Annotated in this window: 155 protein-coding genes, 7 tRNA genes and 1 other RNA gene; 74 read left to right on the plus strand and 89 right to left on the minus strand. The window is 61.4% G+C overall.

From position 1 onward, the window contains the following. Position 1: 1 nt before the first annotated feature. The 18 genes from AC1Q9F_RS22095 to leuC all read right to left on the minus strand — a co-directional run bounded on the left by AC1Q9F_RS22095 (position 2) and on the right by leuC (position 18,668). Positions 2–75 (minus strand) — tRNA-Asp (locus AC1Q9F_RS22095). Positions 76–130: 55 nt separating this feature from the next. Then, a tRNA-Val gene (locus AC1Q9F_RS22100) sits at positions 131–206 on the minus strand. Between the two features lie 90 nt (positions 207–296). Beyond that, the gene (locus AC1Q9F_RS22105) at positions 297–1,073 is read right to left on the minus strand and encodes an SDR family oxidoreductase (RefSeq protein ID WP_492620812.1); all 777 of its coding nucleotides are present in this window, start codon (positions 1,071–1,073) and stop codon (positions 297–299) included. Beyond that, positions 1,070–2,281, minus strand: coding sequence for an O-succinylhomoserine sulfhydrylase (locus AC1Q9F_RS22110; protein ID WP_492620813.1), 1,212 nt, complete (start codon positions 2,279–2,281; stop codon positions 1,070–1,072). Before AC1Q9F_RS22110 ends, AC1Q9F_RS22105 begins: the two co-directional genes overlap by 4 nt. Positions 2,282–2,361: 80 nt before the next feature. Continuing rightward, positions 2,362–3,867, minus strand: coding sequence for an amidophosphoribosyltransferase (gene purF, locus AC1Q9F_RS22115; RefSeq protein WP_007956466.1), 1,506 nt, complete (start codon positions 3,865–3,867; stop codon positions 2,362–2,364). Positions 3,868–3,908: 41 nt separating this feature from the next. Continuing rightward, positions 3,909–4,469: a CvpA family protein gene (locus AC1Q9F_RS22120; RefSeq protein ID WP_007956464.1), complete on the minus strand. Its 561-nt coding sequence runs from the start codon at positions 4,467–4,469 to the stop codon at positions 3,909–3,911. Between the two features lie 98 nt (positions 4,470–4,567). Further along, positions 4,568–5,236: an SPOR domain-containing protein gene (locus tag AC1Q9F_RS22125; protein ID WP_459796958.1), complete on the minus strand. Its 669-nt coding sequence runs from the start codon at positions 5,234–5,236 to the stop codon at positions 4,568–4,570. Continuing rightward, on the minus strand, positions 5,220–6,527 hold the full coding sequence (folC, locus tag AC1Q9F_RS22130) for a bifunctional tetrahydrofolate synthase/dihydrofolate synthase (protein WP_207985590.1): 1,308 nt from the start codon (positions 6,525–6,527) through the stop codon (positions 5,220–5,222). Before folC ends, AC1Q9F_RS22125 begins: the two co-directional genes overlap by 17 nt. Beyond that, complete coding sequence (gene accD / locus AC1Q9F_RS22135) at positions 6,524–7,444, minus strand: acetyl-CoA carboxylase, carboxyltransferase subunit beta (protein ID WP_179692064.1); 921 nt, start codon at positions 7,442–7,444, stop codon at positions 6,524–6,526. Before accD ends, folC begins: the two co-directional genes overlap by 4 nt. A gap of 192 nt (positions 7,445–7,636) precedes the next feature. Then, positions 7,637–8,251, minus strand: coding sequence for a phosphoribosylanthranilate isomerase (locus AC1Q9F_RS22140; RefSeq protein WP_179692065.1), 615 nt, complete (start codon positions 8,249–8,251; stop codon positions 7,637–7,639). 64 nt (positions 8,252–8,315) lie between these two features. Beyond that, positions 8,316–9,140 (minus strand): tRNA pseudouridine(38-40) synthase TruA, encoded by an 825-nt coding sequence (gene truA / locus AC1Q9F_RS22145; RefSeq protein ID WP_085607862.1) that lies wholly within the window; start codon positions 9,138–9,140, stop codon positions 8,316–8,318. A gap of 150 nt (positions 9,141–9,290) precedes the next feature. Then, positions 9,291–11,942, minus strand: a complete 2,652-nt coding sequence (locus tag AC1Q9F_RS22150; protein ID WP_492620814.1) for a motility hub landmark protein FimV — start codon at positions 11,940–11,942, stop codon at positions 9,291–9,293. A gap of 209 nt (positions 11,943–12,151) precedes the next feature. Then, positions 12,152–13,162: an aspartate-semialdehyde dehydrogenase gene (locus tag AC1Q9F_RS22155; RefSeq protein WP_492620815.1), complete on the minus strand. Its 1,011-nt coding sequence runs from the start codon at positions 13,160–13,162 to the stop codon at positions 12,152–12,154. Between the two features lie 193 nt (positions 13,163–13,355). Beyond that, a complete protein-coding gene (gene asd, locus AC1Q9F_RS22160) occupies positions 13,356–14,468 on the minus strand; it encodes an aspartate-semialdehyde dehydrogenase (RefSeq protein WP_003226428.1) in 1,113 nt (370 codons plus the stop codon). Between the two features lie 66 nt (positions 14,469–14,534). Continuing rightward, positions 14,535–15,617, minus strand: a complete 1,083-nt coding sequence (gene leuB, locus AC1Q9F_RS22165; protein WP_007956449.1) for a 3-isopropylmalate dehydrogenase — start codon at positions 15,615–15,617, stop codon at positions 14,535–14,537. A 69-nt stretch (positions 15,618–15,686) separates the two neighbouring features. Beyond that, a complete protein-coding gene (locus AC1Q9F_RS22170; RefSeq protein ID WP_492620816.1) occupies positions 15,687–16,451 on the minus strand; it encodes a class I SAM-dependent methyltransferase in 765 nt (254 codons plus the stop codon). Between the two features lie 142 nt (positions 16,452–16,593). After that, on the minus strand, positions 16,594–17,238 hold the full coding sequence (leuD, locus tag AC1Q9F_RS22175; RefSeq protein WP_007956446.1) for a 3-isopropylmalate dehydratase small subunit: 645 nt from the start codon (positions 17,236–17,238) through the stop codon (positions 16,594–16,596). An 11-nt stretch (positions 17,239–17,249) separates the two neighbouring features. Continuing rightward, positions 17,250–18,668, minus strand: coding sequence for a 3-isopropylmalate dehydratase large subunit (gene leuC, locus AC1Q9F_RS22180; RefSeq protein WP_007956445.1), 1,419 nt, complete (start codon positions 18,666–18,668; stop codon positions 17,250–17,252). 140 nt (positions 18,669–18,808) lie between these two features. Between leuC and AC1Q9F_RS22185 the strand changes: the two genes are divergently transcribed. From AC1Q9F_RS22185 to AC1Q9F_RS22195, 3 genes are all read left to right on the plus strand, one after another. Further along, on the plus strand, positions 18,809–19,699 hold the full coding sequence (locus tag AC1Q9F_RS22185; RefSeq protein WP_007956444.1) for a LysR family transcriptional regulator: 891 nt from the start codon (positions 18,809–18,811) through the stop codon (positions 19,697–19,699). A gap of 68 nt (positions 19,700–19,767) precedes the next feature. Next, positions 19,768–23,046 (plus strand): bifunctional diguanylate cyclase/phosphodiesterase, encoded by a 3,279-nt coding sequence (locus AC1Q9F_RS22190; protein ID WP_207985584.1) that lies wholly within the window; start codon positions 19,768–19,770, stop codon positions 23,044–23,046. A gap of 108 nt (positions 23,047–23,154) precedes the next feature. After that, positions 23,155–24,846, plus strand: coding sequence for an Hsp70 family protein (locus AC1Q9F_RS22195; RefSeq protein ID WP_492620817.1), 1,692 nt, complete (start codon positions 23,155–23,157; stop codon positions 24,844–24,846). On the opposite strand, the gene AC1Q9F_RS22200 is transcribed toward AC1Q9F_RS22195, so the two are convergent. The 12 genes from AC1Q9F_RS22200 to gltX form a co-directional block, all read right to left on the minus strand. After that, positions 24,843–27,521 (minus strand): DUF805 domain-containing protein, encoded by a 2,679-nt coding sequence (locus AC1Q9F_RS22200; protein WP_492620818.1) that lies wholly within the window; start codon positions 27,519–27,521, stop codon positions 24,843–24,845. The genes AC1Q9F_RS22195 and AC1Q9F_RS22200 overlap by 4 nt on opposite strands. After that, the gene (locus AC1Q9F_RS22205) at positions 27,518–28,213 is read right to left on the minus strand and encodes a DUF1266 domain-containing protein (protein WP_207985581.1); all 696 of its coding nucleotides are present in this window, start codon (positions 28,211–28,213) and stop codon (positions 27,518–27,520) included. The genes AC1Q9F_RS22200 and AC1Q9F_RS22205 overlap by 4 nt, the downstream gene beginning before the upstream one ends. 188 nt (positions 28,214–28,401) lie before the next feature. Next, complete coding sequence (locus tag AC1Q9F_RS22210; protein ID WP_207985580.1) at positions 28,402–28,848, minus strand: Hsp20 family protein; 447 nt, start codon at positions 28,846–28,848, stop codon at positions 28,402–28,404. Between the two features lie 119 nt (positions 28,849–28,967). Then, entirely contained in the window at positions 28,968–29,927 is a 960-nt protein-coding gene (locus AC1Q9F_RS22215) for a tRNA dihydrouridine synthase (protein ID WP_492620819.1), read from the minus strand. 35 nt (positions 29,928–29,962) lie between these two features. Next, entirely contained in the window at positions 29,963–30,424 is a 462-nt protein-coding gene (locus AC1Q9F_RS22220) for an acyl-CoA thioesterase (RefSeq protein WP_011333342.1), read from the minus strand. A gap of 47 nt (positions 30,425–30,471) precedes the next feature. Further along, complete coding sequence (locus AC1Q9F_RS22225) at positions 30,472–31,305, minus strand: alpha/beta fold hydrolase (protein ID WP_007956433.1); 834 nt, start codon at positions 31,303–31,305, stop codon at positions 30,472–30,474. A 30-nt stretch (positions 31,306–31,335) separates the two neighbouring features. Next, the gene (locus tag AC1Q9F_RS22230) at positions 31,336–31,875 is read right to left on the minus strand and encodes a TetR/AcrR family transcriptional regulator (RefSeq protein ID WP_007956432.1); all 540 of its coding nucleotides are present in this window, start codon (positions 31,873–31,875) and stop codon (positions 31,336–31,338) included. Positions 31,876–32,058: 183 nt separating this feature from the next. After that, positions 32,059–32,134 (minus strand) — tRNA-Glu (locus AC1Q9F_RS22235). A 78-nt stretch (positions 32,135–32,212) separates the two neighbouring features. Beyond that, a tRNA-Ala gene (locus AC1Q9F_RS22240) sits at positions 32,213–32,288 on the minus strand. Between the two features lie 53 nt (positions 32,289–32,341). Then, positions 32,342–32,417, minus strand: a tRNA-Glu gene (locus AC1Q9F_RS22245). A gap of 79 nt (positions 32,418–32,496) precedes the next feature. Further along, positions 32,497–32,572, minus strand: a tRNA-Ala gene (locus AC1Q9F_RS22250). 202 nt (positions 32,573–32,774) lie between these two features. Continuing rightward, positions 32,775–34,256, minus strand: coding sequence for a glutamate--tRNA ligase (gltX, locus tag AC1Q9F_RS22255; protein ID WP_492620820.1), 1,482 nt, complete (start codon positions 34,254–34,256; stop codon positions 32,775–32,777). A 230-nt stretch (positions 34,257–34,486) separates the two neighbouring features. Between gltX and AC1Q9F_RS22260 the strand changes: the two genes are divergently transcribed. Further along, positions 34,487–35,536: an HlyD family secretion protein gene (locus AC1Q9F_RS22260; RefSeq protein WP_085607876.1), complete on the plus strand. Its 1,050-nt coding sequence runs from the start codon at positions 34,487–34,489 to the stop codon at positions 35,534–35,536. Next, positions 35,526–37,076 carry an MDR family MFS transporter gene (locus AC1Q9F_RS22265; protein WP_007956426.1) on the plus strand — a complete coding sequence of 517 codons (1,551 nt, stop codon included), beginning with the start codon at positions 35,526–35,528 and terminating at the stop codon, positions 37,074–37,076. The genes AC1Q9F_RS22260 and AC1Q9F_RS22265 overlap by 11 nt, the downstream gene beginning before the upstream one ends. A 60-nt stretch (positions 37,077–37,136) precedes the next feature. Here AC1Q9F_RS22265 and uvrB read toward each other — a convergent pair whose 3' ends face one another. Beyond that, complete coding sequence (gene uvrB / locus AC1Q9F_RS22270; RefSeq protein WP_007956424.1) at positions 37,137–39,152, minus strand: excinuclease ABC subunit UvrB; 2,016 nt, start codon at positions 39,150–39,152, stop codon at positions 37,137–37,139. A gap of 336 nt (positions 39,153–39,488) precedes the next feature. Between uvrB and AC1Q9F_RS22275 the strand changes: the two genes are divergently transcribed. Together AC1Q9F_RS22275 and AC1Q9F_RS22280 are read left to right on the plus strand one after the other, a co-directional pair. Further along, positions 39,489–40,685 carry an amino acid aminotransferase gene (locus AC1Q9F_RS22275; RefSeq protein ID WP_492620821.1) on the plus strand — a complete coding sequence of 399 codons (1,197 nt, stop codon included), beginning with the start codon at positions 39,489–39,491 and terminating at the stop codon, positions 40,683–40,685. 111 nt (positions 40,686–40,796) lie between these two features. Further along, the gene (locus tag AC1Q9F_RS22280) at positions 40,797–40,997 is read left to right on the plus strand and encodes a hypothetical protein (protein ID WP_007956421.1); all 201 of its coding nucleotides are present in this window, start codon (positions 40,797–40,799) and stop codon (positions 40,995–40,997) included. Here the strand turns inward: AC1Q9F_RS22280 and AC1Q9F_RS22285 are convergent. After that, the gene (locus AC1Q9F_RS22285) at positions 40,994–41,224 is read right to left on the minus strand and encodes a hypothetical protein (RefSeq protein WP_207985576.1); all 231 of its coding nucleotides are present in this window, start codon (positions 41,222–41,224) and stop codon (positions 40,994–40,996) included. The genes AC1Q9F_RS22280 and AC1Q9F_RS22285 overlap by 4 nt on opposite strands. Positions 41,225–41,452: 228 nt before the next feature. On the opposite strand from AC1Q9F_RS22285, the gene AC1Q9F_RS22290 reads away from it, so the two are divergent. Continuing rightward, positions 41,453–41,528 (plus strand) — tRNA-Asn (locus tag AC1Q9F_RS22290). Positions 41,529–41,652: 124 nt separating this feature from the next. Here the strand turns inward: AC1Q9F_RS22290 and AC1Q9F_RS22295 are convergent. Further along, entirely contained in the window at positions 41,653–43,173 is a 1,521-nt protein-coding gene (locus AC1Q9F_RS22295; protein WP_007956419.1) for a nucleobase:cation symporter-2 family protein, read from the minus strand. A 349-nt stretch (positions 43,174–43,522) separates the two neighbouring features. Between AC1Q9F_RS22295 and AC1Q9F_RS22300 the strand changes: the two genes are divergently transcribed. Beyond that, the gene (locus tag AC1Q9F_RS22300) at positions 43,523–43,852 is read left to right on the plus strand and encodes a BrnA antitoxin family protein (protein WP_207985575.1); all 330 of its coding nucleotides are present in this window, start codon (positions 43,523–43,525) and stop codon (positions 43,850–43,852) included. A gap of 3 nt (positions 43,853–43,855) precedes the next feature. Here AC1Q9F_RS22300 and AC1Q9F_RS22305 read toward each other — a convergent pair whose 3' ends face one another. Continuing rightward, positions 43,856–44,683, minus strand: a complete 828-nt coding sequence (locus AC1Q9F_RS22305; RefSeq protein WP_492620822.1) for an arylamine N-acetyltransferase family protein — start codon at positions 44,681–44,683, stop codon at positions 43,856–43,858. A gap of 101 nt (positions 44,684–44,784) precedes the next feature. Continuing rightward, positions 44,785–45,579: an exodeoxyribonuclease III gene (locus tag AC1Q9F_RS22310; RefSeq protein ID WP_492620823.1), complete on the minus strand. Its 795-nt coding sequence runs from the start codon at positions 45,577–45,579 to the stop codon at positions 44,785–44,787. A 117-nt stretch (positions 45,580–45,696) separates the two neighbouring features. Here AC1Q9F_RS22310 and AC1Q9F_RS22315 point away from each other — a divergent pair, with 117 nt between their 5' ends. Next, a complete protein-coding gene (locus AC1Q9F_RS22315) occupies positions 45,697–46,284 on the plus strand; it encodes a GNAT family N-acetyltransferase (protein WP_492620824.1) in 588 nt (195 codons plus the stop codon). Between the two features lie 4 nt (positions 46,285–46,288). Here the strand turns inward: AC1Q9F_RS22315 and AC1Q9F_RS22320 are convergent, their stop codons facing one another. Further along, entirely contained in the window at positions 46,289–47,731 is a 1,443-nt protein-coding gene (locus AC1Q9F_RS22320; RefSeq protein ID WP_492620825.1) for a mechanosensitive ion channel domain-containing protein, read from the minus strand. 139 nt (positions 47,732–47,870) lie between these two features. Further along, positions 47,871–48,737, minus strand: a complete 867-nt coding sequence (locus AC1Q9F_RS22325; RefSeq protein ID WP_492620826.1) for a pirin family protein — start codon at positions 48,735–48,737, stop codon at positions 47,871–47,873. 222 nt (positions 48,738–48,959) lie between these two features. Between AC1Q9F_RS22325 and dkgB the strand changes: the two genes are divergently transcribed. After that, positions 48,960–49,763, plus strand: a complete 804-nt coding sequence (gene dkgB / locus AC1Q9F_RS22330; RefSeq protein WP_273901946.1) for a 2,5-didehydrogluconate reductase DkgB — start codon at positions 48,960–48,962, stop codon at positions 49,761–49,763. Positions 49,764–49,767: 4 nt separating this feature from the next. Here the strand turns inward: dkgB and AC1Q9F_RS22335 are convergent, their stop codons facing one another. From AC1Q9F_RS22335 to AC1Q9F_RS22365, 7 genes are all read right to left on the minus strand, one after another. Beyond that, a complete protein-coding gene (locus tag AC1Q9F_RS22335) occupies positions 49,768–52,980 on the minus strand; it encodes a transporter substrate-binding domain-containing protein (RefSeq protein ID WP_492620827.1) in 3,213 nt (1,070 codons plus the stop codon). A gap of 11 nt (positions 52,981–52,991) precedes the next feature. After that, the gene (locus AC1Q9F_RS22340; RefSeq protein ID WP_492620828.1) at positions 52,992–53,618 is read right to left on the minus strand and encodes a response regulator; all 627 of its coding nucleotides are present in this window, start codon (positions 53,616–53,618) and stop codon (positions 52,992–52,994) included. A 107-nt stretch (positions 53,619–53,725) separates the two neighbouring features. After that, entirely contained in the window at positions 53,726–54,160 is a 435-nt protein-coding gene (locus AC1Q9F_RS22345) for a chemotaxis protein CheY (RefSeq protein ID WP_207985567.1), read from the minus strand. Between the two features lie 108 nt (positions 54,161–54,268). Next, positions 54,269–54,985, minus strand: coding sequence for an MgtC/SapB family protein (locus AC1Q9F_RS22350; RefSeq protein ID WP_085607898.1), 717 nt, complete (start codon positions 54,983–54,985; stop codon positions 54,269–54,271). 54 nt (positions 54,986–55,039) lie between these two features. Next, positions 55,040–57,739, minus strand: a complete 2,700-nt coding sequence (gene mgtA, locus AC1Q9F_RS22355; protein ID WP_433899356.1) for a magnesium-translocating P-type ATPase — start codon at positions 57,737–57,739, stop codon at positions 55,040–55,042. A gap of 509 nt (positions 57,740–58,248) precedes the next feature. Next, the gene (locus tag AC1Q9F_RS22360) at positions 58,249–59,586 is read right to left on the minus strand and encodes a lysine N(6)-hydroxylase/L-ornithine N(5)-oxygenase family protein (RefSeq protein ID WP_207985565.1); all 1,338 of its coding nucleotides are present in this window, start codon (positions 59,584–59,586) and stop codon (positions 58,249–58,251) included. Positions 59,587–59,719: 133 nt separating this feature from the next. Next, positions 59,720–60,202, minus strand: coding sequence for a sigma-70 family RNA polymerase sigma factor (locus tag AC1Q9F_RS22365; RefSeq protein ID WP_179692090.1), 483 nt, complete (start codon positions 60,200–60,202; stop codon positions 59,720–59,722). A gap of 333 nt (positions 60,203–60,535) precedes the next feature. Here AC1Q9F_RS22365 and AC1Q9F_RS22370 point away from each other — a divergent pair, with 333 nt between their 5' ends. From AC1Q9F_RS22370 to AC1Q9F_RS22380, 3 genes are read left to right on the plus strand one after another with little or no spacing between them, the layout of a single operon-like run. Next, positions 60,536–61,708: an efflux RND transporter periplasmic adaptor subunit gene (locus AC1Q9F_RS22370; RefSeq protein WP_492620829.1), complete on the plus strand. Its 1,173-nt coding sequence runs from the start codon at positions 60,536–60,538 to the stop codon at positions 61,706–61,708. Continuing rightward, positions 61,709–63,682 carry a MacB family efflux pump subunit gene (locus AC1Q9F_RS22375; protein WP_179692092.1) on the plus strand — a complete coding sequence of 658 codons (1,974 nt, stop codon included), beginning with the start codon at positions 61,709–61,711 and terminating at the stop codon, positions 63,680–63,682. Positions 63,683–63,689: 7 nt separating this feature from the next. Continuing rightward, positions 63,690–65,093 carry an efflux transporter outer membrane subunit gene (locus AC1Q9F_RS22380; RefSeq protein ID WP_492620830.1) on the plus strand — a complete coding sequence of 468 codons (1,404 nt, stop codon included), beginning with the start codon at positions 63,690–63,692 and terminating at the stop codon, positions 65,091–65,093. A 99-nt stretch (positions 65,094–65,192) separates the two neighbouring features. Here AC1Q9F_RS22380 and pvdP read toward each other — a convergent pair whose 3' ends face one another. Next, complete coding sequence (gene pvdP / locus AC1Q9F_RS22385) at positions 65,193–66,821, minus strand: pyoverdine maturation tyrosinase PvdP (RefSeq protein ID WP_492620831.1); 1,629 nt, start codon at positions 66,819–66,821, stop codon at positions 65,193–65,195. 222 nt (positions 66,822–67,043) lie between these two features. Between pvdP and pvdM the strand changes: the two genes are divergently transcribed. The 7 genes from pvdM to AC1Q9F_RS22420 all read left to right on the plus strand — a co-directional run bounded on the left by pvdM (position 67,044) and on the right by AC1Q9F_RS22420 (position 77,521). Next, on the plus strand, positions 67,044–68,393 hold the full coding sequence (gene pvdM, locus AC1Q9F_RS22390; protein ID WP_492620832.1) for a pyoverdine-tailoring dipeptidase-like protein PvdM: 1,350 nt from the start codon (positions 67,044–67,046) through the stop codon (positions 68,391–68,393). Positions 68,394–68,421: 28 nt separating this feature from the next. Beyond that, on the plus strand, positions 68,422–69,702 hold the full coding sequence (gene pvdN / locus AC1Q9F_RS22395) for a pyoverdine-tailoring periplasmic protein PvdN (RefSeq protein ID WP_179692096.1): 1,281 nt from the start codon (positions 68,422–68,424) through the stop codon (positions 69,700–69,702). A gap of 30 nt (positions 69,703–69,732) precedes the next feature. Continuing rightward, positions 69,733–70,626: a dihydropyoverdine dehydrogenase gene (pvdO, locus tag AC1Q9F_RS22400; protein WP_492620833.1), complete on the plus strand. Its 894-nt coding sequence runs from the start codon at positions 69,733–69,735 to the stop codon at positions 70,624–70,626. A 119-nt stretch (positions 70,627–70,745) separates the two neighbouring features. Next, positions 70,746–72,395 carry a cyclic peptide export ABC transporter gene (locus AC1Q9F_RS22405; protein ID WP_207985556.1) on the plus strand — a complete coding sequence of 550 codons (1,650 nt, stop codon included), beginning with the start codon at positions 70,746–70,748 and terminating at the stop codon, positions 72,393–72,395. A gap of 154 nt (positions 72,396–72,549) precedes the next feature. After that, entirely contained in the window at positions 72,550–74,976 is a 2,427-nt protein-coding gene (locus AC1Q9F_RS22410) for a TonB-dependent siderophore receptor (protein ID WP_207985555.1), read from the plus strand. A 137-nt stretch (positions 74,977–75,113) separates the two neighbouring features. Continuing rightward, positions 75,114–77,264: a pyocin-S2/colicin E7-DNase domain-containing protein gene (locus AC1Q9F_RS22415; protein ID WP_492620834.1), complete on the plus strand. Its 2,151-nt coding sequence runs from the start codon at positions 75,114–75,116 to the stop codon at positions 77,262–77,264. Beyond that, positions 77,261–77,521, plus strand: a complete 261-nt coding sequence (locus AC1Q9F_RS22420) for a bacteriocin immunity protein (protein ID WP_492620835.1) — start codon at positions 77,261–77,263, stop codon at positions 77,519–77,521. Before AC1Q9F_RS22415 ends, AC1Q9F_RS22420 begins: the two co-directional genes overlap by 4 nt. 110 nt (positions 77,522–77,631) lie before the next feature. Here AC1Q9F_RS22420 and AC1Q9F_RS22425 read toward each other — a convergent pair whose 3' ends face one another. The 5 genes from AC1Q9F_RS22425 to AC1Q9F_RS22445 form a co-directional block, all read right to left on the minus strand. Further along, positions 77,632–78,579, minus strand: a complete 948-nt coding sequence (locus AC1Q9F_RS22425) for an alpha/beta hydrolase (protein WP_492620836.1) — start codon at positions 78,577–78,579, stop codon at positions 77,632–77,634. Between the two features lie 63 nt (positions 78,580–78,642). Then, positions 78,643–92,256, minus strand: a complete 13,614-nt coding sequence (locus tag AC1Q9F_RS22430) for a non-ribosomal peptide synthase/polyketide synthase (protein WP_492634786.1) — start codon at positions 92,254–92,256, stop codon at positions 78,643–78,645. A 21-nt stretch (positions 92,257–92,277) separates the two neighbouring features. Continuing rightward, entirely contained in the window at positions 92,278–107,838 is a 15,561-nt protein-coding gene (locus tag AC1Q9F_RS22435; protein WP_492620838.1) for a non-ribosomal peptide synthetase, read from the minus strand. Between the two features lie 181 nt (positions 107,839–108,019). Continuing rightward, the gene (locus AC1Q9F_RS22440) at positions 108,020–108,754 is read right to left on the minus strand and encodes a thioesterase II family protein (protein ID WP_179692104.1); all 735 of its coding nucleotides are present in this window, start codon (positions 108,752–108,754) and stop codon (positions 108,020–108,022) included. 78 nt (positions 108,755–108,832) lie between these two features. After that, positions 108,833–110,005 carry an MFS transporter gene (locus AC1Q9F_RS22445; protein ID WP_102717694.1) on the minus strand — a complete coding sequence of 391 codons (1,173 nt, stop codon included), beginning with the start codon at positions 110,003–110,005 and terminating at the stop codon, positions 108,833–108,835. A 208-nt stretch (positions 110,006–110,213) separates the two neighbouring features. Between AC1Q9F_RS22445 and AC1Q9F_RS22450 the strand changes: the two genes are divergently transcribed. From AC1Q9F_RS22450 to AC1Q9F_RS22470, 5 genes are all read left to right on the plus strand, one after another. Further along, on the plus strand, positions 110,214–111,014 hold the full coding sequence (locus AC1Q9F_RS22450) for a glucose 1-dehydrogenase (RefSeq protein ID WP_492620839.1): 801 nt from the start codon (positions 110,214–110,216) through the stop codon (positions 111,012–111,014). After that, positions 111,007–112,833 carry a glycoside hydrolase family 15 protein gene (locus AC1Q9F_RS22455; protein ID WP_492620840.1) on the plus strand — a complete coding sequence of 609 codons (1,827 nt, stop codon included), beginning with the start codon at positions 111,007–111,009 and terminating at the stop codon, positions 112,831–112,833. Before AC1Q9F_RS22450 ends, AC1Q9F_RS22455 begins: the two co-directional genes overlap by 8 nt. Before the next feature lie 308 nt (positions 112,834–113,141). Next, a complete protein-coding gene (locus AC1Q9F_RS22460) occupies positions 113,142–113,531 on the plus strand; it encodes a hypothetical protein (protein ID WP_492620841.1) in 390 nt (129 codons plus the stop codon). A gap of 11 nt (positions 113,532–113,542) precedes the next feature. Next, positions 113,543–114,175 (plus strand): BRCT domain-containing protein, encoded by a 633-nt coding sequence (locus AC1Q9F_RS22465; protein ID WP_492620842.1) that lies wholly within the window; start codon positions 113,543–113,545, stop codon positions 114,173–114,175. A gap of 12 nt (positions 114,176–114,187) precedes the next feature. Continuing rightward, the gene (locus AC1Q9F_RS22470) at positions 114,188–115,087 is read left to right on the plus strand and encodes an alpha/beta fold hydrolase (RefSeq protein WP_492620843.1); all 900 of its coding nucleotides are present in this window, start codon (positions 114,188–114,190) and stop codon (positions 115,085–115,087) included. On the opposite strand, the gene AC1Q9F_RS22475 is transcribed toward AC1Q9F_RS22470, so the two are convergent. After that, positions 115,056–116,039: a GlxA family transcriptional regulator gene (locus AC1Q9F_RS22475; protein ID WP_492620844.1), complete on the minus strand. Its 984-nt coding sequence runs from the start codon at positions 116,037–116,039 to the stop codon at positions 115,056–115,058. The two genes, AC1Q9F_RS22470 and AC1Q9F_RS22475, sit on opposite strands and share 32 nt — an antisense overlap. Positions 116,040–116,127: 88 nt before the next feature. On the opposite strand from AC1Q9F_RS22475, the gene inhA reads away from it, so the two are divergent. The 3 genes from inhA (at position 116,128) to AC1Q9F_RS22490 (ending at position 119,517) form a co-directional block, all read left to right on the plus strand. Then, the gene (gene inhA, locus AC1Q9F_RS22480) at positions 116,128–116,814 is read left to right on the plus strand and encodes an isonitrile hydratase (RefSeq protein ID WP_492620845.1); all 687 of its coding nucleotides are present in this window, start codon (positions 116,128–116,130) and stop codon (positions 116,812–116,814) included. A 243-nt stretch (positions 116,815–117,057) separates the two neighbouring features. Beyond that, the gene (locus AC1Q9F_RS22485; RefSeq protein WP_492620846.1) at positions 117,058–117,849 is read left to right on the plus strand and encodes a CPBP family intramembrane glutamic endopeptidase; all 792 of its coding nucleotides are present in this window, start codon (positions 117,058–117,060) and stop codon (positions 117,847–117,849) included. Between the two features lie 102 nt (positions 117,850–117,951). After that, positions 117,952–119,517, plus strand: a complete 1,566-nt coding sequence (locus AC1Q9F_RS22490; RefSeq protein WP_273900049.1) for a methyl-accepting chemotaxis protein — start codon at positions 117,952–117,954, stop codon at positions 119,515–119,517. A gap of 525 nt (positions 119,518–120,042) precedes the next feature. Here the strand turns inward: AC1Q9F_RS22490 and AC1Q9F_RS22495 are convergent. From AC1Q9F_RS22495 to AC1Q9F_RS22505, 3 genes are all read right to left on the minus strand, one after another. After that, positions 120,043–120,402, minus strand: a complete 360-nt coding sequence (locus AC1Q9F_RS22495; RefSeq protein ID WP_011333296.1) for a DUF6124 family protein — start codon at positions 120,400–120,402, stop codon at positions 120,043–120,045. Positions 120,403–120,489: 87 nt separating this feature from the next. Then, positions 120,490–120,855 carry a DUF6124 family protein gene (locus AC1Q9F_RS22500; RefSeq protein WP_492620847.1) on the minus strand — a complete coding sequence of 122 codons (366 nt, stop codon included), beginning with the start codon at positions 120,853–120,855 and terminating at the stop codon, positions 120,490–120,492. 757 nt (positions 120,856–121,612) lie between these two features. Further along, complete coding sequence (locus AC1Q9F_RS22505; protein ID WP_492620848.1) at positions 121,613–122,290, minus strand: alpha/beta family hydrolase; 678 nt, start codon at positions 122,288–122,290, stop codon at positions 121,613–121,615. A gap of 95 nt (positions 122,291–122,385) precedes the next feature. Here AC1Q9F_RS22505 and ccoN (AC1Q9F_RS22510) point away from each other — a divergent pair, with 95 nt between their 5' ends. The 17 genes from ccoN (AC1Q9F_RS22510) (at position 122,386) to hemN (ending at position 137,740) form a co-directional block, all read left to right on the plus strand. Further along, complete coding sequence (gene ccoN, locus AC1Q9F_RS22510) at positions 122,386–123,810, plus strand: cytochrome-c oxidase, cbb3-type subunit I (protein WP_007960356.1); 1,425 nt, start codon at positions 122,386–122,388, stop codon at positions 123,808–123,810. Positions 123,811–123,820: 10 nt separating this feature from the next. Further along, a complete protein-coding gene (gene ccoO / locus AC1Q9F_RS22515; protein ID WP_007960355.1) occupies positions 123,821–124,429 on the plus strand; it encodes a cytochrome-c oxidase, cbb3-type subunit II in 609 nt (202 codons plus the stop codon). 5 nt (positions 124,430–124,434) lie between these two features. Next, positions 124,435–124,632 (plus strand): cbb3-type cytochrome oxidase subunit 3, encoded by a 198-nt coding sequence (locus AC1Q9F_RS22520; RefSeq protein WP_492620849.1) that lies wholly within the window; start codon positions 124,435–124,437, stop codon positions 124,630–124,632. Then, a complete protein-coding gene (gene ccoP / locus AC1Q9F_RS22525) occupies positions 124,629–125,582 on the plus strand; it encodes a cytochrome-c oxidase, cbb3-type subunit III (RefSeq protein ID WP_007960353.1) in 954 nt (317 codons plus the stop codon). Before AC1Q9F_RS22520 ends, ccoP (AC1Q9F_RS22525) begins: the two co-directional genes overlap by 4 nt. A gap of 481 nt (positions 125,583–126,063) precedes the next feature. Next, the gene (gene ccoN / locus AC1Q9F_RS22530) at positions 126,064–127,506 is read left to right on the plus strand and encodes a cytochrome-c oxidase, cbb3-type subunit I (protein ID WP_007960352.1); all 1,443 of its coding nucleotides are present in this window, start codon (positions 126,064–126,066) and stop codon (positions 127,504–127,506) included. Beyond that, positions 127,506–128,114 carry a cytochrome-c oxidase, cbb3-type subunit II gene (ccoO, locus tag AC1Q9F_RS22535; protein ID WP_007905434.1) on the plus strand — a complete coding sequence of 203 codons (609 nt, stop codon included), beginning with the start codon at positions 127,506–127,508 and terminating at the stop codon, positions 128,112–128,114. The genes ccoN (AC1Q9F_RS22530) and ccoO (AC1Q9F_RS22535) overlap by 1 nt, the downstream gene beginning before the upstream one ends. 6 nt (positions 128,115–128,120) lie before the next feature. Beyond that, positions 128,121–128,306, plus strand: coding sequence for a CcoQ/FixQ family Cbb3-type cytochrome c oxidase assembly chaperone (locus AC1Q9F_RS22540; protein WP_003175465.1), 186 nt, complete (start codon positions 128,121–128,123; stop codon positions 128,304–128,306). Next, positions 128,303–129,286, plus strand: a complete 984-nt coding sequence (ccoP, locus tag AC1Q9F_RS22545; protein WP_492620850.1) for a cytochrome-c oxidase, cbb3-type subunit III — start codon at positions 128,303–128,305, stop codon at positions 129,284–129,286. Before AC1Q9F_RS22540 ends, ccoP (AC1Q9F_RS22545) begins: the two co-directional genes overlap by 4 nt. A gap of 171 nt (positions 129,287–129,457) precedes the next feature. After that, entirely contained in the window at positions 129,458–129,712 is a 255-nt protein-coding gene (locus tag AC1Q9F_RS22550; RefSeq protein WP_039770179.1) for a type II toxin-antitoxin system Phd/YefM family antitoxin, read from the plus strand. Then, entirely contained in the window at positions 129,713–130,120 is a 408-nt protein-coding gene (locus tag AC1Q9F_RS22555) for a type II toxin-antitoxin system VapC family toxin (protein WP_492620851.1), read from the plus strand. 128 nt (positions 130,121–130,248) lie between these two features. Beyond that, positions 130,249–130,437, plus strand: a complete 189-nt coding sequence (locus AC1Q9F_RS22560; RefSeq protein ID WP_492620852.1) for a hypothetical protein — start codon at positions 130,249–130,251, stop codon at positions 130,435–130,437. A 263-nt stretch (positions 130,438–130,700) separates the two neighbouring features. Beyond that, entirely contained in the window at positions 130,701–132,116 is a 1,416-nt protein-coding gene (ccoG, locus tag AC1Q9F_RS22565) for a cytochrome c oxidase accessory protein CcoG (RefSeq protein WP_007951662.1), read from the plus strand. A gap of 11 nt (positions 132,117–132,127) precedes the next feature. Continuing rightward, the gene (locus tag AC1Q9F_RS22570) at positions 132,128–132,667 is read left to right on the plus strand and encodes a FixH family protein (RefSeq protein ID WP_007951661.1); all 540 of its coding nucleotides are present in this window, start codon (positions 132,128–132,130) and stop codon (positions 132,665–132,667) included. A gap of 133 nt (positions 132,668–132,800) precedes the next feature. Beyond that, entirely contained in the window at positions 132,801–135,251 is a 2,451-nt protein-coding gene (locus tag AC1Q9F_RS22575; protein ID WP_492620853.1) for a heavy metal translocating P-type ATPase, read from the plus strand. Positions 135,252–135,273: 22 nt separating this feature from the next. Further along, positions 135,274–135,486, plus strand: a complete 213-nt coding sequence (ccoS, locus tag AC1Q9F_RS22580) for a cbb3-type cytochrome oxidase assembly protein CcoS (protein WP_016984738.1) — start codon at positions 135,274–135,276, stop codon at positions 135,484–135,486. Continuing rightward, on the plus strand, positions 135,479–136,162 hold the full coding sequence (locus AC1Q9F_RS22585) for a sulfite exporter TauE/SafE family protein (protein WP_039770036.1): 684 nt from the start codon (positions 135,479–135,481) through the stop codon (positions 136,160–136,162). Before ccoS ends, AC1Q9F_RS22585 begins: the two co-directional genes overlap by 8 nt. A gap of 195 nt (positions 136,163–136,357) precedes the next feature. Next, positions 136,358–137,740 carry an oxygen-independent coproporphyrinogen III oxidase gene (gene hemN, locus AC1Q9F_RS22590; protein WP_492620854.1) on the plus strand — a complete coding sequence of 461 codons (1,383 nt, stop codon included), beginning with the start codon at positions 136,358–136,360 and terminating at the stop codon, positions 137,738–137,740. On the opposite strand, the gene AC1Q9F_RS22595 is transcribed toward hemN, so the two are convergent. After that, positions 137,737–138,219, minus strand: a complete 483-nt coding sequence (locus tag AC1Q9F_RS22595) for a hypothetical protein (RefSeq protein ID WP_492620855.1) — start codon at positions 138,217–138,219, stop codon at positions 137,737–137,739. The two genes, hemN and AC1Q9F_RS22595, sit on opposite strands and share 4 nt — an antisense overlap. A 155-nt stretch (positions 138,220–138,374) precedes the next feature. Here AC1Q9F_RS22595 and fnr point away from each other — a divergent pair, with 155 nt between their 5' ends. Beyond that, a complete protein-coding gene (fnr, locus tag AC1Q9F_RS22600) occupies positions 138,375–139,109 on the plus strand; it encodes a fumarate/nitrate reduction transcriptional regulator Fnr (RefSeq protein ID WP_007951654.1) in 735 nt (244 codons plus the stop codon). A 78-nt stretch (positions 139,110–139,187) separates the two neighbouring features. Beyond that, the gene (locus AC1Q9F_RS22605; protein ID WP_003223345.1) at positions 139,188–139,736 is read left to right on the plus strand and encodes an adenine phosphoribosyltransferase; all 549 of its coding nucleotides are present in this window, start codon (positions 139,188–139,190) and stop codon (positions 139,734–139,736) included. A 110-nt stretch (positions 139,737–139,846) separates the two neighbouring features. Here AC1Q9F_RS22605 and AC1Q9F_RS22610 read toward each other — a convergent pair whose 3' ends face one another. The 5 genes from AC1Q9F_RS22610 to dnaX all read right to left on the minus strand — a co-directional run bounded on the left by AC1Q9F_RS22610 (position 139,847) and on the right by dnaX (position 145,409). After that, a complete protein-coding gene (locus AC1Q9F_RS22610; RefSeq protein ID WP_492620856.1) occupies positions 139,847–140,995 on the minus strand; it encodes an acyl-CoA dehydrogenase family protein in 1,149 nt (382 codons plus the stop codon). A gap of 71 nt (positions 140,996–141,066) precedes the next feature. Further along, a complete protein-coding gene (gene recR, locus AC1Q9F_RS22615) occupies positions 141,067–141,669 on the minus strand; it encodes a recombination mediator RecR (RefSeq protein ID WP_007951652.1) in 603 nt (200 codons plus the stop codon). Positions 141,670–141,735: 66 nt separating this feature from the next. After that, positions 141,736–142,770, minus strand: coding sequence for an NADPH-dependent curcumin/dihydrocurcumin reductase (curA, locus tag AC1Q9F_RS22620; protein ID WP_492620857.1), 1,035 nt, complete (start codon positions 142,768–142,770; stop codon positions 141,736–141,738). A gap of 148 nt (positions 142,771–142,918) precedes the next feature. Then, on the minus strand, positions 142,919–143,257 hold the full coding sequence (locus tag AC1Q9F_RS22625) for a YbaB/EbfC family nucleoid-associated protein (protein ID WP_007951650.1): 339 nt from the start codon (positions 143,255–143,257) through the stop codon (positions 142,919–142,921). A gap of 67 nt (positions 143,258–143,324) precedes the next feature. Then, positions 143,325–145,409 carry a DNA polymerase III subunit gamma/tau gene (gene dnaX / locus AC1Q9F_RS22630; RefSeq protein ID WP_492620858.1) on the minus strand — a complete coding sequence of 695 codons (2,085 nt, stop codon included), beginning with the start codon at positions 145,407–145,409 and terminating at the stop codon, positions 143,325–143,327. Between the two features lie 145 nt (positions 145,410–145,554). Here dnaX and AC1Q9F_RS22635 point away from each other — a divergent pair, with 145 nt between their 5' ends. Further along, positions 145,555–146,304 carry a substrate-binding periplasmic protein gene (locus tag AC1Q9F_RS22635; RefSeq protein ID WP_492620859.1) on the plus strand — a complete coding sequence of 250 codons (750 nt, stop codon included), beginning with the start codon at positions 145,555–145,557 and terminating at the stop codon, positions 146,302–146,304. Between the two features lie 9 nt (positions 146,305–146,313). Here AC1Q9F_RS22635 and AC1Q9F_RS22640 read toward each other — a convergent pair whose 3' ends face one another. From AC1Q9F_RS22640 to AC1Q9F_RS22670, 7 genes are all read right to left on the minus strand, one after another. Further along, the gene (locus AC1Q9F_RS22640) at positions 146,314–148,269 is read right to left on the minus strand and encodes a hypothetical protein (RefSeq protein WP_492620860.1); all 1,956 of its coding nucleotides are present in this window, start codon (positions 148,267–148,269) and stop codon (positions 146,314–146,316) included. 231 nt (positions 148,270–148,500) lie between these two features. Beyond that, positions 148,501–148,597, minus strand: an RNA gene (gene ffs, locus AC1Q9F_RS22645) — signal recognition particle sRNA small type. A 111-nt stretch (positions 148,598–148,708) separates the two neighbouring features. Then, positions 148,709–149,875 carry a zinc-binding metallopeptidase family protein gene (locus tag AC1Q9F_RS22650; RefSeq protein WP_492620861.1) on the minus strand — a complete coding sequence of 389 codons (1,167 nt, stop codon included), beginning with the start codon at positions 149,873–149,875 and terminating at the stop codon, positions 148,709–148,711. Between the two features lie 153 nt (positions 149,876–150,028). Next, positions 150,029–152,386, minus strand: a complete 2,358-nt coding sequence (gene ligA, locus AC1Q9F_RS22655; protein WP_492620862.1) for an NAD-dependent DNA ligase LigA — start codon at positions 152,384–152,386, stop codon at positions 150,029–150,031. Between the two features lie 89 nt (positions 152,387–152,475). Further along, complete coding sequence (zipA, locus tag AC1Q9F_RS22660; protein ID WP_102686952.1) at positions 152,476–153,342, minus strand: cell division protein ZipA; 867 nt, start codon at positions 153,340–153,342, stop codon at positions 152,476–152,478. Between the two features lie 259 nt (positions 153,343–153,601). Next, on the minus strand, positions 153,602–157,090 hold the full coding sequence (gene smc, locus AC1Q9F_RS22665; RefSeq protein WP_492620863.1) for a chromosome segregation protein SMC: 3,489 nt from the start codon (positions 157,088–157,090) through the stop codon (positions 153,602–153,604). Between the two features lie 2 nt (positions 157,091–157,092). Further along, on the minus strand, positions 157,093–157,752 hold the full coding sequence (locus AC1Q9F_RS22670; RefSeq protein ID WP_007952019.1) for a GntR family transcriptional regulator: 660 nt from the start codon (positions 157,750–157,752) through the stop codon (positions 157,093–157,095). 266 nt (positions 157,753–158,018) lie between these two features. On the opposite strand from AC1Q9F_RS22670, the gene xdhA reads away from it, so the two are divergent. The 4 genes from xdhA (at position 158,019) to guaD (ending at position 164,178) form a co-directional block, all read left to right on the plus strand. Further along, a complete protein-coding gene (gene xdhA, locus AC1Q9F_RS22675; RefSeq protein ID WP_492620864.1) occupies positions 158,019–159,473 on the plus strand; it encodes a xanthine dehydrogenase small subunit in 1,455 nt (484 codons plus the stop codon). Then, entirely contained in the window at positions 159,466–161,865 is a 2,400-nt protein-coding gene (gene xdhB, locus AC1Q9F_RS22680; RefSeq protein ID WP_492620865.1) for a xanthine dehydrogenase molybdopterin binding subunit, read from the plus strand. Before xdhA ends, xdhB begins: the two co-directional genes overlap by 8 nt. Before the next feature lie 137 nt (positions 161,866–162,002). After that, positions 162,003–162,860, plus strand: coding sequence for a xanthine dehydrogenase accessory protein XdhC (xdhC, locus tag AC1Q9F_RS22685; RefSeq protein ID WP_492620866.1), 858 nt, complete (start codon positions 162,003–162,005; stop codon positions 162,858–162,860). Positions 162,861–162,873: 13 nt separating this feature from the next. Next, positions 162,874–164,178: a guanine deaminase gene (guaD, locus tag AC1Q9F_RS22690; protein WP_492620867.1), complete on the plus strand. Its 1,305-nt coding sequence runs from the start codon at positions 162,874–162,876 to the stop codon at positions 164,176–164,178. Between the two features lie 197 nt (positions 164,179–164,375). On the opposite strand, the gene AC1Q9F_RS22695 is transcribed toward guaD, so the two are convergent. Further along, complete coding sequence (locus tag AC1Q9F_RS22695; RefSeq protein ID WP_007952027.1) at positions 164,376–165,140, minus strand: GntR family transcriptional regulator; 765 nt, start codon at positions 165,138–165,140, stop codon at positions 164,376–164,378. 347 nt (positions 165,141–165,487) lie between these two features. On the opposite strand from AC1Q9F_RS22695, the gene AC1Q9F_RS22700 reads away from it, so the two are divergent. Further along, positions 165,488–166,678 (plus strand): benzoate/H(+) symporter BenE family transporter, encoded by a 1,191-nt coding sequence (locus AC1Q9F_RS22700; protein ID WP_007952028.1) that lies wholly within the window; start codon positions 165,488–165,490, stop codon positions 166,676–166,678. Positions 166,679–166,753: 75 nt separating this feature from the next. Here the strand turns inward: AC1Q9F_RS22700 and AC1Q9F_RS22705 are convergent, their stop codons facing one another. Further along, positions 166,754–167,098, minus strand: a complete 345-nt coding sequence (locus AC1Q9F_RS22705; protein WP_492620868.1) for a YggL family protein — start codon at positions 167,096–167,098, stop codon at positions 166,754–166,756. Between the two features lie 234 nt (positions 167,099–167,332). On the opposite strand from AC1Q9F_RS22705, the gene dacB reads away from it, so the two are divergent. Then, on the plus strand, positions 167,333–168,793 hold the full coding sequence (dacB, locus tag AC1Q9F_RS22710) for a D-alanyl-D-alanine carboxypeptidase/D-alanyl-D-alanine endopeptidase (RefSeq protein WP_007952030.1): 1,461 nt from the start codon (positions 167,333–167,335) through the stop codon (positions 168,791–168,793). 142 nt (positions 168,794–168,935) lie between these two features. On the opposite strand, the gene AC1Q9F_RS22715 is transcribed toward dacB, so the two are convergent. Beyond that, on the minus strand, positions 168,936–171,320 hold the full coding sequence (locus tag AC1Q9F_RS22715; protein ID WP_179692139.1) for a sensor domain-containing diguanylate cyclase: 2,385 nt from the start codon (positions 171,318–171,320) through the stop codon (positions 168,936–168,938). 146 nt (positions 171,321–171,466) lie between these two features. Next, positions 171,467–173,737: a bifunctional 23S rRNA (guanine(2069)-N(7))-methyltransferase RlmK/23S rRNA (guanine(2445)-N(2))-methyltransferase RlmL gene (gene rlmKL / locus AC1Q9F_RS22720; RefSeq protein ID WP_492620869.1), complete on the minus strand. Its 2,271-nt coding sequence runs from the start codon at positions 173,735–173,737 to the stop codon at positions 171,467–171,469. Between the two features lie 530 nt (positions 173,738–174,267). Between rlmKL and rmf the strand changes: the two genes are divergently transcribed. Further along, complete coding sequence (gene rmf / locus AC1Q9F_RS22725; RefSeq protein ID WP_003223300.1) at positions 174,268–174,483, plus strand: ribosome modulation factor; 216 nt, start codon at positions 174,268–174,270, stop codon at positions 174,481–174,483. Positions 174,484–174,621: 138 nt separating this feature from the next. On the opposite strand, the gene AC1Q9F_RS22730 is transcribed toward rmf, so the two are convergent. Then, on the minus strand, positions 174,622–175,641 hold the full coding sequence (locus tag AC1Q9F_RS22730) for a quinone-dependent dihydroorotate dehydrogenase (protein ID WP_085609036.1): 1,020 nt from the start codon (positions 175,639–175,641) through the stop codon (positions 174,622–174,624). A 222-nt stretch (positions 175,642–175,863) separates the two neighbouring features. Here AC1Q9F_RS22730 and AC1Q9F_RS22735 point away from each other — a divergent pair, with 222 nt between their 5' ends. From AC1Q9F_RS22735 to cobA, 8 genes are all read left to right on the plus strand, one after another. Next, a complete protein-coding gene (locus AC1Q9F_RS22735; protein WP_492620870.1) occupies positions 175,864–177,075 on the plus strand; it encodes a CmpA/NrtA family ABC transporter substrate-binding protein in 1,212 nt (403 codons plus the stop codon). A 15-nt stretch (positions 177,076–177,090) separates the two neighbouring features. Further along, positions 177,091–177,666, plus strand: a complete 576-nt coding sequence (locus tag AC1Q9F_RS22740) for an ANTAR domain-containing response regulator (RefSeq protein ID WP_007916390.1) — start codon at positions 177,091–177,093, stop codon at positions 177,664–177,666. A gap of 221 nt (positions 177,667–177,887) precedes the next feature. Next, positions 177,888–179,099: a nitrate/nitrite transporter gene (locus AC1Q9F_RS22745; RefSeq protein ID WP_102686943.1), complete on the plus strand. Its 1,212-nt coding sequence runs from the start codon at positions 177,888–177,890 to the stop codon at positions 179,097–179,099. Between the two features lie 7 nt (positions 179,100–179,106). Continuing rightward, a complete protein-coding gene (locus AC1Q9F_RS22750) occupies positions 179,107–180,777 on the plus strand; it encodes a bifunctional protein-serine/threonine kinase/phosphatase (protein ID WP_492620871.1) in 1,671 nt (556 codons plus the stop codon). 309 nt (positions 180,778–181,086) lie between these two features. Beyond that, positions 181,087–183,540 carry a nitrite reductase large subunit NirB gene (nirB, locus tag AC1Q9F_RS22755; protein ID WP_492620872.1) on the plus strand — a complete coding sequence of 818 codons (2,454 nt, stop codon included), beginning with the start codon at positions 181,087–181,089 and terminating at the stop codon, positions 183,538–183,540. Continuing rightward, the gene (gene nirD / locus AC1Q9F_RS22760; RefSeq protein ID WP_007951992.1) at positions 183,537–183,854 is read left to right on the plus strand and encodes a nitrite reductase small subunit NirD; all 318 of its coding nucleotides are present in this window, start codon (positions 183,537–183,539) and stop codon (positions 183,852–183,854) included. Before nirB ends, nirD begins: the two co-directional genes overlap by 4 nt. Then, positions 183,854–186,568: a nitrate reductase gene (locus tag AC1Q9F_RS22765; protein ID WP_492620873.1), complete on the plus strand. Its 2,715-nt coding sequence runs from the start codon at positions 183,854–183,856 to the stop codon at positions 186,566–186,568. Before nirD ends, AC1Q9F_RS22765 begins: the two co-directional genes overlap by 1 nt. A gap of 13 nt (positions 186,569–186,581) precedes the next feature. Beyond that, positions 186,582–187,334, plus strand: coding sequence for a uroporphyrinogen-III C-methyltransferase (cobA, locus tag AC1Q9F_RS22770; protein ID WP_207985519.1), 753 nt, complete (start codon positions 186,582–186,584; stop codon positions 187,332–187,334). Between the two features lie 74 nt (positions 187,335–187,408). Here cobA and AC1Q9F_RS22775 read toward each other — a convergent pair whose 3' ends face one another. The 8 genes from AC1Q9F_RS22775 to ppsA form a co-directional block, all read right to left on the minus strand. Next, positions 187,409–188,443 (minus strand): OmpA family protein, encoded by a 1,035-nt coding sequence (locus tag AC1Q9F_RS22775; protein WP_207985518.1) that lies wholly within the window; start codon positions 188,441–188,443, stop codon positions 187,409–187,411. Positions 188,444–188,550: 107 nt separating this feature from the next. Continuing rightward, a complete protein-coding gene (sigX, locus tag AC1Q9F_RS22780) occupies positions 188,551–189,141 on the minus strand; it encodes an RNA polymerase sigma factor SigX (protein WP_011333251.1) in 591 nt (196 codons plus the stop codon). A gap of 90 nt (positions 189,142–189,231) precedes the next feature. Beyond that, positions 189,232–190,056 (minus strand): mechanosensitive ion channel family protein, encoded by an 825-nt coding sequence (locus AC1Q9F_RS22785; protein WP_007951987.1) that lies wholly within the window; start codon positions 190,054–190,056, stop codon positions 189,232–189,234. A gap of 2 nt (positions 190,057–190,058) precedes the next feature. After that, positions 190,059–190,307, minus strand: a complete 249-nt coding sequence (locus tag AC1Q9F_RS22790) for a hypothetical protein (RefSeq protein ID WP_007951986.1) — start codon at positions 190,305–190,307, stop codon at positions 190,059–190,061. A gap of 63 nt (positions 190,308–190,370) precedes the next feature. Further along, positions 190,371–191,366 carry a zinc transporter ZntB gene (locus AC1Q9F_RS22795; RefSeq protein ID WP_492620874.1) on the minus strand — a complete coding sequence of 332 codons (996 nt, stop codon included), beginning with the start codon at positions 191,364–191,366 and terminating at the stop codon, positions 190,371–190,373. 24 nt (positions 191,367–191,390) lie between these two features. Then, positions 191,391–191,882, minus strand: a complete 492-nt coding sequence (gene rraA / locus AC1Q9F_RS22800) for a ribonuclease E activity regulator RraA (RefSeq protein WP_007951984.1) — start codon at positions 191,880–191,882, stop codon at positions 191,391–191,393. A gap of 226 nt (positions 191,883–192,108) precedes the next feature. Further along, complete coding sequence (locus tag AC1Q9F_RS22805) at positions 192,109–193,098, minus strand: alpha/beta fold hydrolase (RefSeq protein WP_007951983.1); 990 nt, start codon at positions 193,096–193,098, stop codon at positions 192,109–192,111. 98 nt (positions 193,099–193,196) lie between these two features. Further along, entirely contained in the window at positions 193,197–195,572 is a 2,376-nt protein-coding gene (gene ppsA / locus AC1Q9F_RS22810; protein WP_085609043.1) for a phosphoenolpyruvate synthase, read from the minus strand. 174 nt (positions 195,573–195,746) lie between these two features. Here ppsA and ppsR point away from each other — a divergent pair, with 174 nt between their 5' ends. Further along, positions 195,747–196,565, plus strand: coding sequence for a posphoenolpyruvate synthetase regulatory kinase/phosphorylase PpsR (ppsR, locus tag AC1Q9F_RS22815; RefSeq protein ID WP_007951980.1), 819 nt, complete (start codon positions 195,747–195,749; stop codon positions 196,563–196,565). Here ppsR and prpD read toward each other — a convergent pair. The 6 genes from prpD to AC1Q9F_RS22845 all read right to left on the minus strand — a co-directional run bounded on the left by prpD (position 196,558) and on the right by AC1Q9F_RS22845 (position 204,982). Next, positions 196,558–198,042: a 2-methylcitrate dehydratase gene (gene prpD / locus AC1Q9F_RS22820; protein WP_492620875.1), complete on the minus strand. Its 1,485-nt coding sequence runs from the start codon at positions 198,040–198,042 to the stop codon at positions 196,558–196,560. The two genes, ppsR and prpD, sit on opposite strands and share 8 nt — an antisense overlap. Positions 198,043–198,159: 117 nt before the next feature. Further along, the gene (gene prpF / locus AC1Q9F_RS22825; RefSeq protein ID WP_207985516.1) at positions 198,160–199,350 is read right to left on the minus strand and encodes a 2-methylaconitate cis-trans isomerase PrpF; all 1,191 of its coding nucleotides are present in this window, start codon (positions 199,348–199,350) and stop codon (positions 198,160–198,162) included. A 54-nt stretch (positions 199,351–199,404) separates the two neighbouring features. Beyond that, on the minus strand, positions 199,405–201,999 hold the full coding sequence (gene acnD / locus AC1Q9F_RS22830; RefSeq protein ID WP_207985515.1) for a Fe/S-dependent 2-methylisocitrate dehydratase AcnD: 2,595 nt from the start codon (positions 201,997–201,999) through the stop codon (positions 199,405–199,407). Between the two features lie 202 nt (positions 202,000–202,201). Continuing rightward, the gene (prpC, locus tag AC1Q9F_RS22835) at positions 202,202–203,329 is read right to left on the minus strand and encodes a bifunctional 2-methylcitrate synthase/citrate synthase (RefSeq protein ID WP_492620876.1); all 1,128 of its coding nucleotides are present in this window, start codon (positions 203,327–203,329) and stop codon (positions 202,202–202,204) included. Positions 203,330–203,372: 43 nt separating this feature from the next. Further along, the gene (gene prpB, locus AC1Q9F_RS22840; protein ID WP_007951973.1) at positions 203,373–204,263 is read right to left on the minus strand and encodes a methylisocitrate lyase; all 891 of its coding nucleotides are present in this window, start codon (positions 204,261–204,263) and stop codon (positions 203,373–203,375) included. Then, positions 204,260–204,982, minus strand: a complete 723-nt coding sequence (locus AC1Q9F_RS22845; protein ID WP_492620881.1) for a GntR family transcriptional regulator — start codon at positions 204,980–204,982, stop codon at positions 204,260–204,262. The genes prpB and AC1Q9F_RS22845 overlap by 4 nt, the downstream gene beginning before the upstream one ends. Before the next feature lie 300 nt (positions 204,983–205,282). On the opposite strand from AC1Q9F_RS22845, the gene rloA reads away from it, so the two are divergent. From rloA to pabB, 4 genes are all read left to right on the plus strand, one after another. Further along, positions 205,283–205,819, plus strand: a complete 537-nt coding sequence (rloA, locus tag AC1Q9F_RS22850) for a retropepsin-like aspartic peptidase RloA (RefSeq protein WP_011333239.1) — start codon at positions 205,283–205,285, stop codon at positions 205,817–205,819. A gap of 5 nt (positions 205,820–205,824) precedes the next feature. After that, complete coding sequence (gene rloB / locus AC1Q9F_RS22855) at positions 205,825–207,360, plus strand: osmotic stress tolerance membrane protein RloB (RefSeq protein ID WP_007951967.1); 1,536 nt, start codon at positions 205,825–205,827, stop codon at positions 207,358–207,360. Next, positions 207,360–208,346, plus strand: coding sequence for an alpha-L-glutamate ligase-like protein (locus tag AC1Q9F_RS22860; RefSeq protein ID WP_007951965.1), 987 nt, complete (start codon positions 207,360–207,362; stop codon positions 208,344–208,346). Before rloB ends, AC1Q9F_RS22860 begins: the two co-directional genes overlap by 1 nt. Before the next feature lie 108 nt (positions 208,347–208,454). Next, complete coding sequence (gene pabB / locus AC1Q9F_RS22865) at positions 208,455–209,798, plus strand: aminodeoxychorismate synthase component I (protein ID WP_492620877.1); 1,344 nt, start codon at positions 208,455–208,457, stop codon at positions 209,796–209,798. A gap of 154 nt (positions 209,799–209,952) precedes the next feature. Here pabB and thrH read toward each other — a convergent pair whose 3' ends face one another. Next, positions 209,953–210,570 (minus strand): bifunctional phosphoserine phosphatase/homoserine phosphotransferase ThrH, encoded by a 618-nt coding sequence (gene thrH, locus AC1Q9F_RS22870; RefSeq protein ID WP_011333236.1) that lies wholly within the window; start codon positions 210,568–210,570, stop codon positions 209,953–209,955. Between the two features lie 163 nt (positions 210,571–210,733). Between thrH and AC1Q9F_RS22875 the strand changes: the two genes are divergently transcribed. From AC1Q9F_RS22875 to AC1Q9F_RS22885, 3 genes are all read left to right on the plus strand, one after another. After that, positions 210,734–211,468, plus strand: coding sequence for a phosphoadenylyl-sulfate reductase (locus tag AC1Q9F_RS22875; protein WP_492620878.1), 735 nt, complete (start codon positions 210,734–210,736; stop codon positions 211,466–211,468). A gap of 501 nt (positions 211,469–211,969) precedes the next feature. Beyond that, positions 211,970–213,514, plus strand: a complete 1,545-nt coding sequence (locus AC1Q9F_RS22880) for an NCS1 family nucleobase:cation symporter-1 (RefSeq protein WP_207985513.1) — start codon at positions 211,970–211,972, stop codon at positions 213,512–213,514. Between the two features lie 54 nt (positions 213,515–213,568). Continuing rightward, entirely contained in the window at positions 213,569–214,297 is a 729-nt protein-coding gene (locus AC1Q9F_RS22885) for an aspartate/glutamate racemase family protein (protein ID WP_085711883.1), read from the plus strand. Here AC1Q9F_RS22885 and AC1Q9F_RS22890 read toward each other — a convergent pair. Next, complete coding sequence (locus tag AC1Q9F_RS22890) at positions 214,266–215,207, minus strand: LysR family transcriptional regulator (RefSeq protein ID WP_207985511.1); 942 nt, start codon at positions 215,205–215,207, stop codon at positions 214,266–214,268. The two genes, AC1Q9F_RS22885 and AC1Q9F_RS22890, sit on opposite strands and share 32 nt — an antisense overlap. 125 nt (positions 215,208–215,332) lie before the next feature. On the opposite strand from AC1Q9F_RS22890, the gene AC1Q9F_RS22895 reads away from it, so the two are divergent. Beyond that, positions 215,333–216,079 (plus strand): 3-oxoacyl-ACP reductase family protein, encoded by a 747-nt coding sequence (locus AC1Q9F_RS22895; protein ID WP_492620879.1) that lies wholly within the window; start codon positions 215,333–215,335, stop codon positions 216,077–216,079. 76 nt (positions 216,080–216,155) lie between these two features. Here the strand turns inward: AC1Q9F_RS22895 and AC1Q9F_RS22900 are convergent, their stop codons facing one another. After that, a complete protein-coding gene (locus tag AC1Q9F_RS22900; protein WP_007960113.1) occupies positions 216,156–216,851 on the minus strand; it encodes an HAD-IA family hydrolase in 696 nt (231 codons plus the stop codon). A 249-nt stretch (positions 216,852–217,100) separates the two neighbouring features. Between AC1Q9F_RS22900 and AC1Q9F_RS22905 the strand changes: the two genes are divergently transcribed. Next, positions 217,101–218,632 (plus strand): DUF6531 domain-containing protein (locus tag AC1Q9F_RS22905; protein ID WP_492620880.1); only part of this gene is annotated, 1,532 nt, incomplete at its 3' end.

Consider the following 218,632-nt stretch of genomic DNA (forward strand, 5'->3'; position numbering starts at 1 on the left):
GCGCAGCGGACGGGACTCGAACCCGCGACCCCCGGCGTGACAGGCCGGTATTCTAACCGACTGAACTACCGCTGCGCGTCGGTGCAGGCACTTTCAGCCTACGCTCTTGCTTACGCAAGTATCTCGGGAGTGGTGGGTGATGACGGGATCGAACCGCCGACATTCTGCTTGTAAGGCAGACGCTCTCCCAGCTGAGCTAATCACCCGTTTGCATCTCCGAGGCCGCGAAATTTACGCAGGTAGCGAACCTAAGTCAATAGCAGGATTGAAGTTTTTCTAAAAAAGACGAAATTGCTTCATTCCGTATAAATCATCTTCTTGGTCATGCCGCCATCGACCACGAATTCCTGCCCCGTCACAAACCCCGCATTCTTCGACAGCAACCACGCCACCATTGCCGCCACATCCTCGACCGTCCCCACCCTGCCCGCCGGATGCTGGGCATGATCGGTATCGGTCAGCGGCTCTGCACGCCGAGCGGATGGATCCCGCGCATCGATCCAGCCCGGACTGACCGCATTGACGCGAATCTCCGGCCCGAGGCTGATCGCCAGTGCGTGAGTCAACGCCAGCAAACCGCCCTTGCTCGCCGCATAGGCTTCCGTATCAGGTTCCGACTGTGCCGCACGGGTCGAGGCCAGATTGACGATCGCCCCGTTGTGCGCACGCAGATACGGCGCACAGTGTTTGGCCAGCAACATCGGCCCACCGAGGTTCACCGCCAGCACCCGATTCCAGTAAGCCAGATCGAGGCTTTCCAGAGTGATGTTGTGCGGATCCGCCACGGCAGCGTTGCATACCAGCGCATCCAGGCGACCAAACTGCCCCAGCACCTCAGCGATACCCAACGCCACCTGGCTTTCGTCTGCGACGTCCATGGCGATGAACCAGGCGTTCTCGCCCAGCACCTTCGCCACTTTCGAACCACGGATACGGTCCAGATCCGTCAACACCACCTGCCAGCCTTCGCTGATCAGCCACGCTGCGATGCCCAGACCGATCCCGCGCGCGGCACCCGTGACCAATGCAACGCGGCCATGGGTGCCGATCTTTGGCGTAGACAACTCGATCACAACGCCGCCAGACCGCGCGACAGGTCGGCTTGCAGGTCAGCGACGTCTTCCAGGCCGACCGCGATGCGGATCAGGCTGTCACGAATGCCGGCTGCCTCACGCTCCTGCGGCGCCAGACGGCCGTGGGACGTGGTGCTCGGGTGAGTGATGGTGGTTTTGCTGTCGCCCAGGTTGGCCGTGATCGAGATCAAACGGGTCGCATCGATAAAGCGCCAGGCGCCCTCTTTGCCGCCCTTGACCTCAAAGCTCACAACCGCGCCGAAGCCCTTCTGCTGACGCTGAGCCAGTTCGTGCTGCGGATGGCTCTTGAGACCGGCGTAATGCACCTTCTCGATACCGTCCTGCTGCTCCAGCCATTCGGCCAGTTGCTGAGCGTTGGCGCAGTGCGCCTTCATCCGCAGGTTCAGGGTTTCCAGACCCTTGAGGAAGATCCAGGCGTTGAACGGGCTGAGGGTCGGCCCGGCGGTACGCAGGAAACCGACGATTTCTTTCATCTGCCCGCTGCGACCGGCAACCACACCGCCCATGCAACGGCCCTGGCCATCGATGAACTTGGTGGCCGAATGCACAACGATGTCTGCGCCCAACTTCAGCGGCTGCTGCAACGCTGGCGTGCAGAAGCAGTTGTCGACCACCAGCATCGCGCCCTTGGCGTGAGCGATTTCCGACAGCGCGGCGATATCCACCAGCTCAGCCAACGGATTGGACGGTGATTCGACGAACAGCAATTTGGTGTTGGACTTGATCGCTGCGTCCCAGGCCGACAGATCGGCCAGCGGCACGTAATCGACTTCCACGCCAAAACGCTTGAAGTACTTCTCGAACAGGCTGATGGTCGAACCGAACACGCTGCGCGACACCAGCACGTGATCGCCGGCGCTGCACAGACTCATCACTACCGCCATGATCGCGGCCATGCCGGTGGCCGTAGCCACCGCCTGCTCGGCGCTTTCCAGTGCAGCAATGCGCTCTTCGAAGGCGCGAACGGTCGGGTTGGTGTAACGCGAGTAAACGTTGCCCGGCACTTCGCCGGCAAACCGCGCAGCCGCGTCAGCGGCGGTACGGAACACGTAGCTGGAAGTGAAGAACATCGGATCACCGTGCTCGCCTTCCGGCGTACGGTGCTGACCGGCACGTACGGCCAGGGTATCGAACGCTACGCCTTCGAGGTCGCTGTCCAGCCGACCGGCATCCCATTCCTGACTCATGCTGTCACTCCTTGCCCTGTTCTCGATAAATAAAAGTCTTTTGCCAGATACAAAACCGGCCCCTAAGGGCCGGTTGAAACTCAGTTGTTGTACAGATCGATGATCGCACTGACCGCCTGGGTCTTGACCTTCGAGGCATCGTTGCGTGCCTGTTCGATCTTGTTCAGGTAAGCCTCGTCGACGTCGCCGGTGACGTACTTGCCGTCAAACACTGCGCAATCGAAGTTTTCGATCTTGATCTTGCCGCCACCGACCGCTTCGATCAAGTCAGGCAGGTCCTGATAGATCAGCCAGTCAGCGCCGATCAGGTCAGCAACATCCTGGGTCGAACGATTGTGCGCGATCAGCTCGTGAGCGCTCGGCATGTCGATGCCGTACACGTTCGGGAAGCGAACAGCCGGAGCCGCCGAGCAGAAGTAGACGTTTTTCGCACCAGCTTCGCGGGCCATCTGGATGATCTGCTTGCAGGTGGTGCCGCGAACGATCGAGTCATCCACCAGCATCACGTTCTTGCCGCGGAATTCCAGCTCGATGGCATTGAGCTTCTGGCGTACCGATTTCTTGCGCGCGGCCTGGCCGGGCATGATGAAGGTACGGCCGATGTAGCGGTTCTTGACAAAGCCTTCGCGGAATTTCACGCCCAGATGGTTGGCCAGTTCCAGCGCTGCGGTGCGGCTGGTGTCCGGAATCGGGATGACCACGTCGATGTCGTGCTCAGGACGCTCGCGCAGGATCTTCTCGGCCAGCTTCTCACCCATACGCAAACGGGCCTTGTAGACCGACACGCCGTCGATGATCGAATCCGGACGCGCCAGGTAGACGTGTTCGAAGATGCACGGGGTCAGGGACGGATTGGTCGCGCACTGACGGGTGTGCAGCTTGCCGTCTTCAGTGATGTAGACCGCTTCGCCCGGCGCCAGGTCGCGAATCAGGGTAAAGCCGAGCACGTCCAGAGAAACGCTTTCGGAGGCGATCATGTACTCGACGCCTTCGTCGGTGTGACGCTGGCCGAACACGATCGGACGGATGCCGTGCGGGTCGCGGAAACCGACGATGCCGTAACCGGTCACCATCGCCACGACGGCGTAACCACCGACGCAACGGTTGTGCACGTCGGTCACGGCGGCAAACACGTCTTCTTCGGTCGGTTGCAGTTTGCCGCGCTGGGCCAGCTCGTGGGCGAAAACGTTCAGCAGCACTTCCGAGTCGGAGCTGGTGTTGACGTGACGCAGATCGGATTCGTAGATCTCTTTGGCCAACTGTTCAACGTTGGTCAGGTTACCGTTGTGCGCCAGGGTGATGCCGTACGGCGAGTTGACGTAGAACGGTTGAGCCTCGGCCGAGGTCGAGCTGCCGGCAGTCGGGTAACGGACGTGGCCGATCCCCATATGGCCGACCAGGCGCTGCATGTGACGCTGTTGAAACACGTCACGCACCAGGCCATTGTCCTTGCGCAAGAACAACCGGCCATCATGGCTGGTCACGATACCGGCAGCGTCCTGGCCGCGGTGCTGGAGCACGGTTAGCGCGTCATACAGCGCCTGATTGACGTTCGACTTACCGACGATACCGACGATGCCACACATGCGACGCAACCCCTACTTAATGGATCTGAACTGAACAACACTCACTGAGGCGTTTTGGCCGACGGCAAGAGTTGCTCCTTGAACGGAATATCAGCGGGTACGCTGATTCCGCTGGCAAGCCACTGACTGCTCCACCCGAGAATCAGGTTCTTGGACCAGTCTGCGACCAATAGAAACTTTGGCACGAGCTGTGACTCTTTCCACCACCCGTCCTGCTGTACCGGCCCCAGGCTCAACAGCCCGACCGCCACGACCACCAGCAACACGCCACGCGCAGCGCCGAAGGCCATGCCGAGGAATCGATCGGTCCCGGACAACCCGGTGACGCGAACCAACTCGCCGATAAGATAATTGATCATTGCGCCCACGATCAGTGTGGCGACAAACATGATGGCACAGCCCGTGATCACACGAGCCGACGGTGTTTGAATGTATCCGGCGAGGTACTCGGACAGTGAGCCACCGAACATCCAGGCAACGGCTCCTGCGATGATCCAGGTCACCAGCGACAATGCTTCTTTGACGAAGCCGCGGCTCAAACTGATCAAAGCGGAGATGGCGATGATTGCAACGATCGCCCAGTCAACCCAGGTAAATGGCACAGTGCAGCCTACAGACGGATAAGGCGGCGCATTTTAGCAGAGCGCAGGGCTGTCGGTAAGCTGCGAATGTCAGTGCATTTCAATCGGGGCGATAGATTTCAGCCACGCTCGGGCTGGAAGCGCACCACAAACCCCTTGAGGTTCTGCTGGCGGCTCAACAGATCGCGCAGACGATCGGCTTCGGCACGCTCGATCAGCGGACCGACGAACACCCGATTCTTGCCATCGGCAGAACGGATGTAAGCGTTGTAGCCCTGGCTTCGCAGGGTTTTCTGCAGGCTTTCGGCGCTGGCGCGGCTCGACAGACTGGCCAGCTGCACCGACCAGCTCACCGACAGGCCATTGGCATCCACGCGGCTTTGAGTGGTATCCGGCTTGGCGGACAGCGCAGCGATCGGCTGGGCCGGGGCCGTGGTTGGCTTGACCACGGGAGCTGGAGCAGGCGCCGGTGCAACCGGTTTGGCTACCGGCGCCGGAGCCGGGGCTGGCGCGGCGGAAGCAATCGGTGCCGTTGGCGCCACTTGCTCGGCGACCTCGTCATCGCTCGGCACTGGCTCTTGCGGCAGAACCTGCGGCTCGGGCACGGCCACGGTTTCCATCTGGATCTGCGCCACAGCAGGCGCCTGCGGTGCGGCCGGCGCATCGACGGTCACCTGACGCTGCTCATCCTGACGGGAAAACAGCATCGGCAGGAAAATCACCGCCAGCGCCACCAGCACCAGGGCACCGACCATGCGCTGTTTGTACGCTTTATCCAGCAAAGCCATTTGCCGCTTCCTCCGTGGAGCGCCGAGACAGCCATTCGAGGGCCTCGGCGACACAATAAAATGATCCGAACAGCAAGATCTCGTCGTCGCTGGTGGCCACTGCACACTGCCCTTCCAGCGCAGCCGCCACACTGTCATAAGACGTGACCGACGCGCCAAGGTTCTGCAATGCAACATTCAATTCAGTCACCGGACGCGCGCGCGGCGAATCCAGCGGCGCCACCGCCCAATGCTGGACGCTGGCATTCAATTCACCGATGACACCGTCCAGATCCTTGTCCGCCAACAGGCCGAACACCGCCAGACGCTTGCCGACCGGCGGACGTGCAGCCAGACGCCGCGCCAGATATTCCGCCGCGTGCGGGTTATGACCGACATCCAGCAGCAGGTTGATACGCTTGCCGTTCCATTCGAACGAACGACGATCCAGGCGACCGACCACGCGAGTCGCCTGCAACGCCGCAACAATCTGTTTGGCATCCCATGGCAAACCGAGCAGCAGATAAGCCTGCAACGCCAGCGCGGCGTTTTCCATCGGCAGATCAAGCAGCGGCAAATCACGCAGCTCGACGACCTGACCGTCAGCATTAGTGCCGCGCCACTGCCAGAATTGATCAGTGATGCCGAGATCGAAATCGCGCCCGCGCAGGAAGAACGGGCAAGCGAGCTTGTGCGCTTTGTCCAGCAGGGGTTGTGGAGGATTCAGATCGCCGCACAGCGCGGGTTTGCCCTTACGGAAAATCCCGGCCTTCTCGAAGGCCACGGATTCGCGGGTATTGCCCAGGTAGTCGGCATGGTCGACACCGATACTAGTGACCAGCGCGATATCGGCATCCACCACGTTGACCGTGTCCAGACGCCCGCCCAGCCCGACTTCCAGTACCACCGCATCAAGCCCGGCCTGTTGAAACAGCCAGAACGCCGCCAGGGTGCCCATTTCGAAGTAAGTCAGGGAAGTCTCGCCGCGCCCCGCTTCGACCGCCGCAAAGGCTTCACACAGCTGCGCGTCAGTGGCTTCGACGCCATTGAGCTGCACCCGCTCGTTGTAACGCAGCAGGTGCGGAGAATTGTAGACACCGACGTTCAGGCCCTGCGCGCGCAGCAATGAAGCCACGAAAGCGCAGGTCGAACCTTTGCCGTTGGTGCCGGTGACCGTAATCACCCGAGGCGCCGGCTGGCCCAGTCCCATGCGGGACGCTACCTGTTGCGAACGCTCCAGCCCCATGTCGATGGCCGATGGATGCAACTGTTCAAGGTAGGCGAGCCACTCGCCAAGGGTGCGCTCGGTCATACGTTGGCAGGCACCGGCGGAACGACGATCGGCTCGATCGGCGCGGCAACGAAGGTCGGGGTCGGCTTGCCGGTCAGTTGCGCCAGCAGGTTGCCCAGACGCGGACGCAGCTCGCGACGATCGATGATCAGGTCGATTGCACCGTGCTCCAGCAGGAACTCGCTGCGCTGGAAGCCTTCCGGCAGTTTTTCGCGCACGGTCTGCTCGATCACGCGCGGACCGGCGAAGCCGATCAGGGCTTTAGGCTCGCCGACGATCACGTCGCCCAGCATTGCCAGACTGGCGGAAACGCCGCCGTAGACCGGGTCGGTCAGCACGGAGATGAACGGGATGCCTTCTTCACGCAGACGCGCCAGTACGGCCGAAGTCTTGGCCATCTGCATCAGCGAGATCAGGGCTTCCTGCATGCGCGCGCCACCGGAGGCGGAGAAGCAGATCATCGGGCAACGGTTTTCCAGCGCGTAGTTGGCGGCGCGCACGAAGCGCTCACCGACGATGGCGCCCATGGAACCGCCCATGAAGCTGAATTCGAACGCCGAAACCACGACCGGCATGCCCAGCAGGGTGCCGCTCATGGAGACCAGTGCGTCTTTCTCGCCGGTCTGCTTCTGGGCAGCGACCAGACGATCCTTGTATTTCTTGCCGTCGCGGAATTTCAGACGGTCAACCGGCTCCAGGTCGGCGCCCAGTTCGGCACGGCCTTCGGCGTCCAGGAAGATGTCGATGCGCGCACGCGCGCCGATGCGCATGTGGTGGTTGCATTTAGGGCAAACGTCCAGGGTCTTTTCCAGCTCCGGACGATACAGCACAGCCTCGCAGGACGGGCATTTGTGCCACAGACCTTCAGGGACCGAGCTCTTCTTGACCTCGGAACGCATGATCGAAGGGATCAGCTTGTCTACCAACCAGTTGCTCATGCTTTCTTTCTCCAGTACCGGCGGCCCGAACGCTCTGGTTCGCGGCCCCGCGTATGCCCTTCAGCTAAATTCATGTGTGGCGATGATCGTCCGGACTGCCGGGTCAGCGGAACTGACCTGCGTACACCCCGAAAAAACCCTCAGCCTCTTTTCTACAGAGCTGTGGACGGCGGCAGTCTGCCAGCCGTCACATCAACGTACGGCGTTGATGAACGCCCGAATCTTTGCGTGATCCTTGATGCCCTTGCTCGCCTCTACCCCGCCGCTGACATCCACGGCATACGGCCGCACCCGGGCGATCGCATCGGCGACGTTCTCCGGCGTCAGGCCGCCGGCCAGAATCAACGGTTTGCTCAAGCCTTGCGGAATCAATGACCAGTCGAACGCCTCGCCGGTTCCGCCGGGCACGCCTTCGACATAAGTGTCGAGCAGCACACCGCTGGCGCTTGGGTAGGCATCGCAGGCAGCGGCAATGTCATCGCCCGCCTTGACCCGCAAGGCCTTGATATACGGCCGGTGCCAGCCTTCACACTCGGCGGCGGTTTCGTCGCCGTGGAACTGCAACAGATCCAGCGGCACGGCATCGAGGATTTCCCCGAGCTCACAGCGACTGGCATTGACGAACAACCCGACCGTGGTCACGAACGGCGGCAAGGCGGCGATGATCGCCCGCGCCTGCTGCACGGTCACGGCCCGGGGACTTTTAGCGTAGAACACAAAACCGATGGCATCGGCCCCGGCCTCGACGGCTGCCAACGCATCTTCTATGCGGGTAATCCCGCAAATCTTGCTGCGAACGGCTGACATGTCGATAAAAACCCCAAGGCAAATCCGAGAAAGTCCCGGATGGTAACAAATGCGTTCGAGGGCGTCAGCCGTCAAGTTCCGAGAAACCCGTAAGGAAATGTGGCCCGATGAAACGCTCGGGCAACGGGAACTCGTCGTGGTACTCGACCTGCACCAGATACAGGCCGAACGGATGCGCCGTGACCCCGCCGGAACGCCGCTCGCGGCTCTCCAGCACTTCTTTCATCCACTCCACGGGCCGCTCGCCGGCGCCAATAGTCATCAGCACCCCGGCAATGTTGCGCACCATGTGGTGCAGGAACGCATTGGCGCGGATGTCCAGAACGATCATTTTGCCGTGACGGGTCACGCGCAGATGATGCATCTTCTTGATCGGCGACTTGGCCTGGCACTGGCCGGCACGGAACGCACTGAAATCATGGGTACCGATCAGGTACTGCGCGGCCTCGGCCATGCGCTCGACGTCCAGCGGACGGTGATTCCAGGTGATTTCTTCGTTGAGATGCGCCGGGCGGATCTGATCGTTGTAGATCACGTAGCGATAGCGCCGGGCAATCGCCTTGAATCGCGCATGGAAATGCGCCGGCATGACCTTCGCCCAACTGACGCTGATGTCGTGGGGCAGATTGATGTTGGCGCCCATGACCCAGGCTTTCAGCGAACGGTCGACCTGGGTATCGAAATGCACCACTTGCCCGCAGGCATGCACACCGGCATCGGTGCGCCCGGCACATTGCAGCGAGATCGGCGAGTCGGCGACCTTCGACAGGGCTTTTTCCAGGGTTTCCTGCACGGTGAGCACACCGGTGGACTGGCGCTGCCAGCCGCTGTAGCGCGAGCCCTTGTATTCAACGCCCAGCGCGACGCGGAAAAAGCCTTCGGGTGCCATTTCGGCGGCCGGGTTATCTATGTTTGCCAAGTCGGTACAGCCTGCTGATCTACAAAGGCGGGCATTATAAGGCGGCGGGACGGGGAAACCAGACCCAAACAAAAACGGCAACCTCATGGGCTGCCGTTTTGTTTACCGCTGAATGCCGACTCAGACCAGATGCGAAAGCATTTCGCTCGCTTCGCTCTTCTGCTTGTCGTTGCCCTCGCTGATGACTTCATTGAGGATGTCGCGGGCGCCGTCGTTGTCGCCCATGTCGATGTAGGCCTGAGCCAGATCGAGCTTGGTCGCGGCTTCATCGGTGCCGGACAGGAAGTCGAAGTCATCCTCACCCAGATCATCACCCAGCGCGGCATCGGCCTCGGTGAAGCTTGGCTCGTTGATGCTGCTCGACAGACGATCCAGCTCGGCGTTGACGTCGTCCAGTTCGGCGGCGAACGCATCCGGCTCGGCAGGCGCCGCGTCCATTTCGTCAGCCAGGGACAGGTCGAAATCGGCTGGCAGCTCCAGATCATCTTGCGGCACGTCGGCCACGGTTGGAGTTTCGACCAGCGGCAGATCCTTCACGCCTTCGTCCAGATCCAGCAGGAAATCATCGTCTGCCAACTCGACCGGCGCAGGCGCTGGATCGGCACCGAGATCCAGATCCAGGTCGAAGTCCGACAGGTCGTCGAGGTTTTCCTTGATGTCGGTCTGCTGTTGCAGCACGGACTCGAAGCTCAGGTCGTCATCAGTCGGGAACGCGTCCAGCTCGACCGGCGCTTCCGGCTCGACAGCCACCACAGGCTCAACCGGCGTGATGTTGTCGAGATCGTCGAGGCTCAGGTCGAAAGCGCTGTCCAGTTCGTCGTCCGCCGCAGCCGGCGCTTCAGGGGTTTCAGGCTCGTCGAGCAGCAGCTCCTTGACGTAATCCTCGTCCAGCTCGGCGGCAAGGGCCGCTGCCGCCAAGCCGCCGGCAGCGACGACCGCCATGGCCGGGAAGCGGCTTTTCAGCTCTTCGACTTTGGCGAAGTTGTCGCCATTAGCAACCAGTTGGCGCTCCTGACCGACGAACGCATCGCGATCACCCTGACGACCGTAAACTTCCATCAGTTTCAGACGCAGATCGCTGCGCTGCGGCTCCAGGCTCACGCCCTCTTCCAGCAACGCGGCGGCTTGATTCAGGCGACCGCCGTCGATGTGCGACTGCGCCTTGTCCAGCACATCGTCGGAACGCTCGGCGGCAGGCGCCACCAACGGCGCGGCGATCGGCTCGGCCATCACCACTGGCGCAACTACAGCAGCGGCGGCAGGCGCTGGAGCTGGAGCTGGAGCCGGGGTCAGCTTGACGCTGGCGGCTGGCACTTCCAGACCTTCGAAGCTGCTTTCCGGCAGATCGAGGTCTTGGGAGAAGGATTGCTCCTCCAGGGCACGGGCCATGCGCAGGTGCTTTTCGGCTTCCTGTTGCGCTTTACGGCGACGAGCCAGCAGCAACAGCAGGAGCAGCAGAACCACTGCACCGCCACCGACCAGACCCAGCAGAATCGGATTGGTCAGCAGTTCGTTGAAGGTTTTCTCGTCATCGGCAGGCGGCTTGGTTTCAACAACAGGCTCGACAACCGGCTCGACCGGTGCCGGAGCAGCAGCCTCAGGCACAGGTGCGGCTGGGGCCGCTTCTGCCGGAGTAGCCGGCGGCGTGGCCGCCAGTTCCGCGGTGATCGCCGGCACCACTGGCGCAGTGGCGGCGGTCGCGGGAGCAGCGCCCGAACCTTCGGCCTGCATTTTCGCCAGTTGATTGTTCTTCAGCTCGATCAGGCGTTGCAGCTTGTCCAGCTGGCTTTGCAGATCGGACATGCGGCTTTTCAGTTCTTCGTTGTCACGACGGGTGGTGTCGAGACTTTCCTGAGTCACCGCCAGTTTGTTGCTCAAGGCCTTGGCGTCGCCAGCCGGGCCCTTGCCGCGCGCCTTGGCGCTTTCGGCGGACACCAGGCTCAGGTTGTCTTTGGCGTTTTGCGCAGCACCGGTATTGGCGCGGCCACGATTGGTCGCATCGAGCTGCTGCTGACCGGTGCCCGGCTTGGCCACATAACGACGACCCTGACGCCAGGCCTCGTTCTGCGCAGCCACTTCGGCAATCGCTTTGGACTGCGGCAGCGCGGTGCTTTGCACCTGATCCGGAAGACGCAGCACCTGACCGGTTTTCAGGCGGTTGATGTTGCCGCCGATGAACGCGTCCGGGTTCAGGGCCTGGATCGCCAGCATGGTCTGCTGCACCGAACCGCCGGTGCGCGCCTTGGCTGCGATTTCCCACAGGGTGTCGCGCGGCGTGGTGGTGTGGGTCGAATGCGTGGCGCCGGTGGTCGGTGCGGTGATGGTTTGCGCTGGCGCTGGTTGAGCGGCGGCATCAGCGGTCTGCGGCGAGAACTTCGACGGATCCAGCAGCACACTGTAATCGCGCAGCAGACGGCCGTTCGGCCACATCACCTGCACGAGGAATTTCACCATCGGTTCCGACAGCGGCTTGCTCGACGTTACGCGCAGCACGCTTTTGCCGCTGGCGTTGAGCACCGGGGTGAAGGTCAGATCATTGAGGAAGGCCTGGCGATCGACGCCGGCCTTGGCGAAATCTTCCGGCGAGGCCAGGCTCGGCACCACTTCGGCAGCGGTCAGATCCTTGACATCGAGCAGCTCGATTTCCGCCACCAGCGGCTGGTTCAGGGTCGACTTCAGGGTCAGCTCCCCGAGCCCGAGGGCATGCGCCATACCGGAGGACAGCGCCGAGGCGGCCGCTATTGCTAACACCAGTTTGCGAACTTGAACCATAGCCTCTTCCTTTGTTTGAACGTTCCTCGGCCAGCGAGAAGATGTTGATTGTCGCTGCCGTAAGGCATTGCGCGCGACGACGACAGCATGCCGCGCGCGATCATTTCTTTGATGCCCCGGAAAGTCCCGGAGGGTGACACGTCATCGAGTGCTCCGGCCAAGCATAGCGCTCGCCTAGAATCAGTCGACAAATTGTTGCCAAGTATCTTTTACAGCAGGTCTTTTATCAACAACTCGGCGACCTGCACGGCGTTGAGGGCCGCACCTTTGCGTACGTTATCTGACGTCAGCCACAGATTAAGTTCCGACGGTTCGTCGACACCGGCGCGTACCCGCCCGACGTAGACCACGTCCTGCCCGACCGCGTCACCGACGGCAGTCGGATAATCGCCCGCCTCGACCAACTCGATGCCCTCGGCCTCTTCAAGCGCGGCGTTGACCTTTTCCAGGTCGACCGCGCTCGCTGACTGCAAGGTCACGCTAAAGCTATCGCCAAAAAACACCGGGGCTTGAACGCAAGTTGCGGAAATCTTTAATAAAGGCTTGGCCAGCACCTGACGCAGCTCGCGCACCAGACGTTTTTCCAGCAGCGTATGGCCTTGCGCGTCGGGCGTACCGACCTGAGCCAGCAGGTTGAAAGCCATCTGCCGGTCGAAGAATGTCGGCTCCAGCGGACGCATGTTCAGCAGCTCGGCGGTCTGGCGCGCCAGCTCAGTCACGGCTTCGCGGCCCTGGGCGGAAACCGCCAGATTGGCGGTGACATGCACATATTGCAGCTCGATCAGATCGCGCAGCGGCGCCAGCACCACGGCCAATGTGGTGGCCGACGGGCTCGGGCTGCTGACCTGAAACGGTACTTTCAAACCGGCCAGCACATCGGCATTGGCTTCCGGCACCACTTGTGGCGCCTGATCCGCCGGCAAGGCGCCGGACAAGTCGACCAGCGAGCAACCTGCCGCATGCGCGCGGGCGGCGTAGCTCAGCGTGATGGCCGGGCCAGCGGCGAAAAATACCAACTTGACCTTGCTGAAATCGAACTCGTCGACTTCACGCACGCGCACGTTCTTGTTGCGAAACAGCACCGAGCTGCCGGCGGATTCGCTGCTTGCCAACAAATGCAACGTGCCGACCGGGAAGTCGCGCTCTTCGAGAATCTGCACGAGGGTTTCGCCGACAGTACCGGTGGCGCCGATCACGGCAATATCAAGGGTCTGGGTCATGGTGCTGCCTCTGGCGAAACGGGGGGAGCGGCACTTTACCGGGTGAGTCGCACACAGGCAATTCGCGCCCGCCACGAAGAGCGGACGCGGAGCTTCAATGGCTGCATTCCCACGCAGAGCGTGGGAACGATCAACAGGTACAAAAAAACCCGCGCCTCTTGCAAGGCGCGGGTTCTTTCATTGCATCAAGCGATCAACGCTCAAGCAGGATCCGCAGCATGCGACGCAGCGGTTCGGCCGCGCCCCACAGCAGTTGGTCGCCGACGGTGAAAGCACCGACGAACTGCGAACCCATGTTCAGCTTGCGCAGACGACCGACCGGTACGTTCAGGGTGCCGGTGACTTTCGTCGGGCTCAGCTCCTGCATGCTGATATCGCGGTTGTTCGGCACCAGTTTGACCCAAGGGTTGTGCTGGCTGATCAGCCCTTCGATATCGGCGATCGGCACATCTTTGTTCAGCTTGATGGTCAGCGCCTGGCTGTGGCAACGCATGGCGCCGATGCGCACGCAGATGCCGTCCACCGGGATCGGGCTCTTGAAGCGACCGAGGATCTTGTTGGTCTCGGCCTGGGCCTTCCACTCTTCGCGGCTCTGGCCGTTCGGCAGTTCCTTGTCGATCCACGGGATCAGGCTGCCGGCCAGCGGCACACCGAAGTTTTCGGTCGGGTACGCGTCGCTGCGCATGGCTTCGGCCACACGACGGTCGATGTCGAGGATCGCGCTGGCTGGATCGGCCAGTTGATCGGCGACAGCGGCGTGGGTCGCGCCCATCTGTTTGATCAGTTCACGCATGTTCTGCGCGCCGGCACCGGAAGCCGCCTGATAGGTCATGGCGCTCATCCACTCAACCAGACCAGCCTCGAACAGACCGCCCAGGCCCATCAGCATCAGGCTGACGGTGCAGTTGCCGCCGATGTAGTTCTTGGTGCCCGCGTCGAGCTGCTGGTCGATGACCTTGCGGTTGACCGGGTCGAGGATGATGACGGCGTCGTCGTTCATCCGCAGGCTCGAGGCCGCGTCGATCCAGTAACCCTGCCAGCCGGCTTCGCGCAGTTTCGGGAATACTTCGCTGGTGTAGTCGCCGCCCTGGCAGGTCAGGATCACGTCGAGGGTCTTCAGCTCTTCAATGCTGTAAGCGTCCTTGAGCGGAGCAATGTCCTTGCCCACGGACGGGCCTTGGCCACCGACATTGGAAGTGGTGAAAAACACCGGCTCGATAAGATCGAAATCCTGCTCTTCCAGCATCCGCTGCATGAGCACGGAACCGACCATGCCGCGCCAACCGATCAGACCTACACGTTTCATCGCAACTACACCTTCTTGAAAAGTGGGCCGCTGCTTTGTATTGAATTTCGCAGCGGGCCCGAGAGATTACAGATTCCGCAGCGCGGCGACTACTGCGTCACCCATTTCCTGCGTACCGACTTTAGTGCAACCGGTCGAAAAGATGTCGCCGGTGCGCAGACCTTGATCCAGCACCACGCTGACCGCTTTCTCGATGGCATCCGCCGCTTCGTGCAGATTGAAGCTGTAACGCAGCATCATCGATACCGACAGAATGGTCGCCAGCGGGTTGGCGATGCCTTTGCCGGCGATGTCCGGCGCCGAACCGTGGCAAGGCTCGTACATGCCCTTGTTGTTGGCGTCCAGCGAGGCCGACGGCAGCATGCCGATGGAACCGGTGAGCATCGACGCCTCGTCGGACAGGATGTCGCCGAACATGTTGTCGGTGACGATCACGTCGAACTGCTTCGGCGCACGCACCAGTTGCATGGCGGCGTTGTCAACGTACATGTGGCTCAGTTCGACGTCCGGGTAATCCTTGGCGACCTGCTCGACCACTTCACGCCACAGTTGGCTGGACGCCAGCACGTTGGCCTTGTCCACCGAGCACAGCTTCTTGCCACGCACGCGGGCCATGTCGAAACCGACACGGGCGATGCGGCGGATTTCGCTTTCGCTGTACGGCAGCGTGTCGTAGGACTGACGCTCGCCGTTTTCCAGAGTACGGGTGCCGCGCGGCGCGCCGAAGTAGATGCCGCCGGTCAGCTCACGGACGATCAGGATGTCCAGGCCGGCAACGATTTCCGGCTTCAAGCTCGAAGCATCGGCCAGTTGCGGGTACAGGATCGCCGGACGCAGGTTGCCGAACAGGCCCAGTTGCGCACGGATTTTCAGCAGGCCGCGCTCAGGGCGGATGTCACGCTCGATGGTGTCCCATTTCGGGCCGCCCACGGCGCCCAGCAGCACAGCGTCAGCTGCGCGGGCACGCTCGAGGGTTTCATCGGCCAGCGGCACGCCGTGCTTGTCGATGGCGGCGCCACCGATCACGTCATGGCTCAGCTCGAAGCCCAGGCTGTACTTGTCGTTGGCCAGTTCCAGCACCTTGACCGCTTCGGCCATGATTTCCGGACCAATACCGTCGCCTGGGAGAATCAGAATCTGCTTGCTCATGCTTTCCTCGTGTCTTCAGTCGGTGCGCCATCGACTGGCGCGCCCGGAAAAATACTTATCGTTCCAAAATTACTTTTCAGCCCAGAGCACCAGTACATCTGTACTGAACGAACCATCGGCCTCAATCTCAAAATATTCGCGCACTTCGTTGCCCATCGATTGCTGCAACTGGCGGATCGCGGCGCGCATCACTTCGGGTGTGCGCATGCGCTCGACCCAGCTGTTGTACTCCAGACGCAGGCGCTGACGCGTGGTGCTGCGGGTGTGCAGACCGGCTTCGCTGACCTGGCGCAACCACTCACCGGCCGAATAATCGCGCACATGACTGGTGTCGCGCAGCACTTCGACGCTCTGCAAATAGGTGTCGAACAGCGGACTGCCCGGCGACAGCACATCGATGAACGCCGCCACGCCGCCCGGTTTCAGCACCCGGCGCACTTCGCGCAAGGCCACGCCGAGATCGCTCCAATGGTGCGCCGAATAACGGCTGAACACGAAGTCGAACTCACCATCGGCGAACGGCAGACGCTCGGCGGCACCGTTGACCGTGGACACATTGTTCAACCCGCGATCAACGGCTGCGGCGGCGACCACGTCGAGCATCTGCTGCGACAGGTCGTACGCCACCACTTCTTTCACCAACGGAGCGACGTGAAAACTCACGTGCCCGGCGCCGCAACCCAGGTCCAGCACCCGAGCCTCGCCCTGCCCTGCCAGTTCAGCCTGCAGCAGCGCAAATTCAGTGCCTTGAGCGTGAACGGCGCTGCTCAGGTAGGCGGCGGCCTGTTCACCGAATTGCTTTTGTACAACCTGACTGTGGGTGGTGCTGGTCATGGTCACATCCTGATAGCTGTGTTGTTGAACTGCCCCTTTCGCGAGCAAGTCGAATCGTCGCACCGTCGCTCCCACAGGGGAATGCATTTCAAATGTGGGAGCGAGCTTGCTCGCGAAGGGGCCAGCCCTGACTACATCAATCTCACGCGTCGCGGAACAACCATGGCTGGCTCGCGCGATGCTTGGCTTCGAACGCGGCAATCGCATCGCCGTCCTGCAGGGTCAGGCCAATATCGTCCAGGCCGTTGAGCAGGCAGTGTTTGCGGAAAGCGTCGATCTCGAAGCGATAGACCTTGCCGTTCGGGCTGGTGACGGTCTGTTCGTGCAGATCGATCTGCAACTGATAGCCCGGCGCGGCCTCGACCTGCTTGAACAGCTCGTCGACTTCGGCATCGCTCAAGATGATCGGCAGCAAGCCGTTCTTGAAGCTGTTGTTGAAGAAGATGTCGGCATAGCTCGGCGCGATGATGCTGCGGAAACCGTATTCTTCCAGCGCCCATGGCGCGTGTTCACGGCTGGAACCGCAACCGAAGTTCTCGCGGGCCAGCAACACGCTGGCGCCCTGATAACGCTCGGCGTTGAGCACGAACTCCTTGTTCAGCGGACGCTTGGAGTTGTCCTGATACGGCTGACCCACATCGAGGTAACGCCACTCGTCGAACAGGTTCGGGCCGAAACCGGTGCGCTTGATCGACTTCAGAAACTGCTTCGGAATGATCTGGTCGGTGTCGACGTTGGCACGATCCAGAGGCGCGACGAGACCAGTGTGCTGGGTAAAAGCTTTCATGCTGCGCTCCTTTAGATCAATTCACGAACGTCGATGAAACGACCGTTCACCGCCGCCGCAGCGGCCATGGCCGGGCTGACGAGGTGGGTACGGCCACCGGCGCCCTGACGGCCTTCGAAGTTACGGTTGGAGGTCGATGCGCAATGCTCGCCGGACTCCAAACGGTCCGGGTTCATCGCCAGACACATCGAGCAACCCGGCTCGCGCCACTCGAAACCGGCTTCGAGGAAGATTTTGTCCAGACCTTCGGCTTCAGCCTGCGCCTTCACCAGACCCGAGCCCGGCACGACGATGGCCTGCTTGATGGTCGACGCAACCTTGCGGCCCTTGGCGATCACCGCGGCAGCGCGCAAGTCTTCGATCCGCGAGTTGGTGCAGGAACCGATGAACACGCGGTCGAGCTGAATGTCGGTGATCGCCTGATTGGCGGTCAAACCCATGTATTTCAAGGCACGGACGATCGAGTCGCGTTTGACCAGATCCATCTCTTTAGCCGGGTCCGGCACGTTCTGATCAACGGCCAAGACCATTTCCGGCGAAGTGCCCCAGCTGACTTGCGGCTTGATTTGCGCAGCGTCGAGCTCGACCACGGTGTCGAAATGCGCGTCGGCGTCGGACACCAGGTCTTTCCAGGACTCGACCGCCAAGTCCCACTCGGCGCCTTTCGGTGCGAACGGACGACCGTTGACGTAATCCACAGTCTTCTGGTCCGCCGCCACCAGGCCCACGCGGGCGCCGGCTTCGATGGACATGTTGCAGATGGTCATGCGGCCTTCGATGGACAGGTCGCGGATCGCGCTGCCGGCGAACTCGATGGCATGGCCGTTACCGCCGGCGGTGCCGATCTTGCCGATCACCGCGAGGACAATGTCCTTGGCGGTCACGCCGAACGGCAACTGGCCTTCGACGCGCACCAGCATGTTCTTCATTTTCTTGGCGACCAGGCATTGGGTGGCGAGCACGTGCTCGACCTCGGAAGTGCCGATACCGTGAGCCAAGGCGCCGAACGCGCCGTGGGTCGAGGTGTGCGAGTCGCCGCAAACCACGGTCATGCCCGGCAAGGTCGCGCCCTGCTCCGGGCTGATCACGTGAACGATGCCCTGGCGCACGTCGTTCATCTTGAATTCGACGATGCCGTATTCATCGCAGTTGTCGTCGAGGGTCTGAACCTGCAAACGCGAGACCTGGTCGGCAATGGCTTCGATGCCGCCCTTGCGCTCCGGGGTGGTCGGTACGTTGTGGTCCGGGGTGGCGATGTTGGCATCGATGCGCCACGGCTTGCGCCCGGCCAGACGCAGGCCTTCGAAGGCTTGCGGCGAGGTCACTTCGTGGATGATGTGACGATCGATATAGATCAGCGCCGAGCCATCGTCGCGCTGCTTGACCAAATGCGAATCCCAGAGCTTGTCGTAGAGCGTTTTGCCGGCCATCAGACGGTTCCTCATCAGCTTGTTTCTATGCCCTGGGCTTATCAATAACCCTTTGGCTTGTGAGGCCGATCCTATGGGGTTAGATTAAATAACTCAAATTCATATTTTTTATGCTTTGGATAACCAACTGGAATACGAACATGGACCTGGCCAACCTCAATGCTTTTATCGCGATTGCCGAGACGGGAAGCTTCTCCGGCGCCGGTGAACGGCTGCACCTGACGCAACCGGCGATCAGCAAACGTATTGCCGGGCTGGAACAGCAATTGAATGTGCGGCTGTTCGACCGGCTCGGTCGTGAAGTGGGCCTGACCGAGGCCGGCCGGGCCCTGCTGCCACGGGCTTATCAGATTCTCAACGTGCTGGACGACACGCGCCGCGCCCTGACCAACCTGACCGGCGAAGTCACCGGCCGTCTGACCCTGGCCACCAGTCACCACATCGGCCTGCACCGTTTGCCGCCCTTATTAAGGGAATACACCCGCCGCTACCCACAGGTAGCGCTGGATATTCAGTTCCTCGATTCGGAAGTGGCCTACGAAGAAATTCTCCATGGCCGCGCAGAGCTGGCGGTCATCACCCTGGCGCCGGAGCCGCATACGCTGGTCAAGGCCACGCCGGTCTGGGACGACCCGCTGGATTTCGTGGTCGCCCCGGAACATTCATTGATCAGCAACGGCGCCGTCACATTGGCGGACATTGCCGGCCATCCGGCGGTTTTCCCCGGCGGCAACACCTTTACCCACCATATTGTCCAACGGCTGTTCGAGGCTCAGGGCCTGACGCCGAACATCGCCATGAGCACCAACTACCTGGAAACCATCAAGATGATGGTGTCGATCGGCCTGGCCTGGAGCGTTTTGCCGCGCACGATGCTCGATGAACAGGTGGCGCGCATACCTTTACCGGGCATACAGCTCAGTCGCCAGCTAGGCTATATCCTGCACACTGAAAGGACGCTGTCGAATGCTGCACGGGCGTTTATGGCCCTGCTGGACGCTCAAATCGATCTGCCAGGGACTCTCGGCTGACTTGTGCTACTCCTATAGAGCTGCCGTCCCTGTGCCTAACGCCCAAATCAGCTCAAGGCCCCTTAACAATGCCGAAATCTGTTGACCGTATTCCGCCAATGCCGCGTATTCAGGCCATTGATCCACGGCGTTCCGAGCAGAGCTGGGAGAGCGCGCCGCAACTGCTCGCGGCGCTTAACGGCGCCCGCCTCGGGGCCTGGTATTGGGACATCGAGCGCGGGCAGATCAGTTGGTCGCGCGGCACTCAGGCCTTGTTCGGATTCGATCCGCGGCAACCGCTGCCCGAAGACCTGGAATACCTCGACCTGCTGCCACCTGAAGACCGGGCGAAAACCATCCGCGCCTTCCACGCGGTAATCGCCGGCGCGCCGCTGGAACAGGCAATGCACCACCGCATCCGCTGGCCCGACGGCAGCCTGCATTGGCTGGAGATCAACGGCAGCCTGCTGCCGGACAAACACGGCCGCCCCCGAATGATCGGGGTGATCCGCGAAATCACCCACCAGCGGCAACGGGAACAGGCCCTCAGCAGCTCGGAGAAACGTTTCGCCACGCTTTTCCATCTGTGCCCGAACATGGTGCTGCTGACTCGTCAGGAAGACGGTCTGATCAGCGAGGCCAACCAGTATTTCGAAAGCCTGTTCGGCTGGCCGGTGCAGAGCGCCATCGGCCGCACCACCCTGGAACTGGGCCTGTGGGTGCATCCCGAGCAACGGGCGGAGCTGGTCAAGAAAACCAAGGCCAAGGGCGAACTGATCAGCATGGAGGTGCAGTTCCGCGCCAGCAACGGCCAGATCCACGACGGCATCCTCAGCGCGCAAAAGGTCGAACTCGAAGGCCAGCCGTACCTGCTCAGCACCTTTCTCGACACCACCGAACGCAAAGCTGCCGAACATGCCCTGAAAGACAGCCAGGAACGCCTCGACCTGGCGTTGGATTCGGCGCAGCTCGGCACCTGGGACTGGCACATTCCCAGCGGCATGCTCTACGGCTCGGCCCGCGCTGCGCAATTGCACGGTCTGGAGCCGAAACCGTTCCATGAGTCGTTCGAAGAGTTCTTCGAGGGCGTCCCCGGCGAAGAACGCGACAGCATGCGCGACGCCTATCGCAGCCTGCGCGAAGGCCCGGCGGGCAATTATCAGCTGACTTACCGCGTGCAACTGCCGGACGGCAGCTCGCGTTATCTGGAAAGCCGCGCCCGCCTCTATCGCGACGACAACGGCGTGCCGCTGCGGATGGCCGGCACCCTGCTGGACATCACCGATCAGGTTGAACGCGAGCAACGGCTGGTGGCTTCGGAAGAGAAATTCGCCACCCTGTTCCAGGTCAGCCCCGACCCGATCTGCGTGACCCGCCAGGAAACCGGGGAATTCATCGAGATCAATTCGAGTTTTTCCCAGACCTTCGGCTGGAGCGCCAGCGATGTGATCGGCCACACCGCCGAAGAAATCGGCCTGTGGGACGCCTCGGCGAAAAGCCTGCAACGCATCGAAAGGGTGATCCGCGAACAGGGCCTGAGCAATGTCGCGATCATCGTCCAGCACAAGGACGGCCAGTCGCTGACCTGCGTGATTTCCAGCCGTCAGATCAGCGTCGGCAACCAGCCGTGCATCGTCACCACGTTGCGCGACATCACCCAGCAACAGCGCTCGGAAGCGGCGCTCAAGGCCAGCGAAGAGAAGTTCGCCAAGGCATTTCATTCCAGCCCCGACGCGATCACCATCACCGAGCGCGACACCGGGCGTTATCTGGAGGTCAACGACGGCTTCTGCCGCCTGACCGGCTACCGCGCCGACGAAGTGGTGGGCAAAACCGTGTATCAGGTCGGCATCTGGGCCGAGGAAAAACAGCGCTCGGCGCTGCTTGCAGAACTTCAGATCAAGGGCCGCGTGCACCATCAGGAAATGCTCGGGCGCAACAAGCGCGGCGAGATCCTGACGGTGGAAGTCTCGGTCGAACCGATCACCCTCAATGAAACCGCCTGCCTGCTTCTCACCGCCCGGGACGTCAGCCTGCTGAAGAACGCCGAAGCGCAGATCCGCCACCTGGCCTATCACGACCCGCTGACCAACCTGCCCAACCGCGCGCTGTTGATGGATCGCCTGAGCCAGCAGATAGCCCTACTCAAGCGCCACAACCTGCGCGGTGCGCTGCTGTTTCTCGATCTGGATCACTTCAAACACATCAATGACTCGCTGGGTCACCCGGTTGGCGACACGGTGCTGAAAATCATCACCGCGCGGCTTGAAGCCAGCGTGCGTATGGAAGACACCGTGGCGCGGCTCGGTGGCGATGAATTCGTGGTGTTGCTCAGCGGGCTGGAAGGCACGCGCAATGAAGTCAGCGCCCAGGTACGCGAGCTGGCCGACACCATTCGCGAGTTGCTGTCGGAGCCGATGTTCCTCGATGGCCAGCGCCTGCAAGTGACCCCTAGCATCGGGGTGGCGCTGATTCCCGATCACGGCTCGACCCCGACCGACCTGCTCAAACGCGCCGACATCGCGCTTTACCGCGCCAAGGATTCCGGACGCAACACCACGCAGATGTATCACAACACCATGCAGAAAGCGGCCAGCGAACGGCTGCGCATGGAGACCGACCTGCGTCTGGCGCTGTCCCGGGGCGAATTCGACGTGCACTACCAACCGCAGATCGACGCCCAGGACAACCGCATCATCGGCGCCGAAGCCCTGGTGCGCTGGAATCACCCGGAACTCGGCGCGCAATCGCCCACCGAATTCATCAAGGTGCTGGAGGACAGCGGGCTGATACTGGAGGTCGGCACCTGGATCCTCGATGAGGCGTGCGAAGCCTTCAAGCAATTGATCGCCGAAAAGCTGATCGATCCACTGGCCTTCAGCCTGTGTGTGAACATCAGCCCCCGGCAGTTCCGCCAGAACGACTTCGTCGAGCGCATCGAACACAGCATGAGCAGCCACGGTCTGCCCTGTTCCTTGCTGAAACTGGAAATCACCGAAGGCATCGTCATCCAGAACCTGGAAGACACCATCAGCAAAATGCGTCGTCTGAAAAAACTCGGCGTGAGTTTCGCCATGGACGATTTCGGCACCGGCTATTCATCGCTGACCTACCTGAAACGATTGCCGGTGGACACGCTGAAGATCGATCAGTCGTTCATCCGCGACGCCACCACCGACCCCAACGACGCAGAAATCATCCGCGCCATCGTCGCCATGGCCCGCAGCCTGGAACTGGAAGTGATCGCCGAAGGTGTGGAAACCCCGGAACAGCTAGCCTTCCTGCAAGGGCTGGGGTGCCATTTGTATCAAGGATATTTGCACAGTCGGCCGTTGCCGCTGGAGGGGCTGAAGAGATTGCTGGAATGACCAGACGCCTGCGGTCGTTTACCGCAGGCATCGTCGCCAGGCCGGTAATTGCCAGGGTTGGCGGCAACCTGTAGGGTCGCGTTTTTTCGCGCTGTTTCGAGATCGATCATGCAGGATGCAACCCTCCCCCGCCCGGCCCTGCTGGGCATTGACCTTGGCACCACCAACAGTTTGATCGCCGTCTGGCAGGACGGTCAGGCCCGATTGATCCCCAACGCCCTCGGCGAGGTACTGACCCCGTCGGTGGTCAGCCTGGATGAAGACGAGACCATTCTGGTCGGCAAAGCCGCACGCGCACGCCTGACGACTCACCCGGAACGCACCACCGCCGCGTTCAAGCGATTCATGGGCAGCGACCGGCAGATCGAACTCGGCACCAAAACCTTCAGCCCGGAAGAATTATCGGCACTGGTGCTGGGCTCACTCAAGCAGGACGCCGAAGCCTTTCTCGGCCATCCGGTTTCTGAAGCGGTGATTTCCGTGCCGGCGTATTTCAGTGACGAGCAACGCAAACGCACACTGTTCGCCGCCGAACTGGCGGGCCTGAAAGTTTCCCGACTGATCAACGAGCCGACCGCCGCCGCGATGGCGTATGGGCTGCACGAGCAGAAATTCGAACGCACGCTGATCTTCGATCTGGGCGGCGGGACGTTCGATGTCACGGTGCTGGAATATGCGTTGCCACTGATTGAAGTGCATGCGTCCACCGGGGACAACTTTTTGGGTGGTGAAGACTTTACCGAGGCCTTGCTGCAAGCATGCCTCAAGGCGTGGCAGCTCACCCCGGCGCACATTGAAGCCCAGAACCTCGCCAGCCTTTGCGACAACCTTGAACAGCTCAAGTGCAAGCTCTCCGAAGGCACTCAAAGCCTGAACTGGCGCAATGGGGACAGTTCGTATGAATGGTCGCTGGACGAAACCGGCGCCGTAAAGATCTGGGAACCACTTCTGGCCCGTTTGCGCGCACCGATCGAGCAAGCCCTGCGTGATGCCCGCCTCAAACCCCGAGATCTCGACAGCCTGGTGTTGGTGGGCGGTGCCACACGGATGCCGGCAGTGCAGCAAATGGTGGCCACGCTGTTCGGACGCCTGCCTTATCGACACCTCGATCCGGACACGATTGTCGCACTGGGTGCGGCGACGCAAGCGGCGTGCAAGGCGCGGGACGGTGCGGTTGAAGAACTGATCCTGACCGATGTCTGCCCTTACACACTGGGAATTTCGACCAACCGTGGTGAAGGTATCAGCGGCGCTTTTTCACCGATCATCGAGCGTAATACCATTATTCCAACATCCAGGGTGCAACGCTTTTACACCACGCATCCACAGCAGGAGACCATTCGCATCGCGGTCTACCAGGGCGAACGCCCTTGGGTGCGCGATAACATTTTCATTGATGCTTTCGACGTACCGGTAACGGCGAGCGAACAGATCCAGGCTCTGGACGTGCGTTTCAGCTACGACATCAACGGATTGCTCGAGGTTGACGTCAACTTGCTGGACAGCGGTGAACGTCACAGCCACAGCATTGATCGAAGCCCGACCGGGCTCGACGAACAATCGCGACAAAACAGTCACGAGCGACTCGCCACCCTGAAAATCCACCCCCGAGACGCCCTTCCAAACCGGACGCTACTGGCCCGGCTGGAGCGTGCGTGGACGCAAAGCCTGGGGGACGAACGCGAACGCATTGCCGACTGGCTGGACACGTTCACCACCGTGCTCGGCAGCCAGCAATCGGAAGAGATTGCCAGCCACCGGTCACAACTCAACAAGGCTCTGGATCAACTTCGCCTCTAACCGATCAGCCGTCGCAACGTGGCCTGCAAACCGCCGGGCAGTGTGTCTTCACTAACACTGTCCGGTGGCACACCATACCGATTGGGCAACTTATCACCGGGAAATCCGAACAGTATCAGCGGCAAGAAAGGGAGTACCGGCGACAACACTGCGATGATCAGCAAGGTGGGAATCCCTCGCCCCATATCATGCAGGCGACGCAAAATCGCGCCAAGCAGGAACGCTGCGCCCAACAACATCACGATGATTCCGGCCAGCGGCGTACCGCTGAGCAACGCCGCCAAAGGCGTGATCAACACAGCGCCAATGACCTGCCAGATGAATGCGCCTCGGCCCAACCGCGAGCCCAAACGCCAGAAAGCTGAAGCCGGCGTCGGGCGGGTGTCGCTTTTGGCCTGCAACAAACGCTCACTCCACGACAACAGCGCGCTGAAGGCAAAACGAAGACCGAGGCCATTCTCGGGATTGTCCTTGGCTCGTTGCATGCGCAGCAGCATTTTCTGCCGCGGCACACCGGCACTGCCGTAACGCACCAATCCCTTGAGCACATCCACAGCCAGACCGAAAGCATCACTGCTGATCCCTTCTTCCTCCAGAAGCGCTGAAGGTGGATGCGGCGGCTCACCCTTGATCAAACCGTGGCGGAAACCATCGAACCAGTCCTGTGGATTGACGACCTCGGTAATCCTGTCGAGCAGGTATTTTCGCTGCTGGGCATCCAGCAGAGGATCGTGATACAGCACGCCCCCCAGCAACATGCGCCCGAGCAAATCGTCATCGAACGCCTTGATATCGCTGCGCATGCACTCGAACAAGCGGTCGTTGCTCAGCAACCGCGCACTGTCGAGCGCCTCCTGAGCGCTCAACAGCTGACGGGCAAGCATGGCATGCACCGGATCTGCCGCTTGCAACCACCCGAGCAGACCGCTGGCACTGCCCTGTTCGCGATTCAACCGGCAGAGCAACGGTTGCAAACGCGCCAGAGGATGCTCCCGCTCTACATTCATCGAGTCGACGCAATGCGCCGACTGCGCGCCCAGCCAGCGCACCGGCTGGTCGAGCGTCGCCAGCAGATACAGGGCCTGACGATGCCATTCCCACACATCGCAACGACCATCGATAGCGGGAAGCACCATGCCCTGCCCGGCGAGTTGTGCCAGCAACTTCAGTCCGTCGAGCAGCGCACCTTGCTTACCGAGGCCGAATGCCTCATCCAGTCGGGCCAACGAACGAGCGTCGTAGGCCCGCAGGCGACGCATCCACAGCAGACAAAGCGCCAGCGGTTCGCCCTTCTGCAACACCGGCTCAAGTACCGGTTGCGCTGAATTGCTCGCCAGAAATGCTTTCAGTGCCAGCGGAATCGGTGCCTGGGTCAACCAGCAGATTTGCTGGTCGGCCTGATACTTGAAGCCTTCCAACACCAGCTGTTCAAGAATGTCCGAAGCCTGCGGCGCCTCCATGATTCGTTGCAGTAATGGAACGTCACCCCGGTGCAGCGCCCAGGCGTACTGGTACAGCGTCTGCAGTCGCGGGTCATCGCTGGCGACGATCAGAGATGCCAGTAACGGTAATTCATCACCACTGATGCGCCATTCGACGAAGGCATCGGCAATGTCATGCAGCTCAAGCTGTCGGGCGCGAAACCAGCGACCCAGTGTTTCCGGACGCTGCGAAGGGCTGCCGTATTCCTGGGTGACATCACCCAGGTCATCGGACCAGTCGCGGAAATTCTCGAGGCGATCAAATGCCTGAATCAACAACGGCAAACGCTGGGGTTGATGACGCGCGCACAGGGCCAGGAGCCAGTCTGCGGCTTTCGGGTGCTGATGCTCTCGCCAGAGACGCACCCAAGCCTGCAGCGCCAATTCTTCCATGCCCAAGGCGCTGCGCTGGCACGCCAGCAGATAGAGCCAGTCAACATCCATCGGCGCAAGCCGATGCTGCTCATTGATGATTTCGAGAAAGCCTTTGCTGGCGATGCCGGCCTGACTGAACTGGATGGCCAGACGCTGCAGCAAACCGTCGTCCGGCGGTAGCGGTACGCAGGTGTGAAGGTTGGCGAAATAACGGTAATCATCCAGTGACGCATTACGGTGCAGATGATTCAGCGTACGCAAAAACCATAGCGTTTCCAGCTGCGCGACGACTGGCCATTCGCTCATCAACGATGTATCGAAAGGATCCGCCGCCTCGATACGCTGCAAAAATTCGTCGACATGCCGGGCATTTTCGAAATCCAGATCGAGCATCCGACTCGCCCAGCCCATGCGTTGGGCGAGCAAGCGTGCGCAGACGTGGGAAATAGGCCCTGCATCGAGCAACTCGCGCAGCAAAGGCCAGCAAACCTCATCCAAAACCTCAAGCGGCACTTGATCCAGCTCAAAAATGAAGACCTGCCACGCCGCAGGAGCGAATCGGCGCGCAGAATCATTGAGCAACGCATCAAAGCCGCTCAACAGCTGATCGCTGGCACTCAGCTCGGTGTCAGCCGGTGCATCTGCCTCGGGCTCTTCCTCTCGGGCAAAGCGCAAGGCGATTTCATAGGCTTCGCGCAATGCCTGGAAACCTTCAGGATCCGTTTCCGGATGGTGCTGTGGCAAACGCGCGCGATAGGCGCCACGAATGGCTTCATTGTCTTTGGTGGGTTCGATACCCAAGCGAATCCAGCAGCTCATGACCAGTCGAACTCCCCTAGAGACTCAGGGCGTTCCGGCAGATGCAGGGGCATGTCCCAAGGCAATTGTGCAAAAAGGTCGCGAGCGTCGCGATCCAGCTTCCTGAGCACCACCGTCGTGCCGATGTAATCACCTTGCCTGTCGTATTCGTGAGCCAGTTCCTCATCCTTGTTGCCGAGGCAATGCCAAAAGGCCTTGCCGATGACAAAACCGTTCAGATAACTGGTCCAACTGTCGTAGTAATACCGCGCACGCGCCGCCATGCGACCGTGCAACCAGAGGCTTTCGGTCAGGTCGATCCAGCCGTGCAGCACTGCGGAGCGCAGCAGAAACCCCATACGCCCGATATCCCAGGCGCGAATGCCGCCGGAGCCGCACTCTCCGAACGTACGGCTGGCCAATTCGTAAAAAGTCCGTTGCCGGCTGTCGAGTGTTTCGATCAGCGCTTGCCACTCGGAAGGCAGGCAGCGTTCCCATTGACGATAGGCTTCGTTCAACTGTGTGGCGTGCCCGTTGTCGGCCGTGCGCAACATGTCTAATAGTTGCGGGCGCGTGGTAATGCCCCACCCTCCTTCGACATCGACGTGCTTGAGGTCGAAGCAATAAGTGGGTGCCGTGTAGTCGGCATCGGGATTTAGGGCAACCAAAGGTGCAGAAAGCGCATACAGCCAGCGCTGCTCCATCTCGTCCATGAAAAAGGCTCCGGGGCCGGTGAAAAATTAGGAGTGCCGGCCTTGTCGGCGCGGATTGTAAAGAGCCAGGAAACCAGCGGCAAACCCCGCGACGACTTTCCTGCGCCCACAAAAAAAGGCCCCGACGTATCGGGGCCTTCATTCAGCGGCCTATCGCCCGTTCAGACGATTGTGTTTCTGCAAGTGAATCAGTGTTGCAGAGCCGGCTTCTGCACCCCGTTAATCGGGATGCGCTTGGCTTTCGCCTCTTCCGGAATCACGCGCAACAGGTCGATGCTCAACAGACCGTTGCTCAGGCCGGCGGCCTTGATCTCGATGTGATCGGCCAGGCGGAAAGACAACTTGAATGCACGCTGGGCAATGCCCTGATGCAGGAAAGTGACGCCTTCGTTGGCATCACGCTTGCCGCCACTGATGGTCAGCACGCCTTTCTCGACTTGCAGGTCCAGGTCTTCTTCCTGGAAACCGGCTGCCGCCACGACGATGCGGTATTGATCGTCACCGTGTTTTTCGACGTTGTAAGGCGGATAGGTGCTGCCTGGCTCGTTGCGCAGGGCAGTCTCGAACAGGTCGTTGAAACGGTCGAAACCTACCGAGGAACGGAACAGTGGAGCGAGGGAAAATGCGGTACTCATGGTTCAAATCTCCTGAAAACAATCAGCAAGTTTTTTGTCTCCGCGACCCGAATTCGGCATCGCGTAACCCTTAGATAGGGACCTGCGTTTTGTTTTCAAGAGATCGTTTGAAGATTTTTTCAGGCGGCTTCGGCGACCGGCAAACCCAGCAAGCGCGAGACCTGATCCGGCTCGGTCTCCCGGCGCAGCACGGTAAACAGCTCGACAGCTTCGGGATAATTGCGGGTCAGCATGGCCAGCCATTGCTTCAAACGACCCGGCGATTGGCGCGCGGTCATTTGAGCTTTGGCTTGCAGCCAGAAGTCCTGGATCAGTGGCATCAGCTCGGCCCAGCTCATCTCGACTACTTCCTCACCGGCACGTGCGGCGGCGATCTGCTTGGCCAGATCCGGACGCGATACCAGACCACGACCGAGCATGATGTCTTCGACGCCACTGATTTCCCGGCAGCGGCGCCAGTCCTCGACGCTCCAGATGTCGCCGTTGGCGAATACCGGCACCTTGACCACGTCCTGCACACGCGGAATCCACTCCCAGTGGGCAGGCGGCTTGTAGCCGTCCATCTTGGTCCGGGCGTGAACCACGATGTGCTCGGCGCCACCCTCGGCCAGCGCGGTGGCGCACACCAGCGAGCCGTCGGGGCTGTCGAAACCGAGGCGCATCTTGGCGGTGACCGGAATGTGCGCGGGCACAGCGCGACGGACATGCTCGACGATCTGGTTGAGCAGCTCCGGTTCCTTGAGCAGTACCGCACCACCACGGGATTTGTTGACGGTCTTGGCCGGGCAGCCGAAGTTCAGATCGATCACTTCAGAGCCTAGTTCGCAGGCCAGTGCCGCGTTTTCCGCCAGGCACACCGGATCGGAACCCAGCAATTGCACGCGCAGTGGCACGCCGGAAGCGGTGCGCGCACCGTTGAGCAGTTCAGGGCCGAACTTGTGGAAATAGGCCGGGGTCAGCAACTGATCGTTGACACGGATGAACTCGGTCACGCACCAGTCAATACCGCCGACACGGGTCAGGACATCGCGCAGGATGTCGTCGACCAACCCTTCCATCGGCGCCAGAGCAATTTGCATGGGAAACACACACTCAAGGAAAAACGTGCGGCAGTTTACTGGGTTTCGCGGGTTAAACCCATGTCCGCCGTCTGTATGGCCGGGCCGTAACCTTCGATGAACTCGGCGGGCATGCGCTTGGGCCTGCCGGTGGATAGCTCGATACAGACGAAGGTGGTCTGGGCGCGCAGCAGCGTGGCGTTGTCGCTGGGGCGAATCAACTGGAAGTGACGGGTCATTTTCAGGCGCTGATCCCAATCGACGATCCAGGTCGCCAGTTGCAGCTCGTCGCCTTCGTAAGCGGCGGCCAGGTAATCGATTTCGTGGCGCACAACGGCCATCGCCCGATCCAGACGCCGATATTCGACCAGATCCAGACCCAGGCGTTGCGAGTGACGCCAGGCGCAGCGCTCGAGCCAGGTCACGTAGACCGCGTTGTTGGCGTGGCCCAGCCCGTCGATGTCCTCGGCGCCCACTTGCAGATCAATGGTAAACGGCGTTGCCCGATCCCAGCCCATGCCCTACTCCCGGTCAAATGATTCAACCGGGGCAGTGTAACGGATGACTACGCCGATTGCCGCGCCTGAAGGCTGCGCCCGGCCAGCAGTGATAACACGCCATCAATCACCCGAGGGTCGGCCAGCACGCGCTGATGACCGCCGGCTTCCAGACGCAACAAGCGGCTGTCGAACCAGGATTCGTGGATAAGCTGGGATTCCTTGACCGAGACGAAGGTGTCGTCTTCGGCATGCACGATCAGGCCCGGCATATCCAGTTGATAGTGGGCGACATCGAGAGTGGCGGCGCGCATGCCGACGTCCTGTTCAACCTCGCGAATGAACGCGGAACGAGCTCTGGGTGGCATGCCGACGTAACGGGCAAAACCGCGCAACACACCAAGAATTCGCGCCGGAGCAGCAATGCTCACCAGAGTTTCAGTGCGCAAGCCCAATTGCACGGCGAGCATGGCACTGGCACCGCCCATGGAGTGGCCGATGACGGCTTGCAACGGCGGCAATTCGGCAGCGGCCTCAAGCATCGCACGAGCGAACAACACCACGTTGGCTTCGCGCCCCGGCGAGCGACCGTGGGCCGGGCCATCCAGCGCGACAACGGTGTAGCCCGCTTCGACCAGCGCCGTGATCAACGCAGCAAACTGGGTGGGCCGCCCTTCCCAGCCGTGCATCAGCAAGACAGTCGGGCCTTGCCCCCAGCGCAGGGCCGAAAGACCGAACCGCAAGGTGATGCGCTCGGATTTCGCCAGCAGCGGCAACTCCCAGTCCCGCGGTGTATTCGCGCGCGGCGTCATGAATGCCAGCCGCATTTTGCTCGCTACCAGTTTCGGTGCGAACCAGCCCAAGGTGCCATTAACGCCGCGAACCCACTTCAACGTGCTCATCGCTCTCTCCTCGGGCTTGTAGCCTTCAGGTCAACGCACCGCCGACTTGGCAGCGCGCAGCAATCGATCGGATAAATCACCAGGTCCCAACGCCCTTGAGAGCGCCAGACCACCTACCATCAGGGCCACGTCGGCCAACGCTTTATCGATGTCTTCAGGGCTTGAAGCCAACTGCGCAATCATCAATTCCAGGTGTTCGTTCAAGGCGATCCGGAACTCCTCTGGCAAACGGCCCAGCTCGCCGATGGAGGCTGGAATCGGGCAGGCCGAATCACTGGAATCGCGATGCTTGCGCGACAGGTAGAACGCGGCCACCAGGGCGCGGCGCTCTTCACCGGTCAGCTCGCTGTCCATGTCGGCAATCAGGTCGCGACGGCGACCGAGCAATTGCTTGAACGCCTCAAGCATCATTGCGTCCTTGCTTTCGAAGTGTGCGTAGAAGCCACCGACGGTCAGGCCGGCCGCCCCCATCACTTCGCCCACGCTCGGTTCAGCCGGGCCGCGCTGAATCAGTGCAGCACTGGCGGCCTTGAGAATGCGTTCGCGGGTTTGAGCTTTCTTGTCGTTCATCGTCGCCTCCGAATATTACGATAGCAATATTATTCTCATAATAATATTCCGCAAGTCACAAGCGTGACCGCTGGTCTGAAGCACAGTGTTAAGGAAAAAGAGGATTTGGCCAAACGCCAGACAAACAAAAGGGCCATTCAATAATTGAATGACCCTTATAAAATCCCGCAGAGCGGGTAATCGTGGCGTCCCCTAGGGGACTCGAACCCCTGTTACCGCCGTGAAAGGGCGGTGTCCTAGGCCACTAGACGAAGGGGACACAAACCTTCTATACAACTGATCAGCGCTGAGTACTGATCGATTCAAAGCCGGTGTGGCCAGACCTTGAACTGTAAATTGGTGGAGCTAAGCGGGATCGAACCGCTGACCTCCTGCATGCCATGCAGGCGCTCTCCCAGCTGAGCTATAGCCCCGGATTTTTCGCCTCTCGGCGGAGCGACATCTTGCAACATCGCTTCTGTAAAACTGGCGTCCCCTAGGGGACTCGAACCCCTGTTACCGCCGTGAAAGGGCGGTGTCCTAGGCCACTAGACGAAGGGGACGCAAACCCTTCTATACAACTGATCAACGCTGAGTGTTGATCGCTTCGAAGCCGGTGTGGCCAGGCTTCGAAGTGTAAATTGGTGGAGCTAGACGGGATCGAACCGTCGACCTCTTGCATGCCATGCAAGCGCTCTCCCAGCTGAGCTATAGCCCCTCATCGTTGATGTCATCGCTGAGGACGGGGCGAATCTTAAGGGCGTATCGAAAGGCTGTCAAACTTATTTTTGAAAAAAATCAAAATTTTTTGTCGGCATTACAATCACTTACCGCCCTCCCCCCGTAAATTCGGGGGAAAACACCGAAGGACAGGATCAAAAGATCCTGACCTCCGGCGCGTCCTGCAGAGTCAAACGCAATCAGGCGATGGCGCCCAACAGCTTTTCCCACTCTTTGTTTTCTTTCTTCGACACACCGCCCAGCAGGTCAATCGCCTGGCGCAGACGGAAACGGGTCAGGTCCGGCCCGAGGATTTCCATCGCATCGAGCACCGACACCGAACTCGCCTGCCCGGTGATCGCAGCAAACATTAGCGGCATCGCATCACGCAGCTTCAGCTCGAGGGATTCGACCACCGCCTGAATCGTCGCGGTGATGCTGTCCTTCTCCCACTGACGCAGGCTTTCCAGCTTCCACAGGATCAGTTGCATCAGTTGACGAACCTGATCGCCCGAGAGCTTTTTCGATTCGAACAGCTTGGCATCCGGGCTCACGCCACCGGCGAAGAAGAACCCGGCCAGCGGTGCAACCTGGCTGAAGGTTTCGACACGGCCCTGAACGTGCGGCGCGATCTTCATCATGTATTCGGAATTGAACGCCCACTTCTGTACGCGAGCGGCGAACTCTTCCACCGGCAGATCACGCAGCCACTGGCCGTTGAGCCAAGACAGTTTCTCGATATCGAAAATCGGCCCGCCCAGCGACACACGCTTGAGGTCGAAGTTGTCGACCATTTCCTGCAGCGAGAACTTCTCGCGCTCGTCCGGCATCGACCAACCCATGCGGCCCAGGTAGTTGAGCATCGCCTCAGGCATGAACCCCATGCGCTCGTAGAACGTCACCGAAGTCGGGTTCTTGCGCTTGGACAGCTTGCTCTTGTCCGGGTTACGCAGCAGCGGCATGTAGCACAGCTCCGGTTGTTCCCAGCCGAAGTACTCATAAAGCAGGATCAGTTTCGGCGCCGACGGCAGCCATTCTTCACCGCGCAGCACGTGGGTGATGCCCATCAGGTGATCGTCGACCACGTTGGCCAGGAAGTACGTCGGCAGGCCGTCGGTCTTCATCAGCACTTGCATGTCCATGCGATCCCACGGGATCTCGACGTCGCCACGCAGCATGTCCGGCACCACGCAGACGCCTTCGCTCGGCACCTTCATGCGGATCACGTGCGGCTCGCCGGCAGCCAGGCGACGGGCGACTTCTTCCTTGGACAGCAACAGCGCACGGCCGTCGTAGCGCGGGGTTTCACCGCGAGCCATTTGCTCGGCGCGCATCTGATCCAGCTCTTCGGCGGTGCAGAAGCACGGGAAGGCGTGGCCCATGTCGACCAGTTGCTGGCAGTACTTCTGGTAGATGTCGCCGCGCTCGCTCTGACGGTAAGGACCGTGCGGGCCGCCGACGTCCGGGCCTTCGCTCCAGTCGATACCCAGCCAGCGCAGGGCGTCGAAGATCTGCTGTTCGGACTCGCGGGTCGAACGCAACTGATCGGTGTCTTCGATCCGCAGGATGAACTCACCGCCGTGCTGCTTGGCAAAGCAGTAGTTGAACAGTGCGATGTAAGCGGTACCTACGTGGGGATCCCCGGTAGGCGATGGCGCGATGCGAGTGCGGACGGTGGTCATGGCATGTCTCGAAAAGAATGAAAAGCAAAGAACGATCAAGCGGCGAATGGTAACAGGCGACACCCGCCCCGCTCCAGCGGGCAGGGCATTTAAGCCAAGGTTGCGTCTGGAACGCCCGTTGGCCGTGGTGAATGGCCGAATATCAACAGACGGCATTTACCGTTCATCGGCTGTATGCCAGATTCGCCTGCTGATAACTTTCCTTACAATTCCTCGACTACAGTTTGCCCATGCCTGCCCAACTCAAGCGTCGCCTGTTCATTTTCCTGTTGCTGGTCCTGTTGATTGCCGGGGGCTTTTTCGCCCATTGGTTTTTCAAGGGACGCTTTTATGAAAGCACCGACAACGCCTATGTCCAGGGTGAAATCACCCGCGTGTCGAGCCAGTTGAGCGCACGCATTGACGAAGTCCTGGTGCAGGACAACCAGCACGTGGAAAAAGGCCAGCTGCTGATCCGTCTCGAAGGCGATGACTTCCGCCTCGCCGTCGATCGCGCCAACGCCGCCCTCGCCACCCGTGAGGCCGAGCGTCTGCAAGCCCAAAGCAAACTGACCCAGCAAGCCAGCCTGATCGCCGCCAGCGACGCGCAAGTCGCCACCACCCAGGCCACGCTCGGCCGCTCGCAGGTGGATTTGTCGCGGGCAGAAACCCTGCGCAAACCCGGCTACGTTTCCGAGGAACGGGTCACCACCCTCTCCGCCGATGCCCACATCGCTCGCTCGCAAGTGGCCAAGGCCCAGGCCGATGCCCAGAGCCAGCGCCAGCAGGTCAACGCGCTGACCGCCGAGATCAAACGCCTCGACGCGCAGATCGCCAACGCCCGCGCCGACCTCGCCCAGGCCGAACTGAACCTGACCCGCAGCGAAATCCACGCGCCGATCAGCGGTCTGATCGGCCAGCGTGCCGCCCGCAATGGTCAAGTGGTACAGGCCGGCGCCTATCTTTTGTCTATCGTTCCGGACGAAGACATCTGGGTACAGGCCAACTTCAAGGAAACCCAGATCGGCCACATGCAGCCGGGTCAGAAGGCCGAGCTGCTCTTCGATGCCTATGGCGACACACCGATCGAAGCGCGGGTCGACAGCCTGTTCGCCGCCTCCGGCGCGCAGTTCAGCCTGTTGCCGCCGGACAACGCCACCGGCAACTTCACCAAGGTCGTGCAGCGGATTCCGGTCAAGCTGACGTTCAAGGCCGATAACCCGCTGCACGGCAAGATCCGTCCGGGCATGTCCGTCACCGCCACCGTGAACATCAAAGACGCCCCTGACAATGGCCGGTGATTCACTGATCCGTCCGGTCGGCGAACCGACCCGGCGGGACTGGATCGCGGTGATGAGCGTAATGCTCGGCGCCTTCATGGCGGTGCTCGACATCCAGATCACCAACTCCTCGCTCAAAGACATTCAGGGCGCGCTGTCGGCGACCCTGGAAGAAGGCTCGTGGATTTCGACGTCTTATCTGGTGGCGGAAATCATCATGATTCCGCTGACCGCCTGGCTGGTGCAGCTGCTGTCGGCCCGTCGGCTGGCGGTGTGGGTGTCGCTGGGGTTTCTGATTTCGTCGCTGTTGTGCTCGATGGCCTGGAGCCTGGAGAGCATGATCGTGTTTCGCGCCATGCAGGGCTTCACTGGCGGTGCGCTGATCCCGCTGGCGTTCACCCTGACCCTGATCAAACTCCCCGAACATCACCGCGCCAAAGGCATGGCGATGTTTGCCATGACCGCCACCTTCGCCCCGTCCATCGGCCCGACCCTCGGCGGCTGGCTCACGGAAAACTGGGGCTGGGAGTACATCTTCTATATCAACATCCCGCCGGGGCTGATCATGATCGCCGGGCTGATGTACGGTCTGGAGAAGAAAGAAGCGCATTGGGAGTTGCTGAAAAGTACTGACTACACCGGCATTCTCACACTGGGCATTGGCCTCGGTTGCCTGCAGGTGTTCCTTGAAGAAGGTCATCGCAAGGACTGGCTGGAATCGAGTCTGATCGTGACGCTGGGCAGCATCGCCCTGCTGAGCCTGATCACCTTCGTGATCGTGCAGATTTCCAAGCCCAATCCGCTGATCAACCTCGGCATCCTGCGCAATCGCAATTTTGGCTTGTCGAGTATTTCCAGCCTCGGCATGGGCGTTGGGCTGTACGGTTCGATTTATCTGCTGCCGCTGTACCTGGCGCAGATCCAGAACTACAACGCCCTGCAGATCGGAGAAGTGATCATGTGGATGGGCGTGCCGCAGCTGTTCCTGATTCCGCTGGTGCCAAAGCTGATGAAATTTGTCTCGCCGAAATGGCTGTGCACGATCGGTTTTGGCCTGTTCGGGCTGGCGAGCTTTTCATCCGGGGTGCTCAACCCGGATTTCGCCGGGCCGCAGTTCAATCAGATCCAGATTATTCGTGCGCTGGGTCAGCCGCTGATCATGGTGACCATTTCGCTGATCGCCACCGCGTACATCCTGCCGCAGGACGCGGGCTCGGCGTCGAGTCTGTTCAACATTTTGCGCAACCTCGGCGGCGCCATCGGCATCGCCCTGCTCGCGACGCTGCTGGACGCGCGCACCAAGACCTACTTCGATTATTTACGTGAAGCGGTGGTGCCGACCAATCCACAGGTGGCCGAACGTTTGGCGTCGATGACCGATCGATTCGGCAGTGACACGGCGGCGTTGGGCAAGTTGAGCGAGATCGTGCATCAGCAGGCGCTGATCATGGCCTACAACGATGCGTTTCATTTTGTCGGGATTGCGCTGGGGATCAGCATGTTGGCGATTTTGCTGACCAAGAAATTGCCCGCCGGACTGAAGGCCGGCGAGGCACATTAACCTTGAGCGGACGTAGAGCGTCCAGGGCTGCATTCCCACGCAGAGCGTGGGAACGATCAGTCAGACGGCCAACAGCCGCTCACGCAGCTTGGCGATTTCGTCGCGCATCTGCGCCGCCGCTTCGAATTCCAGGTCGCGGGCCAGCTGGTACATCTTCTCTTCCAGTTGGCGGATGCGCTTGGTGATCTCGCTCGGCGAGCGCAATTCGGCTTCGTACTTGGCGTTCTCTTCGGCGGCCTTGGCCATGCCCTTGCGCTTCTTGCTGCGCGAACCGGGCACGGTGGCGCCTTCCATGATGTCGGCGACGTCCTTGAACACGCCCTTCGGCGTGATGCCGTTGGCCAGGTTAAAGGCGATCTGCTTGTCGCGACGGCGCTCGGTTTCGCCAATCGCCCGCTCCATCGACCCGGTGATGCGGTCTGCGTAGAGAATCGCCCGACCATTGAGGTTACGCGCCGCGCGGCCGATGGTCTGGATCAGCGAGCGCTCGGAACGCAGGAAACCTTCCTTGTCCGCATCGAGAATCGCCACCAGCGACACTTCCGGCATGTCCAGACCTTCACGCAGCAGGTTGATCCCCACCAGCACATCGAACGTGCCCAAACGCAGGTCGCGGATGATTTCGACCCGTTCGACGGTGTCGATGTCCGAGTGCAGATAACGCACGCGCACGCCGTGATCGGCCAGGTAATCGGTCAAGTCTTCGGCCATGCGCTTGGTCAGCGTGGTGACCAGCACCCGCTCCTCCACCGCCACACGCTTGGTGATTTCCGAGAGCAGATCGTCAACCTGGGTCAGGGCCGGGCGCACTTCAACCTGCGGGTCGACAAGACCGGTAGGGCGCACCACTTGCTCGATCACCCGGCCGGCATGTTCGGCTTCGTAGTTGCCGGGCGTGGCCGAGACGAAAATCGTCTGCGGGCTCACCCCTTCCCACTCGTCAAAGCGCATCGGCCGGTTGTCCAGCGCCGATGGCAAGCGGAAACCGTATTCCACCAGGGTTTCCTTGCGCGAACGGTCGCCCTTATACATCGCGCCGACTTGCGGCACGCTGACGTGAGACTCGTCGATCACTAGCAAGGCGTCGGCCGGCAGGTAATCGTAGAGCGTTGGTGGCGCCGCACCGGCCGGACGACCCGACAGGTAGCGCGAGTAGTTTTCGATGCCGTTGCAGTAGCCGAGTTCGAGGATCATCTCCAGGTCGAACCGGGTGCGCTGCTCCAGACGCTGGGCTTCCACCAGTTTATTGTTGTTGCGCAGGTATTCGAGGCGCTCCTGCAACTCGACCTTGATTCCCTCGATGGCGTCGAGCAGGGTTTCCCGGGGCGTCACGTAGTGGCTTTTCGGATAGAAGGTGAAGCGCGGCAGCTTGCGGATGACCTCACCGGTGAGCGGGTCGAACGCGGAGATGCTCTCCACTTCGTCATCGAACAACTCGATGCGGATCGCTTCGAGGTCGGATTCCGCCGGGTAAATGTCGATCACATCGCCGCGCACCCGGAAGGTCGCACGGGCGAAATCCATGTCGTTGCGGGTGTATTGAAGGTCGGCCAGACGCCGCACCAGTGCACGCTGATCGAGCTTGTCGCCGCGATCGACGTGCAAGACCATTTTCAAATAGGTTTCCGGGCTGCCCAGACCGTAAATGCACGACACCGTGGTGACGATGATCGCGTCCTTGCGTTCGAGCAATGCCTTGGTCGCTGACAGACGCATCTGTTCGATGTGGTCGTTGATCGACGCATCCTTCTCGATAAAGGTGTCAGACGACGGCACGTAGGCTTCGGGCTGGTAGTAGTCGTAGTAGGAAACGAAGTACTCGACAGCGTTGTTCGGGAAGAACGACTTGAACTCGCCGTACAACTGCGCGGCCAGGGTCTTGTTCGGTGCCAGCACCAGGGTCGGACGCTGCACTTGGGCGATCACGTTGGCGATGCTGAAGGTCTTGCCCGACCCGGTCACCCCGAGCAGCGTCTGGTGCGCCAGCCCGGCTTCAATGCCTTCGACCATCTGGCGAATGGCTTCGGGTTGATCGCCGGCGGGGTCGAAACGGGTGACGAGCTGGAATTCAGACATAAACACCTCTGGAATCGCGCCGCTGCAGGCAAACCGCAGCACCACGAGAAAGACCGCAAACGACCGATGTCGCGCAAGGAAAAACGAAGATTGTGCTGAATGTGGAGCCGATTGCCTCGCCTTTCAAGGCAAACGTCCTACATCCGGTAAAGTCTCCGACAAGTCCATTCGACTAACGGTCGAGAAATAATCGGAAAAACTTACCTTAAAAGCCGATTCGCCTGTCGCCATTGATCGATGATGGCCTCTATACTAGCTCCCCGTTTGTGCACCGCTCTAGTGCATTCGGCTGGAGCGCCACACGTCCCTCCACTCTCCAATAGAGCTGCCGTAAAAATGAGCCTGTTCTCCGCTGTCGAAATGGCACCCCGCGATCCAATCCTGGGCCTCAACGAAGCATTCAACGCCGATACCCGGACCAATAAGGTCAACCTCGGGGTAGGTGTGTACTGCAACGAAGAGGGGCGAATTCCACTCCTGCGCGCCGTCATCGAAGCCGAAACCATTCGCGCCGCTCAGCACGCCTCGCGCGGCTACCTGCCAATCGACGGCATCGCGGCCTACGACCAGGCCGTGCAAAAACTGCTGTTCGGCAACGATTCGCCACTGCTGGCCGCTGGCCGCGTTGTCACCACTCAGGCCGTCGGCGGGACCGGCGCGCTGAAAATCGGTGCCGACTTCCTCAAGCAACTGCTGCCCAATGCCGTTGTGGCGATCAGCGACCCGAGCTGGGAAAACCACCGCGCGCTGTTCGAAACCGCCGGTTTCCCGGTGCAGAACTACCGTTACTACGACGCCGCCACCCACGACGTGAACCGCGCCGGCCTGCTGGAAGACCTGAACGCCCTGCCGAATGGCTCGATCGTCGTGCTGCACGCCTGCTGCCACAACCCGACCGGCGTCGACCTGAGCCCGGCGGACTGGAACAACGTGCTGGAAGCGGTCAAGGCCAAAGGTCACGTGCCTTTCCTCGACATGGCTTACCAGGGTTTCGGTGACGGCATCGCCGAAGATGCCGCTGCCGTGCGTCTGTTCGCCGAATCCGGTCTGACTTTCTTCGTGTCGAGCTCGTTCTCCAAGTCGTTCTCGCTGTACGGCGAGCGTGTCGGCGCCCTGTCGATCGTCAGCGAATCGAAAGAAGAAAGCGCCCGCGTCCTGTCGCAAGTCAAACGCGTGATCCGCACCAACTACTCCAACCCGCCGACCCACGGTGCAAGCATCGTCGCCGCTGTGCTGAACAGCCCGGAACTGCGCGCCCAGTGGGAAGCCGAACTGGCTGAAATGCGCCTGCGCATTCGCGGCATGCGCGAGCAGATGGTTGCTCTGCTGGCCAAGAAAGCCCCGCAGCGCGACTTCAGCTTCGTCGGTCGTCAGCGCGGCATGTTCTCCTACTCCGGCCTGACCACCGAACAGGTTCACCGCCTGCGCAACGAATTCGGCATCTACGCCCTGGACACCGGCCGCATCTGCGTCGCCGCGCTGAACCAGAGCAACATCGAAGCCGTGACGGACGCCATCGTCCAGGTCATCTGATCCGGCGCTGACTGAAAACGGGAAGCCTTCGGGCTTCCCGTTTTTTATTTGTCTGAAGAAAAGCCGCCATACCCTCTAGACTGCACAAAGACGATATTTCAGAGAGACAACATGAAAAACGATGACCTGCGCGCCGACCGCGACGATCTGGATGACTTCATCCCCCGCGCCCCGGCCAAACGCGGCAACAACCTGGTGCTGCAAGTCGCGGCCGGGGTGTTTCTCGGCGGGCTGGCGCTGTGGCTGGTGCAACTGGGCGCAACGATGCTGTACGCCAAACTGATGCTCGGCACCTTCACGTTCGGCGGTTAAGCCAGTTCCGCTGCACGCTGAGTCGCCGCATCGTCATAAACGACGTAGAGCGATTCGGCGATCTGGCTCTTGATGGCCTTGGTGCTTTCCAGACCAAGGACAAAACCTTCGGCCTTGCCGCCTGCGCGGTTCAGTTCTTCAGCCGTACCGGCCTGAGTGATCGAGTCGAAAAGCTTTTCGGCGTGTGGGCCGACGCCTTTGGGCAGGCTGATTTGTGCGGTGCTCATGCGAACACCTCGGCAGAACAATGGGTGAGGATGGGGCTATTCATGGCGCGTACCTTTTCGGCGAATGGCCGGCAGCGCGTGTGACCACTTCCGGGCGGCCATGGTAGACCTCTGCTACGGTTCTGGTAACCGCCAATCGCCGATAGATCGCCGTCCGTCCTGATAATTCCAGAAAATTTACAACTGGCGCTTGACTAGTCTTTTTAAATCAGTAACATACGCACCAATTCCGCAATAGCTCAGTTGGTAGAGCAAGTGACTGTTAATCACTGGGTCCCTGGTTCGAGTCCAGGTTGTGGAGCCAAATACAGAGCCCCTGAATCGAAAGATTCAGGGGCTTTTTTGTGGGCGCTGAAAAAAACGGCACCATAGAAAAAGGGCCGATCAGTTTCGCAACTGATCGGCCCTTTTTCATTCAACTACAGCGGTCAGACGTGCTCGCTGCTCTTGGCATGCGCCTTCGGTGCGCCATGACCGTGATCCGCATCCGGATCGATCACCGGCACTTCATTGCCGTCGCAGTCATGCAGTTTGCCGTCGCTGAAGTAGTCGCCTTCACGCAGCGCTGCCAGATCGCGATAACGCAGGGTCCGCTCTTCTGCCGCCGCGAACACCGACTGCTGATCCGAGTTACCCGCCGTGAAGTGGTTGAACGCCAGGTTCAGCAGGATCGCCATGATCGCCGACGAACTGATGCCCGAGTGGAAAATGGTCGCAAACCAGCTCGGGAAGTGATCGTAGAAGTTCGGCGCGGCAATCGGGATCATGCCGAAACCGATCGAGGTCGCGACGATGATCAGGTTGACGTTGTTGCGGTAATCAACCTTGGACAAGGTGCGGATACCGCTCGCCGCCACGGTGCCGAACAGCACGATACCGGCGCCGCCAAGTACCGAGGTCGGCACGGCTGCGATGACCCGACCCATGAATGGCAGCAAGCCGAGGATCACCAGGAAGATACCGCCGGTCGCCACCACATAGCGGCTCTTGATCCCGGTCACCGCCACCAGCCCGACGTTCTGGGCGAATGCGCTTTGGGTGAACGAGCCGAAGATCGGCGCAAACATGCTCGACAGCATGTCCGCCCGCAGGCCGTTGCCCAGACGCTTGGAGTCGACCTTGGTGCCGATGATTTCACCGACCGCCAGGATGTCCGCCGAAGTTTCCACCAAGGTCACCATGACCACGATGCACATCGACAGGATCGCAGCGAAGTGGAAGGTCGGCATGCCGAAATGGAACGGCGTCGGGAAGCCGAACATCGGGCCCTGGGTGACGTTGGAGAAATCCGCCATGCCGAGGAACACCGCCAACACCGTGCCGATCACCATGGCCAACAGGATCGACAGACGCGAGATGGTGGAACTGCCGACCTTGCTCAGCAGCAACACCAGCACCAGCGTGACCGCCGCCAGACCGATGTTCTGCATGCTGCCGAAGTCAGGCGCGTGACTGTTGCCGCCCATGGCCCAGCGTGCGGCCACCGGCATCAGCGTCAGGCCGATGGTGGTGATCACGATGCCCGTGACCAGCGGCGGGAAGAACTTGGTGATTCGCGAGAACACCGGCGTGATCAGCAAGCCGATCAGCGACGCCGCAATCACCGCGCCAAGCACCGACTGGAAGCCGCCCTCCCCGCCACTGCTGACAATCGCCACCATCGTGGCAACGCCGGAGAACGACACGCCCTGCACCAGCGGCAACTGACAGCCGAAAAACGGTAAACCCAGGGTTTGCAGCAACGTGGCCAGCCCCCCCGCAAACAATGAAGCAGCAATCAACAGACCGATGTCCGCCGGCGAAAGCCCGGCGGCCTGACCGATGATCAGTGGCACCGCGACGATACCGCCATACATGGTCAGAACGTGTTGCAGGCCGTAAGCCATATTCGCGCCGACCCCGAGATTCTCGTCCTCGGGCCGTTGGTGTGAAACATGGGGCGTTTTCATGGTGGGGGAGTTCCCTGGTTTTTGTTATGCGCACACTGTATGCAAGAGTCAGGACAAATGTCCATAGACTTGTATACAACTTATCAGTCACATAATGGTTAGCTAGCCACCCAACCTTCTATCCCGCTGCTTTCATCCCCCACAAATCCGGCAACACATCCCCAATCGAGTCCACGTTTTATCCGCCTGGGCTGAAGTGTTCACGGCGACCGACGGCGCGGCCGCACTCTTTTTTATACATATAAAGTATGCATAATGAAGTCATTCAAGATTCAGTTCGACAAAAGCAAGAATGCTGCCAACGCATTCGAGCCCAGCGAGCAATGGCAACTTTGCGCAGAGGTGATCAATGAAGGATGAATACGATTTCAGCCAGGGTAAACGCGGCGCCATCGCGCCCACCAAGGGCAAGACCCGCATCACCATCATGCTCGATGATGCGGTGATCGAAGCCGCGCGCGAGGTCGCTAAACGCGAGGGGTTTGGCTATCAGACGGTAATCAACAACACCCTGCGCCACGCATTGCTTAACAGCCGCGGCGCAACCGAGGAACTCGAGCATTTCAGCGGGCAATTCAAGCAAGGCATCACCGCCACTGACCTCAAGAGCCTTGAGAAAAAACTGTCGGCGGCCGTGAACGAAATCCGGCGGGTGCTGGAGCCGGAGGCAAAACCTTAGGCTTCAGACCGGCTGAATCAAGCGCGCCAGCGCCAGACGTGCACCGGACTGGTGCGGCAAGCGCAGGCCGAATTCCCGTTCCAGCAATTCGATCAGTTCATCGACATCCGTCACTTCACGCCGCTCGCTCTCGGCGCCGATGCGGTGGATCGCGAAACTGCCGTTGTTCAACGTGCGCCGCCAGCCGTCGCCGGTCCGCGCGACCATCAGGCGCTGAGCAAATGGCGAGTCCGGGTGAGTCGAGACGTACCAGTTGCCGAGGGTGTAATCGATGTCTTCCTGGCGCTGCAGGTCGAACAGGTACATCGGCCGCCATTCGCCGGCGACGTTGGCCCGCAGCATGTAGCCATCGGCCTGCACTTCGATGCGATACGGCTCGTGCGGCGTGGTTTGCTCGGCGTCGGTATCGAGCACCAGCGGCGCGGTCGGCACCATGCCGCCGAAGCCGACGTCGGTGATGTAGCGCACGTCGTCAATGGTTACCAGGCTCAAGCGGTGGGTGCGCGCCGTCCAGCTGCCCTCGGGCTGATTCATGACCACTCGCCCGCTGATCCCCCGGGCATCGAACCCCAGCTCCAGCAGCAAAGCCAGAAACAGATTGTTCAGCTCGTAGCAATATCCGCCACGGGCGTCATTCAAAACTTTGCGTTCGATGGAGAGCAGATCGATCAGGACGGGCTCGCCACTGAGCGTCGACAGGTTTTCGAATGGAAAGGCGCCGGTATGGCGCAGTTGCAACAGACGCAGGGTTTCAAGGGTCGGTGCCGGGGGCGCATCGAATCCCAGGCGTTGCAGGTACTGTTTCAGATTCGTCAGGCGTGGCTCGCTCATTGCTGGGTCCTTTTGCATGGGGGCGCGGATCGTTCCGCCGATGGTCGCCATGTATACGGGATCCGGGCATCGAATCGACAATTGAATTAACCAATCACCTGCTAGCGTCTTTTACGCGAATCGATGCGAATCCACGTCGGCGCGTGGTCACTGGCATGCGGTTCGTTGCGCACCCAGGCATCCACACCGGCCTCATGCAAATACGGCGTCAGCTTTGGATTGAGCAGCAGATGGTCGATCCGCAGCCCGGAGTTCTTCTGCCAGTGCTGGCGGAAGTAATCCCAGAACGTATAGAGCCGATCTTCGGGATACAGATGCCGCAACGAATCGGTCCAGCCCTGATCCAGCAGACGCTGATAGCACTCGCGGCTTTGCGGTTGCAACAACGCATCCTTGAGCCACGAACGGGTGTTGTAGATATCCAGATCGGTGGGCACCACGTTGTAATCGCCGGCCAGCACCACCGGGTGATCGCTGCCTTGCAGATCCCGGGCGTATTTGATCAGGCGTTCGAACCAGGCCAGTTTGTAGTCGAACTTCGGCCCCGGTTGCGGGTTGCCATTGGGCAGGTACAGACACCCCACCAGCACTCCATGCACCGCCGCTTCGAGGTAGCGGCTGTGTTTATCGTCGGGATCGCCGGGCAGGCCGCGCCGGCTCTCCAGCGGTTGCGCATCGCGGGCAAGAATCGCCACGCCGTTCCATGACGCCTGACCGTGCCAGATGGCGCCGTAACCAGCGGCCTCCAGCTCGGCGGCAGGAAACGCGCTGTCCACCAGTTTCAGCTCCTGCAAACAGACGATGTCCGGCTGCTCGCGCCTGAGCCACTCCAGCAGGTTCGGCAGTCGGGCCCGCAGGCCGTTGACGTTGAACGTGGCAATGCGCATTTTTTTCATCGTCCGGATTCCCGCCATTGACCGATAAAAACTGTGACATCCACCCACCGCGACGGTTGCGTCGGATCGTTCCCGTACGGCGTAATAGGCCCTCGCCTGATCGCCGAGAATCCCCACATGCAAACCACGCTGCAAGGCCAGGGAATCACCCTGCGCCCGCTTCAATACACCGACGCCGATGCCCTGCTCCACGCTGCCGCCGACGGTGAACTGTGGAATCTCACGGTCACCGTGGTGCCGTCGACTACCACCGTCGACGCTTACCTGAAAAAGGCCCTCGACGGCCGTGAGGCGGGCACGGTCATGCCGTTTGTCATCGTGCTGAAGGAAACCGGCGAAGTGGTCGGCTCGACCCGGTTCTGGAAGATCGACCCGCTCAATCGCAAGCTGGAGATCGGCAGCAGCTGGATTTCGGCACGCTTTCAGAAAACCTTCGTCAACACCGAGGCCAAGTACCTTATGCTGCGCCACGCCTTCGAGGTGCTCGATTGTGTGCGGGTGCAGTTCACCACCGACGAAAACAACCAGAAATCGCGCAACGCGATCCTGCGCCTCGGCGCGCAGCAGGAAGGCATCGTCCGCCACGAACGCATCATGCCGGACGGCCGCAAGCGCAATTCGGTGCGCTTCAGCATCATCGATGACGAATGGCCGCAGGTGCGCCTGAACCTGGAGCGCAAACTGGCGGACTACGGACTGCGCTGAACGGTCAGACGCGATTGCGCAGCCATTGCAGGAAGCCTTTCTTCGGCGCCGCCACCGGTGTTTCTTCCGTCAGGGATTGCGCCTTGTGTAGGCGGAAATCGAGCAGCGCCTGCATCGCGTCGTTGATGTCATGACGGGCATCCAGGCACGGCTTGAGATAAGACTTCTCGATGCGGTACAGCGCGCAGAAGGTTTTTGCCGAGAAGTCGGCCGGCAACGACGTATCGGACAGAATCCCCGCCTCGCCAATCACTTCGCCCGGCCCCATCCGCCCGGATTCGAATGGCGTGCCGTGGCGCTTGAGCGTCACCGAGACCACGCCGGATTCGATGATGAACAGGTGATCGCTGACCTCGCCGCCCGCGAGAATCATCTCGCCGGCCCGGAAGGTTTGCAGGGTCATGTTCTGGCTGAAGGTTTCCTTCTCTTCCTGACGCAGCGTGGAGAAAATCGGCGAGCTGTCGAGCAACGCCCGTGGACGCGAAAGATTGCTCAGCATGCCCGGCTCATCGCTCGACAGCAGATTGACCCCGGACGCTTGCAGGTGCCGGTAGGCCAGGTCGAACAGCTGATTACGCACCAGGCGCTTTTCGCTCATCGAAGCGACGAACCCGCTGATTTCATATTCGGCACCAGCGCTGCTGGAGCTCTTCAGCGCGACACTCGGCGCGGGGCTCTCCAGCAATTGCCGAGAGCCCTGCATCGCCCGCTCCAGGGCATCGATCACCGAGCTGGGCCGCGCATGGGGGCTGACCTGCACACTGACAGCAACCCCGAACATATTGCTCGGCCGACTGAAGTTGATGATCTTGGCCTTGGCCGCCAGCGAGTTGGGAATCACCGCCATGCTGCCCTGACTGGTTTGCAGGCGCGTGGCGCGCCAGTCGATGTCGGTGACCCGGCCTTCGGTGCCGTCGATGGAGATCCAGTCATCCAGCTGATAAGGCTTGGTGGTGTTGAGCACGATCCCGGAAAACACGTCGCTCAAGGTGCTCTGCAACGCCAGACCGACGATGATCGCCAACGCTCCGGACGTTGCCAGCACGCCTTTGACCGGCAGATCCAGCACGTAGGCCAGCGCCGCGATAATGGCGATCAGGAAAATCACCGCGCCCAGCAGATCCTGCAACAACCGACCGGTGTGCCCGACCCGCTGCATCATCACCGCGCCGATCAACACCGTCAGAGTCCGCGCGCCGAACAGCCACCAGCCGATCTGCAACCCGGTCGCCGCCAGGTGCAACGGCACGTTGTCGGCCCACGGCGCAGGCTCCATCGGGTTGAGCCCTTCGTTGAACAGCAGGATGCTGAACAGGGCAAAAATCAGCACCCGCACCAACAGTTTCCACGCGCTGCCGTGGGAGCTGATCAAACGCCACAGACCGAGATCGATGAGGATCAGGATCAAGGCACAAAACAACGGATGATCGGTGAGCAGAGACAGCATCAAACAACTCCGACAGGGGCCAGTCGCGAGAAGATCGCACAGATTGGGCTCAGTGTAGGAGGAATTGATTTGGCGGGATGAGCGCCACTGCGCGCGCTCAAAAAAAACCGGCAGGCGCGCGTGGCGCCTGCCGGTTTTTTCAGCCGTGCATCTGGCCGAAACGGCCGGACTGGAAGTCGGCGAAAGCCTGATGGATTTCCTGCTCGGTGTTCATCACGAACGGGCCGTGGCCGACGATCGGCTCGTCGATCGGCTCGCCGCTGAGCAGCAGCACCACCGCGTCCGCGCTGGCTTCAAGGGTGATGCGATTGCTATCGCGCTCGAACAGCGCTAACTGCCCTTCGCGCATCGACTCCACACCGTTGATCTGTACCGAACCCTTCAACACCACCAGCGCGGTGTTGCGGCCTTCGTGCAAGTCCAGCGAGAGCAGCTTGCCGGTGTTCAGCCGCAAGTCCCACACATCGATAGGCGTGAACGTGCGGGAAGGACCTTTGTGGCCGTCGAACTCACCGGCGATCAGACGCAGACTGCCGGCACCGTCCTTGAGCGCGATATTCGGGATATCACTGTCCAGAATGGTCTGGTAACCCGGCGCGGCCATTTTGTCCTTGGCCGGCAGATTGACCCACAGTTGCACCATTTCCAGGTTGCCGCCGGTTCGGGCGAAGTTTTCCGAGTGGAATTCCTCATGCAGGATTCCGGAAGCTGCCGTCATCCATTGCACATCGCCCGGGCCGATGGTGCCGCCGCTGCCGGTGGAATCGCGGTGCTGCACTTCGCCTTCGTAAACGATGGTCACGGTCTCGAAGCCACGGTGCGGATGCTGACCCACGCCACGGCGTTCGGTGGTCGGGGTGAATTGCGCGGGCCCGGCGTGATCCAGCAGGAGGAACGGGCTGATGTGCTTGCCCAGATTGTCGTAGGAAAACAGGGTACGCACCGGAAACCCATCGCCGACCCAGTGGCCGCGAGGGCTGGTGTAGATACCGATAAGGTTTTTCATGGTGGACTCCGTCATCAGGTTGATCATGGAGCGATCATAAATTCGCCACGTATTTAGTACTAGTCAGCCAAAACCGTCCTCATCGTTCTACTGGTGGAACGATACCGAACGCAGTGATTCGTGACTTCCAGTCAACAGTACTTTGCCCCGACAGCGGTTTTTCCCAAGGAACCAGACGCGGATACTCCTGCCCCATTCCCACTGCAACCCTGGAGTTCCTGCATGTCTGTTCCCGCTTTCGGTCTTGGTACGTTTCGCCTGCAAGGTCAGGTGGTCATCGATTCGGTGAGCACTGCCCTTGAGCTCGGTTACCGGGTCATCGACACCGCACAGATCTATGAAAACGAAGCTGACGTTGGCGAGGCCATCGCTGCCAGCGGCATCGCCCGCGAAGAACTGTTCATCACCAGCAAGATCTGGATCGCCAACTTCGCCAAAGACCGGCTGATTGAAAGCCTCAAAGAGAGCCTGCAAAAGCTGCAGACCGACTACCTGGACCTGACGCTGATCCACTGGCCGTCGCCGGAAGATCAGGTGCCGGTCGAAGAATTCATGGGCGCGCTGCTGGAAGCCAAACGCCTGGGCCTGACCCGGCAGATCGGCGTGTCCAATTTCACCATCGACCTGATGAAACAGGCGATCGCGGCGGTCGGCGCGGAAAATATCGCCACCAACCAGATAGAGCTGCACCCGTACCTGCAAAACCGCAAGGTCGTCGAGTTCGCGCAAAGTCAGGGCATTCAGATCACGTCGTACATGACCCTGGCCTATGGTGAAGTACTGAAGGATCCGCTGATCGTGCAGATCGCCGAGCGTCTGCAAGCCACCCCGGCGCAGGTCACTCTGGCGTGGGCGATGCAATCGGGTTACGCGGTAATTCCGTCGTCGACCAAACGCGCCAACCTGCAAGGCAACCTCGGCGCCACGGCGCTGACCCTGAGCGACGCCGACATGGCGCTGATTGCCACACTGGAGCGCGGCCATCGCCTGACCAGCCCCAAAGGCATTGCGCCGCAGTGGGACTGACCGATCAGGCCTGAAGCTGCTGCGCGAGGTCGTGCATGGCCACGCGCAGCAACTCGATGGCGGCCGTCAATGCCGCTTCGGGCTCATCGTCCCGGCAGGCCTGCTCGAGTACCCGACACGCCGAGACCACGCGCTCGGCACCGATCATGTGCGCCCCGCCCGTGATGTGATGCCCCAGATCACGCAAGACTTTGCGATCCCGCCCTGATGCGTCCAGGCGTTTCAGGTCGATGCGCAGACTGCTCAGCACTTCTTCGCGCAACTGCCCGATCAGCGGGTTGTCCGCGCCTGCCAGTTCGAACAGCGCGCTCAGGTCGAATTCGGCCACTGCCGGATCGTCCATGCTTTCGACCTGCGCTCCTCCGTATGTTGCTGACATCAGCGCCTGGCTCAATTCGCGCAACAGCACCGGCTTGAACAGGCAATCGTCCATCCCGGCCGCCCGGCATCGCTGTTTTTCTTCCATCTGCGCATTGGCGGTAAATCCGAGGATCAGACAGGGCGCCCTGCCCATCGCGGCCTCTTCCTGACGAATCGCTCGCGTCAACTCGTAACCGTTGAGCCCCGGCATGTTGATATCGGTGATCAGCGCATCGAAGGATTGACCGCGCCACCGCGCCAGTCCCTCCTCACCCCCGCCAGTGTCAACGGCGCGATGCCCAAGCTCACTCAACTGCCGACACAACAGCAGGCGATTCACCGGATGGTCATCCACCACCAGCACGTGCAGCGACTTCACCGTCGCCGCCGCTGACAGCGGTTCAGCCTCCTGCACAAGCGGCGCCAGCAACGGCAGTTCCAGTCGCAGCATGACCTGCGTGCCGCGGTTCAGTTCGCTGTTCATCCACAAATCACCGCCCATCATCCGGCACAGATTGCGGCTGATCACCAGCCCCAGGCCAGAACCGCTGTGCGCCACAGATTGATGATCACCGACCTGCACAAACGGGCTGAACAACCGTTGCTGATCCTCGGCGCTGATCCCTCGGCCACTGTCTTCAATGGCCACGCCCACTTCAATCTGCCCATCCTGTTCTCCAAACACCCGCAAGCGCAGGCTCACCTCGCCGTCATCGGTGAACTTGATTGCATTGCTCAGCAGGTTCGACAGCACTTGTTTGAAACGCAGGGGATCGAGCATCACCTCAACGTTGCTGCGCTCGTCCATTTCCACCTGCCACAACAGTTGCTTCTGTCGGGCCAGGCCTTCGAAAATCCGGCACACCGACGCCACCACCTCGCGCAGATTGGCGCGCTCAGGAGCCAGCGACAAGTGCCCGGACTCGATACGGGCGATGTCGAGAATATCGCCGATCAATGCCAGAAGTTGCTGCCCGGCGCTGGATGCCACCTCGATCGCCTCCCGATCGGTCACGCCTTCATCGGCACGCTTGAGGGCCAGTTCGAGCATGCCGATCAGGGCGTTCATCGGTGTGCGGATTTCATGGCTCATGGTCGCCAGAAACGTGCTTTTGGCACGGTTGGCTTCATCGGCTGCGTCCTTGGCCTCCTGCAACTGACTCAACCATTGCTGACGGTGGCGGATCTGCCGACGCTGAAAACCGATCCAGCCCAATGCCAACAGCAACAACCCTGCCGCCACTGCAAACCCGCGCAGTATTTGCTCTCGATGACGGTGCCAATAGCTGTCTTGCAGGATCACGTTACGACTCCAGCGCGCGACCAGAGCGTCAATTTCCTGCGGTGCGATGCTAAGCAGTGCCTTGTTCAGAATCGATTGCAACTGCGGGTCATCGAGCGCCGTCGCCATCGCAACCCGGGCCGGCAAATCGCCCAGCGTGGAGACAATCCGCAAGCGATCGCGGTACTGGTGATCGATCTGGTAGCGCGCTACCAGCAGCGAACTCAATGTCGCCTCAGCCCGACCTTCGAGCAGCGCCCGCGTACCGTCCGCCGGGCTTGGCAACTCGATCAGGCGGATCTGCGGCACATGCTCCAGCAGATAATCGCGCAACGGATTGCCGCGATAGAGCGCCAGACGTTTACCTGCCATTTCTTCAAGGCTGCGCGGCGCCTGAGCCCTGGAGTCGCTGATCAAGACGAAGGGACTGTTGGCGTACGAGCGGGTGAACAGCATTTGCGTTTCGCGCTCGCGGCTCGGTGTCATCACCGGCAACAGGTCCAGTGCACCGCTTTTGAGTTGCTCGACCTGACGATCCAGAGATTGACCGCGCACCACCTCGAACGTCAGGCCGCTGCGCTGACTGATCAGGTTGAGCAGTTGCGCAACCAGACCACTGAACCGACCATCGGCGTCAAAGAATGTCAGCGGTGCAAAATCATCGATAGCGCCGACCCGCACCACCGGATGCTGATCCAGCCATTGTTGTTCGCTGTCGCTCAGGCTCACCCGTGACTGCGCTGCCATATCGGCGCGACCGGCGCTCCAGCGCAGCTCGATGGCCAGGCGCTGCTCCATGGGAATTGCCAGCAGGGCCTTGTCGACCAGACGTTTCAAGCGCGTGTTGCTGCGGGCCAGGGCAAAGCCGAACGGATTGGCGTCGAGGCCCGAAGGGCCGGCCAGTTGCAGGTCATTCTGAAAATGGGTGTTGATCAGATAGCTGGCGCTGATGAAGTCGCCCAGGTACAGATCATCCCGGCCGAACGCCACGGCGCCGAGGGCATCGAGAATCGATCGATAACGTTGCAGGGAGGCTTGCGGGTACGCTTCTTCGATGGTCGAGGCTGGCAGGTAGTCGTCCACCATGGCGATGCGCTTACCAGCCAGATCGCCGGGCAACGGTTCTTCGATCCGGGTTACCCACATCGGCTGATCTTCGGCGTAGGCACGGGACAGCATCAGGCGAGAATTGGCTTTTTCGAACTCGTTCGACGTGCCCAGCAGGTCCACCTCACCGGCCTCGAGCGCAGCCATGGCGCTTGCGCGGTCGGGATAACACCAGACTTCAACGCCGATGTTCAAAATCTGTGCAATCGCATCCGCGTAATCGGCCGTAAGACCTTCCAGTTCATGGCGCTTGCGGGTCAACTCAAAGGGCGGGTAATCCGGCCAGGAGGCACCGATGCGCAATATCGGATGCGCACGGAGCCACTGCCGATCCTGCTCATCCAGTTGAATCTGCACACCCTCAAGGCGGGTGCGGGAGACGATTTCCAGCCGTTGTGCCTCGGTCGCGTGTACTGCACTTGCAAGCATCAGTATCGACAGAAGAACGAACCGAAGAAGCGAAATCATGGCGCGGCCGATCAAAACAGGCCGTTGCGTTTGACAAACTCTCGCAACACCACCAGCGAACTTAGCCCTAATTTCAGCATCAAGCGGGTCTTGTAGGTACTGATGGTTTTATGACTGAGGTTCATCGCCAGAGCAATGTGCTTGTTGGACTCGCCTCTGGCCAGCTGCAGCATGATCTCCATTTCGCGGGTCGACAGAAGCGCGATCAACTCTCGCTCATCGCGGTGAGATTCGGATTGCCCGGCATTGACCGCAGGCATTTCGGGGAAGTAGGTATAACCCGAACGGACGGCCTTGATTGCATTTTGCAAATGCTGCATCGAGGCGGATTTGGCGACAAAAGCCATCGCCCCTGCCCGTCGACAGCGCATCAGATAGTGTTCAGGGTCGGCCGAGGTGAAAATCACCACATTGCAGACCAGCCCGATGGCTCTGATGCGGGCTAATACCTCCAGGCCTCCGAAGCCATCGAGTTTCAGGTCGAGCACTACCAGTTTCGGCGCGTGCTCACGCAGCATCGGCACCACATCGACACCTCTGCCAGTCACATGGATCGGTTTGTAACCCGCAGACTCCAGAACCAGGCGAAGGGCTCTGACCACAATCGGATGATCATCGACGATCAATGCTGAACCCATGACCACTCCCGGGGCGAATACATGACATGACGCCACCGATCTTGCATGAACGGGACTATTGGTAGCTGCGCTACAACTGTTGCACGGTGTGCACGTTTTTTCACCTGTCAGATCTGACAGTTGTGCGTCAGGCCGATCTGTGATCGAACACGCGAAGAGCGCTCCAGCGAAGACTCGACCCAGGTCATCAACTGTTCGATGGCGCGGATGGAAGGCACTGCTTCAGGGCTGCTGATGATCTTTACCCCAAATCGCCTGGAAACACCTGAAGAATCCGCCGGCTCACCATAGACCAGCGCCCTTCGGACTTGTGGGTGATCAAACAGAAAACCGCGCAGATCCTCGATCCCGATCGCCAGTTCTGCGTTGACCACCAAAACATCGAACGGCTCACAGCCGTAATCGACCAGCGTCAGCAGTTCGGCAAGGTTTTGCACCGGCGCAATGCGGTAGTAATCGAGGCCATTGAACATCCGCTCAATCTTCATCCGGTGGAAGTGCTGCAAGTCGGCGATCAGGATGCGCAGGGTTTTGTCGGTCAACGTGGAAGTCCGGGTAGTCGCTTCAAGTGGCGGCAAGACTACCCAAGCGCCGAGGTGCACTCTGTAGGACTTTTCCGAAAATTCCTTCACTCGTCTGAATTGAGCGCCTTACTCCGTGGTACTCGGACTCCAGAACGCCTGCACCACCAGGCTTGAAGTGGAAATCCGCTTCACCAGTGCATCCAGCTCATCGCCGTCCACCGAAGTGGTCGCCAGCGTCGCTTCGATCTCGATTTCATCGGCCCCGAAGGCGTGCACATCAACGTCACTGGCCGGGTAGTTGCTGCGTTCGAGCTCGGCTTCAAGCAAGGCGAACACGGCGGTCTGCTGCGAACGCCGGGCAATGACGTAGACGATGTTGGTGACTTCCGCCGAGACCACATCGAGCGGCTGACGGTTGATGTTGTTGACGATCGGCCGCAGCAAGGTATTGGCGGCGAGCACGAACAAGGTGCCCAGCACCGCTTCGGCCAGCAGGTCGGCACCGGCGCAGGCGCCGACGGCCGCCGAGGTCCAGAGCGTGGCGGCGGTGTTGAGCCCGCGCACGTTGCCTTCTTCGCGCATGATCACGCCGGCGCCGAGAAAACCGATGCCTGAGACCACGTAGGCAACCACCCGCACCGCGCCTTCGGCACCGGCGAGACGGTTGGCCATGTCGACGAAAATCGCCGCACCGACCGCCACCAGCACGTTGGTGCGCAAACCCGCCGTGCGTTGCCGGTACTGGCGTTCGAAGCCGATCAGGCCACCGAGGATGAACGCCGCGCTGAGGCTGACCAACGTGTCGAGCAATGAGGTGAGGTTGAGATTGTTGATCGCTTGCATGTGAAACTCCTTGAAACCGCCCCCCTTGCTCCCACAAGGGGGGAATCTTGCCTGTTACTGCCAGCCGAACCGGCGGATGTAGAAGCCTTTGACGGCCTGAGTCAGCGCCATGTACGCCAGCAGGATCACCGGCAGGAACACGAAGTACATCGACGGCAGCGCCTGCAATTTGAAGTAGTGCGCCAGCGGCCCCATCGGCAGGAAGATGCCCACGGCCATGATGATTCCGGTCATCACCAGCAACGGCATGGCCGCGCGGCTTTGCAGGAACGGAATCTTCGGCGTGCGGATCATGTGCACGATCAGCGTCTGGGTCAGCAGCCCCACCACGAACCAGCCGGACTGGAACAGGGTCTGGTGATCCGGGGTGTTGGCATCGAACACGTACCACATCAAGGCGAACGTTGTGATGTCGAAGATCGAACTGATCGGGCCGAAGAACAACATGAAGCGCCCGACGTCGCCTGGCTGCCAGCGTTGCGGCTGTTTCAGCATCTCGTCGTCGACGTTGTCGAACGGGATCGCGATCTGCGAAATGTCATAGAGCAGGTTCTGCACCAGCAGGTGCATCGGCAGCATCGGCAGGAACGGAATGAACGCACTGGCCACCAGCACCGAGAACACGTTGCCGAAGTTCGAGCTAGCGGTCATCTTGATGTACTTGAGCATGTTGGCGAAGGTCCGGCGCCCTTCCAGCACGCCCTCCTCCAGCACCATCAGGCTCTTCTCCAGCAGGATGATGTCGGCCGCTTCCTTGGCGATGTCCACCGCGCTGTCCACGGAAATTCCGATGTCGGCGGTGCGCAGCGCCGGGGCGTCGTTGATGCCGTCGCCCATGAACCCGACCACGTGGCCGTTGCCCTTGAGGATGCGCACGATGCGCTCCTTGTGCGACGGCGTCAGCTTGGCGAACACGTTGGTGGTTTCCACCGCCACGGCCAGTTCGGCGTCGCTCATGCGTTCGATGTCGTTGCCCATCAACAGGCCTTGTTGGGCCAGGCCTACTTCGCGGCAGATCTTGGCGGTCACCAGCTCGTTGTCGCCGGTCAGCACTTTCACCGCCACGCCGTGCTCGGCCAGGGCCTTGAGTGCCGGGGCGGTGCTTTCCTTCGGCGGATCGAGGAATGCCACATAACCAATCAGCGTCAGTTCCTGCTCGTCGCTCAGGCTGTAAGTGTCGCGCCCTTCAGGCATCGAGCGTGCCGCCACCGCGACCACGCGCAAGCCTTCAGCGTTGAATGCTGCTGTGACCTGACGAATTTTCGCCAGCAATTCATCGCTCAAGGCTTCGTCGACTTCACCGTGACGAACCCGGCTGCACACCGCCAGCACTTCTTCAACCGCGCCCTTGCAGATCAGTTGATGCGGCTGGCCGCGTCCCTCGACGACCACCGACATGCGCCGACGATTGAAGTCGAACGGGATCTCGTCGACCTTGCGAAACGCCGTGCCGACCTTCAGCTCACGGTGGATTTCCACGTGTTCCAGCACCGCCACATCGAGCAGGTTTTTCAGGCCGGTCTGGTAGTAGCTGTTGAGGTACGCCATTTCCAGCACGTCGTCGGAGTCCTCGCCCCAGACGTCGACGTTGCGTGCCAGGAAGATCTTGTCCTGGGTCAGGGTGCCGGTCTTGTCGGTGCACAGCACGTCCATGGCGCCGAAGTTCTGGATCGCATCCAGACGTTTGACGATGACTTTCTTGCGCGACAGGAACACCGCCCCCTTGGCCAGCGTCGAGGTGACAATCATCGGCAGCATTTCCGGAGTCAGGCCCACGGCGATCGACAGCGCGAACAGCAGCGCTTCGGTCCAGTCGCCCTTGGTGAAACCGTTGATGAACAACACCAGCGGCGCCATGACGAACATGAAGCGAATCAGCAGCCAGCTGACTTTGTTCACCCCTTGCTGGAACGAAGTCACCGCGCGATCGGTCGCCCCGACCCGCTGCGCCAACGCACCGAAATAGGTGCTGTTGCCGGTGGTGAGAATCACCGCCACCGCTGTGCCGGATACCACGTTGGTGCCCATGAACAGGATGTTGTCGAGTTCCAGCGGATTGCGCGTGTCGCGATCGGCCTGACGCGGGAATTTCTCCACCGGCATCGATTCACCGGTCATCGCCGCCTGGCTGACGAACAGGTCCTTGGCGCTGAGCACCCGGCAATCGGCAGGAATCATGTCGCCGGCCGAAAGCACGATCAGATCGCCGGGCACCAGTTGCTTGATCGGCAGTTCAGCGCGCGGCGCATCCCGGCGCAGCACGGTGGCAGTGTTGCTGACCATCGCCTTGAGCGCATCGGCGGCCTGGTTGGATTTGCTTTCCTGCCAGAAGCGCAGCAGCGTCGACAGCACCACCATCGAGAAAATCACGATGGCGGCCTTGAGGTCTTCGGTCAGCCACGAGATCACCGCCAACAGGGTCAGCAGCAGGTTGAACGGGTTCTTGTAGCAGTGCCACAGGTGGGTCCACCACGGCAGCGGTTGCTCGTGTTCGACTTCGTTGAGGCCATGCTGCGCGCGCAGCACATCGACTTCGAAATCGGTGAGGCCGTCAGTGTGGGTGCCGAGGTTCGACAGCAGCACGCCGCTGTCGCAATGGGCGGCATCCACGAGTGTATTGGCCAGGGTGGGCGGCACTTCACGGCTGACCGTGGTGTCGCTGAGGGTTTCCAGCAAGGCCAGGCGACGGAAGTGCCGGGCGATGTGGCGGGTCCGCAGGAAGCCTGCGAAAAATTCCTTGAGCGTAAGTTTCATGGCTGTTGCCCCTATGGTCAGCCGGGAAACCGTCGAGCAGGTACGTCCTCGTCCCGGGCACCGGGAAACCGGCACGGCAAGGCGTGGCGCGCCGGTCAGAAAAGACAGGCGTGTCGATAGGGCTGCAATGACGACGATAAAGTCGACTTCACAGGCTTTTCAGTGTCGATGAGAAGGACGTCGGGACATGACCAAGACCGGTCATGATCGGGATGCCGCTGCTCGCTGTTCGGCGAGACAACGGCACAAAGGAATGCGCGTTATCTTGCCGAGAATCTGCCGGTTACAAGGACCGGCCGACAACTGTCACTCGAACAAGTACCCACTGTGGGTCTCCGCTATTGATGAAAACGCGCGAAGCTTACGCCCCGATGTCTGGAGAGTAAACCCGCAAAAGGAAGTGTGTCGGGGAATGTGGCGGGTGTTCAGGAAGGGTTCAGGATTGCCCCCCGAGATCGCCGAGATCGTTCCCACGCTCTGCGTGGGAACGATCAGGCTAAAAAGGATACTTAGCTGGCAGTGGCCAGCAACAGATCCATCACCGAACGGCTGTGCCCACGGTTCTTGCCATGCTCATACAGCGAGCCGGCAATCTCGTCCGCGCGAATCGGCAGGATCGACAGCAGCGTATCGCTCAGACCGTGGCTGGCCTGGCAGAAGCCCTGCATGTACAGACCGGCCTTGCAGCGCTCGTCGGTGATCAGTTTGTAGTTGCGATCGACTTCGAAATCGCCCAGGTACTCCTCCAGCGGCGCCAGCAATTTGCGGTGCATCTGACGCTCGTAACCGGTGGCCAGCACAACCGCGTCGTAGGCACGCACGGTGACTTCGCCGGTGGCGTTGTTGCGCACGGTCAGTTCGATACCGCGTTCGGTGGCGGTGGCTTTCTCGACAGTGGTCAGGGTGCGGAACGCATGGCGGGCAACACCGGAAACTTTCTGGCGATAGAAGATGCCGTAGATGCGCTCGATCAGGTCGATGTCGACCACCGAGTAGTTGGTGTTGTGGTACTCGTTGACCAGACGCTCGCGCTCACTGCTCTTCTGCTGGAAGATCAGGTCGGTGAATTCCGGCGAGAACACTTCGTTGACGAACGGGCTGTCGTCCGCCGGCTTCAGGGCCGAGCCGCGCAGGATCATGTCGACCTGCACCGACGGGAACGAATCGTTGAGGTCGATGAAGGCTTCCGCCGCGCTCTGCCCGCCACCGATGATCGCGATGCTCATCGGCTGGTTGTTGTTGCACGGCTGCTTGGCCATTTCCGCCAGGTACTGCGAGTGATGGAACACCCGGCCATCACCCTTCAGCGCCTTGAAAGCCTCGGGAATACGTGGTGTACCACCGGCGCTGACCACCACCGAACGTGCGGTGCGCACGAACTGCTGGCCGTCCGTACCACGGGAAATCACCCGCAGGGCTTCGACCTGATGGTTGTGCAGCACCGGCTCGATGGTCAGCACTTCTTCGCCATAGCGGCTCTGTTCGGTGAACTGCGCAGCCACCCAGCGCAGGTAGTCGTTGTACTCCATGCGGCACGGATAGAAGGTGCCGAGGTTGATGAAGTCCACCAGACGACCGTGATGCTTGAGGTAGTTGACGAACGAGTAAGGGCTGGTCGGATTGCGCAGGGTCACCAGATCTTTGAGGAAGGAAATCTGCAGCTCGCTCTGGGTCGACAGGGTATTGCCGTGCCAGCTGTAGTTGGGTTGCTTGTCGAGAAACAGCACATCCAGCTCGCCCTGAGTCGGGCCGCGCTCTTGCAGAGCGATGGCCAGCGCCAGGTTCGAAGGGCCGAAACCGACGCCGATCAGGTCGTGAACGATGGGCGATGCAATTGCCTGTGTCATTTCCAGTGTCCTCTGGATGAACCCCCGAACAGCGCGGAGGAAGAGCTTGGGTGACCGGCCGGCCCGGAGCAGGACAGCAGATCGTCTGTTGAGTAGGAACGAGGACAGTGAAATAAAATTTAACGACGACGGCTCAATGGGCATCCCATTGTTTGATTCGAAGGCGGCAATGTTTCATGGCGTTGACGATGTGCTTTTCCACCAGAGCCTTGGAAATGCCAAGGTGCTCCGCAATCTCGGGGTGCGACAGGCCTTCGATCTTGCGCAACAGAAAACTCTCGCGGCACAGCGGCGAAAGCTCGGCCAGCGCGCGCTGCAGCATGTCCAGACGCTGGCCATGATCGAAGGTGCTGTGGGGGGACGGGGTGAAATAGCGCTCTTCGCTGTCGAGCACTTCCAGCGATTCGACCTGACGCAGGGCATTGCGCCGATGGTCGTCGATCACCAGGTTCAGCGCGGTGCGATAAAGGAAGGCTCGGGGCTGTTCGATCGGCGTATCGCTGGAACGCTCCAGAACCCGCACATAGGCGTCATGCACCACATCTTCGGCGACCTGACGGTTGCCGAGCTTGGCGTTCAGGAAACACACCAGCTCACGATAGTAGTTTTCCAACATGACTCCCGGCCGCTTGAGTGCGGGTTCTGTCCTTTAGCACACCGTTCTGCTGAGCCGCACGAGGCAGTAGCAAGATAGTGGCAACTTGAGGTGCGTAATTTATAGTAATTCTCATATAGATTTAAAGTAGTGTTTGTCGTTGCCCGATAAATTGTGGCCGGCTATACCTTCAGATTGCTGTAACAACCTGTTTCGCCGCTTAAATTACGTTCCGCATTCATCGTTTAAAGGACAGCTCCCCGTGTCTGTCGCGCCCTGCGGCAGCGTTCAACGGTGCCTGATCCTGTGCACTCCTCTGAACGACGGGCCGATTTCCACTGGCCGGAACCCTGCATGAAACGTCCCCGCCCCGCCCGACGCGCCCTGCTCGTAGTCCTTTGTCTGATCCCTGTTGTCGCCTACGCCGCCTGGCAGATCCTGCCCCCCGGACGGGACAAGTTCGCCACCGTACAGGTGACCCGCGGCGATATCGAAAGCAGCGTCACCGCACTGGGCACCCTGCAACCACGGCGTTATGTGGACGTCGGCGCCCAGGCGTCGGGGCAGATCCGCAAGATCCACGTAGAGGTCGGCGACGTGGTCAAGGAAGGTGAGCTGCTGGTGGAGATCGATCCGTCGACCCAGAAAGCCAAACTCGACGCCGGACGTTTTTCCATCGAAAACCTCAAGGCCCAGTTGCAGGAACAGAAAGCCCAGCACGAACTCGCGCAACAGAAATACCAGCGCCAACAGAACCTGGCCGCGGGCGGCGCCACCCGCGAAGAAGACGTGCAGACCGCCCGCGCCGAACTGAAAGCCACCCAGGCGCGCATCGACATGTTCCAGGCGCAGATCCGCCAGGCCGAAGCCAGCCTGCGCAGCGATCAGGCCGAACTCGGCTACACCCGCATTTATGCACCGATGGCCGGCACCGTGGTTGCCCTCGATGCCCGCGAAGGCCAGACCCTCAACGCACAACAACAGACACCGCTGATACTGCGCATCGCCAAACTGTCGCCGATGACCGTATGGGCCGAAGTTTCCGAAGCCGACATTGGCCACGTCAAACCGGGCATGACCGCCTACTTCACCACCCTCAGCGGCGGCCATCGACGCTGGAGCAGCACCGTGCGGCAAATCCTGCCGGTGCCGCCCAAGCCGCTGGACCAGACCAGCCAGGGCGGCGGCAGTCCTGCCAGTTCCAGCAAAAGCGGCAGCGCTCGCGTGGTGCTCTACACCGTGCTGCTGGATGTCGACAACGCCGACAATGCACTGATGGCGGAAATGACCACCCAGGTATTCTTCGTCGCCAGCCAGGCAAAGGATGTTCTCACCGCACCGGTTGCCGCCCTGCAAGGCACTGCCACTGCAAACCGGCAGACCGCGCAGGTGATCGCCGCCAATGGCGACATCCAGTCCCGCGAAGTGCACACCGGAATCAGCGATCGCTTGAAAGTCCAGGTACTGGAAGGCTTGAACGAAGGCGACCACCTGTTGATCGGCCCGGCCGACGGCAGCGGAGGCTGAATGCAGACGCCCCTGATCGACCTGCAGGACATCCGTAAATCCTACGGCGGTGGCGACGCGCCTGAAGTGCATGTGCTGCGCGGGATCGACCTGTCGATCCACGCCGGGGAATTCGTGGCGATTGTCGGCGCTTCCGGCTCCGGCAAATCGACGCTGATGAACATTCTCGGCTGCCTCGACCGGCCCACCTCCGGCGAATACCGTTTCGCCGGGGAAAACGTCGCCGGCCTCGACACTGATGAACTGGCCTGGCTACGCCGCGAAGCCTTCGGATTCGTGTTTCAGGGCTATCACCTGATTCCGTCCGGCTCGGCCCAGGAAAACGTCGAGATGCCGGCGATCTATGCCGGCACCCCCGCCGCCGAACGTCACGCCCGCGCTGCCGCCCTGCTCGATCGCCTCGGTCTGGCCTCGCGCACCGGCAACCGTCCGCACCAGTTGTCCGGTGGTCAGCAGCAGCGGGTGTCGATCGCCCGGGCGCTGATGAACGGCGGCCACATCATCCTCGCCGACGAGCCCACCGGCGCCCTCGACAGCCACAGCGGCAAAGAAGTCATGGCGCTGCTCGACGAGCTGGCGAGCCAGGGCCACGTGGTCATCCTGATCACCCACGACCGCGAAGTCGCGGCGCGGGCCAAGCGCATCATCGAGATCCGCGACGGCCTGATCATCAGCGACAGCGCCCGGGACAATCCCGAAGCCCAGACCACGGCCAACCCCGGCGCCTTGCAAGCCGTCGACCTGCGCAAGCGCCTGAGCGAAGGCGCGCAAGCCTCCGGCGCCTGGAAAGGCGAACTGGTAGACGCCCTGCACGCCGCCTGGCGGGTGATGTGGATCAATCGTTTCCGCACCGCACTGACCCTGCTCGGGATCATCATCGGCGTAGCCTCGGTGGTGGTCATGCTCGCCGTGGGCGAAGGCAGCAAGCGTCAGGTCATGGCGCAGATGGGCGCGTTCGGTTCGAACATCATTTACCTGGGTGGCGTCCCTCCGCACCCGCGCGCACCGCAGGGCATCATCACCCTCGACGACCTCGCCGTGCTCGCCACCCTGCCGCTGATCAAGCAGATCATGCCCGTCAACGGCGCCGAAGCCGTGGTGCGTTTCGGCAATCTCGATCACAACAGTTACGTGGGCGGCAATGACACCAACTTCCCGAAGATTTTCAATTGGCCGGTGGTTGAAGGGACTTACTTCACCGCAGCCGACGAAGCCAGTGGCGCTGCGGTTGCTGTCATCGGCCACAAAGTCAGAAGCAAGTTGCTCAAGGACGTCGCCAACCCCATCGGGCAGTACATCCTGATTGAAAACGTGCCCTTTCAAGTGGTCGGGGTTCTCGCGGAAAAAGGCTCCAGCTCCGGCGATTCCGACAGTGACGACCGCATCGCCATTCCCTACTCCGCCGCCAGCACGCGCCTGTTTGGCACGTATAACCCGGAGTACGTCGCCATCGCCGCCGCCGATGCGCGCAAGGTCAAGGAAACCGAACAGGAAATCGAGCGCATGATGCTGCGCCTGCATAACGGCAAAAAGGATTTCGAACTGACCAACAACGCCGCCATGATCCAGGCCGAAGCGCGTACGCAAAACACCCTGTCGCTGATGCTCGGCTCGATTGCCGCGATTTCGCTGCTGGTCGGCGGGATCGGCGTGATGAACATCATGCTCATGACCGTGCGCGAACGCACCCGCGAGATCGGTATTCGCATGGCCACCGGCGCCCGCCAGCGCGACATTCTGCGTCAGTTCCTCACCGAAGCGGTGATGCTCTCGGTGGTCGGCGGGATCGCCGGGATTGCCTTGGCGCTGATCGTCGGTGGTGTGCTGATCCTCAGCGACGTCGCCGTCGCCTTTTCGCTGCTGGCGGTGCTCGGCGCTTTTGGCTGCGCCCTTGTCACCGGTGTTGTCTTCGGCTTCATGCCGGCCCGCAAAGCTGCCCGGCTCGACCCGGTCACGGCCCTTACCAGTGAATGATCGATCTATGAAACCGCGTCTCAGTCTGTTGACCGTGTGCCTGATTCTCAGCGCCTGCGCCAATCCCCTCCAGCGTCCGGACAGCGGCTTGCAACCGCCCGCCGCGTGGCAGTCAGCGCAGACTGCCAGCAGTGCCCGCAACAACCCGCAATGGTGGACGCAGTTTGGCAGCCAGGAGCTTGATCGCCTGATCGAACAGGCTCGCACCGGCAGCTTCGATCTCGCCGCCGCCATGGCCCGGGTACGCCAGGCCCAGGCCGGCACTGTGATCGCCGGCGGCTCACAATTGCCAGAAGTGCAGGCCACGCTCAATGCCAATCGGCAGAAACTGTTACGCGGCAATGGCTACAGCCAGCTGGATGCCGACAGTAGCAACAAGGCCGTGGATTACTTCGACGCCAATCTGAATGCGAGTTATGAAATCGACTTTTGGGGAGGCAAGCAGGCGTCGCGCGACAGTGCGCAATTCGCCTTGCAGGCCAGCGAATTCGACCGCGCCACGGTGGAGCTGACTTTGTTCGGGAGTGTTGCCGACACCTATGCGCAAACCTTGTCGCTGCGCGAGCAGAGCCGCATTGCCGAACTCAATCTGGCCAACGCGCAAAGCGTTTTGAAACTGGTGCAAACACGTTTTGATTCAGGCTCGGCCACCGCCCTGGAACTGGCTCAACAGAAAAGCCTGGTAGCGGCCCAGCAACGGCAATTGCCGCTGGTGCAGCAACAAGCCCGGGACGCTTCGATCAGCCTCGCTGCCCTGCTGGGTCGACCCGTTCAGGAACTTGCGCTGAACCGGGAATCGTTTGATCAACTGCATTGGCCGGAAATCGCCGCTGGCGTACCAAGCGATCTGCTCAATCGCCGCCCGGACATCGCCCGTACCGAAGCGCAACTGGCCGCCGCCGAGGCCGACGTCAAAGTTGCGCGCGCCGCCATGCTGCCCAAGGTCACTCTGAGTGCCGATATCGGCTCGGGGGCCGACCAGTTACGCGACGTTCTGCGCAGCCCGTTCTACAACCTGACTGCCGGACTGATCGGGCCGATCTTCAATAACGGTCGTCTTGGCGCAGAGCGCGACAAGGCCACTGCACGTCAGGAAGAACTGCTGCAGAACTATCGCGGCGCGATCATCAACGGCTTCGCCGATGTCGAAAAAGCCTTGAACAGCATTCGCGGCCTCGACGAACAACGGCAATGGCAAAGCGAGGAACTGCGGCAAGCGCAATCGGCGTTCGACATCGCCCAGAGTCGCTACCAGGCCGGCGCAGAGGATTTGCTGACGGTACTGGAAACCCAACGCACGCTGTATGCCGCGCAGGACCTGAATGTGCAGTTGAGATTGTCACGCATGCAGGCAAGCATTGCGTTGTACAAGGCGTTGGGCGGCGGCTGGCAGGCACTGGCATCGCGCTGACCTGCAAACGCAATCGCCAGCAGGCCGGCCCCCACAACATTCATCGGTGCAATTGAATGTGTGGGCGTCGGCCTGCTGGCGATTGCAGTGAAGACCGTCTCAGACCGTCGTCTGTTTGGGCTTCAGATGACGCGCATACCATGGACGCTGCGGTACCTTGCGGAACAACGACGACAACACCTTCTCGTCATCGCTGAAGGTGATGCGCAGGGCCAGCTTCATGGTTTCCGGATCCATCTCCACTGACTTGCCTGGTTGCAGGCCCGGCACCGTGCTGCAGCCGTGGGTGCTCGGCCCGAGCCACGGGTCGGCGACTTCCACCCAGCGTCCCGGTGCAAACCACGGCACACCATTGACCTGCAGGCGACTGACTTCACCCGGATGAAAGCGTTCGTGCGCGCGGAACCAGTCTTCCAGACGATCATCGATCCAGCCATGGAACGCCCAGAACACCGGGCTCACATGAGAGGAGAACGGATCGCCCAGGAAATCGTTTTCAGCGGCGTACCAACGCGCGGAAAAATCGGCCGGATCACGCGCAAATGGCACCGGGTGCCCGTTGGACGGATCGCGTGGCACGGACGCCCACCGCATGTGCAGCCAATCGTGCAGCCCCAGTTCAACCTCCGAACCGAACTGCCCCAAGGTCAGTTTGGCCAGGTAGCGCGGGTCACGGTAGCGCGATTCCCATACCAGGAAATTGCTGTGATACGTCTCGGCCGTCTTGATGTCGCTGACCCATTGCGAGTATTCGTCATCATCTTCGGCCAGCCAGGTCGGCGGCAGCGAAGTGCCGTCGTGATTGTCGAAATAATCGGCAAAGCCCTGGCGATCGCGGATCAACTCCGGCTGCGGTAGCGGAAAATGCTGCCACGACGGCAGATCCTGCATTGAACGCGCCGTACCCAGCATGTGCCGGTGCATGAAGAAGAAATCGATCCCCGAACCATTGCGATCCTTGCGCGGGCCACGGGCGTCGCGCTCCTTGTCACGCGGGCCGGGCTGCCAGCCGATACCGCGCAGGGCGCCGCGCTTTTCCTCGCTCAAGGTATGCCACTTGTCGCGGCTGGCATGCCAGAGCTGGTGGAACAAACGGTGCTCGGGGGAGATCAGCCAGGCCAGCAACGTCGGGTTCAACCCTGTGCGTTCGCGGGCCTCGGGGAACACACGTTTGACGGCAATGAAACGATTGTCCTGCGCCGTCAGCATCAACGGCCGATCAAGGTTGAGGACGCGCCCGCTGAGGCTGCCGCTGCCGGCGTTGCCGAAACCGCCCCAGACTTCATCCAGCGCCATGTTGAATTCGTAGCCCGGTGCACCGTCCACCGCTGATGTGCTGACCAGTCGCCAACTCAACTGCGAGGCTTTGACATCGGCGAGGTCCGCGAGAATTCGATAGCGCGGTGCCTGAGACGAGCGCAAACGCTCGGCCGTGTCGAGAAAACCGATAACACCGCGCCCTTTGTGGGCAACATCGAGAAACACTTCCAGGCCGTCTCTGGGCAAACCCGCGATACCGGCGTCATGACCCTCGAAACGGATCTTCCAGACACCGCGCAGCGCATCAGCCAGGCGCTGCCCGGCAACATCCGCGATGTCGAACGACGCCTCACCCGGGGTGATCGTCGGATCCGGCTTCGTCCATTCACGATGCCCAAAATACGCTGCAGGCACAGCGGCGCCGGTCAGTGCCAGGCCCGCCATGAACCATCGTCGAGAAATCTTCATTGCCCTACCTGTGTCAGCCATGAAGCAGGCTTTATCCAAGCTAGAACGTTTGTTGCAGAGGTAAATTTATGGCGTCCCGAAAAGATCGCAGCCTTGGGCAGTGCCTGCATCGGGCTGCGTTCTTTTCGCCCAGACCTAAATTACCCGGCCGCTCAGTCGTTCCACCCAGATAGCGAAGGCCCTTGCGCCTGCACCTCGACGGCGAACCTGACTGAGATGGCAATGACAAAACCACGTTCGAAAAAGGCTCTTTACATCGGCCTGCCGCTGGCCCTGGCGATCAGTGCTGCCGCAGGCTTTGCGGTCTGGGAGCACTGGTTCAAGGACAATCCCGGTTACCCGGTCAAAGTCATGCAGCAAGCCGATGAGTTGCAGGATCGCATCCTCTCTTTCGACAGCCACATCACCGTGCCGCTGGATTTCGGCACCGCCGGCAATGAAGCCGACAAGGATGGCAGCGGCCAGTTCGATCTGGTGAAAACCGCCCGCGGGCGCCTGTCCGGTGCCGCCCTGACGATCTTCGGCTGGCCGGAAATCTGGAACGGTGCCAACGCTCCACACCGTCCGACTGCCGGGTTTGTCGAAGAAGCACGCTTCGAACAGGAAACCCGCTACAAGATCATCAGCACCCTGGTGCGCGATTTCCCCAATCAGGTCGCCATCGCCTACACCCCGGACGATTTCCGCCGCCTGCATGGCGAAGGCAAGTTTGCGATTTTCATGAGCATGCTCAACGCCTATCCACTGGGCAACGATCTCAACGCCCTGGACAAGTGGGCCGCACGTGGCATGCGCATGTTCGGTTTCAGTTACGTGGGCAACAACGACTGGGCCGACTCTTCGCGACCATTGCCGTTTTTCAATGACACCCGCGATGCGCTTGGCGGTCTGTCGGACATTGGCAAGCAGGCCGTGCACCGCCTCAACGATCTGGGCGTAATCATCGATGTCTCGCAGATGTCGACCAAGGCACTGGAACAGGTCGCACAACTGAGTCGCGCACCGATCGTGGCCTCCCATTCGGCACCGCGGGCGCTGGTGGATATCCCGCGCAATATCAGCGACCAGGAAATGCAACTGATCAAGAACAGCGGCGGCGTCGTGCAGATCGTCGGCTTCCCGACTTACTTGCGCCCGTTGAGCCAGACAACCCAAGACAAGCTCAACGCGTTGCGTGCGAAGTTTGATCTGCAGCCGCTGCAGGGCCTGGAGATGGCGCTGATGCCGGGCGACCCGATCATCACTGTGTGGCCGGAACAACGCTTTGGCGAGTACGCCGGCCAGCTCTACGCAATCGTCGACGAAGAACCCAAAGCCAACCTCAAGGACTTCGGCGACGCCATCGATTACGCGGTGAAGAAAATCGGCATCGACCATGTCGGCATCAGCTCCGACTTCAACGATGGCGGCGGCCTGGACGGCTGGAAGGACGTCAGCGAAGCGCGCAACGTAACCGCCGAGTTGATCTCGCGCGGCTACAGCGAGGCCGACATTGCCAAATTGTGGGGCGGCAACTTCCTGCGGGTCTGGGAACAGGTACAAAAATCCTCCAAACCGGTCGTCAACCGCTGACACCTCTTCGAACAAGCGATCTGATCTCATGACCAACCGTCGTTCTTTCCTCAAACAGGCTGGCATCCTTGCCGCCAGCCTGCCCCTGGGCGCTGCCGTCAACCTGCCGGCCCGTGCCGCCGATCCACAACCGCTCGCCGGGAACAAATGGGCCCGATTGCGCCAGCTGTTCGATCAGGACCCGGATTACCTGCATTTCGCCAACTTCCTCGTGACCTCCCATCCGCGCCCGGTGCGCGAAGCCATCGAACGCTATCGAGTGACCCTCGACCGCAATCCCGGGCGTGCGATGGATTGGGATCTGGGTGAAACCGAAAAACGCGAGCAAGCCGTGCGCGAATGGGCCGGTCGCTACCTCAAGGCCAAGCCCGAGCAGATTGCCCTCACCGGCAGCACCACCGAAGGTCTGGCGCTGATCTATGGCGGCATTCATGTGCGTGCCGATCAGGAAATTCTCACCACCGAACACGAGCATTACTCGACTAACTACACGCTGGGTTATCGCCAACAGAAAGATGGCGTAAAGGTGCGCAAACTGAAGTTGTTCGACAGCAGCGCAAAGGCGTCCGTCGACGAAATACTGACCCGGATCGACCAAGGTATTCGTCCCGAAACCCGCGTACTGGGCATGACCTGGGTGCAATCGGGCAGCGGCGTGAAACTGCCGATCGGGGAGATCGGCAAACTGGTGGACCGGCACAATCGCCAGCGCGAGGAAAAGGATCGCATTCTGTACGTCGTCGACGGCGTGCATGGTTTTGGTGTCGATGACCTCGACTTCCCCGACATGCATTGCGACTTCTTTATCGCCGGCACCCACAAGTGGATGTTCGGCCCACGTGGCACCGGAATCATTTGCGCACGGTCCAGCGAACTCAAGGACGTCACCCCGACCATCCCGACCTTCTCCGAAGCCACCACGTTCTCGACCATCATGACCCCCGGCGGGTATCACAGTTTCGAACACCGCTGGGCGCTGGACGAAGCGTTCAAGCTGCATTTGTCGCTGGGCAAGCGCGAGGTGCAAACGCGCATTCACGAACTCAACACCTACGCCAAGAACCGCTTGCTGGAACACCGCTCGATTGAACTGGTGACACCCCGCAGCGCCGATCTGTCCGCCGGTTTTACTTTCTTCCGGATCAAGGATCGCGACTGCGATCAGGTCGCCGCCCGGCTCATGCAAAACCGCGTGGTGTGTGACGCGGTGGAGCGCGACGCCGGCCCGGTGATCCGCATCGCACCCGGCCTGCTGAACAGCGAGAACGACATCGAGCGTTTCATGGCCGTACTCGACAAACAGTTGTGACACCCCGCTTTCCTTTAAACGAGATGACTCATGAAACGTGATCTGTTGACCCCTGCCCACGGCGCCAGCGCGCTCAAGGCACTGGCCCTCGCCGCCCTCATGACCGGTCTGCTGCCGATTGCCGCCCAGGCCGCGACACCGCCCGCCGCAGGTAAAGTATTCAAGGACTGCAAAGACTGCCCGGAAATGGTCGTGCTACCGGCCGGCACCTTCACCATGGGCACGCCGGAGGATGAAGTGGGCCGCGAACCTGACGAAGGCCCGATGCATGAAGTGACCTTCGCCAAACCCTTCGCCATGAGCCGCTTCCAGATCACCGCAGGTGAATGGGACAGCTACATTCGCGAGAGCGGTGCGGTGATCGCCAACGGCGACACGCGCCCCGGTCGCGAGTGCATCGCAAGCAAACCGCGCTACCCGCAAACCCCGCGTCAGCCAGCCGTGTGCATGGACTTCCAGGACATCAAGAACTACGTCGCCTGGCTGTCGAAAAAAACCGGACAGAAGTACAGCATGCTCAGCGAAGCCCAGCGCGAATACGGAGCCCGGGCAGGATCCAAAGGCCCTTTCCCCTTCCCGTTCGACGAGGGCAAGGGCTATAGCATCGCCAAACACGCCAACACCTACGGCCCGGCGGACGGTTACAGCTTCAGCTCGCCGGTGGGCAGCTACCCGGCCAACGCCTTTGGCCTGTACGACATGCACGGCAATGTCTATGAGTGGGTCGAAGACTGCTACCACCCGGACTACAACGGCGCGCCAACCGATGGCAGTGCGTGGCTTGAACCCAACTGCGACACCCTGCGCATTCGTGGCAATGACTGGGGTGAAGCGCCAGTGTTCTCTCGTTCGGGCAACCGCAACGACATCGATCCGAAGACCCGTGGCGACTGGATCGGTTTCCGTGTCGTGCGTGAGTTGTAATCGGCAGTAACGCTTCTCCCCCTCCCCCGGTCGCCGCCAGTCGGCGACCGTCTAAATTAAGCACCGGATCAGACGTTCTACAGGGTATCTGCCTTTACGACCCAAGGAACTGTCCTGTCATGACCCAGCCTACGCGCGGTGCAATTCATGAATTGTTCACCCTACTCAAACCTTTTCGGCTCGTCGTTGCACTGTCGGTCATTCTGGGTATGGTCGGTGGCCTGAGTGTCACGGTCCTGCTGGCCACCATCAATAACGCGCTGCACTCCGAATCCGGTCTGACCCAAGGCGTGGTCGCGCTGTTCGGCGGCCTGTGCGTGCTGGCGCTGCTCAGCTCGATCTGCTCGGACATCGGCACCAACTATGTCGGCCAGCACATCATCGCCACCCTGCGCAAACAACTGGGCGAGAAAGTGCTGTCGGCACCGATCGAACAGATTGAGCGCTACCGCAGCCATCGCCTGATTCCGGTGCTGACCCACGACGTCGACACCATCAGCGACTTCGCCTTCGCCTTCGCGCCCCTGGCCATTTCGCTGACCGTCACCCTCGGCTGCATGGGATATCTGGCGATGCTGTCGTGGCCAATGTTCCTGATCATGGTCGTGGCGATCCTGATCGGTACTGGCATCCAGTACTTCGCCCAGGGTCGCGGGATCAAGGGTTTCTTCGCCGCCCGTGACGCCGAAGACGAACTGCAAAAGCACTACAACGCGATTGCCGAAGGCGCCAAGGAACTGCGCATTCACCGCCCGCGCCGCCAGCGCATGTTCAACAGCGGCATCAAGGGCACAGCCGATTTCATCTGCAAGACCCAGATCAAATCGATCAACACGTTCGTGATTGCCAAGAGTTTCGGCTCGATGCTGTTCTTTGTGGTCATCGGTCTGGCGCTGGCCCTGCAATCGTTCTGGCCCAGCGCCGACAAAACCGTGATGAGCGGTTTCGTTCTGGTGCTGTTGTACATGAAAGGTCCGCTGGAACACCTGGTCGGCACCTTGCCGGTGGTCAGCCGCGCGCAGATCGCCTTCCGCCGCATCGCTGAACTGTCGGCGCAATTCTCCTCGCCCGAGCCGCATCTGCTGCTCAGCGATCAGGGCAAGAAAGCCGAGCCGGTGCAGAGCCTGGAACTCAAGGACGTGCGCTACGCCTTCCCGGCCGTAGGCGAGGCCAACCCGTTCACGCTGGGGCCGGTGAACCTGAAGATCGAACAAGGCGACATCGTGTTCATCGTCGGCGAAAACGGCTGTGGCAAGACCACCCTGATCAAACTGCTGCTGGGCCTGTATCCGCCACAGCAAGGAGAAATCCGCCTCAACGGCGAATGCGTGACCGCCCTCACCCGCGACGATTACCGCCAGTTGTTCACCACGGTCTTTGCCGACTACTACCTGTTCGATGACGTGGTGCAAGGCGATACGCACATTCCCGACGACGCCAACAAATACCTGCAACGCCTGGAAATCGCCCACAAGGTCAGCGTGCAGGATGGCAGCTTCACCACCACCGACCTGTCTACCGGCCAGCGCAAGCGTCTGGCGCTGGTCAATGCCTGGCTGGAGGAGCGCCCGGTGCTGGTGTTCGACGAATGGGCCGCGGATCAGGACCCGACCTTCCGCCGGATCTTCTACACCGAGCTGCTGCCCGACCTCAAACGCTTGGGCAAGACCATCATCGTGATCTCCCACGATGACCGTTATTTCGATGTCGCCGACCAGTTGGTGCGCATGGATGCGGGCAAAGTCAAAACCGCGCTCAACCCGGCCTGATACGCCAACCGCTCAGGGATGAGTTGATCCCGCTTTCGCGCGATAGCAGAGTTTTTCGCGGTTCGCGGGATTTTTTCCGGTTTTTACGCAGTGTTGCGTCTAATTATCATTAACTAATAAAACTGCACTCGCACTTCAGGAGCATCCCGAGCAAATGCAAGCCTTAAAGTTGTCCCGCACCCCTCTGGCCGAGGCCATCTCCCGCCGCAATCCGCGTGGCGCAATACTGTCAGGTGCTCTGCTGACGCTGATGCTGTTGGGCAGCACGCAGGTTCAAGCGACGCCGGTCGACGTCAACATCCCTGCGCAACCGCTGTCCCGGGCACTGCAACAGCTGGGGCAACAAGCCAATCTGCAGATTCTCTATAGCCCGGAATCCCTGGCTGGCCTGAACTCGAACGCGGTCTCCGGTCACCTGGAGCCGAAACAGGCGCTGGACAACTTGCTGCTGGGGAGCGGCATGACCTATCAACTGACCGGCAACTCGGTTTCGCTGGTACCGGCCACCGGTGCCGGTGCGGGAAACGCACTGGAGCTTGGCGCGGTATCGATTTCCGGCAAGGCGCCGGGCTCGACCACTGAAGGCTCCGGGCTGTACACCACGTACTCGTCCAGCAGCTCGACGCGCCTGAACCTGACACCCAAGGAAACCCCGCAGTCGCTGACCGTCATGACCCGTCAGCGCCTCGACGACCAGCGCCTGACCAACCTCAGCGACACCCTCGACGCCACACCGGGCATCATCGTGCTGCGTGACGGCCAGGGCGCAGAGTCCGACGGTTACTTCTCCCGTGGTTTCGAGATCCAGAACTTCGAAATCGACGGCGTGCCGACCGTCAAGCGTATGGACAACTACACCCAGAGCATGGCGATGTACGACCGTGTGGAAGTGGTGCGTGGCGCCACTGGTTTGATCAGCGGCCTGGGCAGCCCTTCGGCCACCATCAACCTGATCCGCAAGCGTCCGACCGCCGAAGCTCAGGCCAGCGTCACCGCTGAAGCCGGCAACTGGGATCGCTACGGCACCGGTTTCGATGTCTCCGGGCCGTTGACCGAAACCGGCAACATCCGTGGCCGTCTGGTCGGCGACTTCAAGACCGAACAGTCCTGGATTGACCGCTACAAGCAGGATTCGCAGCTGATGTATGGCATCACCGAATTCGACCTGAGCGAAGACACCCTGCTGACCATGGGTTTCAGCTACCAGCGCACCGACGTCGATTCGCCAATGCGTTCGGGCCTGCCGACCCGCTTCACCGACGGCTCGCGCACCAACCTCAAGCGTTCCCTGAACTCGGCGCAAACCTGGTCTTATAACGACCACGAACAAACCAGCTTCTTCACCTCGATCGAACAACAGTTCGCCAATGGCTGGAGCGGCAAGGTTGAACTGACTCACTCCGAGAACAAATTCGACGAGGTCTTCAACTACGTCAACGGCGGCCTGAACCCCGACGGCAGCGGCACGACCCAACTGCCGGTGCGCTTCTCCGGCACCCCGCGCCAGAACAACATCGACGCCTACCTGACCGGTCCATTCGGCCTGCTGGGTCGCGAGCATGAGCTGATCGCCGGTGTGACCCTGTCCAACTACTACGAAAACGTGCCGAGCTACGGTGGCTGGAAATACGACTACTCCGGCTCCCCTGCCGGTGCCATCGACAACCTGCTGAACTGGAACGGCGACTCGGTCAAACCCGAATTCAACGTCACCGGCAAATCCACCGTCGATGAAACTCAATACGCCGCTTACCTGGCCACCCGCCTGCGCGCTACCGATGACCTGAGCATCCTGCTCGGCAGCCGCGTGGTCGACTGGCATCGCGACATCGAAGACAAGCCGTACGGCGCAGCAGAAACCAAGACCAAAGAATCGGAAACCGGTGTCTACATTCCATACGCGGGTGTGGTCTACGACGTCAACGACACCTGGTCGCTGTATGCCAGCTACACCAAGATCTTCAACCCGCAATCGTCCTGGGTACGCGACATCAACAACAAGCCTCTGGACCCGATGGAAGGCACCGGCTACGAAGTCGGCGTCAAGGGCAGCCACTTCGATGGCAAGCTGAACTCCAGCTTCGCGCTGTTCAAGATCGAGCAGGACAACCTGGCGATCTGGATCGACACCCCGGGCGGCAACACCTACAAATCCGAACAAGGCACCACCACCAAAGGTGCTGAATTCACCCTCGATGGCGAACTGGCCGAAGGCTGGCAAGCGTCTGCCGGTTACGCCTATGCCGTCAGCACCGATGCCGATGACCAGCGCATCGTCACCACCCTGCCCCGTCACAGCCTCAAGACCTTCACCAGCTATCGCCTGCCGGGCATTCTGGACAAAGTCACTGTGGGCGGCGGTGTGAACTGGCAGAGCAAGACCGGTGCCGACCTGCATACCTTCCAGCAAGGCAGCTACGCCGTCACCAACCTGCTGGCACGCTACGACATCAGCAAAAACCTCAGCGCCTCGGTCAACCTGAACAACGTATTCGACCGCGAATACCTCAGCTACGCCGGCGACCACGGCATGTACGGCGCACCGCGCAACATCATGACCGGCTTCAAGTACACGTTCTGATTTAACCGCTGCAATAAAAAAGCGCCCCGGTAAGACCGGGGCGCTTTTTTTATGGGCGCTGAATTCTCCGACCTGGCTGTATGTAACATCCTACAAGACTCCCGGAAACCTCCAGTCAGCTTCTGCTGTAACTTGAAATGGCAGGAAGCGATAAACATTTCAAACGCAAGTCAATCAAACAACCGCACATTCAAAAGGATATGAATATGCCGCAAAACCCTCCACCGTGGGTGTGGGACGTCGCTGTCGAAATCAACGACAAAGCACCGCGCCACGTACCGCCTAATCCCGCTACTGGCACCAAGATGCCCAACAGCGGAATGTTCGGCCCGCCACGAAACTCTACGCGCTACCAACAAGTACTGGATCATTTCACGACACCTCTGGCGGCGGAGTACCAGAACAAAACCGCACAGATTCCACACATGATCGAAGCGGATCTATCTGCCGCACGGCAAGAAGTTTCTACTCAGCCGCTACCACCGGCGGCATCGCTGATCCGTGAACTGGGTGTACGCAACAACGTCATCCAGCGAAAAACTGCAGAAATGCACCGGCAAACCCAGCTGTCCCACGGCTTTTATGGCAGCGACCCCACCGACAAAACTGTTTATCAATTCCTCTCCCGCGCCCAGATCGTGGACAAGATCCTGAGTCCCAACGGTCCGGGGATGAATTTATGGAAGCAATCCTATCGAGCAGCGCTCGAAGCCAGATTGCTGGCTCAGACCCTCACCGTTCTGCATCAACAACAAGCCAATGTGCACAACTGGCTGACCACCGTGCAGGCCAACGAACAGGCACAAGCCGCTGCCGCCGAAGCGGCGCGTCAGGCTGCCGAGCGCGCCAGAATCGCCGCTGAACAGCAGCGTCAGCAGGCGCAGGCAGATGCAGCACGTCGCCAACGTGAACAGGCAGAGGCGCAGCGCGCGGCTGCTGAACGTGCCCGTATCGCCGCCGAGCAGCAACGTCAACATGCATTGGCCGAAGAAGCTCGTCACCAACGTGAACTCGCAGAGGCTGAACAGGCGCGGGTTCAAAGAGAACAGGAAGCACAGCGCTTGAAGGAGCAGCATCAGGCGCAGAGGAAGGCCAAACGGAAAAAGCAGCAGCAGGCGCGCCGGGCCAGGGCCAGATTGGCTGCGCAACACAAACGCGTGCATGAACAATGGCAAGCCGAGAGCGACGCCCGCTGGCAAAACCCGACGTTCGCCAACGTTGGCTCAATGGCTGCATTTGATTCAACGTTCAGCGGCACACTCGGCCACATCGCCACCAGCCAGGCCACCTCACTGGCGCTCAGAACCGCTTTGCGCACAGCCGTTTCGGTCGTGAGCGCCGCGGCTGCGCCCGTTCTGGTCGGTTTCGCAGCACTGCTGATGCCATCCAGGCTGGGCAATGGTGATCTTTATTCGGCCAGCGTTCCGCTCTCGGAACTCGCTCCCGATCTGAACGCTGTAGACCTGTACGAACGGGCGACCAGCGGCAAAGACGCTGACCTGCCGGTAAGGCTCGGTTCCAGGACGATCGGCAACCGCGCGGAGATTGTTGTCGTCGGTACGGACGGCGTCACAGTACCTGCCAGCGTGCCGGTAAGACTGGCCCGTTTTGATGCTGGCAAAAATTCGTACGTCTCCGGCGACGCCGAGGCCAAGGGTCCCACCCTGACCTGGACACCTTTGGTACAACCGCTGAATCCTTCGACGGATTTGCCGTTCGCCGACACCGACCTGCCGATCTACGAAGGTGCAACGGTCACCCCGCAAGGCGGGCGAATCGACCCCTTTCCCGAACTGGACCAGTACGACTTCGGTGGCTTCATCACCGTATTCCCGATCGAGTCCGGCATCCCGCCGACCTTCACGATGTTCAGGGATCGTCGTCAGGATCCGGGAGTCGCTTCGGGGAATGGGCAAGTGATATCGGGGAATTGGCTGGGGGCCGCGTCAACCCCGGACGGTGCGCCGATACCCGCGCAGATTGCGGATACGCTGAGGGGACAGGAATTTTCCAGTTTTAAAGCGTTTAGGCGGGCATTTTGGAAGGCAGTGGAAAGTAATGAGCAATTAATGCATGAGTTTCCATACTTTAATCAACTCGATATCAAAAAGGGGCTTTCACCACGTGCCCCCCAAGCAGAACATGTAGGGAGAAGGGTAAAAATAGAGATACATCATGTTGTGCCTATCGGTGAAGGTGGCATGGTTTACGATGCAGACAATCTCCGACTGTTGACACCGCGCCAACACATAAAAATCCACGCCAAGCAGAGGAGGACCAAACAATGAAATTTAAATCCAGGTTTGAAGAATATACAGAGTCAGAGTTTATCGCCCTCATAAACCGCTTGGTTGAAGGAGACTACTCATCCGAGAGAGAGCACGACGCAATAGTGGACAACATAGTGAAAATTTCGGAACACCCGAGCGGCTCGGATATTTTGTACTACCCGGCCGAGGGGGTCGAAGACAGCCCCGCTGGTGTATTAAAAGCCATCAAGGAATGGCGGGCCACCAACGGAAAACCAGGTTTCAAACCGGAATAGTCAGTTCCTGAAACGCGCTGTCAGAGGCGCTCTCTTCGCGAGCAAGCCCGCTCCCACGGAGACGGGTGTGATGGCCTGATGTGTGGACGCGCACATCAGGCCAGGTCGGATCAGACCGTTTCCGGATACATCACGGTGCGCAGCACGCTCACCAGTTCCTGATAGATCGCCTCCACCTCTTCGGTGACCATGCGCATGCGCAGGAAGTCATGCACGTGGCCGCTGAATTCGCGGCATTCGAGTAATCCTCCGGCGCTGGCCAACCGTTCGGCGTAGGCGCGGCCTTCATCGACCAGCGGATCGAAACCGGCCAGCGCCACGTAGGCCGGGGCTGCGCCGTTGAGGTCGGGGCTCAGCAGTGGCGAGAAGCGCCAGTCGCTGCGATCCTCGATGCTGCGGGCGTAGTGCTGGTAGAACCATTCCAGCGTTTCGCTTTCCAGCAGGTAGCCTTCGCCAAGCAAGTCCATCGACTCACGGCGCTGCGAGGCGTCGGTCACCGGGTAGCAGAGCAATTGCAGGCACGGTTTCAGCGCGCCGGGTGCGCGCGCCTCAAGCGCCAGCACGGTCGCCAGCGTGGCACCGACGCTGTCGCCGCCAAACACCAGGCGCGACAGATCAAGATCGAATTCGCCGGCCTGTTCGCGCAGCCAATCCAGGGCATCGGCACAATCGTGCAACGCCACCGGGAATTTATGTTCCGGCGCGCGGCGGTAGCCGACCGACAGCACTGCACACGGCGTGCGTGCGCAGAATTCACGGCAAATACCGTCGTGGGAATCGAGGCTGCCGACGACAAAACCACCGCCGTGCAAAAACAGCAGCACCGGCAAAACACCGCCCCTGTGCAACGGACGGTACAGCCGCAAGGTCAGCTCGGCGCCGTCGCGGGCAAGATGCCGCACCTCACTCACCTCGACATCCGGCACCGCCCAACGCATCTGTTGCGAGGACTGCTCGAACGCCTCACGGGCCTGCTCGGGTGTCCCTTGGTGAAACGCGTCGTTCTGACTGTCTTCGACCAGATCAAGAAACGCCGCTACTTCCGAATTCAATGACATGCATCACATCCCGGGCCGATGCGCACAATGCACACCGGCCCTCTCAATAAGTTAAAGACCGGCTCAACGCGCCGACTGTTGCAGGCAATGCTCGACCAACGCTTCCAGCTCGGCCTGATACTGCTGCATCAAGGTCTCGATGGTGCTTGGGCGGAAGCGACGGGTGCTGTACATGCAACGCATCGACAGCTTGCCGTCGAACACCTGACCGACGATTTCCAGCCAGTTGCCGAGGTTGGCATCGAGGCTGTAGACATCGCCGATATGCTCGTCCGCCGGCATCAACATTGCCTGCTCGTCAAAGGTCTGATCAAACTGCCCCAGGTAGTTGAAGGTCAGCCGCGCCTGCGGCAACGCCGCCAGACGCTGTTGCACCGACGCATCGGCCATGTAGCGCAGCGCGCCGTAGCCGACGCCTTTCTGCGGCACAGCGGCCAACTGCTCGCGTACCGCCAGGATCGAGGCGCCGAAATCCTGCTCCGCCAACGGCGCCAGCCGTACCGGGAACATGGTGGTGAACCAGCCCAGCGTGCGGCTCAGGTCCAGTCCTTCGACCAGGTCTTCACGACCGTGCCCTTCCAGTTGCACCAGCACCGACTCGGCCTCGCTCCAGCGGCACAACACACGACCGAGAGCGGTCAGCAGCAGATCGTTGATCTGCGTGCCGTACACCGCTGGCGCCTGTTTGAGCAATTGCCCGGTGCGGGTGGCGTCGAGGCCCATGAACGTTTCTTCGCGAAAACGCACCAGGTTCTTGCCGCGCGGGTTGTCACACGGCAGATCCTTGCCCGGCTGATCCAGCTGTCCAAGCCAGTAGTCCAGCTCTTGCCCGACCAGTGCCGGCACCTGCGCCGCCAGGCCATCGGCCCAGGCGCGATAGCTGCTGGTGCGCTGCGCCAGTTGCGGCTCGCGGCCCTGACTGAACGCCTCGTAAGCGAGTTGCAGGTCTTGCAGGAACACCCGCCACGACACCGCGTCGATCACCAGGTGATGCACCACCAACAGCAGGCGCACCTCGCCGTCCGGCAGATTTACCAGCAGACCGCGCATCAGTGGCCCGTCGAGCAGGTTGAGGCTGCGCTGGGCTTCGTTGACCAGTGCGTCTAGTTGCTCGATGTCGCTGATCTCACGCTGCCACAGCAACGGGTTGTGCTCGGCGATGCGCAAGCTGTCCTGCAACGTTTGATAGTGCTGCAACCAGCGGCCCTGATCCTGATAGAAGCGCAGCCGCAACGAGTCGTGCTGCGCCAGCATCAACCGGAGCGTCTGTTCCAGCGCCGGGGCATCCAGCGCCTGGCGCGAACGCAGCATCATCGCCTGGTTGAAATGATGCGGTTCACTCATGCTCTCGGCGAAGAACCACTCCTGGATCGGCAACAGACCGAACGCACCCGCCTGCGCTACGTGGCTGCTGTCGGCAGTCTGGCTTGAGCGGGCGACCGCTTGCTGGTCGAACAGGTTGCCAATGGTCTGGAAGCGCATCAGGTCGCGCAGCTTGATGTCCAGTTTCAGTCGCGGATGGTTCCGCGCCCGGGAAATCACCTGCAGGCTGAGAATCGAATCACCACCCAACTCGAAGAAGTTGTCGCTGATGCCGACCTGCTCCACTTGCAGCACGTCGGCCCAGATATCGGCCAGCCAGGTTTCCTGCTCGTTGCGCGGCGCCTGATATTGATCGGCGCAAAACTCGGGCTCCGGCAGCGCCTTGCGATCCAGTTTGCCGTTCGGCGAGATCGGCAGGCGCGCCAGACCGATGATCTGCAGCGGCACCATGTATTCGGGCAACTGTGCGCGCAACAAAGTCTTCAGACGGTCACCGACGTTGTCGTCAGTACTGACCACGTAGCCGATCAACTGTTTGCCGGAGACGCCGTCACGGGCGATGACCACGGCATCGGTGACACCGTCCTGAGCGCGCAGACAGGCTTCGATTTCACCCAGCTCGATGCGGAAACCGCGAATCTTCACTTGATGGTCAGCGCGGCCGACGTAATCGAGGATGCCGTCATGGCGCAGGCGCACCAGGTCACCGCTTCGGTACAGGCGACTGCCCGGTGCCCCGAACGGATCCGGCACGAAGCGCTCGGCGGTGATGGCCGCACGGCCATGGTAACCACGGGCAACCCCGTAGCCTCCGATGTACAACTGACCGGACAAATCCTGTGGCAGCGGATTGAGATCGTCGTCCAGTACCCACAGCGAACGTTGACCGACCACTCGCCCGATCGGCGCATAGGCGGCAGCGCAGGCTTCATCGTTCGGCGCTTTCCAGAGCATCGGCGTGACCACGGTTTCGGTCGGGCCGTAACCGTTGGTGATGAACTGCGGCTGCAACACGCGGCGCACTTGCGCCAGGGTCTGCTCCGGTACAGCGTCCCCCCCCAGGCAGTAAATGCGCACCTTCGGCACGGCTATGCCGCTGGCCTCGACGTACTCGGCCACCTGTTTGAGGTAGGCCGGCGGGAAGCAGGCGATATCGATGCGGCGGTTGAGCAAGGCGTGGCTGGTCTGCTCCGGCGTCCACAATTCGTGATCACGCAGCACCAGGGTGCCGCCAAAGGCCAGGGTGGTCAGCCAGCGTTCATGGGCGCCGTCGAAAGCGAACGACATGAAGTGCAATTCGCGCGTGCCGGCGTCCATCTCGTACAACTCGCGGATTGCCTGGCAATGCATGCTCAGCGGTCCGTGGGTCACCGCCACACCTTTGGGCAAACCGGTGGAGCCCGAGGTGTAGATCAGGTAGGCGAGGCTGTCATCACAGGTCGGCACGCGCGGCGCCGTGTCCGGGTACTGAGTGCCGTCGAAAAGATCGAGATCAAGCAATGGCAGGTTCGCCGGCAATGGCAAACGCTGGCTGGCGGCGCCACGGCTGATCATCTGACGCATGCCGGAGTCTTCAATCATGAAGGCCAGGCGATCGACCGGATAGTCGATGTCCAGCGGCACGTAGGCAGCGCCGCTTTTGAACACGGCGAGCAAGGCCACCAGCATGTCGAGCGAACGTTCCAGTGCGACACCGATCAGCACTTCCGGACCGGCACCCGCCGCGATCAAGTGATGCGCCAGCTGGTTGGCCCGGCGCTCGAGTTGCGCGTAGCTCAACTGCTCGTCACCACATTCGGCGGCAATGGCCTCGGGGCGTTGCGCGGCAATCATCGCCGGCAACAGCTCGCGACGATGCACCGCCGCCGGTTCTGCGCCCCACTGCTGCAAGGCCTGCCATTGTGGCGCGGCCAGACGCTGCAGGTTGCCCAGACGCTCCGTCGGCTGCTGCATCATGCTGTGCAGCAACACTTCCATGGTCTGACGGATCCGCTCGACCGCTTCGACACTGAAACGATCACGCAGGAACAGGTACTCGATGGAGAACTCTTCACCCAGATGCACGGCCAGGTCCATCGGGAAGTTGGTCACGTCATGGCTGGCCGAGGTGCCGAAGCGCAGGCCGCCCGGTGCCTGCTCCAGACGCTGGTCGATCGGGTAGTTCTCGAACACGATGATGCTGTCGAACAAGGCTTGCCCGCCCTGCCCTGACCAGCGCTGAATGTCCGCCAGCGGTGCGTGAGCATGTTCACGCAGATCGAGGTTATAGGCCTGCAGACTGCTCAGCCAGGCATTCAGCGGCTGCGCCGGATCGAGGGTCTGAATCACCGGCAAGGTGTTGATGAACAGCCCCAGCATGCTGCCGGCATTCGGCAACCCTTCCGGGCGCCCGGCCACGGTGGCACCAAACGCCACGCTGTGCTGACCGGTGTAGCGCTGCAACAGCAGCAACCATGCACCTTGAATCAACGTGTTGGCGGTAATGCCCTGAGCCCGGCAATGCTGTTGCAACAAGGCGGTCTGCTGCGCATCCCAACGGGTGTACAACGCCTGGTGGCCGTGCTCGTCAGATTCGTGACGCGGGTGCATCGCCTGGCTCAGCGCGGTCGGTTCGACCAGTGTCTGCAAGTGGCCGCGCCAGAACTGCTCGAGTTGCGCCGAATCCTGCTGCTGCAGCCACGCGATGAAGTCGCGATAACGACCGCTCTCGCCTTCGACCTGGCCGGTGGCGTAGTGCTGCAGTACCTCGCCGAACAACTGCGAACTGCTCCAGCCGTCCATCAGGATGTGATGGCTGGTCCAGATCAGCTGGTACTTGTCGGCATCCAGACGAATCAGGCGCGTGCGTTGCAACGGCATGCGGTCCAGCTCAAAGCCCTGAACCCGCTGCTGACGGGCGAACTCGGCGAGTTGCGCCTCATCCATCGGCGTGTCCAGCGCCTGCAGGTCAACAATGCCCTGACGGTGGACGACCTGCACCGGTGACGCCTGGCTGTCTTGCCAATGGAACGACGTGCGCAGGATTTCGTGACGCTGTACCACGCATTCCCACGCGGCACGGAAGCGCTCGATATCGAGTCCCTCGACCGACAAATTGAGCTGGTTGACGTAAAGATCATCGCCATCATCGGACAAGGTATGGAACAGCATGCCCTGTTGCATCGGCGACAACGGATAGATGTCTTCGATGTCCGCGACCGGCACCGGCAAACCGTCCAGACGCGCCTGGCCCAGCGCTGCCAGCGGGAAGTCCGACGGCGTCAGGCCGTGGTTGCCCGGGGTCACGCAGTGTTCGATCAGCGCGGTCAGTTCACGCCCGTATTCATCGGCCATGGCCTGCACGGTCTCGGTGTCGAACATCTGCTCGCTGAAGCTCCACGACAGACTCAGCTCACCGCCATACACCTGACCGTTGACCGACAGCCAGTTGCCCAGCGGGGCGCGATCGCTGAGGTCACTGCCGGCACTTTCGCCGGCCGGCAGGAACAGTGCGGCTTCGTCGAACTCGCTATCGAACTGGCCGAGGTAGTTGAAGGTGATTTTTGGCGTGGGCAGTGCTGCCAGCGCCTCACGCGCCGAGGCATCGCCCAGATAACGCAAGGCACCAAAACCGATACCCTTGTCGGGAATCGCACGCAGCTGCTCCTTGATCTGCTTGATCGAATCAGCGAAACCGCCGGCCGGCGTCAGGTGCACCGGGAACACGCTGGTGAACCAGCCGAGGGTGCGGCTCAGATCGATATCGTCGAACAGGTCTTCACGACCATGACCTTCCAGCTGAATCAGTGCCGAGGCATGCCCGCTCCAGCGACTGATGACCCGCGCCAGTGCGGTCAGCAGCAAGTCGTTGACCTGCGTGCGATAAGCCGCCGGGGCCTGTTGCAACAGTTGTCTGGTCAGCTCCGGCGCAAGGCGCGTCTGCACACTTTGCGCGTAGCGGTTTTCCTGGCTGCCATCCGGACGTTCGCACGGCAAAGTGGCGGTCGCCCCGTGCAAGTGCTCACGCCAGAACGCCAGTTCGTCATCGAGGCTGGCGGTGTGCGCCTGCAAGCGTTCGGCCCAGGCTTTGAAGGCGCTGGTCTTGGCCGGCAACGCGACCTCGCGCCCGGCCTGGATCTGGCTGAACGCGGTTTGCAGGTCTTCCAGCAGGATCCGCCACGAGACACCGTCGACCACCAGGTGATGCACCACCAGCATCAGGCGCTGAGTGTGATCCGGCAGATCGAACAGCACACCGCGCAACAGCGGACCGTCGTGCAGATCGAGACTGCCCTGGGCCTGCTGACAGATCCCTTCGATTTCAGCCGGATCCGTCAGCGTGCGCTGCCAGAGCAGTTCGTGCACAGGCTCGAGCGGGCGGTGAGTGGCGGTCCAGCCTTCAGTCGTTTCAATGAACGACAGGCGCAAGGCATCGTGATGCGCAACCAGAGCCTGAAGCACCTGCGCAACGGTCCCGGCGTGCAGAGTCATCGCGGGTTTGAGCAGCAACGACTGGTTCCAGTGATGCCGCTCGGGGATCTCGCTGGCGAAAAACCATTGCTGGAACGGCAACAACGGCGTCGTACCGCTGACCGGCCCCTGATCGATGCTCAGCACCGTGCCGCCCGATTGGGCGACCGCCGCCAGTGCCTGCACGGTCTGGTGCTGGAACAGATCCTTGGGCGTGAACTGGATGCCGGCCTGCCGCGCACGGCCGACCACTTGAATCGAGATGATCGAATCACCGCCCAGCTCAAAGAAGTTGTCCGTGGCGCTGACCCGCTCGAGGCGCAGCACATCGGCCCAGATCGTGGCGATACGCTGCTCCATTTCATTGCGCGGCGCCACGTAGCTGTTCTGCATCAGACTGGCGTCCGGTGCCGGCAGCGCCTTGCGGTCCAGTTTGCCGTTCGGGGTCACCGGCAGGTTCGCCAGCACCATCAAGTGCGCCGGCACCATGTGCGTTGGCAGGCTCTCTTTGAGAGCGTTGCGCACGCTGTCGCGCCATTCCCCCAGATGTGCTTCTGCCACCGGCTGTGTCGGCACCAGATAAGCCACCAATTGCTTGCCGCTCGGCCCGGCATGCGCCAGCACCACGGCTTCGCGCACGCTGCTCAGTTCCAGCAGACGCGCTTCGATTTCGCCCAGCTCGATGCGGAAACCACGGATTTTCACCTGGTTGTCGACACGGCCCTGATAGTCGAACACGCCATCGACGCGCTCACGCACCAGGTCACCGCTGCGGTACAGACGACTGCCCGGCGCTCCGAACGGATCGGGTACGAAGCGTTCAGCGGTCATCGCCGGACGATCCAGGTAACCCCGGGCCAGCCCGGTGCCGCCCAGATACAACTCGCCCATCACGCCTTGTGGCAAAGCGTTGAGGTCAGCGCTGAGCACACAAGTGCTGCGGTCGCCGATCCGCGTGCCGATCGGCGCATAGGCCGCGCCGCACGCGTCATTGCGCCCGGCCTTCCAGATCAACGGGGTGACCACGGTTTCGGTCGGCCCGTAACCGTTGATGATGTACTGCGGCGCCAGCGCCGCACGCGCCCGCTCGAAACTGTCGTTGGGCACGGCATCGCCGCCGAAGCAGTAGATGCGCACCGCGGGCGGCTGGCCGACCTGTTCGGCGTGCTCGGCCAATTGCTGCAAGTACACCGGCGGGAACGCCGCCACCGTCACGCCGTGCTGTTGCATGGCGGTATAGGTCTGCTCCGGGCTCCACAGACCGTCATCGCGCAGCAATAGCCTCGAGCCATGGGTCAGCGGGGTCAACCAGCGCTCATGAGCGCCGTCGAACGCGAACGACATGAAGTGCAGCTCGCAATCGTCCGGGGTCATTTCATAGCGCTGACCGATCGCCTGGCAATGCATCGCCAGCGGTCCGTGCTCCACGCACACACCCTTGGGCTGGCCGGTTGAGCCCGAGGTGTAAATCACGTAAGCAAGGTTTTGCGCGTGTACCGCGACCTGCGGCGCAACGTCTGGCCATTCGGCGGTCGGCAACGTGTCCAGATCCAGTGCGCGCAAACCGGTGCTCAGCGGCAACCGCGGGCGCAGTTGCGAATCGCTGAGCAACAGCGCGATGCCCGAATCTTCGATCAGATAGGCCAGACGCTCGCGCGGATAACTGGCATCCAGCGGCACATAAGCGCCGCCGGCCTTGAGCACCGCGAGCAAGGCCACCAGCATCGACGGGCTGCGCGGCAGCGCTACGCCGACACGCACTTCCGGCCCGACGCCTTCATTGATCAGCACATGCGCGAGGCGGTTGGACTGGCTTTCAAGCTCGGCGAAGGTCAACGCCTGATCGCCACAACGCACGGCTTCCTGTTGCGCCTGCTGCGCCGCGATCACCGCGATGCGCTGATGCACCAGCAACGGATCCGTGCACGGTTGCGCACGATTGTTTTCCTGCAAACGGCGCTGTTCTTCGCCACTGAGCAGGGTCAACGCGCCGAGACGTGCATTCGCCGACTGCACGAACTGCTCCAGCAGCGAGGCCAGTTGCGCGTGCAGACGCACAATCGCCTGCGCGCTGAAACTGGCGGCGGCAAAGCTGTAATGCACCGACAGGGTTTCGCCGAGGTTGACCCCGACCGTCAGCGGGAAGTTGGTTTGTTCACGGGTGTCGACCGCGCCAAACTTCAGGCCCAGCGACGAGCCCTGCTCCAGCGCTTCGGAGATCGGGTAGTTCTCGAACACCAGCAGGTTGTCGAACAGGCCATCGCTGCCCTGCCCCGACCAGCGCTGGATATCGGCCAGTGGCGTGTGTTCGAAATCACGCAGGCCGATGTTGAGTTCCTGCACGGTTTGCAGCCACTGGCTGACCGTCAGTTGCGGCTCCGGACGGGCAATCACCGGCAAGGTGTTGATGAACAGGCCGACCTGCTGCTCGACCCCCGGCAGATTGGCCGGACGCCCCGACACGGTGGCGCCGAAGGCCACGGTCGGTTGCCCGGTGTAACGTTGCAACAGCAACAGCCACGCCGCTTGCACCAGGGTGTTGAGGGTGACTTTTTGCTGACGGGCAAACTCGCTCAAGCGCAACGTGCCAGTGGCGTCGATCCACTGCTGATAGTGTCCGGTACCGCCCTCGGCGCTGGCCGAACGATCCGCCAGCCCCTGGGCCAGGCGGGTTGGCTCATCGAATTGAGCCAGACGCTCAAGCCAGAATTGCTCGCTGAGCTGACTGTCCTGGCGCTGCAGCCAGGCGATGTAATCGCTGTAGCGACCGATGGGCGCTGCAGGCACTTGCCCGGCATAGCGCTGCAGCACTTCACCGAGCAACTGCGAGTTGCTCCAGCCGTCGAGCAAAATGTGGTGGCTGGTGTAGAGCAGTTCGTGACGGTCTTGCCCGGTGCGCACCACCACCAGGCGCAACAGCGGCACCTCGTTCAGATCGAACGGACGGTTGCGTTCGGCCTCAGCCAGCGCATCCAGCGCTTCACCCGACTGGCCGCGCCAGTCGTGAACGGTGAACGGCAGCGTGGCCGAGCGTTCGACGATTTGCAGCGGCTGAGCCTGCTCCCCTCCCCAGACAAACCGCGTGCGCAGAATGTCATGGGCTTCCAGCGCCGCTTGCCAGGCCTGACGGAAACGCTCGACATCAAGCCCTTCCACCGACACCCGCATCTGGTTGATGTAATCGCCCGAACCTTGTTCGTACAGGGTGTGGAAGAGCATGCCCTGCTGCATCGGCGACAGCGGATAGACGTTATCCACCGATTGCGGATCAGTAATCAGCGAATCGAGCTGCGCCTGAGTCAGGTCAGCCAGAGGGAAGTCCGACGGCGTCACACCGCGGTTGTGCGCCTCACAGCAATGGGCGATCAGCGCATTGAGTTCTTGCGCATAGTCGTCAGCCAGACGCTGGATCGTCGCCTGGTTGAACATTTCGTGGCTGAACGACCAACTGAGGTTGAGCTCACCGCCATAGACCTTGCCGTTGATGTCCAGCCAGTTCGCCAGCGGTGCCAGCGAACTCTGCTCGCGGCCGGTGCTTTCACTGGCGGGCACGAACAGCGCGGCCTCGTCGAACTGGCTGTCGAACTGCCCCAGGTAGTTGAAGGTAATGCGCGGTACCGGCTGCGCAGCGAGTGTCTGCCGCGCGCGCTCATCGCCCAGATAACGCAGGGCACCGAAACCCAGGCCTTTGTTCGGCACGTCACGCAGTTGTTCCTTGACTGCCTTGAGCGAGTCGGCCAGGCCCATGGCCGGGGTCAGGCGCACCGGGAACAGACTGGTGAACCAGCCAACGGTGCGGCTCAGGTCGATGTCGTCGAACAGCTCTTCACGGCCATGACCTTCGAGCTGGATCAGGGTCGAGGCCTGACCGGTCCAGCGGCAGATCACCCGCGCCAGCGCCGTCAGCAACACATCGTTGATCTGCGTGCGATAGGCGACGGGTGCCTGCTGCAACAGTTGGCGGGTCTGATCCGCATTCAGGCGGGTTTCCACGATCACCGCGTGACGGTTCTGCAAGGTTGCCGCAGGGTTGTCGCAAGGCAGATCGGCGGGCGCTTCGCCCAACTGTCCGGCCCACCATGTCAGTTCGTTTTGCAGCTCACCGGCGGCGAACGTTTGCAGGCGTTGCGCCCAGTCCTTGAACGGGCTGGTCTTGGCCGCGAGTTTGATCGCCTGGCCGCTTTGCAACTGCTCGCAAGCGTTCTGCAAATCTTCCAGCAACACGCGCCAGGACACACCGTCGACCACCAGGTGGTGGATCGCCAGCAACAAGCGCTGACTGCCGTCGGCCACATTCAGCAGCACGGCACGCAACAGCGGGCCGTCTTGCAGATCGAGGCTGCCTTGCGCGGCGTCGCACAGCGCTTCGATTTCGTCGGTGTGCTGCACGTTCGCCTGTTGCAGCAACGGCCGTTTATCCGGCGCGCGGTGCGTGGCCGTCCAGCCTTCAGCGCCTTCAATGAAGCTCAGGCGCAACGCATCGTGATGCGCAACCAGCGCCTGCAAGGCCTGTTCGAGGACACTGGCGTCAATGGCCTGTGAAGGTTTCAGCAGCAACGACTGGTTCCAGCGCTGACGCTCAGGAATCGCCAGTTCGAAGAATCGTTGCTGGAACGGCAGCAACGGCGTGCTGCCGGTGACGGCGCCCTGCTCGATGCTGAACGCCGCTTCACCCCGCTGGGCGACCCGGGCCAGACCTTGCACAGTCTGGTACTGGAACAAGTCCTTGGGGGTGATGCGCAGGCCGGCCTGACGTGCACGGCTGACCACCTGGATGGAGATGATCGAGTCGCCGCCAAGGGCAAAGAAGTTATCCGTGACGCCCACCTGCTCCAGCCCGAGCACGGCCTGCCAGATCTCGCACAATTGCCGTTCATTGTCGTTGCCCGGGGCCAGATAGGTGTGCTGCTCCAGCGCTGCGTCAGGTTTGGGCAGCGCCTTGCGATCGAGCTTGCCGTTGGGGGTCAGCGGCAGTTGTTCGAGGAACAGCAAATGCGCCGGCACCATGTATTCCGGCAGGTGCTCGCGCAGGCCGGCCTTGAGCACTTCACGCAGCCGCGCTTGTTCTTCGGCGTTACCCAGGGCAGCGCTCGGCACGATGTAGGCGACCAGTTGCTGGCCGCTCGCGCCGTCCTGCGCCAGTACCGCCAGTTCGCGCACTGAGTCTTGTTGCAGCAGACGTGCTTCGATCTCGCCCAGCTCGATGCGGAAACCGCGCACCTTGACCTGATGGTCGATACGCCCGACGTATTGCAGGTTGCCGTCAGCCTGATAACGCGTCAGGTCACCGGTGCGGTAGAAACGCTCGCCCGGAGCGCCGAACGGGTTCGGCAAATACTTTTCTGCGGTCAACGCCGGCCGGGCCAGATAACCGCGGGTGATGCCGGCACCGGCCAGATACAGTTCGGCGGCGACGCCTTGCGGCACCGGTTGCAGCTCACCATCAAGGACATAGCTGGCGGTGTGCTTCAGCGGTCGGCCAATGCTTGGCTGGCCACCCGCCGTGCGCCGCGTCCAGGTCGAATAGGTGGTGTCTTCCGACGGGCCGTACAGGTCGAAAACATGTTCGACCGTCGGTTGCGCATACAAGGTGTCGACCAGCGATTGCTTGAGCGGCTCGCCTGCCAGATTGATGATGCGAACGCTCGGCGGAATCTCGCCGCTGCGTTGCAGGGCGGCAATCGCCGACGGCACGGTGTTGATCAGGCGCACCTGATCGCGGGCCGGCAACTGCGGCAATTCCAGCGCATTACGGGCGATGATCAGCGAACCACCGTTGGCCAGGGTGACAAACAGCTCCCACACCGACAGGTCGAAACACACCGACGTCGAGGCCAGCACGCCTTGAATATCGTCGCGGCTGTACACCGATTGCGACCAGTCGATCAGCGCCAGCACGTTGCGATGGGCAATCGCCACGCCTTTCGGTTTGCCGGTCGAACCGGAGGTGTAAATCACATACGCCAGGTTGTCGGCCGACACGCGCGTTTGCGGCGCATGCGCCGGATACGCGGCGAAATCATCGGCGGCGTTGTCCATCAGCAGTACGTCGGTGTCCGCCGCAATCGCCAGACTGGCGGCGACGTCCCGTTCGGTCAGCAGGCACAGCGCACGGCTGTCTTCGAGCATGTAGGCGACGCGGTCGGCCGGGTAATCCGGGTCGAGCGGCACGTACACGCCCCCGGCCTTGAGCACGGCCAGCAGCGCGACCAGCAGATTCTCCGAACGCTGCATCGCCACACCGACGCGCACCTCAGGGCCGACACCTCGTTCGATCAAGGCATGCGCCAACGGGTTGGCCCGTGCTTCAAGCTCGGCATACGTCAGATGCCGCTCGGCGAAGGTCACCGCGCGCGCATCCGGGGTCTGCGCCGCCTGACGAGCGATCAATTGATGGATGCACAAATCGCTGGCAAACGGTGCGTCCACAGGGTTCCAGTCGTGCAGCAATACCTGCCGCTCACTGGCATCGAGCAGCGGCAATTCGCCGACGCGCTGTTGCGCATCGCTGACGATGCCCTTGAGCAACGCCTGCAAATGCCTGCCCATGCGCTCGATGGACGCGGCTTCAAACAGGTCCGTGGCGTAGATCAACGAGGCCCACACGCCTTCCGGCGACTCGTGGGTTTCCAGGGTCAGGTCGAACTGCGCCGTGAGGCTGTCCCAGTTCACGCTTTCAACCGCAAGCCCCGGCAATTGCATGGCCTGTCTGGCCTGCCGCGCACCACTCTGATGGTTGAACATCACCTGGAACAACGGGCTGCGGCTCAGGCTGCGTTCCGGCGCCAGGGCTTCGACCAATTGCTCGAACGGCAGATCCTGATGCGCCTGCGCGCCCAGCGCCGATTGTCTGGCCTGGGCCAGCAAGGCGCTGAACGTCATGCTGCTGTCGAGGGTGGCGCGCAAGACCTGGGTGTTGACGAAGAAGCCGATCAGCCCTTCGGTTTCCGCACGGTTGCGGTTGGCAATCGGTACGCCGATGCGAATGTCGTCCTGACCGCTGTAGCGATGCAGCAAGGTCTGGAACGCTGCCAGCAACAGCATGAACATCGTCACGCCTTCACGACGCGCAAGCTCCTGCAGGCCTTTGCTCAACGCCGCGTCCAGCTGCATGTCCAGACGTGCACCGCGATAGCTTTGCACCAGCGGGCGCGGGTGATCGGCCGGCAGTTCCAGCACGCCCGGATCCGAGCCCAGATGTTCGACCCAATAGCTCAATTGCCGCTCGCGCTCACCGGCGTCCATCCAGCTGCGTTGCCACTGGGCGAAATCGGCGTACTGGATCGGCAACGGTGCCAGCGTGGCCGGTGCGCCCTGAATGAACCCGGCATAGAGTTCGATCAGTTCGCCGACCATCACTTGCATCGACCAGCCATCGGAAATGATGTGATGTTGCACCATCACCAGAACGTGATCGTCCGGTGCCAGACGCAGCAGGCAGACCCGCAGCAAGGCGTCCTGTTCGAGATCGAACGGGCGGGCAATCTCGGCTTCGATGGCCGCGCGCAAACGCGGCTCATCGACTTCGCCCTCCAGCTCGCGAACCTCGATCTGCAAGGCAAACGGCGCCTTGATCAGCTGAATGGCCTTGTCCTGATCACCTCGGGCAAACCCGGTGCGCAGACTTTCGTGACGCTCGATCAGCGTATCGAAACTGCGCTGCAGGACCGCCATGTCCAGGGCGCCGCGCAAGCGCAACGCCGTGGGAATGTGGTACGCCGCGCTGTCCGGCTCCATCTGCCAGAGAAACCACTGCCGCTCCTGGGCATAAGACAAAAGCAGCGGTTCACCTTCGGTGCGCCGGAAAATCGGCGCGATGCCATAAAGGTTAATGCCCTGTTTGCCCAGTAGAATCGCCAGCGCCTTGCGTTTCTCGGGAGAAAGCGCGCCTACCGATTCAATCAACTGCTGCATGCCGTGGTCCTCTCAGGAAATCAGTTTTTCAAGTTCATCTGCTGATAAACGATTGAGAGCCTCCAAGGATTTAGCCAAAACATCATGAACGGGCTGCAAATCGGGTTGCAGGGCTTGTACGGCTTCGCTGAAAGCCGCCAGATCGGCACTGGCGAACAGGCTGGCCAACGGCACTTCGAAGCCCAGCAACTCACGCAGACGCAGGGCCACCTGAGTGGCCAGCAGCGAATGACCGCCGAGTTCGAAGAAGTTGTCTGTCAGGCCGACCCGCTCCAGTTTCAGGACGTCGGCCCAGACCCCGGCGATCTGCTGTTGCAGTTCACTTTCAGGCGCCACATAGCTGTTTTGCAGCAGGCTGGCGTCCGGTTGTGGCAGGGCCTTGCGGTCAAGCTTGCCGTTGGCGGTCAGCGGCAGGCTGTCGAGCAGCAACAGGTGCGCCGGCACCATGTAATCCGGCAAGTTCTGCTTGAGCGCCTGGCGCAGTAGCTCGCGCCACTGGCCCTGCTGGTCGAGTTCGACCGACTGGTCGGCCACCAGATACGCGACCAGCTGCACGCCGCCGGCGCCTGGCTGATCCAGTACCACGGCCTGACGGATTTGCGGCAGCGCCAACAGTTGCGCCTCGATTTCACCCAGCTCGATCCGGAAACCACGGATCTTCACCTGATGGTCGATGCGCCCGGCGTACTCGATCCGGCCATCGGCGCGATAGCGTGCCAGGTCACCGGTGCGATACAGCCGCGCACCATCGTCACCGAACGGGTTCGGCACGAAACGCAAGGCGCTGAGGTCGGCACGCTTGAGATAACCGCGTGCCAGCCCGGCGCCACTGACGTGCAACTCGCCGATGCAGCCCTTGGCCACCGGTTGCAGGTCGGTGTCGAGCACGTACCAGCCCAGGTCCGGGATCGGCTCGCCCAGCGGGCTGCCGGCATCCTGTTCGAGATCGGCCAGGGTCAAAGGACGGTAAGTCACATGAACCGTGGTTTCGGTGATGCCGTACATGTTGATCAGCTGTGGCGCGGCATCGCCGAAGCGTTCGAACCATGGACGCAGGCTGCGTACTTCCAGCGCTTCACCGCCAAACACGACGTAACGCAACGACAGTTGCGGATCCTGTGGGGCGTCGCAAGCTACTTGCATCAGTTGCTTGAATGCCGACGGCGTCTGGTTGAGCACGGTGATGCGCTCACGGCACAGCAGCGCATGGAACTCCTGCGGCGAGCGGCTGACGCTGTGCGGCACGATCACCAGACGCCCGCCATGCAGCAGTGCGCCGAAGATTTCCCAGACCGAAAAGTCAAACGCGTACGAGTGGAACAGCGTCCAGCGATCCTCGGCACCGAAGCTGAACCAGGGCTGTGTTGCCTCGAACAGACGCAGTACGTTGTCGTGAGCCAGCAGCGTACCTTTCGGTTTGCCGGTGGAGCCCGAGGTGTAGATCACGTAAGCGAGGCTGGCGCTGTCGGCCCAGACCTGCGGGTCGGTTGCCAATTGATCCTGCCAGCGGCTGTCATCACCCAGCAGCAGGGTTTCGACGCTCTCGGCAACTTCCAGGTGATCGAGCACACCCGGCTGCATCAGCAGCAGGGCAATGCCGCTGTCTTCGATCATGTATTGCAGGCGCTCGGCCGGGTACTGCGGATCCAGCGGCAGGTAAGCCCCGCCAGCTTTGAGGATGGCAACCAGGCCGACGATCATTTCGATCGAACGCTCGGCAGCCAGACCCACCAGCACATCGGCACCTACGCCCCGTGCGATCAGGGCATGGGCCAGGCGGTTGGCGCGGGCGTTGAGTTCGCCGTAGCTCAATTGCTCCTCGCCCAGACTCACGGCAATCGCCTGCGGAGCCCGACGCACCTGTGCTTCGATCAGCTGTGGCAGGGTGCGGGTTTGCGCGAAGGTGGCCGGCGCACGGTTCCAGTCCTGCAACACCGCCTGGTGCTGTGCGGCATCGAACAGGCTCAGATCGGCCAGCAGACGTTGCGCGGGCGAGTCGGCCATTTGCTGCAACAGGTGCTGCAAGTGGCCGGCGATCTGCTCGATCTGCGCAGCGCTGAAATGCTGACGGGCATAGGCAAATTGCAACGACAGGCTGTCGCTCAGGTCCACCAGCACCGTCAACGGCAGGTTGGTCTGTTCCTGGCTGCGCGCCTGGTCGAAACGCAAACCTTGCGGCGCACCGTTGTTCAGTGCCTCCGACACCGGGTAGTTCTCGAACACCAGCAGGCTGTCGAACAAGCCTTCGCCGCGTTGCCCGGACCAGCGCTGAATGTCCGCCAGTGGCGTGTATTCGAATTCGCGCATGGCCAGGTTCAGCGCCTGCACCGTTTGCAGCCACTCGCCGAGGGGTTGCTCGACACGCGGGGTGGCGATCACCGGCAGCGTGTTGATGAACAAACCGATCTGTTGCTCGACACCTGGCACCTCGGCCGGACGCCCGGCGACCGTAGCGCCGAATGCCACGGTCGGTTGTCCGGTGTAACGCTGCAACAGCAACAGCCAGGCAGCCTGCACCACGGTGTTGAGGGTGACCTTGTGCTGACGGGCGAACGCACCCAGACGTTGAGTCTGCTCACGGTCCAGCCAACGGGTCTGCTGGTCGTAACCGCTCTGGCCGGCAGTCGCCAGCGTATCGAGGCAGCTACGGGCCAGGTGGGTCGGCTCGTCCAGGTCGGCCAGCCGCTCAGTCCAGAAGCGTTCGCTGGCCTGACCGTCCTGACGCTGCAGCCAGCCGATGTAATCGCCATAACGGCCCACCGGCGCGGCCGGGGTTTCACCGGCGTAGCGCTGCATCACTTCGCCGAGCAACTGCGAGTTGCTCCAGCCGTCCATGAGAATGTGATGGCTGGTGTAGATCATCTCGAAGCGATCATCGCCGGTGCGGACCAGCACCAGGCGCAGCAGGGGTGCCTGCAACAGGTCGAAGCCTTGTTGCAGTTGCTCCTGCGCCAGCCCGTCGAGTGCCCCCGCCAGGTCAGCGCGACCTCGCCAGTCATGCAGACTGAACGGCAACTCGGCCTGACGCTGGACGATTTGCAACGGCTGCTCCTGCTCGGAGATCCACACGAAACGCGTGCGCAGAATCGCGTGGCGATCGACGGCGCCCTGCCAGGCCTGACGCAAACGCTCGGGATCAAGGCCTTCGACGCTGACGCGCATCTGGTTGATGTAATCCCCCGAACCTTGTTCGTACAGGCTGTGGAACAACATGCCCTGTTGCATCGGCGACAGCGGGTAGATGTCTTCGACGTCGGCACCGGCGTCCGGCAACGCATCGAGCTGCTGCTGGTCGAGCGGCGCCAACGGGAAGTCCGACGGTGTGACGCCGGAATTCTGTGCAGCGCAGCAATGTTCGATCAGCGCTGCCAGTTCGATCGCGTACTCATCGGCCAGACGTTGAATGGTCGCTTCATCGAACATCTCCCGGCTGAACGTCCAGCCCAGACTCAGCTCGCCACCGTAAACCTGACCATTGAGTTCCAGCCAGTTGCCCAGCGGCGCCAACGGGCTCTGTTCGTCCCCGGCCTTTTCGCTGGCCGGGGCGAACAGAGCGCCGTCATCGAACTGGCTGTCGAATTGCCCGAGGTAGTTGAACGTGATGCGCGGTGTCGGCAGCACTGCCAGCTCACGGCGGGTCGCTTCATCGCCGAAGTAACGCAGTACGCCAAAGCCCAGGCCCTTGCCGGGAATCGCCCGCAACTGTTCCTTGATCTGCTTGATCGAACCGTCGAGCGACGCGTTCGGGGTCAGGCGCACCGGGAACAGACTGGTGAACCAGCCGACGCTGCGACTCAGGTCAAGGTCGTCAAACAGGTCTTCACGACCGTGCCCTTCCAGCTGAATCAGGGTCGAGGCCTGCCCCGTCCAGCGGCAGATGACTCGAGCCAGCGCGGTCATCAGCAAGTCATTGACCTGAGTGCGATACGCCGCCGGCGCCTGTTGCAGCAGTTGTCGGGTCAGCGCTTGATCGAGGCGCGTCTGTACGGTGTGCGCATCGCGGTTTTGCAGACGGGCCTGCGGATTGATGCACGGCAGGTCGACAGGCGCATCGGCCAGTTGTGCGCGCCACAGATCCAGTTCACCCGCCAGTCGCGGCGCGTGCTGTTGCAAGCGTTCGGCCCAGTGCTTGAAGGCGCTGGTCTTGGCCGGCAGCAGCAGGGGCTTGCCGTCGATGCGCTGCTGATAAGCGCTTTGCAAATCTTCCAGCAGAATCCGCCAGGACACACCGTCCACCACCAGGTGGTGCACCGCCAGCAACAAGCGTTGAGAACCGTCGGCCAGGCTCACCAGCAAGCCACGCAACAGCGGGCCTTGAGCCAGGTCGAAGCTGCGCTGCGCCGCAAGGCAGGCGTCCTGCAATTGTTGCTCATCGCTGACCGAAGCCTGCATCAACAGGTCGTGTCTGACGGTTGTTGCGTGGTGATTCGCGGTCCAGCCGTCGGTGGTTTCAGTGAACGACAGGCGCAAGGCATCGTGATGCGCAACCAACGCTTGCAAGGCTTGCTCAAGCGCATCGGCCTCAATGCTGATGGCCGGCTTGAGCATCACCGACTGGTTCCAGTGGTGACGCTCGGCAATGTCCGTCGCGAAGAACCACTGCTGGAACGGCAGCAACGGCGTGGCACCGCCGACCGGGCCCTGGTCGATCTGCCCCGCGCCAACGCCCAGCGTCGCGACGCCCGCCAGCGCCTGGACGGTCTGGTACTGGAACAAGTCTTTGGGGGTAAAGCGGATGCCGGCCTGACGGGCACGGGCCACCACCTGAATCGAAATAATCGAATCGCCACCCAGTTCAAAGAAGTTATCGCCCAGCCCGACTCGCGGCAGCTTCAGCACGTCAGCCCACACCGCAGCGATGCGTTGCTCCAGCTCATTGCGCGGCGCGATGTATTCGGCCTTGCCGGCGCCCAATTCGGGTTTCGGCAGCGCCTTGCGATCCAGTTTGCCATTGGGACTCAACGGCATCTGCGCAAGGTTCAGCCACTGATTGGGCACCATGTACTCCGGCAGTCCGGCGTGCAGATGACGCATCAGGGTGTCGCGCCAGTCTGCGCTTTCTTCGTTCAACACCACGTAAGCGGTCAGCAGCTTGCCGTCGATCACCAGCACCGCCGCTTCACGAACGTTGCCATGCTCCAGCAGACGCGCTTCGATTTCACCGAGCTCGATACGCAAGCCGCGCAGCTTGACCTGATGGTCGATCCGGCCGGCGTATTCGATCACGCCGTCGACGCGGTAGCGCGCCAGGTCACCGGTGCGGTAGATCCGCTCGCCATCGCCATACGGGCTGACGGCAAAACGTTCCGCGGTCAGCGCCGGACGCTGGTGGTAACCCCGCGCCAGACCGACGCCCGCCAGGTACAACTCACCGAGCACACCGGTCGGCACCGGCTCAAGGTTGTCGTCAAGGATGTAGCAGCCGAGGTTGGCAATCGGTTGTCCGATCGGCACGCTGTCGCGGCCCTCCTCCACACACGTCCAGTGCGTGACGTCGATGGCGGCTTCCGTCGGGCCGTAAAGGTTGTAAAGCCCGGCCGCTGGCAGTCTGGCGAAGACTTGCTGTTGCGCGTCCGCCGGCAGCGCTTCGCCGCTGCACACGATGCGTTGCAGGCTGGTGCACGTGGCGACGTCGGTGTCCTGCAGGAAGGCTTGCAACATCGACGGCACAAAGTGCAGCGTGGTGATGTGTTCGCGGTTGATCAACGCCACCAGTTTTGCCGGATCGCGGTGATCGCCCGGGGCGGCGACGACCAGCCGTGCGCCGGTCATCAGGGGCCAGAAGAACTCCCACACCGAAACGTCAAAGCTGAATGGCGTCTTCTGCAGCACGCTGTCGCCGGCGCCGATCTCATAGGCCTGTTGCATCCAGCACAGACGGTTGGTCAGGGCGACATGACGGTTGCCGGCACCTTTCGGTTTGCCGGTGGAACCGGAGGTGTAGATCACGTAGGCGAGGTTTTCACCGCTGACCGCCACGTCCGGATTGTGGCTGGCGAAGCCCTCCAGCGATTCCTCAAGCAACAGGGTTTGCACCTGCCCGCTCAATGGCAAGGCATCGAGCAGATGTGCCTGGGTCAGCAACAGCTGCACGCCGCTGTCTTCGATCATGTACGCCAGGCGATCCTGCGGGTACTCCGGGTCGAGCGGCACGTAGGCGCCCCCGGCCTTGAGCACGGCCAACAGACCGACGACCATTTCCATCGAACGTTCGGCAGCGATGCCGACCAGGCTTTCAGGTCCGACACCCTGCGCCATCAGCTTGTGCGCCAACCGGTTGGCACGGACATTGAGCTGCGCGTAGCTCAGGCATTCGTCGGCGAATTTCAGCGCCGGGGCGTCCGGGGTGCGCAGCACTTGCGCTTCGATCAACTGCTGCACGCTGAGGTGTAGCGGGTACTCGGTAGCGGTTGCGTTCCATTCTTCGAGGATCTGCTGGCGCTCTTGCGCGGCGAGCATCGGCAACGAGGCAATGGACTGTTGCGGCTCAGCGACAATCGCCTGCAGCAATGCCTGCCAGTGTTCGAACAGGCGCGCAATGGTTGCCGCTTCGAACAAGTCGCTGGCGTAGGTCAGGCTGACCATCAGCCCGGCGGCGGTTTCCGTGGTGTCCAGGGTCAGGTCGAATTGTGCGGTGGCGCTGTTCCACGGCAGGCCTTCGATGCGCAGATCCGCCACATCGGTGACCGGCGCTGCATCGCGCTGGTGGTTGAACAGCACCTGGAACAACGGGCTGTGGCTGAGGCTGCGCTCTGGCGCCAGCGCTTCCACCAATTGCTCGAACGGCAGATCCTGATGCGCCTGGGCGCCCATTGCAGCCTGCCGGGTCTGCGCCAGCAGATCACGGAAACTCAGGTCGCCGGCAAACTGTGCACGCATCACCTGGGTGTTGACGAAGAAGCCGATCAGGCCCTCGGCTTCGGCGCGGTTGCGGTTGGCAATCGGCACGCCGACGCGGATATCGTCCTGACCGCTGTAGCGGTGCAACAGGGTCTGGAACGAGGCCAGCAGGAGCATGAACATCGTCACCCCCTCACGCCGGGCAACCTCCTGCAATTGCGCGCTCAACGCGGGTTCCAATGGCGCATCCAGTCGCGCCCCCCGGTAGCTCTGCACCGCCGGACGCGAATGGTCGAGCGGCAACTCCAGCACCGGCTGTTCGCCGCCGAGCTGGCCCACCCAATAATCGAGCTGACGCTGACGCTCGCCCGCTTCCATCCACTGCCGTTGCCACTGCGCAAAATCAGCGTATTGCAGCGTCAGCGCGGCCAGCTCCAGCGGTTGTCCGGCGCGTTCTGCGGCATACATCGCCATCAGTTCGCGCACCATCACTTGCATCGACCAGCCGTCAGACACGATGTGGTGCTGAGTGATCACCAGCACGTGATCATCTGCCGCCAACCGCAGCAGGCTGACGCGCAGCAGCGGCCCGTTCAACAGATCGAACGGCTGGCGAATCTGCGCCTGTACCCAGTTCGAAAGATTGTCCTCGACGTCGAGGCTGTGCTGTTCAATCGTCAATTGGCCCTGCGCATGAACCACCTGCACAGTGCGCTCGTCGTCCTGACGGAACGTGGTGCGCAACGGTTCGTGACGCGCCACCAGTTGATTGAAGCTTTTCTGCAACGCGGAGATGTCCAGAGCACCGCGCAAGCGCAGCGCACTTGGCACGTGGTAAGCGGCACTGTCCGGCTCCAGCTGCCAGAGGAACCACTGCCGTTCCTGGGCGTAAGACAACGCCAGTGCATCACCGCGCTGCAACGCCATCATCGGCACGCTTTCGCTGTGTTGCAGGGTGGCGCAGGCGGCGGCAAAGGCTTGCAGCGTCGGCTGCTCGAACAGGGTGCGCATCGGCACATCGAGTTTGAGCGTCTGGCGGACCCGGGAAATCACTTGAGTGGCCAGCAGCGAGTGGCCGCCACGTTCGAAGAAGTGATCGTTGAGCCCCACCGCGCCGGACTCCAGCACGGCTTCCCAAATCTGCGCCAGTTGCAGTTGCAGCAAGGTTTGCGGCGCTGCATAAACGCTCAGGTCCTGGCTCAGTTCGACTTTCGGCAGCGCGGTGCGATCAAGCTTGCCGTTGTTGTTCAAGGGCAACGCGTCCAGCGACAGCAGGTGCGTCGGCACCATGTAATCAGGCAGCACTTGTTGCAGCGAAGCTTTGAGCGAGTCCAGCCACTGCGCCTGCGCGGTCGCAGCTTCGGTTCCTGTCTCGGGCACCACGTAAGCCACCAGTTGCGCGCCACCCGGGAAATCCTGAGCGATCACCGCGGCGGCGCGCACGCCCTCCTGCGCTTGCAGGCAGGCTTCGATTTCACCCATCTCAATGCGCAAGCCACGAATCTTCACCTGGTGGTCGATACGCCCGGCGTACTCCAGATCACCCTTTTCGTTGTAACGCGCCAGGTCGCCACTGCGATACAGACGCGCCCCCGCCTCGGTGGCAAACGGGTCTGGCAGGAAGCGTTCGGCGGTGAGCGCCGGACGATCGAAATACTGCTGCGCCAGACAGGCGCTCGCACCAATGCACAACTCGCCGACGCCACCGGCCGGCAACAACTGCCCGGCGCTGTCGAGCACGTACAACGCGCGGCCGGGAATGGCCCGGCCAATCGGAATGCCGAAGGTGTCGCTGGCATCACTCAAACGGCAATCGTGAACGCTCGACACCACCGTCGCCTCGGTCGGCCCGTAGGTGTTGAGCAAACGCACGTGGCTCAGCCCTGCTTCGTGCCACAGGCGCAGGCCTTTGACCGACATGGCTTCGCCACCGACATGCACCTGGCGCAACGCGCCCAGACTGGCGACGTTGCCGCCAGCACATTCACGCGCCAGCAAGAACCAGTAAGCCGCCGGCAAGTCCGCCAGGGTTACGCCGTGGCCGACGATCTCGTCGGCCAACCGGATGACATCCCAGAGTTCGTCGCCGCGCATGATCAGCGCCGCGCCGACACACAGCGGCGGGTAACACTGCTCGACAAAACCGTCGAAGCTGAAGGTCGCAAACTGCAGCACGCGATCATCGGCAGTCAGCGCCGAATACTCGGCACCGGTCTGGCAGAACTCGCGCAGCGCCGCGTGTGCAATTGCCACGCCCTTTGGCTGACCGGTGGAGCCCGAGGTGTAGATCACGTAGGCCAGGTCGTCGACCGTGGCGTGATTCAGCGGGTCGCTGTCCGGATAAGCCCCCAGCGTCTCGATGATGTCGCCCAGTTGCAGATACTCCAGGCCGGCCGCAAGCGGCACGTCTTGCAGGAGAGCGGACTCATCGAGCAGCAGATCGACACGGCTGTCTTCGATCATGTAGGCCAGACGCTGGGCCGGGTAGTTGGCATCAAGCGGGACGTAAGCGGCGCCCGTCTTCAGCACGGCCAGCAGGCTGACGATCATTTGCGGGCCGCGACGCAGCGCCAGGCCGATACGCTTGCCCGGCGCAGCACCGCTGGCCAGCAGACGGTGGGCCAGGCGATTCGCCTGGCGGTTCAGTTCGTCATAGCTCAGGCGCTGTTCGCCGCACTGTACGGCCAGGGCCTGCGGTGTGGCTTTGGCCTGCGCGGCAATGCGCTCGTGCACCAGGCCCGTGTGCTGGAGCTGCGGCGCTGGCGCCTGGCAGTGGGCGAGCATGGCGCGCGTGGTGGCTTCATCGAGCAGCGTCAGGTTGCCGAGGCAACCTGTGGCGTTGGTGATCAGTTGCCCGAGCAAGTAGCGCAGGTTGGCGCAGAGCAATTGCACCTGGGCGGCGCTGAATCGTGCAGCGTCGTAGCTCATCTCCAGACTCAGCGTGGCGCCGAGTTCGATACCCAGCGTCAGCGGATAGTGCGTGCGTTCATGGTTGTGCAGGTTGCCGAAGGTCAGCCCGGCCGGAGCGCCCTGTTTCAGCGCCTCGGCGACCGGGAAGTTTTCGAACACCAGCAGACTGTCGAACAGCGCCGAGCCCTGCTGCCCTGCCCAGCCCTGAATGTCGTACAGCGGCACATGCTCGAACTCGCGCAGGGTCAGATTCTGCGCTTGCAGATCACTCAGCCACTGCCCGACGCGGTGATCCGGGCGCGGGTTGCACACCAGCGGCAAGGTGTTGATGAACAGCCCCAGTTGCTGCTCGATGCCCGGCAGCGGCGCCGAACGACCGGCCACTGTCGCGCCGAACGCTACGCAGTCCTGCCCGGTGTAGCGTTGCAGCAACAGGCTCCAGGCCGCTTGCAACAAGGTGTTGAGGGTAACTTTCTGCTGACGGGCGAACTCGCCCAGACGCCGTGTTGCGGCTTCGTCGATCACCTCGCGATGCTCGTCAGTGCCATGCCCGCCCACGGGCGGACGCAGGGCATCGGCAAGCAGCGTCGGCGCCTGCAACGGTGCCAGCGCAGCATTCCAGAACGCCTTGCCGGCGTCTGCCGATTGCTGCTGCAACCAGCCCATGTAATCGCGGTAATGCCCGACCGGCGCCGGCAGTGAGCGCCCGGCGGCGTAGTGGGAAATCACCTCGCCGAGCAACTGCGCATTACTCCAGCCGTCCATCAGGATGTGATGGCTGGTGTAGATCAAGTGCCAGTGATCGGCGCCGGTACGCACCAGTTTCAGGCGCAGCAACGGCGCGCAGTCGAGTTCGAAACCCTGCGCCCGCTCAGACTCGGCCAGCGTATTGGTGTCAGTGTTGTCCAGCACTTGCAGCGGCAGTTGCACCTGACGGCTGATCACCTGATGGGCGCTGTCCAGGCCTTGCCAATGGAAGCTGCTGCGCAGCACGTCATGACGCGCCAGCGCCGCTTGCCAGGCGCTGGCAAAACGCTGTGGATCAAGGCCCTGGATGTCCAGACGCATCTGGCTGATGTAGGCCTCGGCCTGCGGTTCATACAAGGTGTGGAACAGCATGCCCTGCTGCATCGGCGACAGCGGATAGACATCTTCGATGACAGCGGCGGCGACCGGCAATGCATCCAGTTGCGCCTGGCTGATGCGTGCCAACGGGAAGTCCGATGGCGTCGCTTGCGCGGTGTCGAGGGCGCAGCAGTGCTCGATCAGTGCCGTCAGTTCTGCTGCGTAGCGATCAGCCAGCCTTTGCACAGTGGCATTGTCGAACATCTGCGAACTGAAGCCCCAACTCAGGCTCAATTCGCCGCCATAAACCTGGCCTTCGACCGTCAGCCAGTTATCCAGCGGCGCCCGGGAATCCTGGGCGACACCGCCGGACTCGGCGGATGGCACCAGCAGCGCCTGCTCGTCGAACTGGCGATCGAACTGCCCCAGGTAGTTGAAGGTAATGCGCGGCGGCGCCAGCACCGCCAGCTCTTCACGCACCGACGGCGCTGCCAGATAACGCAGCACGCCGTAACCCAGACCTTTGTCCGGCACCGCGCGCAGTTGTTCCTTGATCGCCTTGATCGAACCGTCGAGATCCTCGGTGGCCACCAGATTGACGGCGAACAGGCTGGTGAACCAGCCAATGCTGCGCGTCAGGTCGATGTCGTCGAACAGGTCTTCACGGCCATGGCCTTCCAGTTGAATCAGGGTGCCCGGCTGACCGCTCCAGCCACTGATGGTGCGCGCCAGTGCCGTCAGCAACAGATCGTTGACCTGCGTGCGATACGCCGCCGGCGCCTGTTGCAGCAATTGGCGTGTGCGCTCGGCGTCCAGACGCCATTCGATCTTTTCCCCGAAACGGTTTTGCAGGCTGCCTTCAGGGCGCTCGCACGGCAGATCCTGCGCGGTGTCGTGCTGGGCTTTCCAGTAAGCCAGTTGATCGTCGAAGCGCGAAGCCTCGGTGCTCAGGCGCGCAGTCCAGCTCTGGAACGCGCTGGTCTTGGCCGGCAATTGCACGCCACCGCCCGCCGCGAGCTGTTCGTAGGCTTGCTGCAGATCTTCCAGCAACACACGCCACGACACGCCGTCGACCACCAGGTGATGGAGGATCAGCGACAGGCGCTGACTGCCATCGGCCATCGTCACCAATACGGCGCGCAACAACGGCCCGTTGGCCAGATCAAGACTGCGCTGGGCTTCGTCGCAATGGGCGGTCAGTTGCTCGGTCGTGTCGGCCGTGCGCTGCCACAGGTCAGCACGTTCGACCTGTGCGGCGTACGCTTGCTGCCAGCCTTCGGCGCCCTCGACAAAACGCAGGCGCAAGGCATCGTGATGATTGATCACATGGGTCAATGCGGCGTCGAGCCACTGAGCATTCAGCGCCTCGCGCGGGGTCAGCAGCAGGGACTGGTTCCAGTGCTCACGCTGCGGCATCGCCCGGCTGAAGAACTGCTGCTGGATCGGCCCCAACAAGGCCTCACCCGTCGCCGGCGCCTGATCCACCGAACTGTGGCTGTCGAGGATCGCAACCAGCGCCAGACTGCGCACGGTCTGATACTGGAACAGATCGCGCGGGCTGATACGGATGCCGGCCTGCCGCGCGCGGCTGACCACTTGAATCGAAATGATCGAATCGCCGCCCAGCTCGAAAAAGTTGTCTTCCAGACCCACGCGCTGCAAACCGAGCACGTCTTCCCAGATCGCCGCCAGGGCTTTTTGCATGGCGTCCTGCGGCGCGACAAAAGCCTGCTGCGGCGCGGCATCCGGCTGCGGCAAGGCTTTGCGATCCAGCTTGCCGTTGGCGGTGACCGGCAACCTGGCCAGCGTCATCAGGTAGGTCGGCACCATGAATTCCGGCAGGCTGCCGAGCAGCCAGGCCTTGACGTCCTGTTGCCACTGTTCGTCTGCCTGGGCAGTTTCCAGCACCAGATAGCCGACCAGATGTTTGCCGCCCTGCACCAGCACCACGGCTTCACGCACCAGCGGATGCTGCATCAGGCGGGTTTCGATTTCGCCCAGCTCGATACGCAAGCCACGCAGCTTCACCTGATGATCGAGACGTCCGAGGTATTCGATGACGCCGTCGGCACGCTGACGTACCCGGTCACCGGTGCGGTACAGGCGCGCGCCTTCGTGGAAGGGGCACGGTACAAAACGCTCGGCGGTCAGCGCCGGACGCTGGTGATAACTGCGCGCCAGCCCTGCCCCGCCCAGGTACAGCTCACCGGCAACGCCGCTCGGCACCGGCAACAGTTCGGCGTCGAGCACATAGGTGCGCAGGTTGGCGATCGGCCGCCCGATCGGCACGCTGTCGGCGCCTTCGTCGACACAGGTCCAGTGGGTGACGTCGATGGCCGCTTCGGTCGGGCCGTACAGGTTGTAGAGTCCGGCGTTCGGCAACTTGGCGAACACTTGCAGTTGCGCGTCCAGCGGCAATGCTTCACCGCTGCAGACAATGCGTTTTAGGCCGACACAGGCCTCGACGCCCGGCTCATGAATGAACGCCTGCAACATCGACGGGACGAAGTGCAGCGTGCTGATGCCGTAGCGGTTGATGGTCTCGATCAACAACGATGGATCGCGGTGCGCGCCCGGCGCTGCCACGACCAGACGCGCGCCGGTCAGCAGCGGCCAGAAAAACTCCCAGACCGACACGTCAAAGCTGAACGGGGTTTTCTGCAGCACCGAATCGCTGGCATCCAGCCGGTAAGCCTCCTGCATCCAGCACAAACGGTTGACCAGCGCTGCATGACTGTTGCCGGCGCCTTTCGGTTTACCGGTGGAGCCGGAGGTGTAAATCACGTACGCGAGGTTCTGCGGATCGACGACTGCCTCGACACGGCTTTCGCTGTAGCGATCCAGCCAGTCGGCTTCCTGGTCGAGGGTAATCACCTTCACCCCCGCGGTCGGCAGCGACGACAGCAAGGCACTCTGAGTCAGCAGCAAGGTAATGCCGCTGTCCTCGATCATGTAGGCCAGGCGTTCTTGCGGGTACTCCGGATCCAGTGGCACATAGGCGCCGCCGGCCTTGAGAATCGCCAGCAGGCCGATCACCATTTCCAGCGAACGCTCGACGCAGATCCCCACCAGGCTGTCGGCTCGCACGCCTTGCTCACGCAACAGATGGGCCAGTTGGTTGGCCCGCGCATCCAGTTGCGCGTAGCTCAGGGTCTGTTCGCCGAACACCAGTGCCGGTGCATCCGGGGTGCGGGCCACCTGGGCTTCGATCAATTGATGAAGGGGTTGCCCGGTTGGATAAACCGCTGCTGTAGCGTTCCAGGCATGCACCAGCGTGTGCTGCTCGTCCGCGTCCAGCAATGGCAGCTCACCAATGCGTTGCGCGGGATCCGCGACCATGGCCTTGAGCAGACGCAACCAGTGGCGCGCCATGCGTTCGATGGTCGGCGCATCGAACAGATCGCTGGCGTAAGTCAGTGCCGCGTGCAGCTTGCCGCCCTTTTCGTAGGTGTCGAGTGTCAGGTCGAACTGAGTGGTGCGGCTTTGCCAGTCGAGGCTGTCGAGCACCAGGCCCGAAGCTGTACCGAGGGCGGCGATATCGGCCACCTGCGGCTGGTGGTTGTACATCACCTGGAACAGCGGCGTGTGACTGAGGCTGCGCTCCAGTTTCAGCGCCTCGACCAGTTGCTCGAACGGCAGATCCTGATGCGCCTGGGCGCCGAGCGCCGTCTCTTTGATCGCCTGCAGCAACGCATCGACGCGGGTCTGGCCATCGACTTTGGTGCGCAGCACCTGGGTGTTGACGAAGAAACCGATCAGGCCTTCGATCTCGGCGCGATTGCGGTTGGCAATCGGCACGCCGACACGAATATCGGTCTGCCCGGTGTAACGGTGCAGCAGTGCATTGAACGCGCCGAGCAACAGCATGAACAAGGTGACCTGATGCTGTTGCGCGGTGGCGCGCAACTGGTCGGCCAACTGGCCGTCGACCGCAAATTCATAGCGTATGCCGCGATAGCTCGGCATGGCCGGACGCGAGTGGTCCAACGGCAGTTCCAGCACCGGATGCTCGTCACCCAACTGCGCCTGCCAGTACTCCAGTTGCCGCGCTTGCTCGCCAGCCTCCAGCCAGCGACGTTGCCACAGGGCGTAATCGCTGTACTGAACCGGCAAGGCTGCCAGCGCCGGCGACTGGCCGGCGTCAAAAGCGTCATAGCATCGGATGAATTCGTCGATCAGCACATTCATCGACCAGCCATCGGAAACGATGTGGTGCAGGGTCAGCAACAAGACGTGCTCCTGCTCGGCGAGCTTGAGCAACGTGACCCGCAGCAACGGCCCGACCGCCAGGTCGAACGGCAACACCGATTGCTGTTCGGCGGCACGAACGACAGCCTCCTCGCGCTCGGTGGCCGGCAGCGCACTGAAATCTTCGTGATGGATGTTCAAGGTTGTCGGGGCCGGCACTTGCAGCAGGCTGTCATCCGCCTGGCGCTGGAAAACCGTGCGCAAGGTTTCATGTCGCGCCACCAGTGCCGCAAACGCCTGCTCCAGCGCCCGCAGATTCAGACGCCCGGTCAAGCGTACCGCGCCCGGCAAGTTGTAGGCGCCGCTGTGCGGGTCCAGTTGCCAGAGAAACCACATCCGTTGCTGCGCGTAAGACAACGCCTGGCGATCGTCGGCCTCGATCCCGGCGGGAATCGGGAAGCGGGCGAAATCCACGCCCTCCTTTTGCAGGGCCGCGAGGAACATCTGGCGCTTTTCCAGGGGCAACCCGATAAACCGGCGAGCAAGTTTCAAGGAGTCTTCAGCATTCATTTCTTAGCATCCGGATCAGTAGGCAGGAAGCACAAAGGCACGTCGTCCCTATAAAACGAATGCACACCGGAAAAATTAGCGAATGAGAAGAAGTATCAGGAGGGAGGCAGGCGGGAGTTTTCAGACGGGCAGCAAACCCTGTGGGCGCGAGCCAGCTCGCTCACACAGGGTTTCCCGTTGTTCAGGCAATGGCGGGCATCGAGTGCCGGCGGTGGTGTACGTCGAGCTGATCCTTGATGACCTTCAGCACTTTAGCCTCGTGTTCATGGATGAAGAAATGACCGCCGGCAAGCATGTCCACGGAGAAGCTGCCGAGGGTTTCCTTGCTCCAGCCGATCAATTGCTCGGTGGTCGCGCGGTCGGTGGTACCGCCAAGCACATGCACCGGGCATTTGAGCAGCGGGCGCTGGATCGGCTGAAAACGTCCGCACAGCAGGAAGTCGGCACGCAGCACCGGCAGGGTCAGGCTCATCAATTCGGCGTTGGCGAGAATTTCTTCGCTGGTGCCATTCAAGGTGCGCAACTGCTCGATCAGTTCGGCATCGCTCTTCGGTTCGGCGAAGCCGCGGTCGTAGTCACTGCGCAGCGTCGGCGCCGCCGTGCCGGAGGCGAACAGCGCAACCGGCTCCGGCAATCCCAGAGCGCGCAAGGCATGGGCCAGTTCGCAGGCCAGCAGCGCGCCGAGGCTGTGGCCGAAAATGGCATAAGGCGCACGCAGGGTCGTTTGCAGTTCGCTGGCCAACTGACGGGCCAGCGCCCGCATATCGGTTTGCAGCGCTTCGCCAAAACGCGCGCCGCGACCCGGCAGTTCTACCGGCTGCAGCGTCAGCCACTGCGGCAATTTGCGCCGCCAGCGGCTGTAGACCATGGCACTGGCGCCCGAATAAGGAAGGCACAGCAATGTCAGCTGAGTCACCCGGCTTACCTCGAAAAGTTGTCTGTATAAAAGAACGAAGGCGGCCCTGCAGAAATTAGCCCGCGTGCGTCTATCCAGTCATTTCAAGTGGCGGAAACTCTGCACCGCCGAGCCCAGCACCACCGCCCCGGCGGCAATCGCCAGCCAGAAGCCGCTGCGGGCGCCGAACGCATCCACCAGTGCGCCGGAACCGGCGGCGCCGATGGCCACGCCGATGCTCAGGCCGGTCACCAGCCAGGTCAGGCCTTCGGTGAGTTTGGCCGGCGGCACAATCCGCTCGATCAACGCCATCGCCACGATCAGGGTCGGCGAAAAGAACAGCCCGGCGATGAACACCGCGACGGCCAACCCGAAAATGTTGGTCGCCAGCAACAACGGCAGCGTGGTCACTGCTGTCGCCAGACCGCCGTAGAGAAACAGCCGCGGCAACGGCAGTTTCGAACGCATCGCGCCGAAGGCAATACCCGCCAGACAGGAACCGATGGCGTACACCGACAACACGATGCTCGCCGCCGCCGGCTGCCCCTGCTGCTGGGCGAACGCGACACTGACCACATCCACCACGCCGACAATCACGCCCATGGCGAGCATTAACGCTAGCAGCCACTGCACGTCGGTCGAACGAATGATCGAACCCTGATGCTGCGATTCATGCGGATGCACCGGCGGCTCGGTGCTGCGCTGGGCGACGAACGCCGTGACACCGATCGCCAGCATCAACAACGCCGCCAGCGGCCCGGCCTCGGGGAACACGCCGACGCACAAACCCACTGACAACGGCGGGCCAACGATGAAGCAGACCTCATCAAGCACCGACTCCAGCGCATAGGCGGTCTGCAATTGCGGCTGGCCGCGATAGATTTCGGTCCAGCGCGCCCGCGCCATCGCCGACATGCTCGGCATGCAACCGGCCAGTGCTGCGCAGACAAACAGGGTCCAGGTCGGCGCCTGCAAGCGGGTGCACAACAGCAACATCAGCAGCGCGCCCCCGCCGATCAGCGCCGCCACCGGCAGCACCCGCCCCTGGCCGAAACGATCCACCAGCCTTGAAACCTGCGGCGCGCAAAACGCCGTGGCCAGCGCAAACGTCGCCGCCACCCCGCCCGCCAGCGCGTAGCCGCCGGTCAGTTGCGAAAGCATGGTGATCACGCCGATGCCGGTCATGGAAATCGGCATGCGCGCGATCATCGCGGCAATCACAAAAGCCCGGGCGCCTGGGGCGTTGAACAACTCGCGGTAAGGGTTTGCCATCGGATGCAGCCTCATCAGGGGCGGCCAAGTTGCCACAAAGCCTGACGGCCGGGGAAGCGAGGAATTGTTGGTGGAATGTGAAGTCCCCAACGCGCGCAGGGCCAATCACTGCCGCATAAAGCTGTCGATGATTTCATGTACGCGGATGAACTCTCGCCGCCGCTCATCAGTCAGCTAAATAAGCCCTCAACCCAAGGCGCGACCCTGCATGCAGATTTCCCTCGCCCGTCAGGTGGCACTGGTCACCGGCGCCAGTTCCGGCATCGGCCACGGCGCCGCCAAAGCCCTGGCCGCTGCCGGTGCTGCCGTGGTCATCAACTACAACCGCCAGGCCGAACCGGCCGAAGCGCTGGCTCGGCAGATCGTCGCCGACGGTGGTCAGGCCATTGCCATCGGTGCCGATGTCTCGAAGGAAGAAGACGTAGAGAGACTGTTCGAGCAGACCCTCGACGCCTTCGGCACACTGGACATTCTGGTGGCGAACTCCGGCCTGCAAAAAGACGCCGCGGCTGTGGATATGTCGCTGGCCGACTGGAACGCGGTGATCGGCGTCAACCTCACCGGCCAGTTCCTCTGCGCCCGCGCCGCGCTGCGGATCTTCAACCGCCAGGGCGTGCGCGAAGGCGTGTCCCGGGCTGCCGGCAAGATCATCCACATGAGTTCGGTACACCAGCGCATTCCCTGGGCCGGCCACGTCAATTACGCGGCGTCCAAGGGCGGCGTCGATCAGTTGATGCAGACCCTGGCCCAGGAAGTCAGCCACCAGCGAATCCGCATCAACGGCATTGCGCCGGGGGCAATCCGCACGGCCATCAATAAGGACGCCACCGAAGGCGACGCGGGCCAGGCCCTGCTCAAACTCATCCCTTACGGGCGCATCGGCGATGTCGAGGACGTGGCCAACGCGGTGGTATTCCTCGCCTCCGATGCCTCGGACTACATCGTCGGTACCACCCTGTTCATCGACGGCGGCATGAGCCTCTATCCGGAGTTCCGTGGCAATGGCTGAGCATCCTTCCGAACGACAAAGCCCCATCGATGCCCACGGCATCATCGGCGACATGCGCAGCGCCGCGCTGGTCAATGACAAGGGCAGCGTGGATTTTTTCTGCTGGCCGGAGTTCGACAGCCCGTCGATCTTCTGCTCGCTGCTGGACACGCCCGATGCGGGGATTTTCCAGCTGGCCCCGGACCTGCCCGATGCCCGGCGCGAGCAGATTTACCTGCCAGACACCAACGTCCTGCAAACCCGCTGGCTCAGCGATCACGCCGTGGTGGAAATCACCGATCTGCTGCCGATTGGCGACAACGACGATGCCCTGCCGCTGTTGATGCGCCGGGTTCGAGTGGTCAGCGGACAGGCGACGTTTCATCTGCGCTGCGCGGTCCGGCATGACTACGCTCGCGCTGAAACCCGCGCCGCAATCGACAAGAAGGATGTGCTGTTCAGCGCCAGCGGGCAGCCGACGCTGCGACTGGCCTCGGATCAAACCTTGAGCGTCGATCACGATGCAGCGGTCGGGCAATTCACCCTCAAGCAGGATCAAACGGCGGCGATCATGCTCGGCGCCAGCGACGATCCGCGCTTCGCCGAAGGCGCCGCACAACTGTGCATCGAACGCACGTTGAAGTTCTGGCGCGACTGGATCGGCCAGTCCAACTATCGCGGTCGCTGGCGGGAAATGGTCAACCGCTCGGCCCTCGCCCTGAAGCTGCTGACCTCACGCCAGCACGGTGCAATCCTCGCTGCCGCCACCTTCGGCCTGCCGGAAACAACCGGCGGCGAACGCAACTGGGACTATCGCTACACCTGGATCCGCGACGCCTCTTTCACCGTCTACGCCTTCATGCGCCTGGGTTTTGTCGACGAAGCCAACGGCTACATGCGCTGGCTGCGCGGGCGGGTCAGCGATTGCAGCGGCCAGCCGATGAAGCTGAACATCCTTTACGCCATCGACGGGCGCCAGGAACTGCCGGAAACCGAACTCACGCATTTGTCCGGGCATGGCGGCGCGAAACCGGTGCGCATCGGCAATGGCGCCTACGACCAGATTCAACTGGATATCTTCGGCGAACTGATGGACGCCGTTTATCTGGTCAACAAATACGGCGACGCGATTTCCCAGGAAGGCTGGAAACATGTGATGGAAGTGGTCGATCAGGTCTGTGAGACCTGGCAGACCAAGGACGTAGGCATATGGGAAATGCGCGGTGAGCAACATCACTTCCTGCACTCGCGGCTGATGTGCTGGGTGGCGCTGGACCGGGCAATCCGCCTGGCCTCGAAACGCTCGCTGCCAGCGCCTTTCGCCCGCTGGGACCAGACTCGTCAGGCGATTCATGCCGACATCTGGGACAACTTCTGGAACGAAGAGCGCGGGCATTTTGTGCAGTATCAGGGCGGGACTGCGCTGGATGGCTCGATGTTGCTGATGCCGCTGGTGCGTTTTGTCAGTGCCAAGGATCCGAAATGGCTGGCGACGCTGGAAGCTATCGAGAAGCATCTGGTACGTGACGGCATGGTTTATCGCTATCGCAACGATGACGCGGGTATTGATGGCTTGTCCGGCACCGAGGGCGCCTTCGCTGCGTGCTCGTTCTGGTACGTGGAATGTCTCGCCCGGGCCGGGCAAGTGGAAAAGGCCCACCTGGAATTCGAGCAACTGCTGCGTTATGCCAATCCGCTGGGGCTGTATGCCGAAGAGTTCGACAACCGTGGCCGGCATCTGGGCAACACGCCACAGGCGTTGACGCATCTGGCGCTGATCAGTGCTGCGAGTTTTCTGGATCGCAAGTTGAGTGGGGAGAAGAATTACTGGCAACCGTAGTCATCCTTCTTCGCCAGTGCCTGTAAGAAAGATCTCAACTCCAATCGCCGTTTGTAGGATGGCTACCTACGAACGGCAAACACCCCCGAGCCTTGCGGTTGAAGGGCTGGCCTACACAATCGATTCCTTTCGATACAACTGGTTGATGGCACGGCCTACAAAAACCTGCCAACCCCGTGTAACGCTTGGCCCGCAACTCGCACTGACACCCCGAAATACCTTGTTGCCAGCTGTTACATCCCCCCCTACCATCCACCGCAACGGGCACAGCGGAGCTGTCCAATAAAAACCCGATTCAAGGAACCAGAATGAGCCAACGCATCCACCGCCAGATCGACACCCCACTGCGCACCGGCCTCAAGCGCGACGAACTGTGGGAAGCCGCCGACAAGGGCCTGATCAAATGCTGGGAAATCGGCCGCCAGCGCGCCACCCGCTTCCCCGACCTCGCCCAACGCTGCAGTGCCGATGAATTGCCGGTACTGGGCTGGAAAGGCGGGGTCAGTCGCAGCCTGAAGAAGAATGAAAAATACGGATCGCTGAAATACCTGGCTCAGTGGCAAGGATTGCGTGGGGAAGATCTGGATATCGATCTGGGTGCCGAGCGGGTCATGACCTGTTCGCGGACGAAAATGGTGGTGACGTTTACACCGGATCGCAGCAAGTATTTCAATCAGGTGGCGGAAGCCGAGGCTTAAGGAGAAGCGCAATGGTCGATCTGCATCAGGAGTTTCAAAACAGCAGTTTCTTTCATCAAGCCCGAATCGACCGTCGCTCCGTCGACGCGCTGACTGGAATCGCCGCCGGGCTTGCAGCAGACGGCAAGATCAATCAGCAGGAAGCCGAATTTCTCAAGAACTGGATCGAATCGCACTTGATCCATCTGAATGATCCGGTCGTCAACATCCTTTATAAGCGTCTCGCCGACATGCTGAGTGACGGCATTCTTGATGCAGAAGAGTCGGTGGAACTGCTGGAAATGCTTCACCAGTTCGCGGGTCTTCCAGTCGGCGCACAGCAACCTTTCGTTGCCTCAACCTCTCTTCCGCTCGACAACCCTGCTCCGACATTGAGCTGTGCGGATCGTGTCTTTCTGTTCACTGGCGTCATGGCCTACGGCCCCCGCAAGGACTGTGAGGCGCTGATTGTCGAGCGAGGTGGACTGATCGGCGGTTCGGTCAGCAAAAAGATTCATTATCTGGTGGTGGGCAGCATCGGTAATGATCAATGGCTTCACAGCAGCTATGGCACCAAGATCAAGAAAGCAGTTGAGCTTCGCGACAGTGGCGTGCCGATTGCCATCATCAGCGAAGACCATTGGCAGAAGGTGTTGTTCGGATAACGGGAGAGTGAGATGACCCAAGCCGTGATGCGGTTTTGCAAGACTGAAAGTCTGACCATCGCCTATGAACATCACGGCCCGGAAAACGGCACGCCGGTCATCCTCCTTCACGGCTTCCCCTACTCCCCCCGCGCCTACGACGAAATCGCCCCGCCCCTCGCTACCAAGGGTTATCGGGTGATCGTGCCGTACCTGCGCGGCTACGGCCCGACCCGTTTCAACAGCCCGGACACGCTGCGCTCCGGCCAGCAAGCGGCGTTGGCGCAGGATCTGCTGGAGCTGATGGATGCGCTGGGTATCGAGCAAGCGACGCTCTGCGGTTATGACTGGGGTGGTCGGGCGGCGTGCATTGTGGCGGCGCTGTTTCCTGAGCGCGTGCGTGGGTTGGTGACGGGCGATGGCTACAACCTGCAAGACATACCGAACTCGATCCAGCCGCTGGATCCACAGAGCGAGCATCGCTACTGGTATCAGTATTACTTCCACACGCCCCGTGGCGTTGAAGGGCTGACGCAGAATCGTCGGGCGCTGTGCGAGTTGCTGTGGCAGTTGTGGTCACCGACCTGGGCGCGGAACGCCGAGCGTTATCCGTTGAGTGCGCCGGCGTTCGACAACCCGGATTTCGTCGAGGTGGTGATTCACTCCTACCGTCATCGCTTCATGTATGCGCCGGGCGATCCGGCGCTGGAGGGGATGGAGCAGGCGCTGGAGAAACAACCGGCGATTGGCGTTCCGACGATTTCGCTGTGCGGTGCGGATGATGGCGTTGGCCCGGCACCAGATGACGATGAAGATGCGCAGCACTTCACCGGACTTTATGAGCGTCGGGTGTTGGCGGGTGTCGGGCACAACATTCCCGAGGAAGCGCCGGGCGAGACGCTCAAGGCATTACTGGATCTGCTCCGGCGCTGACTGAAAACCGCTCCCGATACGCCTGCGGCGTCACACCCATGGCCCGCAGGAAGCTGCGTCTTAACGTCTCTTCACTGCCAAATCCACAATTGGCCGCGACCCGTTTGATCGGCAGTCCGGTATCGCTCAACAACCGGCGGGCGGTTTCGACGCGGATCAGTTCGATGGCGCGGGCCGGGGTCTGGCCGGTGTCGGCGCGGTAGTGGCGAACGAAGCTGCGTTCGCTCATACCGGCCTGTTCGGCGAGAGTCGGGATGCCCAGATCACAGGTCAGGTGTTCGGCAATCCACGCGTGTAAATCATCGAAGCGGTTGCCCTGTTTTTGCAGCGACAGCGTCACGCTGAATTGCGACTGCCCGCCCGGTCGCTTGAGGAACACCACCAGTTGCCGGGCGACGTCCAGGGCCATGTCGCGACCGAGGTCGTCTTCGACCATGGCCAGCGCCAGGTCGATGCCGGCGGTGACGCCCGCCGAGGTCCAGACCGGGCCGTCGTTGATGAAGATCGGATTGGGTTCGACCTGCAAGCGCGGGTGTTGCTGTGCCAGTTGTTCACAGCGGGTCCAGTGGGTGACGACCCGGCGACCGTCGAGCCAGCCGCTAGCGGCCAGCAGAAATGCGCCGGTACAGACCGAAGCCACGCGCCGGCAGCCGTTCGCGTGCTCTCGCACCCAACTCACCAATTCGGCATCTTCGGCAGCGGCGTAAACGCCCCAGCCGCCGGCAATGATCAGCGTATCGCTGGGCTGTTTCGGCAGTGGCTCGGCCAACATCGCCAATCCGGCGGACGAGTTGACCGCCCCGCCGCCGCTGGCAATGACCGTTGGCGCGTACGGCGCAGGCAAACCTTGCTGGCGGGCGATGTCGTTGGCCGAGGCGAAGACCTGCAACGGCCCGGTGACATCGAGCAATTGCACATTGGCGAACGCGAGTACGTGGATGGCTTTCGGCATTTGGCGTAATTCGTGGGCTGATTGGCGTATGCGCCAAAACCTACGCGCCTACAGTGAAGCCGTCTACCCCTTTTCACGGAGAAGAATCATGGCGTTGCAGATCGGTTTTCTATTGTTTCCCCAGGTACAGCAACTCGACCTGACCGGCCCGTATGACGTGCTGGCCTCGTTGCCGGACGTGCAGGTGCATCTGGTCTGGAAGGATCTGGTACCGGTCACCGCCAGCACCGGGCTGGTGCTGAAACCGACCACCACGTTCGAGGACTGCCCGGATCTGGATGTGATCTGCGTACCTGGCGGCGCGGGGGTCGGGCCGTTGATGGAAGATGAACAGACGCTGGCGTTCATCAAGTCGCAAGCGGCGCAGGCGCGTTATGTGACGTCGGTATGCACCGGTTCGCTGGTGCTCGGGGCGGCGGGTCTGTTGCAGGGCAAACGGGCGACCACGCATTGGGCTTATCACGATTTGCTGCCGACGCTGGGCGCGATCCCGGTGAAGGATCGGGTGGTGCGCGACGGCAATCTGTTTACCGGGGGCGGCATTACTGCCGGGATTGATTTTGCCCTGACGCTGGCGCAGGAACTGGTGGGTGTCGACACGGCGCAATTGGTGCAGTTGCAGCTGGAATATGCGCCGGCGCCGCCGTTTGATTCGGGCAGCCCGGAAACGGCGCCGAGCGGGATTGTCGATGAGGCGCGCAAGCGTGCAGCACCGTCGCTGAAACTTCGCACTGAAATCACTGAGCGCGCGGCGGCAAAGCTCAACCTGCGCTGACATTTCAGCCTTACGCAAATCCCTGTGGGAGCGAGCTTGCTCGCGATAAGGGCGTGTCAGTTGACCTTTGTGCCACTGCCCCACCGCCATCGCGAGCAAGCTCGCTCCCACAGGGGGTACTTGCTCTCCTTCACTTTTCATACAGGGTTTTGTGCTGTCCCGGATTTCCCCCACACCTTCACTTGTCCCCTCGCCCCCACCCGTGTAGAAAGCCTGTCCACAAATCGTGCACAAGGACTTTCCATGACAGCTCTGCCATGGCTCTATCTCGGGCTTCTCAGCCTTGGTTACGGATTGGCGCTGAGCTTCGGCCAGCTCGGCTGGCTGGCGCTGATCTCCATTGCACTGCTGGTTTTCGCCGGTTACGCCGTGCGCCAGCAAACCGTGCCGGTCGGGCGTTATCTCGGCCATGGCCTGTTTATCGTGCTGGCTCTGGCGCTGGCCCTGCACTGGCTGCCGGGCTTCTACAACGGCCGGGCCATCGAGCCGCAGCGTTTCACCGACAATGCCGTGCCGTTCTCGATGTACCTGAATCTCGACAAACCGTTGATTGGCTTCTGGCTGTTGCTGGTCTGCCCGTGGATCGTCGCGCGGCGTTCGTTGCGCCTGACGGTTTACGCCACCGCGCTGGCACTGACGTTGAGCGTGATTCTGGCGCTGGGCGGCGCGGTGTTGCTGGGCATGATCACCTGGGCGCCGAAATGGCCGGATCAGGCGTGGCTGTGGGTGCTGAACAATCTGCTGCTGGTGACGCTGGTCGAAGAAGCGCTGTTTCGCGGCTATATACAGGGCGGCCTGAGCCGGCGTTTCAAACACCTGCCCTACGGCGAAAACCTCGCGCTGCTGCTCGCGTCCCTGCTGTTCGGCCTGGTGCATGTGGGCGCCGGCTGGCAATGGGTGTTGCTGGCGGGCCTGGCGGGTGTCGGCTATGGTCTGGCCTACCGTTTTGGCGGGCTCGGTGCGGCGATCGCCACGCATTTTGGCCTGAACCTGCTGCACTTCGGGCTGTTCACCTATCCGATGCTCGCGGGTTGAAGCAAGGGCCGTTTTGCGACGCCGTACTTATAAATGAAAAAAAATTTCAATAAATGGCCGACACCGCCGACAACCTTTCAAAGCCTTGCGGATTGAAAAACCATGCGTAATAACCAGCCCATTACACAACGCGAACGGACTTTCCCGGCTCAGCAACGGTTGATTTCCACAACCGACGCCAAGGGCGTGATCACCTACTGCAACGACGCTTTCGTCGAAATCAGCGGGTTTTCGCGTGAGGAACTGATCCGTGCGCCGCACAACCTGGTTCGTCACCCCGACGTCCCGGCTGCGGTGTTTTCGCACATGTGGGGCACACTGAAACAAGGCTTGCCATGGATGGGCATTGTCAAGAATCGCTGCAAGACCGGTGACCATTACTGGGTGAACGCCTATGTAACGCCGGTGTTCGATGGCAGTCAGGTGGTCGGTTACGAGTCGGTGCGGGTCAAACCGTCCGCCGAACAGATCCGCCGTGCCGAAGCGCTCTACCAACGCATCAACCAGGGCAAGTCGGCGATTCCTTCGAGCGACAAATGGCTGCCGATCGTGCAGGACTGGCTGCCGTTCATTCTGGTCAGCCAGTTGAGCTTCATGATCGGCGCCACCCTGAACTCGCAGTGGGGCTTCGCCCTCGCCGCCGGTCTGTCGGTGCCGCTGGGCCTGCTGGGCCTGCAATGGCAACAACGCGGGCTCAAACGCCTGCTGCGTCTGGCCGAGCAGACCACCTCCGACCCTTTGATCGCGCAGATGTACACCGACAGTCGCGGCCCTCAGGCACGTCTGGAGATGTCGATCCTCAGTCAGGAAGCCCGCCTGAAAACCTGTCTGACCCGTCTGCAGGACACCGCCGAGCACCTGACCGATCAGGCCAAGCAGTCCGACGCCCTGGCGCACAACAGCTCCAGCGGTCTGGAACGTCAGCGCGTGGAAACCGAACAGGTCGCCACCGCCGTCAACCAGATGGCCGCCACCACGCAAGAAGTGGCCAGCCACGTCCAGCGCACCGCCGACGCCACCCAGGAAGCCAATCGCCTGACCGGTCGCGGCCGCGACATTGCCGGGGAAACCCGCGAAGCCATCCAGCGCCTGTCGGTCGTCGTCGGCGAAACCGGCCTGACCGTCACCCAACTGGCCAAGGACAGCGACGAAATCGGCGGCGTGGTCGACGTGATCAAAGGCATCGCCGACCAGACCAACCTGCTGGCGCTCAACGCCGCGATCGAAGCAGCGCGTGCCGGCGAGATGGGCCGTGGTTTTGCCGTGGTCGCCGACGAAGTCCGCCAACTGGCACAACGCACCAGCGAATCCACCGGCCAGATCCACGCCCTGATCGCCAAGTTGCAACAGACTGCATCCAGCGCCGTACAAACCATGGAAGCCGGCCATCGCCAGGCGGAAGAAGGTGTAGCGCGGGTACTGGAAGCGGACCAGGCACTGGTCGGCATCAGCGAAGCGGTGGCCAACATCACCGACATGACCACCCAGATCGCCGCCGCGACCGAAGAGCAAAGTGCCGTGGCTGAAGAAATCAGCCGTAACATCAGCAACATCTCGGAACTGGCGGACCAGACCTCGGAACAGGCGCATAACTCGGCGTTGCTGAGTGAAGAGCTGACCAAGACTGCCAACACGCAATACTCGTTGGTGGAGCGGTTTAACCGCTGATTGTTCTGGCAATAAAGAAACCCCGGACAGCGAAAGCTTCCGGGGTTTTTATTGCCTGCCTGAAATGGACGTAGCCAGCACCGCCCTCTTCGTGGGCAAGCCCACTCCCACAGGGTTTCGCATTGGCCACAAAATCTCGCAACACCACCATCCTTGTGGGAGCGGGCTTGCCCGCGAAGAGGCCCGAGCGGCTGGCGAAAATCTCATTCGATAAGCGCGGACAGTGCCTACAACTGAATAAGACCCAACTGACTGGCACGCGTTGAAGCCCAGCTCTACTTTGTCGTCCGAACCTATTCACACGGGCTAGCCAGCATGAATACATCACCTACGCAGAATCCGATGATCAGGACCGACAAACCTGTGAGAAAGGAAATCCGGGGGGAACTGACATTCCTTGATGTGCAACGAGCGGCGCGTGATGGGCAAAAAGCATTCGATAAATTTGTGATCACTCGCAGGCTGTGACCTTTTGATATCGATAAAAAAACCGGAAGCCAAACGCTTCCGGTTTTTTTGTGCCGTTTACTCCTTCGGCACGAGGTTATCCAGCGCCTGATTCACCGCCAACTCGCCCAACATCACCACTTGCGCAATGCCCAGCAGGGTCTTGCGGTTCGGCCCTTCCAGCAGGCCGGCAAAGTCACCGAGCATGACCGTGGCTGACGCGAGGGACTCGCAGGCATTGGCCAGCAGGGATTCCGTGTCGGTTTGCGGGTTGACCATGAACATGTCGTTTGGGGTGTAAGGCGTGGCCATGATCTGGGCTGCGGGGGTCAGGTAATAGTCGAGGGCGCGTTCGGCGGCGTCGTGGAGTTTTCTTGAATCGGGAAATTCGTACGGGGACACCGGATCTTCTAACGGTGGAATGACGGTCTTGGACATCAGCTGGAACTCCGGAAAGAGTCGCTTGAGGATTTTTATAGACGGCTGCCAGGCAGTGAGGGGACAAACCCCTCACCGAGGCGGCAACTACCGCGAGACGTGATGGTTATCCAGCACACGATTGACCAGCAGCTCACTCAGCATGATGACCTGCTGCAGTATCTGCATCGCCTTGCGCTGCGACGGATCGACGGTGCTGCCGAGATCCCGAGCCATGTCACTGGCCGACGACAGCGTTTCGCACGCTTCGACCAGCAGCGTTTCGTCATCCATCGTTGGATTGACCAGATAGATCTTGCCCGGCTTGCGCGATGGCTTGGACGTCTTCTGCGCCCCAGGATCGAGGTAATGATTGATCGCCCGCTCGGTGGCCGTTTTTATGTTTTCAGCTTCGAGTGCGGCGTCGTAGGGGATTGAGTCGGTTTCTGGTGGGTTTGGTGTGGCTTTGAACATAGATAGAACTCCAATTTGAAAAATAGGAGCCATCACCCTCGCTACCAAACGGCGGGTGGCGGCCATGCGCGGGTTGGTAGACCGGTCAAATCGGGAAACCCGGCGCTCACAGAGGAGCCCCACGCATGCCCACCATACAAAGCCATACCCAAAAAAGAGACGGCATCTAGGGTGTCGCTACAACGACAATTTGAGACGGGCTACCAAACCCCATCACTGTTTTTCAGTGACAGGGAAACGATATAGCCCACCCCATAGCCGCGTAAGCCGGCGGATTCTGGCGTACGCGTAGGCAACGACGCAAGGTGTTGTAGCCCTTATGGCGTAACGGTTCGTGTACTTTAAACGCCATCTCGGAATTACGTTTACGCACAGAAAACAAGCAGATGTTTCCCTGCTGCAAACCACATGGCTCCTCACCACTCAACACGATGAGCGTTAGCTCGAGTACCGCTTTTGATCTTGATCCTCGGGCGACGTCGGAAGGCTGAGTGGAGGGATTCATCCGGGGGTGGGAGCGCAGCGACCGTTTGGCGAAGCCAAACACATCGAGAGGAGGTGCAGCGAAGCAAACCGTAGGCGATGCCCCACGGATGAATCCCGGAGCGAAGGAACCCCGAGCCTTAGCGAGCGGGCCGAACGTAGGAGCAAGACCTTTTGGTTACTTTTGGGGCGTTTGCCAAAAGTGACCCGCCGTAAGGGCGGAACCCTAAGCAGCCATAACCGCAGCAACGGATATACACCCCAAAACCAAACCTCAACGAAGAAACCCGGCAACCTTCTCCGCAGCCGAAGCCAAATGCTGCTCATGCGTAAACCCGGAAACCTTGAGCGGCTTCAAATCATGATCCCCCGCCGCCAGCCAAAACACTTCAATACTCGGCGATAAGGAATACCCTTCGACAGCGTCCCGATTGCCAAGAGCATCCCGCTCCCCCTGAACAATCAACGTCCGAGTCTTCAACCCAGCGAGATGTTCGACCCGAGGCTTCTCCGGTTTCCCAACTGCATAAAACGGATAACCCAGACAAACCAGCGCATCCGCACCCAACTCGTCGGCCAAGAGACTGGCCATCCGTCCGCCCATGGACTTGCCACCAATCGCGAGCGGACCAGCGACATGACGTCGCACTTCAGCGAAAACCTCACGCCAACATTCCAGCAACTTCGGCGCCGGATTCGGCGGACGTTTACTGCCATCAACCCGCCGCTGCGCCATATAAGGAAACTCAAACCGCAACACATTCACCCCAAGCCCAGCAAGGCGCCCAGCCATATCTGTCATCCACTCACTGTCCATCGGCGCCCCCGCCCCATGCGCGAGAATGAGCGTCGCCGAAGCCTCCCCAACAGCGGCATCCCAAAGCCACCCGTGATCCCGCAGGCACTGCGCCCATTGATCCCCGTCAATACTGGCCTTGTGCTGTTTGTCCATGCTTGCCTCGCTTTTAGTCTGCCTATAACTCCAGGCGAAGGATTCGCGGCGTTTTCTGCGCGCGCTCACTTCGGCTGAACCGTGGATGGGGAACCATGAACACTTCTATCAGTACCGCCTACAACTACAAGGTGGTCCGCCAATTCGCCATTATGACGGTGGTGTGGGGCATCGTCGGCATGGGGCTCGGGGTTTTTCTCGCGGCTCAATTGGTCTGGCCCGAACTCAACTTCAACCTGCCGTGGACCAGCTTCGGACGCCTGCGCCCGCTGCACACCAACGCGGTGATCTTCGCGTTCGGCGGCTGTGCCTTGTTCGCCAGTTCGTTCTACTCGGTGCAGCGCACCTGCCAGACCCAACTGTTTGCGCCGAAAATCGCCGCCTTCTGCTTCTGGGGCTGGCAACTGGTGATCCTGCTGGCGGCAATCAGCCTGCCACTGGGTTACACCAGTTCCAAGGAATACGCCGAGCTGGAATGGCCGATCGATATCCTGATCACCATCGTCTGGGTCGCCTACGCCATCGTGTTCTTCGGCACGATCATGCAGCGCAAGACCAAGCACATTTATGTGGGCAACTGGTTCTTCGGCGCGTTCATCATCACCGTGGCGATCCTGCACATCGTCAACAACCTTGAGCTGCCGGTGAGCTTCACCAAGTCCTACTCGGTGTACGCCGGTGCAACCGACGCGATGGTGCAATGGTGGTACGGCCACAACGCCGTAGGCTTTTTCCTCACCGCCGGTTTCCTCGGGATGATGTACTACTTCGTACCGAAGCAGGCCGAACGTCCGGTGTATTCGTATCGCCTGTCGATCGTGCACTTCTGGGCGCTGATCACCCTGTACATCTGGGCCGGCCCGCACCACTTGCACTACACCGCGCTGCCAGACTGGGCGCAGTCGCTGGGCATGGTGATGTCGCTGGTACTGCTGGCCCCAAGCTGGGGCGGCATGATCAACGGCATGATGACCCTCTCGGGCGCCTGGCATAAGTTGCGCAGCGACCCGATCCTGCGCTTCCTCGTGGTGTCGCTGGCGTTCTACGGCATGTCGACCTTCGAAGGTCCGATGATGGCGATCAAGACGGTGAACGCCCTCTCCCACTACACCGACTGGACCATCGGCCACGTACACGCCGGCGCCCTCGGCTGGGTGGCGATGATTTCCATCGGCGCGCTGTACCACATGATCCCGAAAATTTTCGGCAAAGAGCAGATGCACAGCATCGGCCTGATCAACGCGCACTTCTGGCTCGCAACCATCGGCACCGTTTTGTACATCGCCTCGATGTGGGTCAACGGCATCGCCCAGGGCCTGATGTGGCGCGCAGTGAACGAGGACGGCACGCTGACCTACTCCTTCGTCGAAACCCTGGTGGCCAGCCACCCAGGCTTCGTCGTGCGGCTGATTGGCGGGGCGATCTTCCTCAGCGGCATGTTCCTGATGGCTTACAACACCTGGCGCACCGTGCGGGCCTCGCAGCCTGCTGACGTCGTTGCTGCCGCGCAGATGGCCTGAGGAGTCCGCCATGAAACACGAAACGATTGAAAAGAACGTCGGCCTGTTGATGCTGCTGATGGTGTTCGCCGTGAGCATCGGCGGCCTGACCCAGATCGTCCCACTGTTCTTCCAGGATGTGACCAACAAACCGGTGGAGGGCATGAAGCCCTACACCGCGCTGCAACTGGAAGGCCGTGACATCTACATCCGCGAAGGCTGCGTCGGTTGCCACTCGCAGATGATCCGTCCGTTCCGCGCTGAAACCGAACGCTACGGCCACTACTCGGTGGCCGGTGAAAGCGTGTGGGATCACCCGTTCCTGTGGGGCTCGAAACGTACCGGTCCGGACCTGGCCCGGGTCGGCGCGCGCTACTCGGATGACTGGCACCGCGCGCACTTGTACAACCCGCGCAACGTTGTACCGGAATCGAAAATGCCGGCCTACCCATGGCTGGTCACGCAACCGGTCGACAGCAGCCACACCGAAACCAAGCTCAAGGTCATGCGCACCCTCGGCGTGCCGTACACCGACGACGACATCAGCGGCGCGGTGGCCAGCCTCAAGGGCAAGACCGAAATGGACGCCCTCGTCTCCTACCTGCAAGTGCTCGGCACTGCGATCAAGAGCAAGAGGTGATCGAGATGGCCTTAGAAATGAGCGCGGGGCTGATTCGCGGCCTCGGCACGGTCGTGGTGTTCGTGGCCTTCATCGGCCTGACTCTGTGGGTGTTCAACCGCAAGCGCACGCCGGAATTCGCCGAAGCGCGCCTGCTGCCGTTTGCCGACGAGCCGCAACCCGACACTACCCAAGTTAATGAAACAAGGAGTACCCGGCCATGACCACCTTCTGGAGTACGTGGATCTGCGTACTGACCATCGGCAGCCTGATCGGCCTGACCTGGCTGCTGGTCGGCACCCGTCGGGGCGAGACCAAGGGCAGCGTCGACCAGACCATGGGCCACAGCTTCGACGGCATCGAGGAGTACGACAACCCGCTGCCGCAGTGGTGGTTCATGCTGTTCGCCGGCACGCTGGTGTTTTCCGTGGGCTATCTGATCCTTTATCCGGGCCTGGGCAACTGGAAAGGCATCCTGCCCGGCTACGAGGACGGCTGGACCGGCGTCCACGAGTGGGAAAAGGAAATGAGCAAGGCTGACGCCAAGTTCGGGCCGATCTTCGCCAAGTTCGCCGCCATGCCGGTGGAAGAAGTGGCAAAGGATCCGCAGGCGCTGAAAATGGGCGGCCGTCTGTTCGCCTCCAACTGCTCGGTGTGCCACGGCTCGGACGCCAAGGGCGCGTTCGGTTTCCCTAACCTCGCCGACAAGGACTGGCGTTGGGGCGGCAGCGCCGAAACCATCAAGACCACCATCATGGGTGGCCGGATGGCGGCGATGCCGGCGTGGGGCGAGGCGCTGGGTGAGGCCGGGGTGAAAAACGTCGCGGCTTACGTGCGTCACGAACTGGCCGGCCTGCCGCTGGCAGCGGACAACAAGGCCGATCTGCAAGCCGGGCAGCAAGCGTTCAGCACTATGTGCGTGGCTTGTCACGGGGCAAACGGCCAAGGCACCGAAGCCATGGGCGCGCCGAACCTGACGCACCCGGCCGGTTTCATCTACGGCACCAGCCTGACCCAACTTGAGCAGACCATTCGCCATGGCCGTCAAGGCCACATGCCCGCTCAGAACGAGCTGCTGGGCAACGATAAAGTGCAATTGCTGGCCGCTTATGTGTACAGCTTGAGCAATGGATTGAATACAGAAAAACTGATTACTGAGGACAATAAAAAGTAATCATTGAACACAAGACTGCCGCACGTTTCCAGTGCGGCAGTTTCCAGCCCCTTTGCGACGCATTGTCGCACCCCTTCACCCCCTCTCCTTTCGGTTACCCGGATTCGGGTCTACGCTTGCTCGATGCGGACTGGCCCGTGCCGGTTCCAGGTCGACCCCGAGCGAGGCGTTGAACGAATCGGCTGACTGACATGGCCGCAAAGGCCGGTAGATACCGGCTGTCGTGCCGATTACCGTCCGTCACCCGAACCGAGCGTTCGAACACACCCCGTTACATCCGACCGGGACCCCTCGCTTTTTTCGTCCGCTGCGACATTTTGCCCGAGGGCAATTTTGTCCTTACGCGGCGCATGGAAAGGCCGCAGAATCAGCGTTGGAAAGCATTGACCCAGGTCATGGCGCGTTGCATTGACCCCCTGCTTTCTACATACTTGCGGCCGATTTTAATCCTAATAAAACACCCAAACCGTGGAACCTTAGAATGAGCACAGCAATCAGTCCGACTGCTTATAACTATAAGGTAGTCCGCCAGTTCGCCATCATGACGGTGGTCTGGGGGATCCTTGGCATGGGGCTCGGTGTCTTCATCGCCTCGCAACTGGTCTGGCCGGAGTTGAATTTCGGCCTGCCGTGGACGAGCTTTGGACGCCTGCGCCCGTTGCACACAAACCTGGTGATTTTCGCCTTCGGTGGTTGTGCACTGTTTGCCACTTCCTACTATGTCGTGCAGCGAACCTGCCAGACGCGACTGATTTCCGACAGCCTCGCGGCCTTCACCTTCTGGGGATGGCAAGCGGTCATCGTCGGCGCGATCATTACCTTGCCGCTGGGTTACACCACCACCAAGGAATACGCGGAACTGGAATGGCCCCTCGCCATTTTGCTGGCCATTGTCTGGGTCACCTACGGTCTGGTGTTCTTCGGCACCATCACCAAGCGCAAGACCAAGCACATCTATGTCGGCAACTGGTTCTACGGTGCGTTCATCGTGGTGACCGCGATGCTGCACATCGTCAACCACATGTCGCTGCCGGTCAGCCTGTTCAAGTCCTACTCGGCTTACTCGGGCGCCACCGACGCGATGATTCAGTGGTGGTACGGCCACAACGCCGTGGGCTTCTTCCTGACCACCGGCTTCCTGGGGATGATGTACTACTTCGTGCCGAAACAGGCCGAACGTCCGATCTACTCCTATCGTCTGTCGATCGTGCACTTCTGGGCGCTGATCACCCTGTACATCTGGGCCGGCCCGCACCACCTGCACTACACCGCACTGCCGGATTGGGCACAATCGCTGGGCATGGCGATGTCGATCATCCTGCTGGCGCCAAGCTGGGGCGGCATGATCAACGGCATGATGACCCTGTCGGGCGCCTGGCATAAGCTGCGCACCGACCCGATCCTGCGCTTCCTCGTGGTATCGCTGGCGTTCTACGGCATGTCGACCTTCGAAGGTCCGATGATGGCGATCAAGACCGTCAACTCGCTCTCGCACTACACCGACTGGACCATCGGCCACGTACACGCCGGCGCTCTGGGTTGGGTAGCGATGATCTCGATCGGCGCGATCTACCACATGATCCCGAAACTGTTCGGCCGTGCGCAGATGCACAGCACCGGCCTGATCAACGCGCACTTCTGGCTCGCGACCATCGGTACCGTTCTGTACATCGCTTCGATGTGGGTCAACGGCATCACTCAGGGCCTGATGTGGCGTGCAATCAACGATGACGGCACCCTCACCTACTCGTTCGTCGAAGCGCTGCAGGCCAGCCACCCTGGTTTCATCGTCCGCGCCCTGGGCGGTGCGTTCTTCGCCAGCGGCATGCTGCTGATGGCTTACAACGTATGGCGCACCGTTCGCGCCTCGAACCCGGCTGAAGCCGAAGCCGCCGCCAAGATTGCCGTAGTTGGAGCTCACTGATGAAGCATGAAGCCGTCGAGAAGAACATTGGCCTGCTGGCTTTCTTCATGGTCATCGCCGTCAGCGTCGGTGGTCTGACCCAAATCGTTCCGCTGTTTTTCCAGGACGTCACCAACAAGCCGGTCGAAGGCATGAAGCCGCGCACCGCCCTTGAACTGGAAGGTCGCGACGTTTACATCGCCAACGGATGTGTCGGCTGCCACTCGCAGATGATCCGTCCGTTCCGTGCCGAAACCGAACGCTATGGCCACTACTCGGTCGCCGGTGAAAGCGTCTGGGATCACCCGTTCCTGTGGGGTTCCAAACGTACCGGTCCGGATCTGGCCCGCGTCGGCGGTCGTTACTCCGATGACTGGCAGCGTGCGCACTTGTACAACCCGCGCAACGTCGTCCCCGAGTCGAAAATGCCGGCCTACCCGTTCCTCGTAGAAAACAAGCTCGACGGCAAAGACACGGCCAAGAAAATGGAAGTGTTGCGCACGCTCGGCGTCCCTTACACCGACGAAGACATTGCCGGTGCAAAAGACGCTGTGAAGGGTAAAACCGAAATGGACGCGCTGGTGGCCTATCTGCAAGGCCTGGGCACCATCATCAAAAGCAAACGGTGATTCTTAATGGATATCGGGATGATTCGAGGCCTGGGCACCGTTGTCGTGATGGTTGCCTTCATCGGCCTGGCGTTGTGGGTGTTCAGCCCCAAGCGCAAGTCGGAGTTTGAAGACGCGACCTTGCTGCCCTTCGCGGATGATCCCGAAGCCATCAAGCACGTCGAGCAAGCTTCTAGGAGTAACAAAGAATGACTACATTCTGGAGTCTGTACGTCACAGTCCTCAGTCTCGGTACGATCTTTTCCCTGACCTGGCTGTTGCTGTCGACCCGCAAGGGCCAGCGCACCGAGCAGACCGACGAGACGGTCGGCCACTCCTTCGACGGGATCGAGGAGTACGACAATCCGCTGCCGAAATGGTGGTTCATGCTGTTCGTGGGCACCATCGTCTTCGCTCTGGGTTATCTGGTGCTGTACCCGGGCCTGGGCAACTGGAAAGGCCTGCTGCCGGGTTACAACTACCTCGATACCGAGAAGCAGACCGCGTTCGCCAACGGCCAGACCGGCTGGACCGGCGTTCACGAGTGGGAAAAGGAAATGGCGCGTTCGGACGCCAAGTTCGGTCCGATCTTCGCCAAGTTCGCCGCCATGCCGATCGAAGAAGTCGCCAAGGATCCGCAAGCCCTGAAGATGGGGGGCCGTCTGTTCGCCTCCAACTGCTCGGTCTGCCACGGCTCCGACGCCAAGGGCGCTTATGGTTTCCCGAACCTGACCGACGCCGACTGGCGCTGGGGCGGCGAGCCGGAAACCATCAAGACCACCATCATGGGCGGTCGTCACGCCGTGATGCCGGCCTGGGCTGAAGTGATCGGCGAGCAAGGCGTGGCCGACGTGGCCGCGTTCGTGGTGAGCAATCTGGATGGCCGCAAGCTGCCGGAAGGCACCAAGGCAGACGTCGCCAATGGCCAGAAACTGTTCGCCGCCAACTGCGTGGCGTGCCACGGCCCGACGGGCAAAGGTACGCCAGCGATGGGCGCACCTGACCTGACCCACCCGGCCGCGTTCATCTACGGTTCGAGCTTCGCCCAACTGCAGCAGACCATCCGTTACGGCCGTCAGGGCCAGATGCCTGCCCAGGAACAACTGCAAGGCAACGACAAGGTTCACCTGCTGGCGGCGTACGTTTACAGCCTGTCCCACGGTGAAAAACCAGCGGAAGCCGAGGCCCAGTAAGGCCAACGCTTGAAGCAAAAAACGGCCCCGCCAATGAGAATTGGCGGGGCCGTTTTGTTTCTGCCCTTTGAATGGCCGACCAGCGGTCAGGCTCGTCAGGCCTTCCCGGTTGTGAGACGCCGGACGCGGTAGTAACGTTGCTACATATCTTTTTCAGAAGAGGTCGCAATGATGGCCATCACCACCATTTCCAGCCGCGAATTCAATCAGGACACAAGCAGTGCCAAAAAAGCCGCGCGCAATGGGCCGGTGATCATCACGGATCGTGGCAAGCCCGCCCACGTACTGCTAAGCATTGAGGAATACGAAAAACTCACCGGCCTCAACGCGAGCATCGTCGATCTGCTGGTCATGCCTGAAGCGGCAGACATCGAGTTCGAAACCGAGCGTGCCGTGATCACTCACCGCCCCGTGGATCTGTCCTGAATGTATTTGCTCGACACCAACGTAATTTCCGAACTGCGCAAACCCCAGGCTGACAAGAACGTTGTCACCTGGGCCAGAACCGTCATCTCCCCTCGCATGTTTATCTCGGCCATTACGCTGAAGGAACTGGAGACCGGCGTCCTTCGCATGGAGCGCCGTGATCCGGCTCAGGGAAAGATTCTGCGCACCTGGCTCAAGCGCCACGTGATGCCGGCCTTCGATGCGCGAATCCTGCCGGTCGATGCGGCTGTCGCCTTGCGCTGCGCGCGCATTCACGTGCCGGATCAGGCCAATGAAAGTGATGCCCTGATCGCTGCGACGGCGCTGGTCCATGGACTGACCGTGGTCACCCGCAACACCGGTGACTTTGAATCCAGCGGCGTTGCGTTGATCAATCCGTGGGAGTGAAAGCCTCGCATCGCAGCTTCACATCTCGCAACTGAAATTCGATGGGCACATTGGCTGCCAAGCGATAACGTCCTGCTGCAGCCGATGTGCTGCATACCTCACGACTTATCCTGCAAGGAAGCTATGCGATGAACGAACAACAGCAAAATCAGGATACTGATCAGCCGATTCAAACGGGTGAACACACGCCAAAAAATGATGCGGCCAACAGCGACAGCCTGAGACGACAAACACGATCCATCGTGAGCGAAGTCGCTGCCGACAGAAAGCGCAGTACCGGCGGGATCGATAGCCTCGGTGGCGGCCGGTTGCCTTGACCGACTGATGAAAGCGACGGCAAACCTGCAATTGCGCAGCATCGCTGTCGCGATGTCAGCAGCACCTATCGTCTATAGTCAATTGATCTGCATCATGCTTTGTTACATTCGCTACACCATTCATGATTTTTCCCCAACGCGACCAAAGGTCGCACCCGTTCGTCGGCATGACAGGCGTATCATTGCGCCACCGCAACACCCCTTTTTGACCCCGGCCGGCACGTATCGACCGAGGCATTTTTCCACTGCCGTGGGATGCAATGATGAGCAACCAGATTCCGGTACACGACGTCACGCCACCCAGCAAGAACGCGAATAACAGCGTCGACCTTTACGCCTCTCGAGAAAAAATCTACACCCGTGCTTTCACCGGCCTGTTCCGCAATCTGCGGATGATGGGCGGCGCGGCCTTGTTCCTGCTGTATTTCGGTACGGTCTGGCTGAACTGGGGCGGCCATCAGGCCGTGTGGTGGAACCTGCCGGAACGCAAGTTCTTCATTTTCGGCGCCACGTTCTGGCCGCAGGATTTCATTCTGCTTTCCGGGCTGCTGATCATTGCGGCGTTCGGCCTGTTTTTCATCACCGTGTATGCGGGCCGGGTCTGGTGTGGGTACACCTGCCCGCAAAGCGTGTGGACGTGGATTTTCATGTGGTGCGAGAAGGTCACCGAAGGCGACCGCAACCAGCGCATCAAGCTCGACAAGGCGCCGATGAGCGCCAACAAGTTCCTGCGCAAATTCGCCAAGCATGCGCTGTGGCTGCTGATCGGTTTCGTCACCGGCATGACCTTTGTCGGCTACTTCTCGCCGATCCGCGAACTGGTGTTCGAGTTCTTCACCGGGCAGGCCGATGGCTGGTCATATTTCTGGGTCGGTTTCTTCACCCTCGCCACCTACGGCAACGCCGGCTGGCTGCGTGAGCAGGTGTGCATCTACATGTGTCCGTATGCGCGCTTCCAGAGCGTGATGTTCGACAAGGACACCCTGATCGTTTCCTACGACCCGCGTCGCGGTGAAAGCCGTGGCCCGCGCAAGAAAGGCGTCGACTACAAGGCCCAGGGCCTGGGCGACTGCATCGACTGCACCATGTGCGTCCAGGTTTGCCCTACCGGCATCGACATCCGCGACGGCCTGCAGATCGAGTGCATCGGTTGCGCCGCCTGCATCGACGCCTGCGACAGCATCATGGACAAGATGGATTACCCGCGCGGGCTGATCAGCTACACCACCGAACACAACTTGTCCGGGCAGAAAACCCATAAACTGCGACCACGCCTGATCGGTTATGCCGTGGTACTGCTGGCGATGATCAGCCTGCTGGTGACGGCCTTCTTCATGCGTTCGCTGGTGGGTTTCGACGTCAGCAAGGACCGCGTGCTGTACCGTGAAAACGCCGAAGGCCGGATCGAAAACGTCTACAGCCTGAAGATCATGAACAAGGATCAGCGCGACCACACTTACGTGCTGGAAGCCGCCGGTTTGCCGGATCTGCGCCTGCAAGGCAAACGCGAGATCAAAGTGCCTGCCGGGGAAATCTTCAGCATGCCGGTCGAGCTGTCGAGCGCGCCTGAACAATTGCCATCGAGCACCAACGAGGTGAAATTCATCCTCAAGGATGCCGATGACGACAGCGTCCACGTAGAAGCCAAGAGCCGGTTCATCGGCCCACAAAATCGTTGAGAGAATTGAACATGCCCGCAGCAAACGCCGCAAGTCCCTGGTACAAGCACCTTTGGCCATGGATCATCATCGGGATTCTGGCTTGTTCGGTGACCCTGACGCTGTCCATGGTGACCATCGCGGTGAACAACCCGGACAACCTGGTCAACGACAACTACTACGAGGCCGGCAAAGGCATCAACCGTTCGCTGGACCGCGAACTGCTGGCCCAGACCCTGAAGATGCGCGCTGCCGTGCATCTGGATGACGTCACTGGCGAAGTCGACCTGCGCCTGAGCGGCGACAGCCAGCCGAAAACCCTGGAACTGAACCTGATCTCGCCGACCCAGCCGGAGAAGGATCGCAAGATCGTCCTGGCTCGCAGCGAGACTGAAACGGGCCGTTACATTGGCCAGTTGAGCGACAAGATTGAAGGGCGGCGTTTTGTGGAGTTGCTGGGCACTCAGGACGATCACGTTTGGCGAATGTTCGAGGAAGAGCTGGTCAGCCATGACAAGGATTTGTTGTTGGGTGATGAGCCGCTGCAAGGCGCTGAAGACCTGAAAAAATAAGCCTTACTCTGATTGTTCCCACGCTCTGCGTGGGCACGCAGCCAGGGACGCTCGGCGTCCCAGCCGAAGCGGACGCGGAGCGTCCAGGGAGGCATTCCCACGCGGAGCGTGGGAACGATCATCGGAACGCCTCATGACCATTCCAATCCCCTGCTACCACTGCGCCCTGCCCGTCCCGTCCGGCAGTCGCTTCACCGCTGTCGTGCTCGGGGAATCCCGCGAGTTCTGCTGCCCCGGCTGTCAGGCGGTGGCCGAAGCCATCGTCGCCGGCGGGCTGGAAAGCTATTACCAGCACCGCAGCGAAGCCTCGGCCAACCCCGAAGCGCTGCCGGTGCAACTGGTCGATGAACTTGAGCTGTACGACCGCGCCGACGTGCAGCAACCTTTCGTGCGCCACGAAGGTGAGCTGGCCGAAACCACGCTGTTGATGGAAGGCATCAGTTGCGCCGCCTGCGGCTGGCTGATCGAGAAACACCTGCGCACCCTGCCCGCCGTGGCCGAGGCGCGACTGAATCTGTCCAACCATCGCCTGCATGTGCGCTGGGCCGACGGGCAATTGCCGCTGAGCCAGATCCTCGGCGAACTGCGCCACATCGGCTACGCCGCGCACCCCTATCAGGCCGACCGCGCCAGCGAACAACTGGCCAGCGAAAACCGCCTCGCCCTGCGTCAGCTTGGCGTCGCCGGCCTACTGTGGTTCCAGGCCATGATGGCGACCATGGCGACATGGCCGGAATTCAACATCGACCTCAGCCCGGAGCTGCATACGATTCTGCGTTGGGTCGCGTTGTTCCTCACCACGCCGATCGTGTTCTACAGCTGCGCACCGTTTTTCAAAGGCGCCATGCGCGACTTGCGCACTCGCCACCTGACCATGGACGTATCGGTATCGCTGGCAATCGGCGCAGCGTACGTCGCCGGGATCTGGACCTCGATCACCGGGGTCGGCGAGCTGTATTTCGACGCGGTAGGCATGTTCGCGCTGTTCCTGCTTGCTGGACGCTACCTAGAACGTCGCGCCCGCGAGCGCACCGCCGCTGCCACCGCGCAACTGGTCAATCTGCTGCCTGCCTCGTGCCTGCGCCTTGACGACGCTGGCCAAAGTGAACGCATCCTGCTCAGCGAACTGCGCCTCGGTGACCGAGTGCTGGTGCAGCCCGGCTCGGTACTGCCGGCGGACGGAAAAATTCTCGATGGCCAATCGAGCATCGACGAATCCGTGCTGACCGGCGAATACCTGCCGCAACCGCGTACCAAGGGCGATGCCGTCACCGCCGGCACGCTGAACGTGGAAGGCGCGCTGACCGTCGAGGTGCAGGCGCTCGGGCAGGACACGCGACTCTCGGCCATCGTCCGCCTGCTGGATCGCGCCCAGGCAGAAAAACCACGACTAGCGGAAATAGCCGACCGCGCCGCGCAGTGGTTCCTGTTGCTGTCGTTGATCGCAGCGGCCGCCATCGGCCTGCTGTGGTGGGAGCTGGATTCGTCGCGAGCGTTCTGGATCGTCCTCGCGATGCTGGTCGCCACTTGTCCGTGCGCGCTGTCGCTGGCGACGCCGACCGCGCTGACCGCCGCCACCGGCACCCTGCACAAACTCGGCCTGCTGCTCACGCGCGGTCATGTGCTGGAAGGCCTGAACCAGATCGACACGGTGATCTTCGACAAGACCGGCACCCTCACCGAAGGCCGGTTGGTGCTGCGTTCGATCCGCCCGCTCGGTGCCCTCGACAGCGATCAATGCCTGAGCCTGGCCGCCGCTCTGGAAAACCGTTCGGAACACCCGATAGCCCGGGCCTTCGGTCGCGCGCCGCTGGCTGCCGAAGACGTCCACAGCACGCCGGGACTGGGGCTGGAAGGATTGGTCGGCGAACAGCGCTTGCGCATCGGTCAGGCGGACTTTGTCTGTGATCTCAGCGGCGCGCCGGTGCCGTCGATGCCGAAGGAGCCGGGTCAATGGCTGCTGCTCGGTGACAATCAGGGGCCGCTGGCCTGGTTCGCCCTCGACGACCGTTTGCGCGATGACGCCCCGGCGCTGCTCGCTGCGTGCAAGGCGCGCGGCTGGCGCACACTGTTGCTGTCGGGTGACAGTTCGCCGATGGTCGCCAGTGTCGCTGCTGAACTGGGCATCGATGAGGCCCGGGGCGGTCTGCGTCCGGACGACAAGCTGCAAGTGCTGCAACAACTGCACAAGGACGGCCGCAAGGTGTTGATGCTCGGTGACGGCGTCAACGACGTGCCGGTGCTGGCCGCTGCGGACATCAGCGTGGCCATGGGCTCGGCCACTGATCTGGCGAAAACCAGCGCCGATGCGGTGCTGCTGTCCAATCGCCTCGACGCTTTGGTGCAGGCCTTCACGCTGGCCCGCCGTACTCGCAGGGTGATCATCGAGAACCTGTTGTGGGCCGCGCTGTACAATGGCCTCATGTTGCCGTTCGCCGCCCTCGGCTGGATCACTCCGGTGTGGGCCGCCGTCGGCATGTCGATCAGTTCGCTGACCGTGGTGCTCAACGCCCTGCGCCTGACTCGCCAGCCGAGCGCGCCGGCCGTCAGCGCCACGTCAGAAACCCGCCCGCTGCCGGCCTGAGCCGCGCGGGCATGGAGTACAGATGCCAGCTCTCTACGTGATGATTCCGGCCGCGCTGCTGATCGTGGCCATCGCCGTCTACATCTTCTTCTGGGCGGTGGACAGCGGCCAATACGACGACCTCGACGGCCCGGCCCACAGCATCCTGTTCGACGATCAGGATCCGAACCACACCGCCGCAGTGGACGAAGCCAACCCAAACAAACCGGACGACAAGGCGCCACCCCATGCTTGAACTGGCGCCGCTGCTGGTGTCTGCGTTGATTCTCGGCCTGCTCGGCGGCGGGCATTGCCTGGGCATGTGCGGCGGCTTGATGGGCGCGCTGACCCTGGCGATTCCCAAGGAACAACGCAGCCGACGCTTTCGATTGTTGCTGGCCTACAACCTCGGGCGAATCCTCAGTTATGCCACTGCGGGACTTCTGATCGGGCTGGCCGGCTGGGCCGTGGCCAACAGTCCTGCGGCGCTGTTCATGCGGGTTCTGGCCGGGTTGCTGCTGATCGCCATGGGCCTGTATCTGGCGGGCTGGTGGAGCGGCCTGACCCGTATCGAAAGCCTCGGTCGCGGACTGTGGCGTTACATCCAGCCAGTCGCCAATCGTCTGCTGCCGGTGTCGAGCCTGCCTCGCGCTTTGCTGCTCGGCGCGCTGTGGGGCTGGTTGCCGTGCGGGCTGGTTTACAGCACGTTGCTGTGGTCGGCCAGTCAGGGCAATGCACTCGACAGCGCCTTGCTGATGCTCGCCTTCGGGCTCGGAACCTGGCCGGTTTTACTCGCAACAGGCCTGGCTGCCGAACGAGTGACGGCGCTGCTGCGCAAACGCAGTGTGCGGATGGCCGGCGGTCTGCTGGTGATCCTGTTCGGTATCTGGACCCTGCCGGGGCCGCACCAGCACTGGCTGATGGGCCACTGATCGGCGGTGCGGCCTTCGCGAGCAAGCTCGCTCCCACAGGAGATTTGTAGCGTACACAACACCTGTGGGAGCGAGCTTGCTCGCGAAGAGGCCCGCACTGGCAACACACATATCCCCGTTGATGCAAATCAAGATGCCTTTTTGTGCCCTCCCCTAGACTCGGCACACTGCCAGCCTATCCGGGGGAATGCCCGCATGCTCGACGCCATTCGTTGGGACACCGATTTGATCCGCCGTTACGACCTGGCGGGGCCGCGCTACACCTCGTACCCGACGGCCGTGCAATTTCACAGTCAGGTCGGCACCTTCGACCTGTTCCACGCCCTGCGCGACAGCCGCAAGGCCCTGCGCCCGTTTTCGCTGTACGTGCACGTGCCGTTCTGCGCGAACATCTGCTACTACTGCGCCTGCAACAAGGTCATCACCAAGGATCGCGGCCGCGCGCTGCCGTATCTGCAACGGCTCGAGCAGGAAATCCAGCTGATCGCCTGCCACCTCGACCCGGCGCAGAAAGTCGAGCAACTGCACTTCGGTGGCGGCACCCCGACCTTTCTCAGCCACGATGAGTTGCGGCAGTTGATGGCGCACCTGCGCAAGCATTTCAATCTGCTGGACGACGATTCTGGCGATTACGGCATCGAGATCGACCCGCGCGAAGCCGACTGGTCGACCATGGGCCTGCTGCGCGAATTGGGCTTCAACCGGGTCAGCATCGGCCTGCAGGATCTCGACCCGGCGGTGCAACGGGCGGTCAATCGCCTGCAAAGCCTGGAAGAAACCCGCGCGGTGATCGACGCAGCACGCACCCTGCAATTTCGCTCGATCAACATCGACCTGATCTACGGCCTGCCCAAGCAGACCCCGGACAACTTCGCCCGCACCGTCGACGAAGTCATCAGCCTGCAACCGGACCGTCTGTCGGTGTTCAACTACGCACACCTGCCGGAACGCTTCATGCCGCAGCGGCGGATCAACGGCAACGAACTGCCGAGCCCGGCGCAGAAACTGGAAATGCTGCAACGCACCATCGAACAACTGACCGCCGCCGGCTATCGCTACATCGGCATGGACCATTTCGCCCTGCCCGACGATGAACTGGCGATTGCTCAGGAAGAATCGACCCTGCAACGCAATTTCCAGGGCTACACCACCCACGGTCATTGCGACCTGATCGGCCTGGGCGTGTCGGCCATCAGCCAGATCGGCGACCTGTACTGCCAGAACAGCAGCGACCTCAATCACTACCAGAACACCCTCGCCGGCGCGCAACTGGCCACCAGCCGGGGCCTGGTGTGCAACGCTGACGATCGCTTGCGCCGCGCGGTGATCCAGCAACTGATCTGCAATTTCAGCCTGGATTTCGCCGAAATCGAGCGCCGCTTCAACATCGATTTTCAGGGTTACTTCGGCGCGCTCTGGCCACAATTGCAGGGCATGGCGCAGGACGGGCTGATCGAACTGGATCGCGAGCGCATCACCGTGCTGCCGGCCGGGCGCCTGCTGGTGCGTTCGGTGTGCATGGTGTTCGACGCGTATCTGGAACAGCAGAACCGCCAGCGTTTTTCGCGGGTGATTTAGCTCTTCATCAGCAGCGCGTTGGTTTTCAGGTTCTGGTCAGCGGTCAGACCCGATTGGTCGATGACTTTGGTCAGGGACAGGTTGGCGGTGATCAGACCGTTGTTGAGGGCGGAGATGGCGCCTTTGAGGGCTGCGATCTTGGCGAACCGCTCTTCGTTGGAGAGCGTCTTGTTGGCCATCAGCGCGTTGATCTGGGCGTTCTTCTCGGCGATCTGCTGGCGCAACTTGCGAATCATCTTCAGCAATTGCTGGACGTTTTCCGGCAGACCGCTTTCTTCGATATCGCGGTTTTTCCCGCCGGAACCGGCGGATTTAGCAATGGCGGCGCCGGACAGCGACACTTTGACGCCCTCGACCAAGGTCGGGCTTCCCAATGATGCCGCGTCTGTGCCGGACTCATCGTCAACGGAGGTCTCAGCACTTTCCAGCAACGACGCAACGCCACTGTTACCGGGGGTCAGCGTACCTATAGCAGTCATCGAAGCGGTTCCTTGCATGCCGTCAGATACCTGTTTATCGGCCGTCATCCCTGCGGCTTTATGCCGTGGGGGCAATCTCGCCACAGACTGGCCTGAATGTCCTCCGCTGGGTTACCCTTACGCCTTATGTGTGTTTTCCCACAAGGATTTAAGAAATGTCCGAGCCAGTTAAACTGCGCGCTCATAACCAGGCTAATTGCAAGGATTGCAGCCTGGCCCCTCTCTGCCTGCCACTTTCGCTGAATCTGGAAGACATGGATGCGCTGGACGAAATCGTTAAACGTGGCCGCCCGTTGAAAAAGGGTGAGTTCCTGTTCCGCCAGGGCGACACCTTCGATTCCGTTTATGCAGTACGCTCCGGCGCCCTGAAGACCTTCAGCCTGAGCGACACCGGCGAAGAACAACTGACCGGCTTCCACCTGCCGAGCGAACTGGTCGGGTTGTCCGGCATGGACACCGAGAAACATCCGGTTTCCGCCCAGGCGCTGGAAACCACTTCGGTCTGCGAGATTCCGTTCGAACGCCTCGACGAACTGGCCCTGCAACTGCCGCAGCTGCGCCGTCAGTTGATGCGCGTGATGAGCCGCGAAATCCGCGATGACCAGCAAATGATGTTGTTGCTGTCGAAGAAAACCGCCGACGAGCGCATCGCCACCTTCCTGGTCAACCTGTCGGCGCGTTTCCGCGCTCGCGGGTTCTCGGCCAACCAGTTCCGCCTGAGCATGTCGCGCAATGAAATCGGCAACTATCTGGGGCTGGCGGTGGAAACCGTGTCCCGGGTCTTCACCCGCTTCCAACAGAACGAACTGATCGCTGCCGAAGGCAAGGAAATCCATATCCTCGACCCGATCCAGCTCTGCGCCCTGGCTGGCGGCTCGCTGGAAGTCTGATCTCGACCCGCGGCCGAGCGTATCGTTTCAGCCGCGGGTATACTGCGCCGTTTGCAGCCCTGCCAGGACACCTCGACGATGGTCTTCGACTCCTTCGACATCAAATCCCTGATCCGCCCCGTGATCGACTTCCCGAAACCGGGCGTGATCTTTCGCGACATCACCCCGCTGTTCCAGTCGCCCAAGGCCCTGCGCCTGGTGATGGACAGCTTCGCCCACCGCTACGTGGAAGCAGACTTCACCCACATCGGCGCGATGGATGCGCGTGGTTTCCTGATCGGTTCGGTGCTGGCCTATCAGCTGAACAAGCCGCTGGTGCTGTTTCGCAAGCAAGGCAAACTGCCGGCGGACGTACTGGCTGAAGGTTACGCGACCGAGTACGGCGAAGCGTTCCTCGAAGTACACGCCGACAGCCTGTGTGAAGGCGATTCGGTGGTGATGTTCGATGACCTGATCGCCACCGGCGGCACGCTGATAGCAGCGGCCAACCTGATCCGCCGCATGGGCGCCCGCGTTCATGAAGCAGCGGCGATCATCGATCTGCCGGAGCTGGGTGGTTCGCAGCGTCTTGAGGACATGGGGATTCCGACGTTCTGCCTGACGCAGTTTGCGTTGACTGATAAGTAAATAGTGCCTGCTCCACCGCTTTCGCGAGCAAGCTCGCTCCCACAGTTGGAATGCGTTCCTCTGTGGGAGCGAGCTTGCTCGCGAATGGGCCGGCAGCCTCACTGCAAAATCTAAAGTCCCATCTGTTTGCTGATGATCTCGTTCATCACTTCCCGCGTCCCGCCGCCAATCGACAAGATGCGGTTATCCCGATACAGCCGCTCCACCAGGCTTTCGCGCATATAACCCAGCCCGCCGAGAATCTGCACCGCTTCATTGGTGATGCGATCCGAAGTGTCCGTGGCAAAGTTTTTGGCCATGGAAATCTCCTTGATCACGCTCTGCCCCGCCGCCATTTTCGCAGCCTGCCGGTAGGTGAATTCCCGCGAGACTTCCAGCGCCGTGGCCATTTCCGCGAGGCGATGCTTGATCACCTGGAACTTGCCGATGGGTTTGCCGAACGCTTGCCGCTCCTTCGCCCACTTCAGGCTTTCTTCCAGCGCCAGTTGCGCGGTCATGTTGGCCATCAGCGCCAAGGCCAGACGTTCGCTCTGGAAGTTGCCCATGATGCAGGCGAATCCCATGTTTTCAGCGCCGATCAGATTTCCCACAGGCACCCGGCAATCGTCGAAGAACAATTCAGCGGTGTCCGACGCCCACCAGCCCATTTTCTTCAGCTTCCGGCCGACGTTGAAACCGGGCGTGCCCTTCTCGATCAGCAGCAGGCTGATGCCGCCAAAACCGGGCGCACCGGTGCGCACTGCGACGGTGTAGTAATCGGCGCGCACGCCACTGGTGATAAAGGTTTTGCTGCCGCTGACCCGGTAATGATCACCGTCGCGTATGGCGCGGGTTTGCAGGTTGGCGACGTCGGAACCGCCGCCCGGTTCAGTGACGGCCAAGGCGCTGATTTTCTCGCCGCTGAGCACTTGGGGGACGACGCGGTCACGGACTTCGGGCCGGGCCCATTTGACGATGGGCGGCAAGCCGATATCCAGCGAACCGAGCCCGGCCACCAACCCACCGGAGCCGCAACGCATGAGTTCCTCGCTGGCGGCGATCTTGGCGAACAAATCACCTTCATGACTGCCGCCCAGCGCTTCGGGATAACCGATGCCGAGGATGCCGGCCGCACCGGCCTTCAGGTACAGCTCACGGGGGAAGCTTTCGGCTTCTTCCCACGCATCGATGTCCGGCAGGATCTCGCGTTCGACGAAACGTCTGACGCTGTCGCGGACCATTTGGTGGCTGGGGTCGAAGTATTCCTGGAAGGCGGGCATCGGCGAACTCCATGGAAGGGTTCGCCGAACTTAACCGAGCGCTTGCTTGGTTTTCAACAGGATTGTGTGGCTCAGAGGGAAATCGGCTTGCGCCCGGCAAACGAGTGAGCCAGCGTGCCGCCGTCCACCAACTCCAGTTCGCCGCCCAACGGTACGCCGTGGGCGATGCGCGAGGCGATCAGGCCTTTGTTCTGCAGCAACTGGGCGATGTAGTGGGCCGTCGCTTCGCCTTCCACGGTCGGGTTGGTGGCGAGGATGACTTCGGTGAAGGTGCCCGCCTCTTCGATCCGCGCCATCAATTGCGGAATGCCGATGGCTTCCGGGCCCAGGCCGTCCAGCGGCGACAGGTGCCCCTTGAGCACGAAGTAGCGACCACGGAAGCCGGTCTGCTCGACCGCGTAGACGTCCATCGGCCCTTCCACCACGCACAGCAGCGTGTCGTCACGGCGGGTGTCGGCGCATTGCGGGCACAGATCGTCTTCAGTCAGCGTGCGGCACTGGCGGCAGTGTCCGACCCCTTCCATGGCCTGGCTCAAGGCCTGGGCCAGGCGCGTGCCGCCGCTGCGGTCACGTTCGAGCAACTGCAACGCCATACGCTGGGCAGTTTTCTGACCCACGCCCGGCAAGGTTCGCAGGGCGTCGATCAGTTGGCGAATCAAAGGGCTGAAGCTCATGGGGAAAAAGTCCGACAAAACAACGAGACGCGGTTTATACCCGCGCCTCCGGCCAGCGTCAAATCCTCAGTCCTGGGCGACCTTCACCACCAGTTTGCCGAAGTTGCGCCCCTCCAGCAGCCCGATAAACGCCTCAGGCGCCTGCTCCAGGCCCTCCACCACGTCCTCGCGGAATTTCACCTTGCCGTCGCGCACCCACGGCACCATGGCGCTGATGAATTCCGGCTGACGATCACCGTAGTCGTCGAACACGATGAAGCCCTGAATGCGTGCGCGTTTGGTCAGCAAGGTGCGCTGTAGTGCAGGCAGACGATCCGGGCCTTTCGGCGCTTCCGAGGCGTTGTAGCCAGCAATCAGGCCGCACAGCGGGATCCGCGCCTTGGGATTGAGCAGTGGCACGACCGCATCGAAGACATGGCCACCGACGTTTTCGTAATAGATGTCGATGCCATTGGGGCAGGCCTTGGCCAGTTGCTCGGCGAAGTCCGGCGCCTTGTGATCGATGCAGGCGTCGAAGCCCAGTTCCTCGACCACGTATTTGCACTTATCGGCACCACCAGCCACGCCCACGGCGCGCAGGCCTTTGATCTTGGCGACCTGGCCGACCACCGAACCCACTGCACCGGAAGCGGCGGCAACCACTAGGGTTTCGCCCTCTTTCGGCTGGCCGATGTCCATCAGGCCCATGTACGCGGTCATGCCGGGCATGCCCAGCACGCCAAGCGCCATCGACGGACTCGGCAGGCCGGACGGGATCGGGATGATGTTGCGGCCATCGCTGATGCTGTGGCTTTGCCAGCCGGTGGCACCCACGACCAGATCGCCGGGGTGGAATTTCGGATGACGCGACTGTTCGACCCGGCTGACAGCGCCGCCGGTCATGACCTCGCCGATTTGTACCGGCGCCGCGTAGGACGGCGCGTCACTCATGCGCCCGCGCATGTAGGGGTCGAGCGACAGGTACAGGGTCTTGAGCAACACCTGGCCGTCTTCAAGGTCCGGCAGCGCCTCGCGCTCCAGACGGAAATTCTCGGGTGTCGGCGCACCGACCGGACGTGAGGCCAGCACGAAGCGTTGATTGAGGGTCAGAGGGTCGGACATGTCAGCGTCTCCTTTGAATGGTGAATTCGGCGTTATAGGGAGCAGACCGTTGCAGCTATTGCGCGTTCGATGTTTCGTCAGCCGGAAACAAAAATGCCAGGCGCAATGCCTGGCATTTTTTGTAGCTCATCCAACCCGCAAAGGCGAATCAGAACGGCAGTTTCATACCGGCCGGCAGGTTCATGCCAGCGGTCATGCTGCCCATCTTGGCCTGGCTGTTGGCTTCGATCTGACGCACGGCGGCGTTGACGGCAGCGGCCACCAGATCCTCGACCACTTCGCGGTCGTCTTCGTCCAGGCCCGGCAGTACGCTCGGATCGATGCTGACTTTCTTCACGTCATGACGACCGGTCATCACCACGGTGACCAGATCGCCACCGGCTTTGCCGGTGACTTCGGCGTTGGCCAGTTCTTCCTGCATCTTGGCCATTTTTTCCTGCATCTGCTGCGCCTGCTTCATCAGGCCGGCCATGCCACCTTTCATCATGGGAATCACCTCAAAAGTACTTGGATCAAAACAGCGCCCGGCCAGACAGGCCGGACGCCCTCAGTTATTAGCCCTGACTGACCAGGGCGTCGACAGGTTCAATAGTATCGTGTCGCACGACCGCACCGAACTGCTGCACCATCTGCTGGATGAACGGATCGCCGTGGATCGACTCCTCCGCCTCGCGCTGACGGTTGGCACGGCGCCGGGACGCGGCCTGGGCCGGGGTTTCCTGCTCGGGCTTGATCAGCTCGATGGTCAGGGTCAGCGTGCGCCCGTGGAACTGGTTCAGCGCATCGTTCAGACGACGCTGCTGGGTGGCGTTGAACAAGGCGCTATGGGCCGGGTCCAGGTGCATCAGCCAGTGATCACCATCGACCGCGATCAGCGTGCAGTTGGCGGCGATGCTGCCGGTCATGCCGGAGATCGGCAGTTGCGGGAACAACTCCAGCCATTGCAGGGCCAGACCGGTGGCCGGCGCGGCGGCAGGTTCCGGCTCGGGTTCGGGGGCCGGTTCTGCGGCGTGTTCGCTGGCCAGATCGTCGAGGTAACTGTAGGCCGAATCCATGTCCGGCTCGATGTAGTCCTCGTCGAGCGGCGGCTCGTCGTCCATGTCCATGCCCGGCGTGGCGGCATCGACTTCGGCTACTGACGGCTCGGGAATTGGCGCGGCGGCCCACTCCGGAGCGTCCGGCACGACGCTGTCCGGGGTCGGCAGCGGCATTGGCGGCAGGTCCGGTTGTTCGGCGGTGGTTTCCAGCACCGGCTCGACGGCTGGCTGCTGCACAGGCGCAGGCTCTACCGGGTCATTCCACGGCAGATCGACGACTTCTTCGACAGCGACCGGCTCGGGCTCCGGCTCAGGTACGGGTTCAGGCGCAATCACCGGGGCAACCGGCGCAGGCTCGGGAGCCGGCGCAGGTGCAACCACCGGCGCTGGCGCGGGCGCAACAGCCGCAGCAACTACCGGCGCAGGCTTCGGCGCGGCAGCCACTGAGTTTGCGGAATCAACTGTGGCCTGGCTGATCCCCACTGGCTTTAGCGGTTGCCTCGGGGCGTCCGCCGTGTCTGCCGGCCGGAAGGCCAGCATCCGCAGCAGGACCATTTCGAAACCACCTCGCGGGTCCGGCGCCAGCGGCAAGTCGCGGCGACCGATCAGGCCCATCTGGTAATAGAACTGCACGTCTTCGGCCGGCAAGGCCTGGGCCAGCGCCAACACCCGGTCACGGTCGCCGTGGCCGTTGTCGACACCTTCCGGCAAGGCCTGGGCGATGGCGACGCGGTGCAGCACGTTGAGAATTTCCGAGAGCACGCCGTTCCAGTCCGGTCCCTGTTCGGCCAGATGACGCACGGCTTCGAGCAACGCCTTGGCGTCGCCTTCGATCAGCGCGTGCAGCACGTCGTAAACCTGGCCGTGATCCAGCGTACCGAGCATCGCCCGCACATCGGCGGCCAACACCTTGCCTTCACCAAAGGCGATGGCCTGATCGGTCAGGCTCATGGCGTCACGCATCGAACCGTCGGCCGCGCGGCCGAGCAGCCACAGTGCGTCGTCTTCAAACGGTACGTTTTCGGCGCCCAGAACGTGGGTCAAATGCTCGACCACGCGCTCCGGAGTCATGTTCTTCAGGGAGAACTGCAGGCATCGCGACAAAATCGTTGCCGGAAGTTTCTGCGGGTCGGTGGTCGCCAGGATGAACTTGACGTAGGGCGGCGGCTCTTCGAGGGTTTTCAGCAGCGCATTGAAGGAATGGCTGGAGAGCATGTGCACTTCGTCGATCAGGTAGACCTTGAAGCGCCCGCGGCTCGGGGCGTACTGCACGTTGTCGAGCAGCTCGCGGGTGTCCTCGACCTTGGTCCGGCTCGCGGCGTCGATCTCGATCAGGTCGACGAAACGGCCTTCATCGATCTCGCGGCACACCGAACACTCGCCGCACGGGCTTGAAGTGATACCTGTTTCACAGTTCAGGCATTTGGCGATGATCCGAGCAATCGTGGTCTTGCCGACGCCCCGCGTACCGGTGAAGAGGTAGGCGTGGTGCAGGCGCTGGCTGTCCAAGGCATTGATCAGAGCCTTGAGCACATGGGTCTGGCCGACCATTTCGCGGAACGAGCGCGGACGCCATTTACGTGCAAGAACCTGATAACTCATCGAAAACCGTCGCGGCAAAGGAAGCAGAAGCGGCTAATGCTAGCGGAGCAAGGGCAAAATTGCATCCGGTGTGCTCGTCTATTCTGGCTAAGCTGCATGAGCGAGGGCTTTTGTCGGCTCGGGATCGGGAATTACCGGAGCGTTTATGCGGTGGGCCGTGGGGGCATTACTGGGATTGAGCCTGAGCGCGATGGCGGCGCAACCGCCGCTGCGCTTCGTGGTTGCCGACAGCTGGGCGATGCCGATGGTGCAGATCGAACGTGGCCGTCCGACCCAGGGCATCCTCTACGACATGATGCTCAGCCTGGCGACCCAGGTCGGCGTGCCAGCGCAATTTCACGTCCTGCCCCGCGCCCGGGTGCAGAGCGCCATGGAACATGGCGAAGTCGACGTGCGCTGCTATGCCGCACAATCGTGGCTGCCGAACCTGTCCGGCGATTACATCTGGAGCCTCCCGCTGTTCTTCCAGCGCGACCTGCTGATCAGCCGTCAGGATCAACCAACCAGCGCAGATCCGGCCCACCTGCCCCGCCAGTCGATCGGTACCGTGCTCGGCTACAGCTATCCCACGCTGCAACCGATATTCGACGCCGACCGACTATGGCGCGAAGATGCGCGCAATCAGGAGCAGGTGCTCGACAAACTGCTGGCCGGCCGTTACCGCTACGCCGTGAGCAATCAATGGACGCTGGACTGGTTCAACCAGCGCCTGCTGCCGGGGCAACAACTGCAGGCGGTGGCGGTGTTGCAGGAGCAGAAGGTCGGCTGCTATGTGCGCAATGATCCGAATGTGCCGGTGCAGCGCATATTGAGGACGTTGCTGCGGATGAAAATGTCGGGGGAGATCGATGACATTATCCGGTTGTATACCGGTGGGTCGGGCGGCGAGCCGTAAGCCGGACCCTCAATGCCCCGCCGTATCACGAAATTGCTGGTACTCGTGATACTCGACCCACGCGACCACATCGTACGGCACGTAAAGCTTCAGCCTGGCGCGGGAGATGGCGATGTACACGGCGCAGATCCGCTGATCGAACGCGTAGGCGTCCTTGAATTTCTCGTTGGTCAGCAACCCCGGCGTCAGCAGGACCTTGTCGAACTCCATGCCCCCCGCCTCTTCCGCGAGCATCAGCAGGCAGCCGTTGCCGGCGTTGTCGATCATTCGGTTCAGGCGTGTCAGGTCGGCAATCATGAAGCCGCTTTCCAGCTTGGCCTTGACCCGCAGAAACGACTCGTCGAACTGGTTGGCGTCGCACACGGCCTGCCAATCGGGCAAGTCGCTGAAGTACGGATGCACGCCGTTTTCGCTGAATTCGGAGCGGTAGAAGTCAGGTTTGAACAGTTCGATGGCGGTGGCCATGAAATGCTTGAGTTCATCCTGGGTGCGCTTGTCCGGGAATCTGAACTTGCAGTTGGAATCGTGCAGGTGGATGGCCCAGATCATGCTGTCCCACGGCGATGCCGTCAGCACCACGCAACCCTCGGACGGTACGAAACCTTCCGGGTATTCCTTGATGACGACGTCAGCATCGCTGGCGCCTTCGAACGGAATCTTGCCCTTCTGCGAGTGCCGGGCGATCAGCGGATTGACCAGCCGTTCGACGTTGCGGCCCGAGCGCACGGAATAGCTGATATCGCTCTGACGAACCTCACGATGCCGTTTGACCGGCACGCCGCTGGCCTGCTGGTACTCGTCGCCGAGGGTGATCAGCACCTGGCGGCCGCGTTCGATGATCTGCAACAGCGATCCGGGAATATCCTGGCTTTCATCGATCAGCACGTGGGTGTAGCGCGCCGGCACCACGCAGCCGGCGATGCAGGCACGCTTGATCATCAGCAGCGCTTCGAAGCCAGTCTGGCTGCCCCACGCCGGGTTGAGTTCGAGGTAGCCCCACACCCGGCTCGAATACTCCAGCAACACCTGAGCGTCGACGCTGGAGAGCGGCTGGTTGAAATGCGGCAGATGCTTCGCCGAAAAAGTGTGATCGCGGAAGCGGCAGTAGCGCTCGATTACTTTGAGGCAGAGCTCAAGGGTTGCCTGCCCGTCGTGGTGGCGAAAACCGAAGATATTCAGTTCCTGCGCCAGCGCCTGCCGGGTCGGGATTCGCCCACCCTCCGCCTGAGGCCTGCGACCGAGCATCAGCGACTGCGCAAACGCCAGGAAGGTCTTGCCGGCCTTCTTCTCGCTCGGCCCCACCATGCGCTGGCGAAGGACTTCCAGCTTGGCCGGGGTGCGCGCCAGCAATAGGGTCTTTTCCGGGCGCAGATGTTCCAGCAAGGCGACCAGCAGATGGCTTTTGCCGATCCCCGCGTAACCTTGAACGTGCAGGTCTTCGTCCAGGTTGGCGCGGAAGGTCCTGACCAGTTTGTCCTGCGCCGGGCTCAACCAGCGCTCGCGATAACGGGGCGTCACTATCGACTGGCTGAACGGGTCATGGCTGCGATGGCGCTGGACTTTGTATTCGAAATCCCACTGGCCGTCGGGCAACAAGTAGTCGCGTGCCGATACTTCTTCGGCCAGCAGAAAACGCAGGTTGAGAGGGTTAAGGACCTTCAGGCCGAAATACAGTTTGCGTGGATCGAACAATCGCTGCGCTTCGGACAGCAGGCTCGCAGTCGCTGACTGACGGCTTTCGGCAGCCCAAGACAAGAGCTTGGCCAGAATTTTCTCTGCCGCCACGGCGCCGAGATCCTGCTCTTTCGTCTGCACCAGATTCTGGATGACCAGCACCGCCGCCAACTCCGGATCGGTCAGGCTTTCGAGCACTTTGGCCCCACCCGCCTGCAACAGGTTCGCGCAGGTTTCATCCGTGACGGGCAGGAACACAGGGCTGGATAGATCGGAATGTTCCGGGAGCATAAAACCTCGCGGCCAGGGCGCGGACCTTGCAAGGTCGATCCTGGCCAGACTCTTCATTTATTTCGGTGGCTGCGAGTATGCGGGATTGGAGAGCAAATGATTACCCCGTGTCGGCGCCCTCGCGAGCAGGGGTTTGGATACGAACCGACAAATCGCAGGCATAAAAAAACCGCAGTGGGTGAAACCCATGCAGTTCGGTGTTGATTCGTTCGATGTTCGTTAAGGTGGTAACCCTACCAGCCACACCCCGGCACACAATGTTCCCGCTGTGGCTGCTGCCTTCCGGCTCTGACCAGGTTCACGGGTAATCGTTGCGGGGGGACCGATAGGGTCACCATAACTACACTCGCCTGTCGGCGAGCCGCGCCATTGTACCTATCTGAGACGAAGTTACAACCGCTCGTTGCAGATTAAAAATATGAAGGGCTTCAAGCACTTGCTATTGCGCCTGAAGCACCTCGTCTGCCCGGCCGCCCTCTTGCTGAATCACCAGATGAATGAAGTGCAGCTTGGCAATCGCCGCCGGCGGCAGGACGAACGGATAGAAATCCGGCTGACCCATGCTGCGCGACAGTTCGTTGAGCATGCCGGCCAGTTCGATCCACGCGTTGACGAACGACAGGAACGCCGCGCCGCCAGGATGTTCGGGGTCGTACAGTGTGCTCGACGGAAACGGCTGGTAGTCGAGGTCCATCTCCCGGGCGCTCATGCCGAAACCCAGCGCCGTATCTACCGCGTCCATCATGTGCAGGTAATGGGCCCAGGTTTCCGCCCAGTCTTCCCACGGGTGCATGGTGGCGTAGGCGCTGACGTAATGCTGCGGCCAGTCCGCCGGCGCGCCCTGTTGATAATGCCGCTCCAGCGCCTCGGCATAACTGGCGCGTTCGTCGCCGAACAGGCTGCGGAATGAACCGAGCCACGGGCCGTTGTCGATCAGGCGATCCCAGTAGTAGTGCCCGACCTCATGGCGAAAATGCCCAAGCAACGTGCGATAGGGTTCGTGCATCTGCGCCCGGACCTTTTCGCGATGGGCATCGTCGGCTTCTTCGATGTCGAGAGTGATCAGGCCGTTGGCGTGGCCAGTCATCGGTGCATTGCCCTCTAGATCAACGCCGATAAAATCGAAAGCCAGGCCGATGTCTTCGTCGACGGTTTTCGGGACGACCGGCAGACCGAGGCTGATCAGTTGCGCCACCAGTCGCCGCTTGGCGATTTCCACTTTGCGCCAGCGTTCGGGGTTTTCCGGGACGGACAGGTCGGGGATGGTGCGATTCAAATCGCAGGCCGCGCACAGGGTGTCGTGATCGTTGGCGGGCAGCAGCCAGTTGCAGGCCGCCGGGGTGTCGAGGTTGGCGCAACGCCGGAACAGCCCGGCCTCGGGATCGACGTCCAGCGTCCAGGTGCCCTCTTGCGGCCCCGGTTGCAGCGACGTCAGCCGACTGTGCTCCGGTTGATAACCCAGCGCCGTGTTGCAGGCCAGGCACTGACTGTTGCGAAAGAACAGCGACTGGCCGCAGCGGCACGGCCAGACTTTGCTGTTGCGCGAGGATTCGCCCATGAACGGCGCGACGATGCGGGAACTGAGCTGCTCGAAAAAGCGGTACATGGCGATCTCTCCCTTGGGCTTGCCAAGACTAGATCATTCCCGCCCAAAGATCGTTCCCACGCTCTGCGTGGGAATGCATACCGTGACGCTCTGCGTCACAACGGACGCGGAGCGTCCGGGGCGGCATTCCCACGCGGAGCGTGGGAACGATCATCAGGCGCTGATACCGTGCCCTTTCAGGAACGCGATGAACGCCTCTTCGTCCATGACCTTTACGCCCAGTTCGTTGGCCTTGGTCAGTTTCGACCCCGCGCCCGGCCCGGCGACCACGCAGTGGGTCTTGGCCGACACAGAACCGGCGACCTTGGCGCCGAGGCTTTCCAGGTGTTCCTTGGCGACGTCCCGACTCATCAGCTCGACCTTGCCGGTCAGCACCCAGGTCTCCCCGGCTAGCGGCAGGCCTTCGACGACTTTCTTTTCGCTCTGCCAGTGCATGCCGAAATCGCGCAGTTGCTTCTCCGCGTCTTCAGCCAGTTGACGATGCTCGGGCAAGGCGAAAAACTCGCGAACCGAGTTGGCCTGCTTCTCCGGCAATGCCTGGCGCATGTCCAGCCAGTCAGCGTTCATCACCCCTTCCAGCGATTCGAACTTGTCCGCCAGCTTCTGCGCCCCGCCCGGACCGACCGAAGGAATGTGCAGCTTGTCGAGGAAGCCGCCCAGCGTGGTGCTCGCGGCAAACTCGGCGCCCAGCTCGCCCTGATCCTGAATCTCTAAACCATGGCCCAGCAACTCGGTGATCACCTGCTGGTTGTGCGCATCTTCAAAGAAGCTGTGAATCTCGTGCGCCACTTCCAGGCCGATGTCCGGCAGGTACGTCAGCACTTGCGGCAAGGCTTGCTGGACGCGCCCCAGCGAACCGAGCGAGCGGGCCAGAACCTTGGCCGTCTCTTCGCCGACATCCGGAATGCCCAGCGCATAGATGAAGCGCGCTAGGCCCGGTTTTTTGCTGTCTTCGATAGCCGCCAGCAACTTGTTGCTCGACACCTCGGCAAAGCCTTCCAGGTCGACGATGTCGTCGAACTTCAGGGCGTAAAGATCAGCCGGCGAACTGACCAGACCTTCGTCCACCAGTTGCTCGACGCTCTTGTCGCCAAGGCCTTCGATGTCCATCGCCCGACGGGAGACGAAGTGAATGATCGCCTGCTTGAGTTGCGCACCGCAGGCCAGTCGACCAACGCAGCGATACACCGCGCCTTCGCTGATGGTTTCCTTGCCCTTGCTGCGCTTGACCAGTTGCGTGCGCTCGACGTGGGAGCCGCAGACCGGGCAGCTCTCGGGAATCTGCACCGGCCGCGCGTCTTCAGGGCGACGCTCGGTAACGACTTGCACCACTTGCGGAATCACGTCACCAGCGCGGCGAATGATCACCGTGTCACCGATCATCAGACCCAGTCGGGCGACTTCGTCCATGTTGTGCAACGTGGCGTTGGCCACGGTGACGCCGGCGACCTTGACCGGTTTCAACCGCGCCACCGGGGTGACGGCGCCGGTGCGGCCGACCTGGAATTCCACATCGAGCAGTTCGGTGAGTTCTTCCATGGCCGGGAATTTGTGGGCGATGGCCCAGCGCGGTTCCCGGGCGCGGAAGCCCAGTTCGCGCTGATCGGCAATGCTGTTGACCTTGAACACCACGCCGTCGATTTCATAGGCCAGCGAGTTACGGCGCTCACCGATATCGCGGTAGTAATCCAGGCATTCGCCGATGCCCTTGGCCAGTTTCAATTCGTGGCTGATCGGCATGCCCCAGGCTTGCAGTTGCTTGAGATTGCCAATGTGGGTGTCGGAAATATCGTGAGAGACCTGACCGATGCCGTAGCAGCAGAATTCCAGCGGGCGATTGGCGGTGATTTTCGAATCCAGCTGGCGCAGGCTGCCGGCGGCGGCGTTGCGCGGGTTGGCGAAGGTCTTGCCGCCGACTTCCAGTTGCGAGGCGTTGAGGCGTTCGAAACCGGCCTTGGACATGAACACTTCGCCGCGCACTTCCAGCGTCGCCGGCCAGCCCGTGCCGTGCAGCTTCAGCGGAATGTTGCGCACGGTGCGCACGTTGACGCTGATGTCTTCGCCGGTGGTGCCGTCGCCGCGCGTGGCGCCGCGCACCAGCACGCCGTCCTGATACAGCAGGCTGACCGCCAGGCCATCGAGTTTCGGCTCGCAGCTGTATTCCACCGCCGCGCCACCGCCGAACAGATCACCGGCCGGCAGATCCAGACCTTCGGTCACCCGGCGGTCGAACTCGCGCATGTCGGTTTCTTCGAAGGCGTTGCCAAGGCTGAGCATCGGCACTTCGTGACGCACCTGGGTGAACGCGGTCAGCGCCACGCTACCAACGCGCTGGGTCGGCGAGTCGCTGGTGATCAGTTCCGGGTTGGCCGCTTCCAGCGCCTTGAGCTCGTGGAACAACCGGTCGTACTCGGCATCCGGAATGCTCGGCTCATCGAGGACGTGGTAACGGTAGTTATGCTGATCGAGTTCAGCGCGCAGCTCTAGAATGCGGTCTTTGGCGGCAGTCATGGGTGTTCTCTCATAAAGCAAAAGAGCAGCCGAGGCTGCTCAATCTGTATTTTGCCGATTGCCCCTTTATTGCGAGGCAACCTTTTCAATCAACGCTTCTGGGTCAGGGCGCGACGTTCGAATTCAACGATGCGCTGACGGTAGTGCTCGATGGTCTGCGCGGTCAGGACGCTGCGCTGGTCATCTTTCAATTCGCCGTTCAGTTCCTGGGACAGCTTGCGGGCTGCCGCCACCATCACGTCGAAGGCCTGCTTCGGATGACGCGGGCCTGGCAGGCCGAGGAAGAAGCTCACCGCCGGGGTGCTGAAATGGTCGATGTCGTCCAGATCGAAAATGCCCGGTTTGACCGCGTTAGCCATGGAGAACAGCACTTCACCGTTGCCGGCCATGCTTTCGTGACGGTGGAAGATATCCATCTCGCCGAAACGCAGGCCGCTTTCCAGAATGTTCTGCAACAGTGCCGGGCCTTTGAAGCCGGCCGGATCGCGGCAGATCACGCTGATCACCAGCACTTCTTCGGCTTGCGGCTGATCTTTATCGGCAACCGCCGGTGACGACTTGGCAACAGGCTCGACGAAATCATCGTCGCGGCTGCTGAAGCTCGGGCCGCCGTCCAGATCCAGATCGAGGTTCAGGTCGCCCTGGGCCGGACCGTTGCTGCCACGCTTGCCGCGCTTTGAACCGGATTCGCGAGGCTCGCGTGCTTCGCGGGCCGGCATGCTCACCGATGGCAGATCGTGCTCGTCCAGTTGCGGCTCTTTATGGGTATCCAGCACGCGGGCCGGGCCCAACAGCTCAGCGCTGGTGTCCTCGTCCGGCAGGTTGGACAGACTTCGGTCAAGACGGAATTTCAGTTTTCCCTTGCCGCCGCGCATACGGCGCCAGCCATCGAAAAGAATACCGGCTATCACAATGATGCCGATGACGATCAGCCACTCGCGCAGACCGATTTCCATGTAATCCCGTGCCTCTATAAAAAATGCTGAAAAATAAGGGGTTTACACTGTGTAAACCGCTTTAAAACGTGGCGCCAACTCTATGTTCTGACAGGCGTTTTGCCCACGTATACGAAAAATTGACATTAAACTAGCACGACCAAAGACAACTTTACACCGTCTGTCTCATTGGCTTGCGCGATTATGTCGATTGGCCAGCAAGTCGAAGCCGGTAAATATGTCCTACAGACTACAAATACCTTTTCCGACACGCGCCGGCTCAGGCATCCACCATCGCCATCGCCTCCTCGACATCCACGGCTACCAGTCGCGAACAACCCGGCTCATGCATCGTCACGCCCATCAACTGGTCAGCCATTTCCATGGCGATCTTGTTGTGGGTGATATAGATGAACTGCACGGTCTGCGACATCTCTTTGACCAATCGTGCGTAGCGTCCAACGTTAGCGTCATCCAGTGGTGCGTCAACTTCATCGAGCATGCAGAACGGCGCCGGATTCAATTTGAAGATCGCAAAAACCAGTGCCAGTGCGGTCAGGGCTTTTTCGCCACCGGAGAGCAAATGGATGGTGCTGTTCTTCTTCCCGGGCGGCTGCGCCATGATCGTCACCCCTGTATCGAGTAGATCTTCGCCCGTCAGTTCCAAATACGCGCGTCCGCCACCGAAAACTTTCGGGAAAAGCGCCTGTAAACCGCCATTGATCTGATCAAAGGTATCTTTGAAACGGTTACGGGTTTCCTTGTCGATCTTGCGGATGACGTTTTCCAGCGTCTCCAGGGCTTCGACCAGATCGGCGTCCTGGGCATCCAGATAACGTTTACGCTCGGATTGTTGCGTGTATTCATCGATCGCCGCGAGGTTGATCGCGCCCAGGCGTTGAATGCGCGCGGCGATGCGTTCAAGTTCTTCTTCGGCGGCCTTCTCGCTGGCCTCGGTGGTCAGGGTGTTGAGCACGCCGTGCAGATCGTAGCCGTCTTCCAGCAGTTGATCCTGCAGGGCCTTGCGGCGCACGGTCAGGGCCTGCCATTCCATGCGTTGCTGTTCGAGCTGGCCACGGATCAATTGCGATTGCTGCTCGGCCTGGGTCCGGCGTTTTTCTGCGTCGCGCAGTTCGCGGTCGGCGTCTTCGAGGGCGATCTGGGCGGTCTTGAGTTCATCGTCGACGCTCATGCGCTTGTCGAGCAACTCCTCGAGCTTGAGGCGCAGCTCTTCCAGCGGTGCTTCGCCCTCCTCCAGGTTCAGGCTGAGCTGTTCACGTTTTTCGGTGAGGCGCTCGGCCTGCATTTCCAGACGTTCAAGGGCCTGACGCGTCGAATCATGTTGTGCACGCAGCGAGCCGAGGCGCACGGCCAATTGATGGGCGTGATCCTTGTGCTGACGGGCTTCCTGACGCACGCGATCCAGCCGTTCGCGCAGACTGTCGCGCTGGGCCAGCAGCAATTCGCGCTGCTCGGTGTCGAGGGCCATGGCGTCGAGGGCGTCCTGCAACTGGATCCGTGCTTCGCCGATGTTTTCGTGTTCCAGCTCTCGCTGCTCGGCGAGTTCGACCAGTTCTTCGTCGAGGCGGGTGCGACGCAGATTCAACTGCTCTGCCTTGGCTTTACCGGCGGACAGCTGAGCTTTCAACTCACCTTGCTGACGGGCTTCGTCCTGCAAAAGGCGACGCAAATGTTCGCGACCGTTTTCCTGCTGACGCTGTTGCGCGCGCAGCGTCTGCAAACGGGTTTCCATGGCCTCGACCGTGGCTTCGCGCTCTTCGCGTTCCGCATGCAGCGATTCGATTTCCTGGCCGCGCGCGAGCATGCCGCTTTCGGCTTCGCTGGCGCGGCGCACCCGCAGGAAATGCCGACCAACCCAGTAACCGTCGCGGCTGATCAGGCTCTGCCCGGCAGCCAGTTGGCCGCGCAAAGCGAGTGCCTGTTCAAGGCTGTCGACCGGTTTGACCTGAGCGAGCCAGGGCGACAAATCGACCTGTGCCTCGACCTTGTCCAGCAGACTGCCGGCCACGCGTACGCCGTCATGGCCGGGGCTGAGCAAACGCAGATCGCCCTGAGCAAAACCGGACAGATCGAAACCGTCGAAATCATCCACCAGCACCGCTTGCAGGTCGGCGCCGAGCACGGTTTCCACCGCCAGCTCCCAACCGGCCTCGACCTTCAGGCCTTCGGCCAGACGCGGGCGCTCGGCGAGGTTGTGTTCCTTCAGCCATTCAGCGGTGCCGGTGCCCGGATCGAGCGCGGCCTGCTGCAAGGCTTCCAGCGATGCAAGGCGACCGTTGAGGCGCTGCAAATCGCCCTGCGCCTGCTGCTGCGCAGTCAACGCTTGCTGCAATTCCTGGCGCAGTTGCTCAAGCTTTTCGACCTGGGCTTCTTCGCTGGTCTGCAAATCTTCAAGGGTCGCTTCGGACTCGGCGAGCTGTTCGCTGAGCTCCATGATCGCCGCGTCTTCCGGATCGGCCGACAGCAGCGCCCGCTCTTCGCCCAGACGCTTTTGCCGATCGGCCAGACGCTCCATGCTGGTTTCCAGCTGCTGGATGCGCGACTGCTGCACTTCGGCCTGACGACGGGGTTCGGCGGCAGTCAGGTTGAAGGCGTCCCACTGCTCCTGCCAGCCGTGCATGACGGTTTCGGAATCTTCCAGCGCAGCGGCGGCTTCTTCGGCGGCGGCGTTGGTGATTTCCTGCTCGGGCGTCAGTTGATCGAGTTCTTCGCCGAGAGTCAGCAGCAACGTGCGGTCGTGGCCCAGGTGCGATTCGGTTTCGAGGCGTGCGCGTTCGGCTTCTTTCAGATCGTCCTGTAATTGGCGCAAGCGCTGTTGGCCGTGCTGGATGCTCTGCTCGACCCGGGCGATGTCGCCGCCGACCGAATAGAAGCGCCCCTGCACCAGATTGAAGCGCTCGGACAGGTCATGGTGACCGTCGCGCAAGCGTTCAATGGCGGCGTCGGCGTTGCGTTGCTCGGCGACCAGCGCTTCGAAGCTGATTTCCTGGTTGCCGATGATCGATTCGCGCTGACCGACCTGATCGTTCAGATCCTGCCAGCGCAGGGCCGACAGTTGTGCCTTGAGCTGGCGTTCTTCGGCCTTGTATTCCTGATACTTCTTGGCGGCCTCGGCCTGACGGTGTAAGCGTTCGAGCTGGCGTTCGAGCTCTTCGCGCAGGTCGGTCAGACGGGCAAGGTTTTCGTGAGTGCGGCGGATGCGGTTTTCAGTCTCGCGCCGACGCTCCTTGTACTTGGAGATGCCGGCGGCTTCTTCAATAAAGTTACGCAGGTCTTCGGGCTTGGACTCGATCAGCTTGGAGATCATCCCCTGCTCGATGATCGAGTAGCTGCGCGGGCCGAGGCCGGTGCCGAGGAAAATGTCAGTGATGTCACGACGACGGCATTTGGCGCCGTTGAGGTAATAAGTGGTCTGGCTGTCGCGGGTCACTTTGCGGCGGATCGAAATCTCCGCGTACGCCGCCCACTCGCCCAAAAGCGTGCCGTCGGAGTTGTCGAACACCAGTTCGATGCTCGCCTGGCTCACCGGTTTGCGGCTGGTCGAGCCGTTGAAGATGACGTCGGTCATCGACTCGCCGCGCAGGTTCTTGGCCGAGCTTTCGCCCATCACCCAGCGCACGGCGTCGATGATGTTCGACTTGCCGCAACCGTTCGGCCCGACGACTGCCGCCATGTTGCTGGGGAAGTTCACCGTGGTCGGATCGACGAAGGATTTGAACCCCGCCAGCTTGATGCACTTGAGCCGCAAGGTCAGGCAACCGTCAGGGCGGACACCACCAGATCGCAGCTGCGCTGGGCGTAAGCCGTCAGCACGATGCGGATCTGCGGCAAGTCACGGGCGAGGACGGCGGCGAGCAGGCGTTCGAACAGTTCGAGGAACTCGCTCATCTCGGCCTTGCGCTGTTCCAGTGCAAGGAAGTACGCGCGGCTCATCGCCGGTTGCAGGTTTTCCACCGTTTCTTGCAGGTACGGGTTGTTGGCGAACGGGTACGCGGCGCGCATCACGTTGAAACTGTCGTCAACGAAGGTGCGGATGTCCTGACGCTCGTAGCTGGCGGTCAGGCGCTGCTGGATCTGCACGAACGGCGCCATGTCGGACTGGACTTGCCAGCCATTGGCCACTGCGTTGCCGAGCAGGATGTACAACTCGCTCATCAGCGTGCACAGGCTCTGCACCTTGTGCGCCGTCAGCTCGGTGACGTGGGCGCCGCGGCGCGGCAGGATCGCGATCAGGTGACGGCGCTCGAGGATCAGCAAGGCTTCGCGGACCGAGCCGCGGCTGACGTTCAGCGCCAGCGTGACCTTCTGTTCCTGGATACGCTCTCCCGGCTTCATTTCGCCGCGAATGATCCGTTCGGCGAGGTGGTGAGCGATTTGCTCGGCGAGGCTGTCCGGCGCCTTGAACGTCATGGTTGTCCTTCAAACTCTTCGATCTGCACAAGCGGCGCAGTGTAGCGCAATGCGCGGTCATGGCGGAGTGCCCGCACAGCGGTTTTTGGCACGAATCCCGCAAAAAAGCGCTTGATCCAATGAGGGTCAATACTGAAGAGACACGTGGTTGAGCGACAAAACGGTTTTTCCTGACCTTTAAGTCAGAAAACCATTGACCGAAAAGTCAGACCTGCTAAATTCGGCTCAAGTCGCTCAACAACAATAATGAGTCTGCGAGGCCTTCCGTGATCCAGTTTTTACTTAACCAGGAACTCCGTAGCGAGCACGCCCTGGACCCGAACCTGACTGTGCTCAACTACCTGCGTGAACACGTGGGTAAATCCGGCACCAAAGAAGGCTGCGCCAGCGGTGACTGCGGCGCGTGTACGGTGGTGGTCGGCGAGTTGCAGACGGATGACGATGGCCGCGAGCACATTCGCTATCGCAGCCTCAACTCGTGCCTGACGTTCGTTTCGTCGCTGCACGGCAAACAATTGATCAGTGTCGAAGACCTCAAGCACCAGGGCGAACTGCACAGCGTGCAGAAAGCCATGGTCGAGTGCCACGGTTCGCAGTGCGGTTTCTGCACCCCCGGTTTCGTGATGTCGCTGTTCGCCCTGCAAAAGAACAGCGATGCACCGGATCATGCCAAAGCCCACGAAGCGCTGGCCGGCAACCTCTGCCGCTGCACCGGCTACCGGCCGATCCTCGCCGCCGCCGAACAATCCTGCTGCGGCAAGCAACCGGACCAGTTCGACGCTCGCGAGGCGGAAACCATCTCCCGCCTTAAAGCCATTGCCCCGACGTCGATCGGCGAACTCAACAGCGGCGACAAACGCTGCCTGGTGCCGTTGACCGTGGCCGACCTGGCCGATCTCTACGACGCTTATCCACAAGCCCGCCTGCTGGCTGGCGGCACCGATCTGGCGCTGGAAGTCACTCAGTTCCACCGCACGCTGCCGGTGATGATCTACGTCGGCAACGTCGCCGAAATGAAGCGCATCGAGCACTTCGACGATCGCATCGAAATCGGCGCCGCCACCGCCCTCTCCGATTGCTACGAAGCGCTGAACGCCGAGTACCCGGACTTCGGCGAACTGCTGCACCGCTTCGCCTCCCTGCAGATCCGCAACCAGGGCACGTTAGGCGGCAACATCGGCAACGCCTCGCCGATCGGTGACTCGCCGCCCCTGCTGATCGCGCTCGGCGCGCAGATCGTGCTGTGCAAGGGCGAGACCCGCCGCACGCTGGCCCTCGAGGATTACTTCATCGATTACCGGGTCACCGCGCGCCAGGAAAGCGAGTTCATCGAAAAAATCATCGTCCCGCGCGCCACGGCTGAGCAGCGCTTCCGCGCCTACAAAGTCTCCAAGCGTCTGGACGATGACATTTCTGCCGTCTGCGCCGCGTTCAATCTGCGCGTCGAGAACGGCGTGATCACCGATGCCCGCGTCGCCTTCGGAGGCATGGCCGCGATCCCGAAACGCGCCGCTCATTGTGAAGCCGTGCTGCTCGGCCAGCCGTTCAACAACGCTGTGGTCGAACGCGCCTGCACCGCGCTGGGCGAGGATTTCACCCCGCTCTCGGACTTCCGCGCCAGCAAGGAATACCGCCTGCTCAGCGCGCAGAACCTGCTGCGCAAATACTTCATCGAACTGCAAACACCGCACATCGAGACTCGGGTGACCGCTTATGTCTAACCATCACGGCGTAGAGAAAACGCAAGCTGAACTGGCTGAATTGTTCGCCAAGGACCTGACCTCTGGCGTCGGCCGCAGCGTCAAGCACGACAGCGCCGCCAAGCATGTGTCCGGTGAAGCGCAGTACATCGATGACCGCCTGGAATTCCCCAACCAGTTGCACGTTTACGCACGGCTGTCGGATCGCGCCCACGCAAAAATCATCAGCATCGACACCCAGCCCTGCTACGCCTTCGAAGGCGTGCGCATCGCCATCACCCACGAAGACGTGCCGGGCCTGAAAGACATCGGCCCGCTACTGCCGGGCGATCCGCTGCTGGCCATCGATGACGTGCAGTTCGTCGGTCAACCGGTGCTGGCCGTGGCGGCGAAAGATCTGGAAACAGCACGCAAGGCCGCCATGGCCGCGATCATCGAATACGAAGATCTGGAGCCGGTGCTCGACGTGGTCGAAGCCCTGCGCAAACGCCATTTCGTGCTCGACAGCCACACCCATCAGCGCGGCGATTCGACCACGGCGCTGGCCACGGCCGAACATCGCATTCAAGGCACGCTGCACATCGGCGGCCAGGAACACTTTTACCTGGAGACCCAGATCTCCTCGGTGATGCCGACCGAAGACGGCGGCATGATCGTCTACTGCTCGACCCAGAACCCCACCGAAGTGCAGAAACTGGTGGCCGAAGTCCTCGACGTTTCGATGAACAAAATCGTCGTCGACATGCGCCGCATGGGCGGTGGTTTCGGCGGCAAGGAAACCCAGGCCGCGAGCCCGGCCTGCCTGTGCGCAGTGATCGCGCACCTCACCGGCCAACCGACCAAGATGCGCCTGCCACGTGTCGAAGACATGCTGATGACCGGCAAGCGTCACCCGTTCTACGTCGAGTACGACGTCGGCTTCGACAGCACCGGGCGCCTGCACGGCATCGCGATGGATCTGGCCGGCAACTGCGGCTGCTCGCCCGACCTGTCGGCCTCGATTGTCGATCGGGCGATGTTCCACTCGGACAACTCGTACTACCTCGGCGATGCGACCATCAACGGCCACCGCTGCAAGACCAACACCGCGTCGAACACCGCGTACCGTGGTTTCGGCGGCCCGCAAGGGATGGTCGCGATCGAAGAAGTGATGGACGCCATCGCCCGTCACCTCAACCTCGATCCGCTGGCCGTGCGCAAGGCCAACTACTACGGCAAGACCGAGCGCAACGTCACTCACTACTACCAGACCGTCGAGCACAACATGCTCGAAGAGATGACCGCCGAACTGGAAGAAAGCAGCCAGTACGCCGAGCGCCGCGAAGCGATCCGTCGCTACAACGCCAACAGCCCGATCCTGAAAAAAGGCCTGGCGCTGACCCCGGTGAAATTCGGCATTTCCTTCACCGCCAGCTTCCTCAACCAGGCAGGTGCCTTGGTGCACGTCTACACCGACGGCAGCATCCACCTGAACCACGGTGGTACGGAAATGGGTCAGGGCCTGAATACCAAAGTCGCGCAGGTCGTGGCCGAAGTGTTCCAGGTGGAAATGGACCGGGTGCAGATCACCGCGACCAACACCGACAAAGTGCCGAACACCTCGCCGACGGCGGCGTCCAGCGGTGCCGACCTCAACGGTAAAGCCGCGCAGAATGCGGCAGAAATCATCAAGCAGCGCCTGGTCGAATTCGCCGCGCGGCACTACAAGGTCAGCGAAGAAGACGTGGAATTCCACAACGGCCACGTGCGGGTTCGTGACCATATCCTGACCTTCGAAGCGCTGATCCAGCTGGCGTATTTCAATCAGGTGTCGCTGTCGAGCACCGGGTTCTACAAGACCCCGAAAATCTACTACGACCGCAGTCAGGCCCGTGGTCGGCCGTTCTACTACTTCGCCTTCGGCGCGGCGTGCTGCGAAGTGATCGTCGACACCCTGACCGGCGAGTACAAAATGCTACGCACCGACATCCTGCACGACGTCGGCGCCTCGCTGAACCCGGCCATCGATATCGGTCAGGTCGAGGGTGGTTTCGTTCAGGGCATGGGCTGGCTGACCATGGAAGAGCTGGTGTGGAACAACAAGGGCAAGCTGATGACCAACGGCCCGGCCAGCTACAAGATCCCGGCCGTGGCGGACATGCCGCTGGACCTGCGAGTGAAACTGGTGGAAAACCGCAAGAACCCGGAAGACACAGTGTTCCACTCCAAGGCTGTGGGTGAGCCGCCGTTCATGCTCGGCATCGCCGCGTGGTGTGCGATCAAGGATGCGGTGGCCAGCCTCAGCGACTACAAGCATCAACCGAAGATCGACGCGCCGGCGACCCCGGAGCGGGTGTTGTGGGGTTGCGAGCAGATGCGCCAGCTCAAGGCGGTGAAAGCCGTCGAGGCTGAAACCGAGCTGGCTCCGCTCTAAGACCGAGGTGCGGCCTTCGCGGGCAAGCCCGCTCCCACAGAGATATGCACTGACTGTTGGACTTGTGCAAATTCAATGTGGGAGCGGGCTTGCTCGCGAAGAGGCCCGAACAGACAACGACAGATGTCGAGGTGAACATGTACAACTGGATCGACGCCCTCGCCGACCTGCAGAACCAGGGCGAACCCTGTGTTCTGGTGACGATCATCGAAGAGCTCGGCTCGACGCCGCGCAATGCCGGCTCGAAAATGGTCGTCAGCGTTCGCCAGACGTTCGACACTATTGGTGGCGGACACCTGGAATACAAAGCCATGCAGATAGCCCGCGAGATGCTCGCCAGCGGCAAGCAGGACACCCATCTGGAGCGCTTCAGCCTCGGCGCCAGCCTCGGCCAGTGCTGCGGCGGCGCCACGGTGCTGCTGTTCGAACCGATGGGCCAGGTGCAGGCGCAGATCGCCGTGTTCGGCGCCGGCCATGTCGGTCGCGCGCTGGTACCCTTGCTCGCCAGCCTGCCCTGCCGGGTGCGCTGGATCGATTCCCGGGAAGAGGAATTCCCCGAACAGATTCCCCACGGCGTGCGCAAGATCGTCGCCGAGGAGCCTGTGGATGAAATCGACGACCTGCCCGCCGGCAGCTACTGCATTGTCATGACCCACAACCATCAGCTGGATCTGGAACTCACCGCCGCGATCCTCAAGCGCAACGACTTCACCTGGTTCGGCCTGATCGGTTCGAAAACCAAACGGGCCAAGTTCGAACACCGTTTGCGTGATCGTGGTTTCGACGCCAGTGTCGTGCAACGCATGCGCTGCCCGATGGGCATCGGCGAAGTCAAAGGCAAGTTGCCTGTGGAAATCGCCATTTCCATCGCCGGCGAAATCATCGCCACCTATAACGCCAATTTCGGCCAGCACACCGCCAGCGCCGAACCGATTGCCAAGCTGCTGCCGGTTTCGCGCCGCAGTCAGGCCGCCACACTCAAAGCCTCAAACTGATTAGAGAACCCTCATGCCTCTGACTCGCAAAGCCTACCGCGCCGCCATCCTGCACAGCATCGCCGACCCTGCCGAGGTCGGCATCGAAGCCTCCTACGAGTATTTCGAGGACGGCCTGCTGGTGGTCGATGACGGCAAGATCAGCGCCCTCGGCCACGCCAGCGAACTGCTGCCGACCCTGCCGGCGGACATCGAGATCGTTCATCACAAGGATGCGCTGATCACCCCGGGCTTCATCGACACCCACATCCACCTGCCGCAGACCGGCATGGTCGGCGCCTACGGCGAGCAACTGCTGGACTGGCTGAACACCTACACCTTCCCGTGCGAAAGCCAGTTCGCCGACAAGGCCCACGCCGATGAAGTGGCGGACATCTTCATCAAGGAACTGCTGCGCAACGGCACCACCACCGCGCTGGTGTTCGGCAGCGTGCATCCGCAATCGGTGAACTCGTTCTTCGAAGCCGCCGAGAAGCTGGACCTGCGGATGATCGCCGGCAAGGTGATGATGGACCGCAACGCGCCGGACTACCTGACCGACACCCCGGAATCGAGCTACGTCGACAGCAAGGCGCTGATCGAGCGCTGGCACGGCAAGGGCCGTCTGCACTATGCAGTCACCCCGCGTTTCGCCCCGACCAGCACCCCGGAACAGCTGACCCTCGCCGGCCAGTTGCTCGGTGAATACCCGGATCTGTACATGCAGACCCACATCAGCGAAAACCTCAAGGAAGTCGAGTGGGTCAAGGAGCTGTTCCCGGAGCGCAAAGGCTATCTGGACGTCTACGACCACTATCAGTTGCTCGGCGAGCGCTCGGTGTTCGCCCACGGCGTGCACCTGTGCGACGACGAATGCGCGCGCCTGGCGGAGACCGGTTCGGCGGTCGCGTTCTGCCCGACCTCGAACTTCTTCCTCGGCAGCGGCCTGTTCAACCTGCCGATGGCCGAGAAGCACAAACTGAACGTCGGCCTCGGCACTGACGTCGGCGGCGGCACCAGTTTCTCGCTGCTGCAAACCCTGAACGAAGCCTACAAGGTGATGCAGTTGCAAGGTGCGCGCCTGAGCCCGTTCAAGTCGCTGTACCTCGCCACCCTCGGCGGCGCGCGGGCGCTGCGTCTGGAAGACAAGATCGGCAACCTGCAACCGGGCTCCGACGCCGACTTCCTGGTGCTGGACTACAACGCCACGCCGCTGCTGAGCTACCGCTTGAAGCAGGCCAACAACATTGCCGAAACGCTGTTCGTGCTGATGACCCTGGGCGATGACCGCACTGTGGCTCAGACCTATGCGGCAGGCGCGCTGGTGCACCAGCGCTAACTGATCGCTTGATCGTTCCCACGCTCTGCGTGGGAATGCCTCTGGGGACGCTCCGCGTCCAGTGACGCGGAGCGTCACGGCTGCATTCCCACGCGGACGGTTCGACGTAGGAACGATCAGGACGCTAGTTTTCCGCAGACAAAAAAATCCCCCGGTACTTTGCAGTCCGGGGGATTTTTATTGCCTGTCAATTCGCCTCAGAGCTTGACCGCCGGCCGCCCCGGCTTCTTGGTCTGCAACAGGTGCGAGAACACTGCATGCAGATCGTCCGAAGCGCTTTCCTCGTCGAGGTTGAGCTTGCTGTCGATGTGATCCATGTGATGCATCATCAGGTCCACCGCCAACTCGCCGTTGCGCGCTTCGATGGCGTCGATCAACTGGGTGTGCTCGTCGTAGGAACAGTGCGAACGGTTGCCGCTTTCATATTGGGCAATGATCAGCGACGTCTGCGAAACCAGGCTGCGCTGGAAGCTGATCAACGGCGCGTTCTTCGCTGCCTCGGCCAGCTTCAGGTGGAATTCGCCCGAGAGACGGATGCCGGCACCGCGATCGCCACGGGAGAAGCTGTCGCGCTCGTCGTTGACCATCTGGCGCAGTTCGGCGATCTGCTCGGCGGTGGCGTGTTGCACTGCCAGCTCGGTGATCGCGCGTTCCACCAGACGCCGGGCGAGGAACACCTGACGTGCTTCTTCGACGCTCGGGCTGGCGACGACCGCGCCACGGTTCGGCCGCAACAGCACCACGCCCTCATGGGCCAGACGCGAGAGCGCGCGGCGAATGATGGTGCGGCTGACCCCGAAAATTTCCCCCAGCGCTTCTTCGCTCAACTTTGTGCCGGGCGCCAGGCGCTGTTCGAGGATGGCCTCGAAGATATGCGCATAGACGATATCGTCCTGGGTTCCGCTGCGGCCGGCTTTGCCTGCTCGCGGTTGTTTCTTGAGGGGTTGCAACTGTTCGTTCATGGGCACTCGAGTCGGGAAGAACTGCGGCGAATTGACCGTGACTGTAATACGGCACAGTGGGTCGCTGGCAAGTATCGCGTAAAAAACAGCGCGATTGTACACAATGGAAGGTGGCAACACGACTGTACGGCTGTTTGTGGCTTCGGCTGTATTGCAACGCTCCGTTACGTTTGAGTTTAGGCTTGATCGCAGAATCCGCGATCCCTGTGGGAGCGAGCTTGCTCGCGATAGCGGTTGGACATTCAACTCCAATGTCGACTGTTCCGCCGTCATCGCGAGCAAGCTCGCTCCCACAAGGGTTTCGCGTAGCTGCGAATATCTTCATTGGTACAAGGAATGCCGCTGTCATGAACGAAATTACCCACACCCGACTGCGCCCGCTGGCGGACACATCGCCCTCCGCCATCGTCGCCGGGTTCATCGCGATGATGACCGGCTACACCAGTTCGCTGGTGCTGATGTTCCAGGCCGGGCAAGCGGCGGGCCTGACCAGCGGGCAGATTTCGTCGTGGATCTGGGCGATTTCCATCGGCATGGCGGTGTGTTCGATCGGCCTGTCCCTGCGTTATCGCACGCCGATCACGATTGCCTGGTCGACACCCGGCGCGGCGCTTTTGATCACCAGCCTCGGCGGCGTGACGTATGGCGAAGCGATTGGCGCCTACATCACCTGCGCCGTGCTGGTAACCATTTGCGGCCTGACCGGCAGCTTCGAACGGCTGGTGAAAAAGATCCCGGCCTCCCTCGCCGCCGCGCTGCTGGCGGGGATTCTGTTCAAGATCGGCAGCGAAATCTTCGTCGCCGCGCAACACCGCACCGGTCTGGTGCTGGGGATGTTCTTCACTTATCTCATCGTCAAACGCCTGTCGCCGCGTTATGCGGTGCTCGCTGCGCTGCTGATCGGCACCGCACTTTCGGGTTTCATGGGGCTGCTGGACTTCAGCGGTTTTCATCTGGAAGTGGCGACCCCGGTCTGGACCACGCCGCACTTCTCCCTCGCGGCGACCATCAGCATCGGTATTCCGCTGTTCGTTGTAGCGATGACCTCGCAAAACATGCCCGGCATCGCCGTGCTGCGCGCCGATGGCTACAACGTCCCGGCCTCGCCCTTGATAACCACCACCGGCATTGCATCGCTACTGCTGGCGCCGTTCGGTTCCCACGGCATCAACCTCGCAGCGATCAGCGCGGCGATCTGCACCGGACCGCATGCCCATGAAGATCGCAACAAACGCTACACGGCAGCCGTGTGGTGCGGGATTTTCTACGGGATTGCCGGGGTGTTCGGCGCCACGCTGGCGGCGCTGTTTGCCGCGCTGCCCAAGGAACTGGTGCTGTCGATTGCTGCGCTGGCGCTGTTCGGCTCGATCATCAACGGCTTGAGCATCGCCATGACCGAGGTGAAGGAGCGGGAAGCGGCGCTGATCACCTTCATGGTCACGGCGTCGGGGCTGACGCTGTTTTCCATCGGTTCGGCGTTCTGGGGGATTGTCGCGGGGGTGCTGACCTTGCTGATCCTGAACTGGCGCAAGGCCTGAGGCCTGAGGCCTGAGGCCTGGTTAAAAAGCAGGCATAAAAAAACGGCGACCCTCAGGTCGCCGTTTTTTTCAGTATCACTTGGCCGCGTTGATCGGCTTTTCCGGATACCAAACGTCCAGCAGCGGGCTGATTTCAGTAGAAGTCAGCTCGGAGCGGGTTTTCAGCCAGGCTTCAACAGCAGTGCGCTGCTCTTCGGAGACCGAACCACGCTTCTGCAGGCAAACCAGACCGAAGTCGTCGCCGCCGACATAGCCCAGACCGTTGGCTTCCATGGCTTCTTTGATGAATGCTTCGAGGAAAGCGTCAATGGCTTCTTCGGACAGGTCTTCTTTGAAGCCCAGGTTCAGTTCGAAACCCAGCTCTTGAAATTCATCGACGCACAGTTTTTTGCGCAGACGCTGGGAACGGTTAGTCGCCATTGGAACAATCCTCTTAAGTAATAACGGCCGGCACTTTACCAGTTTAAGCCGGCGATTGCCCGACTCTCTGGGACGTGCGTGCGACCGCCTGTAAAAAAATAACGAATTGGCGCCCTTGCGAAAGGCACAAGCTGTTACACCTTGGGGCATAATGCCGACACTTTCATGACCACTGAGGGCCTTTTCATCCATGTCCTCGTCTTTTTTCCCCTCGGCTGTAGGGTTTTATTTCATATGATCAAATCGTTGCGTCCTCTGCTCCTGGCCGGTCTTCTTCTGCCGCTGGCCTTGCCCGTCTCCGCTGCCACCATCAACACCGCCCTGACCCCCAACGTCGAAAAAGCCCTCAAGGCCAGCAAGCTGCAGCCCACTGCCCTGTCGCTGGTGATGGTGCCGCTGGACGGCCCGGGCACGCCGACCGTGTACAACGCCGACGTGTCGGTCAACCCGGCCTCGACCATGAAGCTGGTCACCACTTACGCGGCGCTGGAAATGCTCGGCCCCAACCATCAGTGGAAAACCGAGTTCTACACCGACGGCGACCTGAACGGCGGGATCCTCAACGGCAACCTGTACCTCAAGGGTGGTGGCGATCCGAAGCTGAACATGGAAAAACTCTGGCTGCTGATGCGCGACTTGCGCGCCAATGGCGTGACCCAGGTCACCGGTGATCTGGTGCTCGATCGCAGCTTCTTCGTGCAGCCGCAACTGCCGGAATTCAACGATGACGGCAACGACGAGAACAAGCCGTTCCTGGTCAAGCCGGATTCGCTGCTGGTCAACCTCAAGGCCCTGCGCTTCGTGGCCCGCAACGACAATGGCCGGGTCTTGATCTCGGTCGAACCGCCGATTGCCAGCATCAACATCGAAAACACCGTCAAAGCGCTCAACTCCAAACAATGCACCGGCGGCGTGCGCTACAACCCGGTGCCGCAGGCCGATGGCAGCGTGACCGTGACCGTGGCCGGCCAGTTGGGCGAAGGCTGCAGCTCGCAGACTTACCTGTCGCTGCTCGACCACGCGACCTACACCGCCGGCGCCGTGCGGGCGATCTGGAAGGAACTGGGCGGCAGCATTCAGGGCAAGGATCGTCTGGCCCCGACCCCGAGCAGCGCCAAAGTGCTGGCCCGGGCGTTCTCGCCGGATCTGGCGGAAATCATCCGCGACATCAACAAATACAGTAACAACACCATGGCTCAGCAACTGTTCCTGAGCCTGGGCCAGAAATTCCGCAACGACGCCGACGGCGATGACGCCAAGGCCGCGCAACGCGTGGTGCGTCAGTGGCTGGCGAAGAAGGGCATCACCGCGCCGCACCTGGTGATGGAGAACGGCTCCGGCCTGTCGCGTTCGGAGCGAGTCAGCGCCCGTGAGATGGCCAGCATGCTGCAAGCGGCCTGGCACAGCCCGTACGCCGCCGAGTACATCAGCTCGCTGCCGATTGCCGGGACCGACGGCACCATGCGCAAACGCCTGAAGACCACCGCGATGCGCGGCGAAGCCCACGTCAAGACCGGCACCCTGAACACCGTACGGGCGATTGCCGGCTTCAGCCGCGACGTCAACGGCAACACCTGGGCGGTGGTGGCGATCCTCAACGACAAGGCCCCGTTCGGCGCGTCGTCGGTTCTGGATCAGGTGCTGCTGGATCTCTATAAACAGCCGCGGACGCCGCAGACCGCTTCGGTTCTGTAAGCACACCACAAAACACTGTGGGAGCGACGGTGCGACGACTCGACTTGCTCGCGAAGGCGTCCATTCAGTCGATGAAGATGTCGACTTTGATGGCCCCTTCGCGAGCAAGCTCGCTCCCACAGGGGTTCAGTGGCGGACGGGATCAGTTCATCTGACGCTCAACCCGATCCCGTCCGCCCTGCTTCGCCGCATAAACCCCCGAATCCGCCCGCAGCAACAGCGCATCCGCGCCCTCCCCGGGTCGCCAGCTGGCAATCCCGAAACTGGCCGTCACCACACCCACCACGTCGATCGGCGCACCGCGCAGGCTTTGCCATAACTCCTCGGCCAGCATGTGGGCGTGATCGCCGTCGATGTCCGGGCACAGCACCATGAATTCTTCGCCGCCCAACCGGCAGAACACGTCGGTACGTCGCAGACGATGACCGATGCGCTCGCAGACCGCCTGCAACACGCGGTCGCCCGCTGCGTGACCGTACTGATCGTTGATCCGCTTGAAGTGGTCGATGTCGAGCATGATCACCGACAGCTCGCCTCCACCGCGTTCGACCCGGGCCATTTCGGTGGTCAGGCGCTCCTGGAAATAGCGCCGGTTGTGAATCCCGGTCAGGGCATCGGTCACCGATAGCGCGCGCAACTCTTCTTCCACGCGCTTCAGGTCGGAGATGTCGGAAATGTAACCGTGCCACAGCACGCCGCCGCCCGGCAGTTCCTCCGGAGTCGCCTCGCCGCGAACCCAGCGCAGGCCGCGCTCGGGCAGCTGCACGCGGTATTCCTCGCGCCACGGGCTGAGGTTGTCCGCCGAGGCGCGGATCGACTTGCGCACGCGGCTGACGTCCTGCGGGTGGATGCGGGTGAAGATCGCTTCGGCGTTGAGCAGCAGCACATCCGGCTCCAGCTCGTAGATCTCGCGGATGCCGTCGCTGGCGTAAATCACGCTGAAGCGACCGTCGAATTCCATCTTGAATTGATAGATCCCGCCGGGAACGTGGGCGCTGAGCTTTTTCAACAGCACGTCCCGAGCGGCGAGCGCTTCGTGCACGCGCTTGCGCTCGGTGATGTCGATGCAGATTGCCAGATGCCCGACCCACAGCCCCTGCTCGTCCAGCACCGGGGTGGCCAGCATGTTCACTGGAATGTGGCTGCCATCCTTGCGCACCAGCGTCCATTCCCGCGCCTCGTGCCCGCCGACTTCGCCACCCTCCACCAGCATCGCCTGGCAGGTCGGAATGGTTTTGCCATAGCGGGCGCTGAGCTCCGCCGCCCGGGCCACCAGTTCCCGGGGAAAGTGCAGGTTTTCCAGGGTCATGTGGCCGACCACTTCGTTGCTCAGATAACCGAGCATCTGCTCGGCGCCGGGGTTGAAGGTGTTGATCACACCGCGCAGGTCGGTGGCGATGATTGCAACCTGGGTCGCCGCGTTGAGCACCCCGCGCAACTGGCCGTGGGTGCCGCGCAGTTCCTGTTCGCGCTCATGCAGCTCCTGGGTGCGCAACTCGACCATGCGCAACGCACGCTGGCGCTGACTGACCAGCACATAAAGCAGCGCGCTCAGCAGCAGACTGAGCAATCCGCCCAGCACCACCACGCTGCCAACCGACGAATGGTTGGCCTGCATGAACGCTTCGCTGGGCAGGATATCCACCTGATAGTCGTGATCGGCCATGCGCACCAATCGAGTGGCCGACAGATCGCTCGGCGCCGGTTCATTGGTCGATTCGAACAGCACTTCATGCTGATCGTTGGTAGACAGATCAAGAATGCGCACCGACAGATAGTCATGGAACGCATCCGGCAGACCGTCCGCCAGCAGCTGACGCATGCTGATGACGGCCATCACGTAGCCGAACGACTTGGGCTCGCCGGGGCGCACCACCGGCGCCACCAGCAGCACACCGCGTGCATAGGCCGGTTCGATCGCCACCAGATGCATCGGCTGCGACACCGCCAGGCCACCGATCTGGTCGGCGCGCTCCAGGGTCGTGCGGCGCAGCGGCTGGGCCAGCAAGTCGTAACCCAGCGGCGAGCCGAGCCGGCTCTGAGTCTGGCTGTACAACACCACCACGTATTCATCACGGGCCGCGGCCAGTTGCAACTCACCGCGGGCATTGAGTTCGCGCACGCTGAAGGTGCTCAGGCCTTCATCCCGCGCCCGCTGTTCAAAGGCTGCACGCTCGGCGCCGCTCACCCGCAGGGCGAACGAATAGGCCTGGGTGCGCAGTAATAAAGGTTGGGTGTAGCCGTCGAATTCGGCGCGGGACACCGATTCGGAGTTGGCGAAGAAGCGGCGCAGCCCGTCGAGGCGTTGCTCCTGATCCTGAAAACGTTCTTCGATGCGGCTGTAGCGCTCGTTGGCCAGCAGCTGAAAGCGTTGGCGCAACTGGCTGTGAAACTGATTGAGGGTGCCCCAGGCGAGCAGCCCCGTGAGAATCCCGCCGGCGAGCAATACCAGCAGCGCGACCAGCCAGGCCGAGACTTCTTCGCTGATAAAACCCAATATCTTCGGGCGCACGGGGTGCAACGACATAAAAGCCACTCACTACGTCAGCATCTGCGGGAAAAACCCCATCGGCCGTGTGTGAGTTATAGCTATTAGCCACTAATTTGGCTAGCTCTGAACGGATCCAAGAGCCTTTAAAAATCAAGGCTCTGTGGATCCAATTTTGCAGAGTGTCAACGAGCCGTGATTTTCCAGGCGCGGTGGATCTTGCCGTTGCGGGCGAAATCCGGATCGATGGTGCTGGCGGTGATTTCCTCGACCGCGTAACGCTCGGCCAGGTTGTCTTCGAGCTGGAACTTGCGGAAGTTGTTCGAGAAGTACAACACCCCGCCCGCTGCCAGCCGCGCCATGGCCAGGTCGATCAACTGAACCTGATCACGCTGCACGTCGAAGATGCCTTCCATGCGCTTGGAGTTGGAGAAGGTCGGCGGATCGATGAAGATCAGATCGTATTCGTCGCGGGAATTCTCCAGCCACGCCATCACATCGCCCTGCTCCAGACGGTTCTTGTCGGAGAAACCGTTGAGCGACAGGTTGCGGCGCGCCCAGTCGAGGTAGGTTTTCGACAGGTCGACGCTGGTGGTGCTGCGCGCGCCGCCCTTGGCCGCGTGCACGCTGGCGGTCGCGGTGTAGCAGAACAGGTTGAGGAAGCGCTTGCCGGCGGCCTCTTTCTGGATCCGCATGCGCATCGGCCGGTGGTCGAGGAACAGCCCGGTGTCGAGGTAATCGGTGAGGTTGACCAGCAACTTCACGCCGCCCTCGGTCACTTCATTGAACTTGCCCTGAGCCGCCTGACGCTCGTACTGCTTGGTGCCGCTCTGACGCTCGCGGCGCTTGACCACCACGCGGCTCTTGTCGATGTTCAGCGCCTGCGGGATGGCCGCCAGCGCGTCGAACATACGAATCGAGGCCTTTTCCGGGTCGATCGACTTCGGCGCGGCGTATTCCTGAACGTGCACCCAGTCGTGGTACAGGTCGATGGCCATGGCGTATTCCGGCATGTCCGCATCGTAGACGCGGTAGCAGTCGATGCCTTCGCGCTTGACCCACTTGCCCATCGCCTTGAGGTTCTTCTGCAGGCGGTTGGCAAACATCTGCCCGCCTTCGCTCAGGCGCGGCTGCTCGATCACTGGCGCCGGGGCCGGCGTCGGTTTGATCGGGTTGCCGTTCTTGTTGTACTTGCGCTCTTGCGGCTCGTCCGGCGTCTGGTCGTAAGCAGCTTGCTCACGCTCGGCCTGACGTTGCTCCGGAGTACGACGCTCGCCGGTGACGAACTGATCCGGCAGGACTTTGATCAACAACAGCTTGCACGGCAGCGCGCCGTTCCAGAACGAATACTGCTTGTGGCTGCGGATGCCCATGCGCTTGCCCAGGTCCGGCGCGCCGGTGAACACCGCCGCTTCCCAGTTCAGGCAGGCCTGACGCAGACGCTCGCCGAGGTTCTGGTAGAGGTACAACAGGCTGGCTTCATCACCCAGACGCTCGCCGTACGGCGGGTTGCAGATGACCAGGCCTTTCTGGTTCTGGTCCGGACGCGGCTCGAAGGTCGCCACTTCGCCCTGATAGATCTTGATCCACTCGCTCAGGCCGGCGCGTTCGACGTTGTTGCGGCCTGGCTGGATCAGCCGTGGGTCGGCTTCATAACCACGAATCCACAGCGGCGGCTTGGCCAGACCGGCAGCAGCACGCTCGACCGCTTCTTCATGCAGTTTTTTCCACAGCGCCGGTACGTGACCGAGCCAGGCGGTGAAGCCCCACTGCTCACGACGCAGGTTTGGCGCCATATCGGCGGCGATCATGCCGGCTTCGACCAGGAACGTGCCGACACCGCACATCGGGTCAGCCAGCGCGCCACCTTCGGCGGCAATGCGCGGCCAGCCGGAACGGATCAGGATCGCGGCCGCCAGGTTTTCCTTCAGCGGCGCAGCGCCCTGCTGCAAGCGGTAGCCGCGCTGGTGCAGGCTGTGGCCGGAAAGGTCGAGGGACAGAATCGCTTCGCCGCGATCCAGACGCAGGTGAATGCGCAGGTCCGGGTTGAGCTTGTCGATGCTTGGGCGGTCGCCCTGCGGGGTGCGCAGTTTGTCGACGATGGCGTCCTTGACCTTCAGGGCGCCAAAGTGAGTGTTGTCGATGCCCGAGCCATGACCGCTGAATTCCACGGCCAGTGTGCCGTCGGCCAGCATGTGATCCTGCCAGTCGACGTCGAGTACGCCGTGGTACAGGTCTTCGGCGTTTTTCATCGGGAAACGCTTGAGCACCAGCAGCACCCGGTTGGCCAGACGCGACCAGAGGCACAGGCGATAAGCGGTTTCCATGGTCGCCATGCCACGCACGGCGGAGGTGTGTTCGCGGGCCTCTTCAAGGCCAAGCCCGACGGCTTCCTCGATGAGCAGGCCTTCAAGGCCTTTGGGGCAAGTGAGGAAGAGTTCGAAACGGTCGGACATGGTTTTTCCAGAGCCTTTGGCTAATGAACCGGCAACGCATTGCCGATCCGGTTTTCAATCAGGCGCTTTTCTACAAGAGCGCCCGCGTGGCACGAAGGTGTGCCGTTCCATCCCCGCTGCTCGGGTTAAAAGAGCTTAGATGCCGGGACAGATAAAAAAGTTGAAGCAACAAAATGACTCAAAGCAACCCTTCGTCGAATAGTACCCCAGCGTAAACGTGGGTCATTCTCACTAAAGGATTAACCTCATCATCCAGCGCGGGGCCGATCATACCGGGGTTTGGCCAATAGACACTGGATAAATACGCGGTTACTTATGGCCATAGCATCTTTTTCGTTACGTCCTTATGACAAAACGGTCATTCCATCGATGTGACTCATTGGTTAGAACTGGACACAGGTTGACGTCGCAACGGCGTCAACACCTTGGCTCGCCACGCCGGCAGCGAGCCGCCAACGGCAGAGTTTTTCTGCCAGACCTCAATTGAGGTCGACGCGACAAAAACAGTCAACAAGTGAGGGAAACACCCTATGAGAAGACTTAAGCGTGATCCGTTGGAAAGAGCATTTTTGCGCGGATATCAATATGGCGTTGGTGGCAAATCCCGTGAGCTTTGCCCATTTACTCTACCGTCGGTACGTCAAGCCTGGATCAATGGCTGGCGAGAAGGACGCGGCGACAACTGGGACGGTATGACCGGCACTGCGGGAATCCACAGACTCAACGAACTTCACGCCGTCGGCTGACACAGGGCACTTATTCCGACACGACAATCTGATTTCGCAACACCCTGATCACCATGCACGTCCTTCCCGGACGGCGGGCTACGGCCCAGGGGCTCCTTCGAGGAGCCCTTTTTTATGCCTGCCTTTTATATCCGCCGATCAGCGCTTGGCGGCGATCGCGTCCACGGACTCGCGAATCAGCGCCGGGCCCTTATAGATGAAGCCGGAGTAGATCTGCACCAGGCTCGCGCCGGCAGCGATCTTCTCGGCCGCATGCTTGCCTTCGGTGATGCCGCCCGCTGCGATGATCGGCAGTTTGCCGCCCAGCTCGGACGCCAGCACTTTCACCGTGTGGGTGCTCTTCTCGCGAACCGGCGCGCCGGACAGACCGCCCGCCTCGTCACCGTGTTCCATGCCTTCGACACCCACGCGGCTGAGGGTGGTGTTGGTGGCGATCACCGCGTCCATCCCGGTTTCGATCAGTGCCTGGGCGACTTGCGCGGTTTCTTCGTCGGTCATGTCCGGCGCGATCTTGATCGCCAGCGGTACATGTTTGCCATGACGCAGGGCCAGTTCGGCGCGACGTGTGGCCAGATCCGCCAGCAATTGCTTGAGCGAATCACCGAATTGCAGGCTGCGCAGGCCCGGGGTGTTCGGCGAGCTGACGTTGACCGTGACGTAACTGGCGTGGGCGTAGACCTTGTCCAGGCAGATCAGGTAGTCATCCACTGCGCGTTCGACCGGGGTATCGAAGTTCTTGCCGATGTTGATCCCCAGCACGCCCTTGTATTTGGCCGCCGCCACCCGCGCCAGCAGGTTATCCACGCCGAGGTTGTTGAAACCCATGCGGTTGATGATCGCCTCGGCTTCCGGCAGGCGGAAAATCCGTGGTTTCGGGTTGCCCGGCTGCGGACGCGGGGTCACGGTGCCGATTTCGACAAAACCGAAACCCAGCTGCGCGAAGCCGTCGATGGCCGCGCCGTTCTTGTCCAGACCGGCCGCCAGACCCACAGGGTTCGGGAACTCCAGGCCCATGACAGTCACCGGCAGCGACGCCGGGGCCTTGCACAGCAAGCCGTTGAGGCCCAAACGCCCGCCCGCGCCGATCAGATCCAGCGACAGATCGTGGGAGGTTTCCGGGGAAAGTTTGAACAACAGCTGACGGGCCAGGGTGTACATGGGCGGCTATGACTCGGGCGGCGAAAAGAGGCGGCGATTATAGCCGGGCATCGCCCCGCCGCGCGAGGCGCACGGGTAAATCCGTGCGCATGGCATATGCCTTGCACCTTCCTCGGTATCAGCCCGCAGGCCAATGGTGGCGTGCAGGCAAGGACAATGGCGTCGTCTCTCGGTTTTGCGCGGGCAAAGCCCGGGACGACGTTTTTTTTGAGGGTGGCTTTCATGACTCAAACCTCCGCCGGGCCGCTGGCCTGGGTCAACGGCAGCGATGCTCCGGAAAAAAGCGCGATCAACCTGGGCTTCATGGCCCTGAGCGACTGCGCCTCGCTGGTGGTCGCCGCCACTCAAGGCTTTGCCCAGCCTTACGGGCTGACCCTGAACCTCAAGCGCCAGAGTTCCTGGGCCAACCTGCGGGACAACCTGGTCAGCGGCGAGCTGGATGCCGCCCACAGCCTTTACGGCCTGATCTACGCGGTGCACTTGGGCATCGGCGGTGTCGCGCCGACCGACATGGCGGTGCTGATGGGCCTGAACCAGAACGGCCAGAGCCTCAACCTGTCCCACGGTTTGCAGGGCCTGGGCGTGACCGGTCCTGAAGCGCTGCACCATCACGTGCACCAAACCCGCGCAAAACTCACTTTCGCCCAGACCTTCCCCACCGGTACCCATGCCATGTGGCTGTATTACTGGCTGGCGAGCCAGGGCATCCATCCGTTGCAGGATGTCGACAGCGTGGTGGTGCCGCCGCCGCAAATGGTCGCGCACTTGCAGGCCGGACGCATCGATGGCCTCTGCGTCGGCGAACCGTGGGCGGCCAGCGCCGTGCAGCAGGATCTCGGTTTCACGCTGGCGACCAGCCAGACCATCTGGCCCGATCACCCGGAAAAAGTCCTCGGCTGCACCCGCGCCTTCGTCGAGCAATACCCCAACACCGCCCGCGCGCTGGTGATGGCGATCCTCGAAGCCAGCCGTTTCATCGAAGAAAGCCCGGAAAACCGCCGCAGCACCGCGCAGTTGCTGAGCGCCCCGGAATACCTCGACGCCCCGGTCTCCTGCATCGAACCACGCTTTCTCGGCGACTACGACGATGGCCTCGGCAATCGCTGGCAGGACCCGCACGCCTTGCGCTTTCACGGCGATGGCGCGGTGAACCTGCCGTACCTGTCGGACGGCATGTGGTTCATGACCCAGTTTCGCCGTTGGGGTTTGCTGCGTGATGACCCGGACTACCTCGCCGTCGCCCGTCAGGTACAACAACTGGAGATCTATCGCGACGCGGCGACTGCTGTGGGCGTCGCGGCCTGGGGCAAGGACATGCGCAGCAGCCAGTTGATCGACGGCAAAATCTGGGACGGCAACGACCCGGCCGCCTACGCCCGGAGCTTCAAGCTCCACGCGCTGAGCGACAGCGCCCCCCTTCTTGCCCAGCGCTGACAGGAGACCGCGAACATGCTGCGCATTCTGCTGATCAACGACACCGCGAAAAAAGTCGGACGCCTGAAAGCCGCGCTGACCGAGGCCGGTTTCGAGGTGATCGACGAGTCGGGCCTGACCATCGACCTGCCGGCGCGCGTCGAAACGGTGCGTCCGGACGTGATCCTGATCGATACCGAGTCACCGAGTCGCGATGTGATGGAACAAGTGGTGCTGGTCAGCCGCGACCAGCCCCGGCCGATCGTGATGTTCACCGACGAGCATGATCCCGGCGTGATGCGTCAGGCGATCAAGTCCGGGGTCAGTGCCTACATCGTCGAAGGCATTCACGCACAACGCCTGCAGCCGATTCTCGACGTGGCCATGGCCCGCTTCGAAAGCGACCAGGCCTTGCGCGCCCAGCTTCAGGCCCGCGACCAGCAACTGGCCGAGCGCAAGCGCATCGAGCTGGCCAAAGGGCTGTTGATGAAAATGAAGGATTGCAACGAAGAAGAGGCCTACACCCTGATGCGCCGCCAGGCCATGAGCCGCCAGCAGAAACTGATTCAGGTGGCGGAGCAGATCATTGCCATGAGCGAGTTGCTTGGCTGAGCTGGCACAAATCTCGCTAAGCAATCCCTACAGGTAACCAACGGCGGTTGCCCCACCTACGACAAAGACGTCGCTCACCTTCTTCGCCCCTTTCGGCGATCCGGGGTAGCGGCGTTTTTGCGTTTTGGCCCCACAGCCCGGGGCCGGTGGTGCGGCCGTGGCGGCGCCCCACTGTGCTGGTTCTGACTCCTTCTCGAGATTCTCTACAGCTGAGGTGCGCGATGAATAAAAGCTTCTGGAAATCCGGCCACACCCCGACCCTGTTCGCGGCCTTCCTGTATTTCGACCTGAGCTTCATGGTCTGGTACCTGCTCGGCCCGCTGGCGGTGCAGATTGCCGCCGACCTGCACCTGACCACTCAACAGCGCGGCCTTGTGGTCGCCACGCCGATTCTGGCCGGCGCGGTATTGCGCTTTGCGATGGGTATGCTCGCCGATCGCCTGTCGCCGAAAACCGCCGGGCTGATTGGCCAGGTAATCGTGATCTGCGCACTGTTCGGTGCCTGGAAACTCGGCATCCACAGCTACGAACAGGCCCTGCTGCTCGGTCTGTTCCTCGGCATGGCCGGCGCTTCGTTCGCGGTAGCCCTGCCTCTGGCTTCGCAATGGTATCCACCGGAGCATCAGGGCAAGGCAATGGGAATCGCTGGGGCCGGCAATTCCGGGACCGTGTTCGCTGCGTTGATCGCCCCGGTACTGGCCGCGTCGTTCGGCTGGAGCAATGTGTTCGGTTTCGCCCTGATTCCGCTGATCCTGACCCTGGTGCTGTTTGCCTGGCTGGCGAAAAACGCGCCGGAGCGGCCAAAAGCCAAATCCATGGCCGACTACTTCAAGGCCCTTGGCGACCGTGACAGCTGGTGGTTCATGTTTTTCTACAGCGTCACCTTCGGCGGCTTCATCGGTCTGGCCAGCGCCCTGCCCGGCTACTTCAACGATCAATACGGCCTGAGTCCGGTGACCGCCGGTTACTACACCGCGGCCTGCGTGTTCGGCGGCAGCCTGATGCGTCCTTTGGGCGGCGCGCTGGCTGATCGTTTCGGCGGCATTCGCACGCTGTTGGCGATGTATACGGTGGCAGCGGTTTGTATTGCAGCGGTCGGCTTCAACCTGCCAAGTTCCTACGCGGCGCTGGCACTTTTCGTCTGCACCATGCTCGGTCTCGGCGCGGGTAACGGCGCGGTGTTCCAACTGGTGCCGCAACGTTTCCGTCGGGAAATCGGCGTGATGACCGGGCTGATCGGCATGGCCGGCGGCATCGGCGGTTTCGCTCTGGCAGCCGGCATGGGCGCGATCAAACAGAGCACCGGCAGCTATCAACTGGCGCTTTGGCTGTTCGCCAGCCTTGGCGTGTTGGCGTGGTTCGGTCTGCACGGGGTCAAACGTCGCTGGAGAACCACCTGGGGTTCGGCGGCCGTGACCGCTGCCCGGGTCTGAGGCCTTCATGGCTCTGCAACTGAGCTTTGCCGAAGCCAGCGCCACCGGCCCCCGCGCGGAAAATCAGGACGCTTTGCGCCTGGTGACCCCGGCCCCGGCGCTGGCCGCCAGCAAGGGTTTTCTGTTCGCCATCGCCGACGGCGTCAGCCAGTGCGCCGATGGCGGGCTGGCCGCGCGCTCGACCTTGCAGGCGCTGGCGCTGGACTACTACGCCACCCCGGAAACCTGGAGCGTGGCCCAGGCCCTTGATCGTCTGCTGCTCGCGCAAAACCGCTGGTTGCAGGCCAACGGTGGCGGACAGCCGCTGCTTACCACGGTCAGTGCGCTGGTCCTGCGAGGCCGGCGATTTACTTTGGCGCACGTCGGTGATTGTCGGGTTTACCGCTGGCACGCCGAGACCTTGCAACGGATCAGCGAAGATCACGTCTGGGATCAGCCGGGCATGCAGCATGTGCTAAAGCGCGCATTGGGGCTGGATCAGCATCTGGTGCTGGACTTTCTCGATGGCGAACTGCGTGACGGCGAATGTTTTGTGCTGCTCAGTGATGGCGTGTGGGCGGCGCTCGGCGATACCGCCATCGCCGGAATTCTGCGCGATCAGCCGGATCTGCACAGTGCCGCGCAAACGTTGGTCAACGCCGCGCATCTGGCCGGCAGTCAGGACAACGCCAGCGCGCTGTTGGTGCGGGTGGATGCCGTCGGCGAGGCCAGCCTTGGCGACGCGCTGATTCATTTGCAGCAGTGGCCGCTGCCCCCGCCGCTGAAACCGGATCAGGTCTTTGAAGGCTGGCAGGTTCAAGAGGTTATGAGCCGGAGCCAGCAATCGTTGCTGTATCGCGCGCTCGACGGTCAGGGCCAGGCGTGGCTGTTGAAGACGTTGCCTGCACAACTGGCAGACGATGCCCTGGCCGGTCAGGCCTTGCTGGCGGAGGAATGGTTTCTCAAACGCGTCGCTGGGCGGCACTTCCCTGAAGTCCATAGCGCCGGTCAGCGTCAGCATTTGTACTACGTGATGCGTGAATATTCAGGGACAACCCTGGCGCATTTGTTCGAGCAAAGCGGCCCGCTGCCATTGGCCCAATGGCAGGATCTGGCCGAACGCCTGCTGCGGGCCGTCGGCCTGTTGCATCGACGGCAGATCCTGCACCGCGACATCAAACCGGAAAACCTGCACCTGGGGGACGACGGCGAGTTGCGCCTGCTGGATTTCGGCCTGGCGTATTGCCCCGGTCTGTCGCAGGACGCGCCGTCAACCTTGCCCGGAACCCCGAGCTACATTGCGCCGGAAGCCTTTCAAAGCGCAGCACCCAGCGCACAACAGGATCTGTATGCGGTGGGCGTGACCTTGTATTTCTTGCTCACCGGGCATTTTCCCTACGGCGAGATCGAAGCCTTCCAGCGCCCGCGTTTCGGGGTGCCGGTGAGTGCCGGTCGTTATCGCCCGGATCTGCCGGAGTGGCTGGCGCAGTGCCTGGAGCGCGGGGTCTCAGCCGATCCATTGCAACGTTATGAAACCGCCGAGGAATGGCTGCTGATTCTGGAGCAAGGTGAGCGCCGCAGCCTGAGTGTGCGCCCTCGCCCCTTGCTGGAACGGGAGCCACTGAAGGTCTGGCGGACGTTGGCGTTGCTGGCACTGCTGGGCAATCTGGTCCTGCTGTTTCTGTTGTTTCATGGCTGATGCGGCGCTCCATTAACGGGCGCGCCGCTTCCATTCAGTGCAAAAACCACAATGAACATCTGGCCAATTCCAGCATTACCCCAGTGAATTCGCGGCTCACCGCGACTTGGCACAACCACTGCATTAACGTTTTCAACTGACATAAAGCCCGGCCTTCAACGACGAAGGCCAGGCTTCCCGAGAGAACGGGACAAGGACAAAGGCGTCCTCGCTAGGTAACTGGCGGGACGCCTTTTTTGTTTGCGCCATTTTTGTCGAGCAAGGCCTGACTGCCCACAAGAGGCAAGCCCGATGCTCCCGGAGAACCTGATGAAAAAACTCAAACTGGTGATGATCGGTAATGGCATGGCCGGGGTCCGCACCCTGGAAGAATTGCTCAAGCTGAGCAACGAGCTGTACGACATCACGGTCTTCGGCGCCGAACCGCACACCAACTACAACCGCATCCTGTTGTCGCCGGTATTGGCCGGCGAACAGACCTTCGAAGAAATCGTGCTCAACGACCTCGACTGGTACCTGGAAAACAACATCAAACTGCTGCTCAACCGCAAAGTGGTGGAGATCGATCGGGTCAAACGCCGAGTGATCGCCGAGGACGGCACCGAGGCCGAATACGATCGCCTGCTGATCGCCACCGGCTCGACCCCGTTCATCCTGCCGATCCCCGGCAACACCTTACAGGGCGTGATCGGCTACCGCGACATCGCCGACACCCAGGCCATGATCGACACCGCCAAGACCCACAAGCACGCCGTGGTGATCGGCGGTGGCCTGCTCGGTCTCGAAGCGGCCAACGGCCTGATGCTGCGCGGCATGCACGTCACCGTGGTGCACCTCGGCGAGTGGCTGCTGGAGCGGCAACTGGACAAGACCAGCGGCCAGCTCCTGCAATCCGCCCTCGAATCCCGTGGCCTGCACTTTCGCCTGTGCGAACAGACCCAGGCCCTGCACGACGCCGGCAATGGACGCGTCGGCTCGGTGCAATTCAAGAACGGCGACATCATCCCCGCCGATCTGGTGGTCATGGCCGCCGGCATCCGCCCCAATACCGAACTGGCGGAAAAGGCCGGCATCCCATGCAATCGCGGGATTCTGGTCAACGACACCCTGCAAACCTACGACCCGCGCATCTATGCCATCGGCGAATGCGCCAGCCACCGTGGCATCGCCTACGGCCTTGTCGCGCCGCTGTTCGAACAGGCCAAGGTCTGCGCCAATCACCTGGCGCAACTGGGTTTCGCCCGCTATCAGGGCTCGGTGACGTCGACCAAATTGAAAGTCACCGGCATCGACCTGTTTTCCGCTGGCGACTTCATGGGCGGCGAAGGCACCGAGACCATCACCCTCTCCGACCCGATCGGCGGGGTGTACAAAAAACTGGTGATCAAGGATGACGTGCTGGTCGGCGCCTGTCTGTACGGCGATACGGCAGATGGCGGTTGGTATTTCCGGCAGATTCGTGAGAATCACGCCATCGGCGAGATCCGCGATCACCTGATGTTTGGCGAAAATGCTTTAGGCGACGTAGGACATCAGGGCCAGGACAAAGCCATGAGCATGGCCGACAACGCCGAAGTCTGCGGCTGCAACGGCGTGTGCAAGGGCACCATCGTCAAGGCGATTCAGGAACACGGGCTGTTCAGCGTCGACGAAGTGAAGAAACACACCAAGGCTGCGAGCTCCTGCGGCTCTTGCGCCGGGCTGGTCGAGCAGATCCTGATCAACACCGTTGGCGGCGCGGCGGACGTCAAACCGAAAAGCGAAAAAGCCATCTGCGGTTGCAGCGACCTCAACCACGGCCAGATCCGCCAGGCGATTCGCGAACAGCATTTGCTGACCATCGCCGGCACCATGAGCTACCTCAACTGGCGCACCCCGAACGGCTGCGCCACTTGCCGCCCGGCCCTCAACTACTACCTGATTTCCACCTGGCCCGGCGAAGCCAAGGACGATCCGCAGTCGCGCCTGTTCAATGAGCGGGCCCACGCCAACATTCAGAAGGACGGCACTTATTCGGTGGTGCCACGGATGTGGGGCGGCGTGACCAACCCGTCGGAACTGCGGCGGATCGCCGACGTGGCGGACAAATATCAGGTGCCGATGGTCAAGGTCACCGGCGGCCAGCGCATCGACCTGCTGGGGATCAAGAAGCAGGATCTGCCCGGTGTGTGGAAAGACCTCGACATGCCATCCGGCCACGCCTATGGCAAATCGATCCGCACCGTGAAAACCTGCGTCGGCAGCGAGTTCTGCCGCTTCGGCACGCAGAATTCGACCCAACTGGGCATCGACCTCGAACACGATCTGTTCAACATGTGGTCGCCGCACAAAGTGAAACTGGCGGTCTCCGGATGCCCACGCAATTGCTCGGAAGCGGGGATCAAGGACGTAGGAATCATCGGCGTCGATTCCGGCTGGGAGATGTACATCGGTGGCAACGGCGGGATCAAGACCGAAGTCGCCGAGTTCTTCGTCAAGCTCAAGACCGCCGAGGAAGTGCGCGAGTACAACGGCGCGTTCCTGCAGCTGTACCGCGAAGAAGCCTTCTACCTCGAACGCACCGTGCACTACCTGCAACGGGTCGGCATGGAGCACATCAAGAAAGCCGTGCTGGAAGATCCCGAGCGCCGCAAGGCCCTGAACGAACGCCTGCAATTTTCTCTGTCGTTCGAACAGGATCCGTGGAAAGAGCGCCTCGCCCAGCCGCAACTGAAGAAAGAATTCGACGTGATCCCTGTGAAAAACCTGGAGGTGCCGGCATGAACTGGCTCGATATCTGTGCCCTGGAAGAGATCAACGCCCTCGGTTCGCGGATCATTGCCGGGCCCAAAGGTGACATTGCGATCTTTCGCACAAGCGACGACGAAGTTTTCGCACTCGATGACCGCTGCCCGCACAAGGGTGGCCCATTGTCCCAAGGCCTGATCTACGGCAAACGTGTCGCCTGCCCGCTGCACAACTGGCAGATCGACCTGCAATCCGGCGAAGCCCAGGCGCCGGACGTCGGCTGCGCGCACCATCATCCGGCCCGAGTCGAGAATGGCCGCGTGCAATTGGCGCTGCGGGACGCCGTCTGATGAACCGCCAGACGACCGCCTCGACCTGCTGTTATTGCGGGGTCGGCTGCGGCGTGCTGATCGAGCATGACGGCGAGCGCATCCTCGGCGTCAGCGGCGATCCGGCGCATCCGGCCAACTTCGGCAAACTGTGCAGCAAAGGCTCGACCCTGCACCTGACCGGCGATCTGGCGGCACGGGCGTTATATCCGGAATTGCGCCTGGGCAAAGGCCTGGCGCGCAGTCGCTGCGACTGGGACACCGCGCTGGATCACGCCACCAACGTATTCGCCGACACCATCGCCGAACATGGCCCGGACAGCGTGGCGTTCTACATCTCCGGGCAGTTGCTGACCGAGGATTACTACGCCTTCAACAAACTGGCGCGGGCGCTGGTCGGCACCAACAACATCGACAGCAACTCGCGGCTGTGCATGTCTTCGGCGGTGGTCGGCTACAAACGCAGCCTCGGCGCCGACGCACCGCCGTGCAGCTACGAAGACCTGGAGTTGAGCGATTGCGTGGTGATCGTCGGCAGTAACATGGCCTACGCCCACCCGGTACTGTTTCGTCGTCTCGAAGAGGCAAAATCCCGCCGTCCGCAGATGAAAGTCATCGTCATAGACCCACGGCGCACCGACACCTGCGATCTGGCGGACCTGCACCTGGCGATACTGCCGGGCACCGATGTCGCTTTGTTCCATGGGATTTTGCATCTGCTGTTGTGGGAAAACTGGATCGACCGCGACTTCATCAAGGCGCACACCGAAGGCCTCGCCGAGCTGAAAAGTCTGGTGCGCGACTACACCCCGGCGATGGTGTCGCAGCTGTGCGGGATCAGTGTCGAGCAATTGCAGCAATGCGCCGAATGGATCGGCACCGCGCCGAGTTTTCTGTCGCTGTGGTGCATGGGTCTGAACCAGTCAACCGCCGGCAGCGCGAAGAACAGCGCGCTGATCAATCTGCACCTGGCCACCGGGCAAATCGGCCGACCGGGTGCAGGACCTTTCTCCCTGACCGGTCAGCCGAATGCCATGGGCGGGCGCGAAACCGGCAGTCTTTCCAATCTGTTACCGGGCCATCGTGAAGTCGCCAATCCAGAACACCGCGCAGAGGTCGCGGCGTACTGGGGTGTGGATAAGCTGCCGGAAAATACCGGTCTCAGCGCCATCGAACTGTTTGAGCAAGTACGCAACGGCAAGATCAAGGCGTTGTGGATTGCCTGCACCAACCCTGCGCAATCGATGCCGGATCAGAACGCTGTGCGTGCAGCGTTGGAGGCTTGTCCCTTCGTGGTGTTGCAGGAGGCGTTTCGCACCACCGAGACCGCAGCGTTTGCCGATCTGCTGTTGCCGGCGGCCAGTTGGGGCGAGAAGGAAGGCTCGGTGACCAACTCAGAGCGGCGGATTTCCCACGTCCGCCAGGCCATCGCCGCACCGGGTGAAGCGCGCCCGGACTGGGCGATTACCGTTGATTTCGCACAACTCCTGGAGAAACGTCTGCGCCCGCAGCAGTCTGGCCTGTTTGCCTTCGAGCAACCGGCGCAGCTTTTTGACGAGTACAAACAACTGACCCGAGGGCGCGATCTGGATTTGTCCGGGATCAGCCATGGGTTGATTGATGAACTGGGGCCACAGCAATGGCCCTTCCCCGCTGGCGCTCGCCAAGGCACAGCCCGGTTGTATGGCGACGGGATATTTCCCACGGCGAACGGACGCGCGCAGTTCGTTGCCGATCCCTATCGCGCCGCCAAGGAACAACGCGACGCGCGCTTTCCCCTGACCCTGATCACCGGCCGCCTGCGTGATCAATGGCACGGTATGAGCCGCACCGGCACGGCGGCTCAGTTATTCGGCCATGTCAGCGAAGCGGTATTGAGCCTGCATCCTGACGAGTTGCGCCGCCACCGCTTGCAACCGGGAGATCTCGTGAACCTGAAAAGTCGTCGAGGCGCAGTGATCGTGGCGGTCGCCAGCGATGACAGCGTGCGTCCGGGTCAGGCGTTCCTGCCGATGCACTGGGGCGATCGTTTCCTCAAGGGCGGCGTGAACAGCCTGACCCTGCCCGCCTTCGATCCCTTGTCGAAACAGCCGGAACTCAAGCACAGCGGTGTACGACTGGAACCGGTGAATTTGCCATGGCAACTGTTCGCACTGATCGAGGGCGATGTTCAACGGCATTTCGAGGCGCTTCGACCGCTCTGTGAGGCGTTTTCCTACGCGAGTCTCAGCCTTGTCGGACGCGAACGGCCTGCGCTGCTGATACGCGCAGCCAGCGCCGTGGCGCCGGAACCGCAATTGCTGCGTGAAATCGACCAGTGCCTGGCCCTGATCGACGGGCCGGTGCTGGCTTATGACGATCCTCGCCGCGCCATCGGCAAACGGGTGCGCATCGAGAACGGGCGAATCACTGCGATCCGCTTGGCCGGTGAAACCCTCGCTCAGCACTGGTTGCAAGGCCTGTGGCTGGAGGGGCGCGCCGACGAACAACTGCGGCGCTGGCTGCTGGCACCGATGAGTGCACCGCCGGGCAATACCGGCGCGCAGGTTGTGGCGGACAAAACCTTGTGCAACTGCAAGAACGTCAGCCACAACGCGGTCTGCGCCGGTATCCGTGAAGGTCTTGATCTACAGGGTTTGAAAAACAAGTTGGGGTGCGGCACGCAATGCGGCTCCTGCGTCCCGGAAATCAAGCGTTTGCTGGCCGCCGAAGTGCGTCCGGTCGCCGTCATCTGAAGAGGAAAACACCATGAACGCGAAAGTCTGGCTGGTGGGCGCGGGTCCCGGTGATCCTGAATTGCTGACGCTCAAAGCGGTACGGGCCTTGCGCGAAGCCGAGGTGGTGCTGATCGACGATCTGGTCAATGAGGCGGTGCTTGAGCACTGCCCTGCTGCGCGGATTATCGCGGTCGGCAAACGCGGCGGCTGCCGCTCGACGCCTCAGGCGTTCATCCATCGGCTGATGCTGCGTTATGCCCGTCAGGGTAAATGCGTGGTGCGGCTCAAGGGTGGCGATCCGTGCATTTTCGGGCGCGGAGGTGAGGAAGCGCAGTGGTTGCGCGAGCGCGGAGTCGAGGTCGAGCTGGTCAATGGCATCACCGCCGGACTGGCCGGCGCGACCCAGTGTGATATTCCACTGACGTTACGCGGCGTGGCCCGGGGCGTGACGCTGGTCACGGCTCATACTCAGGACGATAGCCAGTTGAACTGGCGGGCGCTGGCGCAAGGCGGGACGACGCTGGTGATTTACATGGGGGTGGCGAAGCTCGGCGAGATTCGCGAGCAGCTGTTGGCAGGAGGCATGGCGGCGGATACGCCGGTGGCGATGATCGAGAACGCCTCCTTGCCGGAGCAGCGCGAATGCCGCAGCAATCTGACAGCGATGGAAGGCGATGCCCTTGGTTTCCAGCTCAAGAGCCCTGCAATTCTGGTCATAGGCGCCGTCGCAGCGGCAGCGACCCAAGTGGATTCGATTGGCTGGGCAGCCGATCGACTGGCCTGACAATCCCGGCTTCACCAAATCGCAGGCAAAGAAAAGCCCGGCCTAAGCCGGGCTTTTCTCGGAGCGGCAGCTAATTACTTAGCTTGAGCTTCAACCTGCGCTTCTACGCGACGGTTAACAGCACGGCCAGCTTCAGTTTTGTTGTCAGCAACTGGACGGGTTTCGCCGTAGCCAACAGAGTCAACGCGGGACGATTCAACACCGTACTGGTTGGTCAGAACTTGCTTAACGGCGTTTGCACGACGCTCGGACAGTTTCTGGTTGTAAGCGTCAGGACCGACGGAGTCAGTGTGACCTTCAACAGTGGTGCGAGTCGATGGGTACTGCTTCATGAAGTCAGCCAGGTTTTTGATGTCGCCGTAGCTGTTTGGCTTCACAACCGACTTGTCGAAGTCGAACTTGACGTCCAGCTCAACACGAACAACTTCAGCAACTGCCGGGCAGCCATCAGCGTCAACAGTTACGTTGGCTGGGGTGTCTGGGCACTTGTCAACGTTGTCGCAAACGCCGTCGTTGTCGCTGTCGGAGCAGACTTCAGCCGGAGCTGGAACTGGAGCAGCAGCTGGCTTGGAGCCGCCACCGAAGTTCACACCGATACCGACGCTAGGAGCCCACTCGGTGTCGCCCTGGTCGATGTTGTATTGAGCTTCAACGCCAGCACGGGCGTAGAAGTTCTCGGTGAAGTACAGCTTGGCACCGCCGCCAACGTTGGCGAAGGTAGAACGGTTACGACCGCCAGTGCCGTTCTGACCGATGCTCTGATCGGAGAAACCAGCCGATACGTATGGACGCAGCATGTCGCCTGGGTTGTTGAAGTGGTACAGAGCGTCCAGAGCGGTGTTGGCGCCCTTGATGTTACGACCGTCGTCGGAACGCACGTTGTGCACTTCGTCGTAGCCCAGACGCAGTTCAACGTCGTCGGTCAGGAAGTAACCGATCGAACCGCCGAACAGGTTGCCGTTGTTCTTGAAGTTACGAGCGCTGTCGAATTGTTCTTTCTTTGCGAAGCCTTCGATTTCAACTGCGCCTTGGCCTTGTGCCAGAGCGCCGAACGAAGTGGCGGCAATCAAAGAACCAATGGCCAAGCCCAAGGTGTTTTTCAGTTTCATCCGTTAAATCCCCATCTGGTGATTGTGAAGCAGTCCCGCAAACCGGGGGACAACTCGGCGGCAAGTCTATCAGAACTTGCCTACACGTAAGAGATATTTGCGCCGAACTAAGTTTCAGCAATGCCTGCAAATTTCTCACGCAATTTATCAAGAGCGCGTTTGTACCGCATTTTTGTCGCACTCAAACCCATGTGCATGATGTCTGCGATCTCCTGGAACTCCAGCTCTGCGACAAATCGTAGCACCAGAATTTCCCGGTCAATCGGGTTCACATACACCAGCCAGCGATCTAGTCCACCCTTCTCCTCGGGTTTCGGCGCCTTTTCTTCGGACGCTTCCTCGAGGGGGTCAAGACTCAGTGCGTCCATCAAGCGACGCTTTCGCCGTTCCTTCCGATACTGCGTGATGCATTCGTTGTAAGTGATGCTATATAGCCATGTCTTGAACTTCGATTTCCCCTCGAAGTTCTTCAGGCCGTACAGCACCTTCAACATCACTTCCTGACAGACATCGTCTGCGTCGCGATCGTTCCCAAGATATCGCGCACAAACGTTAAATAATGTCCGCTGGTAACGCCGCATCAATTCTTCATACGCGCGCGTCACGTGAAAAAGCTCGGTATGCGAGCGCGCGACCAACTCCTCATCAGAGAGCTCGCGGGGGTCGTAGCGCGTGGATAGCGTTTGGGCTTTATTCAAAACAAGTCGTGCCGACAGTCAGGTCAATGTCCACCGCAGCCAGCGACAGCTGGCATTTTGCGGCGGCATACATTAGCAGGGTTTGCCGGGTTAGCGGCTACTCACATGCTGCTCCAGCAGGATCCGATTCGAGAGAGAGACTAGCTCACCCTCATCGGTCAGCAATGTGGTCTTAACCGTGCCGATCTCTTCGATCTGGCCTTCGACCTCGCCAATACGCACTTGTTGCCCAACCTGATACAACTCACGCACATAGATTCCCGCAAGAATCTGACCGGCAATTTCCCGGCTTCCCAAACCCATGGCCAGCGCAACCGCCAGACCAACGGTAATCAATACGATGACGATCACATGGTTCAGCAGGTCGGTCTTGACCTCCAGCTGACTGATCGCGACCGAAATACTGATGATGATCACCAGACCCTGGGCAATTCGCCCAAGTCCTGAAGCGTAGTCCAGGCCTACGCCTTCTGCCGCCCCGCGAACCAGGCCATTGGCCAGTTGTGCGAGCAGGACACCTACCAGCAACACCAGCGCAGCACCGAACACTTTCGGCAAATACAGCGCCAGCATGTCAAGCGTAGCCGAAACTCGCTCAAGTCCAAGGGATTCTGCTGCCGAAACCAGGAAAATCAGCAGAACGAACCAATAGACGATCTTGCCGATCAGGGTCGAGATCGGCACTTGCAGCCCCGCGCGGGACATCAATTTGGTCAGGCCGGTGCCGCCCATCAGGCGATCGAGGCCCAGTTTGGCCAGCAATTTGGACAGCAAGGTGTCCAGCAGCTTGGCCACGACAAAACCCAACAGCAACACAACCAGTGCGCCGAACAGATTCGGAATGAAGTTAGCGACTTTGGTCCACAACGCAGTCATTGCAGTGACGAGGCTCTGAGTCCAGAGATCAAGTTCCATATTCAATCAGCCTTATCAGCAGTGCGAGCGGTAGGTTTACGGAGACGGGAGACCGGCGCGACATGGGCCGAGCCGTTATTAAGGGCGATCATCAGCGCGGGCAGCCAGCGGCCCAGCAGGCTGAACAGATCGCCGGCGCCAACCTGGCGGTTGGCGGTTTTGAGTACGCGGCCCAGACAGGCATCGTCGTCGCGACTGGACGGCGAGGCGTTGAGCATGTCGCGCAAAGACTGTTCAAACGGATCGTGCATACGCACCTCTCGTGATGTCTGTGAAAGACGCGGGCAAATTTGGTCGGGTCACATGGCGCATCGTCATACCCAGCGCAATCGGCGGAACAACCACCATTGTCCGAACGCCAGGGCGAGCACCGTCAGACAGGCGATCAGGAAACCATAAGGGCTGCTCGAGAACGGAATGCCGCCGACATTGATGCCCAGCAGACCGGTCAGAAAACTCATCGGCAAAAAGATACAGGTGATGATCCCGAAGCGATACATCGTGCGGTTCATGCGCACGCTCAAGCGCCGGTCTTCGGCCTCCAGCACAAGCCCCACGCGCTCTCGGGTCAATTCGAGCTCTTCGAGATAACGGGTCAGGCTGTTGTTCAATTCGTTCCAGTAGTCGGCATCGTCATCGACGAACCACGGCAGTTTTATCCGCGTCAACTGTCCGAAAATATCCCGCTGTGGTGCCAGAAAACGCTTCAGTCCGGCAGCCCGGCGACGGATGTGCAAAATGGCGCCGTGCTCGGGGGTATACCGTTCGTCGGCATCCAGTTTTTCTTCCTCTTCATCGACCACTTCGGAGAGGCAAGTCACCAGATCCTGCACCTTGTTGGTGAGGAATTGCGCCAGATAAAGCATCAATTCGGACGAGGTTTTCGGCCCTTTGCCCTCGCCCAGCATCACCAGCAACTCGTCGGTGGCGCGCAATGGACGTAAACGCAGGGAAATGACCCGCTGGGCCGAAGCGAAAATCCGCACCGACACCATGTCTTCCGGCTCGGCACCGGGGTTGAGATTGACCCCGCGCAAAAACAGCAGCAGCTCGGAATCCGGCAGCGGCAACAGGCGTGGGCGGGTGTTTTCTTCCAGCAGCAGATCGCACGTGAACTCGTTGAGCCCACTGGATTTGCGCAGCCAGGTCTGGGTCTGCGGGTGACTGCGATCCCAGTGCAACCACAGGCTTTCATGAGCCTGCAGTTGCAGATCGTCGAGATCAGTCCGGGCTATCGAACGCGCACCGCCTTTACCGTCCAGCACCAGGGCATGCACCAGCCCCCATTGCGCGTTTTCTTCCTCGAACATCCTCACCCCTGTGGTTACCGCGATTTATTCAGGCATTTTCAGCGGACTTGGCGAGATGATCACGCCATTGTTGTCCGCATAGATGTACTGGCCGGGATGGAAAGTGACACCCGCAAACGTCACCGGCACATTGAGGTCGCCGATACCGCGCTTGTCGGTTTTCATCGGGTGGCTGGCCAGCGCCTGCACGCCAAGATCGGTCTGGGCGATGACGTCGACGTCACGGATGCAGCCGTAGATGACCAGCCCTTCCCAACCGTTTTTCGAGGCTTTCTCGGCGAGCATGTCGCCCAGCAGCGCACGACGCAGGGAACCGCCACCATCAACCACCAGCACCTTGCCATTACCCTTGAGCTCGACCTGCTCCTTGACCAGCGAGTTGTCTTCGAAGCATTTGATGGTCACGATCTCGCCGCCGAACGAATCACGGCCGCCGAAATTGCTGAACATCGGGTCCAGCACCTGAACCAGCTCCGGATAGGCGTCGCACAGGTCAGGCGTAAGGTAATGGTTCATCGAATAACTCCTGTAACAAGGAAGACGATCAAGGATGTCGCACTCTTTTGAAACGAGTTCCGGCGGTCGCTGTTTACCTTAGCCCATGTAATGGTCGCTGAACGAACCTGAACACAAGCTGAAACGTAATAGCGAAACAGCCACTAAATATGACCAGAACCGTCCAATGCGTCATATCTTAGCCGCAAGCCGACTCGAACGAAATGCCCTTTTCAGGGCGCCGCATTCAGACCGCTGCAGCCAGATCCGGCTTCTCGCCAAGCAATGGCGTGTGCTGATCCGCCAGCCAACGCGCCACCAGCGGCCAGACCTCAGCCTGCGCCGCCTTGCTGACCAGCATCTCGACATGCCCGAACTGATCGTTGAAACCCTGCTCACGGCCCAGGTTGATGAACTGCTTGTGCTCGGAGCCGATCTGTTCGAACAGCTTCTGGCACGCCCAGGCCGGATCCTGATGATCCCCCGCCGCACTCACCGCCAGCACCGGCACCTGCACATCGGCAAGGCCCGCCCACCAATCCTTGTCCTTGTCACCGAAACGGCCGAACAGCCCGTACCAGCGCATGCTTTCCAGCGCCAGACCGATCGGTTCGTCTTCGGGGCCGCGCTTGAGCCGCGAGCCGGACAACTGGGCAAACCGCTTGAGAATGAAGCGCCCGCTCCACTCCACCGGCGGAATCTTCAGCGGCCAGTATGTGCGGCTGACTTGGGTACCGAAAAATGCCGCCGAGGCCACTGCAGGCTCGCCGAGGTATTCGCCGCCCAGCGCGGCCGCCAACGTGATGCCACCCAGCGAGTGGCCGATCCAATGCGGAATCTGCCCGCTCTGCTCCCGGACGAACGCAGCGATGGCCGGCAGATCGTAACGGGCATAGTCGGCGACGCGGTTGCGGCGGTAATCCTCGTTGCGCTGGGACAAACCGTGGCCGCGCATTTCCGGGATCCACACATCGAAGCCCAGTCGCGTCAGATACGCGCCCAGGCCCAGGCCCTTCGGCGAGAACCAGAAGCGCCGGTTGGAAAAACTGCCGTGCAGCAAGATCACCGGCACGCCGCGCGACGCCGGCTCATCCGCCATGCCGAGACGGGTCACCGCGATTTCCACGGACCAGTCAGGGCTGTTGCCCGGTTTCAAACGGTAAACGTCTTCGCTCAGATCACCGCGTCGTTCGGCGCTGATCAGGGCGACAGGAAATAGGTTGCTGCTGCTTTGCATAATGCTCTTGCACAAAAAAGGGCGGCATCCGGAGAGCTCGCCCTACTTCAATCTTAAAGCCCCGGCCCGAATCAACGGGCCGAGGCTTCATTCACGACTTATTCCGCCGCCTGGCCTTCGGCAAGGAAGAACCAGGTTTCCAGCACGGTGTCCGGGTTCAGCGACACGCTTTCGATGCCCTGCTCCATCAGCCACTTGGCCAGGTCCGGGTGGTCCGAAGGGCCCTGACCGCAGATGCCGATGTACTTGCCGGCCTTGTTGCACGCGGCAATCGCGTTGGCCAACAGCTTCTTGACCGCCGGATTACGCTCGTCGAACAGGTGCGCAATGATCCCGGAGTCACGGTCCAGCCCCAGTGTCAGCTGAGTCAGGTCATTGGAGCCGATCGAGAAACCGTCGAAGAATTCGAGGAATTCTTCAGCCAGGATCGCGTTGGATGGCAGTTCGCACATCATGATCACGCGCAGACCGTTGTCGCCACGGGCCAGGCCGTTTTCGGCGAGCAGATCCACAACCTGGCTGGCTTCGCCAAGGGTACGGACGAACGGCACCATGATTTCGACGTTGGTCAGACCCATCTCGTTGCGCACGCGTTTCAGCGCACGGCACTCGAGTTCGAAGCAGTCACGGAACGATTCGCTGATGTAACGCGAAGCACCACGGAAGCCCAGCATCGGGTTTTCTTCTTCCGGCTCGTAGAGTTTGCCGCCGATCAGGTTGGCGTATTCGTTGGACTTGAAGTCCGACAGACGCACGATGACCTTCTTCGGTGCGAACGCAGCGGCCAGGGTGCTGATGCCTTCAACCAGTTTCTCGACATAGAAGCCGACCGGATCGTCGTAACCGGCGATGCGCTTGTCGACGCTTTCCTTGATGTCCTGCGGCAGGCCGTCGTAGTTCAACAGCGCTTTCGGGTGCACACCGATCATGCGGTTGATGATGAATTCCAGACGGGCCAGGCCCACACCGGCGTTCGGCAGCTGCGCGAAGTCGAAGGCGCGATCCGGGTTGCCGACGTTCATCATGATCTTGAACGGCAGCTCCGGCATGGCGTCCACGGAGTTCTTCTTGATGTCGAAGCCCAGTTCGCCTTCGAAGATGTAACCGGTGTCGCCTTCGGCGCACGACACGGTCACGCCCTGGCCATCCTTCAGCAGTTGGGTGGCGTTGCCGCAACCCACAACAGCAGGAATACCCAGCTCACGGGCGATGATCGCCGCGTGGCAGGTACGGCCGCCACGGTTGGTGACGATGGCGCTGGCGCGCTTCATGACCGGTTCCCAGTCCGGGTCGGTCATGTCGGAAACCAGCACGTCGCCCGGCTGGACCTTGTCCATCTCGGAGACGTCCTTGATGATCCGCACCTTGCCGGCGCCGATGCGCTGGCCAATGGCGCGACCTTCCACCAGCACGGTGCCGGTTTCTTTCAGCAGGTAACGTTCCATGACGTTGGCCTGGGTGCGGCTCTTCACGGTTTCCGGACGGGCTTGCACGATGTACAGCTTGCCGTCGTCACCGTCCTTGGCCCACTCGATGTCCATCGGGCAGCCATAGTGCTTCTCGATGATCATCGCCTGCTTGGCCAGCTCGCTGACTTCAGCGTCGGTCAGGCAGAAACGCGCGCGCTCGGCCTTGTCGACATCAACGGTTTTCACGGAACGACCGGCCTTGGCCTCGTCGCCGTAGATCATCTTGATGGCCTTGCTGCCCAGGTTGCGACGCAGGATCGCCGGACGACCGGCTGCCAGCGTGCCCTTGTGGACATAGAATTCGTCCGGGTTCACCGCGCCTTGTACGACGGTTTCGCCCAGGCCGTAGGCGCCGGTGATGAACACCACGTCACGGAAGCCGGATTCGGTATCGAGGGTGAACATCACGCCGGCGGTGCCGGTTTCCGAACGCACCATGCGCTGCACACCAGCGGACAGGGCGACCAGCTTGTGGTCGAAGCCCTGGTGGACGCGGTAGGAAATGGCACGGTCGTTGAACAGGGAAGCGAACACTTCCTTGGCCGCGCGGATGACGTTTTCCACGCCACGGATGTTCAGGAAGGTTTCCTGCTGACCGGCGAACGAAGCGTCCGGCAAGTCTTCGGCGGTGGCGGAGGAACGCACGGCCACGGCCACGTCAGGGTTACCGGCCGACAGCGCGGCGAACGCGGTGCGGATCTCGGTGTTCAGTTTCTCAGGGAATTCGGCTTCCATGATCCATTGGCGGATCTGGGCGCCGGTCTTGGCCAGGGCATTGACGTCATCGACGTCCAGCGCATCGAGGGCCTTGTGGATCTGATCGTTCAGACCGCTCAGTTCCAGGAAGTCGCGATAGGCTTGCGCCGTGGTGGCGAAGCCGCCGGGGACCGAAACACCGGCACCGGCCAGGTTACTGATCATCTCGCCCAGGGATGCGTTCTTGCCCCCCACATGCTCAACATCGTGTTTGCCGAGCTTATCGAGGGAAACTACGTACTCTACCAAGGTGATCTCTCCACTAACTGTGTTGGAAAAGCTCAGAAACCGGCGGCTCGGGGGAGCGTTGGCCGGCTGTATGGCCTGGACCTGGAAAATAAGTGAGAATGCGGGCCAATGGCGGCCGGCAAATCGCGCCTATCATATCCAAGATTCGTCACTAGCTTAAGGCCCAAGGTGCAAATGAAACGATCTGCTTTCTTTATCTCCGATGGCACCGGCATCACCGCCGAAACCCTGGGTCAAAGCCTTCTGGCGCAGTTCGAAAACATTACCTTCAGCAAATTCACGCGCCCGTACATCGACAGCGTTGAAAAAGCGCGGGCCATGGTACAACAAATCAACAAAGCCGCTGAAACCGACGGTTTCCGGCCGATCATCTTCGACACCATCGTCAATCAGGACATTCGTGAGATTCTCGCAACCTCCAATGGTTTCATGATCGACATTTTCTCGACGTTCCTCGCCCCGCTCGAGCAGGAACTGACCGAGCATTCTTCCTACACCGTCGGCAAGTCCCACTCCATCGGTCACAACTCCAATTACATGGAGCGGATCGAGGCGGTGAACTTCGCCCTCGACAACGACGACGGCGCCCGCACCCACTATTACGACAAGGCCGATCTGATACTAGTGGGCGTGTCGCGTTGTGGTAAGACGCCGACGTGCCTGTACATGGCGATGCAGTTCGGCATCCGCGCGGCCAACTACCCGCTGACCGAAGACGACATGGAACGCCTGCAACTGCCGGCCGCCCTGCGCGCCCACCAGCACAAGCTGTTCGGCCTGACCATCGACCCGGATCGCCTCACCGCGATCCGCAACGAGCGCAAACCCAACAGCCGTTATTCGAGCTACGCCCAGTGCGAGTTCGAAGTGCGCGAGGTGGAAAACCTGTTCCGCCGCGAGAACATCCCGAACATCAACTCCACGCATTTCTCCGTTGAAGAAATTTCCGCGAAGATCCTCGTGGAAAAAGGCGTGGAGCGGCGCTTCAAATAACCAATAAATCCATAAACCGGTTCACTGGCGTGGCTTCAAGCCGCGCCTGATCTTTGCACAGCGCCAGAATCTCCCCGCTGCGCTGCCCGGTGAACCGGGTGGCCAGATTTGCCCTGAACTTGTCCTCCAGCAATGGAATGCCCTCGGCCCGGCGCCGGCGATGCCCGATCGGGTACTCCACCACCACGTTTTCCGTACTCGAACCGTCCTTGAAAAAAACCTGCACCGCGTTGGCAATCGAGCGTTTGTCGGCCTCCAGGTATTCGCGGGTGAAGCGCGGATCCTCGACGATGACCATTTTCTCGCGCAGCACATCGATGACCGGATGGGCCTTGTGGAAATCATCCTCGTACTGCTCGGCCACCAGATTGCCGAACGCCAGCGGCACAGCGGTCATGTACTGGAGGCAGTGATCGCGGTCCGCGGCGTTGGCCAGCGGCCCGACCTTGGAAATGATGCGGATCGCCGATTCGTGGGTGGTGATGACGATCCGGTCGATCTCGTGCAGACGATTGCGCACCTGCGGATGCAGGGTCACGGCGGCTTCGCAGGCAGTTTGCGCGTGGAATTCTGCCGGGAAGCTGATCTTGAACAGCACGTTTTCCATCACATAACTGCCGAACGGCCGCGAAAAGCTGAACGCACGTTTATCTTCGGGCTTGAGCGCCAGATCGTTGTTGGTGTGGCTGAACAATACGTCGTAAAAGCCCCATTGTTTGGCACTCAAGACGCCGGGAATCCCCATTTCGCCGCGCATCGCGATATCCGCCAGCCGCACGCCCCGACTCGATGCATCCCCTGCCGCCCAGGATTTGCGCGAACCGGCGTTCGGCGCATGACGGTACGTGCGCAACGCCTGACCGTCGGCGAACGCATGGGACAACGCTGATAACAGCTGCTCACGGTTGGCGCCCATCAGTTTGGCGGTGACGGCAGTCGAGGCCACTTTCACCAGAATGACGTGGTCGAGTCCTACGCGATTGAACGAGTTTTCCAGCGCGATAACGCCCTGTATTTCGTGGGCCATGATCATGGCTTCGAGTACATCGCGCACCGTCAGCGGCGCTTCACCATTGGCCAGACGCTTTTGCGACAGGTGATCGGCCACCGCAAGAATCCCGCCGAGGTTGTCCGACGGATGCCCCCATTCGGCGGCGAGCCAGGTGTCGTTGTAATCGAGCCAGCGCACGATGCAGCCGATGTCCCACGCGGCTTTTACCGGATCGAGCCTATAGGAGGTGCCCGGCACCCGGGCACCGAACGGCACGACGGTGCCTTCGACGATTGGGCCAAGGTGCTTGGTGCACTCGGGGAAACGCAGAGCCAGCAGGCCGCAGCCTAATGTGTCCATCAGGCAGTTGCGGGCGGTGTCGAGGGCTTCGGTGGATTCGATCTTGCAGGTGAGGACGTAGTCGGCGATGTCCTGCAGGACACGGTCGTAGTCGGGACGGTTGTTCAGGTCGACGTTGGCGCTCATGTTCGATTCACTCTTGAAAGTGGTTCGTTGATGGGACCTCGGTTCAGGGCTAATTTTCTTCTTATTGAAATGCGCATGGCGGTGAGAGCGAACGGGTTCGCTCTCACCGGTTGTTCATTAGAACGAATCTCCAGGAACGCGGACGTAACCTTCCATCAGGACGCGCGCACTACGGCTCATGATCGCCTTCTTCACGATCCACTCACCGCTTTCCAGGCTGGCCTCAGCCCCCACGCGCAGGGTTCCGGACGGATGCCCGAAGCGCACGGCGTTGCGTTCAACGCCACCGGCCGCGAGGTTGACCAAAGTGCCGGAGATAGCTGCTGCAGTGCCAATCGCCACAGCCGCCGTCCCCATCATCGCGTGGTGCAACTTGCCCATCGACAACGCCCGCACCAGCAAATCCACATCACCGGCGCCAATGGCTTTGCCACTGGACGCGACGTAATCCGCAGGTTTGGCAACAAACGCAACCTTCGGCGTGTGCTGACGCTTGGCCGCTTCATCCAGACTGGAAATCAGCCCCATGCGCAGCGCGCCATAAGCACGAATGGTCTCGAACATCTGCAACGCTTTCGGATCGCTGTTGATCGCGCTCTGCAGTTCGGTGCCGGTGTAACCGATGTCTTCGGCATTGACGAAGATCGTCGGGATACCCGCGTTGATCATGGTCGCCTTGAACGTGCCGACGCCCGGGACTTCCAGCTCGTCGATCAGGTTGCCGGTGGGGAACATCGAGCCACCGCCGCCCTCTTCTTCCGCCGCCGGGTCCATGAATTCGACCTGGACTTCGGCGGCCGGGAAGGTCACGCCGTCGAGTTCGAAATCACCGGTTTCCTGGACTTCGCCGTTGGTGATCGGCACGTGGGCAATGATCGTTTTACCGATGTTGGCCTGCCACACGCGAACCACCGCCACGCCGTTGTGCGGAATGCGGCTGGCGTCCACCAGACCGTTGCTGATGGCGAACGAACCGACCGCCGCCGACAGGTTGCCGCAGTTGCCGCTCCAGTCCACGAATGGCTTGTCGATGGACACCTGACCGAACAGGTAATCGACGTCGTGATCGGCCTTGATGCTCTTCGACAGGATCACGGTTTTGCTGGTGCTGGACGTGGCGCCGCCCATGCCGTCGATCTGCTTGTCGTACGGGTCGGGGCTGCCGATCACCCGCAGCAATAGCGCGTCACGGGTCGGGCCGGGAATCTGCGCGGCTTCGGGCAGATCCTTGAGGCTGAAAAACACGCCTTTGCTGGTGCCGCCACGCATGTAGGTGGCGGGGATTTTTATTTGCGGTGCGTGAGCCATGGTGCTCCTTAACGAAGGCATGGGACTTGAAGTCCCATGCCTACATCGATTGATTTAAACGGCAACCGCCGACTCTTCGAGGAAATCCTGAGCGAAGCGCTGCAAAACGCCGCCAGCCTCGTAGATCGACACCTCTTCAGCGGTGTCGAGGCGGCAGGTCACCGGCACGTCGACGCGTTCGCCGTTCTTGCGATGAATTACGAGTGTCAGGTCGGCACGCGGCGTGCGCTCGCCGATCACGTCGTAGGTTTCGCTGCCGTCGATGCCCAGGGTCTTGCGGTCGGTGCCCGGTTTGAACTCCAGCGGCAACACGCCCATGCCCACCAGGTTGGTGCGGTGAATGCGCTCGAAACCTTCGGCGGCAATCGCCTCCACACCCGCCAGACGCACGCCTTTGGCCGCCCAGTCGCGGGACGAACCCTGACCGTAGTCGGCGCCGGCGATGATGATCAGCGGCTGCTTGCGTTCCATGTAGGTTTCGATGGCTTCCCACATGCGCATCACTTGGCCTTCCGGCTCCACACGCGCCAGCGACCCCTGCTTGACCTTGCCGTTTTCCACGACCATTTCGTTGAACAGTTTCGGGTTGGCAAACGTCGCGCGCTGCGCGGTCAGGTGGTCACCACGGTGGGTCGCGTAAGAGTTGAAGTCCTCTTCTGGCAGGCCCATTTTCGCCAGGTACTCACCGGCGGCACTGTCGAGCATGATCGCGTTGGATGGCGACAGGTGATCGGTGGTGATGTTGTCCGGCAGTACCGCCAGCGGGCGCATGCCCTTGAGCGGACGCGCCCCGGCCAGCGCGCCTTCCCAGTACGGCGGACGGCGGATGTAGGTGCTCATTTCGCGCCAGTCGTACAGCGGAGTGACTTTCGGGCCGGTGTCTTCATGGATGGCGAACATCGGAATGTAGACCTGACGGAACTGCTCGGGCTTGACTGAGGATTTCACTACGGCGTCGATTTCCTCGTCGCTTGGCCAGATGTCTTTCAGGCGGATTTCCTTGCCGTCGACCACGCCCAGCACATCTTTCTCGATATCGAAGCGGATGGTGCCGGCAATTGCGTAGGCCACCACCAACGGCGGCGAAGCGAGGAACGCCTGCTTGGCGTACGGGTGAATCCGGCCGTCGAAGTTGCGGTTGCCGGACAGCACAGCAGTCGCGTACAGATCGCGGTCGATGATTTCTTGCTGGATCACCGGATCCAGCGCGCCGGACATGCCGTTGCAGGTGGTGCAGGCGAAGGCGACGACGCCGAAACCGAGTTGCTCCAGCTCCGTGGTCAGCCCCGCTTCATCGAGGTACAGCGCCACGGTTTTCGAGCCCGGCGCCAGCGACGACTTGACCCACGGCTTGCGGGTCAGCCCGAGCTTGTTGGCGTTGCGCGCCAGCAGGCCGGCGGCGATCACGTTGCGCGGGTTGCTGGTGTTGGTGCAGCTGGTGATGGCAGCGATGATCACCGCGCCGTCGGGCATTTGCCCCGGCACGTCTTCCCACTGGCCGGCGATGCCTTTGGCCGCCAGATCCGACACCGCCACACGGGCGTGCGGGTTGCTCGGGCCAGCCATGTTGCGCACCACCGAAGACAGATCGAAGGTCAGGCCGCGCTCGTACTGCGCGCCTTTCAGGCTGTCAGCCCACAGACCGATCTGCTTGGCGTACTGCTCGACGAGCTGCACTTGCTGGTCTTCGCGACCGGTCAGTTTCAGGTAGTCGATGGTCTGCTGGTCGATGTAGAACATTGCCGCCGTGGCGCCGTATTCGGGGGCCATGTTGGAGATGGTTGCGCGGTCGCCGAGGGTCAGTGCCGAAGCACCTTCGCCGAAGAACTCCAGCCACGCGCCGACCACTTTCTGCTTGCGCAGGTATTCTGTCAGCGCCAGCACCATGTCGGTGGCGGTGATGCCCGGTTGCAGCTTGCCGGTCAGTTCGACGCCGACGCTTTCCGGCAGACGCATCCACGACGCGCGGCCGAGCATCACGCTCTCGGCTTCAAGCCCACCGACACCGATGGCGATCACGCCCAGCGCATCGACGTGCGGGGTGTGGCTGTCGGTGCCGACGCAGGTATCCGGGAATGCCACGCCGTCGCGCACCTGGATCACCGGAGACATTTTCTCCAGGTTGATCTGGTGCATGATGCCGTTGCCCGGCGGGATCACGTCGACGTTCTTGAACGCCTTTTTGGTCCAGTTGATGAAGTGGAAGCGGTCTTCGTTGCGACGGTCTTCGATGGCGCGGTTCTTCTCGAACGCCTGGGCATCAAAACCGCCCGCCTCCACCGCCAGCGAGTGGTCGACGATCAGTTGCGTCGGCACCACCGGGTTGACCTGCGCCGGGTCGCCGCCCTGCTGGGCAATCGCGTCGCGCAGGCCGGCCAGATCCACCAGCGCGGTCTGGCCGAGAATGTCGTGGCACACCACGCGAGCCGGGAACCACGGGAAGTCGAGGTCGCGCTTGCGCTCGATCAGTTGTTTCAGGGAATCGGTGAGCGTGGCCGGGTCGCAGCGACGCACGAGGTTTTCCGCCAGCACGCGAGAGGTGTACGGCAGGGTGTCGTAGCTGCCCGGCTGGATCGCATCGACAGCCGCGCGGACGTCGAAAAAGTCCAGCGGCGTGCCGGGCAGGTTCTTGCGAAATTCTGTGTTCATCGGTCAGGACTCGGTCACGGTGATAACAAAAAGGTGGGGCCTGGCACGGGTCTCAAGATTCACACAGCCCCTTGTGGGAGCGAGCTTGCTCGCGAAAGCGGACTGACATTCAACACTGATGTCGACTGATGTACCGCAATCGCGAGCAAGCTCGCTCCCACAGGGTTTATCGGTGTTCTCAAGCTCCGAGGCAGCCCACCATTCAGCGACGTTCGATTGGCACGAACTTGCGCTGTTCGACGCCGGTGTACTCGGCGCTTGGACGGATGATGCGGTTGTTGGCCCGCTGTTCGAACACGTGCGCCGCCCAGCCGGTCAGGCGCGAGCAGACGAAGATCGGGGTGAACAGCTTGGTCGGGATGCCCATGAAGTGGTACGCCGAGGCATGGTAGAAGTCGGCGTTGGGGAACAGTTTCTTTTGCTCCCACATGGTCTTGTCGATGGCTTCCGAAACCGCGAACAACACCTTGTCGCCCACTTCGTCGGCAAGTTTTTTCGACCAGCCCTTGATCACCTCGTTGCGCGGATCGCTGTCCTTATAGATCGCGTGGCCGAAGCCCATGATCTTGTCCTTGCGTTCGAGCATGCCGAGGGTGCCCTTGATCGCCTCTTCCGGCGACGAGAAGCGCTCGATCATTTCCATCGCCGCTTCGTTGGCGCCACCGTGCAGCGGGCCGCGCAGCGAGCCGATGGCCGCCGTGACGCAGGAATACAGATCGGACAGGGTCGAAGCGCATACGCGGGCGGTGAAGGTCGAGGCGTTGAATTCGTGCTCGGCGTAGAGGATCAGCGACACGTTCATCACTTTGACGTGCAGTTCGCTCGGCTTCTTGTCGTGCAGCAGGTGCAGGAAGTGGCCGCCGATGGACTGCTCGTCAGTCACGCAATTGATGCGTTTGCCGTCGTGACTGAAGCGATACCAGTAGCACATGATCGCCGGGAACGCGGCCAGCAGGCGGTCGGTCTTGTCGCGTTGCTCGGAGAAATCTTTCTCCGGCTCGATGTTGCCCAGGAACGAGCAACCGGTGCGCATCACGTCCATCGGGTGGGCGTCGGCGGGGATGCGTTCCAGCACTTCTTTCAGCGCTTGTGGCAGGTCGCGCAGCTTGCTCAGCTTGCCTTGATAGTCGGCGAGCTGTGCCTTGCTCGGCAGCTCTCCGTAGAGCAGCAGGTACGCCACTTCTTCAAATTGAGCGTCTGCCGCCAGTTCGCGCACGTCGTAGCCGCGATAGGTCAGCCCGGCACCGGCCTGGCCCACGGTGGACAGTGCGGTTTGCCCGGCGACCTGGCCCCGGAGTCCGGCGCCACTGAGTACTTTTGCTTCGGCCATTGTTGTCTCCAATCTTGAATTTATTAGGGAGTACGGTTGCGGCTTACTTCTTCGCCGCAAACAACGCGTCGAGCTTCTGCTCGAAGGTGTGGTAATCGATGCGATCGTAGAGCTCCATGCGAGTCTGCATGGTGTCGATGACATTCTGCTGAGTGCCGTCGCGGCGGATCGCGGTGTAGACGTTTTCCGCAGCCTTGTTCATCGCACGGAACGCCGACAGCGGATACAGCACCAGCGACACGTCGGCGCCGGCCAGTTGCTCGGTGGTGTACAGCGGCGTCGAGCCGAATTCGGTGATGTTGGCCAGAATCGGCGCTTTCACACGGCTGGCGAACAGCTTGTACATCTCAAGTTCCGTGATGGCTTCCGGGAAGATCATGTCGGCGCCGGCCTCGATGCACGCGGCGGCGCGATCCAGTGCCGATTCCAGGCCTTCAACGGCCAGCGCGTCGGTGCGGGCCATGATCACGAAGCTGTCGTCGGTGCGGGCATCGACGGCGGCCTTGATGCGGTCGACCATTTCCTGCTGGGTCACGATCTCTTTGTTCGGACGGTGGCCGCAGCGCTTGGCGCCAACCTGGTCTTCAATGTGAATTGCCGCCGCGCCGAACTTGATCATCGACTTGACGGTGCGGGCCACGTTGAACGCCGAGGCGCCGAAACCGGTGTCCACGTCCACCAGCAGCGGCAGGTCGCAGACGTCGGTGATGCGGCGCACGTCGGTCAGCACGTCATCCAGGCCGGTGATGCCCAAGTCCGGCACGCCGAGGGAGCCGGCAGCCACCCCGCCACCCGACAGGTAGATCGCCTTGAAACCGGCGCGCTTGGCCAGCAGCGCGTGGTTGGCGTTGATCGCGCCGACCACTTGCAGCGGATGTTCGCTGGCGACCGCATCGCGGAAACGCTGGCCTGGAGTGCTCTTGTTGGAACTCATGACTCACCTCGTTCAGTGGCTGTCTTATTGTCGGCGCCGTCCTGGTAGTGACGGGCGATGTTGCGTTTCGAGGCGCCGATGTGACGGCGCATCAACAATTCCGCGAGCTCGCCGTCACGGTCGGCGATGGCATCGAGAATCCGGTGGTGTTCGGCAAAGGCCTGGCGCGGGCGATTGGGCGTGGTGGAAAACTGAATGCGGTACATGCGCACCAGCTGATAGAGCTCGCCGCAGAGCATTTGCGTGAGGGTGCGGTTGCCGCTGCCCTGGATGATCCGGTAGTGAAAGTCGAAATCGCCTTCCTGCTGGTAGTAGCCGACACCGGCCTGAAACGCTGCATCGCGTTCGTGGGTTTCCAGCACCCGGCGCAGTTCGTCGATTTCTTCGACGCTCATGCGTTCGGCCGCCAGACGGCAGGCCATCCCTTCGAGGGATTCACGGATTTCGTAGAGTTCTAGCAATTCGGCGTGGCTCAGCGACACCACCCGAGCACCGACGTGCGGTACGCGCACCAGCAGTCGCTGGCCTTCCAGCCGATGGATCGCCTCGCGCAGCGGACCGCGGCTGATGCCGTAGGTGCGCGCCAGTTCCGGCTCGGAGATCTTGCTGCCCGGGGCGATCTCGCCTTTGACGATGGCCGCCTGGATGCGTCGGAAGACGTTTTCCGAGAGCGTCTCGGAATCATCACCGTTGATCACCGGGGGATCGAATTGATCCAGCATATTGTCGACACCTTCAAATCCAATGCGGCAAAAACTAGCGAATCAGCCCGCATCAGTCAAAGGATAAATAAGGATTGTCGACAATCGTCTAATAAGCCTTGGTATCAGCCCCAAGGGTTATAGACCGCCCCCGGCGCTGGCGCCATAAAACCACCGTGCTAGAATGCCGCCCGCATTTGCGAGTCATTTGCACGGCTTGTCATAAAAAGCTGATAGGCACACGAAGGCGCATGGGCAGACAGGATTTCCTGATGCCATGGCCCTGAACCGAGAACGGAACGCTGCTCGCCAGGATTTATGAGACTCAAGCCCTTCCCCACATTCTTTGCACTGTTTTGCCTGCCCGGCCTCGCTGCGGCGGGGGAAAAGACCGTGTACGGCCTCAACGAATACGCTGCCCTCGACGGGATCAACCTGGAAGTGGCGGCGAAACTCGACACCGGGGCGAAAACCGCCTCCCTGAGCGCCCGCGATATCAAACGTTTCAAACGCAACGGCGAGTCCTGGGTACGTTTCTACCTGGCCATCGACGCCGCGCATTCGCACCCGATCGAACGCCCGCTGGCCCGGGTCAGCAAGATCAAGCGCCGCGCCGGCGACTACGATCCGGAAGAGGGCAAGAAGTACACCGCCCGCCCGGTGATCGAGCTGGACATCTGCATGGGTTCGGCAATGCGCAGCATCGAAGTGAACCTGACCGACCGTAGTGCGTTCCAATACCCGCTTTTGATCGGCTCCGAGGCGCTGAAACGCTTCGATGCGCTGGTCGATCCCAGTCTTAAATACGCTGCCGGCAAACCCGCCTGCGCCATCGCCGCTCATACCGCCGAGTAATTTCCATGCGTTCTCTAACCTTCCACCTGAAAGTCCTGATCACCATCCTGGTGTTGCTGGGCGTTTCGGTTACGGCCTATCAGATTTTCGTGCTCGGCATTCCGGTGACCGAAGACGCCACCGACGACCTGTGGAACATCGACGCCAAGGTCGAGTTCGTCGCCAGCACCAAGGATCCGGTGAAGATCCAGATGTTCGTGCCGCCCCTGAGCCGCGACTACGTCAGCCTCAATGAAAGCTTTATCTCCAACAACTACGGCGTGGCGGTCAACCGTGTCGACGGCAACCGCAAGGTCACCTGGTCGGCGCGCCGGGCCAAGGGCAACCAGACCCTTTATTACCGTCTGGTGCTGACCAAGCGTTACACCGCCGAAAAAACCAAGATCAAAGGCCCGACCTTCCGCGACAGCATGGCCATCGAAGGCCCGGAGAAGATCGCCGCCGAAGCCCTGCTCGCCCCGATCCGCCAGCACTCGGCCGACGTCGAAACCTTCATTGGCGAGGCGATCAAACGCGTCAACAACGTCAACGACGACAACGTGAAACTGCTGCTGGCCGGCGATCCGTCGACGCCGCACAAGGCGAAAATCGTCGAACTGCTGCTGTCCATCGCCCACGTGCCGGTGGAAAAAGTCCATACCATCCGCCTCGTCGCCGATCAGCCGCAAACCCCGGAACTGTGGCTGCGCAGCTTCAATGGCACCGACTGGCTGTACTTCAACCCGGAAACCGGTGAGCAAGGCCTGCCGACCGACCGCCTGCTGTGGTGGAGCGGTGATGAAAACCTGATCACCGTCGACGGCGGCAAGAAAGCGAACGTGACCTTCAGCCTGAACAACAGCGAGATGAACGCGATTCGTCTGGCCAAGCTGACCGACGAAAACACCGACGCCAACTTCCTCGAATACTCGCTGTACGGCCTGCCGCTGCAAACCCAGCAGACGTTCATGATCATGGTGATGATCCCGATCGGCGTGCTGGTGATCCTGATCCTGCGCAACCTGATCGGCCTGCAGACCCTGGGCACGTTCACGCCGGTGCTGATCGCCCTGGCCTTCCGCGAGACACAACTGGGCTTCGGCATCCTGCTGTTTACCGTGATAACCGCGCTCGGGTTATCGCTGCGCTCGTACCTGGAACACCTGAAGCTGCAAATGCTGCCGCGCCTGTCGGTGGTGCTGACCTTCGTGGTGGTGCTGATTGCGGCGATCAGCCTGTTCAGTCACAAACTCGGCCTGGAGCGTGGCCTGTCGGTGGCGCTGTTCCCGATGGTGATTCTGACCATGACCATCGAACGCCTGTCGATCACCTGGGAAGAACGCGGCGCCAGCCATGCCATGAAAGTGGCGATCGGCACGCTGTTCGCGGCGTCCCTGGCGCACCTGATCATGACCGTTCCGGAGCTGGTGTACTTCGTGTTCACCTTCCCGGCGATCCTGCTGATCCTGGTGGGCTTCATGCTGGCCATGGGTCGCTATCGCGGTTATCGCCTGACCGAGCTGGTGCGTTTCAAGGCTTTCCTGAAGAAGGCTGACGCCTGATGTTCGGTTTCTGGAAGACCTGGAAGGCCCTGGAAGCCCGGGGCATCATGGGCATCAATCGGCGCAACGCGGACTACGTGCTCAAGTACAACAAGCGCAGCCTGTACCCGATCGTCGATGACAAGATCATCACCAAGGAACGCGCGATCAAGGCCGGCATTCACGTGCCGGAACTGTATGGCGTGATTTCCACGGAGAAGGAAATCGACAAGCTCGGCGAGATTATCGGCGGGCGCAACGACTTCGTGATCAAGCCGGCCCAGGGCGCCGGCGGTGACGGCATCATCGTGGTCGCCGACCGTTTCGAGGGCCGCTATCGCACGGTGTCGGGCAAGATCATTGCCCACGAAGAGCTGGAGCATCATATCTCCAGCATCCTCACCGGCCTGTATTCGCTGGGCGGCCACCGTGATCGGGCGCTGATCGAATATCGCGTCACGCCGGACCAGATTTTCAAGAGCATCAGCTACGAAGGCGTGCCGGACATCCGCATCATCGTGCTGATGGGTTACCCGGTGATGGCGATGCTGCGTCTGCCGACCCGTCAATCCGGGGGCAAGGCCAACCTGCACCAGGGCGCCATCGGCGTCGGTGTCGACCTGGCCACCGGCCTGACCCTGCGCGGCACCTGGCTGAACAACATCATCACCAAACACCCGGACACCACCAATGCGGTGGACGGCGTGCAACTGCCCTACTGGGACGGTTTCATGAAGCTCGCCGCCGGTTGTTATGAGCTGTGTGGTTTGGGTTACATCGGCGTGGACATGGTGCTGGATCAGGAGAAAGGTCCGCTGATTCTGGAACTGAATGCGCGGCCGGGGTTGAATATCCAGATTGCCAATGATTGCGGGCTGACGTTGCGTACCCATGCGGTGGAAGCGCATCTGGAAGAGCTCAAGGCGCGTGGCGTGACGGAGTCGGTTGAAGAGCGGGTGGCGTTTGCTCAGGAGTTGTTTGGGCATATTCCGGCGGTCGAGGGCTGAGTCGCACTTCCTGCCGCCAATCTGCCAATCCCCGACATCCCCTCTAGGAGCAATTCCCGGAGGGGACTACAATCCCCACCCCGCCTCGATGGCCGATCTGCCCCGCCCATGTTGACCTGTTCCGTACACCCGCTACCCTACCGCGCCAACTCCGCCGACTATTTCGCGGCCGTCCGCCATGCGCCCGGCGCCGTGCTGCTCGACAGTGGCCGGCCGAGTGCCGACCGTGGCCGTTATGACCTGTTCAGCGCCTGGCCGCTGGAACAGCTGGCGGTGTTGCCGGACGAGCGCGGCGACGATTTCCTGCAACGTCTGCGGGATAATCTGACCCGCTTGGGTGACGCGCAATTGCCCGACGGGTACGAATTGCCCTTCGCCGGCGGCCTGATCGGCTACCTGAGCTACGACTTCGGTCGGCATCTGGAAAACCTGCCAAGTCAGGCCCGGGATGATCTGCAATTGCCCGATGCGCGTTTTGGTCTGTACGACTGGGCCTTGATCAGCGATCACCAATCGGCCACCAGCCAACTGGTGTTCCACCCCTCGGTCAGCGCCAGCGAGAAACAACGGCTGATCGACCTATTCAGCCAACCGGTGGGCACCGAACTGACCCCGTTCAAGCTGAACAGCCCGATGGCGGCAGATCTTTCAGCCGACGAGTACCGTCAGGCGTTCGAACGCATCCAGCATTACATCCAGGCCGGCGACTGCTATCAGGTCAATTTCGCCCAGCGTTTCCGCGCGCCGTGCCAGGGCGATCCATGGCTGGCCTACTGCAAATTGCGTGAGGCCTGCCCGACGCCGTTTTCCGGTTTCCAGAGCCTGCCCGACGGCAACGCAGTACTGAGCCTGTCCCCCGAGCGTTTCGTCAAAGTCAGCCAGCGTCAGGTGGAAACCCGCCCGATCAAGGGCACCCGCCCCCGTGGCGCGACCCCGGCCGAAGACGCCGCCAACGCCGCCGAACTGCTGGCCAGCCCCAAGGATCGCGCGGAAAACCTGATGATCGTCGACCTGCTGCGCAACGATCTCGGCCGCACTTGCCGAATAGGCTCGGTGCGGGTGCCGGAGCTGTTCAGCCTGGAAAGTTATCCGAACGTGCATCACCTGGTGAGCAGCGTGACCGGTGAACTGGCGGAAGATCGCGACGCCCTGGACCTGATCGCCGGCAGCTTCCCCGGCGGCTCGATCACCGGCGCACCGAAGATTCGTGCGATGCAGATCATCGACGAATTGGAGCCGACCCGACGTGGTTTGTATTGCGGTTCGTTGCTGTATCTGGACGTGCGCGGAGAGATGGACAGTTCCATCGCCATTCGCAGTCTGTTGGTGAAGGATGGGCAGGTGTGCTGCTGGGGCGGTGGCGGGATCGTGGCTGATTCGGACTGGCAGGCGGAGTATCAGGAGTCGATTACCAAGGTCAGAGTTTTGCTCGAAACCCTGCAGAACCTATGACATTTGTGGCGAGGGAGCTTGCGCCCTCGCCACAAAGTTGATCGTTCCCACGCTCTGCGTGGGAATGCATCCCGTGACGCTCCGCGTCACAGTGGACGCGGAGCGTCCATAGCGGCATTCCCACGCGGAGCATGGGAACGATCAAGGAATGTGATTACAGGGACAGGTCGCGATTCGAAGCCTTGAGAAACTCCTGCTTCAACTCTGCAAACGTATGCACCGCCGGAAACTGCGGAAACTCGCGAATCACGTTATCCGGCGCGTGGAACAGAATCCCCGCATCCGCCTCGCCCAGCATGCTGGTGTCGTTGTAGGAATCCCCCGCCGCAATCACCCGGTAATACAGGCTCTTGAAGGCCAGAACCGACTGACGTTTCGGATCTTTCTGACGCAACTGGTAGCTGGTCACCCGCCCGCTGTCATCGGTAATCAGTCGATGGCAAAGCAAGGTCGGAAAGCCCAGCTGACGCATCAGCGGCTGGGAAAACTCGTAGAACGTGTCCGACAGAATCACCACCTGAAACCGCTCGCGCAGCCAGTTGACGAACTCCACCGCGCCGTCCAGCGGCTTGAGGGTGGCGATCACTTCCTGAATGTCCGAAAGCTTCAGGCCATGCTCGTCGAGAATGCGCAGGCGCTGTTTCATCAGCACGTCGTAGTCGGGAATGTCCCGGGTGGTGGCCTTGAGCGATTCGATTCCGGTTTTTTCGGCGAAGGCGATCCAGATTTCCGGCACCAGCACCCCTTCAAGATCAAGACAGGCGATTTCCACAAGACACTCCCGTTTGTAATGTTTATTGAGTCGAGCGAGCCCGAACTCTAGCGGCTCGACCTGGAGCGCGCAACGCAGAGGCCGCCCCGGCGGGCGTTGCTTTTTGTTAACATCGCCGCCATATAGAGCGCCCAGCGCCACCGACCTGTAGGAAGCCGCCCTGATGAGCCCAACGTTCGACGTCGTGGAACTCGCCACGACCTATGCCAACAAATCCGCGCAGGACATCCTCAAACTCGCGTTCGCCGAGTTCGGCGATGACCTGTGGATATCTTTCAGCGGTGCCGAGGATGTGGTGCTGGTGGACATGGCCTGGAAGCTGAACAAGAACGTCAAGGTGTTCAGTCTCGACACCGGCCGCCTGCATCCGGAAACCTACCGCTTCATCGATCAGGTGCGCGAGCACTACAAGATCGACATCGAACTGGTCTCGCCGGACTACACGAAACTTGAACCGTTCGTGAAGGAAAAAGGCCTGTTCAGTTTCTACAAGGACGGCCATGGTGAATGCTGCGGGATCCGCAAGATCGAACCGCTGCGCCGTAAACTGTCCGGCGTCAAAGCCTGGGCCACCGGCCAGCGCCGCGACCAGAGCCCTGGCACCCGCAGCGCCGTGGCGGTGATGGAAATCGATACAGCGTTCTCCATTCCGGAGCGCACCCTGTACAAGTTCAACCCGCTGGCGCAGATGACCAGCGAGGAAATCTGGGGCTACATCCGCATGCTGGAGCTGCCGTACAACAGCCTGCACGAGCGCGGTTTCATCAGCATCGGCTGCGAACCGTGCACCCGCCCTGTCCTGCCGAACCAGCACGAGCGCGAAGGTCGCTGGTGGTGGGAAGAAGCGACCCAGAAAGAATGCGGGTTGCATGCCGGGAATATCATCAGCAAGGCATAACCCCTGATGCACCGTGGGAGCAAGTCAGCTCCCACAGTGTTCGCTACCCGCCTTGAAAAATGTGTACACACGAATGTCACCATCGGTGCCATTTATGTGTGCACTTTTCGTTTCTGCGCCCTGAAAAGTTACATCAAGCTCCAAAAACACTCCCTCCCGGCACCCGCCAAAATCCTTCCCGAAAAATAAATACCTGTTCGAACGGTCAATTTATATCGCCCGTATTTCAACGACTTGGCACTCATCAATAACTTTTCGAAATCAGCTGTAATTTTCATAGATCGCCGGCTGGCACAGATTTGGCTTAAGTGCATACATGTTTTGTATACAAAACTGCGAAACATGAACCCACACTTTCGATCCGCAAGCCTGAAGCGCCCTATCCCGTACAGGCTGCAGATGCCCCGTAACCAGTGATGTTTTCACCGCCGCGACGAAGATCTGCCGAGCCCGAGCGCTCATGCACAGTCATCGCGGCCCGAACATCAGGAGCCTGCCGGAATGCGTACGAGTCTCTCGAACAACAACATCGCGCTGAATCTGCCCGCCTCTTCACCCCTCGACCACAGCGTGCCCGATGATGGCATCGCCGAACCGCTGCAACTGAGCCCGCGTCTGCACAACAGCGATCTCGCACCGACCAAGGTCGAAGGACGGCGCTGGGGCAAATACAGCATCTTTGCCCTGTGGACCAACGATGTGCACAACATCGCCAACTACTCGTTTGCCATCGGTCTGTACGCCCTGGGCCTGGGCGGCTGGCAGATTCTGCTGTCGCTGGGGATCGGCGCGGCGCTGGTGTACTTCTTCATGAACCTGTCCGGTTACATGGGGCAGAAAACCGGCGTGCCGTTTCCGGTGATCAGCCGGATCAGTTTCGGCATTCACGGGGCACAGATTCCTGCATTGATCCGGGCGGTGATCGCCATCGCCTGGTTCGGCATTCAGACGTATCTGGCGTCGGTGGTGTTTCGCGTGTTGCTCACGGCGATCCATCCCGGTTTCGCTGACTACGACCACAACTCAATCCTCGGCCTGTCGAGCCTGGGCTGGGTGTGTTTCGTGGCGATCTGGTTCGTACAGCTGGCGATCCTCGCCTATGGCATGGAAATGGTCCGCCGCTACGAAGCCTTCGCCGGACCGGTAATTCTGCTGACCGTCGCCTGCCTCGCCGCGTGGATGTACACCCAGGCCAACGCGACCATCGCCTGGTCTATCCGCGAACCGCTGACCGGCGGCGAGATGTGGCGCAACATCTTTGCCGGCGGCGCCTTGTGGCTGGCGATCTACGGGACGCTGATCCTCAACTTCTGCGACTTCGCCCGCTCTTCGCCGTGCCGCAAGACCATCAAGATCGGAAACTTCTGGGGCCTGCCGGTGAATATTCTGGTGTTCGCCGGGATCACCGTCCTGCTATGCGGTGCGCAATTTCAGATCAACGGCCGGATCATCGAAAGCCCGACCGAAATCATCGCCTCGATCCCCAACACGTTCTTTCTGGTGCTCGGTTGCCTGGCGTTCCTGATCGTCACCGTGGCGGTGAACATCATGGCCAACTTCGTCGCCCCGGCCTTCGTGCTCAGCAACCTGGCGCCGAAATACCTGACCTTCCGCCGCGCCGGGCTGATCAGCGCCACCATCGCCGTGCTCATCCTGCCGTGGAATCTCTACAACAGCCCGCTGGTGATCGTGTACTTCCTCTCCGGCCTCGGCGCCCTGCTCGGCCCGTTGTACGGCGTGATCATGGTCGACTACTGGCTGATCCGCAAAGGCCGGATCCACGTGCCGCAGCTGTACAGCGAAAGCCCTAACGGCGCGTATTACTACAGCCGCGGGGTCAATCTGCGGGCGGTGGCGGCGTTCATTCCGGCCGCACTGATCGCCATCGTTCTGGCACTGGTGCCGGGCTTCCACAGCGTTTCGCCCTTCTCCTGGCTGATCGGCGCCGGCATTGCCGGGATGCTCTATCTGATCATCGCCAAACGCCAGCCGCACTACGCCGACGTCGACGGTGAAGCCATCGCCGTCGACAACGTCAGCCACTGAATCTTTTGGCGGCCCTTCGCGGGGCCGCAGAACCAACCGTAATAAGGACTTCCCATGCGAATTCTCGTGGTCAACGTCAACACCACCGAATCCATTACCCAGGCCATCGCCCGCTCGGCGCAGGCTGTCGCTTCCCCCGGCACCGAGATTGTCGGCCTGACGCCGTACTTCGGCGCCGATTCAGTCGAAGGCAATTTCGAAAGTTACCTGGCCGCCATCGCCGTGATGGACCGGGTGATGTCCTACGACCAGCCGTTCGACGCGGTGATCCAGGCCGGCTACGGCGAACACGGTCGCGAAGGTTTGCAGGAATTGCTCAACGTGCCGGTGGTGGACATCACCGACGCGGCCGCCAGCACCGCGATGTTTCTCGGCCACGCCTATTCGGTGGTCACCACCCTCGATCGCACCGTGCCGTTGATTGAGGATCGGCTGAAACTGTCCGGCCTGTGGGATCGCTGCGCTTCGGTACGGGCGAGCGGACTTGCGGTGTTGGAGCTGGAACATGAGCCGCAACGAGCGCTGGAAGCCATCGTGCATCAGGCGGAACTGGCGGTGACTCAGGATAAAGCCGAAGTGATCTGCCTGGGTTGCGGCGGTATGGCCGGACTTGATGAGAAGATCCGCCAGCGTACCGGGGTGCCGGTGATCGATGGTGTCACAGCGGCCGTGACCATCGCCGAATCGCTAGTTCGACTAGGCCTGTCGACGTCCAAGGTGCGCACGTATGCGACGCCACGGCCGAAAACCATCATCGGCTGGCCAGCACGTTTTGCGCGTTGAACCGTTCAGCGAGGCCCAGGGTTGAAAACTGCTCGATGACGAAATCGACGAACGCCCGGGTCTTGCCCGGCAGCAATTTGTGTTCGGCGTAATAGATGGAGATGTTGCCGTCGTCGACGTACCAGTCGGGCAAGACTCGCTGCAAAGTCCCCGCCTCTAGGTAGCCGACCGCGAACGGCATGCTCACCAGCGCAATCCCCAACCCCTGCGCCGCCGTGGCGCAGGCGGCTTCGGAATCGCTCATGGTCATTCGAGCCTTGAGGGTCAGCGGGCTGTGTTGCCGGGTGCGATGCGTCAACTGCCAGGAGCGCACGCGACCGGTTTGTGGTGAGCGGATCAGGATGCCGTCGTGCAGCTTGAGGTCGTCCGGTTCGCTGATCGGCGCGTATCGATCCAGATAATCCGTGGAAGCCACCAACACCCGGTGCGCCGGCGTCAGCCGGCGCGCCACCACGCCCTGGGGCAGCTCGAAGCCACCGCCAATCGCTGCATCGAAACCCTGGCCGATCAGATCAACCTGGCGGTTATCGAAATGCCAGTCCGGGTTGATCGCCGGAAACCTTTTCAGGAACTCCCCCAGCAACGGCACGATGTACAAGCGGCCGAACACTGTGCCCATGCTGACTTTCAGCGTACCAGCCGGTTGGCCGCCGGCGCTGGCCAGATTGTTCACCGCGTTCTGGATGGTGGTCAGGCTGCCGCTGACCTCACTCAGAAACAGTTGCCCCGCTTCCGTCAGGGTCAATCTTCGGGTGCTACGCTGGAACAGCCTCACGCCGAGGCGCGCTTCCAGTTTTGCCACGCTTTTGCCCACGGCGGCCGGTGTCAGGCTCAGACGTCGCGCGGCCTCGGCAAAGCTGCCGACTTCGGCGCTGCGCACGAAGCATTCGATACTGCTAAAGGTTTCCATGGCCGCCACTCTAAACTTTTGGTTTACACAGACTATAGCAACCACGGTCTACTCGCCTGGTGGCGAGGGGCAGATACTCGACACCACACCAAGGCAGCCTGCCTTGAAACTTCTGGAGATCGAACATGACCACTCAACACCTCAGCGGTAAAGTCGCTCTGATTCAAGGCGGCTCTCGCGGCATCGGTGCCGCCATCGTCAAACGCCTGGCCGCTGAAGGCGCCGCGGTTGCCTTTACCTACGTCAGCTCGGCCGCCAAGGCTGAAGAACTGCAAAACAGCATCACCGCCACCGGCGGCAAAGCTCTGGCGATCAAGGCTGACAGCGCCGACGCCAGCGCCATCCGCAACGCGGTGACCGCCACTGTCGAAACCTTTGGCCGCCTCGACATCCTGGTCAACAACGCCGGCGTGCTGGCCGTCGCGCCGCTGGAAGACTTCAAACTGGAAGACTTCGACCAGACCCTGGCAATCAACGTGCGCAGCGTGTTCATCGCCAGCCAGGAAGCCGCCAAACACATGGGCGAAGGCTCGCGCATCATCAACATCGGCAGCACCAACGCCGACCGCATGCCCTTCGCCGGTGGCGGCGTGTATGCGATGAGCAAGTCCGCACTGGTCGGCCTGACCAAAGGCCTGGCCCGCGACCTCGGCCCACGCGGCATCACCATCAACAACGTGCAGCCCGGCCCGGTCGACACCGATATGAACCCGGCTCACGGCGAGTTCGCCGACAGCCTGATCCCGTTGATGGCGGTGGGTCGTTACGGTAAAGCCGAGGAAATCGCCAGCTTCGTGGCTTACCTTGCAAGCCCGGAGGCCGGTTACATCACCGGTGCCAGCCTGACCATCGACGGTGGTTTCGGCGCCTGATTGATCAGATAGTCGATAACGAAAAACGCCGCCCCTCCTTTGACAGAGGGGCGGCGTTTTTTTGTTCGCGATTTGATCAGGCCCAGTCGAGCGCCGGCAATCCGCATGCACTCGGCGTGAACGCCTTCAACGTACGAAGAATCCCATCAGCGTGTGCGTATTTTTCATCGGCCATGGCGGCATCGGGAATGGCGATGGCGGTCATGCCGGCTGCTTTCGCCGCCGTCACGCCGAATGGCGAGTCTTCGAACACCAGGCAATCTTCCGGCGCTACACCCAGGCGGCGCGCGGCGGTGAGGAAGATGTCCGGCGCCGGTTTGGCCGCGCCGACTTCCGGGTCGTCAGCGGTGACGATGAAGTCGAACAGTGCAAACCAGTCGCGGTGCAAGGTGGTTTTCTGACCGAACGACTGACGCGATGAACTGGTGCCGACGGCAATCGGAATGTTGTGCGCCTTGAGGTGGCGGATCAGTTCCTCGGCGCCCGGCATCGCTTGCGCGGTGGGAAAACGCTCGCGCATCAGCGGCTCGCGGATCACCAGAAACTCTTCGGCGGTGATCGGCAGATCCAGCGCTTCGACCACATAACGGGCCAGATCGCCGGCGCCACGCCCGATAATGTTCTGCTTGATGCTCCAGTCGAAGGTACGCCCGTAACGCTCGGCAATCAGCGAGGTGACCTCGGTGTAGATGCCCTCGGTGTCCAGCAGCAAACCGTCCATATCGAAAATCACGGCCTTGATCGGGCCGAACGCCTTCAGCGGTGCATTCATCATCGGATCCGTTATCAAAGACATCCCGGGCGGCGTGGATAGCGCCGCTGCTCGGATCTGATTAAAGGGTTCAGCAGCATAACGAGCCCGGCCAAGGTTGAGCAACGGGCAATGTCGGTTGTCCGCCGAACGCCCTCCTGCACATTTAGAGAATCGCCCTACAGACATCGCCTACTCGGCTGACTTCTTTCCTGTTTGATCCCCCGCAAAGTTTCGCGCCATTCCCCTGATGCGCGCGAGTGACTGCGAATGCTTCCATCTGACCAACTCCTGAAACTGAACAACAGCATTGGTTTGCTGGTGGTCGCTGCGCTGAACCCTGATCAGCCCGACGTCGAAAAGCTGTTTAAGGAGTTTCGCCTCTGTCTCAACAACTATGACGCCTGGGCCGAGCAGTTCTGGACGGGCACCGCGCTGGGTGTCGAGCAAGTGTTCCAGGTCGGCAACGATGTCCGGCTCAGTGCGCCGGTCGCCAGCCGCAAACCCATCAGTTCCTCTGTCGCCATGTGTTCCGCCAGCGGCTCCCTGACGCTGGTGCACATGTTCGAAGCCGCGCGGTTTGTGCCGATCGGCGATACGCCGGTGATCCTTGAACCGGTCATTTCCGATGTCGACGGTGTTTTGGGTTTCGGCGAACCGCTGCATTACACCATCGGCCCTAGCGGCATTCTCAAGGTCGACGATTGCGACCGGGGCCAGCGTTATCGCATCACCTTCTTTCCCGATGTTTCCACCACGCATATCCAGACGTTGTACGCCTCGTATCAGAGCCTTGTTGATGGCCTGGAAGGCTGGCTGCGTGAGGAATGGAAAGGGTTTCAACCGCAGTGGACGGAGTTTTCCGGCGCCGGTTTCACCGAGCGTTACGGGCAGTTGCAACGGGCTGACTGGCACGGCTTCGAATCAGCCCTGAATGGTGTCTGGGATGACGTGAAGCAACTGTTTGCGCTGCTCGCCGATTTGCAGGCCAACAGCGAAAAGCTTCTGCAGTACCTGTCCGACGCTGAACTGGATGCCTTGCTCACGGCATCCACCGACGCCATCGCCAATGGCCTGCTGATGCTCGGCGATGAGCCGTTGCTGTTCATTTATCTGGCGGCCTTTACCAGTTGGCTGAAGATGCTGCCGCCGCAGTATCTGGCCGAGGTGGTGGCTGAGGTTCGGGCCGAACTGCTGGTCAGTTTTCTGCTGATGTGTGTGTCGGGTGGCATGGGTGTGCCGCTGCGCTTAAGCACCAAGATACTGGGCAAGATCAAGTCGCCGCGTGTGCGGGAATGGCTGGCGGCTTCGGCGTTGCGGCTGGCGGAGATGACCTCGGCGCCTGACCTGACCCGACATGCGAGCGCTTTGAAACCGCTGATGGTCAACGTGCGGCTGGCGCCGTTGCGGCCGACACCGGCCATTCCGCTGGAGGTTCGCACGGCGGATGCGCTGGTGCTGAAGGTGCCTAATCCGGCGGCCATTGCCCGTGACAAGTCCCATGGCATGACGCGAATGGAGCGGCATGAGTCTCGGGATGAGGCTTCGGATCAGGCGAAAAACCCCAACGGCGACAGTGCCGATTGTGCGCCGCTGACCTGCACCAACGGGTGTCCGGTGTCGATGGTCACCGGTGAGGAATTGTTGACGCTTACCGATGGTGTGCTCGACGGGTTGTTGCCGTTTGAGTTCAGTCGGTTGTATCGCACCAGTGCGGCTGAGATTGATGTTGGGTTGGGGTTTGGCTGGAGCCATTCGCTGGCGCATCGGCTGGAGGTTGATGGCGCTGCGGTGGTCTGGGT

The sequence above is a fragment of the Pseudomonas sp. GW823-FHT04A03 genome, from assembly GCF_058796615.1.

Bases quoted from the DNA above. Each gene is read 5' to 3' on its own strand.
- AC1Q9F_RS22110 (WP_492620813.1), bottom strand. From the start codon at position 2,281: ATGAGTCAGGAATGGGATGCCGGTCGGCTGGACAGCGACCTCGAAGGC.
- purF (WP_007956466.1), bottom strand. From the start codon at position 3,867: ATGTGTGGCATCGTCGGTATCGTCGGTAAGTCGAACGTCAATCAGGCG.
- AC1Q9F_RS22125 (WP_459796958.1), bottom strand. From the start codon at position 5,236: ATGGCTTTGCTGGATAAAGCGTACAAACAGCGCATGGTCGGTGCCCTG.
- folC (WP_207985590.1), bottom strand. From the start codon at position 6,527: ATGACCGAGCGCACCCTTGGCGAGTGGCTCGCCTACCTTGAACAGTTG.
- accD (WP_179692064.1), bottom strand. From the start codon at position 7,444: ATGAGCAACTGGTTGGTAGACAAGCTGATCCCTTCGATCATGCGTTCC.
- AC1Q9F_RS22140 (WP_179692065.1), bottom strand. From the start codon at position 8,251: ATGTCAGCCGTTCGCAGCAAGATTTGCGGGATTACCCGCATAGAAGAT.
- truA (WP_085607862.1), bottom strand. From the start codon at position 9,140: ATGGCACCCGAAGGCTTTTTCCGCGTCGCGCTGGGCGTTGAATACAAG.
- AC1Q9F_RS22150 (WP_492620814.1), bottom strand. From the start codon at position 11,942: ATGGTTCAAGTTCGCAAACTGGTGTTAGCAATAGCGGCCGCCTCGGCG.
- AC1Q9F_RS22155 (WP_492620815.1), bottom strand. From the start codon at position 13,162: ATGACCCAGACCCTTGATATTGCCGTGATCGGCGCCACCGGTACTGTC.
- asd (WP_003226428.1), bottom strand. From the start codon at position 14,468: ATGAAACGTGTAGGTCTGATCGGTTGGCGCGGCATGGTCGGTTCCGTG.
- leuB (WP_007956449.1), bottom strand. From the start codon at position 15,617: ATGAGCAAGCAGATTCTGATTCTCCCAGGCGACGGTATTGGTCCGGAA.
- AC1Q9F_RS22170 (WP_492620816.1), bottom strand. From the start codon at position 16,451: ATGACCAGCACCACCCACAGTCAGGTTGTACAAAAGCAATTCGGTGAA.
- leuD (WP_007956446.1), bottom strand. From the start codon at position 17,238: ATGAAAGCTTTTACCCAGCACACTGGTCTCGTCGCGCCTCTGGATCGT.
- leuC (WP_007956445.1), bottom strand. From the start codon at position 18,668: ATGGCCGGCAAAACGCTCTACGACAAGCTCTGGGATTCGCATTTGGTC.
- AC1Q9F_RS22185 (WP_007956444.1), top strand. From the start codon at position 18,809: ATGGACCTGGCCAACCTCAATGCTTTTATCGCGATTGCCGAGACGGGA.
- AC1Q9F_RS22190 (WP_207985584.1), top strand. From the start codon at position 19,768: ATGCCGAAATCTGTTGACCGTATTCCGCCAATGCCGCGTATTCAGGCC.
- AC1Q9F_RS22195 (WP_492620817.1), top strand. From the start codon at position 23,155: ATGCAGGATGCAACCCTCCCCCGCCCGGCCCTGCTGGGCATTGACCTT.
- AC1Q9F_RS22200 (WP_492620818.1), bottom strand. From the start codon at position 27,521: ATGAGCTGCTGGATTCGCTTGGGTATCGAACCCACCAAAGACAATGAA.
- AC1Q9F_RS22205 (WP_207985581.1), bottom strand. From the start codon at position 28,213: ATGGACGAGATGGAGCAGCGCTGGCTGTATGCGCTTTCTGCACCTTTG.
- AC1Q9F_RS22210 (WP_207985580.1), bottom strand. From the start codon at position 28,848: ATGAGTACCGCATTTTCCCTCGCTCCACTGTTCCGTTCCTCGGTAGGT.
- AC1Q9F_RS22215 (WP_492620819.1), bottom strand. From the start codon at position 29,927: ATGCAAATTGCTCTGGCGCCGATGGAAGGGTTGGTCGACGACATCCTG.
- AC1Q9F_RS22220 (WP_011333342.1), bottom strand. From the start codon at position 30,424: ATGGGCTGGGATCGGGCAACGCCGTTTACCATTGATCTGCAAGTGGGC.
- AC1Q9F_RS22225 (WP_007956433.1), bottom strand. From the start codon at position 31,305: ATGAGCACGTTGAAGTGGGTTCGCGGCGTTAATGGCACCTTGGGCTGG.
- AC1Q9F_RS22230 (WP_007956432.1), bottom strand. From the start codon at position 31,875: ATGAACGACAAGAAAGCTCAAACCCGCGAACGCATTCTCAAGGCCGCC.
- gltX (WP_492620820.1), bottom strand. From the start codon at position 34,256: ATGACCACCGTCCGCACTCGCATCGCGCCATCGCCTACCGGGGATCCC.
- AC1Q9F_RS22260 (WP_085607876.1), top strand. From the start codon at position 34,487: ATGCCTGCCCAACTCAAGCGTCGCCTGTTCATTTTCCTGTTGCTGGTC.
- AC1Q9F_RS22265 (WP_007956426.1), top strand. From the start codon at position 35,526: ATGGCCGGTGATTCACTGATCCGTCCGGTCGGCGAACCGACCCGGCGG.
- uvrB (WP_007956424.1), bottom strand. From the start codon at position 39,152: ATGTCTGAATTCCAGCTCGTCACCCGTTTCGACCCCGCCGGCGATCAA.
- AC1Q9F_RS22275 (WP_492620821.1), top strand. From the start codon at position 39,489: ATGAGCCTGTTCTCCGCTGTCGAAATGGCACCCCGCGATCCAATCCTG.
- AC1Q9F_RS22280 (WP_007956421.1), top strand. From the start codon at position 40,797: ATGAAAAACGATGACCTGCGCGCCGACCGCGACGATCTGGATGACTTC.
- AC1Q9F_RS22285 (WP_207985576.1), bottom strand. From the start codon at position 41,224: ATGAGCACCGCACAAATCAGCCTGCCCAAAGGCGTCGGCCCACACGCC.
- AC1Q9F_RS22295 (WP_007956419.1), bottom strand. From the start codon at position 43,173: ATGAAAACGCCCCATGTTTCACACCAACGGCCCGAGGACGAGAATCTC.
- AC1Q9F_RS22300 (WP_207985575.1), top strand. From the start codon at position 43,523: ATGAAGGATGAATACGATTTCAGCCAGGGTAAACGCGGCGCCATCGCG.
- AC1Q9F_RS22305 (WP_492620822.1), bottom strand. From the start codon at position 44,683: ATGAGCGAGCCACGCCTGACGAATCTGAAACAGTACCTGCAACGCCTG.
- AC1Q9F_RS22310 (WP_492620823.1), bottom strand. From the start codon at position 45,579: ATGAAAAAAATGCGCATTGCCACGTTCAACGTCAACGGCCTGCGGGCC.
- AC1Q9F_RS22315 (WP_492620824.1), top strand. From the start codon at position 45,697: ATGCAAACCACGCTGCAAGGCCAGGGAATCACCCTGCGCCCGCTTCAA.
- AC1Q9F_RS22320 (WP_492620825.1), bottom strand. From the start codon at position 47,731: ATGCTGTCTCTGCTCACCGATCATCCGTTGTTTTGTGCCTTGATCCTG.
- AC1Q9F_RS22325 (WP_492620826.1), bottom strand. From the start codon at position 48,737: ATGAAAAACCTTATCGGTATCTACACCAGCCCTCGCGGCCACTGGGTC.
- dkgB (WP_273901946.1), top strand. From the start codon at position 48,960: ATGTCTGTTCCCGCTTTCGGTCTTGGTACGTTTCGCCTGCAAGGTCAG.
- AC1Q9F_RS22335 (WP_492620827.1), bottom strand. From the start codon at position 52,980: ATGATTTCGCTTCTTCGGTTCGTTCTTCTGTCGATACTGATGCTTGCA.
- AC1Q9F_RS22340 (WP_492620828.1), bottom strand. From the start codon at position 53,618: ATGGGTTCAGCATTGATCGTCGATGATCATCCGATTGTGGTCAGAGCC.
- AC1Q9F_RS22350 (WP_085607898.1), bottom strand. From the start codon at position 54,985: ATGCAAGCGATCAACAATCTCAACCTCACCTCATTGCTCGACACGTTG.
- mgtA (WP_433899356.1), bottom strand. From the start codon at position 57,739: ATGAAACTTACGCTCAAGGAATTTTTCGCAGGCTTCCTGCGGACCCGC.
- AC1Q9F_RS22360 (WP_207985565.1), bottom strand. From the start codon at position 59,586: ATGACACAGGCAATTGCATCGCCCATCGTTCACGACCTGATCGGCGTC.
- AC1Q9F_RS22365 (WP_179692090.1), bottom strand. From the start codon at position 60,202: ATGTTGGAAAACTACTATCGTGAGCTGGTGTGTTTCCTGAACGCCAAG.
- AC1Q9F_RS22370 (WP_492620829.1), top strand. From the start codon at position 60,536: ATGAAACGTCCCCGCCCCGCCCGACGCGCCCTGCTCGTAGTCCTTTGT.
- AC1Q9F_RS22375 (WP_179692092.1), top strand. From the start codon at position 61,709: ATGCAGACGCCCCTGATCGACCTGCAGGACATCCGTAAATCCTACGGC.
- AC1Q9F_RS22380 (WP_492620830.1), top strand. From the start codon at position 63,690: ATGAAACCGCGTCTCAGTCTGTTGACCGTGTGCCTGATTCTCAGCGCC.
- pvdP (WP_492620831.1), bottom strand. From the start codon at position 66,821: ATGAAGATTTCTCGACGATGGTTCATGGCGGGCCTGGCACTGACCGGC.
- pvdM (WP_492620832.1), top strand. From the start codon at position 67,044: ATGACAAAACCACGTTCGAAAAAGGCTCTTTACATCGGCCTGCCGCTG.
- pvdN (WP_179692096.1), top strand. From the start codon at position 68,422: ATGACCAACCGTCGTTCTTTCCTCAAACAGGCTGGCATCCTTGCCGCC.
- pvdO (WP_492620833.1), top strand. From the start codon at position 69,733: ATGAAACGTGATCTGTTGACCCCTGCCCACGGCGCCAGCGCGCTCAAG.
- AC1Q9F_RS22405 (WP_207985556.1), top strand. From the start codon at position 70,746: ATGACCCAGCCTACGCGCGGTGCAATTCATGAATTGTTCACCCTACTC.
- AC1Q9F_RS22410 (WP_207985555.1), top strand. From the start codon at position 72,550: ATGCAAGCCTTAAAGTTGTCCCGCACCCCTCTGGCCGAGGCCATCTCC.
- AC1Q9F_RS22415 (WP_492620834.1), top strand. From the start codon at position 75,114: ATGGCAGGAAGCGATAAACATTTCAAACGCAAGTCAATCAAACAACCG.
- AC1Q9F_RS22420 (WP_492620835.1), top strand. From the start codon at position 77,261: ATGAAATTTAAATCCAGGTTTGAAGAATATACAGAGTCAGAGTTTATC.
- AC1Q9F_RS22425 (WP_492620836.1), bottom strand. From the start codon at position 78,579: ATGTCATTGAATTCGGAAGTAGCGGCGTTTCTTGATCTGGTCGAAGAC.
- AC1Q9F_RS22435 (WP_492620838.1), bottom strand. From the start codon at position 107,838: ATGAATGCTGAAGACTCCTTGAAACTTGCTCGCCGGTTTATCGGGTTG.
- AC1Q9F_RS22445 (WP_102717694.1), bottom strand. From the start codon at position 110,005: ATGGCAAACCCTTACCGCGAGTTGTTCAACGCCCCAGGCGCCCGGGCT.
- AC1Q9F_RS22450 (WP_492620839.1), top strand. From the start codon at position 110,214: ATGCAGATTTCCCTCGCCCGTCAGGTGGCACTGGTCACCGGCGCCAGT.
- AC1Q9F_RS22455 (WP_492620840.1), top strand. From the start codon at position 111,007: ATGGCTGAGCATCCTTCCGAACGACAAAGCCCCATCGATGCCCACGGC.
- AC1Q9F_RS22460 (WP_492620841.1), top strand. From the start codon at position 113,142: ATGAGCCAACGCATCCACCGCCAGATCGACACCCCACTGCGCACCGGC.
- AC1Q9F_RS22465 (WP_492620842.1), top strand. From the start codon at position 113,543: ATGGTCGATCTGCATCAGGAGTTTCAAAACAGCAGTTTCTTTCATCAA.
- AC1Q9F_RS22470 (WP_492620843.1), top strand. From the start codon at position 114,188: ATGACCCAAGCCGTGATGCGGTTTTGCAAGACTGAAAGTCTGACCATC.
- AC1Q9F_RS22475 (WP_492620844.1), bottom strand. From the start codon at position 116,039: ATGCCGAAAGCCATCCACGTACTCGCGTTCGCCAATGTGCAATTGCTC.
- inhA (WP_492620845.1), top strand. From the start codon at position 116,128: ATGGCGTTGCAGATCGGTTTTCTATTGTTTCCCCAGGTACAGCAACTC.
- AC1Q9F_RS22485 (WP_492620846.1), top strand. From the start codon at position 117,058: ATGACAGCTCTGCCATGGCTCTATCTCGGGCTTCTCAGCCTTGGTTAC.
- AC1Q9F_RS22490 (WP_273900049.1), top strand. From the start codon at position 117,952: ATGCGTAATAACCAGCCCATTACACAACGCGAACGGACTTTCCCGGCT.
- AC1Q9F_RS22495 (WP_011333296.1), bottom strand. From the start codon at position 120,402: ATGTCCAAGACCGTCATTCCACCGTTAGAAGATCCGGTGTCCCCGTAC.
- AC1Q9F_RS22500 (WP_492620847.1), bottom strand. From the start codon at position 120,855: ATGTTCAAAGCCACACCAAACCCACCAGAAACCGACTCAATCCCCTAC.
- AC1Q9F_RS22505 (WP_492620848.1), bottom strand. From the start codon at position 122,290: ATGGACAAACAGCACAAGGCCAGTATTGACGGGGATCAATGGGCGCAG.
- ccoN (WP_007960356.1), top strand. From the start codon at position 122,386: ATGAACACTTCTATCAGTACCGCCTACAACTACAAGGTGGTCCGCCAA.
- ccoO (WP_007960355.1), top strand. From the start codon at position 123,821: ATGAAACACGAAACGATTGAAAAGAACGTCGGCCTGTTGATGCTGCTG.
- AC1Q9F_RS22520 (WP_492620849.1), top strand. From the start codon at position 124,435: ATGGCCTTAGAAATGAGCGCGGGGCTGATTCGCGGCCTCGGCACGGTC.
- ccoP (WP_007960353.1), top strand. From the start codon at position 124,629: ATGACCACCTTCTGGAGTACGTGGATCTGCGTACTGACCATCGGCAGC.
- ccoN (WP_007960352.1), top strand. From the start codon at position 126,064: ATGAGCACAGCAATCAGTCCGACTGCTTATAACTATAAGGTAGTCCGC.
- ccoO (WP_007905434.1), top strand. From the start codon at position 127,506: ATGAAGCATGAAGCCGTCGAGAAGAACATTGGCCTGCTGGCTTTCTTC.
- AC1Q9F_RS22540 (WP_003175465.1), top strand. From the start codon at position 128,121: ATGGATATCGGGATGATTCGAGGCCTGGGCACCGTTGTCGTGATGGTT.
- ccoP (WP_492620850.1), top strand. From the start codon at position 128,303: ATGACTACATTCTGGAGTCTGTACGTCACAGTCCTCAGTCTCGGTACG.
- AC1Q9F_RS22550 (WP_039770179.1), top strand. From the start codon at position 129,458: ATGGCCATCACCACCATTTCCAGCCGCGAATTCAATCAGGACACAAGC.
- AC1Q9F_RS22555 (WP_492620851.1), top strand. From the start codon at position 129,713: ATGTATTTGCTCGACACCAACGTAATTTCCGAACTGCGCAAACCCCAG.
- AC1Q9F_RS22560 (WP_492620852.1), top strand. From the start codon at position 130,249: ATGAACGAACAACAGCAAAATCAGGATACTGATCAGCCGATTCAAACG.
- ccoG (WP_007951662.1), top strand. From the start codon at position 130,701: ATGAGCAACCAGATTCCGGTACACGACGTCACGCCACCCAGCAAGAAC.
- AC1Q9F_RS22570 (WP_007951661.1), top strand. From the start codon at position 132,128: ATGCCCGCAGCAAACGCCGCAAGTCCCTGGTACAAGCACCTTTGGCCA.
- AC1Q9F_RS22575 (WP_492620853.1), top strand. From the start codon at position 132,801: ATGACCATTCCAATCCCCTGCTACCACTGCGCCCTGCCCGTCCCGTCC.
- ccoS (WP_016984738.1), top strand. From the start codon at position 135,274: ATGCCAGCTCTCTACGTGATGATTCCGGCCGCGCTGCTGATCGTGGCC.
- AC1Q9F_RS22585 (WP_039770036.1), top strand. From the start codon at position 135,479: ATGCTTGAACTGGCGCCGCTGCTGGTGTCTGCGTTGATTCTCGGCCTG.
- hemN (WP_492620854.1), top strand. From the start codon at position 136,358: ATGCTCGACGCCATTCGTTGGGACACCGATTTGATCCGCCGTTACGAC.
- AC1Q9F_RS22595 (WP_492620855.1), bottom strand. From the start codon at position 138,219: ATGACTGCTATAGGTACGCTGACCCCCGGTAACAGTGGCGTTGCGTCG.
- fnr (WP_007951654.1), top strand. From the start codon at position 138,375: ATGTCCGAGCCAGTTAAACTGCGCGCTCATAACCAGGCTAATTGCAAG.
- AC1Q9F_RS22605 (WP_003223345.1), top strand. From the start codon at position 139,188: ATGGTCTTCGACTCCTTCGACATCAAATCCCTGATCCGCCCCGTGATC.
- AC1Q9F_RS22610 (WP_492620856.1), bottom strand. From the start codon at position 140,995: ATGCCCGCCTTCCAGGAATACTTCGACCCCAGCCACCAAATGGTCCGC.
- recR (WP_007951652.1), bottom strand. From the start codon at position 141,669: ATGAGCTTCAGCCCTTTGATTCGCCAACTGATCGACGCCCTGCGAACC.
- curA (WP_492620857.1), bottom strand. From the start codon at position 142,770: ATGTCCGACCCTCTGACCCTCAATCAACGCTTCGTGCTGGCCTCACGT.
- AC1Q9F_RS22625 (WP_007951650.1), bottom strand. From the start codon at position 143,257: ATGATGAAAGGTGGCATGGCCGGCCTGATGAAGCAGGCGCAGCAGATG.
- dnaX (WP_492620858.1), bottom strand. From the start codon at position 145,409: ATGAGTTATCAGGTTCTTGCACGTAAATGGCGTCCGCGCTCGTTCCGC.
- AC1Q9F_RS22635 (WP_492620859.1), top strand. From the start codon at position 145,555: ATGCGGTGGGCCGTGGGGGCATTACTGGGATTGAGCCTGAGCGCGATG.
- AC1Q9F_RS22640 (WP_492620860.1), bottom strand. From the start codon at position 148,269: ATGCTCCCGGAACATTCCGATCTATCCAGCCCTGTGTTCCTGCCCGTC.
- AC1Q9F_RS22650 (WP_492620861.1), bottom strand. From the start codon at position 149,875: ATGTACCGCTTTTTCGAGCAGCTCAGTTCCCGCATCGTCGCGCCGTTC.
- ligA (WP_492620862.1), bottom strand. From the start codon at position 152,386: ATGACTGCCGCCAAAGACCGCATTCTAGAGCTGCGCGCTGAACTCGAT.
- zipA (WP_102686952.1), bottom strand. From the start codon at position 153,342: ATGGAAATCGGTCTGCGCGAGTGGCTGATCGTCATCGGCATCATTGTG.
- AC1Q9F_RS22670 (WP_007952019.1), bottom strand. From the start codon at position 157,752: ATGACGTTCAAGGCGCCGGACAGCCTCGCCGAGCAAATCGCTCACCAC.
- xdhB (WP_492620865.1), top strand. From the start codon at position 159,466: ATGTCTAACCATCACGGCGTAGAGAAAACGCAAGCTGAACTGGCTGAA.
- xdhC (WP_492620866.1), top strand. From the start codon at position 162,003: ATGTACAACTGGATCGACGCCCTCGCCGACCTGCAGAACCAGGGCGAA.
- guaD (WP_492620867.1), top strand. From the start codon at position 162,874: ATGCCTCTGACTCGCAAAGCCTACCGCGCCGCCATCCTGCACAGCATC.
- AC1Q9F_RS22695 (WP_007952027.1), bottom strand. From the start codon at position 165,140: ATGAACGAACAGTTGCAACCCCTCAAGAAACAACCGCGAGCAGGCAAA.
- AC1Q9F_RS22700 (WP_007952028.1), top strand. From the start codon at position 165,488: ATGAACGAAATTACCCACACCCGACTGCGCCCGCTGGCGGACACATCG.
- AC1Q9F_RS22705 (WP_492620868.1), bottom strand. From the start codon at position 167,098: ATGGCGACTAACCGTTCCCAGCGTCTGCGCAAAAAACTGTGCGTCGAT.
- dacB (WP_007952030.1), top strand. From the start codon at position 167,333: ATGATCAAATCGTTGCGTCCTCTGCTCCTGGCCGGTCTTCTTCTGCCG.
- AC1Q9F_RS22715 (WP_179692139.1), bottom strand. From the start codon at position 171,320: ATGTCGTTGCACCCCGTGCGCCCGAAGATATTGGGTTTTATCAGCGAA.
- rlmKL (WP_492620869.1), bottom strand. From the start codon at position 173,737: ATGTCCGACCGTTTCGAACTCTTCCTCACTTGCCCCAAAGGCCTTGAA.
- rmf (WP_003223300.1), top strand. From the start codon at position 174,268: ATGAGAAGACTTAAGCGTGATCCGTTGGAAAGAGCATTTTTGCGCGGA.
- AC1Q9F_RS22730 (WP_085609036.1), bottom strand. From the start codon at position 175,641: ATGTACACCCTGGCCCGTCAGCTGTTGTTCAAACTTTCCCCGGAAACC.
- AC1Q9F_RS22735 (WP_492620870.1), top strand. From the start codon at position 175,864: ATGACTCAAACCTCCGCCGGGCCGCTGGCCTGGGTCAACGGCAGCGAT.
- AC1Q9F_RS22740 (WP_007916390.1), top strand. From the start codon at position 177,091: ATGCTGCGCATTCTGCTGATCAACGACACCGCGAAAAAAGTCGGACGC.
- AC1Q9F_RS22745 (WP_102686943.1), top strand. From the start codon at position 177,888: ATGAATAAAAGCTTCTGGAAATCCGGCCACACCCCGACCCTGTTCGCG.
- AC1Q9F_RS22750 (WP_492620871.1), top strand. From the start codon at position 179,107: ATGGCTCTGCAACTGAGCTTTGCCGAAGCCAGCGCCACCGGCCCCCGC.
- nirB (WP_492620872.1), top strand. From the start codon at position 181,087: ATGAAAAAACTCAAACTGGTGATGATCGGTAATGGCATGGCCGGGGTC.
- nirD (WP_007951992.1), top strand. From the start codon at position 183,537: ATGAACTGGCTCGATATCTGTGCCCTGGAAGAGATCAACGCCCTCGGT.
- AC1Q9F_RS22765 (WP_492620873.1), top strand. From the start codon at position 183,854: ATGAACCGCCAGACGACCGCCTCGACCTGCTGTTATTGCGGGGTCGGC.
- cobA (WP_207985519.1), top strand. From the start codon at position 186,582: ATGAACGCGAAAGTCTGGCTGGTGGGCGCGGGTCCCGGTGATCCTGAA.
- AC1Q9F_RS22775 (WP_207985518.1), bottom strand. From the start codon at position 188,443: ATGAAACTGAAAAACACCTTGGGCTTGGCCATTGGTTCTTTGATTGCC.
- AC1Q9F_RS22785 (WP_007951987.1), bottom strand. From the start codon at position 190,056: ATGGAACTTGATCTCTGGACTCAGAGCCTCGTCACTGCAATGACTGCG.
- AC1Q9F_RS22790 (WP_007951986.1), bottom strand. From the start codon at position 190,307: ATGCACGATCCGTTTGAACAGTCTTTGCGCGACATGCTCAACGCCTCG.
- AC1Q9F_RS22795 (WP_492620874.1), bottom strand. From the start codon at position 191,366: ATGTTCGAGGAAGAAAACGCGCAATGGGGGCTGGTGCATGCCCTGGTG.
- rraA (WP_007951984.1), bottom strand. From the start codon at position 191,882: ATGAACCATTACCTTACGCCTGACCTGTGCGACGCCTATCCGGAGCTG.
- AC1Q9F_RS22805 (WP_007951983.1), bottom strand. From the start codon at position 193,098: ATGCAAAGCAGCAGCAACCTATTTCCTGTCGCCCTGATCAGCGCCGAA.
- ppsR (WP_007951980.1), top strand. From the start codon at position 195,747: ATGAAACGATCTGCTTTCTTTATCTCCGATGGCACCGGCATCACCGCC.
- prpD (WP_492620875.1), bottom strand. From the start codon at position 198,042: ATGAGCGCCAACGTCGACCTGAACAACCGTCCCGACTACGACCGTGTC.
- prpF (WP_207985516.1), bottom strand. From the start codon at position 199,350: ATGGCTCACGCACCGCAAATAAAAATCCCCGCCACCTACATGCGTGGC.
- acnD (WP_207985515.1), bottom strand. From the start codon at position 201,999: ATGAACACAGAATTTCGCAAGAACCTGCCCGGCACGCCGCTGGACTTT.
- prpC (WP_492620876.1), bottom strand. From the start codon at position 203,329: ATGGCCGAAGCAAAAGTACTCAGTGGCGCCGGACTCCGGGGCCAGGTC.
- prpB (WP_007951973.1), bottom strand. From the start codon at position 204,263: ATGAGTTCCAACAAGAGCACTCCAGGCCAGCGTTTCCGCGATGCGGTC.
- rloA (WP_011333239.1), top strand. From the start codon at position 205,283: ATGAGACTCAAGCCCTTCCCCACATTCTTTGCACTGTTTTGCCTGCCC.
- rloB (WP_007951967.1), top strand. From the start codon at position 205,825: ATGCGTTCTCTAACCTTCCACCTGAAAGTCCTGATCACCATCCTGGTG.
- AC1Q9F_RS22860 (WP_007951965.1), top strand. From the start codon at position 207,360: ATGTTCGGTTTCTGGAAGACCTGGAAGGCCCTGGAAGCCCGGGGCATC.
- pabB (WP_492620877.1), top strand. From the start codon at position 208,455: ATGTTGACCTGTTCCGTACACCCGCTACCCTACCGCGCCAACTCCGCC.
- AC1Q9F_RS22875 (WP_492620878.1), top strand. From the start codon at position 210,734: ATGAGCCCAACGTTCGACGTCGTGGAACTCGCCACGACCTATGCCAAC.
- AC1Q9F_RS22880 (WP_207985513.1), top strand. From the start codon at position 211,970: ATGCGTACGAGTCTCTCGAACAACAACATCGCGCTGAATCTGCCCGCC.
- AC1Q9F_RS22885 (WP_085711883.1), top strand. From the start codon at position 213,569: ATGCGAATTCTCGTGGTCAACGTCAACACCACCGAATCCATTACCCAG.
- AC1Q9F_RS22890 (WP_207985511.1), bottom strand. From the start codon at position 215,207: ATGGAAACCTTTAGCAGTATCGAATGCTTCGTGCGCAGCGCCGAAGTC.
- AC1Q9F_RS22895 (WP_492620879.1), top strand. From the start codon at position 215,333: ATGACCACTCAACACCTCAGCGGTAAAGTCGCTCTGATTCAAGGCGGC.
- AC1Q9F_RS22900 (WP_007960113.1), bottom strand. From the start codon at position 216,851: ATGAATGCACCGCTGAAGGCGTTCGGCCCGATCAAGGCCGTGATTTTC.